Below are 230,686 nucleotides of genomic sequence, written 5' to 3' on the forward strand. Positions count from 1 at the left end.
TCTTTAAACTCAGTATCATTAATTTCTACTACGAGCTTTGGATTAGCAGTTACTCTGTAGTATCCTTCCTTTGGTTCCTTAACGAGTTCGATTTCTTTCGTTTCCTTTTTATCATAACTTTCCAATTTATAAATTTCATTAAATAATTTAGGGATAATCCAGTCATAAAGAAGTTCATTATAAGTATTTACGTACTTCAATAAAACTTTATACCCCTGTTTAGAACTGTCTAAAATCTTATCTAGTTCTATACATGAACGATTTAAATATCTAGAAATTTCAGCAACTATGGTCAATTGACTATACTCTCTTTTCACACGATACTCAGTTAAGTCTTCGCTAACTTTTCTATAAATTTTACCTGTTACCAACCCTACTTGCTCTGTATGAACCAATTTGTATTTTTCAAAATCCACCTTCTCAAATTCAAAGTCTACAGCATCAATTAGATCTTTTACTTTCAATTCATAAAGTTTTTTCTTACGGTTTACTTTTATCTTAACTGGTGGTGCAACCAATTTAATTTGATATGGAATATTCGGGCTATCTTTTTTCGATAAATCGTTAATGCTCATACGGAAATTTTGTTCTAGTTCTTCTTCAAGGATTTCCATGTTTTCGTCCGAAAGATATACATTAGCAGTTTCCTGGACAAATCCTATTGCTCTTAAACAGCGCATCGTTGCTTGTAATACAAATATCTTTGACTTAGGCTTTCTAAATAGAGCGACGCCAAATAAAAACCTACAATTCCATCCTTCACGTCCTTTATTAACAAGAAGAATAAACTGTTTTTCGGATGAAGGTGTATCTAATCGGTTAAACTCTCTAATATCATCATTAGAAGTTAATTTATTATCACCTACGTTTACTAATATCTTATCGAGTGGAATATTTAACTCATTTAAGATTTCTTCCAAAGTGGGCTTTAGTTCATTTTGAAGTTCCTCGACCGTACTAGCAAAGATAGCAAGTTTGGGTAGCATTCCTTCATAGCGATTTTCATTATTTTTTTCCCAAAAATTTTTAACTGCTAAATGAATAAACTCTTTTGATTTTGGATTTGAGTACCCATTGACAGTAACCTTTTTAAGGTACTTCTTACCAATTGCATCTTTTAAACCATACGCATAAACGACTTCTGGAAAAATTTCTTTACCAGCATAAGGTGTTCCTGTGTAGTTATAGCATGCCACAACTGAAGAGCCTAATTTTCTTAAAGACTTAGCAAGTTCATTAATTGTTAGCCTTAAACTAGTTGTTGCTACTTTTAGGCCCATGTCCTTTGCAAGTGCATTCCCAAAAGCATGATGAGCCTCATCGACATAAATCCCAATTTGTTCCAAACGAGTCAACTTAGAAAATCGTTGATTATCAATTAGCTCACCTTCGTCTTCTGGTTGATCAAAGCCATATAAGTCTGATATATCATCATATGCGGTTCCCGTTCCATAAGAATGAGAACTGAATAGTTGGTCAATCTTAGTTTTTTCTTTATGCTGACGCTTTAAGATAATCTTCTGTGTATTTGAAATAATGATATTATATTTCGAACGGTCAATCGTGTTTAAGGTTGTACTAGAGTCCTCTAGAAAGTGAATTTTCAAATGAGTGTTTAGCCAATTTAAATATTCAGGAGGTATAACCCTCGACCTATCAAAAGTCAAAATTTCCTTTAAGGATTGTAATACTGTTTTGTCTGGTGCAAAGACCAATGCATTGTGACAATATTTTCTGTCTTTAGGAAACTTATTTGCCAATAAAAATTCATAAAAGATACAAGTTGCCATCAGTATAGTTTTACCTATACCCATCGTCAAAGCAAAGATATAATTGGGATATTCTTGAGCAAACTTTTTCATGCGGGCAAAGACACTTTGGTATTGGTCAACGTCAATACTAAATAAAGTTCCTTGCTCGCCTTCTGAAAATCCGTAATCACTTCTCTTTTCAAAACCATTTTGTTTGTAGTACCAATTCTCAAACACTTCATGAACTTGTCTATTATCCACATATTCCTTTAAGAATATATACATTTCCAATGCTTCAAACTGAGGTTTACGAAGAAAGGAATTAGGGTTAACAGAATCATTAAAGTCTAAAAACTTCTTCGAAAGATTTCTATAATGATTCCGAATCAAACCTTTATTTTCTACATAAAAGTCTCTTAAATAAGTAAAAAATGCAAAATCTAATGCAAAGTCTTTGGTCTTAGCCATTATCTATACTCACCTCAAAAGACTCCGATAGTAAATCAGTAATCTTCACTCGAATTGTTCCCGCATCCTCAGGAATTTCATAGATCCCTGTTACTAATTCGTTTTTCGCTGGAATATCAACTACTGTCGGCTCTAAAACCGCTCCATCATAGTTCCAATCAATCATCACAGATTCAACAAGCTCTTCCCAATAACCCACATTTTCTTTCATGATGCTCAATTTTTGAAGAAGGTTCATCGGGTAGAAATTTCTAATAATTAGTTTCCCACGGTCCACAATAACATCCGCTTCAGAATCACGTTTAAACTCAAGATTTGATTTATCCCTTAAAATGTCAACAACCTCGATATCGAGCTTAAAACCCACCTCTTGCTCAAGAGCAGCAGCTAAGTCTGGCTCATGGCCCATGCATACAAGTAATAGTCTTTCTACTGGTTGGGTTGGGCTTTCCATTTGCCGTCTTTCGAATAATTTATAATCAAAATTTGTAATAAGTTCATTAAGATCCGATCTTGTTGCAATACGGTTAACTGGCATAATTTTTACCAACCTGCCATCTTTTTCACCATCGTAAAGGATATTATTATATATCGGTTGAATTTCTAGTGCTTCTATGAGTAATTCTTTTGCTTGAACAGGATTACGAAAAATATCATAGTTGTTAACATTATATACTTCAAAGCCAGGGATATTTTCCTCATTTTCATTTAAAATTTTTATTAATCTCTTAGTAGTGGTCTGTATAGCACCCAAATTAATATCTGATCCAAGGAAACGTCGCCCTAATTTCATTGCGACAGCTTGTGTAGTCCCCGAGCCCATAAAACAATCAAAAACTATACCACCAGGATTAGAGGATGCCTCAATTATTCTCTTTATTAACTTTTCGGGTTTCTGTGTAGGATAATTATAATTTTCAAAGGACTTCGATTTTATATGCCCTGTATCTGTCCATATATCATTCGCAGGGACTCCTGGACTCTCATCAAGATATTTTCTAACATAGGGTACTCCATTCCGTGAATGTTCTAATAAACCTGCTATCTCAAGTTCTATCATTTTTTCCTTTATATAAGCCCAGTGTCTCCCAACAGGTGGAAAGTGCCCTTTCCATTCATAGTGAGCAAGTGTGCCTTTTCTTTCACCAGGGGCACTGCATACTACTAAACCATAACGCCTACCATCTTCATCAATTTTGTTAAACCATGATTCTTCATATTCTTTTTCATAAGGAACATACTGTTTATTCCACACAAATTCCGTTCCTTTTTTATAATAAAGAATAGTATCATGGACGGGTCCAAAACCCTTTTTCGAAGCATGCACACCTGATCGCTTCCAGACAATTTCATTCAAGAAGTTATCTACTCCAAATATTTCATCCATCATAATTCGGATATAGTGACTTTTGTGCCAGTCACAATGTAAATAGATACTCCCATCCTCTGTGAGTAACTCTTTTAGCAAAATAAGTCTTTCATATATAAACTGTAAATATTCATCATTAGTCCAAATATCTGTATACTGTTTTTCTTCAAAAGCATTATGATCATTAATAACACTTTCACCTTTTAAATTTATCTTTTTTTTATAGTCAGCCTTTGAATCAAATGGCGGATCAATATAAACTAAATTAATTCTTCCTCTATATTCTTTTAACAAGTGACTCATCACTTGAAGATTATCTCCCCAAAAAATCTTATTTACCCATCCATCAACTGCTTCTCTGTGAGTTTCTTTTAGTTGTGCTGGATAGAATTGAGTTGAGCGGAAGGGACGTTTCCCCTTCCAATTCAACATCGGATATCCTTTAATTGGTTCGAATTCGTATTGTTCTACATTTATATCTTGCTCATTTGTACTCAATTTTTTCACTCCTATAACTTCTCATCACAGTAAAAACGCATATCACAGTTACGACATTGCTTTATTGGACGTTTTTTTATCGTGAAGTCTTTTTCCTCAATTTTTCTAACAATTTCATCAAAAGTAGTGATCGTCTTATCAATAGATTTTGTGTCCTTAGGAAAAGTGACGTATGGATTACTATTTTCTTCTCCAGTATAATACAAATGCATTTTACTTACTTTTTGTCCCGTTCTTTCTTCTACTAAGTGGGCATAGACCTCTAGTTGCCTTTTATAATGATACATCATATCTGCTTCTTTAACCAAGTCTGGCTTTTTCTCTGATTTAAAATCAATAATTTCAACAGTGTTATTCCGACCCTTTATTAGATCAATCGTTCCTTTAAGAATATACTTGTCTTTTACTAAAGAAACATCTACTTCTGCTTCTTTTATGTGTGACCATTTATTATTCTGTTTTTCAACATATTTTAATACCTGATTTAAGGCAGCTTTTTGTGTTTGTGGAGCAAGGTACACCCGTTCCTTTTTTACTAAGTTATTATAGTTGGCATTAAACCAATCCCCCACATTTTCTTCTGTGATTTTTGATTTCTCTCCACGGAGTGCCGATTTGTGAATATCTTCTATTGTCTGATGAACAAGCGTACCAAATAACGTAGCACCTTGTCGAACAGGAGAAAACTCAAATTCCTTATAGAACTTATATTGTAGAGCGCATGTTTCAAAAATGTTTATATGCGAGGTAAAGGAATATTCTTTCTTAATATTTACTTCCTTCACTTTTTCAATATCCAAATCGTAGATGCTATTAGTATCTCTCCAACTTTCAAGTGTGTTATATGACTCAATAAATGGTTTTGAAGGAACATTTCTCGTACCATGTCCACTAGCAGTGTTTTCTTGACAACTTAAAACAAGTAAGTTCTGTGCTCTTGAAAATGCAGTGTAATACAAACGCCAAAAGTCGTAATACTTAGTACTCTCCAAAGGTTCAAATGGTTCCTTACGGTAATAAGTTTCTTGGAGAATTTCATCTAAATTACTATGCTGCTTTCTTGGTGTAGCATCTAGGGAGTCAACAACCACTACTGGGAACTCTAACCCCTTTGATTGATGAATTGTTAAAAATGATACACATCCACTCGGTGCATATTCAGATTCATCCTCATATTCATTAATTCCACCATTAATTAAGAATCGTAAAAACTGATTAAAAAAAGTGGTTAGATGAGTATTAATAGTCTTCGGTGTAAAAACTGTTACCCTATGAAGATACTCAAACTTTGTTAGTAGCTTCGAAAAAAGTGACATGTTTCTAACAGGACGACTATCCTTTACTTTGTACGAGTCTTGTTCTAAATAACGATTAAATAAACTAAACTGAAGTAACTGATAAAAAAGGCCTGCAAATGAATAATCCGTGTTCTTCTGAAGATTCATATGTTCCTTCGCACGACCACGACACCATTTCAATAATTTTTCGTTTTCAGTTTTCCGTAACTCTTCAGCAAACTCTCGTAAGTACTGGTCATACATTTCCCATTCAACTAAATAAGCGTTTACTTCCCATTTCCTTACTTGTGGAAATTGGGGGAATAAAAACAAAAATGCTCCAATTATTAGACGAATTTCTTCTCTATCAAAAAACATATTGGATCTTGGGGAATATACAGGGATGTTCCTTTTTTCTAAATAATTTGCTAATGAAACTACTTTTTCATTTTTTATGGAGCGAAAAAGGAAAGCTACTTTATTCCAATCAGTCAGTCTTCCTTTTTCTTTCATTGAAATAAGAAATTGATACACTTCTTCTTCCCAGTTTCCTAATCCATCTGAACCCGATACTTTTATTACCGTTCTACTATCTGGATGTTCGCCTTCTCTAGGTTCAATCCGTTTATCATATCTAAACGTTTTACCCCCGTATGACCATTTAAGTCGTTCCATCCACTGATTATAGAACTGAATAATTAATGGATGTGAACGATAATTAGTTGATAACTCTACTTGTTTACATTTTCCTTGTTCAAACTTTGATGGAAACTCCAAAATATTTCTAATTGTAGCTCCTCTAAATCGATACAGGCCCTGATCATCGTCCCCAACCACACAAATATTTTGTTTTTCTCCTGCTAGTAAGAATATTATTTCTTCTTGGATAGTATTGGTATCCTGAAATTCGTCAATCATAAGATAGTGCAAATTTCCGCTAAGTTGAGTTGTGATTTCTGAATGTTTTTTTAATAAACGGTATGCTTCTAACTGAATTGTGGAAAAATCGAGCGCATTCTCTTCTGCGAGATGTTGAGAATAAAGTCCATAGCAGTAACCTAGTGCCTGAACCTGTAGTTCTGATGAATTCTTTAATTGTTCAACGTCCAATATTTCCTCACTAACTTTATTAAGCCATTTCAACAGCGTCTCTGCTTTCTTCCATCTAGAAGCTCTCTCTCCCAATAATAGATCTACGTTTGGTAACTGTGTATATTCATATATCCTTTGATATAGGAAGTACTGCTGATCAAACTGATCCATTAATATGAAGTTTTTCTTAAGTCGTGTAAACTCTTGGTTTTCTTCTAAAATCCGCAAACAAATTGAATGAATTGTACCTAAATACATCTCGTTTAAATTAAAAGAAATATTAGCTTCGTTCAGACGATTAGAAACACGAGTTATTAGTTCTTGAGCCGCTTTCTCCGTAAATGTCGCCACCAAGATGTTTTCTGCTTCAACATTTTTTTCAGTAATTAGGTAATAAATCCTTTCAACAAGTGTAAAGGACTTTCCAGAACCTGGGCCAGCAATAATTAATAGTGGCCCTTCTGTCGTTTCAACTGCTTTTTGCTGATTTTTATTTAGTCCGCTCATCCTATTTACACCCCTATTCACCCTACTTTCATACCATTATAAAAGAAATCTATAAGAGTCGTCACATTTATGTAGTATGAGAGATTAAATATCGCTAAATGACCTATCTCATTGATTTTAAGAGTAAGTTAATTCGTCTTAAGTTACTAAACCATGCACTTATAATAATAAACAACTCTTTCATGTGGATTAGCATATTTCTTAAACTAACAACGGATAGACAAAAAGAGCAAACTCGGTAGGAATTTGCTCTTTTCCAAAATACTTTAATTACTATTTGGCAACAAGTGACTGCATTCCATTTGCTCTTAAAATCAGTTTGATGATTCCGTCAATCTTTTCTTTTAAATCAAATGCGCCATAGTCTTCCACACCCCATTCATTAACCAACTCTTGGGCTATTAAAACTTTCTTTTGGGAATAACTAGAAGATATATTGTTAATTTCAGTACTACTTAGCGGTGTATTGTCATCATATTTATATTTTTTTGCAAAGAATTCATCAAAAGAGTCATATTGTCCTAAAATATTAGAATCTTCCGTATAAACAAGGTTCCTCGAAATGTCGTTTACTTTTATTCGTTTTCTCAAAAATTCATCTTTTTTTATTATTCTTTCAAATAACTCATGTGGTATGTAGTTTTCAATTTCTCTTCCTTCAGTAATCCAAACCTCTAAGTAGTTACTTAGACTTGATTCATGGCCGGGCATACCGGCGGTGAGCTCATGAACTCGATCAACTAATTTTTGAACTCGGCTTTTATAGGAATCGGCTTGTTGTTTTTTATCGGAATCACATACTACTATCGCATACCTACTAGTAGAAAGAATATCTATATAATTACTTTCAGATAATATATCGAATGATGTTAAATTAGCCCCGCCATACATTAAAAAACTATAATGTCTGCCTTCTATAAATTCTAATCCTGAAGGGGTATGGTCTTTTATCCATTTATTGATGTATATTCTATCACTAGGACCCTCAATCCAAATGATTAAATTACTTTGTAATAGTTGAGATGCTTTTATACCTAACTGATCTAATATTTCGTATTTCTCAATCACTTTAGAGCAAGGCAATAAAGTGGATGATTGATTGCCTTTTCTTACTACACGGTGTACGGTCCAATCTTCATCTACTTGATCTATTAAAATTGAAGAATGAGTTGTAATAAAAAAACGATGATTTTTGAAATTTTCTTTAATAATATGTATAAATTGAATTACCGCTTCAGGGTGTAAATTCCCTTCAGGTTCTTCAATGAATACATTCAAGGAACGTTCTTTGTTCAAATATAAAAAAGAGAGTAACATTACAAGTTGGGCTACTCCTGTTCCTAACTGAGCAAGGCTAGCAGGTATTTCCTTTTCTCCTCTTTTAATATAAAATCTTAGCTCGCTTTCACTGGGGTCAAGTTCAAAATGAGATTCGTTTAGTATTTGCTTTAACCAACTTACTAATTTTTGCTTGAAAGCACGCCAAATCTGACTTTCCTTGTTTCTAATTCTAATTATTTCCCCAACAATTTCACTTCCATCAAAATCGCTTTCTATTTGTGAAGACGAGGTTCTACTATGGTGCCTTATAGCATCTACGAAATATAGACTGTCTAAGAAAGCATACCAATATTGAAAAGTATCATGAATAAAATCCATATCCTCAGTTGGATTTATGTATAATTTATCTGTTTCTCTAAGTAACTTTGGGTTGGTCTTAAATTCTTCGAGAAGAGTAAAATCTCCATATTTCACTGAAAGACACGAAATATTATCATTTGTTTTATGCTCACTCGATAAATGAATCTTCGAAGTCTTTTCATGCAGTTGAGGAGATTTTTCAAAAGGAAAAAGTATCTCTTCTACTTTGATATCCGCATGGATATTACAAGAACTTTCTGCCCATGTATTTTCAATTGGGAATGACCTTGGAATATTATTGTAGTTATCATATTTTATATTTGAAAGTTTATCTTTCTTATGCTCTACACAATCATTACGCAAATAATACAAATACTTAAAAATATTAGATTTCCCAGAGTTATTCGGACCTATTATTATATTAATGTGTTTTAAATCTTTCAAGACCACTTCTTCAGAATCCGAATATGATCTCCAACCTTTTAAACGAATCTCGTTGATTTTCAACTTTATCTACTCCTAGATATTTTTTTGTCTGATATTCCATGCATTAGTAATGTTGCTCGCTTCATACCCTGGCGGTGGACCTTCAGTCCATGATTTATGAAACCTAACATCATTACTTTTAGGTCTAGGAATAGGCTGATCAAATCGAACTCTACCTGGTAACATCATAGCATCTCCAGTTACTAATGCTTCACCATCTCTAAGAGTAGATAAGATGTTAGATTGTTCCCCAAGGCTGTCTGGAAGTAATCTTTTTATTTTATTTTGATCTAAATCATTCGTAAGTCGTAATGAAATAAACGTACCACATTGAGATAATACTGTTGATGATACGTTTGAAGGCCGTTGTGTAACGACAATTAAACTTATACCATATTTTCTTCCTTCCTTAGCAACTTTCTCAACTCTTTCAAGACATAAAGAATATTTTGTAGAACTATCCTCAGGTATATACGTATGAGCCTCTTCTAAAACCAATGCTAAGGGAAGGTTTTCAGGATCCATGTCCCAGTACTTATAATCAAAAAGTAATCTTGTCAAAACCCCTACACAAACTGTTCTTATTTCTGCAGGAAGACCACTTAAGTCTAATACAGAAATAAAAGTCGGGTTGCCGGGAGTCAATCCTAGTAAAAACTCAAAGTAGCTACTTAATGATGTAGATTCATCTCTGTTTCCATTTAAAAATTCAAACCTATTATCATTATATTTACTTTGAATTTTTAATAGCATTTTATCAAACGGTTCTTTTTTACTTGCAGTTTGGTTCTCTCTTAGAGCCTCAATTTGAGTAATTAATTCTTCAAAGCTGAAATATATTGGACTGTCCACGGTAATTTTGTTTTTCATTGTTTCTTCATCTACTGAATTTTTCTTTAGTCTTTCCAAGATATCTTTTAAATGCATTTTCTGTGTTCCCCCCGCTTCAGGGTAGTAAATATCAATAAATTCATCTAAATCTAAAAACCAATAAGGTAATTTAAAATTACTCCATTTAATGCAATTAGCTTTATTTTCCCACTCTCCTGTAAACGCGTTAGGATATTCATTGTGGATATCAAAAAAAACAACTCTAGGTTGAGGATAATCCCTCAGTATGGATTGAACAATATTTGCTACTGTACTACTTTTGCCACTGCCAGTAGTACCGACAATTGCTACATGTCTTCCTAAGAATTTATCTAAGTCAAAGTATACATCGCCAGCTCCACGCATAGACCTTTTGCCAACTTTAAAGTATTTTTTGGGTAATTCGCTTGGTTGATCACTTCCTACAACACCTAGTAAATGATTAATTTGGTCACCTGTTAGTAAATAAGAGTTACTACTTATATGAGGAAGCTGATCTATACCTCTTGTAAACTTGCCACTTTGATTGGCACTACCAACTATATCTAACTCAACTATTTGATTTGTTAAAATCGACGCATCTCTTTTTTCTATTTCTTCTATATATACTCTTGTAATAATACAAATTGTATCTCCGTGATACACACTCCCACAGTTAACAAACGAACCAACTTCTACATGGTAAGTTATTGTGTCAAGTTTTTTTTTCAAAAAGTTAGCCTTAATTATTACTTTACTTCCATCGACACTTCTAACTGTCCCAAACTGTAAATCATTTTCTCTAAAGTCCATCTAACTCACCCCATAATTTAATTTGATAGTACTTTTAATCCAGGTGGATAAATTTTATATTTAAGTTTATATTTTCTAGTATTATTATATTATACATTATTGCCTTCACTATTATTACATAATATAGTCATATCATTTTTACTAGATATCTAATGACAAACCTATAAAAAAATACAAAAGCATCTGTTAGTTCAGTAACTGTTGCTTTGAAATAAAGTATGATCAAAATACCTCACAAACCAATTTTTTACGATAAATAAGAAGAATCCATTTTGAAAAAAGTTTGATCAAATTGGATTCTTATCGAGCAGGTCTGTATTAAATAAAAAATTAAATCATTATCTACTTGTTTGGACTTCAGCTATATTTTTGACACGTTCTATAAATTCAACTACCATTTTATCTGTTGTCTTATTATCATTGATTTTATTTAATTCATAAAAATATGAAATTTCGGCGCTTTATGAGCGATATTTATAAGCATCGACCTTTAAAGGATATTGAAGTACATAAATCTAAATGAAAAAAGAAATGGATATTCCCTTTGATTTTCTAAAGGCTCTATCCACTTCTTCTTATATAAAAACATTTCTTACTTTATTACCAATCTTCTTCATCTTCATCCCAATCTTCTTTTGCCAATTCAAGGCGTTCCATAAAATAGTCTAAAAAATTATCGGCAAGCGTTCGACCATAGCCTTCATGATTATCCCACATTATAACTGGACATTCACCATTCTTCATTTTATTAGTATCGAGGCAATAGGCAAATTCATCAATATCTTCTATAACCACAAGTCCATCTATTAAATCATAATACTTTTGATGACCTTTAGTAGCATCTACTACTGCTGGACCCGTAAAACCATATCCAATTATTCTCACTCCAAAAAGTCCACCGTAACCATAATTTCTTAAAAACCACTTGTAACTTTCCGGTAATGAGACCTGTAATTTTTGTTCAGTTTCTTTTACTTTGTCTTCACTTACTCCACCTGTAAAATCATCATCTTCGCCATACTGCTTAATAAATTCCTGTAAAGCTGAATATTTCAACAAAATCACCTGCTAATCCTTAGTTTCGTATCGCACGGACAAGTTTGAAGAATACACTAAGGGAATAATCAAATTAGAAGCATAAACTCATTTCTCATTTTTCTTGAATCTTTCTGGGATTTTATTTTTCCATATTATCATGAGTTCTTTAAATTCTTCAGTCTCCATTTCATTTTCATAAGGCTCTTCATATGTATAAAAGTGTTCAAGCACTGTCATTTCTTTTTTTATTAGCACACTTGTTGCATTAAGTTGAATTTCAAATTTTTCATGGAAACCATTTAAGACATTTTCAACTATCGTAATATACTCATCTGCTTCTTCCTCTGTAGGGATGTCTTCAATAAAATCAGCGAATAATTTTATTTCATCCGATAATTTTATTCTCAATGTCCCAACATGGTCTCTAAAAAAAACGTATGAATATTTCATACTCACCCTCCATCGTAGTCCCTTTGAATTTCAAAAGAGCTATCAGCCGTTCCAAAAAATCCTTATAGCATTATCAATTCATATAAATCCAGCTTTCACCAATCCTCTTCGTCTTCATCCCAGTTTTCTTTTGCCTCCTCAAGACTTTCGATCAAATAGTCTAGAAAATTGTCAGCTGCGGTAAAACCATATCCTTCTTGGTTATCCCAAAGAATCACTGGGCATTCTCCATTTTGCATTTTGTTAGTATCGAGACAGTAAGCAAATTCATCAACATTTTCTATAACCACTATCCCGTCAATTAATTTATAATGCTTTTGATAATCTTTAGTGGCATCTACTACTGCTGGACCAGCTAATCCATATCCGATTATTTCTACACCAAAAATACCACCATAACCATAGTTCCTTAAAAACCATTTATAGCTATCCGGAAGAGGGACTTGTAATTTAATTTCTGTTTCTTGAACTTTTTCATCACTTACTCCACCTGTAAAATAAGCATCTTGACGATTTGTTTTAATAAATTCTTGTAACTTGGAATACTTCAACTAATTCACCTTCTAGTCTTGAGTTCCGTATTGCTCTCCTCTCCCCTTCCAATACTTTGAAGTCCTTGATTAATAACATGAATTATTCTTCAACGTCTTCAGATAATTTTTCTAAAAATTCATTAATATCATTGGCTAGAAAATACATATTGCTCATATCATCAGGATTTTCAGGTTCTTGCTCATGATCCCAAAAATAAATATTATCCATATAAGGAGCTTTAGTGCCTAAGCATATAGTATTACCAGCAGGATCATCAGCTATTGGAATAAATCCTTCTGGAAGTCTATACTCATATATGTCCATGACCTTTTCCAAGTTATCATACATGTCACCTATCCCATTAAATACATTCAAAACACTTTTTCCCTGCTCTTCAGATATATCAAAAATACTTGACTCAGGAGTTCCCCCATTCCATTTAAGTAAGAATCCCTTATACTTTTCCGTTAATTTCACATTATTTTCTGTTTCAAATTGCTCTATCACTTCTAGAGAAAGCTTATTATGCGAGTTTTCAATTCTTACCATTTTAATATTCTCCTCTTATCTATTTTCCATTAATGGTTTATCCCTCGAATTCACCCTTGGAATATCTCTGGAATTTTATCTCGCCATATTAAAAGTAATTCTATAAATTGCTTTGTTTCTATCGTATTTTCTTGAGGTTCATCAATTCTAAAAAAGTTTTCAACAATTGTTACATCTTTTTTTATGAGTACACTTGTAGCATTTAATTCAATTTCAAAGTCCTCAAATGTCCCTTTTAAAACCTTTTCGATATATTCTATATATTCATCGACTTGGTCCACTGTTGCAATATTTTCAATGAAATCTGTTAAAAGACAAATTTCTTCCGGCAAAATTATTCCTAAATCGCCAAATGGATCTTTCTTTAACTCATATGAATATTTCATACGCTTTGATCCCCTTTTAAATGGATTTGCCGTTCTGAAAGGTAGGTAGCCTATCAAGGTTTTTTTGACTCTTTCAGTACAAATAACATTATTATAGAACGATATCTTGATAACCTACCTCTTCTACAACTTCATCTTCAATTTTAACTCCTAATCTATCTTCAATATCCCAAGTGACATCACATAGTAAACCTAGTCTTCTTTTTCTATTCTTCCTTGCTCTTCTTACAATTAACTCTGTAGGCTTCACTAATCTTTTTAAAGCTAGTATAGAATCGATTTTTGGAGCAATTTTATCTGCTTCCGATTTATTTCTTAACATCACTCTATATTCTTCAAAATTCTCACTATAATACTCATATATTTGCATTTCCACTTCATCCATTATATTTTTCATTTCATTATTAAAATTACGAAAGGTCTCTCTCTGTATATTTGAAAAATCAGCTTCTTCATGTCCATCTACACTTAATACTATTTCTATGTCCATATCAAACATTTGAATAGTTATTTTACCTCTCCAATAGTTTTTTTGATATTCTAATTCTCCAAATAACTCATCATTAATCTTTATCATTCTTAATTAATCTCCTAACTTAACTTTTATGTTATATTCGCCAAATCCCCCCAGATGTTTAAAGATACTATTAATTTTACTTGGTACCATTTGAATAGATTCCAATCATTAAGTTCATGCCAAGTATATTTATTATCTTCTCTCCGACCACCTATATCGTCTGCTGTATATATTTATATAATGGATATGCCGGTGCTATTGATCCATTTTTATTCAAGTACATTTCTACTTTTATACAAAGCATAAAATCATTATTCATTGATGGTACAACCTTGAATGAATAATGATTTATTTTTGAAGTGGAAAGAAAGAATTGATTGTTTTAAAGTAAAGATGCATTTGTCTTATGTGCGTTCACTCGCTTATGTTGCATTACTAACACAAGCTCTTAACATATGAATAATAGTTAATAAGACCAATCTATAGCTAATCTTTTTAAATTAAACTTCGTCAGACAAAGCATCATTTTAAATCCTGTAATTCTTCCACAATTTCTTTTAATCGGTCAATATTATTAATAAATTCGTCATAAGAAATTTCTTGATAATCGAAAATCCCTTCTCCATATTCATCACTATCAAATATTTTTACTTTTGTACCTAACTTCAACAAATTATCAACCAATCCTTTTAAATTCTCCATATCATCAATATCATTCGCGTCCGTTTCGGCAAAAAAATCTTTGTTTGCAATTTTATTTTTTATGTCTGTAATTCCTAAACCAGTGTACTTTCTTAACGGTACTAAACATTTATTAAATGGACCATCAGTGCTTATTTTAATTGCCATTTTACTCATCTATTATTCTCCTTTCCATTAAAATTCTAATTTGCCATACCTTCAATCGTTTCTCCAGAATCTGTGACAAAATCCCAAACTCCCGTCACAAAGTCTTTACCTATATGAGCAGTTTTGTTCTTTTTTGGTAGGATGTGGAAACGTATAAATCTAAATAAACAAAAAATGGATAGTTCCTTTAATTTTCAAAAGGCTCTATCCACTTCTTCTTTTATAACTCACCAATCTTCTTCATCTTCGTCCCAATCTTCTTTTGCCAATTCAAGACGTTCAATAAAATAGTCTGAAAAATTATCAGCAAGCTTTCGACCATAGCCTTCTTGATTATCCCACGTAATAACTGGGCATTCTCCATTTTTCATTTTATTAGTATCGAGACAATAAGCAAATTCATCAATATCTTCTATAACCACAAGTCCATCGATTAAACCATAATACTTTTGATGATCTTTGGTAGCAGCTGCTACTGATGCACCTACTAAGTCATAACCAATTATATCAATACCAAAACTTCCTCCTGAACCATAGTTTTTTAAGAACCATTTGTAGCTCTCCGGAAGTGGGACTTGTAATTTATTTTCTGTTTCTTTAACTTTGTCTTCACTTACTCCACCTGTAAAATCATCATCTTTGCCATACTGCTTAATGAATTCCTGTAAAGCTGAATATTTCATCAAAAATCACCTACTAAACTTGGATTTCGTATTGCACTGATTTATTAATTTTTTTTATTCTTGTTCCCATCGGTGAACTTGTGTACGGAAGATATCTTCGATTTTCATCCGTTTTCACTTAAACTCATAATGCTTATTTAAGGTCTGGTGGTTAACTTTTTCTCAACAAATAATCAAATTAGAAGCATAAATTCAATTCTCATTTTTCTTGAATCTTTCTGGGATTTTATTTTTCCATATTAACATGAGTTCTTTAAATTGTTCTGTCTCCATTTCATTTTCATAAGGCTCTTCATATGTAAAAAGGTGTTCAAGAATTGTCATATCTTTTTTTATCAACACACTTGTGGCATTGAGTTGAATCTCAAAATCCTGATATAAACCATTTAAAACACTTTCAACTATCGTAATATACTCATTTGTTTTTTGCTCAGTAGAAATGTCTTCAATAAAATCAGCGAATAATTCTATCTCACCTGGTAATTTTATTCTCAGCATTTCTAAATGATCTCTAAAAAACTCGTATGGATATTTCATACTCAACCTCTTTTATAAATTGGATAGCTAGTAGACTCACTGCCAAACATGTTTTTGTGAACCTGTTAATTCTCCTTTTGAATGGCTTTTTCCAGTTCTCGAGCTATATTTTCTAGCCACTGTATCGGGGTTACTCCTAATGAAGGGAAATAAAGTTCACAGCACTCTTCTATGAAATTTTCTTTCTCCTCATTTGAAATATTTTCAGCCAAAAAAAACTTAACTTCATTGGCAATTAATAAAATTCTTTTTTCTGATATTGAGTTAACAAATTCTTTTAATTCTTCATCTGGTGATACCATATCTTGATGAAAGTGAGCAGTCAAAAAATTTTCTAATTCATCGAAACTTTTATTTTTCATATGTATTCTCCTTTATTTTGTGGGAAAACCTGTTAAAACACAAAAGCCTCAACTCTACATGCTTTTTTCCTTATATTCTTAGTCATGTAACTCATCAAGAAAAAATCCCTGTCCATTTCACTGTCTTACAACTGTTACTATATACCGACATTTACCCGATGTATGTCCAATACATCTGAGATCCGTTTCTCACTCATTCTTTTAAGTAGATACTCATGACCTTTTTCCAATGCAAGATTTCTTTCTTCTTCATAAATAGGAACGAGTGTATAAATGTGTATGTTCCCCTGTTTAGTAGGAACGTTATCCATCTCGGATTCTTGGGGACGACATACCATTATGCAAGATAACTTTGTATTTGATGCAAATGGCTGTGGGGATTCTCCATTAGGAAGAATAACCCCTTCTTTCAGCCATCCATCATAAATATGTGGAATATGAGCCACTTTCCTTAGCCACCCAAGGGGCCAATAATGGTTTTGATCTTTCATATCTTCATTTTCAACTATCCAACTTGAAGGCAATTTTAGTAATAACTCTGCATATTTAAAAACACTTTCTTTGTCTGAATAGTCCATAGGTTCATCACTCATCCCTGTAGTTACGAGAGTTGTGAAATCTTTATTTATTGATGGAGGAATTATGTGAATATTGACCGACACTCTACTACCAGGAACAGTTTCACTTATAGTCTTTTTGATAGGGCCAAAGTATTTAGCCACATGCTCTAAAATCACATGATGATGGTCTTGATCATTATCGTTTGTTTCAGTTACAGTAGACCACCCTTTTTGTTTTTCTAACAACTTAACGATTTCCTCTTGCCCTTGTTCCCTTGCAAAAGTTAATGCGTCCATATCTTTCTTAGATGCACCACTATATTTAACACCCGTATCTATACCACTTTCAATTAATAGTTTTGCAATATCAACATGCCCATTACTAATGGTTCCTAACAATGGATTTCTTTCTGGTTCGCTTACGTCCATATCAGCTTCACAAGATAATAAATATCTTACTATATCAATATGCCCTGCAGAAGCAGCTTCGTTCAAAGCTCCACCACCGTATACTCCACCTAGCACATTAATATTTGAACCAAGTTCTATTAGTTTTTTTACTATATTTAATTCCCCTCTAGAAGCTGCGACATGAAGCCACGTACCAAAAGGAGTCATCATATTTAAAAGTTCAGCATTAGAGCCGATTAATGCAACTACTTTTTCAATATTGCCTTTTTTTATAGCCGAACGAATTTCTTTTGCAACTTGTTTATTATCCATCCCCTAACTTTTTCCTCCTTTTTTTGCAATATCACCAAGTTTATTAAGCATTTCCACCATATTATCTCTGGCTCCATCAGCATCTCTTACTTTTTTAATATTATCAACAACATTCCTAAGTGCTTCAATCCCATGTAAACTGTGTCGTTACTTCGGGCAATTTTACAACTCTATATAAGTTATAAAAAAACCTCGACTGATATCATCGAGGTCCTCCTGGAATTTATCCTTGAAATATTTCTGGCATCTCACCAAATTATCGTGCTTATTTTTATAAATAAAATATCGTTATAAAAATCATTGATGACTATTTTAAAAATCTTCTTCCCATGCTTCTTTTGCATTCAATAACCTTTGTGATAAAAACTCATAAAAGTTCTTTGCTGTATTGCAGTCATCAAGTCCCCCTAGTCTATTCCACGCTATTACTGGGCACTCATTATTCTCCATTTTGCTTGTATATAAACAATAAACATATTCTCCAGCATCTTCAATAACTACTAAATTCTTATCCAATCCTAAATCTCTATAACTCTTCGTGTTAACTACAAATGGAGCTCTATACGACTTAGCCACGCCTAAAATATCAACACCAAATGCACCACCAGAACCATAGGTCGTTAAAAACCACTTATAACTCTCTGGTAATTCCACCCCTAGCTGATTTTGGACTACATTGATTCGGCTTTCTGCTATTCCACCTGTAAAGTCATCTGATTCCTTATGTTCATTAATGAAATTTGTTAATTCCTCTTTATTCATTTAGTACTCCCCCCTGCCAACAATAGTTGGTTTTTAGGATTGTAAGGCAATAGATTAGGCATTGACACTAATACTTTTGCCTTCGTAAAGCCTTTTACTGCAGCAGCTTTTTGCAGTAGTTACCTCAGGATTTGAGATAAAACTCCAAACTTCTGTCAAAAAGTCTCTATGAGTTATTTTGTTCCTTTTTTCCGGTTGGCTATGGGAATACGATAAATCTAATTAATTTTCTCTTCTTCTTTATAACAAAGCAAGATAAATAGCTTTCACCAATCTTTTTCATCTTCATCCCAGTTCTCTTTTGCCTCTTCAAGACTTTCGATTAAATAATCCAGGAAATTATCCGCAGCGGTAAAACCATATCCTTCTTGGTTATCCCAAAGAATCACTGGGCATTCTCCATTTTTCATTTTATTTGTATCGAGACAGTAGGCAAATTGATCAACATTTTCTATAACCACTATCCCGGCAATTAACTTATAATATTTCTGATAATCTCGAGTGGCATCCACTACTGATGGACCTACTAAATCATAACCTATTATATCTACACCAAAAATCCCGCCTGCGCCATAGTTCCTTAAAAACCACTTGTAGCTAGCCGGAAGTGGGATCTGTAATTTATTTTCAGTTTCTTTTACTTTGTCTTCACTTACTCCACCTGTAAAATCATCATCTTTGCCATACTGCTTAATGAATTCCTGTACAGCTGAATATTTCACCAATATCACCTACTAATATTGTATTTAGTCCTTTCATTTATAAGGTGGTGCTATCCATCAAAAAGGTAAACATAATAATAAAAACAATTTAATCATCTAATAATTCATCATCTAGCCACAACTCTACGCCATCAACGTCCAGCTTCTCAGTTTCATTAATTAATTCTAAGTCACTTAAAAAACCTAAGAATGTTTCCGATACAAGATGTATATTTTCCCAATATGAGTTAATGTCATCTGAAGCAACATCTATTCCTGCCATTATTTTAGCTTCACGTTCATTTTCATGGTTCCAGAAGTAAACTTTACCTATATAACTTCCCCTTACTCCTATGCATATTACATTTCCTCCTGGACTTTCCCCAATTGGAATCATACAATCTGGCATCCGATTTAAATAATCTTTGATTTTGTCGAATAAATTATTTTCACTAGATAATCCATAAAAACCTTCAAATACTTGAGTTCCCTCCTTAGATGTCCAAGGTGATGTCTCAATCGGTTTATACGTTACCTCATTGTCAAAAAAAGTTTCATCATAGTTAAGAAGAAACTCCTTATAATCTTTTGGAATGTAAATATCATACATCTTTTCTAACTTCTTAACCTGATTTTCTCTTGAACTTAAAGAAGTGAATTCTTGTTTCTTAATATTTAAGGCGTTTAATTTATTTTCTATTTGATCTATATACTTGTTACCCAAAAATTAAAACCCTCCTCTTAAACCTGATGCAGCACAGTGGTGATTTTCAAGTAACTTTGTAGGGATTAACTGTATAGTAATATCTTCTGCATGGTGGGATGTCAGACCTTTTTCTCTTAGCCAATTTTTCGCCTGTTTTTGACTACTAACCTTTTAGCTATCATAAACTAACTTGAAGTCCCCATCTGATCGATTTTCCGCTTTAAATATTCAGCAATTTCTGTTTGCCCTCTTTCAATAGCAAATGCATAAGCATCCATATCTTTCATGTTGTCACCAGAGTATTTTATGGATATATCTATATTATTCTCAACTAACAATTTAACTATCTCAAAATGACCGCCATATATTGCAGCAAACAGAGGATTTCTATCTGGTTCACTTGTATCAATCTCAATATTCTGGTTAATGAGAAATTCGGCAATATCTAAATGCCCTTTTGTAGCTGCTCTTTCAAGGGCATTTGCAGAAAAAGTTCCACCCTGTGCATTAATATCTATCCCGGCATTAATAAGATATTCTATTATTTCTAAACGCCCATAAGCTGCTGCTATATGTAACCATGTACCAAAGGGTGTCATCACTGTTAACATTTCTGGTTCTTTTTCAAGTAAATCTCTTAACGTATCCAATTGGTCACTTTTTATGGCACCTCTAACGTCTTTCGCAATTTGAGTTTTATCCATTTTAGTTTCTCCTTTATTTACAAGGTATTCTAGTATTTCAAAATATCATCAAAGACCTGCACCCACCATTGTTCTTTTCTGATAGAACCACCTCGGTTTTATCAAATGTCAATTCCGACTATCTTTTTATTCTTAGTTTAGAAATTAATGATTCAATACTTTCTGATATAACCTCAAATGAATTCCTTTCGAAATCCTCTAACTTTACTTTACCGTTCTCATTATCAATTACCACTAACAAACCATTCCCTTCGATACCTAAAGGGATATTTTCTAGTTTATTGTTATGATTGCTCTTATACCCCTCTAAGGTCCCTCGGAATGAATCAAACTCGAAGTTTGGCAAAACCGCATCTAATTTAATATAGAAATCATTTAAAAATCCGTCTAAATTAGCGAACCAATACGAATTAAAATATTCAATAATTGATTTATGGAATCCCACCCCTAAGTTCTCTTCTAACTCCTTTAAGTCATGTGAAGTAGTTTTTTCTACAGGTTTCCATGTAATATAATCTTCTTCGTCAAGTTCACCTTCATAAATTATTGAATTAAGCTCTTCAGTCACTGGAGCCTTAAATAAGAAGTCCATTCCTTCATCCGCAAGCTCATGTCTCATTCTGAAGTATTGGCCCATTGATTTCTTAATAGACAAAGATATCACCCTTTTCGTTTAACTTTATTAAACCAATTATAAGACATAAAAAACCTTGAAAAGCTTAAGCCAATCAAGGTTTAAAACATTTACATTATATTTTAGGAACGTCAACCACTTCGCCTGGTGATTTATTAATAAGAATATCAGGAATGTTTGGGTTATTCTTTTTCAACTTATACTTTTGAATTTTAGTTAATTCAGGGTCAAAGGAAATATTCTGAGATTTAAATTCAAAGTTTATAAGTTTATTGTGAATCTTATTCAAAAAACCTTTCCATTCCTCTAACGAAGAACTTGAAACTTCCTCTGAATTTTCTAACATCCGATAGCCGTCTGCATAATGAAACATTAGTAAACCGGTACCTAAATCACAAGCCTCGTTTTCTAAAATATCGCTTGGTACATCAAATCCACTATTCCAATTATAATTTGCAGCAAAAAAATGAAGAAATAAAGGGTTATCTATATTCGTTAACTCATTGATTATTATTTCTTTATCTGTATCATAAAGTAGTTGTTCAAGGAAACTAATATCTTTCTTATCCACAGTAACTCACCTTAATTTCAATAATTTTAAAATTACTATTATACATAACTAATAGAAGTGATAAAATCAAACTCACCTATTGAATTAATTTTATTATCATACTCAAAATTATAAATTAGAATTACAGCATTATATGACTTTGTTAAATTAAAGTGTTTATTAATTTTAGGGATTATAATTTCTTCATATGAACAGCCTTCTAACAATATAGAAATATCATTACTATTTTCTAATACTTCTTTTTCAATAAAATCCTCGTCAGTATCATCCATATCAATATTAAAATCCATAAAAAATTTAGAAGGAACAGACTCCCCATCTTCATCATATTTTAAATCCACATATTCTTCTATAGAGTTTTCATTTTTGATATTACCTAACCATATAGAAACTAGTCCTTGTTTTTCCATTATTAAACCTCCTAATTTAAGACCTTATGGTAAAGATGAAGTACCGCCTTCGATATACATAGTTAGCCTTTTAATAAAAGTATTATAGAGTCTGTGCTTTATATGTGATGTTTAATAGCTGTTTAGTTACCTTTAAAATATTATCAGAAAAGCCTTGAAGACCTACGCTTTTCAAGGCAAATTGCAATTTATCTATACCGCCAATTTATCTCCCCATCTTCATGTATTGCCGGTAAATATATTCCCTTTTTATTTTGATGCTCATCAACAATAAACCAATTATCATCGTTAAGCCATTCTTCACTAAAACTACCTTCCTTGAATTCTTTCTCCTCATTAACAAGTGCCGTTAAAAAATCTTTATACTTTATTATATTTTCATTGGCTATGATAGATCCATAAAACCACACGCCTTCTTTATTATCATTCTGTATTTCACCCAAACATTCATTACGGAAATATAAGAACATAACCTCACTCCTTTGGAGAAATTAATATAAACTTGCTAGGAACTTCTCCTCTTACTTAAAAAAGTAAACGCTCTTTTCTTCCAGAATTCAGAAGAAGAATCATTTATTGTTGTTGTAGGTACTATATTATTTGGTAAAACATCATATAGGGATTAAAGCGATTTATTCTTATTCTCTGTATAAAAAGCTGTTTACTCGGCACAGGTAGCCCCATACAAAAGAAAAACCTTGAAAGGCTTTTAGCCAATCAAGTTTTTCCTCATAATAAGTCTATTTTGTTTTAACAGCTTCTTTTATTTGTTCAATTACTTGATAGAGCCACTGAAGTGGTTCTAAACCAAGAGCGGGAAAGTACACACCATCTGCACAAGATTGAACGTATTCATTCTTTTCGATATCAGAATACTCACTTCCAATAAAATCTGTTAAAAAGACAATAGCGGATTCCAGATACTCTTTACTTTCCTCAGTTAATAACTCTTCTAATGCCTCTTCTGGAGATTCAATATCCTGATGAAAAGTTCCAGCCAAGAACTGAAAAGCAGGTTCTTCTAGTTTGTTAGAAGACAACATAACATCTCATCCTTTAGTATTAATTTGGATAACCAGTTAGAATATAATTCCCTTCTCCATCCTTTTTCAAGATAATTCTAGTATTTGTCATATTTTCAACAGTTGTATAGCCTCTTTTCACACCACGTCCAATGACTTCGGTTCCTTCATCAGTCAAGACTAAGTTTGACTTGCTTTTAGGATTACTCTGCCAAGATAAAAAATCTAGGATTGCTTAATCCAGTTAAATGTAGCTCTCTATGAGTATCATTATTCAGATACATATAAGTTATTTAAGAACTCATCAAAACTATCTGCGAGGATAAACATATTCCCCATTTCGTCCTCTAGTTCTATATCATGAAACCAAAAATATACCTTTCCCTGATACTCTCCACTAACCCCTAATAGAATCTCATTTCCTCCTGGATCATTAGCAATTGAAATAAAATCTTCTGGTATTTCTCCTTCTAAAACCTCAAAAACTTTACCTAAATTACTTTTCATATCCCTAATCCCATAAAACTTATTGACTAAACTTTCTCCTTCATCATCAGAGATTTTAAAGCTAGATTCTTGAGGATATCCTCCATTGTATTCTAGTAGAAAATCAACATATTGTTTAGGTAGCGTAACATCATACTCTTGTTCAAATTGTTTTATATCTTGTAAAGAAATCTTTGGATTTTCACTAATCATTTTTGCCATGCTCTCACTCCTATATCCTTACTTATTTTCCCCATTAATTTTTGATGACCACCAATGTGTCTAAACTCTCTGTGAATGTCTTCATCTACTAGCATCATAGTTTTTCCATCTCCATGATGATGCCAAGTATAACCTTCTGGTGGCTTCCTAATATCTCTTATTGGTGGATCAATATTCTAATAAACTTGGATTATGGATTGTTTATTTTGGTCATTTCACCTAGCTTCTCAAACCAACAATCCAATATCACCGCTGTATGTTGGAACTTGTGTAAATCTGGTCTCTATATAAATATACGTATCTCTTCTCTTCAGAAAACCTCACCCTTATTTTAGTTTAAACTGATAAAGTAAGACAGAGAATTTCGGCAACCTTAGGTCGAGAGTTAGTCTCTAGGGACTCGCAAGGGTACGAAAGCCTATCCATTCTCTATCTTTAACCGTTATAAAATGGCTTGATGTTTGCCATCTGCAATTACATCTTGCAATAGTAATCGTTGTATGTACGTAAAAGTTGCGAAAAATAATAAATGGCAGGGAGAAAGCGAAAGTAGGATTTTGGAGAATAGACATGGTGGTAATTGGTCATATTTTGGTATTAACTGCATATGACAAGCGGTTAATAGGACATACGTTTTAAAGTAGATTGTATACACTTTGTAATTTCATATAACATAGTATAGCGATTACAAGGGTTACCTCTGTTCTCTAAACAAAAAGCAGTTCGTTCGGCACTAGACCCCCATAAAGAAGCCTTGAATAGCGTTAGCCGATCAAGGTTTTCATACATCTGAAAATATTCTTCTGTATCTATAATATTAAATGTAATATTACCCTATATATTTTATTCACTAAAGCTGACAAGTTCTTCTTCCCAGAACCCACCTTGAGTTAAAGAAACAGCGTCAATTTGATGAAAGCTCTTGGAAATCCAGTCTAACAACTCTTTAGTTGTATTTTTTTCAAGATAGGCTCTTCTTCCATTAACAGCTTTAACCTTTTTTATAAATTCTACATAGAGAAGCAAAGACTCTGCAAAATTTGCTATTGTAGCATTTATTAATACACTATTATTTTCATTATCATAATCAATATATACGACCTCAGAGTTAGATTCATTAATACACACTGGATATCCGCTACCAGTATACCCTAAATATATAAACCTATCATACATTTTTCCTAAACTATTATTTTTTTCGGTTAGTCTAATCCCCCCACCGTTGGTTGAAGATTCGAATGTTAGAAAAGGTGGAGCAGACTCAGGTAACCCTGCTTTAATTAAAAAACTTTTGGTTTCATTAGTTAAGGAAAATGAATTAATATTAGATTCATCATAATTAACCAAACCATAGGTGTCACTATTCCATTTGTCCAAAAACTCCTGTGGCGAAATCATATTTTATACCTCCACTATTTATTAATAATTTACTTCAGTTGATTGCTTGTAATAACTTTATGGTTTCTTTTCAGACGTAAATACTTCTCCCATTTCAGTCAACGGGTCGTTCCCCCTAATATTGTGTTCTTTCTCAAAATTGTGTATTCCTCTATAGCCTTTATGCAATGATTGTGGAACCGTAGCTATCGATTAGCTTGTTTCCAATAATCATCAGTTTCAGGAGTAATTTTCGTTGTATCATACGAGTTTTTGTACGTTGGATCGTTAATTTGCCTTAATCGAACGCATCACAATAACCTCCAAGAATGATGATTTCCCTCCAGTCTTGGAGGCTGCTTTTTCAAAGGTCTTTATTTATTGGCGATCGAAAGGCCCTACTCATAAGGGTCGGCACTACAGAAGCGTGATTTTCATCCATCGCTACACGCAGCTCAAAATTCCTTTTTTAAACATTTGGTATTAAAGGCGAAAAAGCACCTGTTTCCTAAAAGGCAACCAAGTGCTTTCATCCGGTTCTTGATAGAATAACTTATAAAGTCATTGTAACCATTTTATTGTACTATCCAATAGCAATTACATTAACTAAAAAGTCTCTTTTCTATTCTTTTTCATCTATCTTCCGCTTTAAATATTCAGCAATTTCTGTTTGCCCTCTTTCAATAGCAAATTCATAAGCTCCCATATCTTTCATAGTATCCCCTGTATATTTAACAGTAATATCAATACCATTTTGAACAAGATACTTTACAATATCAAGGTGCCCACCATAAATCGCTGAGAATAGAGGATTTCTATTTGGGTCACTAACATCTAATATTGCACCATTATCAAATAAGTACTCTACAATACTAATTTCACCTTCACTAGCTGCATGTGCAATAGTCGCTGACTTTGGAACACCTTTGTTTATGTTAATATCCATACCAGATTCAACTAGAAATTTAATCATATCCAGTTTACCAGCTCTAGCTGCAACATGTAGCCACGTTCCAAAAGGCGTTACAAAATCAAGCAAACTTTTATCAGTAATAATGATCTCTTTCGCTTGTTCTATATCACCATTCTTAATTAAATCATAAATTTTTATTGCTTTTTCCTTATTATCCATAGTATCCTCCAAAAATATCTTTATTTCATTGATGCTACTTCTTCACCTAGTAGCTTAAGCATATCAACCAAAAGAAACCTTAAATGATAAATAGCCATTCAAGGTTCTACTACGTGATCTAAATACAATCATTTTTCTTCAATATATGCTAAGGCAATCTCTACTACTTCCACTGGTGATAAATCCTCATCATTCCAAAAAATTAAGTCACTAGGGGCTGGATGAGGAACATTGTTTTCAAAAATTTCTATGTATGCACTCACTTCTTCATCAGAAAGCTTAGGATTACATATTTTATTTACTAATTCAACTAATTCCTCTTTGGATAACTTTTTACTCATTTTTCTGCCTCCCCTTAATTACTGCCCTTTCTTTCCAAAATGATAAGCAGGGTCTAAAATATTTAGAATACCACATGCTCATGATATAACCAGGTACATGGAGGACTCAAGGGAGATATATTCGGCTAGAAGAGAATTAAACTAGTTGGACAATCGCAATCTTCGCTTTATGAGTAATGTTTTTGAGCTTTTTCGTTTAGAGGATATGGGATTACATAAAGTTGTATTATTTTTTTTCTAATATAAAAGATAGAACCAACTTTTATTTTGGATACCCCATTACTTTATCTAGATCTATAAAACCTATTTCTCTGGTTCTTTGTATCTTTCGGGAATTTTGTTTCTCCATATTAGCATAAGTTCTTTAAATTGTTCAGTTTCCATTTCATTCTCATTTGGCTTATCGAAGATATAAAAGTGATGAAGAACCGTTGTATCTTTTTTTATCAAGACACTGGTAGCATTCCCTCCTATTTCAAATTCATCGTATTCACCTTCCATTACTTTCTCAACAATATCAATATACTCATCCACTTCTGTTTCAAATACAATATCTTCAATGAAGTCTGAGAAAAGGTTAATTTCTTGTGGTAGGATTATTCTTAGATATCCTAATGGGTTTCTTTTAAATTCATGCGAATATTCCATTTTTAATCTATATCGATATAATATTTATCGTCATCCATAATTTTTCTTAAAAATTCTTCAAAAGAATCAGCTATTTTTATCTCGTCGTAATAAATAGAATTATGTTTTTCGTCACCTAATTCAATAAGTAACAAGGCACTTTCATTTGCTTCAAAAAAAATTAATTTATCCTCCTCAAGTTCTTCATATAATTCTATATCTGGAACAAATTCAAAATCATTAACTTTTAATCTAGCATCTCTTATAGAAGCGGGTCCCATAATCCGATTGATATTATATTCAGATTTTCTAAGAAAACCATAACCAACTTCTATAAGAAATTCTCTTAAATCACAAGGGAATTTTAGTCCTAAGGTTGTTTCAACTTCTTCAATTTCTTTTTCACTTACTGGGAAAAACTGATTACCATCTTGATTCTTAATAAAATCAAATCTCATTAATTACTTACCTCCTTTAAATAATTCATTGGCTGGAGAGCCAATACCATGGATACCGGATTGGTGTTCGTTTGGAAATTTTGCAGGATGTATATTCCTCCATTCATGTTCTCCTTGGAAACTATTCTCAATTATATGATGAGCATCATATTTATCTCCTTTTCTTCGAATTGGTTCACCGGTCTTCTCTGAAATAACATCTTCAGTATAAGTCGGCCATTTTTGTCCAGTATTTATTTCCCACTCCTCAATCAGCTTATCTTTAACTTTATTAAATACTCGTCGATGTTTTCTTGTTTCAGCAGGTGATAACTTTACATATTCTCTATTTCTTAACGCTTCCTTCAATTTTTCTTTCTGATTTTTAGGTAACTCTTTGCCTGTTCGTAGTTCTATATCTCTAATATATTTTTTATATTAAATCAAAATCTACTTTAACAGTTATACCCGTACCCCTACCACTAACTTCCGACTCCACTTTCGCCATAGAAATTAACTGATCCTTCAACCCCGTACCAATAACCACATTATAAGGTACTCCCCCTGCCAACGACAGTTGGTTTTTAGGATTGTAAGGTAATAGATTGGGAATTGAGGCTAATTCTTTTGCCTTTGTAACGCCTTTTATTGCTGCCGCTTTTGTAGTGGCTACCCCAGTCTTCGATACGGCTCCCGCTCCTTTTGTCCCCACTACTGATGTGACGACTGTTCCGAGGGCATAGGATACCCAATGTGCCCGCGAATAGGCATCGCCATTAACCATATCTCTTTCATATGAGTCGGAGATGGACTTGGATATATATTTATAGGTTTTTATCGGGTGCATGATTGAATTTGCTACGCCTTCAACCGTTTCGCCAGGATCTGTTACAAAATCCCAAACTCCTGTCACGAAGTCTTTTCCTACATCATAAAGGCCTACGCCGATTCCTTTTGCAATGTCTGCGGTTTGCTTGGACGCTTCTAGCTGCATGACATATTGCTGCTGGGTGGTCGCTAAGTTTTCATACCCGATCTGCTTGGCGATTTTGAGGAACTCATCTGGATCTGTTACATGATTGAGTTGTGCCATCAAGTCTTTGATCCGACGATTCTCCTCTTCCTCTTTCTTAACCTTGAGATATTGCGCGGTTTCTTTTTTCCTTACTTCTAGGTTTTTATAGGCTTCACTATTTTTATAAGCTGCTGCATTAAAATAGAGCGGGGATACTTCTCCTCCCCTTGTACTGGATACTCATCAACATTAGAAAACAGTATGCAAAGTGTTGGACATCGACATTCGGATGTTAATAGAGGTTAAATAGCCTCTCGCCATAGTAATCGTTCTATTTACGTAAAAGATGTGAAAAATTTTAATAGGCAAGGGAAAGCAAAGGTAAACTATTCAAAGATGGAAATGGTGATAAGAAGTAAATTAGTACATACATTTTAAAATGATTTGTACGCACTATATAAATTGGCCTAACATCATATAGGACTTACAAGGGATATCTCTACTATCTGGATAAAGAGCGGTTTATTCGGCACTGGGTAGCCAAACATAAAAAGAAACCTTGATAGGCTAGCAGCCAGTCAAGGTTCTTGTGCGTATTTATATTTCTTGCTTAACTAAATCTAATAAAAAATCCCCAAAGTCATTAGCAATTATTTCATATATTTGACTTTCTAACTCAACTCCAGGTACAAATGAAACTACTTTAGGTTCTCCTTTATCATCAAGTTGATTAAAGTCTAAACAAAAAAGTTCATCACTTCCAGTATCATAAATAACCAAGAGGTTACTAGGAAGATTAATTTCTTTTCGTTCTGTTAAAGTATACCATATGGCGTCTGGAACAGAAGAGTTCTCAAAATCAACACTAATAATTCCGTAAATCTCTTGGGCTCCGAAGTTACCTGCACCAAATGTCTGTAAATAATCTAAATATAAACCAGTAAACCTTAATCCTAACTTTTCTTCAGCCAAATTTATTAATTCAGTTGAACGACCTCCAATAAAGTCAGCAATATCATCATCATTCAATATTATTTGTTTTGCTTCTTGATAAGCTTCAACACTCATTTTCATCCCCCATTTTCTAATTTAAAATCCTTGGTTCTGTTTTTCCAGTATTCACTTCTCCATTTATTAAATTCAGCTCTATTTATTCCCGAAGGTATAGTGTTAGGATTGATATGAATTATAGAACTATTTTCTTTATGAAACGTCTGTGTAACCTCTGCTATTGAACTCTCATTTCTCTGTGTCGTGTGATGAAGATTTATAGACTTTCCATCTGGTCCAAGTGGAGCCAATCCCTTTTTCATTCTCTCAAGATTAGTTCTTCCTCGTGCGTCTTTCATATTTGGATCTATAATATCATCTCTTTGGTAAACTTTCACATTTTTAAATTCAGTTGTTTTATTCCAATAATTATAACCATTACCTATACCCTTACCACTAATTTCATACTCCACTCTCGCCATTGAAATCAACTGATCCTTCAACCCTGCACCATTAACCACATTATAAGGTACTCCCCCTGCCAACGACAGTTGGTTTTTAGGATTGTATGGCAATAGATTAGGAATTAAGGCTAATCCTTTTGCCTTCGACACGCCTTTTGTTCATACTACTGATGTGACGACTATTCCAAGGGCATAGGATACCTAGTGAGTTCGCGAATACATGAGGAGTAAGTTCTTAGTTTGCGTTTTAATGTCTCACTTTTGATTTTAGGACGTTCTTATGTGTAAGGAATCGGTTTTAGAGTTCAAAAAAAAAACCTTGACTGAGTGACGAACACTCAATCATGGTTCATTAGCTAATTAGTTTAATCTTTTTTATATTAATTATTTGCATTCTTGATTTGTTCAAACCATATCCTAGCAATAGAACTTGCAGTTTTATTAGAATCATTTGTATGTACATGATCATATTTATAATCCGCCGCTAGTTTATTTGCTTGTACATCATAAACAATTAATTTCTGTTGGCATTTCACGATCATATCTTCTGCATAATTTAATCAATTCTTTAATATTTTCATTTATTATTTTCACAACTACTTTTTGTCGATCCACTGATATAAATTTGCATTACCCTCTTCATTGACTAATGCATCATTTCTCGCCTAAACTCGTATGTCTTATTTTATTGTGTCATGAGATGGTAGTACAAACAAGAGCTTATGATGGTAAACCATCATGAAGTCAATTCTTCAAAATGACCTTTTCTTTTTCTGTCCCCTTCTCATATGCTTTGCTTTTCAATTATCTGCACATGCCTTACTTTACTATTGAACTGGTCCCATAAATTCAGTAATAATGAGGATATGTTCTTTTAATTTAACCTTTTTTAAGTTCTCTACTTTTTCTGCTCCACCCAGACCTAATAGCGGTGTATAACCAAAACATTCATCATACTCCAACTCATTGTATTGTTTTATTGCTTCTGGATAAGGTTGCCAAGATAAATCTTCATCTCTGAATTCTAAGTCAGCAATATTTTGGAAGAAAAACTCAAATGTAAACATAATAGTCTTTACCTTACCGTACCTGTAATTAAGTAATCTAACATATCCATCTGACCAAATAACCAAATCCCCCATGCCAGTAGCAAACAATACTATTGAATTTTTATACCTTTCACTACTATCTTCTAAAACTTCTTGAAATTCTTCTGGATTTACACTTTTAAAATACCCTTGCATAAACGTTCCAAACCCATAGTCTTTCCATAAATTCACCATTTCTTCTGGAACTACATGTTTATATTTTTCGATAATTTCATTCGGAACTTTATTATGTAACTTAAAATCCGTTAAATACTTATCCATTCAAACTCCTCCTCTAATTTGTTAACTTTACATTTAAATACGTATTTTTCCGTTGTTCTTGTGTCATGTTCTTTGCTAATCCATTAATTTGTTCATCTACAATATCAATTCTATATCGCCATTGACTACCTATAGAAGAATTAATTTTCTTATCTCCCATTCCCCCAATTACCTCTGCTTTTCCACCCGCTATCTGGTCAGGATTATGCAGTGCAGCCTGAGTATCTAACCATCCCTTGGCTTCTTTCTTAGCCTGAGAAAGAGTTAGTCCTTCTCTTTGTAGTTCATTTATCTTTTGTACATAAGCTTCTTCCCTAGCAGCTTGTTGAGCTGCATTACTCTCTATTGCTCTACCTTCATCAATAAATCGCTTTCGATTTTGTTGGTATTCATATACAGTTAGTTCGTTCATACCCTTTTCTTGATCTTTTAACTGCCTTGCAAATTCCTCTGAATCAAATTTAGTTTTATAGTTAAAGTTTACCTCAATTTCTCTAATTCTTGGTACAGTATCTAAATCTTTAACTTCCTTACTATCCTTAACCGTTCCCTTACCACTAATTTCATACTCCACTCTCGCCATTGAAATCAACTGATCCTTCAACCCTGCACCATTAACCACATTATAAGGTACTCCACCTGCCAACGACAGTTGGTTTTTTGGATTGTATGGTAATAGGTTAGGGATAGAGATAAGTTCTTTTGCTTTCGTAACGCCATTTACTGCAGCGGCTTTTGTAGTAGTCGCCCCAGTCTTCGCTACAGCACCTGCGCCTTTTGTTCCTACTAAAGATGTGACGACTGTTCCGAGGGCATAAGTTACCCAATGAGACCGCGAATAGGCATCTCCATTTACCATATCCCGCTCATATGAATCAGATATTGCTTTTGAAAAATATTTATAGGTTTTTATCGGGTGCATGATTGAATTTGCTACGCCTTCAACCGTTTCGCCAGGATCTGTGACAAAGTCCCAAACTCCTGTCACAAAGTCTTTACCTACATCATACAGGCCTACGCCAATTCCTTTTGCAATGTCTGCGGTTTGCTTGGATGCTTCTAGCTGTATGACATATTGCTGCTGGGTGGGCGCTAAGTTTTCGTACCCGATTTGCTTGGCGATTTTGAGGAACTCATCCGGATCTGTTACATGATCGAGTTGCGCCTTCAAGTCTTTGATCCGGCGATTCTCCGCTTCTTCTTTCTTAACCTTGAGATATTGCGCGGTTTCTTTTTTCCTTACTTCTAGGTTTTTATAGGCTTCACTATTTTTATAAGCTGCTGCATTAAAATAGAGCGGGGATACTTCTCCTCCCCTTGTACTGGATATTTTCAGTTGCTCCATGAGTGCCGTCACTGCCGCTTGGTCCTCTTCGGATTTGGCATATTCAGTCGTCCACTTATGATCGATCTCGTTTACTTTGTCTATCGTTTGGGTCCGTTTCGTTTCAGCCTTCTCGATATTTTCAAAGAACGCATCGTCAGAAAAGGGCTCTAACTGAATGATATCATCAATTCCCGCAAATATTTTTTTCAGATCATTTTTCTGGGCTGTGACCATTTCCTTGGAATTTCGACTGGCGCTTTCCAGCTCTTCCTCTAAAAAAGGAACCGTGACCACGGTTTCACTAAGGTTCGCTTCGATTGTATCTCCTTGAATTCCACTTAAAAAGGCAACATGCCGATTGATCAGGCGCAGCCAAGAATCCACGACATCGATCTGTGCTTTGTAAAACCCTTTAATGGCCTCGGCGCCTTGCCCCTGCAGCTCATCTTCCAAATGAACGATACTCTCAAATCCTTTTTTCAATTCCGTGAGCTGTTCTTTTAGGTCTTTATATTGTCCGACACGCGTTTGCATGGCAGAAACTAGTGTTTGAGATTCGTAAATCATAGACATAATGGAAAGTCCTTTCAACTTCTTTTCTTATAACTAAATATCATTTGGATGAAATATTTTTAGCAACTGTAAAATTATGGACTAAATATATTTTAGAAGAGTTTCTATATTTATTCAAGAAATGAGGGGACTTTTTACTAAACGGATTAATAATGAAGGAAATAGTTTTTAGTATAAAGAGGATAGGCTAATAGAATATTTCTTTAAGCTTTGTAATATTGAACAAAAATGGGCTGTCCAGGAGCCACAAAATTGGCAAAGTTAAACTGATGCGTAAATAAGGGCTATTCCTGTTGAAGGAATAGCCCTTTCCTTGTATCAAAATTAAAAGGCCGGTATGGCCGTTTCACTATATTTCTCTTCTAAAAATTTGCGTACCTCCGGGCTTGTCATGGCCTTGGCCAACTTTTGGACTGGCTCAGAATCCACGTTATCCTTGCGTGCCACTAATGTAATCGCAAAGTCATTTTCAACACCTTCTGTGAGAAGAGCGTCATTTTTTGGTGTCAAACCAAGCGGTGCAGCGTAAGCCGGTGTTATCACGATCGCATCTGCTTCATCATACGTTCTCGCTAGCATTAATAAATCCACTTCTTTAAACTGATAGTTTTTAGGGTTCTCGGTAATATCAGACATTGTATAGTATGGACCCTTTTTTTCCTTTAAAGTAATAACTTTATGCTGTGCTAGCAATGCCAATGAACGATCAATATTCGACACATCATTTGCAATGGCAATAACGGCACCCTCTGGCAATTTATCCATTGAATCGTATTCTTTGGAATACACACCATAATTGGCAAAATAAATGGGTTTCACAGGTACAAGCTCGGCATTTTTGTTTCGATTGAATTCCTCCATATAAGGAACGTGCTGGAAGAAGTTCACATCCACTTCTTTTGCCGCTAGTGCGGTGTTAGGCTGCACATTATCACCTAATACAACCATTTCCAGGTTAATGCCCTCCTCTGCCAGCTTTGGTTTAACAAGCTCAAGAATTTCCGTCATTGGGGGAATGAGTGAGGCCACTTTCAATGTTACCTCTTCCTTCTCCTGATTCTGCGCATTTTCTTTCTCTTTTCCTTCATCCGCCTTGCCACATCCTACTAAAAGCAACATAATTGCTGTCATGAGAAAGAGTATTTTTTTCATGATGTTTCCCTCCATTATTTATCTTTTATCAATCATTCTGGCTACAGCTGTTCCAATAAATTGGATAAGCTGTACTAGAATAATCATAATGATAATCATATAAATCATTAGCTCTGTTTTAAACTGCTGATAGCCATACCTGATGGCAAAGTCGCCGATACCGCCGCCTCCGACCACTCCCATGATCGTTGAATAGGAAATAAAGCTGATAATCGATGTTGTTAGTCCGAGGACAAGCCCTGAACGAGCCTCCACGTAAAGAAATTTAAATATGACATCCTTTACAGAAGCCCCCATGGAAATGGCTGCCTCGATCACACCCTTTGGCACATCCAATAAAGATTGCTCGACCAATCGCGAATAATGGGCAATGGCAATGATCGCTAATGGTACGCAAGCAGATGCTGTACCAATGGCTGTGCCGATTATGAGCCTTGTAAACGGGATTAAAAAAACAACCAATAACAAAAATGGGAATGAACGGATAATATTCACAAGTAAATTCAAAATCGAGAAAGCCCACGGATTATCAAGCAAATGACCCTTCCTAGAAAGAAATAGCAAGGTCCCGACAGGCAATCCAATCAAAATCGCAGCTAAAATGGACACACCAACCATCGTAATGGTTTCTCCAATTGACTGCCAAATTTCTGCCTCATATTGAATTAAAATCTCAGGCATGACCCAGCCCACCATTCTCTGCTAATTGTTCGATAAAGTATTCTGGACGATTATCCTTTTTTTGAATCCCGCTTGGTTCGATTAAGACCGTGTCATAAATCTCTCCCTCTGCCATGATCGATACACGATTGCATATACTTTTAATGACATCCAGCTCATGACTAACAATGACAATCGTCACACCGAAGCGTTTGTTGATGTTCTCTAGCACATCTAATATTTCAGCCGTTGTATTTGGATCAAGGGAAGAGGTCGGTTCATCACATAATAACACTTGCGGGTTATTTGCCAATGCCCTTGCAATGGCAACACGCTGCTTTTGTCCCCCGCTTAATTGTGCAGGGTATCTCTCCATCTCACCCTCCAATCCGACAAATTGGAGACACTCTACAACACGGTTCCGACGTTCCTTCTTTGGATAATTTGCCAGCTCTAATGAGGCTGCCACATTGTCATAAACCGTTTTATTTGCCACAAGATTAAAATGCTGAAAGATCATGCCAATCGACTTCCGTGCTCCCCGAAGTGCTTTATTGTTTAATGTTGTCAATCTTTGGCCGTTTACCTCCACGTCGCCCGCATCTGGGGTCTCCAACAAATTCATTAGCCGCAGCAACGTTGATTTCCCTGCTCCGCTTGCTCCGATTATTCCATGGATTTCACCTTTAGGTATTGTTAAAGTAACAGACTTAATTGCCTGAAACTGTGAAAATTTTTTACTCACTTGATGCAGGTTAATCATAAAATCCCACTTTCTATTTGTTGAAAGGTAAGTATAACGCTCTTATAGTTCCATCAAAGAAACACAGCTAATATATTATTTTATCAACTAATGAGGACCTAATGCAAAGACACAAATTAACAGTTAAAGACTTCTAACCCTATTATCATCCTTATGACTAGATTTTTCTATTAATCGGATTATTCCTTTCAAAATAATGGAGAGTACATTATAATTGATAATGGTTATCATTATCAAATGTTGGTTTCTAACCTTAAAATACGAATATTCATAAAGGACGTGGAGGAAAATACATGATTCAGTACCTTGATGAGAAAATTGCCAACTATGAGGTATGTGTCATCTTACCCTCAAATTACGATCAAACCAAGAAATACCGAACAATCTATATGCATGATGGCGGAGAAACTGCCAAACAAGCTACAAACTATATCGATCATTTAATTCTTTCAGGTCAAATTGAACCACTTATCGTTATTGGAATTTAACCAATTAACCGCAACAATGACTATACACCGTGGGAAGCACCATCACTTGCACCACATGCTCCCACTTTTGAAGGACAAGCACAGATTTATTTACATACTGTTGTAACCGAAATAAAGCCATATATAGATGCCCATTATGCTACGAATCCTGAACCTTCACATACAGCTATTTCCGGCTGCTCATTAGGAGGGCTTGTTTCGATTTTTGCCTCCTATTATTATCCAGAGGTATTCCATCAATATATCTCATTATCTGCTTCCTTTTGGTACGAGGATGTTCTTCGCTATCTTCAAGGAGAAAAGATTGAACGGCAAGGAAATATCCATATCAAACCAACTGTGAATCGTCAAAATCATCAGCTCTATTTATATGTCGGGGAATTAGAGGGAATTTATAAAGAAACGATACAAAAGCATATGGTTGACTACACGAAGAAGGCCCACCTTGAATTTATCAAGGAAGGCTATTTGGAATCCAATCTATTATTTGCGTCAGATCCAGAAGGAACTCATGATGACCTATTCTTTTCTAACTACTTCATTAAGTCACTACGTTGGTTATATGGCATAGAAACTAAAAACGAAACGTTGGATTGTTAATTAGTCGATTGCATCACAATTGCCCCCAAGAATGGTGATTGTCTTGGGGGCTGCTTTTTAAAAGAGTCTTTATCTATTGGCGAATAGGAAGTTCCTACTCTTAATGGGTGGCACTACAGAAGCATGATTTTTATCCATCGCATCATATAGAAACTTTGCATCCTCTACCATAAACCCTTCCTCACTTCCAACAGTGATCAAAAGCCTTTGATCAATCCAATGATCGCAATCAGCATGCAGCATAACCTCATGATCGTTCTGCCAAACGGAAGGACTTGTTGCCACTTACGATTGAAAAAGCTTTGAGTAAAAAGAGTCCCGAGCAAGTTGATAGGCCCACTGTCAAACATGTTTTTGTTAATCTGTTATTTCTTCTTTTATATTGCTTTTTCAAAAATTAGTGAATGATTCAGCTACAAGCTTTTTAGCAAGAAATAATCAACGATAACTAAGCAAGGGTTTTCCTCGTGAAAATGTTTTATGGTATGATAGTTAAATTGTTTATCTACCCTGTGACACATTTACATTCATCTAAGAAAAGAGGTATTTATGCACGCCACAGAATTAACCAAGCGACATTGGTTACTCATCTTAACACTTACTTTATTAACATTTGTTCTCGGGACAAGCGAATTTGTTATCGTCGGGATCTTAACCGATATTTCCTCGAGTCTCCATATCACAAATGCCAAAGCAGGCACACTCGTTTCTGCGTTTGCGCTTACGTTTGCCGTTGCCACACCGCTCGTGATGTCGGCAACGAGTCATTTTCCAAAGCGTAAATGGATGTTGTTTCTGATAGGTTCGTTCATCGTTCTGAATGCTTTGTGCGTGATTTCGACGAGCTACATCATGCTCCTTGCACTTCGGATGCTGACTGCGATTGTAACAGGCGTTTTAATTTCCCTTGCCATGGTTGTTGCAAGTGAAACCATGCCGATCGCTAAACGCGGACTTGCTATATCATTCGTTTTCGGTGGCTTTACGCTTGCAAACGTGATTGGAGTACCGATAGGCACTGTCATCGCTGAATGGTACGACTGGAATGCATCCTTCCTGTTAACGACTTTTCTCGGAGCTATTGCGTTTTTGGCATCTTTCTTCGTATTGCCTACTATGCAAAGTACAATTCGCAGTTCGATGCGTGATCAATTTTCTTTGTTAACACACCCGCGAATTTTAATGGCTTTTTTCATTCCATCTCTTGGGTTTGGAGCGACGTATGCCGTTTATACGTATCTTGTTCCGATTCTGAAAGGAATGGAAGCACCAGGCAGTTCAATCAGTTTGATCTTGTTTGGCTACGGATTCATTTCCATTTTCAGCAACATACTTGCTGGTAAAATTGCCAGCTACAATGCGATCGGACGCCTCCGGTTTGTTTTCCTCGTGCAGGCAATCGTTCTGATCAGTTTATATTGGACGACAAATCATTTTATCTTTGGATTGATTAACATTGGCTTGATGTCATTAATGGCCATCCTTTTAACAACATCTACCCAGCTTTATTTGATAGACCTTGCCGGTATTTATCAACCAAAAGCTACAGGGCTAGCTGCTTCACTGATGCCAGTTGCAAGCAATGTCGGTATCGCCTTTGGTTCCGCACTGGGCGGAGTTGTTTACCACCAGGGAAATTTGCTGAATGTGACATGGGTCGGTGGGCTGGTTGCAATCTTTGCAAGTCTTCTAACATTCCTAAGTTATCGCTTAGACCAAAAGCAAAAGAAAGCAGCATAAGAGAAAGCTAAAAACGCATTGGTATGCTTCCTTTGGTACCTCCAATAGAACAAAAATCTTTTCATGGCAAAATAAACAAACCTTCAAATAAATGGAAGAAAGAAGTATCAAGAACGATAGTTGTTCTTTGATACTTCTTTTTTTAAAAGACTAGGTGCTAAAAACCAAGCGGACAATTGCGATTTACGCCGCCTGAATTATATGCCCTTTTTTCCTAGAGTTACCGCCAATGTAAGGAATATATAAGGATAAGTTAATAAGGTAAGCTCTAAAAACCCAAAACCTCCAAAAACTAATATTTCCGGAGCGTGCCCGTCTAAATAATATCCTGTTCCGGTCATATACAAGCCAACAAGAAGATATGTTGTTATAGATATTCCTATTAAAAAATATCCTATGATATTAAACTTAACTTTTGTAAAACTATCTACTAAAATACCTACATATAATAATCCAAGCAGCAGCACTAAAATAGGTATGTATACTGGCTCATAAAAAAAATCACTCATACTTTCAATTAGCATCTTATACCTCCTTCTAAAAATAACCTATACTGGATTACAATTCTTAATATGAGTACTGGCCGCCACGGTTCTAAATTCCAAGAATTTTTATAAAGTGGAAGGTATGTATTCCCATGTTTGCCGTCCAAGTATTGACCTTGTAACTCTGTTAAAATTACTTTTATTCACAATACTAGCTACCCTCTAACCTTATCGGTTCAATAAACCAGGTTATGTCTGAGAAATATTTATCAGTTGGTCGACAACATCAAATAGTGCTGTCGCAATAAATATTTGAACTACTATTAAAATACTCAGTAATATTAAAAGAATTATTTTAAAAGTTGTATTCATGAAAACTTATACCTCTCTTTAGTATGTGTCCTTTATATAATCATGACTTACATCCGATTTAGTAGTTAGTGTTATATAATTAACATTTACCTACAACGGTTAAACCAGCTCTAGCATATGTTCCTGTTGAAGCCCAACCAGCAGCAGAGTTAAAGGTTTTTCCACTTATTTTTCTATTTAAATTCGTTGATCTATCATTTAACTGCCATCCAGCATAATCATATGCCAAATCGGTTTCATGCCCTCATAAGGAAATAAAGTGTCTAACTTTTGGGTTCACTTCATAAACGGCTTTTTTTCTCTTAATTTTTATTGCTCATCATCAAATTCAGATTCTGAACGGTCTCTATCTGTAGGTATTTCATTTTCATATGCATTTTCATACTCAGAAACTACCTCTGTGGCTTCCTCGTTCAAAGAAGCTTTACCTTTTTCCATTTTTTCACTAGTCACATCTCGCTTAATACCTTCAACGTATTCATTCGAATTTGGAGCTGATACTAATAATGAACCATCATCTTGTGCATACGCTAAAAACACATATGATTTTCCTTCTTCCGGTAATGTATCATCTTCATACAAAACAACAGAAGAGCCATCTTCATTTATCCCTCCAGCCTTTTGAATTGGTATGGAAGTATCTGTAACTAGATCACCCTTTATATTTTGCAGGACAGTAACTTGGTAATTTGTATACGGTGTTGAAACCTCTTTAGCACCGTCACTAGTTTCAATTGTTACAGGATCTTTGTATAGAGTGTCAACGTCTTCATCGACTCGGCCTATAAAAACGTAATCTGCATCACCTACAGTTTCATTTGGATCATCCACATCTACAGCAAAAGTACCATCCATTTGAATTACCTTTAGATTTTTTTTATCCTCCGAACTTACATTACTTACATCTTTCTTGGAATTAGAACAAGCTGAAACTATCAAAGAAAGACTAACTATAAATAATAGTGAAGCAAGTAACTGAACTTTTTTCTTACCCATTTTTTCACCCCTCCTCTTCCTGTTAGTATTTCTTATAAGCAGCGGTATAAGCTTTAAATACCTGCTGTAACATTTATTGTGCAAGAAGGAAAAGAATAATAACTTATAGAATGGTATGATCCTATTTATCATTCAGTAAGGAAAGGTGTATTATCATCAAATGTTTTTTCATTTTTTCTCCACCCATTTTTAATTTTCATTCCTATAATGGCATAATAACCATAAATCCCGATTGATAGGTTCCAAAATTGAATTCAGGATTTTCACATATGGAAAACTCCCCTTTCTTTCCGATAGGCTATGTTAAATCTTAAGTTGTTTTACCCCAAAAGAAAAAACCGCCCTTTGAATAGGCGGTTAATTGAACTATCGTTTCCCGTTAGTGGCATTGAATCCCGAAGCTTTGTTTCCTAATCTTTCTCTATTGTAACAAGTGAATAAACTGGACCACCACCTGTACCTGACATGGCACTCTGAGAGACAACCTTCCATCCCTCTTGCAAAAGTTGATTTAAATCACTTAAGTTATTCTTCTTTTCGCTAAGATAATAAACTACGATTGCCTTTTGCATAATACAGCTCCCTCCAGAACTCAATATATCCTATATAAAATTTCGTGATTATACCGAAGCCGTTCGTCGAAGCTTACTGTTTGTTTCATTTACAGTAAACAGACAAGAGGCGACAACATATTTTTCTTATTCGACATTGTGTTCTCATATTCCTTGCTGTTTAACATCTATCCTTTTGTAATACATATGACCTCATTTACAACAACAACCAACTATTTCGTTAACTGGCTATACACTGTGACGTTATTTCGACGACACCACCAAAAACCGGACAATTTGATCCGAGAAGTTAAACCAGTAATGGGCTTTTCTAGCATCGAACATGAACGACTGCTGTTCATGGAGTTCTATTCTTTCTCCCTCTATTTCCACTGTTAACTTCCCTTCGATAATGAATAAGAATTCATGTCCGCTATGAGAAAAAGCGCTTCCTTTATTCTCCCCTGGCTTTAACGTGACTAGAATAGGCGAAAAAACAGCATCACGAATGCCGCTGGATAAATTCTGATAGTGAAATTGTTCATGATTGTAATCTGAATTTTCTTGGGAGCGGTCCTCAGAAAAAAAGAAGCTTGGGCTGACATCTAATGTATCGGCGATTTTTTTTAATGACTCTAATGTGACGCTTGATTTTCCCCGCTCTACTTGTGATAAAAAGCTGATCGAAACGCCTGTTTGTTCAGCAAGGCTCTTTAATGTTAGTTTTCGCTCTTTCCTCAATAATTTGAGTTTTTTCCCGATTGAATCAAAAGGCATACAGATGCCCCCTTTTTTACATAGTATCTAGCTTTATTATACATGACAAAATTTGATGAATGCTCTGTCATTAATAACTTATCAAAAATTATTGACAGAAAATTTTTAATTATTTAAAATAAAGAAAATAATAAATTGAAGTGACACTTCAATTTTAAAGGGGTGACTCATGATGGAAAAGAAACAAATGCGGCGAATATTAATCGCGAGTTTAGTCGGAAGTTCGATTGAGTGGTTTGACTATTTTTTATATGGGACCGTTGCAGCTCTCGTGTTTAACCAGCTATTCTTCGTGAATGAGGATCCGACAATAGGGCTGTTGCTTTCCTATGCATCCTTTGCGTTAGCATTCTTCATCCGCCCTTTTGGCGGAGTGATTTTTAGCCATATTGGCGATCGTATCGGGAGAAAGAAAACACTTGTTATAACACTTAGTTTAATGGGGGTCGCAACATTTGGGATGGGGCTTCTTCCCACGTATCAAGCCGTTGGTATTTGGGCGCCGATTTTATTAATCACGTTACGCTTAGTTCAGGGTCTAGGAATTGGCGGTGAATGGGGAGGCGCGCTTTTATTGGCCGTTGAATATGCTCCCGCTGAAAAACGGGGCTTGTTCGGAGCTATTCCCCAGATGGGTGTTACAATAGGAATGCTGCTTGGAACCATTGCCTTATCTATTATGACACTGCTTCCTGAAAGCGCATTCATGACTTGGGGATGGCGTATACCATTCATTTTTAGTGCTCTGCTTGTATTCTTTGGCCTTTGGATTCGTAAAGGAATTGATGAAACACCTTCATTCAAAAAAGTGAAGGAATCAGGAGAAGTTCCAAAGCTGCCGATTGTAGAAACTCTTAAGAATTATTGGCGTGAAGTGATTATCGCCGTGGGAGCCAAAGTGGTAGAAACAGCGCCATTTTATATTTTCAGCACATTTGTCGTATCATATGCTACTTCGAATCTCGGTTTCTCACGGACAGCTACATTGACTGCAGTCATGATTGCAACAATTATAACGACAATTTTAATACCATTCATGGGGATGTTATCCGATAAAATTGGCCGCAAAAAGCTGTTTATAGGCGGAACGATTGGGATGGCACTGTTTGCATTCCCATACTTCTGGTTGCTGCAGCAAAAATCGGTACTCCTATTAATCATTGCAACAGTGATAGGTTTAGGGGTAATTTGGGCTCCCATCACAGCTGTTCTTGGAACGATGTTCTCGGAAATTTTCGATGCACGTATTCGTTATACCGGCATCACGCTTGGATATCAAATCGGGGCAGCTCTGGCAGGAGGAACAGCGCCGCTAGTTGCAACTGCTTTACTTAATAGGTTTAATAACTCCTATGTTCCTGTCGCCATCTATATTATTTTTGCATCTGTCCTTTCCCTAGTCGCGATTTGGGCAGTTAAGGATCGCAGCAATCAGAAATTAGACGAAACGCATAATAGTAGCGCCATGTAATCTATGGATCTTTACTTCAAGGAGGACAATTGAATGTTGGTTATAAATGAAAAGGAAATTCAACAATCATATGGAATGAAGGACGCAATAGCGGATGTAAAGGCCGTATTACGTGCACATGGTGCTAGAAAAATAGACAACCCTCATCGCACAGTTCTTGCTTTCCCTCAACACGAGGCATCGGCACTTTATATGCCAAGCGCTGATTTATCTGAAGAAGTTTCGGCGGTCAAAGTTGTTACCATTTTTCCAAAGAATCCTTCAAGGGGGATGGCAACAACACAAGGAGTCATCTTGTTGTCAGATGCAGAAAATGGTGAACATTTAGCACTGTTGAATGCTTCATATTTAACACGTCTTAGAACGGGGGCATTGAGCGGCATTGCCACAGACTTTCTTGCTCGTAAAGACGCCAGGGTTCTCACGATCATCGGGACAGGGGCTATGGGATTTGAACAAGCAATCGGTGTGTTAGCCGTAAGGGACATTGAGCGTATTTTATTAGTAAATCGCACACCAGAGAAAGCGCAGAAATTCGGTGAAAAGCTGCGGGCATTCGGAGTAACCGTTCCTTTTGAAGTTTGCGAAGATGTTTCAGCAGCTGTTCGTCAAGCAGATATCATTTGCTGTGCAACCCGCTCGAATGAGCCTGTATTTAATGGACTGGATTTAAAGCCAGGCACACACATTAACGGGGTCGGGTCTTACTTGCCGCATATGAAAGAAGTGGATAATACCACGGTATCACGCGCTGCTAAAATTATCGTCGACGATTTGGCTGGCGTGAAGGATGAGGCAGGAGAACTCATTTCTGCAGCCAATCAGGGAAATTGGTCGTTTAATGATATTCATGGGGAGCTTTTTGAACTTGTCATGCGGACCAAAACAGGCAGGGAAAATGAAGAGGAAATTACCTTCTTTAAGTCAGTCGGTGCTGCTTACTTTGACCTCGCTGTGGCAAAAGGTGTTTACTGCCAATCGAAAGAACGGAACATCGGGATGGAGATTGAGGTATAACAGAAGCTTGTACATTTCGCTATCGCTGAATGTAATAACAACCCTATTTATTTGCCTTAGCTTGCAGTAACATTTCATCTTTAAAATAAGAGACCCTTCTTTCGGAAGGGCCTTTTAAATAACCCTTATCTTTTACAAGCGATCAAGTCTTTATCACGGTCGCTTTTTTTATTATGACTACCCTCTAAACAAAAAAACACTACCAATTAAAATAGCAGTGTCGTTTTCGTGATAACCTTATTGATTCAATAGACCAGGTAATGTCTGAGCAATATTTGTCAGTTGGTCAATAACATCAAATACTGCTTTTGTCATAAATATTTGAACTACTATTAAAATACTCAGTAATATTAAAAGGATTATTTTAAAAGTTGTATTATTCATGAAAACTTATACCTCTCTTTAGTAAGTGGCCTTATTATAATCATAACTTACATCCGATTTAGTCGTTAGTGTTATATAATTATCAAATTTACCTATAACAGTTAATCCAGCTCTAGCATAAGTTCCTGTGGAAGCCCAACCAGCAGCAGGGTTAAAGGTTTTTCCACTTATATTTCTATTTAAATCCGTTGCTCCATCATTTAACTGCCATCTAGCATAATCATATGCCAAACTAGATCGATCATCAATTTTTAGATTTTCCCCGAAATTCATGGAAATCCCTAATGAAAACGGATAACCTAGTGACAAGTTAACAGAAGACGTCCCTTTGTCTCCCATAGGACCCCAATCGTCTAAATGATCTGTATCTGCTGGTATATCTATATTCGTATAAATAGATCTAGCCCATATTCCTTTATAACTTGTGACTTGAGTTATAGGTTTTAAAGTGAAATAATCATATTTTTTACTCTTTTCGCTATTTTGCTTGTACAAGTGCCAATCTGTATCCATTCTAGCAACCAAAAGTCCAAGACGATATCCTTTTTCAACCAAATCATATTTATTTTTAACTCTTACACTTTCTGCTTTTACTTTATTATTAGTAATAAAAGTAGAAGCATCAGTTGTATTTTTTTCTTGATTAATTTCATTTTCAATATCAATAATCTCTGATTGAGTATTTAAAACCTCTTGTAACAGCATTTCTTTTGTGTTGGGAATTGAATTACCATTTTCATCGAAATTCGAAATTATTAATAGAAACATCTACAAACTGAAGTTCTTGACTTTTATCTATTGTATACCCTATTACATGACTTGTATATTCAGAATCAGCAGCATCAAGAGTACCTTTTTCATTCACTTCATCGTCTGAAGGTTTTTCGTCAACAAATTCTTTACCATTTTCAATTGCTTTTTTATTCAATTCTTCTTCACTCAAACCAAATTCTAACTGTCCATTATTCTCTTTAACTGAAAGTTTATCTAAATCTAAGATTTCTTTATAATCCTCTGCTTGAACATCACCGTAAAGAAATACTCTTTTACCACCTTCTATTTCAGCTTTCAAAAAATCTTTATATAATTTATTACCTTCAACAACAGCCGCATCAGCAGCAATAGAATTAGATTTCTCAAAATCTCTTTTATTATCGGGGGAAACAACGCTAACGTTCAATTCATTATTATCAACTTTATCTCGAATATCTTCAAACTCCGGATCACTATTTTCTTCAACAACAGTATTAACCGTTTCTTCTGTACTTGTTTCATCATCAGCAAAAATAACTATATTCTTTTCTTCCGATGATTCATTCGTGTTTTCTTTCCTATCATTAGCTTTGGCAAAGAAATTAACTGAATAACTACTAAAGAAAAAAAGCAAAGACAAAAGTACAACAAAACTACCTTTTAATATTTTTTTTGTTTTACTCAAAATACACCCTCACTATTCTAATTAAATATCAACATACATGTTATGTATAAAGTTACACATATTATATTTTTTTGTATATTTGGTCATTAATGAAACGTTTTCGAGAGTCTTGTTTAGGATTGGGGCGCTAACAACTAAGTCTAATTGATCTATACATCCCACACTTTTTTCTTACCATTTGTCTCCTGTTTAAATTCCAAATCATATTTTATTTTGTTACTTTTCCTCCAAGTTCCTTACCTCCGAAAATGGTTCAAACGCTACTTCATGTATGGTCCTCTTAAAAGGTGTTAATACCTTCAAGTTCCCCCGGTAAATTCAGAGACAACTCATACATATTTTCATATACTTCTATACTTTCATTTACATCATTACTCATATTTATTTCTGTCAATACAGCTTTAAATTAAACGTACTCAACAAAACACACAAACTGCCTACCATCATTAACTGTTTTTGCATTTTCTTATCCTCCTTTATTAATTTTCATTTCCATAATCACATATTAACCAAGAACTAAAATTTATAGATTCCAATTTTGAAATCAGAAATTTCACATATGGAATATTTCTTTCTGTGATCCACTCTTAAAAACCAAAATATATAAGAATACTCAAGAAAATTAGTAAGAGTTAGAAAACCGTTACACCTCTCATGTGATACCTTTCCCCCACAAATAAAAAGCCCCTGACACTAGAAGTGCCAAGGGTTTGAACGATTAATGAATTTATACATATAGTTTGCATTTCCAACATTTCTCGAGAGTAAAAGTTTTAATTCTGAAATAATCATTATATCATCCCTATTTTTTATTGATTTTTGAACGAATAAGTATAGATATGGCACAAGTACCATAGAGAAATAAAGCTACGAAAAGTAAAGGTACTAATATTGTTGATATTTGATCTTTTGGGACAACCCAAAATAATAGAACTGCAAAGGAAATTGTTCCACTTAACCCCACGAATATCGCATAAAATAATAATCCGAAATTTAAAGCCTTTTTATAATTCTCTTTATTTGTAGACATCAATATCAAACTTCACCACCTAATTTTAATTTTGTTTTAACCACTGTTTTTTAGAATTACTTATTTTCTTCTAATCCTACCTTTACTCCTACTCCGATACTGTAACTTTAGAAAAATAACTTCAAGCAACTCCCTATTTGGAGTAAGCACCAGTCAAAAACTCCTCCTCAGACCCTATTTACGACAAATAAAAAGAATCCATCTTGAAAAAAGATGGATCATTTTCTATCTGTGTTGCTGTGTCGATTCAGTTTTCATGCAGAGTTGATTGGAGCGGGTGTACGAGACTCCTGCGGGAATACGCATCCAGGGGGAGACCCCGCAGGCGCAAAAGCGCCGAGGGCGGACCGCCAGCGGAAAGCGAGTGCCTGCAGTGGAATGAAACGATCAAAGCATACCCTCCAAATATGAGCAAGTTGTATGCCCCCTATAATGCGGAAGATTGACTTAATTCATTCTGATCTACCCGTTTCTGCTTCAGCTACCTTTTTGACACGATCTAAAAATTCAACGACCACTTTATCGGTAGCAAATAATAATAATAATTTCAAAAACCACTTTAATGGCCGACTGGTGACTGTATATGTAAAGGAAGTTCTATTGTCATTGATTTTATTTAGTTCATATAAAGCGGTAATATCAAACATTTTTGCAAGTATGAAGCCTACTTTAAGCTTTTTCTCATTAGTTTCATTCAAATACTCTAATGTTTCTATATCATACTCTTCTGTTCGTTTTCCTTCTCTATATTTTTGACGATATACGCTTCCAACCATTTCTTCCGTTATTTTAACGGGCTTGTGTTCAACTACTTGAGGCATGATTTTTTGCATATTTTCTACAGAACCGTCAAGAAACTTCCATACCTGTTCAATTGGGGCATTTATTTCTATTTCTTTTGTCCATTTTTTCAATGAAAATCACCTCTGTCTCTATTATATTTCCTTTATTATGTAAAACCAAATTTCGAACTGATTAATCGGCAAATAATTCAAGTTACATTAGATACATTAACCAACTCTTTTTGAATTTAAATGTCGTTCTGTAAATAAATTACTTATTAAGATTCTCTTTTTTGGTGTTATTCTTGTATAATAAACCAAACGGTTACTTTTTCAGGAGAATCCTATGAATTTTATTTATATTAATCAAAACATATTAGATAATCTCTTTTATATCTTAGTAAGCATTTTGATATATTACATTTTATTAGATCATGGCAAAAGGTTAAGTCAGTATGGCAAGACCCTTATTACTGCATGCATGAGCATTCCTATTATTTTATGTATGAAGTTTCCTATTTATATCGATGAATATTGTGTCCACGATCTCAGGCAAATTCCTTTTATAATAGGGACCCTTTATGGTGGCTGGCCTGTAGGGGCTGCCCTGTTAGTCATCATATTAACTTTTAGGTTTGCTTTTTATGGTTTCAATTTACTTACGTTAATTGTATATATCGTAATATTTATTATAACGGCTCTATTTTCTTCCAAATTCAAAAATTTCAATCGAAAAAATAAGATTAATAGCTCGATACTATTAATTCTGTTTCTTGGAATCCTAACGAGCTTCATTTCACTCGTTATGTCTGATTATTTTCGAATAACGGAGGCGTATGTATTTTACTTTATTATCCTCCCTCCTTTCATTATTGCTTTAGCTGTATATATAATGGAAATTTTAAAAGATGCCATTTTAATCCGGACACAAATGATAAGGCTTGAAAAAATGGAGGTAGTCAGTCAGCTTGCAGCAAGCATTTCACATGAAGTTAGAAATCCTTTAACGGTTGTGAAAGGATTTGTTCAACTGCTAAAGACTCCTGATCTGACTCAGGAAGTAAAAGAACAATATATAGAGCATATTGTCAGGGAGCTTAATAGTGCAGAATCCATTATTAGTGAATACTTAGCATTTGCAAAACCTGCACTTGAGAAAGTGGATCCTATTTCAATTAACCGTGAAATAGGATATGTAATTGAAATGATCAAACCATTGGCTAGCATGAATTTAGTTACTATATCTAATCAGTTGACTCCAGGCATTACCCGGGGGAATATTCAGCATTTCAAGCAATGCTTCCTAAATCTCATTAAAAATGGTATAGAGGCAATGCCAAACGGCGGGGAACTTAATATTGTTTCCTATGTAAATAATTTCGACATCATTATCGAAATAAGTGACAATGGAGTAGGAATGAACAAAGAGCAAATAAATCGTTTTGGCGAGCCTTATTACAGTTCCAAAGAAAAAGGGACTGGGTTGGGATCAATGGTGGCTGTTAAGACCATCCAAACGATGAATGGTACACTTCATATAACAAGTCTTTTGAATAAGGGAACAACGATTTCAGTAACACTTCCCGTTTATGATGAAGATTATTCTGCAAAATAATAAAAAAGTCCGCCGTAAATGGCGGACTTCAGACTGTAGACAAACTCGAAGAAAAGCGAATTTGCCTGCAGTTTTATTTAATAGAAGTTCCAGTTGATTTCAGAAATCCGCTCCCTTTCCGCGGACTGTCTGCCAAGCCTCCTCGACGCAAGCGTCTGTGGGGTCTCGACTAGACAGTTATTCGCAGGAGTGTCGCAAATTTCTTCAATCCAATAAGGATTACAGTAAAAAAACATAAAAACCGGAGCAGTTTATTCGACCCGCTGCACTGTCTTGGGCTGTTGACGCAGTTTATCGACCTAAACCACACAATATTCGGCCGTTCACGCACAGTATTCGACCTAAACCACATAGCATTCGACCGTTCACGCTCAGTATTCGACCTACCCCGCATAGTATTCGACCGTTGAGGCACTATATTCGACCGTTCGCGAATTTTTTCGAACTTCACCTCACTTTTCGGACTCTTAACCCCTTATGTCCGCAAAATAAAAGTCCGCCATTATCGGCGGACTTTTTACTTTATTTTTTCTGGTCAAGGCATTGATAAACGGCCATCATGTCTCGTTTGTTCAATTCCCGAATCCGGGCGAAAATGGGGATATCGGCCACGGCCTCGGTACGTTCACTTTCAGCCACGACATCACTTACTTTCCCTGTCAGCCAGGTCTGGACGTCGATGTCTTCGACGATTTCTTTACGCCCTTCATCATCGATGCCACTGGCATGACAGCTCACACAAGGAATCGTTAATTTATACACACCGTCATGGATGTTGTCTTCTGAAATGACTTTCTTGCCATTACAGAATGGGCATTTATGACTTGCTTTAATTTTATTGATTTGGGTAACGATTTTTTTGTAGCCGAATGCTTCATAGACATAGGTTAGTTTTTTGTATTTGCCATTGGTGAAATATTTATCAATAATGGTTTCTCTTGTTTCGTTAATATTGGCAAAGTCACAGATGGTAATCTGATTTTTGCTACTGATTGCTTCGATATTGCCTTTAATGCTGTCCCAGAATGGCTGGGTATTTTGTAAAACCACTTCATAGCCGACGAAGCTTGCTAGTTCGAGCTCAAGCATTTTCAACGCCGCTTTTGTTTCACGTGGAAGGAATGACACATCATCAGTGAGTGCGATATCGCCGCCCACAATCGCTTTTAGTTTCTCCAGTTCCGGCAGCTTCCCTACGATTTTGATGACTTGATCAATTGGCTGTTGGATGATCTCGCGAATGTCCGTATCACCAAACATCAGCTTTTTATGATGTTTGAGAACCGTTCCTTGACAGACTGGACAGTCGATCATTTCTTTTGTTTCTTTCATCTGCTCTTTAATGATAGATTTCGATACAAAGATATAACGCCCAATGATGAAATTGAACCCTTCCCAAATTCGCGATGCCTTGCCTGCTTTATCGTAAAAGGACTTTTCCCAATACCCATATAAGAAGGTATGTTTTTCGGCATCTGTCATCTCATTATAGCTTTTACTAATGTCGTGACCGAGTTCATTCTTGATCTCATCAAACAGGAATTCCAGTTTTGAATGCTGATAATATTTTAATACTTCCATCACGTCCGGATGCAATAAACCATCCCAGAATGGCACGTTTTTGTCTTGTATGACTACATCGAAATCGAATTTTTCAATGACCCGGCGTCCCGAACAGCTTGGACAATGATTTTCTGCAGAATAGAAATCGAAGCTTCTTGTATCCTTATTGGTCGGATGTGCAGCCACTATATGGTTGATCATTCCGCCCAATTCATAAAGAAACGTATATTGACTGTACAAGTGCCGTTCAAGGTCGATGGCGATGACAGGTGCAATCGTGTCTGACTCGTACTCCCCATAAATCACACGAGCGATTGGTGATAAGCTTTTTAAAATGCCGCCCTTATAGACGTTCTCTGCGTTTTTAAAATAGTCCAGATGATTTTCCTGTAAATAATTGATACCAGTTTTTGACCGGAGCGTCGAAGAGATATGCAATGGCTCCACTTGATCGTCACTGTCTTTGTGACTGTAATAATCATCATGACTGACAACGTCAAGATGCTGGACAGGTGTTAGCTGTCTTTTGCCAAAATCCACGATATAATCCGAGCTTTCCAGCATATAGGCATTATGTTCAATCATGATGATGGAGACGGATTCATCCTCCAGAATGACCCTGACACTGTCAATGAATTGGTTTAAAATATTTTGCGATAACCCTTTTGAAGGCTCGTCAAAAATGAACAGCGTGTGCGGGTTCCTTGTCTTCGCAAACAGCTCGGAAACTAAGTGGACACATTGAAATTCACCCGTCGATAGTGTTTGTGTTTTTCTTTCTAACGTCAAATAACCAAGCCCAAGTTTGATCAATAAGCTCAAACGTTTATGTGCGATGTCTTCTTTTGGCAATTCTTCAATAATATCTTCGATTGAACGCTGAAAAATATCATCAATTTCATCACTGTATTTGGTTAGCTTCTTTTTAATATCAAGAAACGTCGCAACGGTTGACCGGCTGGTGATCGATTTATTTCGGTCCTGCCCGACCATGACCAGCTTATCCTTTGGATACCGCTTCTGAAAATCTTTGGAGATGCATTCATTGACTAGTGTAGATTTACCGCAGCCTGATTCCCCCGTAAAGGTAACGAGTCTATTCTTGGGAATCCGGATTTCTTCCATTTGAATATTACGGCAGTAAAGATCCTGAAATTGATAGTATTCAGTAGGCGCTGCTTCATTTCGCTTCCAGCTGATTGGTTTGGGCCGCGGTGATTCCTCAACGATTTTCCCGCCATATTTTCCGCTGCCGGGTCCAAAGAACAATTGGTCATCAGTGCTATCCAACACCGTGTCTGAGTGATCAATGAGCCAACTTTGATTTTTATAACCTAATTGCTTAATCTGTTCCAAAATTTTCAAAAGGGTTTGATGATCAAGACCGACGGAGATTTCATCGATGATGATCACGGTATTTTCACTTGTTGCCATGAATTCGGCCAAGTAAAGCCGGGTTAATTCCCCTCCTGACACTGTCCCCATAATACGGTTCAAGCCTAAATAACCAATATTCATATTGATTATATTTTGGAGAATATGCTGTTTAGCTTCACTAATATGTAATGTCTCTGCGAGTGAAAGGATCGTTTCGATGCTTAAGTTGTTGATATCGGATATAGTATGCGGGCGATCTAATAATTCAATGGTATATTGCTCGACTTCTTGATTGTAGCGCTTCCCCTCACACTTTGGACATTCGACATTTTTCGTCGTACCGCGTCCTTTACAAGTGGGGCACCAGCCTAAGGCATTATTAAATGAAAAAACTTCCGGAGAAAGATTGAATTTTTCTGCAAGACAAACACGAATCTCTTTAAACACACCAGTATGTGTGCCAATGGTCGAACGGAGATTAGCTGAAATGGATGATTTGCCGAGAAAAAGGACCAGAGGCATTTCCTCCATCTTGATGGCACTGAAGTTGGTTTCCATAATATTAGGGAATAAATACTGATATTCAGACTTCGGCAATAAGGAAACGAGACGCTTCTTGGATTCTTCGCCAATGGTTTGACAAAAAGTCGTCTTCCCGGAACCTGATAAACCAGCAATTCCTAATGATTGGTCGTCTGGCAGTGATGAATCTAAATGGCATATATTATTCGCTATTAATCGATTTATTTTCATTTGTAACTCCTCTCATTTTTTTAAGCTCAGTCTTTCATATTAGCACAGCAGTATATGTATTTGGTATTTTTTTTAACGGTACCCCATCCTTCTATTCTTTCACATTACGCTGTTTCAAAAACGTATGATTCATCGACAAAAAACGAGGAGTAAGGATTGAATTTTTTTAAAGCCTTCTTATAGATTATAAAAGCCCCTCTCGACTAAGAGAAGGGCATTTCTTATAAAGTATGACCACATTTTTATCCAATACACTTATTTTGTATTAGACTTTTTTGCCTTGTTTTCAAGATCGCTTTTAGGCTCGGTGGAGAATTCCACATCTTTTCCATGTCCCTGCGGGTTAACACTTGGTGCGATGCGACCTCTTCCTGTCTTTTTACTCATTTCCTTCACCTCCAAGTATATGATGTTGGACGGATCTACTTTAAATTACGGGTGTAATTAAATGTGTCTTTGTTCTGAGGAACATCAGGATCTTTTTTCCCGGCAGGCTGTACTGCTCTTCCTGTATTTCCGCTATAGCCTTCTTCCATGGGCCCTGGATAATGATAATGACCATCATTAACTGATTGAGTTGTTGATTCACCAGTCACCTGGCTTCCTCCCGTTTCCACCTGTTCTTTCTCGTTAGTCAATCCATCTCCTCCTTTTTCCTAAAGATTTTCTTTTATAGTATTTCGATAAAAGAGCAATAAAATTAAAGGAGAAAAAAGGAAGCACTAATAATTACTCCATTCTTTGTTAATTGGAGGTCAGAAGTAAGCTCTCCGTTCCATCGTTTTTCAAGAAAGGACTTGGTTCGCCAACAGTATATATTTGTAAGTTATGCATAGCCCTGGTACATGCGGTGTAGAACAATCTACGCAGGCTCTCATCACCATATGTTTGCACAGATGCATCATAAATGATGACAGCATCAAATTCGATGCCCTTGGCCAAATAAGCCGGAATAACAACAACTCCCTGTTCATATTCATTTGTGCCTTTCTGAACGAGTTTAATTTCACCTTGGACACTAAGGGCATCGTATGCAACGGCACTTTCCGCAGCAGATTTACAGATTATTGCGATTGTATTATACTCACGACTTTGAAAGTATTTGACTTTAGACAGAATTTCACGGTGCAATTCATCTCGGCTGGACACATGAGTGAGTACAGGCTTCTCGCCTTCTCGATTGAATGCCTTAATTCGATGGCCTTCTGGAATTAGTTCACGTGTGAATTCTATAATCTGCTTTGTGGATCTGTAGCTTTGATCCAAGGTTATGCTCTCGGTTTCACTTACTCCGTATAAACTGGTAAGGGTCTGGAAATCCACCCGTTCGCTGGCATGTGCAAATATTGCTTGGTTAAAGTCACCGAGCACGGTCATCCTAGCAGAAGGAAACAATCGTTTCAAAAACTCGAATTGAAATGGAGAATAATCCTGTGCTTCGTCAACAAGAACATATTTTATAGAAGTATTCGACTGGAATCCTTGAATTAACTCCTTCAGCAGCAAAAATGGAGTCGCGTCTTCGTAATACAGTTTACCTTCATCCAGCATTTTTTGGGTTGATAAGCAAATTTCCCTTTCGGCAGGTGTTTCACCCTCATTCCACAGTTCGATCCGCATTTGTTCGTCAAAAAGTTGCTTGTATATTCCCTTAATATTGATAAAATGAAGTGCTTTTATCCGTTTGCGTAACGTCTTCAATTTCTTTCGAACAATCATACGCGCAAGCATTTTATTCTCTATCTCATAATCGTCAAAGGAATCTTCAGTATGACCGCGTTTTTTCTCTAAATAGGTGTATACCTTTTGGTAATCTTCTTTGCTAAGATACTCGATTTCCTCCTGGACCCACGGTTGTTTCAACTCAAACTTTTCCCTTTCATCAAGTAGCTCACATAACCACTCTTTCAGCTTTTCAATCCTATTGTGAAATCTTAATGTGGTGTCTGTGTTATAAAATCTTTCTGAGATTTGTTTGGCCGAGACGAGCGTTTCCCCCCGGAACTTTACCCCTCTAAAGATCATTCCGGATTGCTCCAATGATTGTCTGTATGTTTTGATGATCTCAAAGAAGCGAATCGATGCCTTAAATTGGATACTCGCTGTCCTGGTGCTATAGGAAGGATCATCCGCTCCAGTCAGCAAAAATTCCAATTGCTCATAAGGATCCTCAACTTGAAAAGAGTCAGTCAGACGATGATCCAGGTATTCCTGGAATGTTACCTGCTGCATATTCTCTTCGCCAAGTTCGGGTAACACATTGGATACGTAGTTATTAAACATGGAGTTAGGAGAGAATAGAATGATTTGATCCGCTTTCAGCCTTTCTCGATTCTTGTAGAGCAAGTAAGCGATCCGTTGGAGGGCAGCTGATGTCTTCCCGCTGCCAGCGGCACCTTGAACAATGAGCAGACGTCCGCGATCGTTCCGGATGATCCTATTTTGCTCCCGTTGAATGGTGGCCACAATACTGTGCATATGCTTATCCGTTCCCTTGCCAAGCACCTGCTGCAGGATCTCATCCCCAATGGTGAGACTCGTATCGAACATTGATTCGATAACGCCTCCCTTGATGGTGTATTGCCACTTGTTCTCCAGCATCCCCCGAATTACGCCTCCGGGAGTGGAGTATTCTACAGGACCGGGAGGATAGTCATAATAAACACTCGAAATCGGGGCCCTCCAATCGTAGATAATGAAGTTTTCTCCTGTTGCATCAGTAAGAGTGGAAGTCCCAATATAAATTTGTTCCGTAAGGGGAGACCCCTCTTCAGTGATTTCAATCCGGCCGAAATAAGGTACTTCCTGCATGCGGCGCAGTGTTGACAGCCTCTTGAAGGCATATCTATGTGCGCCTTCGCTTTGTGACAAGTCTTGAGCCTGCTGCCTTAAGCCAATGATCGTCTCGAGGTAATCATCGAAAGTATCGATATTAACCTTGAGGTCATCCCAAAAGTGTTTACGGATATTAACAACTTCTTTTTTACGCTTTGAAGTTTCACCTTCTATTTTGCTGATTTGTTTCGTGATTGTTTCTATCACCTCATCCAAACGTTCTTGCTCCTGCCGAATTTCATCGTTCATAACAGACACTCCTTTAAAAAATGAGAAATTAGGGGTTGACTAGAGGTGAGTTTTACCTTATACTTATAGTAAGGGGTAAACTGTTTTTGTATATTATAAAATGTGTTTCTATACTAATTTATCATAATTTCTGAATGATATCAATGTATATTTCATAACAGTTGCCATAATGAATCGTCATTTTATACTCTAATTTAAAATTTAAAGTTAGGAACCAGTTAAGCAAGCAGCTTGACTGGTTTTTTTTTTGACTATTTTCATCTCGAAAGCCTAGTCCTGTTTTTGCTGCAACAATCACATCAACGGTTGATTCGTTGTAACGATGACACGTGATATTGTCTTGACTTAATATTGTTTGTTAGATAATGTTTAGAAAAAAACTTTTTGCAGGAGAATTTATAATGAAAAAATATAAAGCATGTCAAAGTTGTGGAATGCCGCTTTCTAAAGATGAATTAGGTGGAGGAACTGAAAAAGATGGTAGTAAAAGCACTAAATATTGTAGTCATTGTTATATAAATGGTGAATTCACTCAAAATATTACTGCGATAGAAATGCAAAAATTTGTCCAAAATCATTTGATGGAAAATATGAAAATGCCTAAATTTATTGCTAAGTTTTTTACTAGAGGTATCCCAAAGTTAAAGCGATGGAATAAGTAAACTACAGAAAACGAAAAAACTGTCATTCAAATGTGATTGAAACGGAAGGCGCGAGACTCCCGGACCACCCGCGGAAAGCGAGTGCCTGGAGTGGAAATCAATATTAACGAGATTATCTACAGCCGAAGCCCTCCATTATAGAGAGGGCTTGTTTGTTCTGCAGGATGAGTAAAATACTGAATAATCCGAAACTAAAAAGCTGGATAGCCCCAAATAAGGCTATCCAGCTTAATTTATAAAAGATCACTTTACCTTTACCCCGGCTTTGATCAAGGTAGGTGGAGTTTCTCCCTGTAATCCGGCGACAAGGTTGGTTGCGGCCAGCATCGCCATTTTCTTGCGGGTTTCATATGTTGCGGAACCGATATGAGGCAAAGTGACGACATTCTTCATGGAAAGCAGCGGGTTGTCTTCCTGGACGGGCTCCTGTACAAAGACATCCAGCCCTGCCGCGTGAATTTCACCGGTTTTTAGCGCATCGATCAGGGCTTCTTCATCCACTGTTTTCCCTCTTGAACAATTGATGAAGATCGCGGACTCTTTCATGAGCTTGAATTCTTTTTCCCCCATCATCTTTTCAGTTTGAGGAGTTAGCGGTGTCATCAAGCAGACAAAATCAGATTGCTTTAACAGATCTTCCAGAGAACAGTATGTAGCTCCATACTTTTGTTCTGCTTCTTCATTTCTGGATCTGTTGTGATATAAGATGTTCATATCGAACCCAAAACGGGCCCTTTTTGAAACGGCAGAGCCGATTCCGCCCATTCCGATAATGCCTAATACTTTATGATGGACGTCCAACCCAAACGATTTTTCTCCGATATTCGATGTCCATTGCCCTGACTTTACCATTTGATCCATCTCTGGCATTCTTCTTGCTGTGGACAGCATCAAGCCCATAATCGTATCTGCGACTGTCTCATTCAATACCTCGGGAGTGTTCGTAGCCATGATTCCGCGATTGGTCAGCTCGGTTACATCCAAATTGTCGTATCCAACCGATGAATTACAGACGATTTTTAATTGCGGTGCTTGATCCAGTAAAGCTTTATCCACCTTTAATCCTGAACCTAATATACCTTGTGCGTTCTTCAGCTCCTGAAGAAATTCAGGATAGTTTTGTGAATCAAGACCCTCAAAATAAACGACATCACAAGTCTCTTGAATATAATCCAACACTTTTTGATCCACTTTCTTATAGACGATTACTTTTGGTTTCATCATTGATACCTCACTTCCAATAAAGTAGGACCCTATCGGGATCAAATGTCGACATAGCCTTTATGTTTTGCGCTCTACCTATAATCTACCATTATTTAAAAAAAGGTTGTAGCTAATTGAATTGCGGACCAAACCGCTAAAATGGAAGCTAAAGATAGAATAATATTTTCAAACCAATTGTTTTTATATTTTCCCATCAAGCTTTTTTTATTTGATAGCACCAGCATGCCAATTGCGATAATCGGAAAACCGATTATGTTTATTGCATTTACGCCAATTGTCAATGCGATGAAACCAGGCATGCCGGGAATGGACCAAATGATTGGCGTGACCAATACAAAAATCATAACCCATTTATACATTGGATCTTTTTCATATTTACCATTGTACTTTTCGCGACGATCCTTATTTATTACGTAAAAGGCATCTACTATCAATCTAGGAAAACCAGTTGACTTGCCTACTACACTCGCAAACAATACGCCAAATACACCAAGATAGAAAATGTACCAGCCAAATTGTCCTAACGACATTTGTAATGCCATTGCCAAGTCATCAATCGTTTCGACATGAATTCCATTCGGTTTTAAAATTTCTGCGCCAACCACCCAAATGGCTAAGTTGATTACAATGCAAACTCCGATGGCAAACAGTAAATCATTTCTTTGAACCTTTAGATGACTCGGTTTCGTCCAGCCCTTTTCCTTCATGAAATATGGATGAACAAAGTTCGAAATCGATCCTGCAACTGCACCGATAATTGAAATCGCCACCAATAATGCTCCATGAACGCCAGTATCACTTGGAATGCTAAAACCAACTGTTCCTTTAATGATTTGCCCCACATCCGGTGTAGCTTGAATGGCCAGGAACAAGAAAGCAATCGTCAATAATGCCAAAAGCACCTTCATTACACTTTCAATTCTATTATAAATATTCCTGCCAATAAGCATAAAAACTAATCCTACAACTACCATTGAAGCTAAGAATGGCTGATTGACTTGGAATAGGGTCGATAATACCTCTCCCGCTCCCTTAATCATATAGGCATTAAACAGATGGCCCATGATTAATGCATAACCAAACATGAAGTAACCGAAAAATGGGTGGATACGTCCATAGCCTTCAAGTATGGTTAACCCCTCTGTGTTACAAAGCTGGAACCGGGCGATAACATTAACGATAAGAAAACGAAGGATTAATGACAGCGCTAAAATCCACATTAAACTATATCCATAATCCGCCCCGGCAACAGAAGACGTCACCAGATCACCGGCTCCAAGCCACGTTAACACGGCAAGGATTCCCGGACCATAGGATGTTTTAAATTTCGTGAAGAAATTTGTTTTCTTACTTACGACCTCCGGAGCAATCACAGTGGATTCAGCAAGATTTGATTGATTTTTCAAGTTATTCACTCCATTCCAAAGAGTATGTATTCGCTTTCATTTTTTCTAAAGCAATAATACTTTGATAACTCTAGACATTCAGATATTGAAATTATGACAGAACTTTACGTCATTTCCGGAATTGACATAAAGTTAACGCGCAGTATGTTGTCATGCTTCATGTTGAAGTGAATTAGCTCTTAAGAAAGTTCTCCTTCCATTTGATTGAATCTTTCGACTATTTACAAAGAAATTGTAAGACAAATTAAAATGTAAGTCAATCATAATATTTAGAAGTTTTTTTAAAAGCATAAAAAACCCTTTGACCTCTCGTACTTGTTGACCATTCAAGAGAATAGGCGTTGTTGCAAATTGGGGAAAACAGGATAAATAAAGGATAAGTACAGCGTACGAATAGATTACTGCCATTAGCGGATAATATAAGCGAAGGAGTGAAATATATGCCACAAGATAACAATGATCCATTTAATAATGCTGGGAACCTTGATACACGTAGAGACCTTACTAATAATGATGACAACGATACAATTGACAGACCTGTAATGATTAATGATAGCTTGAACCCCGGATTTCAAAGAGAAGAACGTCCTATGCCTAATGGTAATATCCCAACAACAGAGGGAGTTGCAAATGTTAAAGAACGTTTTCCTTCGGACCATGAAAGACTTATGAGCAGAATCAATCTTGGGGATGCACTTATAAATCGAGAAAATACACATTTTGGACGGTTTGAAAGATAAAAAAGATGTCTTATTGAATTAAATTGGGTTAGTGGAAGATAAACCACGGGAAAAAAGCTAAAGACCTGTATCGGCTTTAGCTTCCGTTTTTAGTTTGTACAAAAATGAACTTTCCTCTCCAGGCACTCGCTTTCCGCGGGCGGTCCGGGAGCCTCCTCGGCTCTCTTAGCACCTGTGGGGTCTTCCCTTGGACACGCTTTTCCCGCAGGAGTCTCGTACCTTCCGTTCCATTCAACTTTGTTTAAAAATTCAGATGGTACCCCTTTTGTCTACAAACTAAAGAGACCTTCTTTTAAAAAGGTCTCTCAGAATAATCCTTATTTTTCGCAAGCGATCAAGTCTTTGTCACGATCGCTTTTTTTATTGGCATCATATAGCGCCTTTGAAACGTGAGGCTTGTATTTCGTTTTTCCTCCTTTATTTTTAACGGAAGATGTACGAGCTACGCCTCCTTTGTAGTCTTTATTCAATGCTGTACAGTTTTTATACGTCTTCACCTTTGTTTTGGCACCGGCAACATCATTCGCGCCAAACGAGAGACCCAATACTAGTCCAAAAGATAGTAAAATAGCAAATAATCTTTTCAAAATATGTACTCCCTTTCCTAAATATTAACTATTTAATAATCATAATGTATCAGTTCATTTTTTACAATAACTATATTTATATAGTTAGAGTTTACTATAATAAAACCCGCTCTCACTTTATCTAATCCTAAGAAAAAGACCGCCATTTCGGCGGTCTTCCTCTCAACTTATTCCTTACCTTTCACCCTGTAATGGATCTCCCCGGGTTCTTTGCAAAAGGTGATTCCGCTTCCCGGTTCGTAATAAAAGGTCTTTTTGCCCATTGAGCGTTCATGGAAGGTCGTATGCAGATAGGATGCTTGGTCCCTTTTGAAGGCGAGCTGATTTTTGCTTAATGATACAGGAAGGCAATGTCCATAGCTTGTGTGGACCAGCGTTTCTTTTTCGTTCATTTCCTCTAAGTCACGAATGTGGATGTAGGAAAACCAGACTCCTCTTCTTTTCCGGAATGAGCGGGAGGAGAACCAGACCATTCCCTGCTGGGCGTTTATGCAGACTGGCAGCCTGTATTTTCCACCAAGCACGGATTTGGCTGCTGCAAGTCCGCCATCCAGATCCAACCCAAAGTAGTTTAACGTGTTATTCAGGATTTCCTGGCGCGGTTGGGCAACATGGAATGTGCTTTCTCCCTCCACTACCGTGGACATCTCCACACCATTGGAATCATAACACTCCAACAATCCCACCGTTTCCTTATTCAATAAATAGTTTTTTCGTATCATCCTTCCATTCACTCCCCATTTCCCTATTCATTTTTTTTGGAGTATACTGGATATAGAGGCAGGTATACTCCTGCTCCCAAGCCCTTAGGTGATGTCTTCCAGGACGTACTCACCTAGGGGTTTTTATTTCCGTCTATCGTCACTTTCATTTCTTGATATGTCATTCACCTCCATGCGACTATTATCCTATTTTATGATTTTTTTGTAAAATCCATCTAATTTTCCCTCTTTCAAAATTCATTCCCTTTTTTGACTGCATCTCCTGTTTGATTGGCTGACTCTTTACAAAATCCCATCAAAGGTCTATACTTTCGAATTTCCTTTTAAAATCTGCTGTTCTAAATTGCTATATTCTTGTTAATATGTGTCCAATTAGAGAACAAACAGTCAAAATTCATATAAAAGTGAAATAAAATGACATTTTTGTGAAATTTCAAGACAACAAAAAAAGTCTATCGTGATGATAGACTTCAGACTGTAGACAAACTCAATGTAGAACAAGTTAGTCTCAATTTTTATTTAGGTTTATAAAACCTGGAACGTCGATTTCCACTCCAGGCACTCGCTTTCCGCGGGCGGTCCGGGAGCCTCCTCGGCGCTTTTGCGCCTGTGGGGTCTCCCCTTGACGCGCTTTTCCCGCAGGAGTCTCGCACCTTCCGTTCCAATCAACTCTGTTTTAAAATTTAGATAAAAACCCTTTTGTCTACAAACTCAAGTCTATCGTGATGATAGACTTTTTTCTTGGTTATTCTGCCATTTTTATTTCAATTGCTAAATTCCGTAAATAATCCAATAAGGTTCTTACTTCCTCTGGAGCTGTTATGTCAGTAAATGAGTAAGACTGCTTCTTCTTTTCATCGGCTATATCCAGCTGGTATGAAAACGCGTCGAACCCTTGCGCTTTAGCTCCAGCCTTTTTACTTTGGCTAGCATTAGGTAAGTCAGCTGTCTTCATTAAGTTCTGCAATTCCTCATTTTTCTCTTTCGGCAATTTCTCTGTATCTATCTGAAAATTCAAGTCGAGGTTGGCAAATCCCCCTATGCAGCTAAATTTGATATGCATGATAGATGAAGCCTCCTATTCATGGAATATTTCTACTCAGGCAGTCCAACCGCTTTAAAAGCATTTTCAATTGTCTTGATGGCTGTTTTCGTAACATCGCCGCTATCAACAAGTTTTTGCGCTGCCTTGATGACAATTTGCACGAATTGATTGAAATTCGCCGTCGCAAATAAATTCTGCATCGCATGAAACCAGATCAATGCCGCTTTGTCTGTTCCGATCTCCATCGATACTAGATAAAAGGCTTTGTTTGGTATGCCGCTATTGATATGGACACCATGATTATCGCGTCCTCCCTTATAGAAGTTCTTCATATGATCAGGCTGAATATCTTTACCCATTAACTTATTGTCAAATGCCGTACCTGGTGCTTTCATCGAACGGAGTGCCTGCCCTTTCAGTGTCGGTCCCATTATATCAGCACCGATTAGCCAATCGGCATCTCCTGCTGTTTGCTTTAAGTGAAATTGTTTTATGGCAACTCCAAACACATCTGAAAGATGTTCGTTCAATGCCCCGGACTGACCTTCATACTCCAATCCACTTGTGAACTGCGTAACCCCATGTGTCAGTTCGTGTCCAATTACATCGAGTGAATTGGCAAAATTGCTAAAGATGACCCCATCGCCATCACCAAATACCATTTCATCTCCGTCCCAATAAGCATTCGTGAATTTATTGCCATAATGAACGTTAAGAATGAGATCCAGACCTTGGTTATCAATTGAATTACGGTGCAAGACATCCTTGAAATAATCACGTACAACTCCGCTATAATCATATGCAGCGTTAACGATAGGATCTGCACTTGATCGATCTCCTTCTTTCCTTGCCTCATTCTCCCGGAGTTTCGTTCCCCCCTTGCAATCATAAACATGGCGGGCAGATTCACCTTGACGTCCAGATCCTGCATCCGTTAGTGCGACAACACCGTCAATATCGTATTCTTTCAATATTCTGCGCCTGCGCATTTGACGGCTTTTCGCTAAACTGATCCGTGCTTCTTCCACTTCATTTTGTGCCAAATTCTCAAGAATATAGTTAGGTACGATGAAACACTGACACTTCAATTTGGAACAACCTTTTTTATGCATATGCGTCACTCCTCCATGTTTTTTTACGATCTATTATCATTTGGTTTTTCAAACCGCTTCTCTTAACACGTTCTTCATGCTCATTAGCTGTTTATCTGATCCGTTCACATTTGCTGCTCTTCCTATCTTCAACACATTTCTATAGACTACTTTCGCCGCAACTACCTCATTTCCCTCCATTCCTTCCTGCTCCACTTCTTGCTAACCCTTTCTCAGGAAGTTCACTCCTTAGTTACAGTTGTTCTTCTTAGTCAATATGACTTAATTACTCTTTAACAAATACAAACTTCCTTTTTTTAAATAAATTTCATATTTTTCTCACAATTTTCTTTTATCATCTATATAGTGAATTTAATAGTACGACTCGGAGGTTCTGTATACATGGAAACTAAACAACCAAACTCCTCTCTGTATAGAACAGTATGGAGATGGCATTTTTACGCTGGAATCATTTTTGCACCCTTACTTATTATTCTGGCAGTTACTGGCTCAATCTATTTATTTAAGCCGCAGATTGAACACTTGCTTTACCAAGACTACCAAGGGGTTACACCGCAAGGAGATAAATTACCGGCATCCCAGCAGATTGAGAGTGTGAAGGAACTTTACCCTGATGCAGTGGTGACAAAGTATCATCCCGGAGAAAGTGCCTCTCGTTCGAGCGAAGTAAGCATCACTTCTAATAATGAGTCTCTTACGATTTTCATGGACCCGTATACAGGTAAATCTATTGGAGAGTTAAATGATGAAGACAGAATCATGGATAAAATAGAGGAAATTCATGGTGAACTGATGGCTGGCACCTTAGGAGATAGAATTGTAGAGTTAGCTGCGTGTTGGGCAGTTGTGTTAATTGTCTCTGGTTTTTATTTATGGTATCCAAAAAAGAAGCAAAGCCTTTCAGGTGTTCTTTTTCCAAGACTAAATAAAGGAAAGAATACTTTCAGAAGAGATTTACATGCAGTACCTGCCTTTTGGATAACTGCGGGCATGTTATTTTTAATCATGACAGGATTGCCTTGGTCAGGTTTTTGGGGAAGTAATTTTCAATCGTTAACTACCAATTCTGGATCTGGGTACCCTCCTTCCATATGGACAGGAAATGCTCCAACATCCTCAATCAAGACAAAAGACATTGCAGATGTTCCTTGGGCAGCAGAAAATTTAGATGTACCTCTCTCAGATATTCAAGGTTTTATCCCACTGTCCATAGATGATGTAGTTACGATAGCGAATCGTGAGGGGATGCACCCAAGTTATAGCATAAATATTCCACAAGAAAAAGATGGCGTATATACATTGTCAGCTTTTCCACCAAGAGCACAAGAAGAAGCGACCATTCATATTGACCAATATTCCGGTGCAGTTCTAGCTGATTATCGTTATGATCATTACGGTTTAATAGGAAAAATAGTTGCTTGGGGAATTACCTTGCATAAAGGGACTCAATTTGATTTGATTAACCAAATATTCAGCCTTTTTATTTGTTTAGGAATCATGCTCGTTGCATTTAGTGGTTTTTATTTATGGTGGAAGCGAAAGCCGAAAAAAGGATTAGGTGCACCAAAAGCTCCTCCTATAAAGAACATGAATTCCTTTCTATTTCTGTTAATAGGTCTAGGAATTTTGTTTCCTTTGGTTGGTTTGTCCCTTATTGTTGTTTGGCTAATTGACTGGTTAATCATTAACAGAATATCTGCAGTCAAAAAGTTTTTGAATGCATAATTCGAAATGTAAAGGATGGCTTTTGCAGTGAAAAAAACTATATGTATTTCATTAATCTTTATTTTCAGCACATTCCTAAGTGCTTGTTCACTTGAAAAGGATGTCACTGATCTATACAAAAAAGAAACACCGCTTGAAGCTGAAATAATTATACCAGCATCCTTTTCAGCTAATACACAGGAGACCATAAAGGCTGTGCTTACTCAAGGTGGTAAAATGGTTGAAAACGCAGATTTTGTTCATTTTGAGATATGGAAACAAGATGGCTCGCTCAAATATAGTATGGAACAGGCTGAGGAAAAGGGAAATGGTACTTATACTTTAAGTGAAAACTTTGATAGTGATGGCCTATACTATATAAAAGTACATGCTAGTAACGACGGTTCAATCATTATGCCTCAAAAACAATTTATCGTAGGAAAACTGTCTGAAAGTGAATTGGAATTCTTGCAAAAAGGAATCCAAAAACAAGCAGAAAGTCATGAACATCATCATTAAAATATTTATTTAAAATCCGGTTTTCAATTGAAGACCGGATAATTTTATGGATATTTTTATGAATCTGAGAGAATGCATTTACAGTACTTCACCTTTGTTTATTAAATTATTCCGCTTGTGCTGCATATACTGGATTGTTCCTTTAAACAAGGAAGCATCCTCAGTACATGATCTTTAAGGGAGGGCATAGCATTGGTAACTTCACAGGGAACTGCTTCAGTTAGCTTTCCATACCCATCTGTATGGGGTATCCACTCTTCAATAGCTGGCAGAACAATTATTTGGGGCACACTTACCATTAATTCCATTATAGATAATAGGGTGGTTGGTACGGTTAATTTTCGTGGCAGACCCATTCCGATTAATGGATTTTGGAATGAAAGCACCAAACAAATCGCATTTGATTCACCTTATGCCACTTTCTCTGGCAACTTGACCATAATTGATGATCAACAGAGTAGAATTCGACATTTCATTCTTCAAGGACGTTTTCTTATGAAGCCTCCCTCTCTGCAAGCAGGTGAGTCTGGATCATGGATTGCCACTACAGATATAGCTCAAAATCAATTTCCAGTTAGCGGTAATGCGTATACCGGGCAATTGCCTCCTGTTGGAGCTTTTTTAACATCGAATATCCTTCATCAGCATCAGAATTTTTGAGGAAGAACAATATAGGGTAATCCTTTTTTGTAGAAAGGGTGTTTAAGAAAGATAGGGAATCGTCTCTGGATTAGGGGCGATTCTTTTACTTAGATGCGCTGAAGTGAACGGAAGCAAGGAGGCACACCAGCGACTCCATTGATTCAGGTTCGCAGCAAGTTGCTCCCTGGCGTTCAGATCGCAATGCTTCCCCGTTTTGGTACCGCTTTGGTACCGTTTTACCTATATATGAGATGGTTATTTTGGTAGATAACTTATGAATCCGTTAACTTAAAATGAGTACAGATGGAATATAGATTGACAGCATTTTCTCTGTACTTCATACTATTGTATTAACGGAAGTGACAGAATATTTAGTTAATTAGGAGGATGAAACAATGAAACCAGCAATAATGACAATGGATTTACAATTATTAGCAGATGTTCTTAGGGAAAATAATTGTACAAGTTTAATAAATGCAATAGCAGAAAAGGATTTTCAAGTGGCTCAAATGCTTGATGTATTAATATTTGAGGATAAATGGGAGGATGGCATATGACTAAGCTCAGAATCCTTTTAACCATTCCTATTTTGCTATATGGAATTTACGTATTTGTTGCCATTCAAAACGATAAGGATATTCCACTTTATTTGCACCTTCTATTCGCACTCTACTTGATGTTGTTTGTACATTATGAAGAAAAAACGGAGGTGAAACCCTGACAGATTTTTAGTTTTATATGATTACCACAATAAGTGGCTTTTTTTGTACAACTTTCATAAACAAAGCCTAAAAAAGCCTCAATTCCCTTAAGGAATTGAGGCTTTCACTATTAATCATCTTTCTTCCGGTTCCAATTAGATAATACGAGTTGTAACGATGCCTTCGATTTGTTTGATTTTTTCTTCCAATCCAGGAATGATATCGCCGTTTACTTCACCGTCAATGTCGATGATCGTATAGGCATATCCCCCACGGCTTCTGTTAACCATGTCAGCGATATTCAGATTAAAGCTTGATACAGCCAGCGTGATTTGCCCAACCATGTTCGGAACGTTTTCGTGGAAAGTTGCCACACGACGGTTTCCTGTATAAGGAAGGGAAGTGTTCGGGAAATTTACAGAGTTCTTGATGTTCCCTGTTTCTAAAAAGCTCTTCAACTGACGAGCTGCCATGATCGCACAGTTTTCCTCTGACTCTAGCGTAGAGGCACCAAGATGCGGAATTGGAACGACATTTTTCATTTTCAACACGTTTTCATTCGGGAAGTCAGTAATGAACTTGCCTACTTTTCCGCTTTCAAGTGCAGCTTGCATATCATTTTCATTCACTAGCTCGCCGCGTGAGAAATTCAAGATATGTACGCCCGGCTTCATGATGCTGAATGTTTCTTGGTTGAACATTCCTCTTGTGTCGTCAGTTAATGGAACGTGTACTGTAATATAATCAGATTCTGCAAACAATTCTTCAATCGTCATGGCGCGCTGTACATTGCGTGACAAATTCCAAGCGGTATCAACAGAGATGAACGGGTCAAAACCAATGACATCCATATCCAAATCAAGCGCATCATTCGCTACAAGTGCACCGATCGCTCCTAAACCGATTACGCCAAGAGTTTTTCCCTTGATTTCTTTACCAACGAATTGTTTCTTTCCTGCTTCAACAAGCTTTGGAATTTGTTCTCCTTCGCCTTCCAGTGTCTTTGTCCAAGCCACACCTGCAAAAAGGTTACGAGATGAAGCCATTAATGTCGTCAGCACCATTTCTTTTACAGCGTTTGCGTTAGCACCAGGTGTATTGAAAACGACAATTCCTTGCTCGGTACATTTGTCGACCGGAATATTATTGACTCCAGCCCCTGCCCTTGCAATTGCCTTTAGCTGATCGCCGAATTCCATAGTATGCATGTTAAAGCTGCGAAGAACGATTGCATCAGGGTTTTCACTGTCATTATCAACCGTAAAATCCCCTTTGTTGAATACATTCAGTCCGCTTTCGGCAATATTATTTAACGCCTTGATCGTTTTCACTTTTTCTAAAAGAATTGTGCTCATTTTGTTTGCTCCTCTTTTGAATATGATAGTTTTGAAATTTCAAAATACTGACTTTAAACCTTCACTATCTGTTAATATACAGAAAGAGGCAAGGGATAAAATCCCTTACCTCTGCCCAGGCGAACGGCTACGACACTATGTGTTCCCTCACGGTTATCCGTGTTTCGCCAGTTGCACATAGTCTTTTTCATTTATTTCATTCTATCAAACTATTCTGCAATCTTCAATATCAAATTATATGTTTATCCCTTTTTTTGCAGAAGTCACAACTCACCACGACTGCGAATGCCGGATTCAAGCAGGTTTAATCGCCTTTGCCAAATCTTGTTCACGCCAGTATTCTTCAATTTCCTCCAATGATTTCCCTTTTGTTTCAGGAGTTTTATAGTGTATGAATACGCAAGCTACCACTGATAAGACCGCATAGATGAGAAAGACGTTATTGCCAATGACACTTAACAGTGGAGGGAACGTGTATGAAAAAAGGAAGTTCAATGTGTATTGTAAAAAGGTGATGACTCCCATTCCGATCGCTCTTGCCTGCAATGGCAGCACTTCCGGTATGAATAGCCAGAAGACAGGGCCAAGGCCGATTCCGAATGCGAAGACATATAAGAACACACAAACCATACTGAAGATTGTATAATCCGAAAATAGTGCCAATCCGATCAGTGGCAGGACCTGACCGCCAATACTGTAGATTAGCAGCGTTTTTCTGCCTAGTTTATCAACGATGAATAACGAGATGGCAGTGGAAACGACCAAGGCCGTCCCGATTCCGAAGTTTGCTATATTGGAACCGCTCCATCCGTTGATTTCAACCCCGTCGAAAATGATCGGGGCAAAGTATACAACGGCATTGATTCCCGTGAAGACTTGGAAGAATGTTAAGATGAAATTCATATTCAATATTTTTTTATATTGTTGTACTAAATGTTTGAATCCTACGCTTTGCTGTTTAAGGGAATGATTGATATCACTTATTTCAGCTTCCACTTCTTGCTTCGTTCCCCTTAGTTTCATCAAGACCTTCCTTGCACGGTCTTCCTTTCCTGCAGCCATGAGCCACCGTGGGCTTTCCGGTGAGATAAGCATTCCAAATGTGAAGATTGCTGCTGGAATGATCCCGATTCCGAGCATGATTCTCCAAGATCCGCTAGCGGAGAAGGAAGCCCCCACTATGTAAGCACTCAAAATCCCGACGTTTACACTTAGTTGATATAAAGCGCCGATCAATCCCCTGATTTTAGGAGGAGCCAATTCCACCAAATAAATAAGTGAACACATATTGGCTATTCCGCAGCCGATTCCCAGGATGAACCGTGATGCAATTAAAACGCTTACATTTGTAGCGAAGGCACAACCAATCGACCCGACGATGAATGTGATGCCCGCTCCAATCAGGAGTGATTTCCTTCCAAGCACCTTAGATAGTGAAGTGGAAAGGACTATAGCAGGCAATGCCCCTAATAGCAGGAAACTTACTATCAATCCTTGACCTGACGGGCTTAGTCCAAACTCTTCGGTGATGAATGGAATCGCTGGAGAAATGGCACCGGAATCGAAACCATATAATAGTCCGGCCAACCCGCCAAAAATCGCATAAACATACATAATATTCGGAATCTTTTTCAAATCAATCACTCCTTTTAGTAAATTAAAGTACACCTTTTTTCAATATGAGATTCGCATACTGTGCTCGTTCACTAGTTGCGATAATGGCATAGGCCGCTTTACTTCGTTCGTAAAAGTCCATTCGTTCCAGTTTTCCGATCTTGATAGGAATATCGTTCGTTTTTTTCATTATATCTTCATAACTCTTCCAGATTACAGGGCTTTTTTCATCGCCTTCCACAGGATTCATCAATATGACGGGATGTGTCACATACGTATCGAGTGGAAAGAATGCCAATATCGCTTGCAGGAAGTCGGCCACGCCATGTCCATGACCGTCGATGATCCGGTTTGAATGACTTGCAGCCGGATAATTCCCGTCTGCAAGTACGATTTCATCACCGTGCCCCATCTCCATCATGATCTTCATCAATTCAGGAGAAAGTATTGGCGGAATTCCTTTAAGCATTCGTCAAAGCCTCTTCGCTTTCAGCCACGAATGTGTTCGTGAGTGATCCCAGTTTTTCGATTTCAACGGTGACCACATCCCCTGGCTGAATATAAACACGCTGTTCGGCCGGTAAGCCCAATACGACTCCTTCAGGTGTACCTGTCAATATAAGATCCCCCGGTTCCAATGTCATATGCTTGGAAATATAACTGATGATTTCCGCACATGAAAAGATCATATCTGATGTATTGGAATTCTGTCTTAGTTCTTCATTAACATACGTTTTCAATTGCAGGTCGTTTGGATTCCCCACTTCGTCCTCTGTTACCAGGTAAGGACCAACAGGACTGAAATCATCACAGGTTTTTCCAAGCAGCCATTGCGGCGTCCTCATTTGCAGATCTCTTGCCGACAAATCGTTGACCGTACAATACCCGAACACATGGGAGAGTGCTGCTTCTTCGGAAACGTTTTTTGTCTTTTTGCCGATCACGATTCCGAGTTCCACTTCATAGTCCAGTTCATTCGTTACACTTGGTATGGCAATCTCACATCCGTGACCCGTTAATGTATTATCAAACTTGTTAAATAAGATTGGCACTTCAGGATACGGTGCATTGGTTTCATCTGCATGTCTTTTGTAATTCAACCCAACACAAATGATTTTATGCGGCTTTGTTACACTGGGACCGAATGTGAGCCCTTTCTCTTCAATTACGGCTGCCATTCCTTCTCTGACAGCTTCATGGATCTTAGTTTCAAATTCGTCCCGTTCGGATTGGCTGAAGTTTATCACTTGCATCACATCCGACACGATTTGGTTCCATTCATTCCTCTTAGCCGTTTCTTCGATATCTATTAACTGATCCTCAATTTGAACGGCAAGTTTCTGCTGTTCATCTTTAATAAAAGTAGCCAATTTCAACGTTTCTTCCCCCTTTTATGCATTTTTCCCGAAAACAACCCCGCCATCAATATATAGAGGCGATCCCATCATGAACGCAGACTCATCCGAAGCTAAGAACAGTGCCGCTTTTGCTACATCACCAGGTCTGCCCAAATCGCCGCTCAATTGTCTTTTCTTGATCGTGCCGATGGCAACCTCAGGATCGTCATATGAAGTTTTCAAGTAATTTTCGACGAACGGTGTCAAGATAGTACCCGGCAATAAAGCGTTCACCCGAATATTATAAGGTGCATAATCCACTTGCATCGCTTTCGTTAAAGCCAGTACAGCGCCTTTCGTTGCAGAGTATGCGGCACGTTTCACGAGACCCATTTCCGCTGCACATGATGACATATTGATAACGACCCCGCTCTTTTGTTCCATCATATAAGGAATCGTATATTTAGAAGGCAGATAAACCCCCTTCACATTCACGCTCATGATGCGGTCCCACACATCCGGTTCCACTTCGTCCACCCTGCCTACGTTTGAGATTCCGGCATTGTTGAATAATATGTCTATTCTCTTATAGGTTTCGATGATCTGGGAGATTGCGGATTGAACCGCTTCCGGATTCGTTACATCCACCTCATAAAACGCCGCTTTCCCGCCAGCTTCCTCTATTTCAGAAACGGTGCCCTGCCCATTTACTGCATGAATATCGGTAATGACGACAAATGCACCTTCTTTAGCGAATAAACGGGCTGATTCCTTTCCTATCCCGCTTCCCCCGCCAGTGATGACAGCGATTTTATTTTGCAGTCTCATGACGTTACCTCCTGTTCATGATTCATATGGTCTTCAGGCTGCGCCGCTTTCACCGTTAAACCGCCATCCACCATTAACAGATGCCCGTTGATTTGCATGGCTTCATCGGATGCCAAAAATACGACGGAATCACCAATTTGCTTTTCGGTCCCAAGTCTCTTCATCGGATTGGCTTCAATCTCTTTTGCGAGAATTTGCGGATCCTCCAAATATTCCTCACACATATCCGTCGCAACGGTGCTTGGGCCGACAGCATTCACATTGATATTGTATTTGCCTAGCTCAATCGCCAACGCCTTCGTTAAATGCGAGGCAGCTGCCTTCGATGAAATATAGTGGGGAATGACAGGACTCGTGACAAGGACGCTAGCCGTTGATGTAATATTGATGATCTTGCCATATTTATTTTCAATCATTCGCTTCGCCGCTCTTTGCGTCGTCAAAAAGATCGATTTCACATTGGTCCGGTACGTATCATCCCATGTCTCTTCCGAAAGGCTCAAAAAAGGCTCAAACGGGGCAATACCAGCATTATTCACTAAAATATCCACCGTTCCCAGCTCTTTCTCCACTTCATCGATCATGGCATCGACATCTTCCTTCACCCCAACGTTTGCTTTTACGACGATCGCTTGGATATGAAACTCGGATTCTACTTTTTCTTTTAAAGCCTTCGCTTTTTCAAATGAACCTGGCGATGTATAATTGATAGCCACATTGGCACCTTCTTCAGCCAATCTCATGACAATCGCTGCACCGATTCCCCGGCTGCCTCCTGTGACAAGTGCTGTTCGATTATTCAATTTACCCATATGAATTCTCCTCCCTTTTCCTATCTGTTTCTAAAGGCTGATGCTGATCCGGCTGATGCTGAATTCCTGATGTCCCAGAATTTCCGCCTTTGCCAATTCACCTTGTGCTGTTTTAGCAATCGTTTCAAAAATGCGATTTCCCGCTTCCTCCGTCGTTTCTTTCCCTTTCATGACAGGACTTGTATCAATATCGATGTTATCGATCATCTTGATTGCCGTATGTTCATTTCCCGTTATTTTGATGACCGGGATAATCGGGTTCCCTGTTGGTGTCCCTCTTCCTGTCGTAAAGCAGACGATATGCACACCGGCGGCCGCCATGCCTGAAACACACTCGATATCATTCCCCGGGGAATCCATGAAGTAATAGCCATTACCCGGGATTTCTTCTGCAAATGATAAGACATCATTCAATGGGGCCGTACCTGCTTTACTGATGCAGCCAAGCGATTTTTCCTCGATGGTCGAGAGCCCGCCCTCAATATTGCCCGGGCTCGGGTTTCCGCCACGCATATCTGCCCCGATGCGTTCCACTTCTTTTTCGAATCTATCAACATATGCATATAGTTTCTTGGCCACTTCTTCGCTCACTGCTTTTTGGGCGACAATATGTTCAGCTCCGATGATTTCCGTGGTTTCGCCCATTACGATCGTTCCGCCCTGTTTCAAGAGCTGATCAGCCGTTTTCCCTAAAGCGGGATTGCTGCACAGACCGGATGTAGCATCTGAACCGCCGCATTTCACACCTACTATCAATTCTGAAATGGGGGCATCCACTTGCGGCACTTTTTCGAGTTCCAGAAATAGACCCTTCGCCACTTCAGTCCCCTTCTTAATCGCGTTTATCGTCCCACCTGCATCTTGGATATCAAGCCACTCCACAGGCTTTCCCGTTTCTTCTTCAATTTCCTGTTTCAATACCTTGGCATCAATCACCTCACAGCCCAAGCTAATTAACAGAACCGCACCAACGTTCGGGTTTTTCCCCATTCCGCCAAGAAGTTTATGTGTACGTTCTTTGTCATCACCAATCTGGCTGCATCCATGCTGATGCGGAATGGCCACTGATTCCGGTACAGCTTGCTGGATTCTGTTGGCCACATGATTGGCACAAATGACGGTAGGGATGATCAATAGATGATTACGGATTCCAAATTTGCCATTTGAACGGCGATACCCTTTTATCATGCTCATTGTGTTTGCTCCCCTTCCGCCTTATCTCCTCTTCCTCTGATTCCCTCAATATTATGTATGTGGACATGTTCACCAGGCTCGATATCCATCGTGGCTGCACCGATTACTTCTCCATATTTGATGACCGTCGCCGATCGCTGAATCGGTTTGATTGCGATTTTATGCCCAAAAGGAATCGAACGCTTTGCTTCCACTTCCATTTTTTTACCATTGATGACATAGAGTAATGTTTCCCCTTCTTTTACATCTTTCAATGAAGTAGCTACATTATCCTGATCAGACATGACGATGCTTGTAACGTCCTGTTCATAAGCTAACTGGCCCATTTCGCTCTCCCCTTTCTTTTAGTTTGTAAAAGGCTTCAGCATTTCCAGAAAATATCCTATCCACTTCAGCTTGTGTTAAAGTTTCCGGTAAATTCCCTTTAATGACCCTCACTGCGTCTTCATAGCCCCCAGCTGATAAACATACAGGCCAATCGCTGCCGAAAAGTAAACGGTCCGGCCCGAATGCCCGAACAATATGTTGTATGTATGGCTTAAAGTCTTCCACCTTCCACATTGCAGGATCAGCTTGGGTCAATAAACCCGACAGTTTGCACCAAATGTTCGGAAACTGTGACAAAGTATTCATTTCTTCTTGCCATTTGTTTAATCCCCCTGCTGATATATTCGGTTTAGCCATATGGTCGATGACGGCCTTTAGGTTAGGAAGCGTTTTCATCAATGTTAAAACAGATGAAAAATGTTTATGATTAATCAACAAATCCAGTGGAAGATCATATCGAATAAGCTGTTTCAAATTCTCCACCACTTGTTCCTGTAAAATCCAAGCACTGTCTTCCAGATCCTGCAACATAGGGCGTAAACCAACAATTCCCGGTCGTGTCATTAAAGAATCCAATTGCTCCGGGAATGATGGAGCAGATAAGTCAAGCCAGCCCACCACACCATATATCCAGTCATGGCGGTCATACAAGGATAATAGAAATAAAGTCTCTTCATAGGTTGGAGCCGCTTGCACAAGGACGGTACCCGAAATATCATTCTTATGTATTAAGGGCGATAAATCGTCGGGAAGATAATCCCGATAAAGGACTCCCATATCATTTGTAAGCCAAGAGTAATCACCTCGGTCAATTCTCCAAAAATGCTGATGTGCATCAATCATCAGGCCGACCCCCTCTTGTTATCTATATGTTACCGGTAACATTAAAATAACAGCAATATTTTAAATTGTCAATAAATTAAACGAAATCTCTTAAACTATCTAAAATGGAATTACCATTTTCAACTCTTGTTAATAAGAAAACTCGCCATTCCCAATTGGAACGGCGAGTTTTTAATCATTTAGAATGTTTCATTCTTTTCATGACAAATAGAAATAGAAAACTAACAAAAATCAGGATGAAAATGATCATGAACGGAATGGTCGTTGTAATAAGAGTGACCCATCCACTTGTCTCTACGTCTTCTGGCGTAACCTCAATTTTTTCTATATCATGTTCCTCGGCAGCATTATTGAGTCTATCTAGCGAAATTTCACTATTTGGGACAGACGCGATAAAGTATTGATCCTTTTCATACCCTATCAGCCGACCGCTTATTTCAAAAACACTTTTTTGGGGCTTCAACTCTAAAAATGTCACTTTTCCATCCTCTAAAGTTGTAAAAAAATCTTCTTCAGTTAATTCAGTCGGTTCATTGTCATTATTAAAAACTAGCACAATCCCCAAGGTAACAAAGAAGATTATTAAATAAAATGTTTTACTACGGAAAATCTGCTTCATCTCATACCTTCTCCTACATTAAACAAACTATAGGCAAGAGTATCATATAAAGTTAAATATTAACAACAAAACTTTCATTGTTAAAAGCCAGTAACTTGCAAAATGGATAATATCAGTAAAAAATAGGAAGTATAGCAACCTTAAAAAAGGAGGAACCACTATGTTAATAAGAGAGGCAACGGTTTCAGATGCGGAAGGGATAGCAATAGTCCATGTGGATTGCTGGCGAACTACTTATAAGAATATAATTCCGAGTGATTTTTTAGATAAACTTTCTTATGAGAAAAGGAAAGACCTATGGATTAAGAATATAACTAGCGATGGAAAATATGTTTATGTCGCAGAAAATAGCGAGGGAAAAATAGTTGGATTTATAGATGGCGGGAAAAGGGAAAAAAACCAAGTCGAGAATTCGGGTGATTTAACTGCTATCTATATCCTCGAAAATTTTCAAAAAATGGGGATAGGAAAGAAACTCATCAAAGAGTTATTTTTAAAATTCGAGGCACTGGGATTTAAGACTATTTTTGTGGAGGTGCTTGAAGACAATAAATCTCGATACTTCTATGAGGCATTTGGTGCTGACTTGCTGAAAACCGAAAAAATCAAAATGGCTGGTGCTGAAATGAATCTATTGGTTTATGTGTGGAAGGATATTAGCCCAGTATTGTTATGAGCGACATGCCACTTAATTAGCCACTTTTTCTTTGGCAAAACAAAAAAGCTCCTATTATTTTATAGGAGCTCCAGATGATTTCCTGATTACCAATTCAGGCTTTAAATTGATCGTCCGATAGTCGGCAGGACCGACTTCATCCACTCGCTCGATCACTAATTGTGTTCCTAAATATCCGAAGTCGTAAGCGGGCTGTGAAGATACGGTTAAAAAGGGATCGAAGTCCGAGAATAATTCTAAGTCGTCAAAGCAAACGACAGCAATGTCTTCTGGTACTTTAATCTGTTTTTCTCGTAAACTTTTTATAATTTTGATGGCAATGAAATTATTGGCGGCAAAAATTGCTGTTGGACGCTCAGAGGGCGGAACATTCATTAATCCGTCAATACCGTTCCATTGCTTTTCCTGTTTGTAATGAGTCTCTATTACGAAAGACTGATCGATGTTCAAATCATTTATTTTCAGCGTTTCAATATACGCCTGATAACGCTCTTTCGAAGTGGAAATCGTTAGCGGACCATGAACCATCGCGATTCGTTCGTGTCCAAAATCGATGAGATGCTGAAGAAGCTTTTTCGTTCCTTCATAGTTATCACCAAGCACCCGATCACATGAAACATCTTGAATTTGCCTATCTATCAATGTAAATGGAATCCTGTTTTTAATTAATTTCTTCAAATTTTTAGTCGATTGATCGCCTGTTGGTGCAATAATGACGCCATCCACCCGTTTTGAAATCAATGCATCGATATATTCACTCTCTTTTTCGTAATCCTCATCGGTATTGCATAAAATGAGCTGATATCCCATTTGATTGGCCTTATCCGCGGCCCCTCTCGCTACTTGGGTGAAAAAAGGGTTGGTGATATCAGTTATGATTAATGAAAGCAGCTTCGTTCTTTTAATATTCAAACTTTGGGCAGCGGAATTCGGTATATAGTTCAGCTCTTTAATGACCGCTTCAACTTTTTCCCTTGTCTTTTCACTTATATTTCCTTTATTATTAATAACTCTCGATACAGTCATCGTTGATACATTCGCTTTTTTCGCAATATCGTAAATTGTCGTCACTTTTTGTACCCGCCTTTACATTATCCCTTATATTGTATCATAAGTATAAATGGTTATTTTATACTTTAGCACTTGGAAGATCATGTTGACCCGGATACGGCACTGAACTTCAAAAAAAGACACAGTCCTTCGTGAAGGATTGTGCCTTGCTTTTGGTTTAATTTTGGTTAAATCCGCTTTCGTCCATGTAAAATACTTCCCAAGAATGTCCGTCGATATCCAGAAAACTCCAACCATACATGAAACCATGATCAATGGCTTCGTTAAAAGGCTTTCCGCCAGCATCCAGTGCCCTATTCACGACTGCATCGACTTCTTCCTTGCTTTTAACGGACAGGGCAACGATGGCTTCGGTACTCGCTGCAGAATCCGGGATCTCCTTCTTGGTAAACGTTTTAAAGTAATCTTCCACCAATAACATGACATATATGGACTCGCTGATAACCATGCATGTCGCATTTTCATTGGTCATTTGCTCGTTAAACTCAAAGCCGACCTTTGTGAAAAATTCTACTGAGGCATCCAAATCTTTAACAGGCAAGTTTACAAAGATCTTTTCTGCTTGAACTCCCATCCAATTCACCCTCGCTTGATTTATTTGTTCACTCACCTACTATTCGCTGCATTTTTCGATTATCCTGCTTGCAGTAGTGATTGCATTCACATTGAACAGATACAACCTTAGTCACGGGGAACATTCATAATTCACCTACTTAAAGTATTTCAAATATTAAACAGGCTGATTCAATTTTAAAACAACCTGGGAGTTTACCTTAAGAAATTTCAAGAAGTATATGCCTCTCCCCTTGCTGTTTCAACATTGGATGGCGCATAAAAATTGAAATTCGTATACCGGATGGTTTCAAAACTAAAACACATTTTGTCTTTTTTGAAATAAAAAATATATAATTCCATGTTTTACTAAAATTAATTACTTTTAAGGAGGTATGCATATGAAAATTAGTATTAAAACATGAAGTATCCGGAAAATTTTCTTTACTGGTTTTGGTTTTGATTTCAGTTGTTTTACCAGGATTCATCCCAATCATTTCATCCTCCGATAGCTAAGCAAACGCTCGAAGCACCACCTATTATGCAAGTAAGAGCAATCCTCGTTTTGCAAATGCAGCACAAGTTCAAAAAATAGATGGGAAACAACATTACTCTATGGGATAGGTGGTTCATAGATGGTTACCATTCAAACATATATATCAAAAAATGGTTATGATGCAATAGTTGATAAACATGTATTAGCTAACGGGGATTTTATCCCAATCCATCACTCAAGCGCTAAGCAACTGGGAAATCAACAGCTATTTACTTCAAAAGGAACTTCCTTATACGGCACAGTCATTATATCTTATCAAAATCAATTTCTCTCGGGCTTTTATGATTGGGATGATATTGATGGTATTTGGCTTTCAATTTTACAGGCAATGTATGATTGTTTAAATACTGGTATTGGCAACTGCGGCTTTTCTGAACGCTCTATGGGTTGGCAAATGAACAGGTTAATAGAAAAGAATCCTGCTATATTATTTACATGGCACCATGGTTTTGCAAGCAAAGAATGGAATGATATTCCTAAGAAATCCACACTAAGATTCCCTGAAAATGTGCTATTGAATAGTTTAATAGAAAAGGGAACCAAGTTTTTAAGATTTAGAAATGCTCTATATGATAGCGGTCCAAGCCAAAATATTAACCAGTTAATTAATGATCTTAAATCTTTTAATAGTGATTTAGGGCATGTGCAATTGGAATAGCTCACTGTCCTGAGTGAAGTTGAAGTCTTGTTAGATATAGAAAAACAGTCCTTGCCGGCATTCGCCAGCAAGGACTGTTTTTCATGTACTAGAAGGCACGAAGTCTAAATGGTACCTTTTCTTTTATTTCAAATAAAAACTCATAATCTGTGTTTCGTTAATTTTTGCTTGGGTACTATTTGTTTTTTCCAGTTTTTCAACCAGCTCGCCATTCGTGATAACAATCGGAGTTACGATGCTTGGAGCTTTGGCTTTCAGAAAATCGATATCAAATGTAACAAGCTTATCTCCTGCTTTTACATTTTGCCCTTCTGCAACATGGACTTCAAATCCCTCACCATTAAGGTTAACTGTTTCCAATCCAATATGAATCAACAATTCTATGCCATGCTTCGTGCGGAGGCCTAGCGCATGTTTAGTATGAAAAACCTGGATCACTTCTGCATCGATTGGAGATACGACCAACCCCTCCTCAGGAAGAATCGCTATTCCGTCCCCCATCATTTTACCGGAAAACACCGGATCTGGAACATTTTCAATACTTATTACTTGTCCATTTATAGGAGCAAGCAGTTGCTCCACAATCTCTTTTTTACTGAATAATTTTTTGAACATAATATTTCCACCTTTCTCTTTCAGTCTTGAATCTCACAATTAATCGTTAAATATTCTGTGAATTCCGATAATATTTTTTGTTATTTTTTCTTTTTCAATTTCCCTTCTGCTTTCTTTTTATTCTGTTCCACTCTAAATATAACCATCTCGGTTATTAATTCATAAGGAATTGGCTTGTTTAGTGGAAACTGAACGGCCCCTTTTGAACATTTATATTCAGATAAAGCAGATTCGAACGCAGAGATCGCGCTTGGAGCTGGATAGAATCCTATATGTTTTTTATAGGCAGCGAAATGTACCAGATTTCCATATAAAACAAAGGTAGGCATTTGATAGCTTATCTTTTCTTCTGCATCCGGTGCTGCATCCTTTATGACTTTTCTTAACGTTTTTAATATCTCCTGAACTTCTTCGGGAAATTGTATAATGTATTCATCAATTGAATGGAATGTATTGGTTCCCTCCATCTTTTCTCCCTTCTTAAATCCAAACTACAATACTCTTATTATAACATTCTCCCCCACCAACCTATGGATTGAATCCCTTTTGTATTTCGCTAACCTATCCCTTTAAAAACTCTTCCATTCTATTCATTACACCTTCAAGCATGATAATCGACCTTGAAGTATTCAAAGGTTCACTATCCAAGGAATGGTTGGCATTTGGGATTTTATCCATGCTTATATTCGTTTTACTTTCAATCATTTCAATTTTACCTGGAATATAATGATGATCTTTTTCTCCTATAACTATATGTGCTGAATGATTGCTGCTTAATAATCCTTCAAAAATCGCATCGAACTTCAATAGCGGCGTAAGCAATATCATTTTGGCATTCAAAAACCGCTCACTTTTCATGATTCCGTTGATGATGGGTATGGTGCCAAGTGATTTGCCTAGAAATACTGTTCCTTTATATTCATGATTTTGAAGTACTTCCGTAATGACGGGATTGATATCATTAACGATCACTTTTGTGATATCTACCAATGGATGCTTGAAAATATCCTGGTCATAAGCGTAATGAATATGTACGACATCATACTGATTTTGAAGCATGATCATCGTCGAATAATAGAATAACGGCTTCTCATACGTGTATCCCGCACCTGAAAACATAAAACAAACGGCTGGACTTCCGTTTTCAATATGTGTGTATGTAATTTCTTTTTCATTACTATTTATTTTTCTTTGGTTAACCTCCATGATAGATTCCTCCCATTCTTTCTTTTGCTCTTAGTATTCATTAGCTACCTGCTGAATCCCTCCTTGATCGATACTATCTAAACAGAATCCAAGAATTAGGTTTCGTTTTTTATCAGGAATAGGTATACTTTAGCTATCAACCTATTTTATGGAAATTAATCTGATGATCGATCAATCCAGCCTTGAAGGAGAGTGTGTAATGAAAATCAAAGTGTTATGTTTCATTCTTGTCCTGCTAGTCACTGGTTCCATGAGTACGATTCATGCAAGTGCAAACGATCAAAAGATGAAAGAACTGGATATCGGGGATTCTTTCGATGGTGTGGAAGGCACGATGGTACTCCAAAACTTAAAAAATGATAAAGTATTTATCTATAATAAACAGAGAAGTAAAGTACGCTACACTCCAGAATCGACATTCAAAGTGGCGAATGCATTAATCGGTTTACAGACAAAAGCGGTAAGCGATGAATATGAGGTGAAGCGCTGGGATGGGGTAATCAGGGAATTTGAGGATTGGAACAGAGATCATACGCTGGCTTCAGCCATGAGGCATTCAGTGATCTGGTATTATCAAGCAATGGCCCGTGATATCGGGGCGGAAAACATGCAGCAATATGTGAACCTTCTAGATTATGGCAATCATGATATCTCCGGGGGGATCGACCAGTTTTGGCTCGACAGCAGCATAAAGATTTCTGCCCGGGAACAAGTCCAATTCATCGAAAACCTTGTAGAAGAAAAACTGCCTATCGATAAGCAGCATATGAGAACCGTTAAGAGAATCATGATCAATGAAGAAGCAAACTCATATGTCCTCCATGGAAAAACCGGGACACGCCTTTCTGATATGGGATTGGGCTGGTATGTGGGTTACATCGAAACGGACAAAGGAAAATGGGCCTTCGCCACTAACTTGGATGGCAGCGGAAGCAAAGCCAAAGCGATTACGCTTGAAGCCTTGAAAGAGTTGGATATCCTAAAAGAATAAAAGTTCACGCATGCTCTTAATTCGGGCATGCGTTTTGCTTTGTCATAAAGGTATCTGAAACTTCACCTGATTTGTCAGCACACAGATTCAAAACTCTTCTAGACAAGCTCCTTAAACATAATCATTTATACTCTTCCTTTCTTCTGATTTTGAAAAATGAGAAAATTATGAATTTCTCGTTTTTTAAAATCGCATAGTTTTTTGTTCCATGTTCTTATTGTGCATCACGTGTTTATGCCTTGTTGACGATACGTGTTTATTTGATATAGTTTTAAAATAGTAATTCAAGACTGACTAAATAAAGTAATAAAACTGCATCATAATAAATGGAGCTAAGGATTATTTGTTTGTAACGTTTATATAAACTATGGGCCTTTAGTGAAAGGGGCACCTTCTGTGAAAACCATTCAAAGTCGCTTATTGTTAATGTTATTTCTTTTTATCATCTTACCGTATTTTCTATCAGTGTTTCTGATTTACAGCTATACAAAAAATAGTGTGGAGAGACATGAGCTTGAAAATAGCCAGGAACAACTTCAGAAAAACGCTGAAGAACTGGAGCAATACTTTGATGACATGATTAATCTTCCCTATCTATTATATCGAAATCCCGATTTATTCCGGATTTTTAAAAATGGTTTTGAAGACTCGATATACTTTAACCCGATTGCGATGGAAAAAAGTATAGAAACCTTTTATCTGATGCGAAACGAAATCCGTCAAGTACGGTTTTATATTGATAAGGATAAAGAATCGTTTACAGTTTATAATGCGACGGTCAGTGCCCGGAAACCTCAACCAGATTTATTAAATGAGGATCCGATAAAACAATTTTATAGCTCTAACTCTAATTACATGATTGAGCCGCCACATCAAATTCAAAATTACAATGACACAGCGATCATTCCCCAGTCGGACGACACAATGGTGATGACTTTTCACCATAAAATAGTCGATGTGCCTTCAAACGAATATCTCGGAATAATTACAATTGATATAGATTTAGATGCCTATGCCCGTATATGTAACAGCCTTGTTCAAAAGGATGAAGAATCTGTACTACTTTTGGATTCGCATAACAATGTCATGTATGCAAATGATCGGTCCCTTATAGGAAAATCCGTTACTCCTGATTTTAAAAAGCAGATTACGGGTGAAGATATTATTTTAACCAAAACATTATCAGGAACACTAAATCATTGGAAATTAGTTAAGATAACCCCTAATCATGTATTATTCGATGATGTCCGGAAGACTGCCTATACAAATATAATCGTTGGACTAATAGTTGGCTTGTTAGGGCTATTAATGATTGGTATTATTTCATACAGAATTACTCGTCCCATTAAACTTCTTAGCAAGAAAGTGAGAACAATAAAAGGTGGAAATATGGATGTCCCCTTTGACGATGGAAGAAAAGACGAAATTGGTGAGTTGGAAAAACATATGAAGGATATGATGAACCGAATCAATCTACACATTGAAAGAGAATATAAACTCGAAATAGAAAATAGAAAAAACCAATTCAGAGCATTAAAATCTCAGGTTAATCCGCATTTCTTATTTAATTCGTTACAATCTATTGGTGCAGTTGCCCTAAGATCTAATTCTCCAAAAGTCTACCAATTATTGACATCACTATCTAAAATGATGCGCTACTCCATTAAGGCAAACCAATGGGTGTTGGTTCGAGATGAAGTGAATTATATAGAAGCATACCTAAACCTTCAAATGGAGCGTTTTGGAAACATTGTGAACTATTCTATTAAAATAAGCGAGACGATCCTTGATATGACGATTCCAAGTATGATTCTTCAGCCCCTCGTTGAAAACTTCTTTAAACACAGTTATGAAGAAGGTTTCTATCATGCTCATTTAACTATTTATGGAGAAATACAAGGAGAATTTTTACACCTCATCGTTGAAAATTCGGGTCCTAGTTTGACTCAGGCGGAGCTTCGAATATTAAGAGAAAATATATACGCGTCCCTACATGAAAGCACATATTCACATAATCATATCGGTCTGAAAAATATTTATGATCGTTTAGTTCTAAATTATGGATCAAAAGCAGGCCTGGAAGTGGATACGTATCAAGGACAAGGATTTTCCGTTAAAATAGTGATTCCACTAGAATTTCCGCTTGCTAATGAATAGATTGCTTCGTAGCCGCCATTCAAAAACGGACACTTTTACTCATTCATATAAGGAGATGAAATCTGTGAAAGCTTTAATTGTCGATGATGAGTTCAATGTACGTGACGTAATACGCCATTTAGGGCAGTGGGAAAAATATGGTATCAACCAACTATTAGAAGCAAGTAATGGTGATGATGCAAAAAGAATGATAGAGAAGGAAAGTCCTGAAATCATCTTTACGGACGTGAAAATGCCTGGAATGAGCGGTATGGAACTAATCGAGTGGCTAGATTCCATTTCTTATCCTGGTAAAGTGATTTTAATTTCGGGTTTTGACGACTATTCATTTATGCGTAAAGCAATTCAGTTTAGCAGCTTCGATTATTTGTTGAAACCGATTGAAGCTGATGCATTTAACAAAACACTGGAAGAAGCCGTTAAATCATGGGCGAATGAAGAGGAAGTTCGTGCTAATGAAGATACCGGCGTATATGAAGATGTTAAAAGGTTTCGGAGTAATCAATTAGTTACTGCCGCTTGTATGGGGGAACACTTCGACAAAAACGATATTGAGTCATATGTTCCAAAAGCAGACGGATACACCCTTACATTAATTTCCTTTTATCAAATGCACCATCCTGTCCCCTACATTCAGTTACTTGCTGACGAACTTGTTGAGCGGAAAATCGGAAATGCATTTGCGCTTCAGAATGATCATAATCTTTGTCTAGTGATCACCATACCTGACCATTGGTTATCCGTTGAAGAATGGATCAGTCATCAATTTGATATTCCTGTTCGCCTTGTTTGTGGCGAGTCCTTGGAATCATTAGGGGAGATCCACAATTCTTTTAAGTCATTACAAAAAGCAATGAAAAATCAAAACTTCAGATCCATCCACCGTTTGGATGACTTGGATGTTGCACGCCGCATAGAAGACATAGTTTCATATGTTGAAAAATATTACATGGAAGAATTGAGTTTAGAAAAGCTATCGAATGTATTCTTCTTAAGTCGCGAACATATCTCAAGAAAGTTCAAACAAAAAACCGGAATGCTCCTGTCCAAATACATCACTAAACTAAGAACTGACCAAGCAAAACGCTGGTTAAGAGAAACCGAAAAAAGTATTTACTCCATCTCTTTAATGCTCGGCTATCAGGATGAGAAATACTTTTCAAAACTATTCAAAAAAGTGGTTGGCATGACACCATTCGAGTACCGAAACGGTGAAAAGAATGCAGATCAGAAGTAAATAATTCACCTTAATTAGAAAATTTCAGGGGTGACATGATGAAAAAAGAGATACTAAACATATTTTTAATCGGAATATTGAGCCTATCACTTTGTGCATGTCAAACAAAGACCGAGAGCGGAACAAAAAAACCGGAAATTTCAGAGCGAAAAATCACTTTGAATGTAAGGAATCCGAAAGTTGAAATTTCTACACAGTTCGAACAAATGGTGTTTGCTTATGAAAAAGAAAATCCAAATGTAGATATAAAGGTTCACACGGTTGGTGGGGCTATGGATAACCTTGCTGATTTGAAAGCAAAAATGGCCACTGGCAATGGTCCTGATATTTTCACAAACAGCGGATACGAAAATGCCAAACAGTGGAGTGAATATTTAGAGGATCTTTCTGACCAACCCTGGGTTGAACATGCATATGAAGATGCGTTAACCCCCATGAAATTCGATGGGAAAATTCATGGGATGCCGGTTAATCTGGAAGGGTACGGATTCATCTATAATAAGGATATATTTAATAAGGAAGGAATCGATGAATTACCCAAAACGCTGACTGAATTAATAGCAGTTGCTGAAAAATTGCAAAAAGCAGGGGTTACTCCTTTTGCAACTGGATATTATGAAGAGTGGAAATTGGGTGACCACTTAATGAATGTCGGTTTTACAGAGCAAGAAGATCCACCGGCTTTTATAAAAGGCCTAAATGATGGAACTGAAACAATATATAATAATCAAAAATTCAATGATCTAATCAATTTGTTGGATGTAACATTAAAGTATGGAAACAATAACCCGCTAACAACAGATTACAACATGGAAGTGAATCTATTCACTTCAAAAAATGCAGCGATTATTCAACAAGGAAACTGGATACAGCCGATGATCGATCAACAATCACCGAATATGAACATCGGATTTATGCCAATACCAATAAATGATCAACCTAAAAAGGAAGCCTTGATGGTCGGCGTACCGAATTATTGGGTTGTAAACAAACAAGCCACACCAGAAAAGAAGAAAGAAGCGAAGAGATTTTTAAATTGGATGGTTTCTTCTGAACAAGGCAAAATGTTTTTGACAGAACGCTTTAAATTCATACCTGCTTTCACTAACATTGAAGCTGACAATTTAGGACCTCTTGCTGATGAAACAATTCAGTATTATAAAGAAGGAAAAACATTATACTCAAACTGGTATGATTTCCCTGTAGGAATAAGAGAAGAATTTGGGGCTGCCATGCAACTATATGTAGGAAACAAGCTTAATCGTGGTCAATTACTGCACGAGTTTCAGAGGTCATGGGAAAGGGCGTCAAGCGAATAAAATAGTACACTTCTTGCCTCCTTTGTTGGGGCATTTTTTTGTACGTCGAAAACTACGATATCAATATAAGACTAAATTCTAATCAATATATGACATATCCATAGAATTAAGACTAACCTATAATTTTATTAGTACTTCAAACAGGCGGGACTGTTACTCCCAAAAAGTAATCGTTCCACTAGACTTTATTTTTATATACTAATAAACATTCTAGGAGGAAGGCATATGAACCTTAACAGGCTTGCCAAACAAGCAACAGTAATAACACTTAGTACAGTTATCTTATTAGGAGGCAGTCGCTCAGAAGCTTTCGCGGCACCAAAAGACCCATTAGATCACAATGAAAAGTATGGCACTTCACAAATCACTCGTTACGACATGCAAAAAATGATTAATCAACAAGGCGATGAAAAGTTTACAGTTCCCAAGTTTGACGAATCAACAATAAAAAACATTCCCTCAGCAAAAAAGTATGACAAATCAGGAAATTTAATTGATATGGATGTATGGGATACCTGGCCATTACAAAACGCTGATGGTACAGTGGCAGAATATAAGGGCTATCATATCGTATTTGGATTAGCTGGAGACCCTAAAAATGGTAGTGACACGTTCATTTACTTGTTCTACAAAAAAGTTGGAGAAACATCCATTGATGCTTGGAAAAATGCTGGCAGAGTATTTGATGATAATGATAAAAATGTTCCAAATGATCCTTATTTAAAAAATCAAGCAGAAGAGTGGTCCGGTTCTGCAACCTTCACGTCTGATGGAGAAGTTCGCTTATTCTATACAAATCGCGGACAGTTTTCACCAGATTCTAAGCAATACGGTAAACAAACATTAACAACAGCTCAAGTAAACTTATCTGAGTCAGGTGCCAATACATTGCAAGTGGATGGCGTAGAAGATTACAAATCCATCTATGAAGGCGGAGACAGCAAGTTTTATCAATCACATGATAAAGCTTTCGGCGATGAAAATTTTAGTGATAATCATACATTGAGAGATCCACACTATATTGAAGACAATGGTCGTAAATACCTTGTTTTTGAAGCGAATACTGGGACTGAATATGGTTACCAAGGAGAAGAATCCCTTTACAACAGGGCTTACTATGGCAACAGCAATAAATTCTTCCAAGCTGAAAAGGATAAACTTCTGCAAAGCTCTAAAAAAGGTTTAGCTGAATTAGCAAACGGTGCCATTGGCATTATTGAAATAAACGATGATTATACATTAAAAAACGAAATGAAACCCTTGATTGTTTCGAATACAGTAACAGATGAAATTGAACGTCCTAACATATTTGAAAAAGACGGAAAATGGTATTTATTCACAAGTACAAGAGGATCAAAAATGACCATTGATGGAATTGATGATAAAGATATTTACATGTTAGGTTACGTGGCAAATTCTTTAACTGGCCCATACAAACCGTTAAATAAAACAGGAATTGTCTTACACCAAGATCTTGATCCTTATGATATTACTTGGACATATGCTCATTATGCTATCCCACAACCGGAAAGCGATAATGTAGTTATCACAAGTTACATGACAAATAGAGGTTATTTTAAAGACCATAAATCTACCTTTGCCCCAAGTTTTTCACTTAACATCAAAGGGCCAAATACAGCTGTGATAGAAGATAGTATTCAGGAACAGGGTCAACTAACGAATAACCAATAATTTAATGTTCATCCGAAGTTTTACAAAATTATTCAAAAAAAGAAAATGTCTGTAAAATCGGCATTTTCTTTTTTTAATTAGGCTCTTTTCGTAAAGATTGTTGTTTTTAAGACGAAACTATTTAAGGTTGATTGGAGCGGAAGTGCGAGACTCCTGCGGGAGCAGCGGGACAGGTGAGACCCCACAGGCGTTTACGCCGAGGAGGCTCACCGCCCGCCCCGCGGAAAGCGAGCATCTGGAGGGGAAATCAACCACACCGCACTACTTAGTAAATAGCAACAAAGTATGCGAAAACAGCTTTTAATTAAATATGCTTTACATTATCTTAGGAACAAAATAGGGAAAATAAAAGCGTGGTGATTTACTTGGACAAAATAGTTTTTAATAAGAAAGGTTTTAAGTCGTTGGCTCTATTAATACTTGGATTGTTTACTGCCGGATTATTAGTCTATTTAATCAAATCAACTTTACCAGTAAAGCATGAAGAGGAATCGTATCGAGCTAACTACCATTTCACTGTACCTGACAAATGGAAAAACGATCCTCAGAGGCCGATTTTCATTGATGGAGAGTACCATTACTTTTACCTCTATAATGGGGATTATCCGGATGGAAATGGAACAGAATGGCGTCATTCAACCTCAGAGGACTTGGTGCATTGGAGTGATCAAGGGATAGCCATTCCGAAATATACCAATGATAATGGAGATCCATGGTCGGGATCAGTCGTTGTGGACAAAGAAAATACGGCAGGCTTTGGAAAAGATGCTCTTGTGGCAATTGTTACGCAGCCCTCCAAGGATGGCGGTAAACAGGAACAATTTCTATGGTATAGTACGGACAACGGTAAAACATTTACCTCCTACAGTGATGATCCCATCATCTCAAATCCTGGAACGAAAGATTTTAGAGATCCAAAAATCATCTGGGATGACAATGATCAAAAATGGATAATGGTCATGGCTGAGGGAACAAAAATAGGTTTTTATAAATCTCACAACCTAAAAGATTGGCAGTATATGAGCAGTTTTGTCACGAAAAACATTGGTATTGTAGAGTGCCCTGACCTTTATATGTTACGGGCGGATGACGGGACTTTAAAATGGGTACTTGGTGTCAGTGCTAATGGGCAATCGAATGGTAAACCAAACACATACGCCTATTGGACTGGAAGCTTTGATGGAATGGAATTCTTCCCAGATTACAATGAACCGCAATGGTTAGATCATGGCTTCGATTGGTATGGTGGAGTTACATTTGAAGATGGGACAGAAAGCGATAAATATAACAAACGGTATGCCCTCGCTTGGATGAATAATTGGGCCTATGTCGATAATACTCCGACCCTAAAAGAAGGCTTTAATGGAATGGATTCCATCGTTCGCCAAATCGGGCTAAAACATGCAGGCAACAACCTATATTATTTATCTTCACAACCTATCGAAGCATTGAAAGAATTGACGAGTTCAACGGATTCTTATGAACAAATTGAAGTGAATGGCTCCAAAACTCTAGATGTAAAAGGTGATGTATATCAATTGGAGACGGATATCAATTGGTCAGACATAAACAATGTAGGCTTAAGGCTTCGGGAATCAGCAGATCAAACACGCCACATCGACGTAGGAATTTTTGCAGAAGAAAACTACTCTTATGTCAATCGAACTTTTACCGAACACCCTGACGAAAGTAATCAATATATTAAAAGCATCGCTCCATATGATGCTAGCAAGAAACATGTTCACTTAAAGATCCTCATTGATAAAACAAGTATTGAAGTGTTTGTGGATGATGGAAAGATTGCACATTCAAATTTAATATTCCCTGAATTTGATGATAAAGGAATATCCCTCTTCTCAGAGGGAGGCAAAGCGGTCTTTCATAATATTAAGATCAAACACCTCGATTCGATTAATTGAACATCATTTATGAATGGTGATACTATGGTTTATACTTTGACTACAATTCACCATGTCTACCCAAAACTCTTCAAATGGGAGTAATAACGAAAAGCCGGATTCAACAAGTATTGAAATCCGGCTTTTCGTTATGGCTGAGAGGCTCCCTACAAGGGGAAAACTGTTGAATCAACTACTATCCCACCGGTTTGTTGGTTAATGGTATGGGTTTATGATTTTTAACGAAAGTTAACTTCAGTAAATTAACCCGTGCCATACAAAGGTACTTGTAGAAGCTACTGACCACAATATGTAAAAGGCTGTCCCTCCCTCTTCATTGTGTCTTTATGAATCTATTTGTATTTGAGTTACTTCCACTTGTAATCTTCCTGACTACTACGTAGCCATGGCGAATTAGGAATATAGCTGATTAAGAATGAGAGCATCTGTCAAAAGCAGATGCCTTATCTTCTTGACAGGAATCAAGTTAATCCTATCTCCCGTTTTCTTTTCTGTTTTAATAACGCAGGCTTTGGAACTTGCTGTGAGAGTGCGGTACATTCAGCAAATGAAAACTGTTTACACCCTTTACAACGGTTCTCATCCAGTTTGGATAAAGCTTTATTGATGGCATCACCCGTACTGGAAAAGAACTGTTCCTCACCAACAAGTTTAATAAATCCGGTTTTCCTCAGCATTTCTTTAGGTTCCTGTTGAATTCCGGAAATCAACACTTGTAGGTTATGAAACTTGAATAGCTTCACGATGTCGGTTAGCAGTGCTTCTCCTGATGTATCGATAAATGGCACATTGCTCATTCTTAATAGCAGGACTTTTGGTTTTGATCGCATTATTTCCTCGATTTCTTCTTGCAGCCTTTCGATTGTGCCAAAGAATAAAGGTCCTTCTATCGTATACATGTTAATCTGCGGGCAGCTTGAACCTTGTTGCACCATTTCTGGTTTAACTAGTTTATCAGCTGGATCTGGTAATACCTTTGATAATTTCAATGTACCGCTCATCAGTTTAACGAACGATAGAATGGCTAATAGTAATCCGATCCCGACACCTGTTGTCAGGTCAATCAATACGGTTAACACGAAGGTAACGATCAATACGACCGAGTCCATGGTTTTTGCTTTTAAGATATGCGAAAATTCTTTGCGTTCGCTCATGTTCCATGCGACAAACATAAGAATGGGGGCCATGCTGGCCAAAGGAATGGCCGAAGCATAAGGGGCCAAACTGACTAACACGAGCAATACCACCAGCCCATGAATCAGGCCTGATATGGGGGAGACTGCACCGTTTTTAATATTCGTTGCGGTACGGGCGATGGCACCAGTAGCCGGAATGCCTCCAAATAAAGGCGTAATCATATTGGTCAATCCTTGCCCCATCAGCTCTTTGTTGCTGTTATGTTTACTGTTGGTCATGCCGTCTGCCACTACAGCGGATAAGAGTGATTCAATTCCTCCAAGCATGGCAATGACCAAAGCAGCCGGAAGGAGTTCAATCACCAGACCGCCAGTGATATGGGGAAACTGAAAATGGGGCAATGCATTAGGAATGGCTCCATAAGCCGATCCAATGGTCGCTACCTGACCTGGAAAGAATAAGCTGGCGACTAGAGTTGATACAATCAATCCCAGCAATGCTCCAGGGATTTTCGGTAAATATTTTGGAGTTAATATGACGAGAGTTAAACTTATGATAGCTACCAATACACTATAGATATTCACTGTATTGAAGTTCAATATGATTTCTTTCATATTTAAAAGAAAGGCTTCTTCTTTTTTTAAATTACTGAGTCCAAAGAAATTGGCAATCTGGCCAGAGAAGATAATCACAGCAATTCCAGCAGTAAAGCCGATCGTAACTGGACGGGGAATAAACTTGATGAATTTTCCTAGTTTGAAGACACCCATAAGAAATATCATGATACCTGCCAGGAAGCCGGCGATTAACAGTTTTTCATATCCGTACTGCATGACCACACCGAACAGTACCGGGACAAAGGCGCCAGTCGGGCCTGCAATTTGATATTTCGAACCTCCAAAAAGGGAGACCATGATTCCTGCAATAATTGATGTGTACAGTCCATATTCCGGTCTTACTCCGGAAGCAATGGCAAAGGCCATCGCTAAAGGAATCGCTACAATCCCAACTACCACCCCGGCAACCAGGTCTTTCTGAAAATGGCCTAAGTTGTATCCTTCAAGCCTGCTAGAACCTATCATTTTATCGCTCCTTCTATTATTGAATTTGTATTTCGTCCTTGCTGACAACGTTGCTATATCCATCTATGATTCGATCCAATTTACCCGTTTCGGGATGGATGACCATACCGTGAACGGCGATGGAATCCGGTAATAATGGATGGTTTTCAATCAAACGGACACTATTCGTTACACTCTCCTCAACGCATTGAAAGCCTGAAAGCCACTTTGATAAATCAATACCAGAGTTTGTAAGGATATCAATTTCCTCCTGACTGACTTTCTTCTGCTTTGCGGCATCAAGAAGTGAAGAGGATTGAAGCCCCACCATACCGCATCCGTGATGTCCGATCACACACACTTCCTCCACTTTTAGCTCATAAACAGCGACAAGGATACTGCGCATGATGCTGCCAAAGGGATGAGAAACAATAGCTCCAGCGTTTTTAATGATTTTCGCATCTCCATTTCTTAAACCCATCGCCTTTGGAAGCAATTCCAACAGACGGGTATCCATGCACGTTATGATGACGATCTTTTTATCTGGATACTTTGTCGTTTGAAACCTTTCATATTTGTTTTGATCGACAAACGTCTTGTTGTAATCCAGAATGCTAGAAATAACTGACATTACTTATTCTCCTTTCTCGTGTTGAAATATGATGGAAATGTTCTATGTACAATATTCCAGATGCCTTTCATAAACGGTCTTATTTGGCTCTGTTTTATCATTTGGTGCTTTATTCCATGTTAGAGATATTAAATTAGAGCTAAATGATAGAAGGATTAGAAAATGGTGAGAATTATTACAGTTCCTTCTCTTTTTTTTTGCATTTTTCTTACTCAAAAAAGGGTGATGCATATTTAACTATGCATCACCCTTTTTTATGTATTGTTCCAATTATTATTCGGTGCCGTCTCTATCATCCACTTCATCATCTTCCCATGTGATTGTTTTTACTTCTTTTGTGTAGCCGTCCACTTGAACGACTGCGTCTCGATCGTCCTCTAATTCAACTTCGACCAAATAATAAGGTGTCTGATCTGAAGGTTGATAAAATTCTGTATCATCACCTGTTCCTTTTACATGTTTTTCGGCAATCGCAATTGCTTCGTTTTCTGTAATGATACTATCTGCTACCATTGTCGAGTCAATTATAGCTCCTGTATATGGGTCGAGGATTAAGGTGATTTTTTCATTATTCTTATTTACCACTGCTTTATAATGGGAGTTGTCTTTCTCCTGCACAAAATCAATTTGTTCCAGATCGCCTTGTGAGGAAATACGCGCCTTTATTTCATTTTGGGTTAGTTGCTTTTGGGGTGTTTTTTCCGCCGTTTCTTCAGAATGTACTATGGTTTCTTTTTTTATAGAACGAACTTCACCGCTTTTCTCATCCATACTAATAAGATATACCCCAGTTTCGAGCTGCATTTTAATCTGATATTCTTCACCTTCAGTTTTCGTTGTCTTTATAATGGTTCCAGGATATTTATCCTTTGCTGTCTGGTTCACTTCTTCTTCCGTCAAGCTTTCCGCGGATAATGATGGAGCCCACCATTGAAATCCGACGAATAATAGCAGACCGAAAACGAGAGTCGATCCAGCTGTTATCAGCACTTTTCCATTCTTCATCGTATCACCCATCCAACGTCATTCTGGCTTTATTAAATAAAAGAGTAACGTTCGTTCCTCTGCCTTCGAGGCTATCCATTTCAATCCGTACATCAATTGCATCAGCAATTTCCTTTGCCACGGAAAGCCCTAAACCTGATCCGCCTTGCTTTCGGCTTCTTGCTTCATCTACACGATAAAAGCGATCGAACACTTTTGGCAATTCAGCCTGTGGAATTCCATCCCCTCTGTCTTCGATGCGGATATACGCGTCTCTACTTGTTTGTCCTATGTAGACTGAGATTTGCTCGTCACTATACTTTCTTGCATTATCTAAAAAAATAAACAATAGCTGTTTTAACTTTTGCACGTCCGTAAGTGCTTCAATTGCATCGCTACTATCAATCTCCACTGTTCGATTGTACGCATTTTTATAGACTTTCGCTAAGTCTGCCATGATATCGGTCAGATTGACGTTTTCCTTCTCTATATTCCATTTTTCCTGATGCTTTGCAAGCAGGAGCATTTGCTCTGTCATCTCTCTCATTCTAATGGCTTCAGAATGAATGGCCTCTATTGATTCATCAAACAACTCAGGACGCTCCAACCCTTTTCTTTTCAAAAGACTTGCATAGCTTTCTATGACAGTTAGCGGTGTTTTTAATTCATGTGAGGCATTTGATACGAATTGCTCCTGTTTTTCGAAGTTAGCTTGCAGCAAATCAATCATGTGATTAAAGGTTTTCCCCATTTCCACAAGTTCATCTTTTGCTTTTTCTTCCAGGCTAAGTCGCTTAAATTGGCCGCTTGTTTGAATCTCCTTCATCGTATCAATCATCGATCGAATCGGACGGGCGATAAAGTTACTAAGAATAGTGCTTGATATTAGAACAGGTATCATGGCAATGATTGTAACAGCGATTAATACGATGCGCAGAACAGCGAGCATTTCTTCGGTTGCTGAAATGCTTTTGGTGATTTGAAGATTAACTACACTTCCATCCCCCCAAATGATCGGGTTTGAAACGAATACATACTTGTTCTGATGATAAGTGATGATCGCGCTCTTCTCACCGGGATAAAAGCTGCTATTGCGATTGCTTAATTGTTTCTCAGAATTGGATGTAACAGCTGTACCTTTTCGTTGACCCTCTTTTACAATACCAATCATGCCATCTATAGGCAGATAGGATCGAAGTAAATCATTTGGAGATATATTATTAACGTTTTTACTAACATCAAAGGCAATTTTCTCTGTCTCCGCTTTCGCACGATTAAGTTCATTCACCACCATCAGATTACTAAAGACAAAATAAATGGAAACATTCATCAATAGGAGCAGGAAAATGAATAGCACCGCTGTATATAAATTTATTTTCTTGCGAAGTCTCATTTTGCATCCTTCAGGACGTAGCCAACGCCTCTTACAGTATGGATAAGCGGCGTATCAAAACCATATTCGAGCTTTTTGCGAACATATCGGATATACACATCCACCACGTTTGTTTCTCCATAGAAATCATACCCCCAAACCGCTTCCAGTATTTGATCCCGGTTTAGCACTTGACGCTTATTCTTCAGTAAATAAAGAAGTAAATCATACTCCTTTGGCGTTAGGTCAATTTCGCTTTCACCTCTAATGACTTCACGTGTTTTGACATTCACCTTTAAATCAGCAGTATTCAGCCATCCCTCGTATTCATCTTCCATTGAAGGTGCAGCAGTCCGCATTCTTAAAACGGCACGAATTCGGGCAAGCAATTCCTCAATTTGGAAAGGCCTAGTGATGTAGTCATTCGCACCGCGATCAGAGACCGGAAACTTTATCTTCAACCGAGCCCTTTGCAGTTAACAGGATGACAGGGGTGAAATTGTTTTTCGTACGAATTTTCCGAAGCAGCTCGATCCCGCTTATGCCTGGAAGCATCACATCCAATAAGATCAAATCCCACTTTCGTGATCGATACGCTTCAAGTGCTTCCTTTCCGTCCATTGCCTTTCCGACTTGGTAGCCTTCGATTTCAAGCTCCAATTCAAGCAGTCTTAAGATTTTTTCTTCGTCCTCTACGATTAGTATTGATTCTTTACTCATTTGGAAGACCTCCTTTTGTGTGGGACTGTCCCCATTTATGTATTATGTCAAACAAAGATACTACAGATAGAACACTATGAAAATAGTGTATTATGACGAGTTTAATGGGTGTATGATTTGCTTCCGGCGAAGAGTCTCGCTAAAGGTAATCCTGCAAAGCAATCTTTCTAAACTACCCAATAAATTTAAATAGCCATATTCTTTTACGAAAGAATATGGCTTTATTTATTCACTTTGTTGGCTGGTTCACGCAACGCTCTTATTAAAGATCACGCCCGTTTGTTGAACAAGGCTTCAATTAATCCCCTAAATAAACTGGAGACTTTTGATTATTAACATGCTGTATGATATATTTCCTTAGTTCTTTAGGATATATCCTATTCTGAAGTAAATCATTAATATGTATCCATTCTACCCCTACTTGGTGACTATCTGGATTGGTAGGCGATTTATAAATTTTCTCTTTTACCAGGTCGCAAACAAAATAGTATTCAACTTGGTGAACATTAAAATCGAATGAAGAATGCTCGTGGTTTTTCCCTATATACTCACGAATATGAAGCAGCTCTCTAACCTCCACTTGCATCCCCCTCCAAAACATCTCCTGCATTTCACCTAAATCCCATTCAATTATCTAGCCTAATCGTTGACCAAAGATCAAACAGCACGATCCTGCCAATTTAGCTCTATAAAAACAAGAGCTGCCGAAGCAACTCCCTTAGTGCAGCAGTATTATTCACATGATACAGTCCAGTTTATAGCTAAGAAGTTCTTTTCAACGCTAGGTGTTTTATTGTTTTCAATACATGCACTTTTTGTGCTTTCGAGTGTATTAAAGTTTGAGATGATAGCAATTGCAGAAAATGAAAGAACTATAAAACATAGTATAAAAGACTTTTTTCTCTTAATATTCACACTATCATCCCCCCTAATCCTATTTTAATGATCAAAACTGTACAATAGCCAGCCATATAACCCCCTACCTCCATTCAAGTAACGCACCGTTTTGAAGAAGGATTAGATAGCAGAACTTAACCCAATAATTGAATTTTAATTCTTTTTTTCGTGGGACCTTTTTGTTGAATTTTCATAATGGAAAAGTCTTTAATTTCATTCGTGTTGTTGACGTGGGTTCCTCCACATGCTTGCTCATCAATATCATTTATTTGAACGATTCGAATTTCGTTAAGCGAAGCTGGAAGTAAATTAATGACCGTTTTAATTACCCCTTCTTTTTGCTCTGCTTCAGCTCTGCTAATTGTTAGCGTGTGAACATTATGGGGTTGTGCCAGTACCTTCTTTATCGATTGTTCTAATTGATTGAATGGGATTTCTTGTATTATTTCAGGAGAAAAAGACAGCTCTAATCTCGCATGTTCTTTTTCAATTTGACTGCTTGTAGCTAAAGCATTGTAATGTTGATAAAAATAACCTGAAATGACATGCAATAATGTGTGATACTGCATATTCTGATACCGCCAAGTCCAGTCAATCTGCATTTCAACTGATTGATTAATGTCCTGTAATGGTCGTTCTAGTTCATGAACCACTTCACCATCTACTTTTTTTACTGTTAATATAGTATAGGTTTCATCACCTTGTTTAATGATTCCCCGGTCACAAGGCTGCCCACCGCCGCCTGGATAAAAAATGGTTTGATCGAACACTACAAATCGGTCTTGTCTGGAAACGATATTTGCCGAACATTCTTTTAGATAACTATTCTCTAAATATAACTCTATCGTGGCCATTTTTTTGTTTCCTTGATATCCTCTACAAGCATGTCAACATGTTCTTTTTTCGTAGCCCAACTGGTACAAAATCTCACAGCACTGTGTGTAGCATCGACTTTTTCCCAGAAGGAGAATGAATACTTTTTACCTAATTCCAAAATCACATCTTCCGGCAAGATGGGAAATTGCTGATTTGATGTGGAATCATATCGTAATGAAAATCCATTTTCAACAAATGCTTCTCGAATCATTATTGACATTTCCACGGCATTTTTAGAAATTTCATAGTATAGGCCGTCTTCAAATAAGGTTTCAAACTGGATCCCCAATAGTCTCCCTTTAGCCAGCATTCCTCCCCTTTGCTTGATGAAATAGCGGAAGTCCTTTTTCAGGGCATCATTCATGATGACTACCGCTTCACCAAACATTGCACCAACCTTCGTTCCCCCTATATAGAACACATCACATAGCCTTGCAACATCCGCCAAGGTTAAATCGCTGTCCTTCGAAGCCAAGCCATACCCTAATCTAGCGCCATCCAATACCAACGGCAAACCACATTCCCGGCAAACTTCACTTAATGCTTCCAATTCGGCTTTACTATAAGTCGTTCCATTTTCTGTAGGGTTAGAAATGTAAACCAAGCCTGGCTGTACCATATGCTCATGAGTAACATCATTCCAGTGAGCATCATATAATTCTTTCACCTGTTCAGCTTGAATTTTTCCATCATCACTCGGCAAAGTAAGCACTTTATGACCAGTGGCTTCAATTGCTCCTGTTTCATGTACCGCGATATGCCCGGTAATTGCAGCAACTGCACCTTGATGCGGCCGCAAAATTGAAGCGATAATAGTTGTATTCGTTTGTGTTCCACCCACTAAAAAGTGTATATCTGCATTTGCAGCATCACACTGTTTTCGAATGTAAGCTCTCGCTTTTTCACAGTGTTCATCCACTCCATATCCGGGTGTTTGTTCTTCATTGGTTTCTATTAATCGTTTCAGAATTCGCTTATGAGCACCTTCTGTATAATCATTTTCAAAACGTATCATCCTATAATCTCCCCAAACTATCCAATTTCTTCTGAATGAACATCATAGAAGCATGGATTTCTTTTATTTCGTTTTGTGATAATCCTTGGAATAACCTCACTAATTGTTCATCAGATCTTTCATTAAGTTGGTCAAAAAGAGTCAACCCTTCAGGAGTCAGCCGAATTAGACTAGTTCTGTTGTCCAAGGCCGAGTTTTCCTTCATAACCAGTCCATCTTTTCTTAACTTATTAATTATTCTGCTCATATAGCTGCGATCAATTTCCAGTTTATCAACTAAATTGTTTGCTATACACTGCTCCATCAAACCGATTTCTAAAATTACCCGTGCCTCAGTGAAAGAATATCCGGTATCCAAAATATGCTTATCCAACACACCAAGTATATTCGTATAAAATCTATTGAATTGCCGTATATCAGCTATGGTTTTTTTATTTATATTCATTAAAGACTTCCTTTTTAGTGGACTTTATCCACTAATACTTTATTGTGATTAGTGGACTTTGTCAACGTTTTTTTATAAATGTTTGAAGGATCAATCGATACCCTTAGTTTGACCAATTTCAAAAAATTCACTTTTAGCTTGAACCTGATTTAATTTACATTCTTTTAGGTTGAGTGTTTCTTCTCGAGGAAGTTACATACTTTAATTAGAAACACTTGTGCAATTTCCCACTTAAACTCCCCTCCCTCCATTGTTGAAGAAGGACATCCTTTGACCCAAAACTTTTATCTATAAAATTAGAGATTATCGAACACGGGATGAGTTAAGGTGCATAAAATAGGATTGTGATATTTAACTATATTTTTGAAAGGATGTAATATTGTGTATCCTCCTTACACTAACCCACACCAGCTCAAACAAGAGACATTGTCACAGGTTGGCCCTTGGGTACAGTATGGTTTAAACGAAGCTCAAAAAACATCTGTCCCTCATGCAATGATGGAAATTGCAGCTATTGCCTATCTGATGGGTAAAGGATATGATCCAAGGATGGCTCATCAAATAGTCGAATCATGGGAAGTTAATGAAATGTTTTAACTGCTGCAGCTTTGAAATAATGATTAATTAAAATGTCGTCTTTAATCCCGATATTAGCGTAAATAAAAAAATCCATTTTGAAAAAAGATCGATCAAAATGGATTTTCTTGTGATTTAGTATTAAGTTTGATTATTTTTAGTGAGCCTTAATAAACTTCGCACCCGTTCGTTGCATAAGAAAACGAGCTGATTGTGACCGTCACAGCTCATTAAAGCTATAGTACCTTTTAGTTGAATTAATCAAATTTGATGTTTTTTCTCCTTTTTCAGCTTAAGCAAAAAAGAAACCAATTGGGCAGCTCCCTATTGAAGTACAGCACACATTAGTTGAAGAAGGTTCCGGCAATATCTAATTCTTTATATCCAACACCATAATCAATGTTTAAATAAAAGTGCTTTACACATTGATTTCACGATGATTGAAACATAATTACTAAAGTACAGTATCTTTATAATTACACTTCAATTTTGCGAGGCTAATTTTAACATCTTACATGCTTGCGTTTAAAACCAAGCTTTCCTTTACCGACTTCTTTTTGAATACTTTCGTAAGCATTTAGAAAATTGCTTTTTTTCTTGTCCCGTTTGACTTCTACTATTCCTATTGCCTTTGCGGTCTCGACTGCCTTTTCATGGAGCGGCAAATATGAAATCCCCACGGTGTATAGAAAATTATTCATAGCGGATTTCGTTCGTTCTGGCGAATCGTGAATCGTATTTTTCACAAGGTCAAGCATATTGGAAATCTTGCTTTCTGAAAATTCAACGTCTAGCCGATTTCCTAAAAGCCAACAGTAGCAGCTCCAGCCCGCTGACATTCTCAGCTCTTCACCGCTTGCAATCCATTTATCAGAAACTTCTTTTGCAATATCTGACTCTGATAAAGTTACAGCCACTACATAATCGGACAGCATATAAAAATACGCAGCATCCATCCAACGATCATAATCAGACTCGGTCATGGCTTTTGGGTCTGCAATAATGCCTGCAAAGTACATTGCATCATAGTTGCCTGTGGAATAAAGCTCTTCAGCTAAATGCTGATTTATTTTTATTTTCCTTACAATTGGTTTCATGGCGCCTGTAGCCACGCCAAAAAGAGGCTCATGCGCACCATTGGATATGTACATTTTTTTAGTTCGTTCCTTGCCAAGGGCTTCAAGATCCTGCATGACCATTTCTAAATTCATCGTTTAGCACTTCCTTCTTTATGGAGTTTCCCCCTAATATTTGCCCATCAAATATATATCACCATTATCCTATAATAGACTGCCATTTGTCAGCACCGTCTAAGCACATGATTGTTACGCAGGAATGCACTTAATGAATGTTGGCACTTTATTCCGACTGATGGTAAGAAACAATGCCTTCTGATACAGTAGCTTAGAATCAGGGGATTTACCCTTTGTTTTTGTTCGATTCCACTGCCCCGTTAGCTCCATTAGAAAAAGAGCTGCCGAAGCAACTCCGTTATTTGAAGGTTCAAAAAGCTCTTTTTTCCGTACTGTTTCGATCAATTGTCTTAATTTTTTTAATGAAATAATAATGTTTGTAAAGGGCGAGCACGACCAATAAGATTTTCACTAATAGGATGTCCACATAAAATACAGAAATTACGATGAAGAAATCGGCAATTAAATTGATTCTGATTTTCTCTCTTCGAGTCATACCTTTTTTTTGCAGAAATGCTTCAACGTATTTTTCATATAATGAGGTGCTCTTGAACCAATTTTCAATCGACTTGGAACTTTTAGCAAAGCAAAAGGCAGCAAATAAGTAAAACGGACCGCCCGGCAGAACTGGTAACACAGTCCCTGCAATACCAATCAAAAGAGATATGGACCCAAGAAGAAAGAATAGGACACTTTTTACTTTTTTTATTGTCATCACCTTTTTATTTATATTCTATCCCCTTATAACGTAAAGAGGAAGTCTAATTGATTAGTATCTTCCTTTTTGTTCTTGAACTAACCTGCCCTTTAGTTATTAACAGGATATCTTACCAATTCATTCTTCTGTCGCAACATTTTTTAGACATCGCAGTGACTTTAATTAAATCCACATCTCAGCCTTAAATTCATTCATACAGCATTGTAACCACACCAGCATATTCCGACAAATTTTCTTTGGAAATATCCAATGTCTTAACTTCGGTTGTTCGCTGTCCGGAAATCTGAAGAAACTTATCTAGCTTTGAAAACATCAATCCAACAACCGACAATGACTTTGTTCTATAGTGCATGGGGATAGTAATAGTAGATTTCAATTGACGCATTACTTGAGTAGCTTCTATGGCATTAATCGTGACTGTACCTCCTACAGGAATGATGAGAATATCTACTTTTCCAATTTCATTTACTTGTTCTTCTGATAATAGATGCCCTAAATCTCCACAGTGACAGATAGTTAGATCGTCCATTTGGAAACGATATAAAATATTGGGGCCTCTCTTCTCGCCATTTACCTTGTCGTGAAATGTCTTAAACCCACTAATTCTTACATCTTCGCGGATGTATTCCTTCGGCTCATTCACAAGCAAGTAATCACCTGTTGCAGCTTGAATTTTATTGTGATCAAAATGATCATGTGTAACGGCAACTATATCTGGTTCAACGCTTGGCATACGGTAACGGATGAAGCGATAATATGGATCTATAAGAATCCTGGTTCCTCTTTCGGATGTTAGTAAAAAGGCAGAATGTCCAAACCATTTTATTTTCATACTAAAATTCTCCTTATTATGCAATTGATTTAAAATTATTAAAATCAAGCAACTTTTAAGGAACCTTGGATTTACAGTTAAAAATATATTCCATTTATTATAATTCTACTATTCATGTAATAGTCCTTCTACACCCTTCCCATAAGAAAAGAGATGCCTTAAAGACACCCCTTTTCTTCAGCTAACGCCCCCGTTAGTAAGTCCAATGAAGAATACTGGATCATGTCTTCTGCCCCCGAATCTCCTGATTTCGCTAATGGACTATTTTTAACAGCGGTTAACTTGGGAACGACAATTGGTGCTGCAGCAGGTGGATTATTCATATCAGAGCTGGGGACACAATACGTGGTATTCGTGGGTTTACTATCATTGATAGTAAGTTCGGTAATGATTTTCCTAAGAAACTACAAGTTTACTGCTACACAACAACTTTCTTGAGTATGAAAAGGCTAGGCATGCTCACTGCCTAGCCTGCTTGTAGATAAAAGGGGTTCCATCTGAATTTTTAAACAAAGTTGATTGGAGCGGGTGTTCGAGACTCCTGCGGGAAAAGCGCGTCCAAAGGAGACCCCGCAGGCGCAAGCCGAGGAGGCTCCCGGACCGCCCGCGGAAAGCGAGTGCCCTACGTTCCAATCAACGTTCATATTTTACACTCCCTCAAAAAAATGTAGGCCATCTTAATTAATATCGAGTTTGTCTACAGTCCGAGGCTAGGTAAGCCACTGCCTAGCCTTTTCAGCGATTCAGATTCCAATTTTCTACAATCCCCATCATAATGTTTATAATGAAGAAAAGCCGATATTCCTAAAAAGGAAATCGACTATTTCTACGCTTCATTTTGGAAGAGAGCGTTAAATATCAAGTTTACGGGTACTGAGCCATTTCACAATTTCAGGATCGTTATGAGAAAAGAACAAGCTCTCTTTCGTATCTAACGCAGCAATCTTCTCCATATCTTCTTGGCCCAATTCGAAGTCAAAGATTTTGAAGTTTTCGATAATTCTTTCCTTACGAACAGACTTTGGAATTGCAACGACTCCTCTTTGTGTCAACCATCGTAAAATCACCTGTGCCACAGATTTATTATACTTTTCAGCGATGGACACTAATATTCCGTTCTGGAACATGTCATTTTTCCCTTCAGCAAATGGACCCCATGACTCTATCTGAACATTGTTCTCTTGCATAAGTTTCGCACTTTCTATTTGTTGGTTAAAAACATGAGTTTCAACCTGGTTTACTGCAGGAATTACTTCATTGTGGATAATCAAATCCACTAGACGGTCCATCTGAAAGTTACTAACTCCAATTGCCCTAATTTTTCCCTCACGGTACAATTCCTCCATTGCACGCCAAGATCCATATACGTCCCCAAATGGCTGATGGATTAGATACAAATCCAAATAATCCAATTGTAGTCTTTTCAGCGAATTTGCGAATGCGCTCTTTGTGCTCTCATAACCAGCATCCTGGACCCAGAGTTTTGTAGTAATAAACAATTCCTCTCGTGGCACACCACTCCGCTTGATTGCTCTGCCGACTGCTTCTTCATTTAGATAAGAGGCAGCGGTATCGATAAGACGATAGCCTGCCATAATAGCGTCATAAACGCTTTGTTCACATTCATTTTCATCTTGTATTTGAAAAACCCCAAAACCTAGTATCGGCATCTCAACACCATTGTTCAACATTACTTTTTGCATATGAAATCCTCCTGTTCTCATTAAATATCTGTTATTTCCCTACTCTATTTGCGTATTCTGCCGGATAGCGATCTCCCGAAATCTCGATTTTCGAGAGCGCATCGTTCAAATCATTCAATTCCTCATGGGTCATTTCAACATCTGCTGCACCAAGATTTTCTTCGAGGCGCTCCAATTTCCGTGTACCGGGAATCGGAACAATCCATTGCTTCTGAGCAAGTACCCATGCTAGTGCTATTTGAGCGGGCGATTCAAGAAGTTCTCCTCTTTCTAATTTTTATTTATCCCTAATTCGGTTTTCCGTCGAAGCTAACTCCCTATGTCTCTTCATTATAATGAACCATCAAAAGAACCTTCTGGAGAATTCCGGATTTTTCTTCTTCCATTAATCTGTTTCCATGCAATATATCCCGAGAGCCCTCCAGATCATCTGCCGCTTTTACCTCCCAGTGTTCTGTGGGGATACCTGCTATCTGGGATCCTGTATTGCCATCCTTTGATCCTGTAAACTCTCCAAGGTCAAAACTTTTCATTTCATCCATCGTGTTCACGAAGTCATCCCGTTCCTGGTTCGCGTGACAAGTAAAGCATCGACCGATTTCTTCCTTGTAATCCACCGACTTGTCTCCATTGAATTCCTGGTATAGCCAATCTCCATTACGCATCTCAGATGGGTTCCCATCAGCCCAGCCAGCGCGCTTTTCCATTACGAAGATTTCATCAAGATCTTCATCCCTATAGATTTCGAGTGTGATTATTGTGCCGTCAGGGATTGGCTGCCCGTTCTGCACCGCTTCGATCGCTTCCCTGCTCGTGTAGAGTTCCTCCCTGACATTTCCACGATTAACAGTCGTATAGTTTACACCCTTATCGTAGTTCTCAGGGAATTCAACCAATTCACGATTGGATTCTGATTGTTGTTCCTGTTGAGAAACCCCATTTCTGTCATTATTGCTGCTGCATGCTGAAAGAGTGTAGGACATGACCAAAGCCAGGGACATAAATAATCGTTTTTTCATCATTTTCCTCCTATTTTCTTTCCGAATTATTTCTATACAAAACTCGCAATCGTTCCAACCTGAATATCCCTATCTAGTACAATCACTTCAGCATATATACAGTGAATTTGTAATTTGAATTCAATATGGCATTAGCCACATAAACACTATAAAAGTAATGTATTAATATAGAGGTATCCTCATTATGCTACAGATTAAAAAGCGGCGCTGTCCTATTTCTCTTAAATCAATGCCTAATCCTCTTACGTTTCTATCTAACAATTTTGTATCATACTGAAAACGGATTGATTAATACAGACTCTAAATATCCAAAATAAGGAAATTGGGAGGGGTATAAACATTTGTATTTTACTCAGAGGTATTCAGGGGGCTTAAAGTTGAGCTTGTGAAGAAATGCATATAAGAAAAAGCTGCCTTAAAGACAGCTCTGCTCGTAAACTATTAAACTGATTAATCTTGTTCATCAAGTTCAATAAAATAATAATTGGATGTGCTGATTATCATCATTTAAAAAACCAATTGCACCAGCATCATGTAGACAATCGTTCCCCCCGCTATGGAGAGGAGCATCATTTTCTTCCAAAAGTGAAGCAGGGCAACCACCGCCACCCCAATAAATTCAGGGATGCCATGACTTCCGGATTGTAAGCTCACATCCTTTAAACAATATATGACCAAAAGCCCAATTACCGCGGATGGCAGCATCTTACCGAGATACTGTACATACTTCGGTGTAGGTTTACCTGATGGGAAAACGATGAAGGGAAGAAACCTTGTAAGCATTGTACCTAAAACAACCATCGCAATTGTAATGATTTGCTGCGTTAAAGTCATTGTCATATGGTTCTCACCTCAACTTTCTCTAACGGCTTTCTAAGTAAGGTAAGTACCCCTAAAATGGTAAACATGGCAGGGATAATGAAATTGCTTCCGCCAAAAATAATCAGGCAGACAGCTGACAGCCCAAGCCCAGCGAGAGCACTATGATGTTTTTTCTCTTTCATCCATTGTTCAATGAAAATCACGACAAAGAGAGCCGTCATAACAAAATCGAGTCCTTCTGTATTGAATTTGACAAAAGAGCCAAAGATGCCGCCAATCGCTGCTCCTATCACCCAATAGCAATGGTTGAGCAGTGTCACGAAAAACATGAACCAGCCCTTATCCACATCCTTCGGTACATCAACGGTACAATTGATGGAAAAAGACTCATCGCAAAGCCCAAAAATCAGATACAGCTTTTTCTTACCAGTCCCCCTATATTTATCAAGCATGGATATGCCATAAAACAAATGCCGTGCATTCACCATTAAGGTTAGAAAAAGGGCGTTAATCGGATTGAACGCGACAAGCAATAAATTGGCTGCAATAAACTCCATCGATCCTGCAAATATCGTTAGACTCATCAATATCGGGTAAATCGCGCTGAACCCTAATGAATTCATAAAGATCCCATAAGCGATGCCTAAAAATAAAAAGCCTGCCAAAATGGGCACTGTGTACGGAAAAGCCGCACGAAATGCTGATATCATTTGAGTTCGTTTTTTCATATAAATCACATCCTGATGGCTAAATTTATTTAAACTTAACATACAAAATCCGTACAAAAAACAAGTTAATTGTATGGATTACAATTAAAATAAAATTCCCCCATTTCATCAAAATGGGGGAGTCTGATAGGCTAATCACCTTATATTCTTTTAAAGCCGACCGTTTCAATATTAGAATTCCATACAAAAAATGATATGATTGTATGGAATAAGTCTAGGAGAGGTGAAGTATGCCAGTAAATTCATTTGACAATTATCCTATGTCTTGGAAACCTGATAAGAATGCATTAAAGCGTCCTTTTTATAAATCTCTCGCATCATTACTTGAACAAGATATAACAAATGGTTTTTTAGCACCTGGAACCAAGTTGCCCCCGCAACGAGAATTGGCAGATTTTCTTGACTTAAATTTCACTACGATTACCCGTTCCTACAAAATGTGCGAGGTAAAGGGATTGATATATGCCGTTACGGGAAGCGGAACCTTTGTGGCTCCCAATGCCACTCGTTCCATAACCATTTCAGCGGATAAAACAGCAAACAGCATTGATCTTGGTTTTGTGGCATCTTTTGAGCAAACCAATGATATCGTTTCAGAAACTTTACAAAAAACCGTGAACAAAAGCTATTTGGAGCAGCTGCTGAATTACAACGATCCGACTGGTATTCCACATCAAAAAACAGCAGCTCTAAACTGGATGGAATCTTTCGGCATTCACGCGGATCAAGAGCATATAGCAATCGTTTCCGGTGCCCAAAATGCATTGGCTGTTGCCCTCGCTGCTTTGTTTGAGCCTGGTAATAGAATTGCAACCGACTTATACACCTATTCAAACTTTATCGAGCTGGCAAAGATGTTTCATATTAAGTTAGTGCCCATTCCCGGAGACCAGTTTGGAATGCTGACAGACGAACTTGAAAAGCAATGTTGTCAAACAAATATTGACGGCATATTTCTGATGCCCTCTTGCAACAATCCAACCACAATCATGATGTCGGATATTCGAAAGCAAGAATTGGCTGCGGTCATCCGAAAGCATCGTTTAATTTTGATTGAGGATGATATTCATGCATTTCTGACGGCAGGCATTATCTCCGACTACCGGCAGCCGATGTTCCATTTGCTTCCGGAACAGAGCGTTTATATTTGCGGCACCTCTAAGTCAATATGTTCTGGATTAAGAGTTGCCTATATGGTTTATGGGGATGCCTTTCGCGAGAAAATTTCCCAGGCCATTTTCAACATTAATGTAAAGACCTCTTCTTTTGATGCAGAGGTTATCACAGAGCTAATCCTATCAGGCAAGGCTCATGAAATTGTTTCTCATAAGAAACGGCTTGCACAAACTGCAAATGATATTTATTCGGAATATTTCCCCTTAAGAAAGGATGTCGGACATCCTCTCAGTTTATATCGTTGGCTTCCAATTAAAGGGCATAATGATGCGTTACTGCTGGAAACGGATTTGAAAAGGCGCGGTATTCGAGTTTTTCATTCCAACCGTTTTCAAAGCGGGCAGACCACCCCTGATATGTATTTGCGTATTGCACTTTCTTCCACAAACTCATTCGATGAGTTAAAAATAGGATTAGAAATATTAGAACAGTATCTAGGCTGATTTAAGTCTAGTAAAAAAAACATTCTAGTTGATTGGATCGGAAGGTTCGAGACACCTGCGAGAAAATTGAGTATTAGGGAGATCCCCCAGGCGCAAAAGCGCCGAGGGCGAGCCACCCGCCCAAAGCGAATGCCTAGAGTGGAAATAAATGTTCAAGTTTTGACAACTTAATTATTATCGAGTTAGTCTACAAATCTCCGGAATGGTCTCACCCCGGACCATTTAAATGAAGACCCGTTTATCCTTCATGAATTTTCACTTTTCGATATGGTATGAACCCTTATTAGATTGAAGAAATTTGCGACACTCCTGCCGAATAACTGGCTAGCCGAGACCCCACAGCCGCTTGCGGTGAGGAGGCTTGGCAGACAGTCGGCGGAAAGGGAGCGGATTTCTTCAATCAATTCCGAACGTTCTTTAATAATTGCAGACAGACTCAATTATCTACAGTTGGAGCCCGACCAATAAAGGTCGGGCTATTTTATGCTTTTTTTAGCAGAAGCCGCTCATTCCCGCCTTAAAAACAAATACATCCAATAATGATTAAGAGTATAAACAAAACGACTATTAAGGCGAAACCTCCACCAAAACCAAACCCGCGGTCAAAACCCTGTTCACAACCTGACATATATAAACATCTCCTTATTTTTAATGAGGAATAAATGGGCTATATCATCTTATGCTCCAATCAGGAAAATGACAGCAACAATCTCCATCTCCAATGTGATAAAGTTACATTTTTAATTTGACATTCACGAATCAGTTATCCATGTTTAACCTCTGCAATATTATTTGAACTGGACAACATTAATAAACATAAGATGGAAAATACAATTTCATTCATTCCGATCCTAAATGATAACTATAAAATGTACTGAAAGAGGAGATGTTTTTTTGTATCCGAATGATTATTATTATCGAGTAAACAACTGGGAGCCTATTTTATATATGTTGCACCAAAGTTTATATGCTGAAGAAATGGTATGTGCTACGAGCAGTGAGCTTTTTCATATACCAGAAACCAAAGATTTAAAAGGAAGTCGCGAGATGCATAACCACTTAATCCCTGCTTCATATCACCGTGTAACCGCAGTGGGATCAGCCCAAAGGCTAAAAAATGGTGAGCAACAGCAAACCATTATAGAAACAATGACAGCTTGTATAATAAACGCTGAAACCCAAGATAAAAAAGTAAGTGAAGGATTAAAAATAATGGAGGAAAATGCAAGCCCTAATTATATTGCCTTCATTAAAGTGATTATCAAATGGCAAGAACAAGCAGAATCCTATTTAAATCAAGCAAAAGAAGCTTTACGATCTATGGGGGTTTCATTTCCTGTTGGAAGTGAACAGCAGAATTATTAATATATTATGATTCTACAAAAATCTTCAAACAAATTTTAAAATTTCAAACACATATACCCCCGTCCTGTTTAGATGGGGGTTTCATTTCTAGCCCTTAACTATCCTGCCCCTTTCATAAGAAAAAGCTGCCTAAAGACAGCTCCAATCTTAAGCAAAACCCAATTATAAAGTGAATTTTCCACCATGATAACAAAAGTAATTTTCAGCTTCAAGATTTTTAATCTTTCTTAAAGACTGTTCTGCCTCCTCTACATTTAGACAAAAGTGTGGATTAGCAATGATCAATTCATGATTCTCTTTAATAGCTGCGTCACCTGTTATTACACTTTTTAAACTTGGAAAATATAATGAAATATGCCCTGAGGTATGCCCTGGTGTTGCTACTACTCTACATTCGTTATCCAATATCAAACCACCATCATGTACCTTTTCATCAATTGAAACATGCTTCAATTTCTTTAATTGTTGTATAAACCATTTACCGAATTCGATTTCTTGAATTGGCATATTTCCTAGCATTTCTTCGGCTTGAACCAATCTCTCTGACTTCATTTCACCACTAATATATTTTGATTCCACTTCACTGGCTATAATGTTAATCAAAGGATACTTTTCCTTGAAATCATATAAGGAACCTATATGATCAATATCATAATGAGTAATGATTATATTCTTTAAATTCTTCATTTCATAACCACTTTTTATAATTTCATTTTCAATTAAAGGTAAAAATTCAGGATACCCTGTATCGACCAAGGTTAGTTCATTCTTCAATATAATCAAGCTAGGATTAATGTGATTTTTTTGCCCATTAAATTCAAATTCAATTGGCAGTTCTATTATCTTCATTTTTTCTCCTCCTCACCTACTAAAGAGGTAATAGTAGCTCTCGTTTTAGTTCATTAAGAAACCCAGCATGGATACAAAGAAAAGAAATAATGAGACAACAACGTACCTCAAAAAACCTTCTTTTCTATCTTTTTGAGGTTCCTCTAATCCTGTTATTAACAAAATTGCCGCCAGAAACAACATAGAATATGGCATCAACTCAATACTTCCAGTAATTAGCTGATATGCATATAAAGCGACTACAATTATTGCTAAGATGATTTTAACTATTTTCAACAATATATTTCCCCTTAAGTACAATTTTTTTAATCATACCATTTGACACCTTTTCATTGTGTAGAAAATGGAAATTCCTTCATTCACTAACCCACTTTTCTGCACGAAAAAGCCGACTGGTTTTTTAATAAAACCAATCGGCTATATGGGCTTTTAATTTATTTGAATGTTACGCATTTACTGCTTTACGGGCCTGGCTTGCATGTAATTTTTTCATTGCAAATCTTGCTATCGGCTGTGCGATCAAAACTTCAACCCAAAATGCGATGAAAAAGTTACGTGGCCAGTCATAAAAGAACGTCTGAATCGGCTCCAAACTAATTTCCCTCATGCCAATCCAAGATCCGATAACCGTCAGTAAAATGGACAGAATGGTTACGCTGAATAATATCGTGAATAACACTCTTGCATTAAAACCGTCCGTAGGTTCAATAAACTTTTTTACGAGTTTATTAACTAGAGGATTTACAACAAGTGTTACCAATAAAATGACACAAATCCATACAAATGGAATTACCCGTAAGGTTTCCAAATACACTTCTTTACTGAATCCAAATTTAAATCCCATAATAAGTGGTGCGATAATGTTGACTGAAAGTATTGATATAATCGCTAAGAATAATACAAAGTCTTTTCCATTTCGCGGTAATCTTGTTTCATCGTGCATATGATCATCCCCATTAAAAATATTTCAGATGGCAGACGTATCGTGAGACATATATTTTTGGTCAATAAAAAAGACCAATATCTCTACACACTGATATAACAATTTTATCACGTTTTTTTATGGATTTCAAGTTTTAATATTAGCTATCCTGCCCTGTTTTTCCCGAAAAAAGGATGCCGCAGTAACCCTACTTACTGCAAACAAATCACGAGACAGCAGGACACATATACCCCCTGCCAGTTAATTACAAGAGTTCATTTGAATTCATTTAGTTAAAAAGCACAAAATAATATCTGAAATTTCACACTTCTTCTAATGATTCCTAAATACGAAACCTGTATACTTTCCTCATGTTAGTTTTTGTCACATCAATAGTCATATCATATAACACTATGAATAGGAGTTGAGTGTAAATTGTCTACATATCTAGAAAGTCATGCTTTAGAAGAGGCGGAGTTCCACCATGCTGCGGATTTGGATGAATCTCTGAAGCCGAGATCAAAAGAAGATAGGACGGTTGGCCCGATATCCTATACATTCATGTGGATTGGAGACGGCGTCAATTTAGGGAATATGACACTTGGGGCCAGCTTGGTCGTAGCGGGAACCGCAACGTTGAATATCATTCAGACATTTGCTGCAGCTGCCATTGCCATCGCTATCATTTCCGTGATTTTCGCTTTAAATGATAGGATTGGATACAGGACGGGTATCCCCTATGTTGTTCAGCTCAGAATGTCCTTCGGGATGAAAGGCTCCATCATATCATCACTTTTGCGCGGAATTCCGGCCATCATCTGGTACGGTTTTCAAAGTTGGATCGGCGGTACCGCTTTAAATGAAATCGTGAAAGTCATTACGGGTGGTGCTTTTGATAATGCCGTCATTTGCTTTGTCGCAATTCAATTGGTACAAATTGCGCTTTCGCTATATGGCTTCCATGCAATCAAATGGGTGGAAATGCTTACTTCCGTTGTTATCATGCTAGCGCTAGTCTATGTATTCGGTATTCTTCTTACTTCACATAGCGAGGTCATCGCGGAAAAGTGGGTACACGCTGAAGGCTCATGGGGCTTGCCGTTCTTTGCTTTCATCATGATGTTTTTAGGAAATTATGCAGCTATCTTTTTAAGCGCAGGAGACTATTCAAGAGAGCTTAAGTCTGGCATCAGTGATGCAAAACGAGGTTTTTTGTACTTTTCGCCCATTTTACTAGCATACGGCTTCGTACTGACAATCGGAGTAATGCTTGCTTCCGCTACCGGCATTTCCAATCCAGTTAAGGCGTTTGCAATTGTGGTGGATAATCCTTATATCACTGTAGGCGTTTCAGCATTTATCGTCATAGGTGCAATTGCGGTAAATATGGTTGCCAATATCATTCCGCCAACATATGTCATTACTTTGCTTACAAAGTTGAAATATAAGGTTGCCGTGATCATAACCGGAATTCTTGCCTTTTGCTCATTCCCTTGGGTGCTTGTACAGGATTCTTCGGCGAAGGGCCTCGGTTTGTTCATTCTGATTTATTCCGCATTTTTGGGTCCGATCGTTTCGATTTTATTAGTCGAATATTATATATTAAGAAAGCAAAAAATGAATGTTGCCGATTTATACAAAGAGGATGGGCCATTTGCAGGATATAATCCATGCGCGCTGCTCGCCATGCTTATCGGCGCCGGCGCTGCCTTTATAAAAGTCGAGCTGGCCTGGATCATCGGCGTTGTTGTGGCGGGCATTGCCTATATTATTCTGATGAAGTTCGCCTTTAAGGATTCTAGTTTCAAAAAGGGGACGATATTCGAGAAATGAGTTTTAACTTATTGAAGGGGATACTACTCAAGATGGCAGTATCCCTTTTTTAAGTAAGGTTGATTTCAGGAATTATACATTTGACCATTTTTGTAAGTGAATGTATAGTTTCCTTCTTTTTTCATTAATACCGGCAAGTACTGTGCGACCATCTCAGCAATTCCGAGATTAAGTGGATGAAATATCCAATCAATGGATTTCCAATCAAGAATTCCTTCCCGCGTTTTTTTCGGTGTTTCATATAGTAAATCCTCATCAGCCATATACAAATATACATATATTCCATCCAATTCACCTTCTGGAGTCTCCCAGGTTACCGTTCCTTTAGAAAAAAAGGTCTCTACCTCTATCCCCGTTTCCTCAAATACCTCACGCCGTGCACCAATATCAGGTGTTTCACCTTTCTCGATTTTGCCCCCCACCCCGTTCCAAACACCCATAATCGGAGCTTTCTCCCGATTAAGCATGAGAAGTTCATTATTCTTCTTTACAAAACAGACTGTATACTTAAACACTTATTAAGTGACCCCTTTATCGTTAATTAACCCCACCACATGGCTGTGACGAATGTGGACCATAGAGAGGTCGCTGTACCAATCATACAAATTACAGCTAGATAAATCCCGAATTTATCTTTTTGGATTTTTTGTTTTTTATAAAATAGGAATGTCAATGAGAGTGCAGCTAAATATAGAAAAATACTTAACCCTGTTAATCCGGTCAAGTAATATATAGGCGATATCTCCACTATAGTTCGGTCCATATAATAGGAAAGATCCTGACCATATATCCCTAATACTGTCGCTAAAACAAAACTGCCCACTATTAAAACATTGGCTAATCTCAAATCATCTGCCTCCAGCAATAAATTATTAACACACTCTCAAATTTTAACAATGAATACAGTATCCGTAAACACTCTCGTCAATGTATGAGCGCACTACCCATTAGTTCCAATTCTTCTATTAGCGCAAAATAATTACTTCACTCGTGAGTTTGGGCGATATATTTGTGAGTTTGATTGATATATACGAGAGTTTGGGCGATAAACTCGTGAATTTGAGCGATATATTCGAAAGTTTGAGCGATATACACGTTAATTTGCACTATTTACTCGTATTTTGCTCTGTTTTACTCGTGAATTCGCACTATTTACTCGTGAATTCGCACTTTACTCGTGAGTTTAAGCTATTTACTCGCGAATTAGCATTATTTACTCGTGAGTTCGAACTTTGCTCGTGAGTTTAAGCTATTTACTCGCGAATTAGCATTATTTACTCGTGAGTTTTGCTGTTTTACTCGCGAATTCGCACTATTTACTCGTGAATTCGCACTTTACTCGTGAGTTTAAGCTATTTACTCGTGAATTCGCACTTTACTCGCGAATTTGCACTATTTACTCGTGAATTCATATTTTCATAAAAAAAGCAGCGATTCCCTTAAGGATCGCTGCTCCTCCTATTTATGCTCCTGCCCAAACATCTTTCGCATATTTGCCATTCTCCTCTAATGATTGCAGCCATTCTGTGGCTTCTTCTCTCTGTGTTTGATAGACATGCATATAGCTGTCAATTAAGGTTCGTTCAACATCTGGCGCCATTTTGCTTCCGTCTCCGCAGATGTATAGGTGTCCTCCTTCTTTTAATAAAGGAAGGATGTCATTTGCGTTTTCCGCTAATCGGTCCTGGACATATGTTTTTTCTTGACCGGGACACCTGGAGTAAGCGGTGTGCAGTGTTACAAGTCCCTCTTGTTCGGCTTGGACGAGTTCTTCTTGATAGAGGTAATCGTGTTCCGGATTACGGCATCCAAAGTAGAGGTGGGCCGCCCCTAGCGTTTCACCTTTTTCTTTTAAAGCGCGACGTGATTGTATGAATCCCCTGAATGGTGCAATGCCTGTTCCAGGGCCGATCATGATGATTGGTTTTTCTGTTTGCTTTGGAAGCTGGAAGTTGGATTGCGGCGTATTGATAAAGCAGGCTATTTTGTCTCCTAGGGAGCGTTCTGCCAAATAATTCGATGCAATTCCTTTGTATTCCCCGTTGCCGCTCAAAGCTTCTCCACGGACGACGCTCACGGTGATGCTTGCTTCTCCTTCGTTGTGGAGTGGTGAGCTTGAGATGGAGTAGTATCTTGCTTTTAAAGGTGGCAGTAGAGCCAGGAAACGTTCAAACGGGATTTCACATGCAAGATACTTTTCGATTAGGACAAGCATGGTTATGCGCTTGTTCAGGATTTCTTGTTTATAGGTATTGTCCAAAAGAAGATCTTCAAGTTCTTTTACATGTGGAGGACATACCGTATGAGTGGCAAGCGCCCGTATTTGAGTCCGGGTGGCGGGTTCTTGGAACTCCACATGGTTTGATAGTAACTCTTCCAGTTTTACCGGTTTTCCTGTAGGAAGATGGGCAGCTTTTCCGGAATCCCCAGTCAGATTCACGTAATCTTGGCCGTTTAGGTTAAATCGACTGAGCACTCGCTCGACAAGTTCCGCTGGATTTTGCGGAAGCACCCCGAGATGATCGCCTTCCTGATAATGTATTTCCTCTGGCAGCGTTAATTCTATATGCCGTGTACTTCTTCCGCTATCTTCATGTTGTAATTCAGTATTCCTTTTTACAATGGATGTAAACGCATGATGGGTGCGGGCAAGCGGTGTGCCGCTCACATCACTTACGAAGTTCATCGTAATCGAGCTGACTACCCGATCATTCTTATTCACTTTAATGTTCAGGGTTTCGGCAAGTTTCGGCCAAAGGGCTTCTGACCATTTCTCGTAATCCCCTTCAAAGTCATCGCTTGCATCCCCATAGCCTGTTTCTGACAGCCGCACTGCTCCTTTTTGTTCCAGCCGCTCATCAATGAAAATTGGAATGCGTTGGTACGTATTGGCCCAATTGCGGTCCCCACAGCCGAAAATCGCATAGTGAACACTATCCAATGAGCCATCATGGCTTTCCTTCAGCCATGAAACGAAGTCACCTGCATTATCAGGGGGATTTCCATTATAAGATGCCGAGACTATGAGAACAGCTCCTTCTTGGGGAAGCCGATCGGTGTAATCATTCAAAGGGGCAACCTCGGCATGGAAGCCTTGCCGCTTCCCTGTTTCGGCAAGGTCCCGAGCAATCCCTTCCGCTGTTCCCATGTTTGATCCAAACAGGACGAGTAATGGTGTTCCATGTACTGATTCGATTGGAGATACCGCGGCTCCTTTTTCCGGAGACTTTGGTTCTGAAGAAGCAACGGTAAACGACATCGCCGGCTTCCTCGGTGAAATGCGCATGGTCAATCCGTCCGGTTTAAGAGTCAATGTTTCTTTAACATCCAATTGATATTCTTCATGATCGATCAAGTCAAAGTGCTGTAAAACCATGCCAAGCACCAGTGTCGCTTCATGAAGCGCAAACTGCTGTCCGATACAGGCGCGCTGCCCGTTTCCAAATGGTTTATACGCATGATAAGGGATGGACTCCAAATCCTCGAACCGCTCTGGAGTGAACGATTCAACGTCATCACCCCAAACGGATGGATCACGGTGAAGCTCGGGAATAAGCAGCGAGAACACATCATCTTTCTTCACATTGTATTTTCCATCCAGCATGGTATCTTCTTTCGCATAAACGGAAAACGCCGGAGCTGTCGGCCACAGACGAAGCGTTTCATTCAGCACCATCCGGACATATTTCAGCTTTTTCACTTGTTTGTAATCAGGAACATCATCACCCAGCACTTCATCGACTTCCTGCTGCGCTTTTTTTAACTTGTCTCTGTTATTCATGAGGAAATAGATGGCGAACGATAGGAGACCGCTCGTCGTTTCATGTCCAGCTATTAAAAAGGTAATGATTTGGAAACGAATATTTTCATCATCCAGTGATGCGCCCGTTTCAGGATCGACCCCTTTCAACATATGGGAAAGAAGGTCATCTTCTCCGTGATCACCATTTTGTTTTCGGTCAGCAATCAATTCATCCACTAGAGAGAACATATATTGAATGTCTTCCCTGAATTGTTTTTTGGATTTGATCATCAGTTTATCTTGGATGCCAAGTCGCTGCGTTTGGCTCATCGCTTCATCCAACGTACGCACCATACTGTTGACAAAAGGATGGGTGGTCTCCCGATAAAAACTGTTAAAGCGGTAATTGAACCCGCATAGTCCAATCGTATCCAATGTCAATCGTGTCATATCTTCAGGAACATCTATCTCATCAGCCGGATTCAGGCGAGCCCATTTTTGAATGAGTTGGGTAGCAAGATCCACCATTTTAGCATGATAGCCCTTCATTGCCTGCTGGCTAAAGCTGGGCAGCAAGATGTTATGGGCCTTTTTCCAATTCGGTTCCTTCGTTTCACTTGTGAAAAGACCGTCGCCGCCAAACGCCCTCACTTTCTGCAAGGCTGGACCGACCTTCTTATCAAATCTTTTTTCATCACATATTTCTTTAGCGAGGGTAGCACTGGATACGAATGTAGTGATTCGACCCGGAAATTGAAACTGAAAAATCGGCCCAAGTTCTCGTGCCAGCTTCATGAAAGACTGAAGCGGCTTATCCTTATCAATGATAGGCAGGCTGCCAAGGGGGCCATATGTCTTTGGCTGTGGAAACTGAGTTGTGTTTTCCATTTTATTAGCACCTCTTTACAATAGTTCAGAATGCGGAATGAACGTTCATTCCGTTTAAATGTTAAAAGTATCTCAAGCGTGCAATCGCACTGCATCCCAAAAGCTTTCTTCCACATCTGCCAAAAGTTTTGGGTCAGGTTCTAACTCCCCGATGCGAACAAGTCGCTCAAGCTCAAGAAAAGCTCCGTAAATGATGGCAATCAAAGCTGAAGAAGGAAGCTCCTTAATTTCTTTTTTCTCTTTTCCTGAATCAAAGAAATTTTTAAATATATTCAATAGCCCTTGAAAGCTAGCATGACTATCTTCATTTAAAAAATGGGCTCCACTATGTATTTTAATAAAATAAAGAGCTTGGTCCTGCTCAGTTGTAAAGTGAACCATCGATTTAAAAATATGATGAAACTGATTGCGAATTGAATCATCATGAGGAAATCCATTCTTGACCGTTTCAGTGAAAATATCCAAGTACTCTTGAAAGATCTTGTTGCCCAGCACTTCCTTATTCTCGAAATAACGATAAATGGTACCCGCTCCAACTCCTGCCGATGCAGCAATCATCGGAATCGTCGTCGCATCATACCCCCGTTCTGCAAAAAGCTCTAAAGCGCTGGTTACTATACTGTCTCGTTTATTTGCTCCCGTGATCATAATGATCCCCCCTTTTAATCAAGGTGCGGAATGAATGTTCATTCCTTTAATGCAAGTGTAAACCCAATAAAATCCAATCTCAATCGCGCATATTACCCATATTTTGTGAATTATTTTTTAACGGTGGGGGATAAAAGGCTGAAAGTATTTCTTTTTAAGGAATTAAATGGTATGACTTGCTATCATTCGCCCCATAAGAAAAAGAGCTGATAGTCACAGCTCTTCCACTGGTTTACTGAAATTAAGTATGCAAACTTCTTATTCGTCTATTAAATGAGAAGAAACTCATGCTTGATTATAACGTTCAGATAGTTTCTTTTTATGGGCATTGAACACTTCTTCCAAGGGGATATTGTACTTGTTCGCAATCACAATCAAGTTTCCTAACACATCTCCCAACTCTTCGGTTAGCTCCTGAATGTTCTCTTCAAACGAACCAATAACTTCATCAGGTCTATCCCCTGCCAATCTCAAGGGAACGAATGGCTCGTGCAACCTCGCCAGTTTCTTCTGCCAAAAAGCCAATGCGAATGAAGATGTCCAATTCTGACCATCCCCGTGCTTCATAATAATCTTTTACCCATTGTTGAAATTCAGTGACGTTCATATCCATCCACCCTTCTTTTTTATCATTCAAGTTTAACAAATCCCCTTTAATTTTGTATGATAAGAAAGGAAGATTACTAAATGGGAGATGTGATATTTTGAAAAGTCTAGCTGTATTTTGTGGATCAAGCAAAGGTGCATCTGCTGTCTATGTAGAAGAGGCTAAAAAACTGGGGACGGAACTGGCAAAACGTAAGATTACCCTTGTTTATGGAGGCTCAAGTGTAGGAATCATGGGTGCAGTTGCAGATTCCGTCTTGGAAGCAGGCGGAAATGTAATTGGCGTAATGCCAGATTTTCTAGAAAAAAAGGAAATAGCACATAAGAACTTAACCGAGCTGATCGTCGTGGAATCCATGCATGAAAGAAAAGCAAAAATGGCTGAGCTTGCAGATGGGTTCATGGCCTTGCCAGGCGGGCCAGGAACATTGGAAGAATTCTTTGAGATTTTCACTTGGGCTCAGCTTGGTCTTCATCAAAAACCTTGCGGACTCTTAAATATCAATCACTATTATGATCCTTTGGTCGCTTTATTCAATCATATGTCCGACGAACAGTTCCTTCATGAAAAATTCCGTTCCATGGCGCTGGTGGATGTTGAACCAAATGGACTTCTTGATCAATTCAATACATATGAACCGCCAACCGTAAAAACTTTCATTACCGAGAAACAAACCTGATCATTAAAAAACAGCCGGCCAAGATCAATAATGATCTTGGCCGTTTTGATAAACTGCTGGTTAGGTAAAGATCTGGTTTAAATAATCTCCATGCCCTTTGATAAGCTGCACTTCATGTTCGGATGAAATCCAGAAGAAATGAAATGTCAGCCCCACTTCATCTTCTCCACCCGTCGACTGATGGTCCCATTCATCAGGAACATTCGATACCCTTATTTGATAAAAATATCTATTATGTATGGCACCATAGACGTTCTCCCAAAAATCTTCTGTTAGTAATTTCTCCACATGAAAATTTTCCAGACCTGTTTCTTCTTTCATTTCCCTAATCACTGCTTGGTAAGCATCTTCTTGAGGCTTCACTGTTCCCTTGGGTATCTGTATACCGGCTTCCATAATGGGATGTTGAAAAACCAATACCTGTGTTTCTCCATTATTGATTCTTGTCACATACCCGTAAGCTTTTTTTATCGGTATCACCATCAATCACCAAAAGCAAAAATGAGCTCTGTCTCGCATACAGTTTCCCCCTCGACAGTAGCCCTTCCTGTTCCTTTACCGATAGGACCTTTCAAGCGAGTAATCTCCACTTCTAAACGTAATTGGTCCCCTGGTTTTACTTGCCTTTTAAAACGACATCCATCGATCCCAGCCAAAAGCCCGATCCTTCCTTTATTTTCTTCTTTTGTAAGCATGACAACAGCACTTACCTGTGCTAATGCCTCCACGATCAACACACCTGGCATCACTGGGTAATCGGGAAAGTGACCAGTAAAAAACTCTTCATTTGCCGTGACGTTTTTAATGGCCACCGCCCTCTTTCCTTCTTCCAGTTCCAAAACTCTATCAACTAAAAGAAATGGATAGCGATGCCTGATAATGTCTTTGATTTCTTGGATATCAATCAATATTAATCCCCCCATTGCGATGGATTGCTTTCACTTAATTTTACCATCCGCATCATCATATGGATATTTTTGTATTTATGAAAAAAAGGCTGCCTGAGCAACCCTGTTTTCGCTTACAAATCCTTTGATTTTTTTTCCTTCGATTTAGTTAACGGGGATAGAACCATTTCTTCATACCTCTCATATCCCCCTAATAATTTATGAATCACGCTTATATTAGGAACAATAAGGTAAACCGCCAATCCTGAAATGGTGCTCAGTATTGCTCCTGCCAGCACATCTGCCGGAAAGTGGACACCTACCCAAATACGGGAAATACCAACAAGGAAAGCCAGCATAATCCACAACAGCCACCATCCTCTTTTGAAAAGCCAAAAAGATACACAAAACGAGAAAAACAAGATGGTATGGTCGCTTGGAAATGAATTATCCACTCCTTTTTCAATTAACTTATTAACATTGGCCAATTCGGCAAATGGCTGATTATTCGAATGCAATCTCCCTGCCATTTTCCCCATCATTTCAGCTATTACAAACGTAATCATCCCACAAACAACCATCATCCTACTCTGTTCATTTCGAGTGAACCATATTACGATGACTGCCAAAGCTAATAAAAATACCATGTACTCGGCAATGAAAATGGCAGAAGGGTTTAAATAATCGTACTGTTTCCCTAAGTCATTGATCATTCTGAATACATTGGTATTCAACTCAAAAAAGTCCATTTCATACCCAACCTTCCTCTTTTTCTTACATATTAAAGAGAAAGGAAATAAATCGCCATCGTTCTTCCTAACAGTTTAAGCTGCCATCTTACAATATTGTCACTCGGTTAAATACGCTTAGTGGGGTCTTGTATATTTCCTAAACTTTCTATATAATCCAAGAAAAAATAAGGAGATAAGTAAAATGAATAATGATAGGAACTCAGTTCTAATTCATGAAAACCAAGAAACGGTTTGGAATGCGATTACGAATGATGAAATCATCTCAAAATGGTATGCCCCGGGTTCAAAATGGAATATTCCTAAACTCCAGGTTGGAGAGAAGGCAATCTTCGTATTAATGCCTAGTGCACATAACAATCTTAAAGATAATGAAAGCATCCCAATGAGTTTTACAATCCAAGAGATAATCCCTTGCGAAAGGTTTTCTTATTCCTCGGATTCTGATAAACTCGTTTTCACTTTTGAAATATACCCAGAATCCGAAGGCACTAGAGTATCCATTAATATGGACGGATATGAACTTAGTTTGGCTAACTTAAAAGCATGTTTAGAAGGAAAAGAACTTCCCTATACCTAATCATTCATTTGAAAGAGAACCTAGTTCATTTCCATGTTTATTAAAAAATCGTTGCTGTCCCCCTTCTGGAGACGGCCGTATTTATAATAGAAGAAATTCACATAAGGAGGTAAAAAATGCTGGACATACAGAAAAAGTCCGATTCTGTCATCATTGTCATTCACGAAATTTATGGACTGAACCAACATATGCAGGGTTTTTGTGAGTCATTATCAAAACAGGGTTTTGATGTGATTTGTCCGAATTTGTTAGAACGTGAGACGCCTTTTGATTATTCCCAAGAGGATGCTGCTTATCGACATTTTATGGAGAACGTAGGTTTCAAGGGCGCCTTACATAAGATAAAGGATATATTATCGAATATAAAAAATGAATACCAAAAGATTTTCATCCTTGGATTCAGTGCAGGGGCAACTGTAGCTTGGCTGTGCAGTGAGGAAGAGTGTGTCGATGGAATAGTTGGTTACTACGGTTCACGTATTAGGAATTATGCAGAATTAGCACCACAATGTCCTGTACTGCTATTTTTCCCACTAGAAGAGCCATCATTTAATGTAGACGAGTTAATTTCAACTTTAGAAAGAACGAATGTCGAGGTTCATAAATTCAGCGGAAAACATGGATTCAGTGACACTTACAATTCAAAATATCATGCAGAATCAGCACAAGCAGCCGTTAGCAAAATGATGAAATTTTTTATGCAACATTGAGGTTACCATTCAACCTAATGCCGTTTTGCATTGATCCATTGTATCGAACCCGAATTACTATGTGGGTGACAGTCATTTTGAACCTTTTTATATTCTATTTCCAATTCTTTTAAGGTTAACTTCATTAGCTGTTCCACACTCTTATTTACAGTATGGATCATAAGTTTATAGATCAATGCCTTCCGCCTTTCTTCCACACCCTTCTTCATTTCACCCTCTCCTTTTATTCTGACATTATATGGAATGATGTATCCTCAGACAGGGGGAATGATCATCGGATTCCTTCTCATCGATTTTAGTTATTTTATATATTCATTCTCTAAATCGGTTAAGGTTAATTCAAAAAGATGGATGTCATTCTTTTTATAAACTCCCTTGTTAATCAACTTGTTGATTAGAAAGTTTCTTTTTTTCTCAATCGCTTTACGTAATAATATCCCCATGATAAATCCCCCTTTTTAGGATGTATTGAAAGAGAATCTTTCGACTTGCCCATTCACAAAAAAACCGGAGACACCTCTTTACATGAAAGAAAAGTCTCCGGTTTTCCGGTCAATTAACCTATAATTCCTATTCAATTACTCGGTATTGTTATTTTTATAATACTCACTATGAGATCCGCAGTCAACAATTTTTTTCCTGCATCTTATTTATTTTTGCTTCGCTTCATAAAATGCTGCTTTCACTTTATCCAACAGGTCTTTATCCGTAAACAATTTATAACCTGTAAGTGCAAGAGCTTTTGCCCCGGTCAGGATGGCTTTGTCTCCAACAGGAGATTTGGCACAGTCGCGGAATTCATTCGTATGGGCAATCAGCCCATCATGTCCAATTTTTATATAAGGATGTGCTGTCGGCACTACATGGCTTACATTACCTGCATCCGTCGAGCCAAAGCCACTCTCTTTTCGAGGAGCCACAGCTTCCCCTAATTGAGCGAGCTCTTCTTTTAACAGTTCATCCAGAACTGGATTAATGATAAAATCGAGCACTTCATTTTGGAAACGTTCAACTTTAACCGTGCTTCCTGTGGCAAGTGCTGCCCCTTCGGCAACAGCACGTATTTTATTGGATACTTCTTGGCAAAGTTTCCATGTTGTTGCTCTAATGTAAAACCTGGCGGAAGCATATTCAGGAATGATGTTAGGCGCTTCCCCGCCATTGGTGATGATTCCGTGGATTTTGACCTCGGCTGGGAGCTGCTGGCGCAAAGCATTAATGCCATTGAACAGCTGAATCACCGCGTCAAGTGCATTCACGCCTTCTTCAGGTGCTGCTGCTGCATGTGCTGACTTCCCGTAAAAATGAAAATCAAGGGGGTCGACTGCCAAAAACGGACTTGTGACACGCGTTTGCCCGCCTGGATGGATAAGGATGGCCGCATCCACCCCATCAAATAGACCGTGCTTCACAAAGCTGCCTTTTGCGCTTCCATTCGGCCCGCCCTCTTCTGCCGGTGTTCCGAAAACAATCACCTCTCCGCCCGTTTCCTCCAGCACTTGAGCCAAGGAAATGCCTGCTGCAACACTCGTTGTGCCGATGATATTATGGCCGCAAGCATGACCTAATCCCGGCAATGCATCATACTCGGCTAAAAAGGCAATTGTTGGACCTTTCTTTGAAGAGGTTTTTTTGGCGATGAATCCTGTTTCATGTCCGGCTATATTGCGGGTCACTTCAAATCCTTCATTTCGAAGTATTCCTGTTAATGTATCCGAAGCGAAGAACTCTTGATTCCCAATTTCGGGCTTGGCATGAATGGCTTGACTCGTTTCGATATATAATTTGGAATGAAGGTAGATATGATCTTCAATGATCTGCCGATGCTGCTTCTGCACTAATTCTCTCGCCATACTCTTAATCTCCCCTTTTACTTGATTCGATCCATTACTTTTCATTAGCTGGTTTTGTCCAAGCATCCTGGTAATTCACTAATTCATCTACAGAAACATATGCAGGAATGGTGTTTCCTTTAAACGTTTTTTTGATGAACACTTCCACTTCTTTCGATTGATAAAGCTCCACTAATTTTTGCAACTCAGGACGATCGGCATTACCCTTTTTAACTGCAATGATATTAATATACGGTTTCGCCGTTTTACTTTCATGGAATAAAGAATCTTTTAAAGTAAGGCCCGCTTCGACGGCAAAGTTATTATTGATGGCTGAAGCATCGGCATCATCCAATAGACGCGGTGTATTGCCTGCAGCAACAGGTTGGATTTTCAAGTTTTTCGGATTTTCCTTAATGATTTCCAATGAACCCGATCCATTGAATTCCTCTTTCAATGTAATCAATCCAGCTTCCTGAAGAAGGAGTAGTGCACGGCCAAAGTTTGTTGCTTCATTCGGAACGGCAATCGTAGCGCCATCCGGAAGACTTTTAAGATCTTTATGTTTTTTAGAATAAAGGCCCATAGGTGCAATGACAGTCGACCCGATGGCCTCTAATTTCAGATTTTGGTCTTGAACGAATTCATCGAAGTAAGCGACCGTTTGGAATGAATTGGCATCAATTTCACCTTCACTTAACGCAAGGTTCGGTTGGATATAATCATTGAAAGTGACCAGTTCGATATTAAGCCCTTCCTCTTTCGCTATGTCGACAATGTATTCCCATGTTCTCGTATCCCCGCTGCTGACACCGACTTTCACTGTTTTCACATCATCCGAACCGCCTGATGCACCTTCTTCTTTCCCGCATGCTGCAGACACTATTCCCAATGCCAATACTATGATCGTTAATAAGATTTTCTTCATTTCTCCTACCTCCTGTTATTTTTATCTTCTTCTGATTTTTCTTGAAATAAAATTCCCGGTGGATTGCAATAATTGAACGATGATCACGAGCGCCGCTACTGTGACGACCATCGTCATCGTATCGAACCTTTGATAACCGTAAGCCAAAGCTAGATCCCCGACCCCGCCTGCCCCGACAGCACCTGCCATGGCCGTAGCTCCAACAAGCCCGATAGTCGCTGTTGTAAATGTTAGGATCAACGAACTAAGTCCCTCGGGAATCAAAAAGCGATAAATGATTTGCCATGTCGTCGCACCCATCGCCTGAGCGGCCTCGATGATCCCTTTGTCCACTTCCAACAGGGAGTTCTCAACAAGCCGGGCAATATAAGGAGCCGCGTAAAAGATTAGCGGAACAATGGCCGCATTCATTCCGATTGCACTGCCTACAATCATTCTGGTAAGCGGAATAACTGCTACAAGCAAGATGATGAAAGGAACCGACCGCAATATATTGATGATCGGGTTCAATACATTAAAAATCCATTTATTCTCCAGGATGTGACCCTTTCTTGTAATGACAAGCAGGATACCGAGCGGAAGCCCGATCAATCCGGAAAACACCAATGAAATGGCTACCATATAAAGTGTGTCACCGAAAGCTGTCAACAACTGCTCTGCTGTAATTTCCATTCCCCAAAGCGTATTACCCATTTATCTGCACCTCCTGGACGAGAATCCCCTCATCTTTAATATATTGATAAGCCTTATCCACCTCATTTTTGTTCCCTGTCACTTCGATGATCAAATTCCCGAAAGGCGTTTCCTGAATTTCAGAAATATTGGCTGATAAAACACTTAAATGAACATCATATTTCTTCGAGATCGTTGAAAGTAAAGGAGTACCCGAAGTAGTCCCAATAAAATTAATTTTCCAAATAATCGGGATATGGGATCCTATGCTTTTTAGGAAACTTTGTGGAATTTCGTCATGTATGACCGTTCTCACGAAGTTTTTTGCAATATCCGTTTGCGGCTTCGCAAACACTTCGAAAACCGAACCTTGTTCAACGACGCATCCGCCCTCCATGACCGCTACCTTATTGCAAATTTCCCTGATGACAGACATCTCATGAGTGATTAGCAGAATGGTAATATTGTATTCTTTATTAATTTTCTTTAAGAGCTGCAGAACGGCACTCGTTGTTTGTGGATCCAATGCCGACGTAGCTTCATCACACAATAAGATCGATGGATTTGTAGCCAAAGCTCTCGCAATGCCGATCCGCTGCTTTTGACCTCCCGATAATTGATCCGGATAACTCTTCGCCTTGCTCGATAAGCCAACGAACTCCAACAGCTCGCCTACACGGTTTTTGATTTCCTTAGCCGGAGTTCCCGATAAAACCAGCGGCATGGCAATGTTATCAAAAACAGTCTTGGAGTTTAGCAAGTTGAAATGCTGAAAAATCATCCCGATTTTTTTCTTTTCTACCCGTAATTCCTTCGGGCTTAATTTGATTAAATCCTTGCCCCCAACAATCACCGAACCATCTGAAGGATCTTCAAGCAAGTTAACCAGCCTGATCAACGTACTCTTTCCGGCCCCGCTATAACCGACTACACCGAATATATCCCCCTTTTCCACTGTCAAATTAATGCCCTTCAAAGCCTCGACAGTCTGTTTCTTTGTTTGATAAACCTTTTTAACATTTTGAAACTCAATCATCCAATCTCCCCCCATGTTGTTTATTTGTACGAATTCATTATCCAGTGAGAAGAGCTTTGCAAAGTTTCATAATGATAGGGTTAAATTCGAAACTCACGAGTAATTGCACCAATTCTCCAAATAACCATATACATTTTGAATAAACAAAAGAGGCCTCTTCCGTCGTCAGACAGAAGAGGCCTCTTTTAGACATAAAAAAGAGTAAACTCTTAATTTAATTATCTAAGAAAAGCTCCTTCTTATCTTTCAAACTTTCGTCCGTTGGAATTAGCACAGTATTTTTACAAAAGTAAAAACCCGCTGCCGAGGTATCATAGGGCCAAGTCCCTCCACATCTCTTGATAAGAATTAACGTTATATTTAATTATGTCCTTCACTATATATTCTAATTTCTCTAAAGTCAACCATATTTTTCACCGCTTAAAATATTTTCACAGTATAGTGAATTGATAATTTTTAATTATATTAATATAATTAAAAATTATATTTTATAATGATTTACTCATTCTCCATACAAGGTGTTTTTGACTTTCCTCCCTTATCTTCATCATGCCTGAATTCGTATATAAACGAATCGCCCTTTGATTATCCGGAGAAACCCTTAAATGGTATTCGGATACATTAAATTGCCTGAAAAAGTTTTCTGCGTAGCGAACCAATTCCTTGCCAAGGCCTTTACTGCGGTATTCGGGAATAAGATAAAATAGATCTACATAGCCGATCTCAGTTCCTTCATACTCCCGAATTCGAAGTTCCATTTGTCCAATCGGTACTTGGTCATTTTCAATGATCACCTGTCCCCCAGGAAATTTGCGGACCCTTTCTTCCATTCGTTGCAGATAAGTATTTTCATCTCCAAAGCCAGCTTCAGTTCCAAAACTTACAACAAAGGAATCTTTCCGGAATTTAACGATAGTATCTTTATCTTTGTCCGTATCAATGGTGCGAAAGATCAACTTCATCCACCCCTATCATTTTAGTGAAATAGTTTTCAAGCAAACAAACTCATTTTACTTACGCTCTTTATAAAATTTCATTATTTACTTTTTCAAGCGTCTTATTTCATTTTTTCTGAAAGGATTTTGCCTTAATCCCTATAGGAATGTCCATAATATTAAATTAAAAACAAATGCAATATTGTTGGGAGAGGTCTAGTAATGGGGATTGGGTTGGCACAAACAAATTGATTATAATTTTTGAGTCTAACTTTGCAGGGTATGAATGTTCGAGAGGAATTAGTTTATTCAGCTCTAACTCAACTTTTTCCCAAGCATCCTTTTTCCCTTTCATTTATATTCCAATTATAATAGGTAAGTGGAATACATTTACATGATTATCCATTATAAAAATCATTGGAGGTATTGAAGATGAAAGTTGTTGCAATAGTGGGAAGTATCCGTAAAGAGTCTTACAACCTTAAGCTTGCCAAATATATTCAATCTAGATATCAAGATCGGTTCGATCTCGAAATCTTGAACATTCGGGATTTACCTTTTTATGATCAAGATATTGAAAATGACCCTCCATTAGTTGTAAAAGAATTTAAAAGTAAAGTGGCCGAAGCAGATGCAGTCTTGTGGGTAACACCTGAATACAACGGTACGATTCCAGGAGTATTGGGCAATGCTATCGATTGGTTATCACGTGTCGATAAAGTCTTGATCGGAAAACCATCATGGATCATGGGTGCGTCAATGGGGCAATTAGGAACGGTTAAAGCTCAATTGCATTTGCGTGAAATCTTATTCGCAATAGGCATCTCCTCCCCACTCCTTCCCGGGAATGAAGTATATGTTGGTGCAGTGCATGACAAAATCGATAACGAAGGCAAACTTACACATGAGTCGACTGTCCAGTTTATCGATACGGTCGTCGATAATTTCATTAGCTGGTATAATCATCATACTCGTTAATGCTTTTAAAACAAGAATCCCAGCAGGATTAAACCTGCTGGGATTCTTGTTGCATCATAAAACAAAATTCATCCTCTTCCAGCTTGGAACGCTGGGTATTTTGTCATTCCGCCGTCTGCGAAAAGAGTGATACCCGTTACATAACTGGACTCTGAAGATGCCAGCCATGCAGCAACCGCAGCAATTTCTTCAGGCTTTCCGATATACCCCATCGGAATCATGCTTTCAAGATCCTTCTTCTTTTCGGGATCTTCAAGCTTGTCGGCATTTATTGGTGTGGCGATGGCTCCAGGACCAATGCTGTTTACACGGATCCCTTTTGGTGCATATTCAAGAGCCAGGGTCTCCGTAAGCAGCTTCACCCCGCCCTTGCTTGCCGCATAGTGAACGAATAAAGGCCAGGGTATCATCTCATGTACACTGGACATATTTATAACATTCCCTTTAATGTCGTTCTCGACAAAATACTTGATAGCTTCACGGCAGCCTAAGAAATTTCCCGTTAAGTTGGTATTGATTACCCTATTCCAGTCGCTTAACGGCATCTCGTGAGACGGAACCGGATTTTCAATTCCTGCATTATTGATGAATATATCGAGTTTCCCGAAATTCTTTATCGCTGATTGAACAAGGTTAATCACATCTTCTTCAACGGTGACATCGCCTTTTACTGCAATAGCTTCCCCGCCATTTGTTTTGATTTCCTCCATTACACTATCCGCTTCCTCTGATTTAGTGCGATAATTAACCACGACCTTTGCCTTTTCCTTAGCAAAGCGAATGGCCATCGCTTTTCCTAAACCAGTGGATGAACCGGTTATAACAACGACCTTACCTTCTAAATCTGTATACATATAATCACCCTCCACTTAACTTTTTGCCATTCCGAGCATAATCCCAGCTATGATGATCAAGATAATTCCGATTATGATTCCAATTAGTTGGCGCTTCGTTTTCTTTTCACGTAAAATGATGATCCCGCCAAGAGTTGAGATGACAATGCCCATTTGCGAAAGGGAAAAACTAGTGGCCACTCCCACACGGGGCTGGGATATGAATAAAAACATGTTCCCTGCAGCCCATATCAATCCCGGAATGATATTGCGAATCGTATATTTGTTAAACGGTTTATGTTTAAAAGTCAATAACAGACCGCCTATCACCATCCCTATCGCTTGAGGGAACAACGCTGACCACCCATCAACATCAAAAAGACGGGCCACGACCACATAAACCAAATAACCGAATGTCGAGATGAGGAGAATAACAATTCCTTTCTTCAAGTTTCCCGATTTGCCCTCTTTTGATTCTTTATCCTCCAGTGAGGTCAAGACAATTCCTATAATAATGAAGACTAATGCCAAGACGCCTAAAATGATTGCTTTCATTGTTGACCATTCGTTAAAAACGATGACCCCGAATAAAGTCGTTGAAATGAGCTGCATTCCAGTAGATATCGGCATTGTTTTGGATACTCCCATTAAATCAATGCTCTTAAGCTGATTAGCTTGTCCAACGGCCCAAAACAATCCAGAAACAACTCCGACTCCAAACACCAGCAATGACAACTTAATATCGGCAAAAATATAAACACCTATTGAAAAAATCAATGCGCCAATCGTTGTACCCAGTGTTTGACTATAGGGCCCACCCCCGAGTTTCACATTAAATAAAACGATGCTTCCCCAGAATATTGCCGGCAAGAGAGCTAATAATATATCCATTTTCAACCCCCATATATGTAAGTTCAAAACTAAGCAGTAAATTTCCTTATGTCTTCTTTTTAATATGTTCGCTTTTTTTGAATTGACCCTTGGTAATTTTATGAAGTGTTTTTGCCAAAAATAGTGTTCAACACAAAAAGGGCTGCAGAGGCAGCCCTTTTTATTGATACTAAACATATCTTTCATCAATGATGTTCCCAAACCAAACCTTTAACTCCTTCTATCTAAATGTTATAACAAAGTTGATTGGAGAGAAAGGTGCGAGACTCCTGCGGGAAAAGCGCGTCTAAGGGAGACCCCGCAGGCGCAAGCCGAGGAGGCTCCCTGACCGCCCGCGGAAAGCGAGTACCTGGAGCGGAAATTAACGTCCAAATTGTACAAGCCATAAAAAAACTGTTCAATGTTTGCTTCTTTTCTTGGAAATGAACTTACTTCTTCAAATGATATGGCACTGTCGTAACAACCACATTTCTTCTATAAAGTAAGTAGGCGCGAATCAGTAAACTTGATTGGTTATGAAGTATATTGTGCCAGCCCTTCTTCGGAATGAATTGGGGGATGATCACCGTAACTTTATAATTGGCTTCACTGGCCTTATGTTCAACTGTATCCACAAATTTAGTTAGTGGCTGAATGATACTTCTGTAATAAGAATTCAGTGTAACGAGTCTTACATCCGGTTGCCATTTTTTCCATTTTTCCTCGAATTTCTTTTCATCTTCTCTTTCAAAAGCAACATAAACGGCAATAACCTGATTTGCTGATAGAGATTTTGCATAATTTAAAGAGTTCTCAACCACATGAGTAATACCCGCCACAGGTACAATGATGATATTTCCTTCAATTGGTAAGATCGGCTCACATGTTGTAATCCTTAGTTGGTCACCAACTGCTTCATAATGCTTTCTAATTCGATGAAAAATTAAAATGATGATAGGTAAAAAAATCAAAACAGGCCAAACCTGAGTAAATTTGGTTAAAAAGAATATCATCGTGACGATAAAGCTAATCATGGCACCAATTGAATTAATGGTTAGTTTCATCATCCAGCCTTTTGGCTTTTCGCGAATCCATTTAACAATCATCCCAGTCTGGGACAACGTAAATGGAATGAATACCCCTACCGCATAAAGCGGAATGAGATTTTCTGTATGTCCTTTAAATGCGACTATTAAAATGATGGATGCAAGTCCTAGTATGATGATTCCATTGGAATACCCTAATCGGTCCCCTCTAATCGTAAACGCCCTTGGTATGAATTTATCCTTTGCCAGATTCACCGCAAGCAGAGGGAAAGCCGAATAGCCAGTATTGGCCGCAAGTATCAAGATCAAGGCAGTCGTACCTTGAATGAAGAAATACATGAAATTCCGTCCAAAGATCTCTTCCGCAATCTGGGAGACGACCGTTACCTCTGCGCTCGGAACAATGCTTAGATAATAGGCTAAGAATACAATTCCCGAAAATAATACAGCTAGCAATGAACCCATCGCTATTAATGTTTTCGCAGCATTATTCGGGGCTGGATCTTTAAAGTTCGGGATTGCATTGGAAATCGCTTCGACTCCTGTCAATGCGGAGCTTCCTGATGCAAATGCCCTTAGCAGTATAAATAAACTGATGCCCGCGACCGGAGTCCCGATTGATGCGTGCAATTCCGGTGAAACTCCTCCCGTCAAAATCTTGTAAATTCCAACACCAATCAAGATGAACAATGCTAAAACGAATAGGTACACCGGATAGGCCAAAACAGAGGCCGACTCCGTAACCCCCCGAAGGTTCAGGATTGTAAGTAGAATCACGAAAATGATGGCTATGACCACATTATATGAATGCAGGCCGGGAAAAGCGGACGTGATTGCATCCGTACCTGCAGAAACACTAACAGCCACAGTTAATATATAATCGACCAGCAAAGATCCTCCGGCTATCAGCCCTGGATTGACACCTAAATTGTTTTTTGAAACTACATATGCCCCCCCGCCATGCGGATAAGCGAAAATGATTTGTCTATAGGACAAAATCAAAGCAGTTAACAAGATCAATACCCCGATCGCGATAGGGATTGAATACCAGAATGCTGCAGCACCGACCGTGATCAGAACGATCAATATTTGCTCCGGTCCATATGCAACCGAAGACAAAGCATCAGAAGATAATATCGCCAAAGCCTTTGTTTTGTTAAGCTTTTGTTCACCAAGTGCATTTGACTTTAAAGGTCTCCCTATCAAGAACCTTTTTATAGAAGATAACATCAAGAATTCACCACCATAGTTAATTTATAAGTTTATGTTGCCCAGCTGTAGCAAAAAACAAGACGAAACACAAAAATGCCTACAAGTCATAGCTAAATAGACCTGTAGACATTAATTTTTTTGTCTAACAAGCTCCACCTTCCTTCTCATATAACGCTTACGAGGTTAGCTGTCGGATTCGGACCTAAGAGTAGCCCTACCTTTTAAAAAGGATTCACCCCTTGGATTGTAAACAATCCCAATAACGGGTCCCCCGCACCATAAGGTTTAAGCGATTTAGAAATATGAAACTGTTGATTATCATACTCCCGTGAAATGGAAATGTAAATGAAAATTTTGCTTAAAAATAAAATATTATATGTAAGTGAGGTTTTGTTCTTGACGTATAGAACATAAGTCTTCCAAACTCATGGATTTGAAGGAAGGATAAGAGGTAAATAAACGGTTAAAAAGAAAATAATCAAGGAGTCAATGAACAAAAGGTGGTCCGAAAGGGTAAAATGATCAGCCACATGGAGATGGCGAGGCGAAATTAAACAGATCTGCCCCAGCTTGGATAGTCATTAATTCCCGTCCAATCGGGGGCATTATTCAACTGATCCACCCTATTAGTTCCTTCCTTCTTGAATTGGTCTCAAATTGCTTTTTTTAAAGACAAAGTATTTCTGGCCAAGATAGTTAAGTACTGTATAACAGATTGTTCCTATCAGCACAGCCACATTTTGTTGTATGGATAAAGAAACGGATCCTTCCAGTGATTCTGCAATGGCTTGGCCTATAGAATAAGCGGCGGAATAGCAAATCAGGATGACGCAAAAGAAACGGGCAACTCCTCGCCGCCATTCTATATCGCTTTTAAAAGTAAAAGTCCTGTTCAAAAGAAAACTCGTTACAGCTCCCGTGCCATTGCCGAAAAAGGTGGAGACCCAGTAAGATAATTCAAGAACATTCATAAGAAAAAGCATGATGGAAAGTCCAACCGCTGTATTGACTATTCCAACCAATAAAAAGCGGATAAAGGAGTTAGTGTGTTTTAGATAGTTTTTCAATACTGTTCCGTTCATTGTCTAGTTGCTCCCGTTTTGTTAAATCGAGCGGATTAAATAAATCCAGATCAACAATATATTTAGGCCGGCGTTTAGATTCATTATAGATTTTACCGATATATTCCCCAATCAAGCCGACAGCAATCAACTGCAGTCCGCCGATCAACCATATGGAGGTGATTAATGAGGTCCAACCAGTTTCGGTCTGTCCATAAAACTTTAACCATAAAAAGTAAGACCCAAAGAGTAAGCTAATGAAAAAGGAAAAACATCCTAGCCATAATACAAGCCGGATCGGTGTAACCGAAAAGGAAGTAATGCCATCAAGCGCAAAAGCAACCATCTTCTTAAATGGATATTTCGTTTCCCCAGCCAATCTTTCTTTTCGGTCATAATAAACAGAGTCCGTCTTAAACCCAATGAGCGGAACAATCCCCCGTAAAAATAGATTCGTTTCATCAAATCGTTCCAACTCCGCGATTGACCTTTTGCTCATTAGCCGGAAATCGGCATGATTATAGACAAGGTTAACCCCCATCTTGTTCATCAATTTATAAAAACCAGTTGCAGAGGTTCGCTTAAAAAAAGAATCAAGGTCCCTTTTCTGGCGGACACCATATACGATTTCACATCCTTCATTGAATTTCCGAATGAATTCAGGGATGACTTGAATATCATCCTGTAAATCTGCATCAATGGAAATCACACAATCCGAGGCTTCTTTGGCTGTAAACAAACCTGCCAGGAGTGCATTTTGATGTCCTGCATTCCGGGAAAGCTTTAGCCCGCGAACAAATTCATTATTGATCGTTTCCTTATAAATGATCTTCCAAGTTTGATCTTTGCTTCCATCATCAACCAGCAGAATTTTACTTTGACCAGAAACAACGTTTTCTTCGACTAATCCCCTCATCAATCCACAAAGCTGGGAAATGGTATCATGCAAAACGCTTTCTTCGTTATAACAAGGTACAACAATCGTTACTATCGGTGAATTCATTCAATTCCCCCCTTTTCACATGACTCTGTATAAATAAATTTTCCATACGCTTCCTTTTTCCGTGAAAACCTTATCTAGCACCAATCCGTTTTCCTTCGCGTTGTTGATTGGGATGGAAGAAAATATATACTTGCCGCCTAATCCTTTAAACGCATCCATTTTAAGGTCCAAATTTTCCAGCTCTTTCTTCGAGCCTTTCTTGAACATATAATGCTTCCCAAGCTCATCGGTAAATAGGTAACAACGTCCTCCCCATTCATCAAAGTAGATTTTGATGTTTTTATTCTTAGCCAATTCGTTTTCAATTATTTGACGAAATTGATGTTTGTAAGAAAGCGGATAGAAATTGTTATAGCTATCGAGCGTGTAAAATCCATTAAATTGTGCGATTGCAGGATGCAGCCCAATGCTAGCAACACGATACTCTTCCTGTGGACGGTCAATATGATCTTTTATTTCTTGAAAAAGGCTTTCTGAATAGAACTCTTTGAAAGATGGTTTTTTATTGTGAGTGATTTCTTCATTGAAACCCATTAAAATCATAATTTGAACGGCGATGAAAATAGAAAGGGTTTTCTTAGCATAGTCGCTGTGTTCCCAAATGATTTTTATCGCGAGGGCAAACCCCAAGTAAATCACCATCGGCCTTAAAAAGTGAAATCTGGCAAAATTAAAAGTATCCAAGGTGTGAAACCTTTCCGTCAAAGGAAGCCATCCTTTATAAAACCAAAATGCGTACCACGCTGAGAGCATAAAATTCAAGCCGAATAAAAAAACATATACCTTTTCCTGTCTCCACAGTTTTTTGGTCAGAATGATATAAAGGGCAAAGACTGTTATCGGCAGGATGATAAGCGCATGTACAGTCATGACATGCGTATGTCCAAGAACGAAATTTTTGAAAGTAAGCTGTATGACCCAATCGAGCGGCAGCCTAGCGTGAAAATATTCATCTCTACTATTTGGCTCCGAATCAAAAATGAATGAAGACACCAAACGATACTCCACCAAGCCAAAAATGAAGGTCATGTACACGATCGAAAGAAGGAACGTTATATTCCACCCTTTTCTCCTGATCACATCCGTTAGCCAAAGAAAGCCCATTGCAACAAGAAAAAAGAAAAAACCAAGCACGATGCTTGAATAAAGCGGTAAAAGTGTAAGGACCAAATAATTCTTCCACGAATGATCCTTGCTGCGAATATTCAAAAAAGCCCAAAGTGCAAGCGGCATCCCAAGTGTACTGAGCATTCCCGATGGCCAAAATGGGGTAAGGGCAAAGGCCAAGGATGTTCCAACCCTTATCCAACCTGATTGGCTTCCTGTAACCAAATGTTTCTTTAATAGGATATACATACCAAAGAATGCAATAAATCTTGTTAATGCCTGGCTTATTGCATATGCAACCATTGTCGGAAAAAGTGAATGAAGCCAAACGATAATACTGAACTCACTGCCAAAGGCATTTCGGGGAAGTCCATTCATGATCTGGGGAATTTTGGCGTCTATCGCACCGAATAACTCACCGCTTTCTGAAAGGACTTTATACCAGGCAAGGTTGGAATCCAAATTATCATGTACGCGAATATGCGCATTTTCTCCAAGGATGAATAAAGGAGAAAGATATAAAACAATGACGAGTAAGGCAAAAAGGATTTGTTTTCTCTCTTGTTTTTCAATTGGCAAAATATACACCTCTTGACCAAATTCATATATCCATAATATTTGCTTCAAAGGTAAATCTATTCTTTTTCAGGGATTTATTTTAACCTTTTTTGATATAGGTCAACCAATGGCCACATAAAATGAAGGGTAGAACAAAAAGCGTATAAAAGAACCTTAAAAAGGGGCTGGGCTATGATAAAGAAAGCGGTGATTCCAGCAGCCGGTTTAGGAACACGATTTTTACCTGCTACGAAAGCTCAACCAAAGGAAATGCTGCCGATTGTCGATAAGCCGACCATTCAATATATTATCGAGGAAGCGGTTCAATCAGGGATTACAGATATTATCATCGTTACGGGTAAAAACAAACGTGCCATTGAAGATCATTTCGATAAATCCATTGAACTAGAAATGCTTCTGCAAATGAAAGGTCAAAATGAGCTGCTTAAGATCGTGGAGAACATTTCCAACATGGTGGATATCCACTATGTAAGACAAAAGGAACCTTTAGGTCTGGGCCACGCAGTATTATGTGCCAAAACATTTATCGGAGACGAACCTTTTGCCGTCCTGTTAGGGGATGATATCGTGGATAGCCAGGTTCCAGCTTTGAAGCAGTTAATGGAGCGGTATAACAAGGTTCAAGCGAGCATTATCGGATGTAAGGAAGTGTCACCTGCCGATGTCTCCAAGTATGGGATCGTAAATTTCCAAGAACGATATGAGGATTTATTTCTGGTAAGAAACTTAGTGGAAAAGCCTAAAGTGGAGGATGCACCTTCAACACAGGCGATTATTGGCCGATATATTTTATCACCTGAGATTTTTGAAATCCTTGAAACCGTACAGCCCGATCGGAAGGGGGAGATCCAGCTTACCGAAGCTTTAGACCTTTTGTTAGAAAAGGAACCATTATACTCGTATATCATCGAAGGAAATCGATATGACGTCGGCGATAAATTCGGCTTCCTTCAAGCTTCAATAGATTTCGCCATGAAACGACCTGAACTTCGTGATCAGCTAATATCATATTTAAGGCTGCTGTTCCCTTAATCAAGTATATAACCCACGCCCAATTGCCTAGAGGTGATTGGGCTATTTCCACATTGGATTCAACCCTTTGATGGTAACATTTCCACGTACCATAATCTCTAAGCTAAATATAACTGTCTTTATTAATGCTTCCATGAAATGTAAATGCAAGTGAAAATGTTGGACAAAGATAGAATAATTTATTAAAAGTGAGGTTATGTTGATAACGTATCCTTCATTATTTATCCAAACAACTATATCCAGAAAGGATTGTACATGCATAAAAAAACTAATAATCCAATAATATCAGATGAATTCTTAGATCAAGTGGTTAAGGAAATCAATGCAGAATTTGGCGGGCCCATTAATGAAAAAAATGATCGTTTCCAACATGGGGACGATGAAGAAAGAAGTTAAATCCCACATCATTAAATCTTATGCTTTCCTGAAAACCTCTGGCTCTATTCAGCCAGAGGTTTTTTTATGGCTAACTTAAGTAGCTTTTTTTCTTCATAGAATTATCCGCCCTTTCTTTAACGACTTGTCCAAACCAATTTAGCTGATCCTCATAGAATGATTACATGTAATTATTTTAAAGAAAGGGGAAAAACCACATTGAGCCACGCTGATGATGTGACATCACTCTCGGGATAATCAGCAAGACGATGTTCAGCATGGAATTCAAGGATTGGTATGAAATTGTTGGAAAACCGTTGGAAACCGCTTTAAGAATTACAGTCAAAAGGATGAGAAAGATTTTCCGTATGCCATTATGGGTACCCACCAAAATCAACCGTGAATATAAAAAGGCGATACAAAGACTTGATAAAGTGATTTAGGGCATTATTGAAAAACGGAAGAACGACACAGTAAAACATGAAGACATGCTTGGGATCCTGATGGACGCCCGTGATGCCGACGACGGATTGGGTATGACAGGCCATCAGGTCCGTGATGAATTAATGACTATTTTCCTTGCCGGTCATGAAACGACAGCAAATGCTCTTTCCTGGGCAATGTACGCAATTTCGAAGCATCCAGAAATTCAAGCCAAGCTTTTCAGTGAAGTGAATAGCATAATCGGTCACGGGACCCCCAAGCCTGAAGACTTCATGAAATTACCATACACTCAAAATATCATTCATGAAACACTTCGCCTGTACCCGCCACTGTATATCTTATCCCGTGATGTGACGGAGGATGTCGTAATAGGAGGATATCGCTTTAAAAAAGGCGATATGATTCTAATAAATTCTTATGTGATGCAGCATGATCCAGAGTATTTTGATCAACCGGATTCATTTATTCCTGAGCGATTTGAAAATAACTTCATAAGAAGCCTGCCTGCGTTCGCTTACTTTCCATTTGGCGGAGGACCGCGGGTTTGTATCGGCAATCATTTTGCCATGATGGAAGCTGTATTTGTCCTGGCCTGCATTGCAAAGCGGTATAGGATAAAGCTTGCACCTGACCATCATGAAGTACCCCCCCTTCCATCCCTTACACTCAGACCCAAGAGTGGACTGCACATGGTGATAGAAGAAAGAGATGCAGAAGCCTTCGAACCTGGCGCATCCAATTTTTGAAGTAAAAAGAATGATCTCATATAAACATAACATTCGTATTGGTTCGATTAACGCCTAAGACTGAGTGGCCTATTCTTTTAGAAAGGAGGGATGAAAAAATGTATATGCTCCATTCACCACGGAAGGGAATCATCCACACTGAATTGCACTATTTAGGGATGGCCTCGCAGGTATATACCGGTTATTTGGAATTTCTAAGCGAAATTGAACCAATACAAGAAACCGAATACCTACAGCCGCCCCCTCTCCCCTTTTTATATGAAAACGGATAGTCTCGTTAGCTTCTCCCGCTTCGTACCTTATATTAAAAGAAAAACCGACCTTAAATGGTCGGTTTTTTGTTATTCTGCAGTATGTTCCTTACCCCTTGCCCCCGCAGCCGCAAATGCTGGCTCCAACAATCACTAATAGGATAAACAAAATGCTATAAAGAAGAAGCGTCCGCCAATTCCAAAACCGCCATCTATATGAAACATTTCCTTATCCATTTTTATTGAAGGACTTGAACTTATTACATCATCATATTCACTACCAAACAAATGCCATTAATAATGGAATTAAACAGAATTATTTTTCTCTCCTTTCAATATGTATTTTAAAGAATGCAGAATTGCCTAGCACTATTCGTTAAATTAAATTCGATTCCAGCCCTAAAAAATCACCTATCAGTTTTTTTCCTTTGATTCATTTCATAAAATCCAAATATATTAAGATAATAAAAACTATTCCACCTTTGCTGATTAGAAATCTATTCCAGTTTACCTGCCTAAATTGACATTTTTCCGATTCATGATATATTAATATAGTACTTTAGCACGTGAAAGCGTTCAATAATAGAAGAACTTCCTAGTTTTACTGATAGACTATTTTATTAAAAGGAAAGGCATGAATAAAATGGAGAAGACTCATCAAGATTTAAAAAAGGGCCTATTGCCGAGGCATGTCCAGTTCATTGCTTTAGCCGGAATGATAGGAACCGGGATTTTTAAGGGGAGTTCCGATACATTAAATATGGCAGGTCCAAGTGTTGTAATAGCTTATTTAATAGGGGGGCTATTGTTATTTATTGTAATGGCCGCATTAGGGGAGATGGCAACCGCTTTTCCAAATTTGAATGTACAGCATCTCATTAATAAAGCTTTTGGGTTTCAACTATCCTTCATTGTCGGATGGCTCTATTGGTTCAATTGGATTATCGTGATCATTGTAGAAATAGTCGCAGCCGGCAGTTTTCTACAATATTGGTTTCCTACAGTACCATTATGGCTGTTAAGCATACTTTGCGCTTCAGTAATAATAGGAATTAATTTGTTTCAAGTAAAATACTATGGAGAACTCGAATTTTGGTTTGCAGGAATTAAAATAATAACCTTAATTGCCTTTATTATTTTAGGAGCTTTGATCATGCTAGGACTTTTTCCTAGTTCCGCTTCATTTTCTAATTACACGGAACATGGTGGTTTTTTCCCCCAAGGAATTGACGGAATGTTAAGTGCACTTTTAGTGGTAATGTTTTCATATGGGGGTGCAGAATTAATTGGTGTAGCCGTCACGGAAACAAAAGATAGTCAGCGAGTCATACCAAAAATCATTAAAGGAACAGTATGGCGGGTGATTCTTTTCTATGTCTTGCCGATACTTATTATTTGCGGGGTAATACCTTGGAATCAAGTAAGCACTGAAGTAAGTCCTTTCGTTCAGGTTTTCAGCTTATCGGGTCTTCCCGGAGCCGCCGATATCATGAATTTCGTTCTGTTAACAGCTGTCTTATCCGCTGCAAATTCAGGTATATACGCTACCTCAAGGACACTGTTCACTCTTTCCCAGAACGGGGAAGCGCCCAAGGCATTTTTAAAAACAACGAAAAAGGGTATTCCGCTTAATGGTATATTATTAACTACATTATGCATATTGGCTGGTGTGTTTTTATCCTATTTGTATCCCGACCTGATTTTAAGCTACCTTATGGCCATTCCTGGATTCACGGTTTTATTATTATGGATCAGTATTTGTTCCGCGCAATTGAAGCTGCGTAAGCAATACATTGGCAAACCAGGATTCCGGGTAAAATGGTACCCATATTCAACTATATTAGCCATCACGGCATTAAGCATTATCTTTTTGGCATTTCTCTTTAATAAGCAAAACATCATTGGGACCACAGTATGTCTTGTCACGTTAGTGATATTTATCCTTCTTTCTTTTATTGTCAAACAAAAAAAATAAAAATATTATCCCCCCCTGACTTTAATAGGGACTTCAGACTGTAGGCAAACTCGATGAAAATCAAGTTTGCCTACAGTCTTTTTAGTGCTAGAACAATTTGAACGTCGACCATGATTTTAAAACAAACTTGGGTTACGCCTTTGGGGATGAAACCCTCTTTGAATTGAAGAAATTTGCGACACCCCTAGCTAACCGAGACCCTGCTGGATGCTTGCTTTGATGAGGCTTGGCAGACAGTCGGCGGAAAGGGAGCGGATTTCTGAAATTTTTTTCTGAAGAATAAAAGTGAAACAAATTTGGATTTAAAATACTCGTTTGCTCCATTTTCAACATACATATGTTAAAATAACCAATGACCCAATCATCCTACAAATTAGAGGTGTGTATATTGACCATATCTAAAACAAATCGATTATCACTTGTAGAGCAAGTGGTTTCCCAAATCGAATCGTTAATCGAATCAGGTGAATGGAAAATTGGAAATCAAATTCCCCCTGAAATGGATTTGATCCAACAGTTCGATGTAAGCAGAAATACATTAAGGGAAGCTGTACGATCACTTGTTTATGCAGGACTTTTAGTAACGAAACAAGGAAAGGGGACATTCGTAAGGTCATCTAGTGCCTTGGGGGCAGCATTTGAAAGAAGGATCCAGCAGTCAAGTTTATTAGAAACGTTAGAGGTCCGTCATGCCCTTGAAAGAGAGGGTGCTCAGTTAGCGGCATTAAGACGTAATCAAGAAGATATAGAACGATTGCGGTTTCATATATCAGCATGCAGTAAAGCTGCCGAAGCAAAGGATATCAAGGCTTACGAAGAAGCCGATATACAGTTGCATAAATCGATTATGGGTTCATCACATAATGATTTATTGATTGATTTGTACGAACATATGGAACACTCCCTGTATGAATCGATCCATCAGATAGTGGAGATGAGTTCTGATGTGAACTTTCATTTGAACATTCATTGCAAACTTGTAGATGCCATCATCGAACAAGATGTGAACCGGGCAATCCAAACAGTGAATGAATACATTGCACAATTCAAAAAATCTTTAGAGTAAGTAAGGAGGAGATTATGGGCATTCATCAACATCAAGCGGCAAATCAACTAGAACAAACAAAAATGGATATTAAACCCAGAGTTGGACTACTCATCATCGGAATCATTCTTCTTGGGGCAAATCTGAGGGCTCCCTTAACATCGGTTGGCCCCCTTGTCACTTCGATCCGTGATAACTTGGGAATATCAAATACATTATCAGGTTCATTAACGACACTGCCTTTGCTTTCCTTTGCTTTATTATCACCGTTTGCACCTAGGATAGCACGGCGTTTTGGAATGGAGCTTACGCTTTTCCTTTCCTTGATATTACTAACAATCGGAATTGGGATACGCTCAGTCGGCGGAGTGCCGACATTGTTCATAGGGACCATTTTAATCGGGTTAGCCATTGCAATAGGCAATGTATTGTTACCAAGTCTGATTAAACATAACTTTGCCAGGAACATCGGTTTGATGACAGGAACCTATGCTGTTTCCATGAATTTATGTGGCGCAATAGGTTCCGGGATCAGCATTCCCCTTGCTTCTTCATCGGGGTTGGGATGGGCTGGTGCCCTTGGATGTTGGGGAATTTTATCACTTATTACAGTTTTCTTATGGATGCCTCAAATAAGACGGCCATTCAACTCAGGTAAGGATGTACAAACGGCACAAAAGGATAAAAAGATTAACTTATGGCGTTCTGGTTTAGCCTGGCAGATTACATTCTTCATGGGTTTGCAATCGTTCATTTTCTATACAGTAATTACCTGGATGCCGGAAATCCTGGAGCAAAAAGGCCTGAACGCTGATGAAGCTGGTTGGATGCTATCCATCATGCAGCTTGCAGTCATTCCAATAACATTCCTTGTGCCAATTTTAGCTGGTCGCTTACAAAGTCAGCGTTTGTTAGTGGTCCCGCCTGTCGTCTTCCTTATTGCAGGGATATTCGGCATATTATATGGAAGCACTCTCTTCATACCAGTATGCATGATATTGATCGGGATTGGAGTTGGAACCATATTCAGTTTATCGATGATGTTCTTTAGTCTTCGAACACAAAGCACCCATGAGGCGACGGAATTATCAGGAATGGCTCAATCATTCGGGTACCTCTTAGCTGCCATTGGACCAGTATTATTCGGCTTGCTTCATGACATTACACACAGCTGGACAGTTCCCTTATTGATGTTGGCCGTAATTTCGGCACTTATTTTCATTGTTGGAATGCGTGCAGGAAATAATGAATATGTAACTACCCGATAAAGCCAGTAAAGGTATAAAAGGTCCTAAACGGCCATGGCCCCGGTATTGTACCGGGGCCATTTACATACCAGCAACTGATAGCAGTACGAGAGTTTCTATTTCGTGATTATAATTTCGAATAAAGAGAATGGTCTGTGGTTTAAAATTGAGAAGGAATGTATGGCGTTCTCGCTTCGGTCATTTCGTGGCTCCCTTATCTTTAGTAAATTTCACCTTCTCCTTTTGGAGAAAAAAGAAATGACCTAGGCTTAGACGAGGTAAATTTATTTGCTGCATATTACTGTTCATTATCAGTGGGGTAAAGTACAAAGTGAATAAATGCCTTAAGAATGATCTCAATCAATGTCTTCTTCAAATGGATATAAAATATTAGGATTTAAGCCATACCGATCAATGAAATTCTTTCGAGTGAACATCTTAATTTCTTTTAATTCAGAGGGAGTTGGAAATGAAGAAACTTTATATACAGGAATGTGTTCAATATTAATTAACTGCCCTAAATCTGTGGTTATTAAGATATCAAATCCATTTTTTCTGAAAAGTGAGTCTATATCGGAAAAATCCATTACATAAATATTTAGCTTGTTTCCGAAATGATGTTTTAATACCTCACGAATATAATCTTTCTCTACATATGATCGGCAAATTAATGCAGTCTCTATAACCATTTGGTTTTGTTTTCTTAAAATTGAAGCTTGGACCAACATGAATATCTCTAATATTTCTATATTTTCAAAGGAAATAGCAAATTCATCCGATATGTGTTGTGCTATTTCTTCAATGATCACAAATAATTCATTATTCTCAAAATAAGGGACGAATTGTAAAATATTATTTATTCTCGTATCCGTTTTTAACTGTAAGTCAAACGATATCCCACGAAGAGTTTGCGCAAATTCGTACATGAAAATATCATCCTGAGAAACATCCAGCCCAATTTTCTTTGATAGATTACTTAAAAATTGACCTAAAGGCTTACCGCTATCCGAATTAAGTTTGGAACGAATATACCGAAGTTCTTGGGTACGATTTAAAGACATTTCTTCGCTCATAAAATATAAAGAAAAAAATAAAATTTCAGAAATCTGTTTCTCCCTATTTGGACATTTCACCATGAATTTAAATAGTTTCTTTGATATTTCGAATGCTGTGGATGTTTCATTTTCATCTATAACCACTTTTGGGAATGTCACAAAACAATTATGGGTTATTCGAATGTTGGAGATATGAAGGATTATCGCTAGTCTTTGTATGGCACCCATGTGTAAAGAAGTTGAATGTTCCTTCAATAGCTCCAATAAAGTGTCTTGAAACTCCTTAAGATTAAAGGAAGTAATGAAATCATTTAAATTGCCGGACATATACTCTACATACTGCATGATGAATCTTCTAATCTTTATTTCATCCCCAACAATTTTAAACGGACTATTTGATAATTGAACTTCGGCATTTTTTAATACTTCTTCTATTTTTTCTAACTGTCTGTACACTGTGGAGCGACTAATATGTACTTTTTGAGTAATATATTTTATCGTTACTCCATTGTTAAAAAGAATTAATTCCAAGGTTTGAAAATAGGTGTTTTCACTTTTAAGATGAAACCAAAGTTCTTCTAAAGTGCCGTTTTTAGGTTTCATTAACCTTACGCCCTGCACTTCATTCTTATCAATTTTCCATTCAGGCGGAAGACTTGAACTCATATGTAATATATCCCGCCATAATGTGCTTTTTGAATAACCTGTTTTTTTTGATAGCTCCGTTAAACTACACCAGTTATCCTCATAAAATAAATGATACAGCAGTTTTGAATAGCGGTCAGTAAATCGATTCATACAATCACCTTTAACTTTATTGATTTTCATATCTTTTCTTACTAAAACTATTAATATCGATTGAGCATTAATACCTAATATTTATAATTCCCCCACGCTTTTTTTAAAAGTAACAGAAAATACACACTACTTACTACCCAAATTTACCATAATTTTATTCCTGCGTCGTTTCATATGTGGTATGTGGAAATCAATTATTGAAACTTATCTTTGATGTAACAAGCATGACCCGTCGAATACTATCAACAAGCTATGTATAGTTGGCTTTGTATAGTTGTAAGGTTTAAAATGTAAATGCAGTTAATAAATAACCCAAATTAACAATGACGCATTTCATTTTAGAAACAATTTCTTTTGCGTTACCAATCGTTAAGCAATAATGGTTTTCTTTACAGCATTCATTTGTTCTGAACAAAAAAAAACACCTCATTCTTTTATAGAGGATTTAAGAGAATACACCTTAAAAGAATGCAGTGCTAACTATTTAAATGAGCAACGCCTCAAAAGCAGTGCTCCATGTAAAAAATCGGTAAAGAGGTTTATGAAAATGAAATTCATAGAAGGCATCCATATTGAGGAGGAAGAATAAATTATTCATAGGTTTAATACAATCCCCAACAAGGTTCAATAGAATATTGAAGATACATCGTCTTTATGTTGATGTGATAAATCAAGAAAAAGACTGTGTAGAATTGCAACCTCTACTCAACAATTTTCATAAGGGGAACCCTTTTGTAGATTCTCTACATAAGCCGGGTTAGTCTTTATCAAATGGGATATATGCGCTAATTCGAATTTCTTATGCTTAGCGTCAAAGGAAAGAAGCTCGGCTTTTAAATCATTTCTGTAGATGTAAATAATTTTATATTCCCTTGATTTATAAATAACTTTATCACCAATCTTCATAAGCACGCTCATTTCTAATGTAGATTTAAAAAGGCTCCCAAAAATGAAATCATTTTCAAAAGGTAAGGATTTAAATGGGGATATTCATCCATGATCTTTCTTTTTTAAAATGATGGTATGCAGTTCTATCGCTTTTATATTTTCAACCAGTCTTTTTCTTGTAATCTCAATCTCTCTGAAATTCAAACCGTTTCGGTTATTGGATAAACATACTAAATTGTCGATATCTTGATAAATCTGATTAAATGTAATTCTCATATTTGGTTTGCCTCCTTTTCATTGTAAGGAAGGTGAATTATTTTTTAACCGGGCTTTGGTATATCTGCTAAATGTGACTGCATGCAACAGTTCCTTTAATGAATTAGCTCGTATCACACGACGAAAGAATCATTGAGCTAATTTGGACGGTTCAAGTACTTCCTTTACAATTTCCACGACACGCTCTTGATCTTCAAATGTCATACCCGAACCGGACGGCAAACATAAACCTTGTTCAAATAACATACTTGAAATGCTTTTATCGCCGCTTTCTGAAAAAAATGCTGCATTTTTAAAGACAGGCTGTAAATGTAATGGTTTCCATACTGGTCTGGACTCAATATTTCCTGCTTCTAACGCATTAATCACGTCACTGGATCGTACCCCATTGATTTTGTCGTCTATTGTTAATGCGGTAAGCCAGCGATTCCCCATCGTATCTTTTAATTCAGGCATGAAGGTAATGCCAGGTATGTTCCCTAACGATTTTTTATACCGATCAAAAATTTCTCTCCGAACTTTTACACGGTCATCCAATACTTCTAATTGGGCACGGCCGATTCCAGCTAGAATATTGCTTAAACGATAGTTATATCCAATCGAGCTATGCTGATAATGAAGCGCTGGATCACGTGCTTGTGTAGATAGGAAGAGAGCCTTATGTAAGTATTCCTCATTATTTGAAACCAGCATGCCCCCTCCAGAAGTTGTTATGATTTTATTTCCATTAAACGAATAAATCCCTATATCACCAAACGCTCCTGTTTGCTTCCCCTTGTAAGATCCACCAAGGGATTCGGCTGCATCCTCTATTAAAGCAACCTTATATTTCCCACAAATGCTCTTGATCTCATCTACCTTTGCGCTTTGTCCAAATAGATGGACCAAAATTACAGCTTTTGGAATTTTTCGATTTTTCCTTGCATATTCCAAAGCCAGTTCCAATGCCTTAGGTGACATATTCCATGTATCAGATTCGGAATCAATAAAAACAGGCTTCGCACCTTGATAGATGATAGGATTTGCACTGGCTATAAAAGTTAATGAGGAACAGAATACAGTATCACCAGTGGTGACTCCCAATACTTGCAATGCCAAATGAATGGCCGCAGTTCCTGAACTTACTGCCAACGCCCCCTTAGTGCCTGCATATTTGGCAAATTCTTCTTCCAAAGCTTTTACGTTCGGTCCTAGTGGCGCTATCCAATTTGTCTCGAACGCTTGGCTAATGTACATTTGTTCCTTCCCACTCATATGAGGAGGCGAAAGATACAATCTTTTATTCTCCATCCCACACACTCCTTATTATATTATCCTAGCTGGGGACCCCACAGCGGTAGATGCATCAGAAATGTCTTTAATAACGGTTGACCCGGCACCAACCGTACACCATTCCCCTATCGTTATGCTAGGTATGACCGTAGATCCAGCTCCTATCAAGGTACCAGTTCCTACCTTGACAGCTCCTGTCAGGGTAGCACTTGGTGCTATATGGATAAAGTCATCAAGATGGGTATCATGCTCAATGACTGAAGACGTATTTACAATGACGTGATTCCCGACTTTAGCGCCAGCGTTCAAGACGACATTAGGCATAATGACCGTTCCTTTACCTATCGAGACATTTTTACCCACTATAGCAGTTGGATGAATGACTGTCTCATAATCCATTACATCTAAATTCAGATCGTTTACGATTTTTAATCTTAAATCGTTCCTGCCTATCGCAATAATTACCTTATATTCAAAATGAATAAACAAGCTTCTATAGCTTAAGATGGGGCCAAAATATACATTTCCCTTTCTTTTCAGCACTTCGTATTGATCATCTAAAATAGCCATGAGCCGATATTCACCCATTGCTTCAACAATATCTTGAACAACTTTTGAGTGCCCGCCCGCACCGATTATTACGATTTTCTTCAATTCAAATCACTTCTCACATCATCAAATTTGGAGTTTCTTGTTTCCTCGAGGTACAGTTGAATTTTGGTAAACGTCAATCAATACCATTTATCCTATTATCCAACAAATTTTTGGGTTGTGACATGTCCTTCCTGGGTAATGGCTTCTTGTTTACATACCTTAATCAAGGTAAGGTATATGATTTTCATATCCAGTAAAAAGGATTGATTTTCAACGTACCAGACATCAAGCTCAAACTTTTTCTCCCACGAGATTGCATTTCGTCCATTCACTTGGGCCCAACCCGTCATTCCAGGCCGGACATCATGCCTCCTTGCTTGTTCGGGAGTATATAATGGGAGATATTCCATTAATAATGGCCGTGGGCCTACAAAACTCACATCGCCTTTCATGACATTAAATAATTGAGGTAATTCATCTAAACTTAATTTTCTAAGTAATTTCCCAAAATCGGTTAATCTCCTCTCATCAGGAACCAAATCCCCTTTTTCATCTTTTTCATCTGTCATCGTTCTGAACTTATACAAATAAAATGGTTTTCCATTAAGTCCTGGCCGCTCCTGCTTAAAAATGACAGGTGAACCTAATTTCAAACGGATGAGGATGACGATAAACAGCATAAGAAGTGAACAGGATATAAGCGCCAGACAAGATATCAAAAATTCAAAAGCCCGTTTCATTTTTTCCTCCCAAATTATCATTGTGTATCGTTATCAAGTAAACGAAGGAATTCTTCAGATAGCTATACAGAATTCTAGTGATTAATTGAAAATTACTTCGCATCTATTATTCTTACTTCTCTTTAACACTTTTAAATAAGTGGATATATTGCCCAGTTTCATTCATTGAAAAACGCAAATTATTAAATTTGAATGTGTAACACTTGCTTTACTTTTTTTGAATAATCGCTAACATCACCTGGATTTGAGGCATTATCACGGTATATGAATTTTGTTATTCTTCCTGTAATTCGACAAATCAAGCATTCTATCTTTTAACGTTTCTTCGCTCATGGCATCATATGTTGTGATGATCTCTTTTATCGCTTTCCAATTTACTTCTCTTGGTTTTCCAATATGGATTTGCGGGTAAATCTGATTCAAATAAACTTCGTCTTCCCCAAGCAATTCTTCGTATAATTTTTCACCTGGCCGGATTCCAGTATAAGTTATCCCAATTTCTTCAACGGTGTAGCCTGACAGTTGGATAAGCTTTTTAGCGAAATCGATAATTTTGACAGGTTCGCCCATATCAAGTACGAATACCTCTCCGCCTTTGGCCAGAACCCCTGCCTGAATGACTAATCTTGAAGCTTCCGGAATCGTCATGAAATAGCGAATCATATCCGGATGAGTGACTGTCATAGGTCCCCCTTTTTTTATTTGTTTTTTAAAGAGTGGAATGACGCTGCCATTGCTGCCAAGGACATTTCCAAATCGGACCGTTACAAATTTAGTATGACTAGACAAACTCTTATACTGGATCATCATCTCGGCCAAACATTTAGAGGCACCCATTATACTTGTCGGATTTACGGCTTTATCTGAAGAAACCATGACAAAAATATCCACCATGCCAGCCTCCGATGCCTCCGCAACATTCATAGTGCCTATCATATTATTTTTCACCGCTTCTTTAGGGTTGGACTCCATAAGCGGTACATGCTTATGGGCGGCTGCATGATAGACGATATTAGGCCTATGATGGTCGATTACCTGAAACATCCTCCGGCGGTCCTGAATGTCCGCGATTTCGGTCACGATCTCAATTGTATCTGCATAAGCCCCCCGCAATTCCAACTCGATCGCATAAATGCTGTTTTCACCATGTCCAAGCAATACAATTTTAGCTGGATTATACTTCATGATCTGACGACAGATTTCCGATCCAATTGAACCGCCGGCACCGGTTACTAAAATTGTGCTATCAACAATCCTTTCTGAGATCCCTTCATCATCAAGTTGAACGGGTAAGCGACCCAATAAGTCTTCCATCTGGATATCCTGCAATTCATTAATTGGAACCTTCCCTTGAACAATCGCCTCCAGGCTAGGGACAATTTGAGTCTTTTTGCAAGCTTTGGTGCATTCCGAAAGAATCGCATTTATTTCCTCTCTTTTCAAAGAAGGGATTGCAATCACGATATGTTCGATCTTGTATTGCTCGACCACATGAGAAATATGTTTTGTTGCTGCTACTACAGGTATATTGAAGATTTCTAAACTTAGCTTCGCTTTATCATCATCAACGAATGCAACCGGGACTAAGTCTATATTGCTGGATTTTAACAACCGACTCGTTATCATCGTCCCTGCAGACCCTGCTCCAACGACCAACGTTCTTTTTTTATTGGGTGATTGCTTAATGTATCGTTCAAAATAGATCCTCCATGCCAAACGTGAGCACCCAATCATGGCCATATATAGAATACAAGTAATGAAAAGTTCTCTACTATATAGAAAATGGGTAAAATATAGCTGAAAGGCGGCCGTAATTGTAATAGAAAAGGCCGTTACTATGAATATATTAAACATTTCCTTGATACTGGCGTATTCCCAAGCCTTTTTATACTGTTTCAAATAAACAGTAAAGAAATAATGACACACAAGCAAAATAAGCGTAATTATCATTGTAAATGCTGGTATTTCATCATACGGATGTATTAACCAGTAACTTAAAAATACAGCCGTCACAACAACCGAAGCGTCCAGAAAGACTAATGTGAAAAGCCGGTTATAGTATGTCAAATCTACTTCTCCCCATATTAATATTTTTAGTCAAACAAGAATTCTTTAACTTTCATCCCGTATAATACATTCTCGGCATTTTCATTATAGGCGTCGACTATTTCTGGTCCGAAATTCTTTTCAATCAACTTATGTGCTTCCCTGAGTTGAAAACCTCTGTTACTTACATTATGAGCATCTGATGCAATAAAATGAGAAAGACCTGATTGAACTAAATATTTAGAAAACCTTTTTGTTCTCCATCCGAATTTACCCGTGATGCTCCCTGCAGTTATTTGTGAATACGCACCCTTCCAAATCATTTCTTTTAGAAGTTGCGGATTTTTTATTATTTCCAAGTTCCGCTCTGGATGAGCAATGATCGGTGTCAGCCTTTTCAATTGCAGTTCATAAATTAATCGTTCCGTATACCTTGGCACATGGTTTGAAGGCAGCTCGAGAAGGATGTACTGCGAACCATTCAAGCCCATGATTTCGTTATTATCATAATCATCTGAAAGTTCATCGGATATCCTGATTTCCTGCCCTGGCCATACTTTTAGCCCGATTTCCAGTTCATCTAGCACCAGGTTCAATTTTGCAGCTTCATTCACGACTTTTTGCTTATCATTTTCATATATCCCCTTATTATAATGAGGGGTTGCAATAATGTTGGAAATCCCTTGATCTACAGCTTTTCTCGCCATTTCTATACTTTCTTGGATATCTCCAGCACCATCATCCATCTTCGGTAAAATATGACTATGAATATCAATCATCGTTATCCCCTCTTTAACCTAACCCGAATGCTATATTTAACAACTTCCAAACTACTTATTTTATTTCCCATAGTAGTAGTATTCGTCAGGATATTTTTGTTTTTTCTTATTTAGGATTGCGCCCAAAAGCTTTGCATTTGCATTCTCAAGTAATTCCTTTGCTTTTTGTGCTTGATGTATTTCAGTGCTCCCGCTGCTCAACACCAAAACCACGCCGTCTGTCATACTCGCTAGTACTTGAGCATCTGTGACTGCATTAACAGGCGGTGTGTCCAGGATTACTAAATCATAATGCTGCTTTGCTTCATCCAACACTGTCACCATTCCGTTAGAACCAAGCAACTCCGATGGGTTTGGAGGGATTGGTCCACTTGTCAACACATCTAAATTGGGATAAATGGAAGGTTGTACAGCATCAAGCAATTGATTTTGCTTTGAAATGATATTCGTTAACCCCAAGTAGTTCTCCATATTAAAGTTAGTATGAACACTCGGCTTTCTCAAATCTGCATCTATGATGAGAATGCGTTTCCCTTGCTGAGAAAAAACTGCTGCGACATTGATTGAAGTCGTCGATTTTCCTTCACCTGCATTTGCAGAGGTAAAAATCATCGACCTTATGTCTTTTTCCACAGCGGAAAATTGAAGGTTCGTTCGAATCGTCCTATATTGCTCCACAACCGGTGACTTCGATTTCAACATGGAAATACTGCTTCTTTTTTTTATCTCAGTCGTTTTATGTCGTTTATTGCGTGTCAAGCTTTTCACCTCTTGAGGTTCTGATTACAGATTTATAATTTCCGGTTTTTTTTATTTTCGATTAAATTTACGATGCCTAGCATCGGGATCTTTAAATGTTCTTCAATATCAGACTCAACCTTGATTGTCTTGTCGAAAAATTCGATCATGAATGTAAGAATTAAACTTATGATTAACCCTGCAAAACATGCAACGATCGTATTCATGATCGGATTCGGTTTTATAGGTGAGGAATTATCTCCTATATTTGCTTTGGATAAGACATTGACATTGTCAACATTCATAAGCGTTTTTATTTCATCTTGGAATATATCCGTAATTGCACTTGCAACACTAACAGCAATTTTAGGGTCAGCCCCCTCAACTTTAATGGTGAAAATTTGTGAATTCCCATTACTGACAATTTTGATTTGTTCCGATAATGCTGAATTTGACATGTCAAGATTCAGTTGTTCTTTGACTTTTTCTAACATCATTGGACTTTTTATGATTTCGCTGTACGTTTCAATCAATTGAATATTGGTTTGAATCTCTCCTACATTGTAAAGTTCTGACTTTTCTTTAGATTGATTGACTAAGATTTGTGTAGAAGCTTGGTAAACAGGTGAAAGAATGAAAAAGCTAACGATTCCCGTCATTGCCGTTAATAAGGTTGTGAAGATGATAATGAGCACGATGCGTTTTTTCATCATTTGAAAAAGATCTTTTATATTGAGTGCCTCCGCCATTCAATCAACTCCAATCCATGTAAAATACTTTCCGTTTATCCATTTTCTAATTTCCAATTCCTATAATTTTGCGACCTTATCAGAAAACAGTCCATTTTCCTCCATCACATTTTTGGAATCGAATATTAATGAAGCATGATCATGGACGCTTTTCCAGTCAAAACAATTGTGTGGTGTTCCAATGACAACTAAATCGGCTTTTTGAAGAATGGCAGCTTCGTATTTTACCACCTGTAGAACCTGTTCATTGATTCGGATTTCTTTTGCATAGGGTTCGATGACGGTTAGATTCTGGACCTTGTTTTGTAATCGTTCAAGTAAGCGGACGACCGGGCTTTCCCTTAAATCATCAATATCAATTTTGTAAGTTGCACCTAAAACCACAACATGTGAGTGTTTCATGAGCTTGTCATTGGCTGCAAGCAATTCAAGTATGCGCGTATAAGAATAATGAATCATTCCGTCATTAATATCACCAGCCAATTCAATCATTTTTGTCCGATGACCATGTTCTTTTGCTTTATAGAGCAAGTAGTATGGATCGACCGGAATGCAATGCCCCCCGACACCAATTCCTGGGGTGAATTTCATGAACCCGTATGGTTTTGAAGAAGCCGCATTGATCGTTTCCCATATATCAATTTCCAAATCATTACATAAAACCGTCATTTCATTGACCAAAGCCATGTTAATCCATCGGAAAGTGTTCTCAAAGATTTTGCTTAATTCTGCAACACGAATCCCCTTAACACGATGAGCTGTTGGACCGATGAACTTGCAAGCTAGATCTGTACAGGTTTCCGTCATTCCCCCGACAACCTTTGGAGTGTTGCTTAAATTAAACCTTTTATTTCCCGGATCTATTCTTTCTGGGGAATATGCTACAAAAAGGTTCTTCCCAATCCCTAAGCCTCTTTCTGTTAATGGTGTACAGATATATTCTTCTGTCGTTCCTGGATATGTTGTACTTTCCAAAATAACCAATGTACCTTCTTTCACATGTTCAGCGACAATTCTCCCTACATCCCTAACATAAGAAATATCAGGTTCCTTCAAATTATTAACCGGAGTCGGGACACAAATCAAAAGGACATTCATTTCTCCAAGCAGCTTCATATCCGTCGTCGCAGTAAATTGCTTTTGGTTTATCAATTCTCTAAGCCCGTCATTATCTACATCATTAATATAGTTGATTCCGTTATTTAAACTTTTCACTTTTGTCTCAGAGACATCGAATCCTGTCACCGTATAACCTTTAGATGCGTAATGGCAAGCAGTTGGGAGACCAACATAACCCAATCCAATCACTCCGACTTTAGCGGTCTTGTTCTTTAATTCTCTTTGCAAAGCAGATTTGTGCGAGTATTGGCCATTATTTTTTTGTTGCTCTCTTTCTCGTTTTAACGCTGTTATCATGATTCAACTCCTCCATTTCCCTTACCAGAACATAACGAACATTTAAATTATTAGGTCTCAATGAAAATTCACTACAAATAAACCAGCAAATTCCTAACGCTATCTTTCTAAATCAGCAAAGTTGACCAGATATATCATTTTTTATGATTGAAATACATACCTAGAGTTCCGCCTTGAAAATTCGCCTTGTGAGTTTCCCATTAATTTTTATCGTCAGCATTAATAAATTATCATAATTATTTTTGTTGCTGGTTCCAGATTTCGAATGAAGCGTTCTGTTTTTGATTCATCTACCCTATTTAACCAGAACACCTATTCTTTTGACTTGAGGTACAAGCCATAAAGCCCCGTACAAGTGAATAGTTAGGGTAAAACTAAAACTTTTTTTAGCCAACACACCTATCTCCATAACTAAATATTTCATTTTGAATCAGAACTTAATCACACACATTTCACATTTATAATGGACGTCCCTTAAAAAAACTAGCAAACACTGATAAAAACGCACATAGTCTTTTTCTATCCGATACTCCATTCTTCTTATCGTTCAGGAAATACAAATCCCCCGATTGAATGGCCTTTAACCGGGGTGCCATTCATCGGGGGAACTCAAATGTTCAGTCAAAACGAAATTACATACTACTTTTCAGATACGTCCTCTGTCATGTCCTTCACTTTGTTAATAGACCATTCCTGCTTATCTTTCGTTTCAGTATTTTCATACCGCACCTTGTAAGGTCCCTTTCCTTCAATCACATAGTATCCATTTCCTTTTACACTTTTTCCAGGAGCCAGTTTCGTGCCAAGATTATCTCCTGGATAGATACGTAGTTTTTTACCCTCTTGATTCCATACCGACATTTCAAAAACGTCAACAAATTTTTCTTCTGCCGTTTTATTAGTTGCCTTCAGCTGTAACTGTAAAACTTTTTTCCCTTTTTGATCTGGATGCTCGAGCTGCAATGCTTCTTCAATCCCAATACTTACGCCAGATATGTCTTTCTCCTGTCCTGCATAACCTTTAGCGGTGGAAACCGTTTGCTTTGGCACTCCTCCCGGTTCATCCTTAGTATCCTTTCCTCCTGAAATGCAGCCAGTCAAAAATATGGTTAAAGTTAATATACAGATCCAAATACCTCTGAATCTTCTCTTCACTATCATGATTCCACTCCTTTTTAAAAATATAAATCCTTCTTAATGAGAGATTCTTCAGTACCTTTGATCTCATTTGAAAATTGGACTTCATTTTGAAAAGAAAAAATACTCAAAGACTTTAAGAAGCGTTTTTAAACATGTAAGAAGGACCCACTTAGGAGAGGCCTTCTTACATCATTATCACTTTGATTATTTCACTATTGTTTTTGCTATTTCTCCTCCAACTACTAGAGGTCCATTGTCAACTTCAATGACATCACCCGCTTGCAATCTTCGAGTAACCCCATTTTCATCCACAATAAACCGGCTGTAAATTTGGTAACTTCCATCTGGATTAATGGTTCCGGCCCCAGTCTGAGTAAGGGACACTGTTCTCTGCGCTTTTCCATTCACTAGCAACCGGAGACTCTTAGTTCCCTCCGGCGCCTTGCCCGTCACATAATCTGCATTAGGAGCTACAGGATTCACCTGCAGTTTCTCCGCTTCCTTGATTACCGTAGTATGAGCTTGTAGGTTCGATGGAGTCCGAACACCGTAGTCAACCGTTACGATATCGCCTACTTGTAGGGTTTTATTATTTCCATTCCCATCTACTCCTACATACTTACTGTATATACTGAATGTTCCATCTTCATTGACAGGTGCCGTACGCAGTGCTTCGCCATTTACCAATAAGCGTACAATCGTTGCTCCTTCAGGTGCAGTTCCTGATATAACTTCTGCATTTGGGTACACAGTATTGAGCTTAACAGGTTCACTCGGCATAAACTGAACTACCTTAACAGATGAACTATCGCTGACATTCCCTGCCGCGTCGGTAAGGGTAACAGTAATAACCGTATGGACTGGTTGATTTGGAATTGCAACCGCGAATTTCCCATCTGGACCTACAACTCCAGTATATTTCTTGGAATTAATCGTGACGGTCACATTTGCTTCAGGTTCACCGCTTCCTGTTACTTCTTTACTGTTTGTTGTAACTACATTTAGTTTCGGTGCATTTGGAGCCGTTATATCTTTATCCAATAGATCTTGCGCTTTGTTCAATAAATCTTGCAGACGGTCTTTTTCTGCACCTTCAGGAAGTTTATTGACCGCTTTTTGGGCTTCGTCAATCGCCCCTTGATCCGTCGTGTCTTCCAATGTTTCGAACTTATCGTCCGTGAACAGATCTTCCACTTTGTTCTTCGCATCGGTTAGGTCTTTTTCTGCTTGTTCTTTTTTGTTCAATAGATCTTGCGCTTTGTTCAGTAAATCTTGCAGACGGTCTTTTTCTGCACCTTCAGGAAGTTTATTGACCGCTTTTTGGGCTTCGTCAATCGCCCCTTGATCTGTCGTGCCTTCCAATGTATCGAACTTATCGTCCGTGAACAGATCTTCCACTTTGTTCTTCGCATCGGTTAGATCTTTTTCTGCTTGTTCTTTTTTGTTCAATAGATCTTGCGCTTTGTTCAGTAAATCTTGCAGACGGTCTTTTTCTGCACCTTCAGGTAGCTTATTGACCGCTTTTTGTGCTTCGTCAATCGCCCCTTGATCCGTCGTGTCTTCCAATGTATCGAACTTATCGTCCGTGAACAGATCTTCCACTTTGTTCTTCGCATCGGTTAGGTCTTTTTCTGCTTGTTCTTTTTTGTTCAATAAATCTTGCGCTTTGTTCAATAAGTCTTGCAGGCGGTCTTTTTCTGCACCTTCTGGAAGCTTATTGACCGCTTCTTGGGCTTCGTCAATTGCCCCTTGATCCGTCGTGTCTTCCAATGTATCGAACTTATCGTCCGTGAACAGATCTTCCACTTTGTTCTTCGCATCGGTTAGGTCTTTTTCTGCTTGTTCTTTTTTGTTCAATAAATCTTGCGCTTTGTTCAATAAGTCTTGCAGACGGTCTTTTTCTGCACCTTCAGGAAGTTTATTGACCGCTTTTTGGGCTTCGTCAATCGCCCCTTGATCCGCCGTTCCTTCCAATGTATCGAACTTATCGTCCGTGAACAGATCTTCCACTTTGTTCTTCGCATCGGTTAGATCTTTTTCTGCTTGTTCTTTTTTGTTCAATAGATCTTGCGCTTTGTTCAATAAATCTTGCAGACGGTCTTTTTCTGCACCTTCCGGAAGCTTATTGACCGCTTTTTGGGCTTCGTCAATCGCCCCTTGATCCGTCGTGCCTTCCAATGTATCGAACTTACCGTCCGTGAACAGATTTTCCACTTTGTTCTTCGCATTGGTTAAATCTTTTTCTGCTTGCCCATCTACATCTTTTCCTAATTCAATCTTTTTTGTTTTAGCAAGTTCAATATTGAAATATTTTGGGGAACCACTAAGTGTTTTGGCTTCGTTTAAACTATAAAAACCTTGCCAAGTAAGGTTGTCACCGGATTTGCCCACATGACTATTTGTGGGATCTTCTGTCGCACTAGTCCAAAGCTTCACTATCCCCGTATCCATGCTCATCGTAAGGGATGTGCTTAAATTATTTAATGCTTGTTTGTTCACTGAGGACAAGACAACATTCTCAGGAGTATTAAAATCAATGGTGGTGGGTTTATTTTCCACTTCCAAGGCATGACCGTTTTCTGTAGTTACATGGAGTTTCGCTTGATTATTGATCTGCGCAGGACCATAAAGCGAAATCATTGGATATGCATCCGTACCTGATCTATTCATCTGTACATCCGCACCGGCATCCACGTTAAAAGACTTGAACATTCCAGCGCCGGTAACTCCTTTTGCCCCATCAAACGTTACCTTTGCGTTATTTCCTATGGAAAAATCTGCATGTCCACCTGTGGCATAAAATAGTCCATAACCACTCTGAAGTGTCTTAATTTCCACCTTCGCATTAGGAGCTATCTTAAATTGCGGTTCTTTTGTAACCGACCAAATAAGAGAATATCCATTATTATGGCTTATTTTAGTTTCACCATCGATTTCCACACTTCCAGTTTCTGCCATTTCTTGGGCAGGTGAGGATCCTGGCATTGCATGATCATTGATATCAATGTCGTTGCCTCCTTTGAAAATTGCTTTCCCGTTGCGATTCCAGATTAGTTGGGGTCCGCTGTAACTTATATTTTCAAATATTTGCTCTACATTTTTTACATCATCATGTATTGTAAAGGGACTATAATAGTTCTTTCCTTTAATCTCCAGGTCCTTTACATGGATACTGCTTAATTTATGGCCGATACCATGGGCATAGATACCACCTATCGCCGATCCTGCCTTTGCTGTCTCCGATAAAGTATGATTGTTCCCTTCGATCACGATTTCTGATTTGTTCGGGTGAATTTTAATCGCCCCGCTGATATCGATGTCTTGTCCAAGATGAATCGTTGTAATGCCGTTATCCGCCTCTAAGGTAACCTTCAACTCTTGAAAATTATTGACGACTGCCTCATTTGCGATCATTTTTGAAGCTGCTTTCCCTGAAGATTGAGTTTCGGTAGTTTGTGTACGAGTTTCTTGATTATTCACCCCAGACTCTTGTGAATTCGAACTTTCCTCATTCTTTGATGTGGATAGTTCTTCTGCAAATCCTGCACTTGGCATTAATAGAGAACTTGCTAAAAGAAATGATGTTGTCATAACGTTAATAGGTTTTAACATTTTACTTTTCTTCATAAAAGAAACGCTCCTCTAAAAAAAATTTTACTTACAAGATTAATAATACTTTTTTTCGAGAAGTACCTCGTTCCAATAATGATTCATAAAAAATCATTTTAGGAACCACATTAGGGCATTAAACATCAATTTTCATGTGATTATTTTCATTTTTGGCGATGTGTTTAATCGGAAGAAATAATCGAGCATTTTATAAAAGCATATCTTCTTATCCAATCCTCTGTTTAAACACCAAAATTCAAAGTTTCTTTTAGGGGGTAACATCATTATGGTTATATAACTAAAAATGTGATAAGAGAAACCATTGGTTCCGTCTTATCACATTTCCGCTTGAAAGGATTTATCCTTTAACAATCCCTGAAGAGTTTCTTCTATTTTTCTTATAGCTCATTGTCATAACGTTCCGTCGGATTACATGAACATATATATCATCCAGCGCACTTGGTACACGCCCATAGAACTTTTCACCGTAATCTCCTTACATACCACTTAAACTTTTATTCACCCTTTTTTTCCATGGGCACTTTTGAGAAAGGATAGTGAAGTTATTAAAATGAGGGTGATTTTCAGCGTATTTATTTCTTGTTCATTTAATAAAAGATACATCAAAAATAAGACTAAAAAGGCTTGAATAAAATAGATCCTGTATTTCAATAGGGTGAACCAAGTTTGTGACACCCATAGTAAAAAAAAGTTAAATTGCTTCGACATCATCTTTCTCCTTTATCATGATGTTGATATTATCTAGATTTAGATTCTGGCATCATTATATACAAATAGGCGAGTGTCGGTATTTCATAAAGTAAAATCATTCGTTCAGAAAAGAAATGCAGTTCATTTTTCATTGGATTTCGAAAAAGCGGGTGAAGATTAGAGAGCGGCTGATTTTACTACCGAAGAACTAGCGTTGGATTAAATGGCATAAGGATAAAAAGGAAGAGTGGGCATCGCAAATAAAATCGAATTTTCTATTGAGGAAAACAGACCTACTAATATTCAATCCACCTGTACTTTTTATTTCTTAAAGGAGCGAAAAAATTATTCATAAAAAAACAGCCTGCCCCCTGGGAACATAGGGAACAGGCAGCCAGAGGGGTTATCCAAGGTACAATGTTTTGGAACCGCTCAGAGAATGGGTTTTCTGCAATGGGGTTTTTGGGAAGGGTCCCTCACTGCTACTTTATTTTATAATATATTCAAAGTCATAACGTTTCAAAAATGAAATGAGATAAACCATTTTTTATATTGCGCCTCCAGTAAGAAGTCATCAGGTGAAGAAGGATTGAAACGAAGTGTCATGAACGAAAACCATCATTTTATATCTTGAATTTCCGTACAAATGCTAGGCAGATTTGTTCATCACGTCATTGAATCGAGCAGTAAACAAATGATCAAAGAGAGAAAGATAATCCTTACCTATTGGGAGGAAGGTGAAAAAGGAATGAACAAGTGTTACTTACAGCAGCCATCACCCGATGTGGAACTGAATATTTTTAATCAGATTAATAAATAAAAAAGATTGTAGAGAGAATGGCGCCTTCCCTACAATCCAGTACAAGCTAGCGCGTTTTTTCAAGCATACTTCTTACTTTCCTCGTCTTTAAAAAAGCTCTTCATTGCATGGAAAACGTCAGCCTTTTGCTTAAGGATATAATACCTGAATTTTTCATTATCGATATTCTTATACGCTGTCATCAATGTCGAATGACGATTGTATTGATTGACTTCCCCGTATCCGAACATATTGGAAACCTTCATGAGTTCTTCAACAAGCTTAACGCAGCGGACATTATCGGATGTTAGGTTATCACCATCGGAAAAGTGAAACGGATAGATATTAAACTTCGCGGGGTCATATTTATGATCAATAAGTTCTAATGCTTTTCGGTATACGGACGAACAAATCGTACCGCCGCTTTCCCCTTTTGAAAAGAAATCCTCCTCCGGAACAACTTTAGCTTCTGTATGATGGGCAATGAACTCGATTTCCACAGTTTCATATTTTGTCCGCAAGAAGCGGTTCATCCAAAAGAAAAAGCTTCGAGCCATATATTTTTCCCATAACCCCATGCTTCCGGAAGTATCCATCATTGCCAGTACAACTGCTTTGGAATCAGGTTTCTGAATCTCATTCCAGGTTTTGAATTTAAAATCTTCCTTATAAATAGGATGAAAACCTGGGTCCCCCCTTAAAGCGTTCCGTTTGAAAGCCGATATCATCGTTTTCTTTTTGTCGATATTTCCCATTAGGCCTGTCTTGCGGATATCGTTGAATTCGATATGTTCAAGCGTATGCTCCGCGTGTTCTTTCTTCTGAAGATTAGGGAGTTCCAATTGACTGAACAGGGCTTCCTCCAATTCCATCATCGACACTTCGGCTTCATAATAATCCTCGCCGGCCTTGTCACCTGCACCTTGGCCCTTACCGGCCCCGGCATCGGACGGTGAGCCATCCCTCGCGACCACATCCCCCACTTTACTGTCTCCATCGCCTTGCCCTACATGTTTGTTTTTATCATAGTTATAACGAATTTTGTATTCATCCAAGGAGCGAATGGGAATCTTGATAACATCCCGGCCATTGGACATCACGATGCTTTCTTCTGAAATTAGATCAGGCAAATTATTCTTGATTGCTTCCTGCACCTTTTCCTGATGACGTTGTTGATCATCATAGCCTTTCCGATGGAGGGACCAATTTTCCTGTGAGATAACATACTGTTGATTACTCTCTTCCGACATTCTCTTCCCCCCTTAAAAATGTTTGCACGCTTTTCATCATTCCTTCATATAATAAATTAGTGTGGGAAAGCCCACATCATTCCAGTTTTCCAATCAAAAATACAGTGCGAAAAAACGGATTAAAAGAAAAGTATTACTCTATCTTATGCAGCGATGCTGGATAATTTACAACAAAATTCAATAATGGACGTTTACCTACGAACTAGACAAGTCCTGACATGGGCATTAAAGGCCCTTTAAAGTTTTTTTAAAAAATGCTACTGCAAAATAAATATTCCAAAAAAACGAACAGACCTGATAATCATCAGGTCTGTTCGTTTTTTAGTAGGTTTCTTTAGTCGGATTATAGGGTTATTTAAATGCCAGTGTAATTATGAATACAACAAAAAGGGTGCACCAGCAGTTTTTCTGGACACCCTTTCACACAGATAGAATGATTCTGGTTGTGATATTCGTCAATCTTTATCTTCCTCTATTTCATGTTGAACTGTACCTGGGCGTTTATCCCACTCTTTCAATTCTTCATTCGTCCTTTGATTTTCCATCTGCTTTCCAAGTTCTTTCATCTCTTCATAATCTTTAGCCATGGAGCTATTTTCCGGAACATGTTCTTTTTTCAATTCTTCCTTACTCATTTGCCATCACCTCTACTTATTGATACCCAATATTTCCAAATCCAAAACGTAACATATCTAATGGAAATATGGGGTATAGATAAGACATTATGAGCAAATGTAAGGAGGTGCAAGAAGTATGCAAACAACTACCCTTTATGTAAAGGAAGCAACGTCAGAAGGTCCGATTTTAAATCTTGAGTCCATACTTATGAAAACGGAAGGTGTGGAACGCGCGATCATCGATGTTGATGATGGGGAAATTAAAATCGATCATAGCGAAGAAAAACTATCACCGAATCAACTTATTACACTTATTGAACAGTATGGCTTGAATGTAACTAAATAGAAATCAAAGCACCGGACTCCCTCCATTCAGAAGGGCCCGGTGCTTTAATAATCTCTTGCCTTTTATTTATAATCACCCTTTAGCGAAAGGTGCATGATTTCAACGGAATTCGGAAGTCCAACTTTAATTCATTTTACCTTCCGCAAAAGGCCATAAAACCCTGCCCGATTGGGGGCAGGGGCAAAAAAGTATGGATTACCGATTTAACAAGCTGCCCACATAGCGCAGCAAATCATTGGCTGATGTGGAATTATAACCGTGCTCGTCGATAAGTCTCGTGATGACCTCGTTCACTTTCTTCAGTTGCCTTTCGTCTGGTGTCTTCGTTGAAGTAGTGATCTTAACGACATCCTTCAAATCGGCGAATAGTTTTTTCTGGATCGCTTCCCGTAAACGATCATGGGAATTATAATCGAATCGCTTACCTTTACGCGCATATGCAGAAATGCGAATCAATATTTCTTCGCGGAATGCTTTTTTTGCATTCTCGGAAATTCCAATTTGTTCTTCTATCGAGCGCATCAATTTTTCATCAGGGTTGATTTCCTCCCCAGTCAATGGATCGCGCAGCCTTGATTTATTGCAGTATGCTTCGACATTATCCAGATAATTATCCATGAGGATTTTCGCCGACTCTTCATATGAATAGACAAATGCCTTTTGGACTTCATTTTTTGCAATGGCATCGTATTCTTTACGTGCCAGTGATATGAAATTCAAATACCTCTCCCGAAGTTCGTTCGTAATGGACGGATGCTGATCAAGACCTGCTTTTAAAGACATAAGTACATCCAATGCATTAATGGACGGATTTTCCTTACGAATGATCGTAGAGGAAATTCGGTTGATCACGTAACGTGGGTCGATTCCGCTCATGCCTTCGTCCTGATATTCTTTTTTCAATTCATTGATGTCAGCGGAATTAAATCCTTCGACATTTTCCCCATCATAAAGCCTCATCTTTTTCAATAAATCGATATCGCCCTTTTTGGGATCCTTCAGGCGGGTCATGATGCTGAAGATTGCCGCCACCCTTAATGTATGCGGAGCTATATGAACATCCGAGACATCACTTTCACGGATCATTTTTTCATAAATCTTTTCTTCCTCAGAGACCTTCAGATTATATGGAATCGGCATGACAATGATACGGGAATGCAATGCTTCATTTTTCTTATTGGAAATGAACGCTTTATACTCCGTTTCATTCGTATGAGCCACAATGAGTTCATCTGCACTGATCAATGCAAAACGGCCAGCTTTAAAATTCCCCTCTTGTGTCAATGAAAGCAAATGCCATAAGAACTTCTCATCACATTTCAGCATCTCCTGGAACTCCATCATCCCGCGGTTCGCCTTGTTCAGCTCGCCATCAAAACGATAGGCCCGCGGATCTGATTCAGATCCGTATTCGGCAATGGTCGAAAAATCGATGCTGCCCGTCAAATCAGCGATATCCTGTGACTTAGGGTCAGAAGGACTGAATGTTCCAATTCCAACACGCTTATCCTCAGAAAGGAAAATACGCTCGACCATCACATCTTCTATCCTGCTTCCATACTCCTGTTCTAACCTCATTACATTCAGCGGCGATAGGTTTCCTTCAATCCTGATGCCATATTCTTCAAAAAAATCATTCCGTAAATACTGCGGAATGAGATGCAGTGGATCTTCATGCATCGGGCATCCTTTTATTGCATAAATGGCACCTGTGTCTTTTAATGAATAATTTTCAAGTCCACGCTTCAGTAAAGAAACGAGTGTGGACTTCCCGCCTGACACCGGACCCATGAGAAGCAATATCCGCTTACGGACATCGAGCCGCTTTGCCGCCGGATGGAAATATTCCTCGATGAGCCTTTCCAGTGAATCTTCAAGGCCAAACAACTGACCGCTGAAAAAATTGTATTTCTTTGTCCCATTTACTTCCTCTATCCCTGCATCTCTGATCATGTTGTATACACGTGAATGAGCAGATTGAGCAACTAAAGGCGTTTCTTTCAATATTTCTAAGTACTCTGCGAAGGTGCCTTCCCACTTCAGCTTCTGTTCATCTTCTCTAAATTTTTCGATTTTCTTTAAAATATCCATTAAGGAACCTCCCCCTGTCACTTTCAGAGAATACTTAAATCTATGCTCCAAGTCTGACAAACATGTCAGACTTTAAAAAGTCGCCGGCCATTGTTTCGAATAGCCCTTGGCTCTCCATGTATCGAAAAAGGCTTAATCATTGAAGAATCGAAGACAATTATGCTGACAAGAAAAATTGTGTGCACTACTGCTAAAAATTAGGGTATACTAAGCCTATACTTAAGTGGGACAATATGGGTAAAGGGAGGTCACAGCATGGGCACAGTTATTATCGTTGGGGTTGCTATTACATTTTTAGCCGCTATCTTCACTGCCGGGTATAATGATAAACCAGGTGTGAAATAAAAAAATAACAGCCTTTCTTAAATTCCAAAAAGGGGACAGCAAATTAAATTTGCCGTCCCCTTTTTTTCACCCTTCATCGATTTAGTTAGAGCATGTCAGTCAATGAAGTGGCTACACCATTTATACAGCGTCCTTTTTATCAGTGTGAGCTGCAATGTTATTCTCCATCGATCTCAAGTCTTCATTTACTTTTTGACCTTGTTCCAAATATTCTGTTTGGAATCCACTCTTTATTGCCCAACTATAAAACCCTAGAGATAAACATGTTATGATGACCATATCCAAACCAAATGGGATTATGTTTATTCCACCAAACTTTTCACTGCCTAAGTATGAAATGGTCATCATACAGAGTAAGTAAACAACCATCCAAACCCCTGCCAAGAAGTTTTGACGGAATCCCTTCCAATTGATTTTTGCTTGATAATAGAAATAAACGGGGAGACCAATCATTATGATAAATAATACTTGTCCTGTCAGTGGCCATCTTGCCCAATATAAAACCAAAGAAGCAAAAACAAAGCCAAGCGGTGCAATGATACTTAATCCTTTTAGACGTAATGGTCTGTATAAATTCTGACCGGTGCGCCTTAATGTCATAACAGTAACTGGACCTGTAATATAAGAGACTAATGTCGCAACCGAAATAACCTCTGCCAATACGCCCCAGCCTCTAAACATGAATAAAAATAAGAAAGATACACCTAGATTAAAAAACATGGCTTGACGAGGGATACCATAAAGTGGATGAAGTTTTCCAAACACGCTTGGCAAATATTTATTCTTTTCCATTCCATAAAGCATTCGTGACGTTGTCGCCGTGTATGTTATTCCCGTCCCGGAAGGAGAAATAAAAGCATCAACGTATAGTAAAATAACTAACCAGTTTATACCTAGGACAATTGCTAAATCAGCAAACGGTGAATTGAAATTCAAATGTTGCCATCCATTCACAATCATGGACGGATCAACGGCCCCAATAAATGCAATCTGTAATAAAACGTAGATAACCGTTGCAATTAAGATGGAGCCTATTACTGCAAATGGAATCGAACGTCCAGGATTCTTTGCCTCACCTGCCATGTTAATCGGACTTTGAAAACCGTTAAATGCAAAGATGATACCGGAAGTTGCTACAGCTGTAAGTACACTTGCCCAACCATTGGGAGCGATACTTCCTGCAGAGGTAAAATTTGATCCATGAAAACCGGCAAATAAAAGTGAGCCGATCGTCAGTCCAGGTATAATAACCTTAAAGACTGTAATAAATGAATTTGCTTTTGAAAACAAACTAACTGTCCAGTAATTTAATAAAAAGTAGACGACCAATAATGCAGAGGCAATTGCCAAGCCACCCCCGGTAAGACTCCCATCTTCTACTAAACCATGTGTCCACTGTGCCCATTTCCATGGCCATGAGCTCATATATTGAACAGAAGCAATCGCTTCGACTGGAATTACAGAAACAATTGCAATCCAGTTTGCCCAACCTGCAAGAAACCCTATAAACGAGCCATGAGAGTATTGTGTATATTTTACCATTCCCCCAGCTTCAGGAAACATAGCCCCTAATTCACTGTAAGATAGTGCGATAAATAAAATAACAACCATCCCGATAATCCAAGAGATAATGGCAGCCGGTCCTGCGATTTGTGCCGCTTTCCAAGCTCCGAATAACCAGCCTGAGCCAATAATTGACCCGAGTCCTACCATCGTTAACGAAAACGTACCCATCTTTCGCTGCAAATTATTCATATGTTCATCACCATGCTTTCCAAATTTCATTCTTTTATAATGACGTTCTTAACTGATTTATGAATTGTTTCAAGTTCGTCTAATCTTAAAGAGAGTGCTGCATAGCATCACCTCTTGCTAAAGTTTAGTAATTGATAAGGAAAATATATGGAAGTCCCCTATATTGCTTTTTTATATGAAAAACTCTTCCCTGCTTTTTAGAAAATACTAAGATCCCATTCCTGTGCCATTTGTTTCAATAACATACCACCTGTTACGCTATTCCCATATTCATCAATGGCAGGTCCGTATATACCGATGCCACATCCATCTTGAAAAGGAAGCCCGCTTCTGGAACTGGGAGGAACAAGTGCCATGATTCCGCCAGATACTCCACTTTTGGCAGGCACCCCCACAAAAGCCGCAAATTTACCCGAAGCATTGTACATACCACAAGTAAGCATTAATGCTTTGGCCAGCCTAGCCACTTTTTTTGGGAGTACTTGTTCTTTACGGATCGGATGGTATCCATCTTGTGCAAGAATCAGCCCAAGCAGGGCTATATCTTCTGTGGTTACTTCTATGGAACATTGTTTGAGGTAAACCTCTAAAGCATCCTCTACATCCGATTCTAAATAATTCGTCTCTTTTAAATAGTGAGCCAAAGCTCTATTTCTATGAGAGGTTTGCCACTCAGATTGATACACTGCCTCATTGATGGCCGGGCGCTTTCCTAACAAATTTTCAAATAATGTATAGAGAAATTCTAATTTCTTTTGTGAAGAATCCCCTGGGAGAAGCGAAGCTATGGTGATCGCCCCGGCATTTATCATAGGATTGAACGGCTTTCCCGGCTTATGCATTTCTAAACGAATAATTGAATTGAAAGCATCCCCAGTCGGTTCCACATCGACTCTCTCTAACACATAAGAAATGCCGCAACCCAAGCATGCGGCTATAAAGCTGAGCACTTTTGAAATACTTTGCAGTGTGAATGGGACTTCCCAATCCCCTGACTTGATCATTGATCCACCAGGCTCCAGTATGCAAATGCCCAATTGCGATAAGTGTGCATTTCTCAATGCCGGTATATAATTGGCGGTTTGCCCTTCAGTAGCAAAGGATCTGTAATGTGCTACCCATTCATCTAAGTCGGCTTGCTTTTGACTATTAACGTGAATGTCATACTCTTTTGACAATTCTTCAATCACATTTTTCCACCTCTTCAGTTGTTGTATCATTATTTTTTCAATATGAGCGTATTACCGAATGCCATCAAGCTTACTTGTATAGCTTCGAAGAAAACATAATGAATATTCAAAATATTGTTAAGCGCTTTCAAAAATTTCTATCTGCCATTAATTTTAAATTGGGAACTACATAATCATACGAAAACCTACAAATTCTAAAAAATAAAAATCCACTAAAAAAACGGAATCATCTTACATGTTCCGTTACCATTTTTTGTGGATAGAAAAACAGATTGGTTTTGCCATAATTGGTTTTAAGCCGTTCCATTCTGGAACAAAGTAAGCGTTGTATTGAAGCCGATGAAACTGTATACTGATTTTTTAAACAAATTGGGAGGTGACGACTTGAACCTCAGTACGTTAATGAAAAAAGAGGTCAATATTCTTGCTTTGATGTTGTTAACGGTGCCATTAGCAGGCGAATTGAGTTTTTATCCTTTAAATGAAACGTTTCGGGTAAGTTTTGGTCCGCCTGTCCTTTTCTTCTTTTTACTATTATTACAGAAAACACCTGCCATTTTTTCGGGCTTCCTGACAGGAACAATGGTTGTGGTATTTCGTATTCTTATAGATTTTTTCATGCATGATAGTTTTTCCTGGGCTTCCGCATTCCAAGTTCATTATCCTAGTTTTTTCTTTTATTTCACCTACTGCTTTCTTTTTTATTTGGTGAAAATCAATCGCTTTCAAAACCGATCTTTGATTATTGGATTTATTGGTCTCATTATCGAAATATTGTCCGACTCTGTAGAATTGATCTTTCAATATATTGTGTTGGAAACAACAATTACGCTAGGTTCACTAAACGAGATGATCATGATCGCATTCGCCCACAGTTTTATCGTTTTAAGCTTTTTTAATATGATGAAACTTTATGAAGCACAATCAAGGGAACGACAAATCAGAAAACAAAATGAACATATGCTGATGCTCATTTCCAACTTATACGAGGAAACGATTCATTTAAAAAAAACATTAAAAAATGCTGAGAATATTACAAAGAAATCGTATGATTTGTATCGAGAATTAAAAGCATTGGAAAAACGGGAAAAGCAACTTCATGTTCTTACAGAGCCATATAGTCAAAAAGCATTGCGCATTGCGGGTGAAATGCATGAAGTCAAGAAAGATAATCAACGGATTTTTGCCGGTCTCTCCAAATTGATTTCCAATGAGAGTTTTAAAGATTATATGAATGCTGCTGAACTTTTTCATTTAATTATCCGAATTAATGAAAAATATGCATTATCACTAGGAAAGGATATACAATTTGAATATTCATTGGATGAAAAAAATGATTCACATTATCATGTGTATACCGTGTTATCTCTTTTCAATAATTTAGTCGCAAATGCAGTTGAAGCAATTAAAGAAAAGGGAATCGTCCGTTTAAGTTTGGGTGAAATTCATGACAATGTAGAATTTAAAGTTGCTGATACTGGACCTGGAATTCCTCAAAAATATCAGACTGTGATATTCAAACCTGGGTTTACTTCAAAATATGATCATTTCGGGACACCCTCAACAGGGATTGGTCTCTCATATGTTAAAGAGGTCGTAAAAGAACTGGGAGGCGATATCCTGTTTGAGAATAGTTTTAACGGCGCCGTTTTTTCAATAAGATTACCCATTCATAAGTTGATCCAGAAAGGATGATTCCATGCGTTTTTTTATAACAGATGATGATTGTGCCATACGTTCGAACTTAAGCCAAATTATAGAGAACGAAGATTTAGGAGAAGTGGTGGAGGAAGCCGAGGATGGAAGTCTATTGGAAGGACATATTTTGAATTTAAAACAAATTGATATATTATTCATTGATTTATTAATGCCCATCCGGGATGGCATTGAGACACTTCGTCATATAAAAAGTACATTTAACGGAAAAATAATAATGATTTCGCAGGTTGAATCAAAGGAGCTGATTGGTGAGGCATACTCACTTGGAATAGATTATTATATTACCAAACCAATCAATCGTATTGAAATATTAACAGTTATCCGAAAAGTTATGGAACGGATTCATTTAGAAAGATCGATCACAAATATCCAAGCCTCTTTGAATGGTGTATTGAATTTTGAACAGCCAAAAGTTGATAAATCCAATAGTTTTAATGAAAAAAGTATAAGTGAGGTAGGTGAATTCCTACTATCGGAATTAGGAATCGTTGGAGAAAATGGCGCAAAAGATTTAATGGAGATGCTTCAATATTTATTTATGTATGAAAGGACTTTTACTTTTGGAAAGCATTTCCCTACCCTTAAGGATATCTTTGTAGAAATCACCAAAAAAAAGCTCGGCACATCAGCTTTGCAGGCTGATATCAATCGAGAAATAAAAGCTGCCGAACAGCGAATACGCAGAACGATCAACCATTCGTTAAATCATTTTGCCTCGCTCGGTTTAACGGATTTTTCAAATCCGAAGTTTGAAAATTATGCTTCCAAATTTTTTGATTTCACAGTCGTTCGCCAAAAGATGAAAGAACTGCAAAATGATTCAACTATAGTTCTTACACCTACCCGGGTAAATACAAAAAAGTTTATTCAAGTATTTTATTTCGAAGCGAAACGATTGAATCCTGATGAAATGATTAGATATAGATAACCCCTATTAAAACAAAAAACGGCGGAAGCACTCAAAAAACATAAAATCCCCTGAAGATTTCAGGGGATTTTAGCAAGTTCTTATTTTTTCAACAATAAATACATGAAATAAGGAGCACCGATCAATGCGACCATTATACCTGCAGGAATCCCCTCGGGTTCAATTATATTACGGCCTATCGTATCGGCAAGCAGCAATAGCCATCCACCGATTAAAATGGCAACCGGAATGAATAGTTGATTTCGTGGTCCTACCAAGGATTTTGCTATATGCGGGGACATAAGTCCAATGAATGCAATTCCGCCTGTAACAGAAACGGCAGCCGCTGCCAATGCTACAGCCGTGATCAGCAGTACGATCCGCTCCTTTTCAATCGATACACCGACCCCAATTGCGACCGGTTCACTTAAACCAAGCAGATTCAAACGATTTGCTTTATATAAAGTGAATGGAATGAGGATGATTAACCATGGAATGATTGCCCATATGAAAGGCCAGTCCGTGCCCCATATATTTCCCGCCAACCATTTGGCGATGAAATCGACCTTCGCTCGTTCCGCTGACGAAATGAGGACAATCATCAGGCCTGAAAGCGCCATTGAAAAACCTACGCCAATCAACACTAACCGAACGGGTTCAAGGCCACTCTTTCTCTTGTATGAGAGGATATATATTAAACAGGCCGTCAGTAACGCGCCGATAAAACCGACAAGCGGAACCATATAAACAAACGAACCAGCGTCAAGCGGGAAAAACAGAAAGAAAACCGCAATGGCAACACCTGCTCCTGAGTTGATCCCGATGATTCCGGGATCGGCTAAATCATTACGTGTGATACCTTGTAGAATGGCTCCCGACAGTGCAAGGGCCATGCCTGCTAAAAGGGTGATGATGATTCGCGGTAAGCGGACGGAAAATAATATGAATTCCTCTTTAAACGTTCCTTGCCCGAAGAGCGTTGGAAACAGTCGCCCTAAAGAAAGATTGGAATATCCCGAACACGTCCCTATAATGATCGTAATGATAATGAGTGCAGTTAATGCCCCTATTATCCAACGCTGTTTTTTGACTAAAGCTGACTGGATCATGAAAATGCTTTACCTCCTTTACGCACGATTAGGAGGAAGAAAGGTAAACCTATCATCGCAACAACCGCTACCACAGGTGTTTCATATGGAGAATTGACGGTACGCCCGATCGTATCGGCAAGCAGCATGAAAGTGGCTCCCAAAATAGCAGACATAGGGAGGATGAATCGATAATCCGTACCCACGATAGCCCGAACGATATGGGGGACCATTAACCCGATGAACACCATATTTCCAACAAGCGCAACGGCTGCGCCTGCCAGGAGAATGATGACTACGAAAAGAACCGCCTTTATTTGTGTTGTCTTTTGCCCTAAGCCAACCGCCACTTCTTCACTTAAGCTAAGTATGGTGAGCTGTCTGGAAAAGATAAGGGAGATCAGGATGCCTATTAAAATGAACGGGACGATTACGCGAAGCTGCTCCCATGAAGTTCCGATATTCCCGCCAGCTGTCCACATCGATACATCTTTTGATACCTTGAAGTAAATGCCAACCCCTTGCGAAACGGCAAATAGGAATGCAGAGACTGCAGCACCAGCCAATACGATCCGTATAGGAGAAAATCCTCCCTTTTTGACCGCACCGATTCCGAAAACCATGGTTGCCCCGACAGCGGAACCTATAAAACACGCAATCATGATTCCTAAGTTATTAGCATTTGGAATAAATGCCAAAGTGATGGCGAGACCTGCATTGGCTCCTGCCGTCAATCCAAGCAACCCCGGATCGGCAAGTGGATTCCTGGTCATTCCCTGCATGATGGCACCAGAAACGGCAAGCGCTGCACCCACGAAGATTGCCCCCACTTCACGCGGGAAACGGATTTCCCGGATAATTGAAAGCTTTTCACCGGCAGCATTTGATGTCAGTGCTTGCCAGACATCTTTTACAGTAACATCCGCCGCACCAAATGCCATTGAAATAATGAACATGCCTATGAATACAGCAATCCCTATGATCAGTTTATATATAAATGGGATGAAACGTTGATTTTCATTAGTCATCTGTCTCTCTCATCTCTTTTTTATAGAATAAAAGGAGAGGAATTGGAATCCCTCTCCCTCGCTGTATTATTTTCCAAGAAAACTTTTGGAAAAGAAGTCTAACTGGTAATCTAATGTTATTGGATCATTGAAGTAGAATTCTTTCGCATTCACTTCAAATAGTTTATTGTTTTTAACAGCAGGAATGTTTTTATACGTATCAGTTTGTTGGAATGAATTGTCCTCGTCTTTATTATTACTCAAAATCACATAATCACCAGCATAGTCTGCCAGAACTTCTAAAGATAAAGCAAAGTAACCATCTTTCAACGCAGCTTCTTTTACTTTTTCAGGCATGGCCAACTTCATTTCTTGATAAAGGATTTCCGTTCCACGACCCCAATTATCGCCAAATACATAGAACTGTTTGTCAAACTTTTCGAATACGGAAACGGTTGTATCTTCACCGATTTTGGCTTTAATGTCTTCACCGGTTGTTTTTGCCCGTTTTTTGAAATCATCCACCCAAGCTTGGGCTTCTTTTTCTTTATTCAAAAGCTTGCCAATTTCTACGTGCTGTGTTAAATAGTCCACTTTTCCGTATGTATACGTTACGGTTGGAGCAATTTCACTTAATTTATCAACATTTTTAATCGTTGATAAACCAATGATTAAATCCGGATCCAACTCGATAATCTTTTCCAGGTCTTCGTCCGTCACTTCTTCGACATCTTTTAATTCCTTAAAGTTCGGGTTCATTTTAGACCATGAATCGACACCTACAAGGTTAACATCCAAAGCCATTACGTTACCTGCGAAAGTAGATAGTACTAGAACACGCTGAGGATCTGCCGGAACTTCAACAGGACCATTTTCAGATTGATATGTGATGGTACCTGATTTTTCCTTTTTGGAAGCCGAGCTTTTTTCTTTTTCGGCTGACTCGTTACCACAAGCACTAATAATTAACACTAACAGCAGTATAAACGGGATCATTATCTTTTTCATTTGTTGTCAAATCTCCTTTTAGTAAATTGTATGTGCTGCACATTGGTTTGTTCGTTCGTTGATCTCGTCCGATTACCGCATCAATATGGAATACTTCCTTAAGCACTTCATGAGTGATGACTTCTTCACAATCTCCCGCTTTAACTATTTCCCCGTCCTTTAAGGCAATGATATAGTCGGCAAAGCGAGCAGCTTGGTTTAAATCATGAAGAACCATGACAATTGTACGTCCCTGTTCTTCATTCAGCCTTTGTAATAATTCTAGAACCTCCAGCTGATGCGCCATATCCAAATAGGTGGTCGGCTCATCAAGGAAGATGATTTCCGTTTCCTGGGCAAGGGCCATCGCAATCCAAACACGCTGGCGCTGACCTCCTGATAGAGCATCCACCGGACGGAACTTGAAGTCTTTCGTGCCGGTCACTTCAAGTGCCCAATCAATCACATCATAGTCTTTTTGGGTCAGGCGCCCAAAACCTTTTTGATAGGGAAAGCGCCCATATGATACGAGCTCCCCAACCGTCAAACCGCTTGCACTCTCGGGTGTCTGCGGAAGTATGGCCATTTTTCTTGCAAGGATCTTAGTGCTTTCTTTTGAAATATTCACCCCATCTAAAACAACCGTACCTGATTGGTTTGAAATGATTCTGGTGATCGCTTTCAAAAGTGTCGATTTCCCACATCCATTTGAACCGATGATCGTCGTGATTTTTTTATCTGGAATTTCCACACTGAGATCTTTTACAATTAAACGTTCACCATAGCCAATATTCAAATCCTCTGTATATAGGCGAACCATTTTTTAACCTCCATTTACTGAAAAATAGGTAAGTAAAAACTCAAATGAAAATGATTATCATTATCCACTACTTAATTACTATAATTCTATCTAAATATATTGTCAATGGTAATTTCATGGGCATATAAGAAGAAATTCTGACAGGATTTTTTGGGCCGATCCGTATTATCGACTGACAAATGAACACAGTAAAGATCCCGGAAATGCTTCCGGGATCTTTACTGCTAGGTCCATACTCAGGACTTTGGAAGATGTCCCTTATGGGAAGGGCAATAAGCCATTTTCATCAATCAATGTTTCTTAAATCCTTGCTTCTCAACATAATCTTTCATGTACAACCTGCTTTTCCTTCCAAGCATTCCAGCCATTTGCTCGGTCCAGGTGTCTTTTCGTTTACCTTCAGTCCGACGCTCGTAATAACTGGAAATCGTTTCATTATACTCTTCAAGTTGTCCGATGAACTCTTGCTTATCCTCCTGATATCCATTTTCATGATAGATATTGGACAGCGGTAAACGCGGCTTTTTATCCGAACGGTTTTTCGGATATCCGACCACTAGAGCGAATAATGGTATAACGCGATGCGGTATATTCAATATCGCTGACACTTCTGGGAGATTATTGCGGATCCCGCCTATATAGCAAATGCCAAGATCCATCGATTCTGCTGCCAATGCCGCATTTTGAGCCGCAAGAGCAGCGTCAATACAGGCAACCATGAATTTCTCCGTACTTTCAATTGATTCGGACAGGTCAGTGTTTTCCATTTCGGAAACCATATCCTGACGATATAAGTCGGCGCAAAAGACGAATAGATGTCCATTCTTCTCTACATATGCTTGTGGTCCGGCAAGTTCAGCAAGCTTGGCTTTCTTTTCCGGATCGGTTACCCCTATGATTGAATACGCTTGAATATAACTAGAAGTCGATGCCGCTTGGGCACATTCCACAATCGTATTGATTTGCTCCTCAGACAACAACTTGTCCTCAAAAGAACGTATGGAACGGTGATCTAAAATTTTCTCAATAATGTTATTCAATGCTCCCACCCCTAAAGAATATGTATCCATCATCGGGGCTGAAATACCCCCGATGACAGTATTGATGAAACTCAATCTTTTGTTTTCAAATCCAATTCACGGTAATTTTGCTGTCTAAGTGCTTCATAAACCAAGATGGCAGCCGTGTTCGACAGATTAAGTGAACGTACTTTATCCGTCATTGGAATCCGCAGGCACCGATCCATATTTTCTTGGATCACCTCTTTCGGGAGACCCGTCGTTTCACGGCCAAAAATGAAGTATATCTCACTGTCTTGATCACTGTAATCGAAGCTGGAATGTGGCTGCTCTCCGAATTTCGTCAAGTAATAAAATTCACCGCCGGCATTTCTTTCATAAAACTCTTCTAACGAATCATAATAATGGATCTTTACATTCTCCCAGTAATCGAGCCCGGCCCGTTTGAGCTGTTTGTCATCCGTCGAGAAGCCGAGCGGGCGAATGAGATGTAAAGACGTATCCGTCCCTGCACACGTTCTTGCGATATTTCCTGTATTTGCTGGAATCTGTGGTTGATATAAAACTACATGTATTGACACTTCATTTTCACCTCTAGTTTGAACTTCACCTTAATTATAGCATTAAACAAAAAAGACTAAAAACCAATCACCCTCCATCCAAAATCACAAAGAACTTATAAACGATGTTCGGTGTGTATCTGGTTGAATCCTCATATGTCCAATACCGGTGACGGCTGTTCATCGTATGTGCATTCACTAGCGGCATCCCGTCCTGATCCTTCGCCGTTACGATCAAATTATGATCAAACCTTCCGTCCCCTTCGAAATCTATGCAGAGGATATCACCCAAATTCAATTCCTTGGCCGACCCGACCTGCTTTGTCCTGATGGCATTCCCGGCTTTAAGCAGATGGTATAAAGAATGGGCCGTCGTCCATGTATAACTCCAGCTTTTCCCTCTTATCCACCAGCCCTTACTTTTGTTTGGCGCCCCCCACATCGGTATTCCTCCCGCATGTAAACATTGTGAAATGTAATTCGTACAATCATCAGTGAATTTATAATAAGCTGGATTAAATTCGTTCCACCAACGCTCGGCATATTGGACGGCCTTCATTCGATCATACTTATATGCGAGACGATCTGCGCCTAGATCACATTTTGGCGGTGCCTCTTCGGTTTCAAAGCTGGGAAACAGCTCACGTTCATCCACTATATACCCATTTCGAAACCGGGCCTCCCTTTCTTCCATTTCTTCTTCTATATAAAATGAATCCTCCTGTTTCAATAAATATTGCAGGTGCACGTGATATGTCAGAACTGTATCATCATCTTCCTTTCTCTTTGAATGTACCTTGCCTGCCGCATTCACCCGAACAATTTCCGCAGCACGGTTCCTCATCATTTCCTTCTTCAAATGTAACTTCCTTTCACCCCTTTCCAGTTCATCGGAAGTATAAAACTCCACCCTTTCTTGTAAAAGGCGTTGCAATTGTTCCCTCAAGTTCATGCCCTCCTTCTTACCATCTATGCTAATGTGTATGTATGAGGGCATGGACAAAAACACAATTTCATAAAATGTGGGAGTTTCAACTTTATAAATATAATGATACTTTTAAAAAGGTTTCCTTGAAGGTAACGGAATATTTTAAGCCAAAAAAAGCCGCCCCGTAATATTTACCGGGCGGCTGCATTTTAAATATTATTTTGTTTCCAAGGTAAACTGCAGTCCTTTCTCAATTTCCGCCAATACCTCTTCATCCTTTTCCTTCATTCGTGCTTCTTCCAATGCGGAAACAGCCTGCGCCCGGCCAATTTTCCCAACTGCCCAGGCCGCCGTCCCCCTGATGACAGGCCGCGGATCATCCTTCATGACCTGTATCAATTGAGGCAATGCCGTTTCATCTTTGAAATGGGCCAATGCTAAAATGGCATTTCGTTGGATTGGTTTTTTACCGCGCCAAGAGCCAGATACATGGCCGTATGTCTCTTTGAAGTCCCGATTTGAAATCGTAAGCAGGGGTTTTAACAGCGGTTTCGCCAGCTCCGGGTCGGGATGCATCTCTTCATGAAAATGAAAATCCATTCCTTTGTTTTTCGGACAAACGGTCTGGCATGTATCACATCCATACAAACGATTGCCTATTTTCGTCCTGAACTCATCCGGAAGGAAACCTTTTGTCTGCGTTAAGAACGCAATGCAACGCTTGGAATTTAGCTGCCCACCCTGAACGAGCGCTCCAGTCGGGCAAACATCGACACATTTATTGCATGTCCCGCATTGATCTTCCATCGGTTGATCCGGTTCAAATGGCAGGTTGGTTATCATGTCTCCCAAGTATACATATGACCCGAATTCCGGTGTGATGATCATACTGTTTTTTGCACTCCAGCCAATACCTGCACGCTCAGCCACTGCCCTATCTGATAATTCGCCCGTATCAACCATGGACTTCATCATTGCTCCTGGCATTTTATCTTTAATGAAATCCTCAAGTAACTGCAATTTATTACGAAGAACGGTATGATAATCCGTTCCCCATGACGCCCGGCAAAAGATCCCCCGGCGCTCACTTTTTGTACTTTGCGGAGCATCCTTCAATTTCGAAGGATAAGCAAGCGCAATCGAAATGATGGATTGCGGTTTATCGAATATCAAATCAGGCCTTACCCTTTTTTCTATATCGGCTTCTTCAAACCCTGACTGATAATCCAGCTCCTGTTGACGTATCAACCGAGCTTTCAATTCGGTAAAGGCCGTGGCCGATGTAAAGCCGATTTTATCGATGCCGATTTCCTTACTATATAAAATCACTTCTTGCTTGAATGTGTTCATATCCATATTAATCACCTACGTTCATTCAGTATTCCCATTGAAAGCTTGAATCTTTTTCAAACCATTGCTATCTATGATAAACTAATTGCAATCATTTTTGGAGGTGAAACGGTTGGAAATTACCATATCAGCTAATCTTAGCAGTAAAATCCCTCAATTCAAAGTTGGGATCATTACATATGAAAACATCGAAGTAGGTCCCTCCCCGCAAATGGTGAAAGGAAGACTTCAACTATTTCAGGAAGCTCTTTTCTTCGACCTTGAAGAAAAGGAATTGACCGACTTTTCCGGCATTAAAGTGTGGCGGGAGATTTTCAAGGTTACAGGAACAAATCCGTCACGGTATCGCCCCTCCGTGGAAGCCCTTTACCGCCGCGTAAAAAAACAGAATTACTTGACACCCATCCATTCAGCCATCGATTTAAATAACTTCTTCTCGCTGTTATATGAAGTTCCGATCGGCATTTATGATGCGGAAAAATTATCAGGGGACATCTCGATTAAGATCGGCGAGGCGTCAGATGGTTATGAAGGTTTGAACGGCCGCTTGAATTCCATGGAAAATATGATTACATCAGCCGATGATGTGGGCACATTCGGAAGTCCTTACGTTGATTCAGAACGCACGAAAGTCACCGAAGAAACGAAAAAAGCCATCCAAATCATTTATTTACAGCCCAATACTCCAATCACGGAAGCAGATCAGCTAACGAAATCCCTGATGGACATGTTCCTTGAAATCCACGGTGGTGAAGGGACTTACTCGATTGTAGAAGGATAATTAAAATTGAACGGAAATAAACCCTTTCCACAATCGGAAGGGGTCTTTTCATTATTGTTCCACTTAATAAAACCAGTCCGCTAGTATCCTTTTATTCAACCGATCGATCCATACCCTGAAAAAAGGCATTAAAGATCACTGGAATTTAAGAGCATAATGGATCACCTCGTCTTAAACTTTGTTCAGGTGTGTCCAGCCTACGGTTTTTTCTTAAATTACATTTCAGTCGATTCCAGAAATCCGCTCCCTTTCCGCCGACTGTCTGCCAAGCCTCCTCGACGTAAACGTCTCCGGGGTCTCGGCTAGCCAGTTACTCGGCAGGAGTGTCGCAAATTTCTTCCATCCTTTAAGGATTACAGTAAAAAAACATGAAGAGCGAGATTTCATACAATTTTTTTCAAAAAAACTTTTCAGGTGATTTCAGCAGAGCAATTTTGTTTCAACCTACACCTCACTATTCGACTCCCAATCCCTTTTTTGCCGGTAAACTGCAACCATATCAATGGTTACATAGCCTGGCACGCCCCGCTCTAACAGACTTCGACTACACAGCTTGTCATTTTGGACAAAAAAGCACACGCTTAGTCAAACTGATTCTACTAACGTAGTTAATCACATTGAACAAGTTTGTGCTGCATCGAATTCCCACTCTTCCGAATAGTGGATAGTCGAAAAATAAAAAAACTCTGGTTTTTGTTGCGGTATGACATACGGTAACACTGCTTCGATAAAATGCAGGCAATTTGGACAATAAAAAAATCCCACTGTAAACAGTAGAATTCTTGTAATAATATTAAAACGCAAAGCTTCGTTCTCCAGGTAACGAAACCCTACGTTATGAGTATGTATTGGAGCGGGTGAAGGGAATCGAACCCTCATCATCAGCTTGGAAGGCTGAGGTTTTACCACTAAACTACACCCGCATATTCTTGTAGAAGTTTGTCGAATTACCAATCAACAAAATTAATTATATAGTTTAATGTGAAAAAATGCAATAGTTCTTTTAAAAAAAATTAATAATTACCGTATTGTAACGTTAATATATTCATTCACTCTAGTAAAAATGTTAAAAAGTCCCCTGATTCAGAGAACTTTTACATCCTATATATGATGAATTAGAACCAAATGACTTCCATTAACCGCGGATAAACCTGCTGTGCCGTTTCAAGCAGCATGATTAACTTCCTGAACGCCAGATCCGGTACGATATCCCCCTCAATGGAGTATGAATACCGAATGGAAATGGTCCCATTTTCCTCATACAGCTTGGAATACCTAAAATTAGCATTATATTCATTCAACAGTGTATGTACATCCTGTTTCTTTTCAGGATTCTTCAACTCGGCGACATTAAAGCAAAATAAGTCCGCCACATTTTCATCTTGATTGAAAGCAAATACTAAAAGGACCTTCCACCCGTCCTTTAACTTTTGCTCAGCCCTAAAAAAGGTGGTGCCATCTTCATTCAACTCATTCATATAGATTTTCTCACTAGTTAAAAAATCACGAAATTTAGCAACGTTTGACATGGTTCATCACCTTTCTCTTTGTAATTACATTTTATAATGAAAACTGGCATTTTTACAGACTTTTCTATAAACCTTCCAATTTCACCCTATTAATAGGGACGAAGAATCACTCATTTAAAGAAAGGGATTCAAAAATGAACTCCCATATGAGGATTAATAGATTGATTAGCCAGTTGCTTCTCCGCAAAACTGAAGCGCTTCTTGAAGGTCCAAAATTTCCTGGCAGATTTTTGAGCATCCTTCAATTTCAGGCACTTCTCGCAGTGAAGGCTATGTCTGATGAAGTGACTTCTAATAATTAATATCCTTCATATGAATCAAAAGATACCACTAAAGGTAATGAAGGATCATATTTTAACTTGAAAGGAAAACGGCCTTTCCCCGATTGAAAAAATCGAAAAAAGGCCGCTTTTGTCATAAGCTGCTTAAAAATCACAAAAAAGGACCTTCCTCAGCTTTATTTCATAAAACTTATAGTTGAGCGAATTCAGGTTCCGCAACTTTTACAAGCTGTTTACCGAGGTTCGTTCCTTTAAACAAACCTAAAAATGCATCAGGAGTGTTTTCGAACCCTTCAATAATCGTTTCTTCATACTTCAGCTTTCCTTCTTGAAGCCACTTACCTAAATCCGTAGCACCTTCTTGGAATCTAGAGGCATAATTTCCAACTGTGAAACCTTTCATTAGTGCACTCGTTTTGATCATCGCCGATTGCAGACGCGGTCCTAGATCTTTTCCTTCTGCGTTATACGAGGAAATCGCTCCGCATAATGGTATTCGGGCATTCGCATTCAAAAGTGTGAAAACAGCATCGGACACCTCGCCGCCCACATTATCGAAATAAACATCGACTCCATCGGGAACAGCATTAGCTAAATCTGTAGCAAAACTATCACTTTTATAGTTTACGGCTCCATCAAATCCTAGTTCTTTCGTTAAATACTCAAGTTTTTCATCTGAACCAGCGATGCCAACAACCTTCGCACCTTTAATCTTAGCAATTTGTCCGACTACTGAACCAACTGCTCCAGCCGCTCCTGAAACGACTACCGTTTCACCTTCTTGAGGTTTTCCAATATCAAGCAAACCAAAGTAAGCAGTTAAACCAGTCATTCCAAGAATCCCTAAATGAGTTGTGACCGGAGCCACCTTGGGATCAATCACGCGGATTTCCTTTTCGGTGACAACTGTGTATTCTGCCCAGTCGATGTTCCCAACAACGACATCCCCTTGTTTGAAGGAATTCGATTTGGACTCAACAACTTCAGCAACAACGCCGCCCGTGATGACCTTATTCAATTCAAATGGAGCAATATATGATTTGGTATCTTGCATTCTGCCACGCATGTATGGATCGACAGATAAATATAGTGTACGTACTAAAATCTCATTATCCTTTGGTGTGGGAACTTCAATCTCAACAAAGTTGAAATCCCCTTTCGAAGGCATACCTTTTGGACGGTTTGCCAGGGTGATTATTTGTTGTTTAGTTTGTGTCATCATTGTTCCTCCTTGGTTTGAATACGTAATTTCGAAAAGAAGCGTATCACTGATGAAGTTCATAGGTCAAAGAATATGATTGGCTATTGCTTCCATAACACTCTTGATGTAGCCTTTCCTGAAAACCCCAAACTTGCTACAGCCTATTATGTCCCATGTTTTCATTTCAATATACGATTCACTCCCGAGAAAAATTTAACGGCCTTTCCCCGATTGGATACCGAGAAAAGGCAGCAGCTTGAAATACTCTATTTTTATCGTGTGCTAGGCAGATGATCAAGCTCCGCACTTTCCCGAATTAAAACATCAGCCTGGACAGTTTGTACTGCAATCATTAAGACTATGTTCGCCCTTGAAAAAACTTTGCAAACATATGTGAACTTGGTTTAATGGATAGTCTACATCAATTTTGAAATAAATATCGTGGCAATTCCAAAGTAAATAAGTAACGAGAGTATATCATTTAGTGTTGTAATTAGCGGACCAGAAGCCACTGCAGGATCGATGTTGAATTTATATAATATCAAAGGAATAATGGTCCCAGCTAAAGTCCCGATAATTAGAGTCATCACTAATGAACTTCCAACCACTAATCCCAGAACGGGATTTCCCTGCCAAACATAAGCTATGATGGAAATTAATATTCCACAAGTAATACCTATTATCAACCCAACTTTCAGTTCCCGTATAATAAGTCTGGTCACGACTCCTTTATCCGTATCACTAGTGATTAGGCCTCTTACAACAACAGCTAAAGATTGAGTACCTGTATTTCCAGTCATCCCTGCGATCATCGGCATAAAGAAAGCAAGCGCAACAACTTTGGACAATGTTTCTTCAAAACCGCTTATAATAGTTCCAGAAACCAATCCGATAAATAAAAGTAAAATAAGCCAGGGCAGCCGACGATATGCGGCCACGTGCGCCTTCGTGTCAAAGTCTATAGCTTTACCGGATGCCGATAATTTTTCAATATCTTCATTCGCTTCCTTAATGACAACATCAATAATATCATCGACGGTTACTATTCCTAATAATTCATTATTTTTTTCAACTACAGGAATTGCTAAAAAATCATATCGCTCAATAACACGAGCTACCTCTTCTTGGTCTTCATCAGCAGAAACGGAGATAACCCGGCTATACATAATATCTTGAATTTTTTCAGATTCATCATTTATTATTAAATCCCGATATGAGACAACACCTACTAATTTTTTATCATTATCTATTACATAAAGATAATTGATCGTTTCCGAAAACTCCGCAAAGATTTTCAGTTTTTCAACTGCTTCACGAACCGTATAATGTTGGGGGATCCATACAAAACGGTTTGTCATTATTCGCCCGGCCGTTTCAGGGGGATAATTCATGATATTTTGAACGATTTTTGATTCTTCCTGTTTCATGCCTGAAAGAAGTTCTTCAATTTTTCCAGGGGATAGGTCCTCTAACAATGAAGCTAGATCATCATTATCCATTAAATCCATAACATGGCCGGATTTCTCTATTCCTAATTTACTAAGAATTTTTAATTGATGCACTTTCTCAACTTCTTGAATCAGTTCAGCGATTTGTTCTGAATCAAGTAACAACAAGAAACGTGTATGGTGTTTTTCTGGAAGCCCCTCAAAAGTTCGAGCAATGTCATATGGTTGGAGTTCTTCTAATATTGCTTGAAATTCTTTCTTTTTTCCTTCTTTTAAAACCTTTATGATTTGTAAAGTCATTTGATCTTCCGTCAGGACTTTTATCATTTGTCACTCACTCCTTTTTAGGGGAGCCAAAAAATATTTCCCTTAAATATTAAGAGTAAAAAAAATATTTATTCCCCTTCCAAAATTTTGTTTTCATTCACGTGTATGTCGTCGTGTATAGTTATCCAAATTCCTCACCCCCAGGAAAAAAACAAAAAAACCTCCATTACAAATGAAGGTGTTAAATACGGTAAATATGCGTACATTGTCTGGATGACAAATACAAACAGCCTTATAAGACTGAATGACAAATACAAGCATAAATCCAGTTCCTCCATTCGTAGAGCTTTAGCACTGTGTGGCATAGGACAAAGCCAGCTACATTAAAAACCACCTTATGTCGATGGTTTCTGTTGACCCATTGGCGTCTTTCGACATTTTTGGGCAGTAGCGTATCTCCTACACAGGAGCCTCACCTAACGAGGATATTTAATTTACACATCCACTCTAAAAGAGTTTCTTTTAGATGTCAATGTTTGATTCAAATAATTCTAATTTTGACCTAATATCCCGACCTTTAATAAGGTAAAGTCAAAATATCACCGACTTAGGCGCTCTCGATTAAAGCAGTCTTATTGAATGTCTGTGAAGCAAATATTCGATCGATTCTTCATAAAGTACATACCAAAATCAGTTATTGGATTCCCCAAATAGACGTGAAATATAATCTATCGAGGTAATTGTTGAAAATATTGTCCTCTTAAAAAGCCTTCCTTCATTTACATAAGGATATTCACCATTTGGTAATGGTGAACGATCCTTTTTCAACAAAATTTCACATCCAGAAAAACAATGGCAGGTAATCTAACAAAGAGGAAGATTTTGTATAAATTCATTCGTATAATTGATGAAATTACAATAAGAAAGGAAAGATCACTATGAAGATGCTTATACATGCTTTAAAAAAGAATGCCACATGTATCCTTGAAATCATTTATCTGTATATACTTTTCTTTTTTTCAGAGCTACAAACTACTACTGCAAGCTTATTAAAAATAAAGTAAGAACTATGTAATTTAATCCTCTTGAATGGACTTATGTTAAAAAGATCCTCTAGTTCCCGAACATTCCATAACATTTATTTTATTTCATCTTCATAATTAGAACTTTCAACAGTCATAACAGCCAGTTTGCACACTTTGTCTGTGTAAAATTCCCTCAAGGGCAAAATGCAGATCGATAAACTTGGAGGTCCGACAAGCGTTTTAGGACTTTAATTCAGTCCTCTGTAACTCAATCTAACCAACTTGACTCGATATGCAGCTGAGCCCCTTTTTTCAACAGGTAATGATTATTCTACGTATCCTCCCTACTGAGCTACCTTACTAGCCGTGCACTTGATAAAGAAGTTACTTTCAAGCGAGAAACATAAGTTCACCAAAAAGGGACAAACTGTATGTGAAAAAAGAAAGGAGATGTAAGACATGACAAAAAAATTCAATAAAGGCAGCCGTAATCAAAATTCACCGCAATTACACGGACAAACTCCTGTTAGTGGGGACAACAGCAAAGGAAATAAAAGAAATAAAGATCAGAGCTCTAAATCAGAGTAACTAAATGAAACAAACCGGCCATATAAAGACCGGTTTGTTTCTTTTGCAGATAATCTTCTTAGTTATTTGGCAGAAAGAGATCAAAAAGGACAATTCATCATTAGCGTTATCCGAACTGTAATCTGGTAGTATTTCAAGTAACTCTTTTTTAAAAGTCCTTTGACTTACCTTTCTTTTGTTTGGATAGGGCAGATAGAATGGACTGTTCGCCCTCTACTTGATTTCCTAAAAATTTCTTAGTAAGACTTAACTTAAGAACAATTTGGTAAACGATTGTGGCTGAAACGATACTTATGATGGCTCCGACAAGAACATCTGCTGGATAATGGACACCTACCCAAATTCGCGAAATACCTACAAGGACAGCCAAAATTCCCCATAAAAACCCCCAACCTCTTTTGAATAACCAGAAGGTTATACAAAATGAAAAAAATATGATTGTATGGTCGCTTGGAAAGGAATTATTGACTGCTTTTTCAACTAACTTATTAACGTTGGGCAACTCAGCAAATGGTTGATAATTCGTGTGGAATTGTCCTGCTATTTTCGCCACTATTTCTGAGATAACCAGTGTAATTAATGCACAGATTACCATGATTCTATTTTTATTTCTTCGAGAAAACAAAAATATCAGGACTGCCAATACTAAGAAAAAAATCATGTATTCAGCGATGAATACAAAGAAAGGATTTAAATCGGGGTATTGTTTACCTAGATTGTTAATCATTCTAAACAATTTACTATTCATTTCGGACAAAGCCATTGAAAAATTCCTCCTGATTGTATTATCACTTTAACCTTTATTAAGCTCATTATGTATATAGGATGAACTTCAATTAAATCTATATTTTACATCTTTAAGAAAGAAAGTCCATCATCAACATTCAGGATCTATGTATTCCAATACTCAAGTACAAAGACTCCTGCGGGGAAAGTGCGTCTAGGGAGACCCCGCAGGTGCAAGCCGAGGAGGCTCCCTGACCGCCCCGCGGAAAGCGAGTTTCTTGAGCGGAAATCAACGTCCATATTGTACAAGACATAAAAAAACTGTGGCAAACTCGAATTCTTCAAATCTGTATACAGTTTCAGGGATTTTCGATTGGAAGATCCCTTTGGGCTTTATATTAATTCCAAATTTTTGTTAAGGGCAGTTTCTGAAATCTCTAAGTGTCATCAAAATTAAGTGGTAAAAAAGCTTATCCTTTCACATTCAACAGATATCCTTCAATTTTTTGCTTTTAAAATAACTATTAGCTTTTCAGGGTCACTCTTTTGAAGATCGGCAAATCTGGCTTTCATTTCTTTCTTGCGAGGAAAGTAGGTGGTCATGATAAATTTAATAAACTGCCAGTCTAATTTTTCATTGCAGCCTTTGCCCATATCAGGCCTTGTTTTACCTATATTAGACAACCACCGTTTGATAACACGGTAAAGGCAAACACGGAGAGGAAGTTCCAAATAAATAATCGTATCGGCAAGCTCCGACCGTAAATGAAAAGAATTATTATAATTGCCTTCCATTATCCACTTGTCATGACTCAATACTTCCTTCTGAGCAGAAATAAAATCCTCTAAAGGAGCTTCAACCCAGCCAGGTCTCCAGTAATATGTATCCAAATGATGTACTTCGATATTCAAATTATCTCCAAGTCTTCTTGCAAAAGTAGATTTTCCGACACCCGCGGACACTCCGATAACCATGATACGTTCCATTGATATACCATCCACTCTCCCCTTTTAGGTTCATAAGAAAAGGCGACCCTTCTTGAAGAAGAATCGCATCAGTTTTAGAAAATGAAGTATGGTTGCTGCGGTGTCCTGTCATGAACAAGCCCTTCCTTATATCTTATCTCTATTAAATCAGTTGCCCTAAATGTTTCTTCGCCTCGTAATCAACAAGTTTTTCATCCTGCTTGATTCGTGCCAGATAATCCGGGTTGGCTAAAAGCGGACGTCCAATCGCCACAACGTCAATGATGCCTTTTTCCAGTGCGGCTTCTGCTGTTTCAGGATCAAGCCCTCCCACACCGACTATAATGCCATCCCAGTGGCTGCGTACCAATTCATGCATGGTCAATCCTCTTGCAATCGGTTTGGTAAATTCCATCGTGGATGGGTGAATCATTTTGACTCCTGTTTCATTGAACGCTTCAATAAATGTTTGGATCGCTTTTTCAGGGTCTTCCCACATGTAAGACGGCTGGTCAATTTTCAAAGCCGAGAAACGAATAAGGGTACGTTCCACTCCAACCGCATCAATAACTGCTTTTAGCACTTCCTTCATAAAAGTCAGGCGCTGTTTTAAATCACCACCGTACCGATCGGTCCTTTTATTGGAGGTGTCAGAATTGAACTGGTCTATTAAGTAGCCGTGTGCACCATGAATTTCAACGCCGTCAAAGCCAGCATCCATTGCATTCTTTGCAGCTTGTTTATATTGGTTCACAACTTCTGCAATATCCGTCTCTGTCATTTCTTCAGGAGTGTCAAAAGGTTTGCCGAATCGTGAAACCTTTCCTTCTGCAGCTATAGGTGACGGAGCCTGTGGAGGAAGTCCTCCTGCAATTTCATGGTGACTTGCACGGCCCACATGCCAGATTTGCGCAATAATCGTTCCGCCTTCAGCGTGTACTGCTTCCGTTACCTTTTTCCACCCGTTGATTTGCTCTTGAGTATATATACCGGGAACTCCAGGATTGCCCTTTGCTCTTGGTGAAATCACTACACCTTCAGTAATGATAAGTCCGATTCCATCTTGAGCCCGTTTTCGGTAATATTCTACGGTCAGGTCATTCACAACACCAGTTTCGTTATCGGCAAACGCCCGTGTCATAGGAGCCATAGCCGTTCTTGTTTTTAAGTTCCATGCGCCTATTGTTACAGGTTCAAACATTTTGGTTTTTATTGTTTTCATTTAAGTCCCTCCTGTTAACCGCTTTACCTGAGCTAAATTTAGTAACTATCATTGTGTAAGATTATCCGATAAGTGGTTAATTTTCAAATAATTCACTCTGATTTTAGATCTTTTGATAAAATATGATAATAAAGACCAATGAAAAAGCCAGACAGAGATACTCTTTTCCCTGCTGGCTAATTTATTTTAATATCTTATTAGTCTCTTGCTGTTCTGATAAAAAAAGACACGATCAAACCAATGATTGCAAGAACAAGACCGAAAATAAAGGCATCTTGAACGCCTGCAGTCAATGAACCGCTAATGGCAGATGGATCGAACGGATCTTCTGCATTTGCCATATAACTTTTTTGGGATGCTGACATGATTGTAATGGCAACGGTTGTACCGATGGCCCCTGATACTTGTTGCAATGTATTCATTAGAGCCGTTCCATCCGGATAAAGTTTTTTCGGCAGTTGATTCAGCCCATTTGTCTGGGCCGGCATCATGACCATCGAAACACCAATCATAAGGAGGGAATGCATGACGACTACCATAATGATCGTCGTTTCAGTCGTTACGTTCGTCAAGGTCCATAACATGACAATCATGATAATGAAGCCAGGGATCACTAACCCTCTTGGCCCGAACTTATCAAAAATGCGCCCTGTAACCGGAGACATGATACCATTAAGCACTCCACCCGGTAATAGTACCAGCCCAGCAGAAAACGCAGCTAATGCAAGCCCGGTTTGCAGGTATAGCGGTAAGAGAATCATGGATGACATGATGATCATGAAGGTGATGAAGACAGTTATTAACCCTAACGTGAACATCGGGTATTTAAAAACGCGCAAATCTATCATCGGTTTATCCATGTTGAATTGCCTCACAGCAAACAGGAATAGCGCTATAAGTCCAACAATGATCGAAGATAGAACTATCACATTGCTCCATCCTTGCTCTCCGACAATACTAAAGCCATAAACAATACCCCCAAAACCAATGGTCGATAAAATAATGGATGGTACGTCAATTTTAGGTTTGGTGATTATTGAAACGTTTTGCATATATTTGAGACCGAATAGTAAAGCGATCACAAAGAACGGCAAAGACACCCAGAAAATGTAATTCCACTTCAAGTTTTCGATAATCAAACCTGAAACTGTCGGCCCGATTGCTGGGGCAAACATGATTACCAGCCCCATCAATCCCATCGTCGCTCCCCTTTTATGAATAGGGAAAATCAATAAAATGGTATTGAACATGAGAGGCAATAAAAGACCCGTTCCGATTGCCTGGATGACACGGGCTAGCATCAAGATGCCAAACCCAGGTGCAATTGCTGCAATGAGCGTCCCAATGATGGAGAACACCATTGAGGCAATGAATAATTGACGAGTATTGAACCACTGAATTAAGAGTCCCGAAACGGGAACCAATATCCCCAATGTTAATAGGTAACCCGTTGTCAGCCATTGCACGGTGGAAGGACTGACATTGAACTCTTGTATTAGATCGCCCAGCGCCATGTTTAATGCCGTCTCACTGAATAACCCAATGAACCCTGCAATTAAAAATGCAATTAAAATGGGAGTCGTTCTAATGACTGTTTTTTGTTGCTGTGTTGCATCTGTAGACATAAAATATTTCCTCCAATTACTAACTGTTCGACCTAAGCTTAAGATAATTTTTCCGTATGACTTATTTATTTATCAGCAATAATGGTATCTGTTCGGCAATGGCATGGAGAGGTTCCCCGCTTTTCGCCGTTAAGGATAAAAGGATACCGCCTTCAATTAAAGCATTAATTACGATACTCAATTCTTTTGCCCGTTTCTCACTGAATTCCGCCTCGAGTAATTTCTTCACATATATAGATTGCCAATCTTCTATCGCTTCTTGGCAGGCCGTTCTTATCTGCTCACTCGTCGTATATGTTTCTGCTGCAATCGTTCCGATTGGCAGTCCTAATAGATTTTCACTATCACCAAATACCTCTGATAATTGAAAAATATGAGCCTGAATGGCTTTGATGGGGTCATCGATTTCATCAAAGCCCCGTTGAATTTCATCTATCACGAATTCTTTTGTATGAATAATCGCCTCTATCGCCAATTCTTCTTTGCCTTTCGGAAAATAATGATACAGAGAACCTTTTGGGATTCCGCTTTCCTCAATAATGTCCTTAAGCCCTACACCATAATATCCACGTATTCGAAAAAGTCGGGAAGCAGCTTCAATAAGAATGTCTTTAGAGTTTCGTTTCTCTGCCATAGCTGGATCACTCCTTAAAATTATATCAACCGGTCTATTAGAGACTATACTTGTATATCATTGTTTTGTCAAAGATGATACTTATGTATGCATGGAATATGCGATTGAAACTCATTGGAAACAAAAAAGAACACCTCCTAATGGTGTTCTCCAGTTTGTTGACAAAATGGTGTTCGGATTCCGAATAATAAGGTGTAGGTGTAAAAAATTTGTGAACGGTCGAATATAGTGCTTCAACGGTCGAATACTGTGCGAGGTAGGTCGAATACTGCGCGTGAACGGCTGAATAAAGTGTGGTTTAGGTCGATAAACTGCGTCAACAGCCCAAGACAGTACAGCGGGTCGATTTCTGAAATCAACTGAACTTTTGAATTAAAAAACTGCAGGCAAACTTAGTTTTCATCGAGTTTGTCTACAGCCTGAAGAACACCTTCTAATGGTGTTTTCTGCAAGTTTAAAAACTCGAGAAAATCAATACCTTCTTATAAAAAACCGGCATTTTTTAAAACGCTTCCATTATTATTCAAACACATCGGCCTGCCTCAATATCTTCAAGGATTCTTGTCATGATTTTTGAAATCAAGAATAGCAATTACAAACATGCCAAAGCTTAGCATCAGGGAAATAACTTCGAAAGTACCCATTCATACATCGCCTCCTTATATCCAGCTTTTCCTGATCAGAGATTGTCCTATACAAGAAAAAGATGAAACAGTGGCTTTTAAACAAAAAATAAGCAAACCCAATCAGGGTCTGCCCTTGTACTCCATTCGAATTTCCTTTTCAAAAGATCGATTACTGTTAATAACCAAGTTTTTTTTCTACAACGTTCATTAGGGGTTTACCGTCAGAATAAAGCTTTAAATTTTTCAGGAATAATTCCATTACCCGATCTAAGTGTTTGGAAGAGTTGTAAGCATTATGTGGGGAAACCATGACATTTTCCAGCTGCCAGAAAGGGTGGTCCTTAGGTAAAGGTTCTACTTCAAACACATCTAGAGCCGCACCTGCTATGTGTCCATTGCTCAAGGAATGAATTAAATCTTCATCAACAATCGTATTACCTCGGCCGACATTAATTACATAGCTGCCTTTTTTCATTTTATTTAAGCGTTCTTTATTAAAAAAGTATGATGTATCTTTTGTAAACGGAAGGGCCAAGACGACAAAGTCGGACCTGGAAAGGACCTCATCCACTTGATCCATTCCCATTATCAAATCAGCAGGTTCATATTCTGTGTTCCTCTTGGAGGGATTCCGGCGGCACCCAATAACGGTCATACCCAGTGCTTTACATCTCTTTGCTATCTCATAACCAATATCACCATACCCAATTATCCCCACTGTCGCATTCTCGAGATCTTTCACAGGAATTTCATCCCAAGTTTTGTTTATTTGATTTCTGATCATTGTCGGTACACCTCTTGCTAACGAAGACAGCATCGCAATTGTATGCTCCGCTATCGGGACAGATGTGCAGCCTTTGACATTGGTGATGATGACATCGCTATTTTGTATATCTTCATTCAGCATGGCCTCCACTCCAGCAGTGTCTGAATGGACCCATTTAATCTTTGGAGCTTTTTTTATAATGTTAAGATTATCATGAAGCCCCAGCGTATAAATGACATCAAACTTCGATAGATCAACTGTTGGCTGTGGTTCAGGTTCACCAAATTCCCATGGTTCGACAACAACTTCTGAACAAAACTCCTTAAACTGATTGATGTATTTTTCCGGTATATCGACCCTTATATAAAGTGAAGGTGCTGTTTTCTTAGAACCGGACATTATAAAACCTCCTCAAGAACCTACGATACCTTTTTCCCTCTTTTATGGGAAAGCAATCCGTTGCGGCTTATACCATGCCTTGCTTTATGGTCACTTCAAGAAATCTGGTTGCTCTTTTCTGATTCTGTCCCAAAGAGGCTGAAAACTCAGCCATCCCTCATATTCCGTTCCCGTTTGTTCTGCCGTTAACTTTGCATACTCTTCGTCTATAAAAATAGGCTTACCTACAGACTCAGCCATTATCTGTGCTTGACATGAACGTTCCATCGTTATGAACCACCACGCAGCTGAATCTACAGACTGGCCTACAGTTAACAATCCATGGTTGCGGAGGATGACAGCTTTGTATTGACCTAAAGCCTTAGCAATGCGTTTCCCTTCTTCGGATGCATAAACCACACCAGTAAAATCATCAAATAATGCATGATCTCTGTAAAATTGGCAGGCATCTTGCGTAATCGGATCTAACAGTCTCCCTAAGGAAGACCATGTCTTTCCATAGACTGAATGAGCATGTGCCGCTGCAATGGCGTCCGGTCGCGCTTTATGAATTTCAGAATGAATGGCAAAGGCAGCACCATTCACAGAATGTTCACCCTCTACAATATCACCTTTATGATTGACCAATATAAGATCCGAAACGGAAATTTGACTAAAATGCATCCCAAACGGATTAACCCAGAAATGGTCTGTATATTTAGGATCACGGACCGTAATATGGCCAGCTATCCCTTCATCGAAACCAAACTTTGAAAAAAGACGGAATGAAGCTGCCAACCGTTCCTTCCTGTGAATGCGCTCTTCTTCCAATGTATTGAATGTTGCGGGTTGCAGGGAAATTGTCTTTGTCATTTTTACTTTCCTCCTCAATTTTTCCGTTTTTTTGCCGAACCATCAATTAGCCATTGTGTCCATGTCAGCTTTACCCTTTATATCTTGCTTTACTTCACTTTTGTTTCTGTGATCATTATTCGGACTTAGGAGAGTGATCGTAGTGATGACGACAAAACTAGTAGCGAGCCCGTACAGGATTGGTTGAGTGGAGGAAGGTCCATTAATCACCAATCCGACAATAATAACGATCATGCTGGCCAGAATTGAGTAAAATGCTGCTGTAGCCGTGACCCTTTTCCAAAAGAAACCAAGGATGATCGGAAAGAACACAGCACCGGATAAAATAGCGTAAGCTACATCCAATGCAACTAAAATATCTTGAATCCATATCGAAACGATTATGGTCAATACACCAATCGTTAAAGTTGTAATTCGGGATGTTTTTAAAAATTGTCGTTCACTCATTTTTGGACCGATATATTTTTTAATGATGTCATTAACAACTAAAGTGGACGAAGCAAGCAAAGTTCCTGAAGCTGTGGACATTAGGGCCGATACCACACTTGCAATGACAACCCCCAATAGGCCAGCAGGTAAAGTTTCCATCGCTATACTGGTAAATGCATTTTGGGGATCGCCTAAATCAGGAAGGATAATAAAAGCGCACATTCCAATGATACTGATTGCAATCGCATAAAAAACACTATATAGTCCCGCTCCAATCGTTCCGCCACGAGAAACAGCTTTGGTTCGTGCGGTAAAAAGTCGCTGCCAAATATCTTGGCCAACAACTACCCCTAGAGTAAATAGTAGGAAATATTGAAAAATCGTCTCTCCGCCAATGTTGCCTAACTCGAAATGTGAGGCCGGGAGATTTTCTTTAAGCGAGCCCCACCCTCCTGCCTTAGAGATGCTCATCGGAAGCATAATAAAGAAAATGCCGATCGTCATGATGACGAATTGCACGACATCAGTCATGGTGACTGACCACATACCTCCTAATATTGTATAAAATAAAACGATCCCACCCCCGACAATCATGGAAACCGTTAAATTCCAGCCGGCCAAAACATGTAAAATTGTCCCCATCCCAATCACTTGCGTTACAGTCAGCATGAATGTATAGATAACAGAGACAAGGGCACTGATCAATCTTGTCTGAGAGTTGTAACGCTTCTCAAGCATTTCACTGATCGTCAATACTTTTAAATTAAATATCTTATTTGTTAAAAACAACCCGATAGCGATAATGCCGAGCCCGATCATCACCACTAGCCAAATACCGGATATCCCAAACTGATAACCTAACTTTGCTGTTCCTAGAGTAGAAGCACCCCCTAATATCACAGCAGCTAAACAGGATAAATACATAAAATGACCAAGATTACGTCCTGCCACAATGAAATCATCTGCTGTTTTTGCCCGTTTGGATCCGATTACTCCCACAATGATTAAAACAGAAAAATATAGAATCATGATCGATATATCCAAAATATGCATGTACACATCTCCTTTTGGGCTTGTATTGTTCTTATCGCTTTGTAAAGAGGGAAGAAAGGATTTCACCGATTCCTTCCTTCTTTACAGTTAAATGAAGAAACTATTTGTTAAATTGGGTTTCCAAATCTCCGACTCTCTCTTTTTTCTCCAGTTTCCCTTTTTTTGCGAGAGCGATGAGTGTGATGAATTCATAGACAATATTAGCGGCTGCGGCAGCCGTGATTTGTCCGTGATCGTATGATGGTAAAACCTCAACAAGATCGAATCCAACAAAATCTATATTCGTCAAGCCTCTCACTAAGGCCAAAGCATCATCAATGCTGGCACCGGAAACTTCAGGGGTCCCCGTTCCCGGAGCATAGACCGGATCTAAAAAATCAATGTCAAAAGATAAAAAAACCGGACCATTCGCAACACGCTCATGAATGACCCCCAGCATCTTTTCGACCCCGATACGTTTATAATCGTTTGTCGTATAAACGCCCAAACCTAAATCCCGGGCATCCTGAAGATCTTCCGGTCCGTACAGACCGCCCCTCATACCAATTTGAAGAGATCGCGATACATCGATGAGACCCTCTTCTATTGCGCGGCGAAAAACGGTTCCGTGATTATACTTTTGGTCAAAATAACTATCCCAAGTATCAGAGTGAGCATCGAATTGAAGCAGGGCAACAGGTCCATGTTTTTTAACGATCGCACGTAACTCCCCTAGTGTAATGGAATGATCGCCTCCCAATGAAATGGGAATGATCCCTTTTTCAATGACGGGGGTAAGCTCTTCTTCGATCTTTTTATATGTTTCAGAAATATACCCCGGAATGATCGGAATATCCCCATAATCTATTCCTGATATATAGTCAAAAATATTAATATCTTGTTCTGGATTATAAGGACGTAAAAGGATTGAAAAATCGCGAATGGCCTCTGGTCCGAATCTCGCACCCGTTCTAAATGATTGCCCGGAATCAAAAGGAATCCCCGTAATGACAAAATCCATATGTTCATCTACCCGTTCAACAAATGGGAGCCGCATAAACGTACGCACTCCACAAAAACGGGGTGATTTGAATGAGTCTTTCGGTTGATACTTCATCATGTAACATCCTCCTAAAATCTAATTCTGCCGTAATTTTTTTCACTCCACTGCAATTGCAGCTGTTCCTACAAACTTCCATCTTTTCTAATAGAATGGCTATGGAAATTCTCTTCTTATCTATTACATAAGCAAGATTCAGGCCAACTATTTTGCTGTGGTATATGAGGCTTTTCGTTATTTTGTTTCATTCAATTGATTAAAAACTTAATCATTTTCTTGTTTTTTAATTTAATTTTTGATTATTTCGACTTTTTGATTTATATTTTAATTAAACATGATCCCAAAACCCAAAGGAGCGTAACTTATGTACGATGATATGCTGGAGGAAGAACTAAATAAGATTATTGAAACATCGAATAATAACATTCTCATTACCGATCAAGATGGGATCATTTTATATTCCAACCCAAAGCTTTGGGAGATTTATGGTATGGAAAGTGACTCTTATATCGGTACCTCCGTCTATCAATTAGAAAGTGAAGGCCTTCTCACACCTTCCATCAATGCGATTGTTTTAAAAGAAAAGAAAGCTAAGCGCATAATGCAAGAAACTAAAACGGGTCATGTTGTCATGTCGACTGGCTATCCCATTTTTAATAAGGAAGGACTTCTCGTTAGGGTAATCAGCTATGGTCAGGATCAAACCGAGATTTTGCAATTGCAGGATCAATTTGAGCAATTACAACGAAAAATAAAAGGCTATCAAACGGAAGTCGAGGATTTAAGAGAAAAGGAACTGGATTACCATTATTTGATTGCCAGAAGTAATGAAACGAAGCATATTTTAAAAACGATCCATAATGTTTCAAAAACCGATGCCACGATTCTCTTATTAGGACCTTCCGGGGTAGGAAAAAGCACTTTTGCCCGTGCTGTTCATGACCAAAGCAACCGAAAGAAAGAACCTTTTATCGAAGTGAATTGCAGCACGATACCTGAAAGTTTGTTTGAATCAGAAATATTCGGCTATGAGCCGGGATCATTTACAGGGGCAAATAAACAAGGGAGGCAAGGCCTGATTGAGCAGGCTGACAGCGGGACTCTTTTCTTAGATGAAATCGGTGAACTCCCACTTGCCATGCAAGCTAAATTACTGAAAGTATTACAGGAAAAAAAGATAAAGCGCATCGGCGGAAAAAAAGAAAACCATATTAACTTCCGCCTGGTTGCAGCAACTAATCAAGATTTGAAGGAGATGGTAAGTCAAGGTAAGTTCAGATTGGACTTATTTTATCGTTTGAATGTGATTCCCATCCAAATACCGGCATTACATGAACGTAAAGAAGATATCCCTCTCTTAATTCAGCATTACTTACAGAAAACCAATGATAAATACCAGAAATTCAAAAAAATCCATCCATCGACTTATGAAGTTTTGACTCATTATCATTGGCCCGGAAATATACGGGAATTAGAAAACTTAATTGAACGGTTAATCCTGACCATAGAAGAGCCCATTATATTTCCCGAACACCTTCCCCAATCCATCACAGGGCAAATAGAACAGCCTGAAGATTCCACATTCCTGGCAATCGAACAGGAATGTGAAGAGAGTTTCGATTTAAAGAAGACACTGGAAAAGGTTGAAAGGCAACTGATTGCAAAAGCATGGAAACAATGTAAAACCACATACGAAATGGCAGAACATTTGGGCATCAGCCAGCCAACAGTCATCTATAAATTAAAGAAATACAAAAAGTATTTGTAAATTCATCTGGACTAGAATCCCTGTAAACCATGATAGGTCCTTAGCGTATAGTCATAGATGCTATTCAAGCTAAGGGCGCTTTTTGAAACCTTATATGCCGGCAATTCTTGAAGTGAAACCTGTGATATAAACATTTAATCAAAAAAATCCACATTCAAATTGAATGGGATTCACAAATATCACATTTCCAAATTATTAATGCTAAAGCTTACATTAATTCAACCGAATGATCATCAGTGAAGCTCCTGCCCCACCCCAACTGTTAGCGACCTGTCACAGGAACGGAAACACAGTGTTGGTTCCATTCACTGTGAATGACCCTGAATTTTGGTTACTTGGAAGCGTAAACCGATTGCCCCCACTTCTCCTGTTGTACCGGTTGATCCAGTAGCTCATTATTCCCTTTGCTCCAATTGCACCTGTTACTTCCTGCTCCCCTTTTCTTCACATTTCCATGATTGTCTCCATTTTTGAAAACAAAAGATATTTTACTATATCAGCAGAATAGGAATTACATAACCTGTCCCGAGATGATTTCATCAACAAAAAGAGGCACCCATAATGGGAGCCTGAATTTTTAGTGAAGGTAAGCTATTATATGTAAACGGTAACCATTCCGCATCCTTATGCTAACACGATGATTGAGAAATGGGATATTCCACCCAGTAACTTAGGAAATATCTTTTCTATTGTACCGAATTTGAAACAGGCTAGCTTATAGTCGGTTATTTCACTGCCTTTTTTATAGCTTTCACTTCATATAATGATCCTTCCGAACTGACGATATATTCAGGCTTTGGTTTCCCAAGGTTCGCTTTATGGCCTGCGATATGGGCTTCACTCTTTTCCCACTGCTTCCAATGTGCCTCTGACTCCCAATTGATCATAATGATGACCTCTTCATCCCCGCGGCGCACTTTTTTCACCATCACACTTAAATCGATGAACCCTTCCTGCTTTTCTATGATCCCCTCCCCACTGAACCGTTTTACTACTTGTTCTGCATTACCTTCTTTTACCACCATTTTTCTCATCTGGACGAACAATATGAACAACTCCAATCGATATACTTATAATGAATCATTTTATTCGATAACGATTCTCATTGTCATTATTGAGACTTCGACTTAAGTGCACTACTTAAAACTCAAAATCCAAAAAAAATGGATCAGGAAGTTATCATATCTTCCTGATCCATTTTTTACTGTCATTCACCTTTTATCTTTAAGACTTTTGGGAACGTAGTCATTCAGTTTATTAAATAAAGAAGTAATGTAGGAGCTGAGTTCGAATCGATCCTCCTGAACAAATTCAACTAACGACACTCCATTCTTTTTCATAACTTTTCCCCCTTATAGTTTTTGTCCCGGTGCATAAACTTTTCAGCCACTAATACCTGTGAATCCTGCCATTAGCGCACTTACATTCTTCTCTCCATCATTATCTTTATTTGATTATACAAGAAAGCGCTTACAATGTAAAATATTATAATACTATAGATTGCTATTTACTTAGTATGTTCCAGATAATGTTTTCTCTTCAGCATATTTATGGTTATCAGCTGTGCTGGCTTTTCAGTGTACGTTCCATATCATAACTACTTGTCTTGTTTACAGAGAATAAAATTTCAGGAAATCCCCTTCAATATTTCAGTTAAACGCAGGAACTCTTCCTTATCACGATTTCTTAATGAGTCATCGATTTCTTTTTCGATTTGTGCTTTCCGGTAATCACTAAGGGCCTTTTTTAAAACCATTTCAGCCATCTCTTCAGGTTCAAGCGATGTTCCTGGCAATTGCTTCTCCATACGAAACCAACTCCTTAACCTTTTTTCTATTATACTAAATAACTTGGAGATTATTATTATTTATTAAAATCTTATCCTTTCCTCTTTTTCTTTTCCTTATCCACATGATTTCCACTTTGCCATCCTTCTATACATAAAAATTCTAAATATTATGATTCATAATTAGTAAAACATTTTCATTTTATTCATTTTATCCAGGAAGATCGAATCGTTTATTTCCATTACTTTAGAATTAATTATATTCCATTACAGGTAAAGGGAGCTATGTTATTCGCTTCATTTTTTCAGAAAAGTCAGAAATATGTTGACCGGTATGGATAAGCCCTCTAAAATAATCTAAATAATCCAGTTTTTTACTTATATTCATTAACCATCATTTTTGTTCATTTCGGCTTTATTTATTGTTGAAAACGATTTTGATGAAAAACTTAGCATTAAAGGAGCATTTATCATGAAAAAAAGTCGAGTTCTTTTCGCTAGTTTAGCTGGTTCCGTTATTGAGTGGTACGATTTCTATTTATACGGGACAGCAACGGGCCTGGTTTTTACAACTCTATTCTTTCCCAATCATGATCCAGCGATTTCACTTCTTCTCGCCTTTGTCACATTCGGGGCTGGTTACGCAGCCCGTCCAATCGGCAGCATCCTGTTCGGTCATATGGGCGATCGCATCGGCCGGAAGGCAGCACTCATGTTCACCCTTATTGGTATGGGAGGGAGTTCAATGCTAATCGGTGTTCTGCCCACTTATGCCCAGGTTGGGTTGGCCGCCCCCGCCATCTTGGTGGTGCTGAGGTTGATTCAAGGAATTTCCTTGGGAGGTGAATGGGGCGGAGCCATCCTATTGGCAACGGAATCTGCTCCTAAAGGTGTCCGTGGGTTATATGGATCTATTCCCCAACTAGGAGTCCCCATCGGCTTGGTTGCCGGTTCTTTCAGCCTAACCCTTATTAGTTCCTTGACAACCGATGCCCAATTTTTATCTTGGGGTTGGCGGATTCCATTCCTTTTAAGCGGTGTACTGATCGGATTGGCAATCTGGGTAAGGAGTGGCATTGAAGAAACGCCGGAATTTAAAGCGCAGAAAGATAGCGGCGATCTTGCGAAAGTTCCCATTATTGAAACGTTGAAACACGATTGGAAAAGTGTGCTGCAAGTGATCGGACTAAAGATTGGGGATGGGTTCTTCAATGTATTCATCATGTCCTATGTTCTCGTCTTTACTACACTGTATTTTGGTTATTCCCAAGATTCAGCCCTTACCGGCTTAACGATTGGTTGCGCTACAATGCTAGTTACCATTCCTATCATTGGTTACATTTCAGATTTTGTCGATCGAAAAATCATCTATTTTGGGGGCCTTATTCTCCTTTTCGTCTTGGCCATCCCATATTTCACAATGATTGGGCGTGGAGTCGGCTGGTTCTACATTATGCAGGCAATTGTACTCGGCGTCATCTGGGGAGCCATTTTTTCTACACAAGGGACATTATTCTCGGAGCTCTTTCCAGCCAAAGTCCGTTATACTGGATTATCCGTCGGTTATCAGGTTGCGGCAGCCATTGCAGGTTTCGGTCCGCTCATCTGGACCACCATGGCGGATTCATATGGCCCATCCCCTTTGGTATTTGGCGGATTCATGATGGCAGGTCTCGCGATTTCCCTGGCACTTTGTATATTATCACCGCATTTCAGCAGAAGGAGAGAAAAGGATCAAACACTCAAACCACATGAGCTGGATTTGAACTGATTCTAAAATCTCTGGCATGAGTAATAACAGAGGCTGCACGTCCTATCACTCGGACAAGCGGCCTCTGTTTTTTAGAATGCATATACCTCTCTATACTTGTTTACTGCCTACAATCTCCAAAAGATCAGTAAGCGTCCGGATTTCATAGGTGGGCTTGATTCCCAGATTATTAACCTTTTGATGGGGATTGTACCAGCATGTATCCATTCCATAATTCAAGCCGCCCTGTATATCTGAAGTCAAGGAGTCACCCACTATCAACGCTTTCGATTTATCTGTGATCTTTAACTCGGAAAATGCATAATCAAAAATCCCTCTATCAGGCTTCTGAAACCCAGCCTCTTGGGAAACTATCAAGGTCTCAAAGGTATCGCAAAGGGCTGACCCGCCGATTCTTGCTGTCTGCACTGCCGTGAAGCCATTTGTAATAATGGCCAGCCGGCATCCTCCAAGCTTCTCACAAACCTCCAAAGCCCCTGGCACAAGATGTATTTCCTTTCCCAAATGTCCTAGGTACACACGGCCGAACGCATCCGCATCGATATCAAGCCCATGCTTCAGGAACAACCGCTTGAACCTTTCCACTCCCAGATTTGTTAAATCTATAAGCCCCTGTTCCAAATCCCGCCATAATACCTTACTGATTTCTTGGTAGCATCCCGCATAATCCTCCGCCCCTGTAGGCAAACCGAACTCTAAAAAGGCTTCATGCAGTGCTTTTTTTTCCGATATTCCAAAGTCTAGCAATGTATCATCAACATCAAATAAGATAATCTCGTATTTCATCGCTGCCCCCATAATCATTTTAGTCCAACTTAACACATTTCCTTTAATTAAGTATGGAAAATATATACGCAAGCTTGGAAAACTACAAAAAGGATAGCTTCAAAGGCGCTATCCTTTTTGTATGGTTCTTTATAGAGGATGACTCCTAATGGTAAACTGTTATCATATTTACTCTTTCATGATTATGGCGTTTATTCCATAACGCACAGCTATTATTAAATACCAACAGAAAATAAGAGACTTCCCCTTTGCGGGTAAGTCTCTTATTTTTATGAAGAGCCAACTATTTTCTCGCCTCTCGGCTTTGTACTATTTGAGTCTGGTTCTCTTGTGATGCCAATTTGATTGAATTTATCTTTAATGGACAGTTTGTATGTCAATGATCCTGTGCCGGCTTCATCAGGCTTGAAAGTTCCTGCATTTGTCCGTTTTCCATCTTTCAGCAACCACACCTGATACACCTCGGACTCTTGAAGGCTAGGCAAATTCTGAATTTGCACGATTAATCGTCTTTCTTCTCCTTGCTGCAAAATGTATGCTGCACCGTCCGTATTCATATTTACAGCCGTCTTATCGGCAGGCTGCAAAGATAGCGACGTTTTAACCTCCATTGGCAGATTGATGGCCGCAAGCTCTTTTTTCAGTTGAATATTGGAATATAACAGCACAAACGCCAAAACTAGCGCTGCCAACAAAAGACCTGAGGTTACTGGTGTAAACTGCTTAAAGAAAAAACGACTCCATTTCTTTTCCTTTCTCACTGGAACTTCATCATCAGTCTCAAAGACAAAATTCATGACCTCTGATTTCAGGGAAGAAGAAGGTTCTTTTTCTTCGAAATCCCATTTCAATGAATTCCAGGCTTCCGTCATTTGTTCATACTCCCCAGTGCATTCAGAGCATTGTGTTAAGTGTTCCGCGAATGCTTTTTTTTCTTTTTCTCCCAGTTCACCCGATAAAAATGAAAGCAGGTTAGCGCACTCTATATTCATTTACAAACCACCTACTTCCAAATACTTTTTCAACAATTTAAGCGACTGGTGAAGTCTGCTCTTGATGGTACCAATCGGTTCATTTTCAATTTTGGCAATTTCGGTTAACGAGTACCCTTTCCAATATAGTAAATCAATCAGTCTTTTTTGCGGCTTGCTTAACTTACTTTTTGCATTGGCAATTTCACTGTGTAATAGCCCATTTTCTATATCATCATTCGGATCTTCTAAGTCAATTGGACGACTCATGTCCATGTGTTTATTATTCCGAATATGAACGCTGTCTTTACGGACATAATCCACACACACATTTCGTGTAACGGTCAAAAGCCAGCTTACAAAGTGCCCCTTTTCGGAATTGTAGCTGCTTTTTGTGGTCCAGAGCTTTAAAAAGACCAATTGCACTATCTCTTTAGTTTTATCAGGATTTCCATTTGTGAACTTAAAAATAAAACCATAGATTAATTTAATATGCCGGTCATAAAGTTCTTCCAGAGCAGGACGATGCTTTTTCATTACTAATGCCATCAATTCCTTATCAAGTTTTTCTTTCAATCGCACCTGCAACTCCTCACCAGTAAATTTGGAATAAAACGTGTAACAGGAACGACCATCACTGATCGTCCCTTTTTCTTATTTTGGAAAAACCGTCTTGTTATTTACAATATACCAAACATTTTTCATACCTTCGCCATTGACATCTCCCGCTGACTTATCATTCACAAAGTAGTAGAGCGGAAAACCTTTGTACGTTACCTGCTCTTCCCCTGTATCTTCCCTTTTAATGGTTCCAAAGTCTTTTTCCTTAAATCCTTCAGGGACTGCAAAATCCCTTTCCATGAACGGCGGCCATTTTTTCAGACATTCATCCGTGCAATTGCTTTTTCCTGATTTATCTTTCTTGAAAAAATAAAGTGCCATTCCCCTGGAATCAGCCAAGTACTCGCCTGTTGTTTCACTTTCCAATAATTTTAGGGTTACTGCTTTTTCATCGGCAGTACCACTAACCACTTCATCATTTTGGGGTGAATCATTAGCTTCATTTCCACATGCTGCCGCCAAAACTAGGACCATAATAAAAACTGAAAATACCATCCACTTTTTCATATACTCTCACTCCTTGTCAATTTACTTCCATCCCCAGTTTTGAAATACTTGATGGGATTCTTCCGTTTTAAGATAATCAATGAATTGTTTTGCCTTTTTCTTGTTATCACTCTTACTCGTTATGCTTATCGGGGTTCCTCTATAGAGCTTGTCTTCCTCAGGGAGCTGAACCAGGTCCGTAACATCCGCCAGACGGTAATGCCAGGATTCATATGTAATCCAGGCGTCTAATTTAGAATTTGCCTTCCATAGATCGATGGCTTCTGCACTGGACTTCACTGAAATGGCAATATTCCTGCTAATTCCAGGAATCAATCCTTTCCTTCCAGCCAAATCTTCCCATAGCCCCAGTTGCCCGGCTCCATTAACATCCACAATCTTTACACCCTTCTTTGTCAAATCCTCCAAGGACTGTATACTCTTTGGGTTTCCTTTTCTAACCAGGATGCCAGCTGACCGTGTATACAACTCTGTACGGCCTTTTTCATCAAGGAGCTCCGGATGATCATGCATAAAATCTGTTAGCATATACTCGGACCCTCCGTAAATGATATCTGCATCCTGTTTGGCTTGATCAATCCATTTTTCTTCGGGTCCCGCTGTTACTTCAACTTTTATCCCCGTTTCTTTGGTGAATTGTTCCGCCACTTCCTTGATAGGTCCAAGAGGGCCACCTGGTCCATAGACTTTTACTACGTCGTCAACAGCTTGCCCCCGTTTCGGAACCATTTCCGGTGAAAATCCTAACAGTACTAGCATCAATGATATCCACACAACAAAAATGACCTTTTTCAAGTCTTTCCTCTCTCCCTTCTAAAAAGCCTTTGTACTATAGATAACGGGACAAACTTCAAAACGGTTTGAAAAAATTGTTAATTATTTTTAACCTTCAGCAAAATACATCTGGTGATATTAAGCTATTCTTCTTTTTTCTCATAAAAAAACCATTCGAAAAGTATCTTTCTTCGAATGGGGCATGACTTTAATTACATACTTTTTCAAGTCTCTATAACCAAGTGACAGAAAAGGTTAGCTTGAATTGCTTCCCTTTTTTCTCTGTTTATTTCTTTTAACAACAGCTATCACCAACAATAACAAAGGAATCAACGTTTGCATCAAAACCCCATAAAAAGGGAAGGCGATGATATCAAAACGACTGACATCCATAGCGCTAGGATACGACCAAAAGCTGAATTCTACAATCAAAATCCCTATCGGCCATACAACAGGACGATAGTCGGAGAGATTCAGCCACTGCGCGGTACCCAAAGCAGCCGCATAATAAAACACAGAAATTTTGACAAACGCTCCTACTATCCATACGGCCATGATGGCGGACTCCAAATGTTCAAAAAAGTCGGCAAAACTGATGTACCGAGATACATTCATCAGGGGATAATTCTTTGTGGATGTTGTTGATCCAAGTACAAAAAGAACGATAAGATTCACCACAACTAACGTCATCATTACGGCAAACACAGTCATCATCCCATATTTCATTCCTTTTTTCATATCCGCTAAAAAAGGGAGTAGAAAAATCATCAAAAAAAACTCGCTGAACCATCCACCTGGTACAATCGAACCCTTGATTGGAGGCATAATTCCATTCCCCAATATCGGGAATATATTCTTAAATTGAAGATCAGGGCCCAGTAAGATGATTAAGAGGAGGATTGGAATGATAAAAACGGGAACAAACAATTGGGCAGCTCTCCCCAACACTTCTATCCCTCCGCGTACGATAATGGCACAGAGAAGCATCATCGATGCCATGATCACGCTAATTGGGGTTTTGACCAGAAAAGAGTCGACAATATATTCTCCGTAACTTCTTAGGATTTGCCCTGTGATCGGGATATAAAAAAACAAGAATAAAAAACCGAGAATTTTCCCTGGAATCCGACCAATGATCTGTTCACTGAATTGGATAACCGTTTGTTTCGGATAAAGTTTGTGAAGTTTATAAGCGATATACACCGTCGCAAACCCGATGAGGGACGCCAAAATGGGGGACAGCCATAAATCAGTTTTGGCATATTTCGCTGTGATGCTTGGAACACCGAGAATGGCCGTTGCCACAATCGTCGGATACATCATGAATGCCATCTGCAGAGATGAAATTTTACCTTTCTCCATCTGCTTCCTCCTTTCTGTAATAGTATGTAAATCTGAAATCACGCAACCGACTGATAGATTTACTTTTAACTATTCAAACGGCTTAATAAAGAGATTAATCCATTCAGTACGTCCTGCCCTCTGCGCGAGTACGAACATAGATAGCACCTAAACGATAGGATATTTAGCATAAAAAATGCCCAGTCAGCTGGTTTCGGTTCCTTTACGATTTCTTTTCCTTACTACAGCAATCACCAACAATAACAGAGGAATAATCGTTTGCATCAAAATACTTTGTAAAGGGAAGACGTTGATATCATTACGACTGACATCCACAGAGCTAGGCAACGACCACAAACTGAAAATGACAATCAAAATCCCTATCGGCCATACAACAGGACGATAGTCGGAGAGATTCAGCCACTGTGCTGTACCTAAAGCAGATGCATAATAAAAAACGGAAATTTTTACAAACGCCCCTACTATCCATACCGCCATGACGGCGGACTCTACATGTTCAAAAAAGTCGGCAAAACTGATGTATCGAGATACATTCATCAAGGGGTAAAGCTTTGTGGATGTTGTTGACCCGAGTACAAAAAGAACCGTAAGATTCACCACAAATAACGTCATCATCACGACAAACACAGTCATCATCCCGGATTTCATCCCTTTTTTCATATCCGCCAAGAAAGGAAGGAGGAAAATGATCAGGAAAAACTCGCTGAACCATCCACCCGGTACAATCGCACCCTTGATTGGAGGCATAATTCCTTCCCCCAATATCGGGAATATATTCTTGAATTCAAGATCGGGAATCAGCAAAAGGATTAAGATACAGATTGGAAAAATGAAAACAGGTACAAACAATTCAGCAGCCCGCCCCAACACTTCTATTCCCCCGCGTACGATGAACGCACACAGAAGCACCATCGATGCCATGACCACACTAATCGGGGTACGTACCAGAAAAGAGCCGACAACAAATTCTGCGTAACCTCTAAGGATTAGCCCTGTGTTCTGGATATAAAAAAACAAGAATAAAAAACCGAGAATCTTCCCCGGAGCCAACCCAATAATCTGTACACTGAATTGGATCACAGTTTGCTTCGGATACAGATTGTGAAGTTTATAAGCGATATACACCGTCAGATACCCTATCAGCGCAGCAAAAATAGGGGACAGCCATAAATCGGTTTTGGCATATTTCGCTGTGATGCTGGGAATCCCGAGAATAGCTGTTGCCACAATCGTCGGATACATCATGAATGCCATCTGTAATGATGAAATTTTCCCTTTCTCCATCTGCTTCCTCCTTTCTGTGACGTAACCTACTGATGGACTCACTTTTCCATAAACTCTCCAAATGGCCTGAAAAGAGTTTCGATCCATTGAGTGGGTCCTGACATCTGTGGGAGATTGAACATGGACAGAGCCAAGCCAGTGAGGAGCAGTGTAAGAAATGCCATTTTATCTTTTTTAGGATTTTGTTTCATTCTCGGCCATTCATACAAAATGATTAGAGCTACAACCACGCTTGTACAAAAAAAAGCCCCCCATCTCATTTGTCCTTCACCTCTTCCTCAGACAATCCTGCCGGTTTGTTTATATAGCCCTGTCTTCGAATATGGGCCGCAACATCGACTTCCACTTCCATTTCTGAGAATATCTCATCCCAGTGGTTATCGACCTTATTAAACTGTTTAGGATATTTCCTATAGAAATCTTTACCTAACCCTAAAATGTCCGCTTTCTTATGCTGAGTATTCAGAAAAGCCATCTCGATGCGTTTTTCTATATCTTTTTGATATGCTCGTTCTGCAGCTTTTAGAGACTTAGGATTTGAAAGGTTTAAATTCGTTCCATTTTGTATAACAGATCCATCTGTATTTACCTTCACCAATAATTTCCATTTTCCGTTGATAATTTGTGGAATGATCTTGACTTTGGCTGACACTGGACTTAAAGATATCTTCCCTTTCACCCCTTTGGGTTTTATGGTCACGGTATATGATTCCACTTCATCCCTTAACCACAATAGCCCTCTTGTTTCTTTTTCCGTCATCATCCCAGTCATTTTATCTTTTTTGAACACGGCTGTCCCGACAATGTAAGGAATTCCCTGTAATTTCGTTTGCCCTTTCCCTGGGGGTAAAATTTTAACGAATGGAAGTGCGGCCGCTTGAGGTATACCCGTTAACATTTCATCTAAATCCTGCAGTGTTACCAGCATCCCGATATGTAAATCAGATAGTTCTCTAAGCACTTCGCCTGAATAGTTTTCCAGGGGTGGCAAAGATTCAAGAATAGGCTTTGCTTTCCCTTTGCTGACATACACATTTGCTTTCTCTCTTGGCTGCGGATGGCGCAGCAGAAAATCCAGCTGCTCTTGAATTCCTTCCTTCGCTAACTGTTCACCGAATACAAATACTTTACAATGTCCCCAAAATACTTTTCGCGGAAGCTTGCTCTGAAGCTTTGACAATGCATCTGAAATATTAGAGCCTTTTTCATATCTTACCAATGTCGTAACCGCACCCCCTCCTTGACTGCTCCCTCCTCCTTGACCGCCGCCTCCACCACTTATTGAACTAGGAATAAAAACTTGGACGGATAGTTCGATGTGATCATTATCGTTCTTATCGATGGCGGCTGCTGTGACAATCGCCAAATCAGTGATTTCCACTCGATCCCAACAACCGCTTAGAAAAGGGGTTGTTCCACAAATACCGAGCAAAAGAAGGACGCTTTTCATGAAATGACGCCTCTTTACTTTCTCCAATATCTTTGTTCGCCTCCAACCATTATTCACTCCGTTTCACTTCCCCTTTTTGGATTTGGTCCCTGCTCCGGAGGTTGACGGTATACATTAGAATCCCCTGTGAGGCGCGGACGTGTAGTCATCTTCCACCAAGGAGCCCTCCACAGCACATCTTTCAGCTCTTGACCTTTTAACGGTGCCAGTGGCGTTAAGTAGGGAACGCCGAAGGAACGCAAGCTGCATAAGTGAATGACTATGGCAATGATCCCCATCATGATACCAAGCAGTCCTAATGTACCGGCAAGCAGCATCATAGGAAAACGCAGCATCCGGAAAGCAATTCCGGCAATATAACGAGGCATCATAAAAGAAGCGATTCCCGTAATCGCAACTACAATGACCATTGGCGCTGAAACCAACCCCGCTTGTACGGAAGCTTGACCAATCACTAGCGCTCCAACAATGCTGACAGCAGAACCTACCTGCTTCGGCAATCGAACCCCTGCCTCTCTTAGTGCTTCAAAGGTAATTTCCATAGCCAATGCCTCTACTATTGCAGGAAAAGGGACCGATTCCCGTGATGCCGCGCTGCTTAGCAGGAGTGCGGTTGGGACCGCCTCATGATGGAACGTCAAAATAGCAACATATAGGGACGGAAGCAAAAGAGATAATCCCATAAAAATATAACGTAACCAACGGATAAAGGTGCCTGCCATAAAACGTTGAGCATAATCCTCTTGTGATTGAATCAAAGAAAAGAAGGATATTGGTGCAATTAAAGTAAAAGGGGTTCCTTCTACAAGAATGACAGCCCGTCCCTCCAGCAAGCAAGAACAGGCTACATCCGGCCGTTCTGTCGTCATGATCTGAGGGAAAGGTGAATACGGATTGTCCTCAATCATTTCCTCGATGTACTCGCTTTCTAAAATACCGTCTATTTTAATTCGTTCCAAACGAGTTGTAATCTCTTCAATCAGTGTTTTATCCGCTAGTCCATCAATATAAGCAATCGAAACATTCGTCCTGGTATAAGTTCCGATCTTCATCGATTGTATTTTAAGGGCAGGACTTTTAATAATACGTCGCAATTGGGACGTATTTACCTCTAGAGATTCAATAAATCCCTCTCGTGACCCCCTAACTCCCCCCTCTGCCATAGGTTCTTCAATCGCCCGCTTTTCCCATTTGGACAATCCTAAAGAAAATCCATCGCTTTCCCCTTCATATAGAAGGATCGGGTTTCCAGTGGAAATCGATTCAATGCAGTCCGCCAACATAGTCACTTTTACCACTTTAGGAACGGGCATTTTATGTTCAATAAACTCATTTAATGGCTGTGGCTCTTTTGATGACTCTTGCATGAGTGGAGATAGAACATACTGCTCTATCGCCTCGATGTCTGAGAGTCCCGCAATGTAAATAAGCATGGCTCTCGTCTTTCCGAAAAGTAAGAACGAACGGAACATGACATCCGAGCAATTATCATAAACTGTACGAAGTGTTTCTACATTTCGGCTGAAATTCACATCAAGTGAATCTGCAGGCTTAGAATCTTGGTAATTATTTTGTACACTGGATTTTTTTTCTTTCGTTTTCCTTAACAATCTACCCACATTACGAATCAAGCTGGTTACCCCCATTTTTTTGCAGGTCGCTCTAACTCCATTTTTCTATGTTTCTTCATTAAGGGTATTTTATACAGAAAATCCTGTGCCCGGCATGAACTTAATTTTCATTAGCATGTTTGAAAAGCTATGTTATAAGTTGATTTTGAATAAACCGTAAACTCTTGTGATATCCTGTTTGTAATTAATAACTAAGGGGTATATCAAAAATCGAGGCTATATATTAAAATACTGTCTCTCGCTAAATAGTGTTTTTTGAACAGCTACGCAAGACCATAAAATGGGGGTTATTTTTTAAGGATGGATATTCGCTTTAAAATACCTCTTTTTTTTCTTTTTAAATAAGTTTCATGGGCAATCAGACTAAAACATTAGAAGATAAGGGAGATTCTATGTCATTCTTAATCACATTGCTCGGATTATTGGTGTCCACAATAATCGCTACAATATTAAATGCCATATGGCCTCGTATTCCACTACCGATATATCAGATATCCATGGGTGCAGTGCTTTCATTATTGCCATTTCAATTATCGTTGGATTTTCATTCAGAATTATTCATGATCTGTGTTATTGCTCCATTACTCTTTACAGAAGGAAAAAATACGTCCCGTAAAGAAATGCTTGAATTGCGTAAGCCTATTCTGTTATTGGCATTTGGGTTAGTATTTGTGACTGTTTTTGCAGGAGGTTTCTTCATCCACTGGTTAATACCTGATATGCCGATGGCTGTTGCCTTTGCTTTAGCAGCTACAATTACCCCTACGGATGCTGTAGCGGTACAATCGATTACAAAAGGATTGAAATTGCCCGGAAATATGATGCCCATCCTTGAAGGTGAATCACTTTTCAATGATGCTGCTGGAATCGTGGCTTTTAAAGTTGCCCTGGCAGCTGCCTTAACTGGAGCATTTTCAATAAAGGATGCTTCGCTTAATTTTATATTTGTAGCTATAGGCGGTATCTTCATAGGTATCCTATTGGGCTACTTAATCGTCAAATTACGATTATTTTTACGGGTTCATGGACTTGAAGAAATCTCCATGTCTATTGTTATTGAGCTAATTACGCCTTTTGTCATATATATGGTAGCTGAAGAATTCCATGTTTCCGGAATCTTGGCAGTGGTTGCCGCAGGTGTAATTCATGGCATCGAGCGGGATCGCCTTCAGAATTCCACAACTAAATTGCAAATTGTATCATCTAATACATGGTCTGTATTAGGTTATGTTTTGAATGGACTTGTATTTGCTTTATTAGGATTTATGTTGCCGAGTGTTTATCAGGAAATTGAGTCCAACATAAATAGGGGTAATCTTTTTGGAATAAGTGTTTTGATTGTTCTTTTATTATTGATGATCCGTTTTATTTGGGTATACTTTCTGCATGATACTTTTACGAAAAACAGAGTGAATCCATTAGAGCAATTCATTATGTCCAGGGTTCACCCAGAAGATAGCGAGGACACTGATGATGAGAATGTTTCAAGACCACGATTTGCATTTTTGACATCCGTTTGCGGCATTCATGGAACCATTACATTAGCTACAGCTTTATCCATACCATATTTTATGCCAGATGACACTTTATTCCCAATGCGTAATACAGTCTTGTTCATCGCAGCTTGCGTTATATTGTTAAGCGTCACATTGGCTACGGTTCTCTTGCCATTACTGGTAAAGACACCGATTGAATTCAAAGATGAACGCCTAACCTCTGAGGAGGCTTATGAAATTGTTTTAAATAAAACGATCGATCAGCTAAGCAAAGAAGCAACCATGGATAATCAGAAAGCTGTCAATCAAGTAATGGAAGATTTGAATGAACAACTGATTGATTTGGAACGGGGAATCACGAACAGACCCGATAATCGGACAATACGCGATTTAGTGGAGCAAGGGGCCAATAAGGAATTGGAAGTCGTTTCTGGACTAGTCGAAAAAGGAACTATATCTGAAACAGCCTTAGAACTTTATAAAGTGTTTCTTTCAAGAACCTTAAATTATATGCAAAAATCTTCGCTGAAAAGGGCTTGGATCAATTTGCAGGCGATTCTTTTCAAGAAAAAGATCAATGTCAAATGGGATAAGAAATGGGAAGCGAAATTAGAGGACTCAATCGTTAAAAACGCGGACCTGATCCGGGAGTTCCGCAAAGCCCAAAAAGAAGCTTCTAAGGAAGCCATTTCATTGATCAAACAACAAACTACACCTGAAAACCGTCATGAAGTGATGCTTGTCATTCAAAGATATAATCGTTATTTGAATCCATTCGGAACATTAAGTGAAAAAGAAGCAAACCGCTTTGAAGAGATGGTGAGTCATTTTCAGTTGATTGCAATGCAAATCGAACGTGATATCATTCAGCAAATGGTTGAAGATGAGCAAATATCCATGCAAACAGCAACTGAGCTTAGACAAAACTTAATCTATGATGAAATGATAATGATACAAAATTAAGAAATGAATTAGAGACACCGTTACGACAGGGAGCGGTGTCTCTTTATTTATATCCACATCCGCTCTCAATTCCTTCTTTTATCAAGTCCATCATTCAATATTTTCACTTGGAAGCGAAAGTAGAGATAGAATACGGTCCAGATGATCATATAGAATGGTATGAAAATCCCAATTCCTATAGCTAATCCTTTTAAGCTGAATGGAATCCAACCAACAAAGAAAGATAATAGAAAGTAAAGAATGCTGACAGTAAGGAAGTGCAGAATGGTTTGAAATAACAAACTCCATTTTTCATTTTCAAAGAAGAGTGTTGCCGTGCTGAAGAACCACCCACATAATATGCAGCCTATCGCGTTTTTCACAAATATTCCACTGTCTAATGAACCCCCAAAAGCGATCACTCCAAAACATGTCAGCACCATCACGAGTGCCCCAAAACAAATTCCAACAAAGCTACGGAATAATAGTGTTTTCATCATAATCCCTTCCTTTTCCATTGAAATGCTTTCTTGATTCCTTGAACATAGTGCCGAGAAACATATTCTTTTTCCCCTGATCGAAAATACACACATAAGGTCCCGTTGAAAGATGCCTCGAATCTGCTTAACTCATCTAAGTTGGCAATCACTGACTTGGACAATCGCACGAATTGATTACGAGGAAGGTCCCTTTCCAGTTCATATAACCGTTCTTTCATTTCGAAAGTACCCTGTTTCGTCCGCACCATTATGGAATCTTGCTCTGTGAACAAACAGATAATTTCTTCTGCCCGGAAGATATGCTGCATTTCTTCTTTTTTGCCGACAAAATACGGTCTTTTCCTCTCCTTCAAACGCTCCATCAGTTCCTGGACTTCCTCATTCCATTCGTGATTTCGGATAAGCACCTCTATCGCCTTGATCTCCTCATCTATCTCTACGTTTATTTTCATCTCTGCGACCTCCCTTTGCTTATAATGTAAGTATATTAATATCTAGATATTTCGCTTGTGATTTCCAGCTACACGCAACTTACTAGCGATAACATGCTATAAATGGATACTCAGATACACTAAATAACCGTCCAAAAAATTGGACGGCCCTTTAATACAAAAAATCTAACCCTGCTTTTGAATCCGTTTTTATAAATCAGCTTACTATTGACCTGTTCCAATGGTCCGGATCACTCTTTGCTTGTAAAAGTACTTGGCATCACCACAGCGATTACCTCTCCACGGGCGCAAAGTTTATCGATGGCAAATACCTCTGTTTCGATTCTCCATTTCTTTGGATGAACCTCATGAATCGTCCCAACGGCTGTTAATGGCACATCATTTGGGGTTGGCTTTACGAACTCCACTTTCAGTGATGCAGTCACAAACCTGGGAGGCTCCACTCCATCTCCAATTTCATGTCCATTTTTACGATGCAAGGCAATAGCAGCAGAGCCTGTTCCATGACAATCAATTAAAGAAGCAATCAAGCCGCCATAAACAAATCCGGGAATTGCGATATGCTCTGGACGTGGTGTATAAATTGTCCTTGTTTGCTCACCTTGCCAACCGGTTCGAAAGTGATGACCCTCTTCGTTTAAACGACCGCATCCATAACACCATGCAAATGCATCCGGATAATCATCTTGAATCGCTTTTACCACAATCTCCTCCATCATCTCTCCTCCTTTTTCAGAATATTATAACATCACTAAACGGAATTCCCAGATAGTTTATTGAGCTTTCAGCTTTATACATACTGCTGAAATCGATAACATACATAAAAAGTTTACAAGAATCCTTGCTCCTTATTTCGATAAATGACAAAGGCCCCTGTAAGCAAAGCAGCATTCAGGGGCTTCCATTTGAAAATATATATAGTTAAAGAAGTGTATCCCCCATTGCATGGTCTTTTATTTTGTTGCACGCTTACCTTCTTAAAAGTTAAGCCTTTTTCTTAAATCCCAATACTTGAATGTCATTTTACCCATTTTCGACTTCGAAAGTGAATCATATTTACGTCCAAGTGCCAGGTTTTGTTTTTCAAGCTTAGTAATTTGTTTAAGTTGAACTGTGTTCAGTTTTTTTAATTGCTTTACTTCTTTAGCTAATTCTTTATTTTTCCCTTTCATATCATATTTTTCTTTATCAGCATTTACCCGTTCCTTCATTGAAATTTCCACATCTTTTGGCTTTAATTTAGGATTTCCATAGGTTTCAAATCCTATAGTTTTTAAATATGGCATGTTATTTTGAAAATTTAGTTCAAAGTTTCCATAACTTTTATGGATGTGGAGAAATGTATAACATCCGGCTTTTTCTGCTGAAATGATTTGACCATATCCAGACAGTTTAAACAGTTTTTCGACTCGCCTTATTTCTTCAGGTATGTTTTTGACGATGTAGGTGAAAACTTCGTCAACATTTAACTCTGCAGGCAATTTTTTCACTTTATTTGATGGTGCATGCTTATTCAGTTCATCAATGTCATCTACATCAATATAAAACATATTTGTGCTTTGCTCTACAAAATCTGTAATACGCTTGCTCCATAATAGTACTTGCAGTTTTTTTATTGCTTCCGAAAATAAAAACTGCCTGCTGACCTGATACATTCGTTTTGCCGCAAACTCATATATATCCTTATTGCATAGTGCTAATTTGACAGTGTCACGAAAATCCTTCTCTGTAACGGCATATAACGGGTAATCTTCGCCAAAAAGCTTTATATGCATTTTGGTTGGATTCATTATTACAGCCTTCCTTAAAATCCCATACTCCAATAGCTTTGTAGACAGTTCCAGACTGCTGTCCATTTCCTCACTTCTCCAGGTTATCCCAATATCACTGTTCACGATTAATTGTTGGGCATTCTCCCTTGTCAATGCCCCGTACCATGTAAGACCATCTGTATTTTTAAGAAGGTATGCCGCTTCTTCCTTAAACTGAGAATCATCTTTAACCCATTTGAATTTATCCCCCGCTACATCAAGTGATAGATTCGGAATCTCGCGTTTTAATTCTTTAAAAGCAGTAATAATGGGAATGGTCTTCCAATCCGGGTCGAATTTCCCTGTATATACAAGTTTGTTTTTTAACCGTGTCTGCCCTTCCGCTGATTCAACATTGGGTATCATCGGGGTAAGCAGGGAAACTTTGTTTTTTTCTTTATTCAAATTAAGAATTTCAATGACAAATTCGCACATCTCTTCTGTTTGACATAAGAAATACGCACACTGTTCATATATATTTTTGATGCTCTCAAATTTTTCTTCATTAACATCCTGGCCTATATGAGTCAACCCTGTAGCATAAACCAATGTATTCTTTATGATATGCTTATGCTTTGCTATTTTTTCAACAGTCTCAATGCTTCTAACAAATAGCCAATCATATTCCTTTTGATTCCAATAATGAGAAATGAGCATTTCAGCTATATCAAAATCAATGACACCTTTTTTTACCCATTCATCATCGGTGGCACCGAAAAAAGGATCAACAAAAGGATTAAGAATGGTTATATTATCAAATTTCTCAAGAGGCTGAATTAATATATCACGTTTGACTGGGCTAGCTAGAAGTAAGTCAACTTCGATGTTGGAATCTAGCGCAATGGTCGATGCTAAGGAAGATAAAAATACTGCAGATCCATCCATTGAATTCATGTCAATAAAGCCAAATAGAAGTACCTTCATTTTTCTGTTTTCAACTAGTTCATGTGAATTCAAAGTTTTCACTCCAATGACTGAAATCTGATATGAATCTTTTATTTTTTTATTTGTTCTTTAATAGATGATTTAAGCGCAAGATATTTTAACGTGAATTTCCCTGCATATGTAACGTTGAATTTGTGTTCTAATAACTTAAGTCTTTGTATTTCTTTGTTAAGCTTAATATTTTCTTTTTGGGCCATCTTACTTTTTTCTAATTCTTCTCGCAGCATATTGTTTTCTTTTGTCATGTTCTCAATGGTTTTTTGTTTTTCAGTGCCATTGCCCTCTATGAGCTCCAATGTCATGGACATCATGTCTTTCATTTGTAATTCGAGTTCCTCGTACATAGTTTTCCAATATTCGTTTCGTTCGTCCATATTGAAAAAACTCCCTTCCATTAACCTTGGATAATCTCCAATTCTCTTTTAATAACAACATCTACCGCGCATTTTTCTCGAATCGACTGAGAAGCTTGTTTTGACACTCTTAAAAATACGTCCGGGTTGTAATATAAGCGCTCTATTGCATCGGCAATTTCGATAGGAGACTCAGGTTTTGTTAGAAGGCCAGAAACGTCATGTTTAACGAATTCCGGGATTGCCGTAATATCTGTTGAAACCGGCACTAGCCCACTCGACATTGCCTCACACATTGAAACCCCTTGAGAATCCAAACGGGTCGGGCAAAGGAAAATTCCATACTCCTTATGTAATGCAGCGATTTGGTCCTGAGATAGGAAACCTTTATGAATCGTTACATTCTCAAAATCGCTGATTGGCTCAACGGTTTGATCGAATAATTTTCCATCACCATAAAATGCAAATTCCAACTTATCGAAGTATGGTCTCTTCGATAGTTCAAGAACTGCTTTCACCGATAAATCATTGGCGTATTTTCGCGAAGCGTATGGCCTGATTGAAAGGACTCTTGTCCGCATTTCAACTGGCTTTTCAATAAAGGTAAAGAGATTGTCATCTATTACATTAGGAATGATTACTGAATTTTTCGATTCTGCTCTAGCATCACATTCCGCTATATGTTCTTTGAACCATTTGGAAATATGAACAAAGGTTGTATCCAACTCATCCGTTTGATAAAACCAATTCATGAAAGAAAGCTGTGCTACATAATAGTCGTCCGACATTTCAAGTATCTTCCGCAAGCTTTCAGGGCTTTCAAGAAAATTAAACCACCTTCTATGCCATGCCTCCGTTTCAAATCCATGTATCCAGGTAATAATTGGTAAATCTGTGTTCGTTTCTTTTATCGCTTGTACCATTTTTGGATTAACAAAATGAATGAGCGCTTTTTTATGTACTTTATGATTTAAGAAAATGCGCAGATGCTGTTCAGTTCCACGATAAACAGGCACATCTTCATACGTATACTTTTCTGCTTTTTTATAGGCAGGATGCAAAACAAAGACATCAACCTTCAAACCCTCATCCAGATAAGCCTTGACTCTTCGGTGGATAAACCCATTCCGATATAACTGATCTTCATGTGGATAAGCATTCGTAATGATTACATATCTATCTTTTTCACTAAATGTAAGCTCATATAGATTTATAGATTCCTCCATTTTTGTTCACTCCTACTATTCCGTCATCTTCAATCGGCCTGCTACTTATCTGTAAATGAAGGATTTTTAAGAGACTCTTTTCCAATCGCCTTTAAAACCGTCAACCGATTATAACAAACATGTATTACTGAATATTGACATCAATATGAGAATTCTGTAAATAAAAGTAAAGTTTTCATGAACTTTTATCGGCTTTTGTAAAGTTTCATTAATGACATGACTGGGAGCATCAGTAATAGCATGAAGGTTGATGGCAAATAAACAGCAACATAAAGAAGGAGGGCGTTCCATTTAGCGGAAACGCCCTCTAGCATATAAACCAGTGTATTTTAAGTCTATTAATATAACTTGGAAGTAAAGGGTATAATTTCCACCATAAAACGTTTTAATCAGTTATAAAAAGTCCACTATTATCCTCCATAACTTGTCTACACCATTACAATAAAAATTCATACTATATAAAAAAGGGAATTGTCAAAAAAAGGAGGTGCGATCTTACATGATACCCATAGATGATTGTAAATTATTAATTTCATGCTGCAATAATAAAGGTGGTCTTTATTTAGTCCAATTTAAACAGCAACAATATGAAATAAATAAAGTTTTAAATGTTAGATGCACAGGCATTACAAAATACGGCAGCTCTTTTGTCGTAATTTCAAGTTCTCATGGAATCTTCATTTTGGATGAAAACTTGAAGGTTATAAAGAATAAAGCTTTATCTATAGAATTAGATTTACATGGTGTAGCAATAGATGATGATAAAGCTTATATTATTGAAACCAAAACTAACTCAATTGGTATTTATAATTTGAAAAACAATTTGGAAAGAATCGATGAAATTAGATTTTCACCTGAAAATGACGATGTTTGCCACGTCAACGATTTGTATATAGCAAATGATAAGCTATATGTATCGATGTTTTCATATCCTCCAAGGAAAAATTTCCTCTCTTTTGCAGGTTATTTCCCTAATAAAACAATCCACCAAGGTGTGATTCTTGAATATTCTTTACAGGAAAGAAAAGTGGTTAAGATTTGTCATGATAAATTACTTCAACCTCACAGCGTACTTCATTATGATAATAACCTGTATTATTGTGTTTCAGGTGAATTCCTAGTAAAAAGTAATGAGGAAGTTATTTTTAAATGCCTTGGTTATACTCGCGGTTTAGCAGTTAGAAATCAAACGATGTTCATTGGCCAAAGTGAGAGTAGGCACATACCGGTTTTACTAAAAAAAAATACGAACATATTACTGGATTGCGGGATTTATGTTCATGACATCTCTACGAAACTTTCATCTTTTATCCATATACCTTCTGAAGAAATTTATGGAATATTAATTATTTAAAAACAGTGAAATCATATTTTTCAGTTGTTGAAATTTTTTTATCCTTAATCGAAATCATTCGTTTAGTTACCAGATCATAAGGATCTCTTTCTTTATTCACTTGAACAGTCAGTGAACTTTTTTCTACCTTCAAGAATTATTCAAGCATGTTTTTGTAAGAATAGAATAGAATCGAAAAAAGACCAATTTGCTGAAGAGAGTGATATAGATGGAACCAATTACCTTTAAAGCATTTGCAATCACTAATGAAATCGATTTGAACAAAATCGCCATTCATTGCGGCATTCCAAAAAAATTCACCTGGGAAGAGCCTTTAATCCTTAAAGGCGATATTCTAAGTTCCATCCTTAATAAAAATGTGGAAGAATCGCAGCAGGTGCTGGTTTTTTCCTTTGGCAGCATTGTCTTCATCAATTACTCACACGCGAATGAGATTAAGGAGTTTTCATCCTTTATCCATTCTTTCGAGCCGGTTATTGATCTCGACAATTTAGATAGATATACAGACGATTACAGCCTTCACTTCAGTGAAACGGAAAACATCAATTTGACAGACGAATATGTAGTTGTGCCTAAATATGAATTTTTTTACCCTGAATTAATTTCCACCATTCTCGCAAAATCGGTGGCACTTGAAAAAACTGAGGAACAACTCGGAAAAATCCACGACAAGCTCGAAGCCATGATAGACCGACTGGAAAAAGGCAAGCTGAGAATCGGTAATAAGGAACTAGCGAGGACGACTGCAAAAATCGTACGTCACGAGTATAATACCCTAGCGTACATCATGATTCTGGACAAACCTGATATTACATGGACAAGCAGCATTGCCGGCGAATTTTATGACAGCATGCTTGATTTTTTTGAATTGAATGATCGGTATAAAATCCTGAAAAGTAAAACCGAAATTTTATATAACATTATGGATGGGTTTTCTAACATCAGCCATTCGATCAGGGGACTATTCGTTGAATGGATCATTGTAATCCTCATTGTCTTTGAGATCATTCTGACGTTATTAGAAATTGCAGGATGGATTCCATGAATTCTGAATCATATCGTATGGAATACCTTCTAAATAAATAAGCACCGTTTAAGTGCTTCAGACTGTAGACAAATTCGAAAAACGGGTTTGCCTACAGTTTTTTTCTTTGAAAAACGTTCCCATTGATTTCAGAAATCCGCCCCCTTTCCGTGGACTGTCCAATTCCTAAGTTTTCTGATGATCGTCTCATGGGTGCCTGTTTTTCTTTCATCTTACTCTCCCGAAGTATTTCATTTGTTTAATACAGGGCAAAGTGGAAAATAAATTCCTCCCCTTCTTCCCCATTGAATCTGTACCCTTTATCAATGAATCCAGCTTTTTTATATAAATTTATCGCTGGAAAATTCGAATGATGCACTGTTAGAATAATCTCATCTTTATCTGGATGACTTAGTTTGATCATATCAGGCAACACTTTTAAAGTCTTAAAAGCTAGCCCCTTTTTTTGATGGCGCAAATCCAAGGAGAATGATTTTAGAAGAATTGCATTCTCATTACTTGTATATTGATTTCCCGCTTTATCCGTATATAAGGCAAAACAACCAATCAAATCCTCATCTAAATAAATAACCATGGGGAGGTTATATTTATCCTTCCTGAAGTCTTCAATAACTTTCAAAGGTAAAGAAGTATAGATTGCTTGTTCTATAGGTAAACAATAATTGCTCAGCGCCTCGTAGTCATTTTCCATGAAAGGTCTGATAGTTAATCCAGTCACCATACTTGCACCCCATTTTTACATTTATACAAATCCATATTAACAGATACTAAAGTTTTACAATCCACTGCAAAATAAAATAAAGGAATGGATTTGTTTACCATTCCTTCAGATTGAAGACAAACTCAATGAAAATCAAGTTTGCCTGCATTTTTCATTTGAATAGTTCAGTTGATTTCAGAGATTCACTCCCTTTCCGCCGACTGTCTGCCAAGCCTCCTCGGCACAAGCGCCTGTGGGGTCTCGGCTAGCCAGTTATTCGGCAGGAGTGTCGCAAATCTCTTCAATCCAATGAGGATCATAGTAAAAAAACATAAGGATAATTTAGTCTTGTTTTACAAATCATGATTCGGGATGAGACCATTCCGAATCCACTTTTGTCACAAACTGAAGGAGTTTCCACTCCTTTTTTCTTCTGTTTTTGAACTCATGATGTTAAATCATTCAGACGCTGATAATTCACTTTCCGTTACCCATTTATGATTCTTCACTTTTTCTCCTCCCGCAGTTGGTGTGAAATCGACCATATAAACAGTCGTTTTTTCAGCAGATTCAACCTCAGCGACAGCCCCGTTCATTCCTTCCATATGAGAAGCATTTACTGTGACCTCCGCTCCGGGTTCATATGTTTTCTCACCTGCATCTTTGATTTCTTCGTGAATGATCCATTTATGATTTTCAACTTTTTCTCCGCCAGTTGCAGGCGTATACGAAATTGCATAAGCAGTGGTATCAAAGGCACCCACTATTGTTGCTTCCGCCCCCTTCATGCTTTCCATATGACCTGATTCGATAATCGCTTGACTTCCAACTTCATAGGTTGGATTTTCAGCAGCTTTTAATCCTTCTGGGACATCATCCGTGCTAGAATGGTTCATGTCCATTTCACTATGTTCCTTTTCTTTTTTTTCTTCTTTGTTTTTATCATCGCTGTTGGAACATGCGCCAAGGACTAAAAACAGGGCTGATAATAATGATAAGATGATAGGCAATTTTGTTCTTTTTTTCATATTGAATAAAACCTCCCTTAAGATTACATCCATCTTACCAATTAAATATGCAGAAAATATGGAGTACACTCGTGACAAAAGATGTGAAGCTTCATACTTTTTTTTAGGAATAGTCCTGCCTCAATTTAAGCGTTCATTAGCCACCACAATCGCTACTTTTATTGCTATTCGACTTTTCTTGAAGAAACTTTTTGAATTGCTCTTTTGTAACATCCGATTTCATTGCCAATGTTACTAGTTCCAGCCATTCGTCAGGAAAGTTTTCATTAAAATCGTTCATATCATCATCTCTTTCTTTTTATCTTTAGTTGATTTATCTGTATGGGGTAAGGTTCAATATTGAGTCTATTTTTCCACGTGAAACTATATTTGGAATATCATTATAAATTATCTCAAGCGTCTATAGCTGGATTTTAGTGTAAATTTAATAAGTCTTTACATTTACATATAAGTCTCAATGTTTTGTTATCTAATTCCATTTTTCTATATACCTTTAATAATAAAAGTGAACAGCATGCTATCGGGAGCGGTTTAACAGAAGTAAAAAGAGATGGTTTATTGATAGAGGTTATTTGAGGTATTCAATCCTAACGGATATTGCTTGGAAACGAAGCAAGAAGGACTTTGCTAAAAGTCCTTCTTATGTTTAGTCTCCCAAAGCTGATTGTTCGATTTTTTGCATGATATGTGAAAGGTTCATGGAGGCATGTTTTTTATAATCCCTGCCTATGGATTTGAATAACCCTTTCGCTATTCCTATTAACATGATTTTGGTATGACCATCCGAAATAATGGACTTATTAGGGAAACTTGATTCAGCTTGTGCACCGCCAATCTTATTAGCTGTTTCCTTAATGAAATCAATGATTTTAATTTCCTGTATTTTTCCTTCGATATCGGTTTTATAGATAATTTGATTTCTCCAAAGCTTTAGCTCAATCCTCTGTTTAGTATAATCGAAGATGTCTTCCGTAATAACATTGCTCATTTGAATGGAGTCTTTAATAGGAAACAATCTTGGGTTAGGATTGATTTTCTTTATTAAGGATTGATCAATCGTGACCTTTTCCCGCTTTATGCGCGTATTTTTCGTTTCACATAAAATCAGCCTTAACTGTCCGGCAATTATATTATTAAACTCTTCTAACCCAAAGAGCTCAACGAGCATTACGCTATATTCCAAAATGGTGATCGCTTCATCGAATTTTCGTTTAGCAGCAGCATTCGATCTAGTAAAAACCAATTGATTCTTTTTCTCCATATCCTTCTCACCCCACTGAATTCAAATCTATTTAATGAATAGTAAAAACATCCAGTTGATTTCATCCGGAGCCTTTTTTGGCCGTTCTCGATTTTTTTCATCCTTAACAGCACTTTATCCGGCCGTTCTCAAACTTATTCGACCTTCAACGCACTTTATCCGGCCATTCTCGAACTTATTCGACCTTCAACGCACTTTATCCGGCCGTTCTCGGACTTATTCGACCTTCAACGCACTTTATTCGACCGTTCTCGGACTTATTCGACCTTCAACGCACTTTATTCGACCGTTCTCAATTGTTTCTTCCTTCACCTCAGTATACCTGCGCGGTCTCGACAATCATTTTATTCATAAAAAGACTGTCGAGAATGGACAGTCTTTCGGTATGGACGCCTTTGATATTCAGTCCTTTTCCACTATCTATCGAAGTGCTGTTTCATTAACTCTTTAAATCGTGTTCCATCTATTTCTTCTTTCGTCACTTCCCCATCTTCCCACCGGGTAAAGGATGTATCAGTTAAAGTGATGTTCCCGCTGTTTGTCAAACGGGTGATTAATGGATGCTTATTGAATGGCGATTGGGGATGTTCCCTGATGATCGTTTGGACCTCATTAAGTTCCGCTACATTTCCTACGGGTTTTGAAGAATCGAAAGCATACCCAATTCTCCAATTCTGATCTTTATGTTTCAGTTTTAATTCAAGGACATGATCTCCATGGTTGGTACTTTCTTTTTTTATTCGGAATTCACCATTTTGGGAAACGACGGTTTCACCGTTCAATGGAACTGGTTTTAATGGTAGATTCCCGCCAAAACCCGTATCGACCAGATAGGATTGGCCCTCATGGTTCAATAGAATGGTAACATGGGTCCTTCCTATGGTCATCCACCCCTGATTATAAATGACACCTCGAACCAAGAATACATCAAAGTCATTTTCCTTCAGGAAAAAATAAAGAGCTGCATTCAATTCATAGCATAATCCACCCTCATTCCTCACGAGGACTTTGTTCATGATATTGGCTTTATTGATATCACTTAGATGGGATGCCATGATTGATAAGTTTTCAAACGGAATGGTTTTAGCAGTTTTATCCAGAATTTCATCTAATTTCCCGAATGTCAGTTTCATATCTTCCTGGAGCCCTATTCTTTTCCTGAATAATGCATTCAGTTCATTCATTACGATTCCCCCATTTTAACAGATACCAATGAAGAGCATCTTGACTTTGAATATATTCATTATACTTTGCCCATAATTCATTCTTCAACGATATGCCATTAACAAAACCCACATTCCACTTTTTCCTTATCAAGCACCATTAAAAGATGCCGCCCAATAATGTCGCAATTCTGGGTAACCTTTTCCATACATGCTTCGAAGCTGTTTTCTTTAATCACTCATTTACCTGTAAGATGATTTTACCCAAATTCTTATTTGCTTCCATATGTTCATGCGCCCTTTGTACCTCTTCAAAAGGGAAGACATGATCCACGATTGCCTTGATTTCATGTTGGAGGAACAACGGCATGGCCTTTGTAACGAATTCTTCCGTTAACTCTTTTTTATATTCATCACTTCGAGGAGTTAATAGAGTGCCTTTTAATTGAACTCTTTTTAAGAGAAGTTCCATCAAGTTCACCTTCTCGACTACAGTTCCTCCTAGAATCCCTATCAGTACCCATCGTCCATCAGTTTTTATGCTTTTAAGGTTTTTCTCCCAGTAAGAAGCACCGATGAAATCCAGGATAACATCCACTCCTTGATTATTTGTAGCTTTCATTACTTCCTCATCAAAAGATTGTTCTTTATAATTGATACAGATATCCGCCCCTAATGAGTGACAGAAATCCAATTTTCCCTTTGAGCCGGCTGTAGTGATGATCTTCGCTTTTGTCAGTTTTTTTGCCAGTTGGATAGCTGCTGTGCCTACACCGCTTCCGCCAGCATGAATCAATACCGTATCTTGATCCGTCAATTCACCTAACCAAAACAAGGTTTGATACGCCGTCAAGAATACTTCGGGAATCGCAGCCGCTTCTTCAAATGACAAGTTATCCGGGATCTTCATTGCTCTATCTGCCGGCATCAAGGCATATTGAGCATAACCGCCGCCGTTTACAAGGCCCATCACCCTTGTCCCTAATTGTATATTTGCACCGTCCCCTGTTTCCACCACTTCCCCAGAAACTTCAATCCCCAATATTGGGTTTGCCATATAACCGGATTTCCCTTCTCGTGAAACAATATCCGTTCTATTTATAGCAGAGGCTTTCACCTTAATTAATATTTCCCCTTTTCCGGGCATGGGCTTGGAAAAATCTTTAAACAGTAATTGATCTGCTCCACCCGGTTCTTTAACTACCACTGCTTTCATTTGTCCCACTCCTTACTATTAAATTAGTGACCACACTTTTAAAATGGTTTGTCTTGAAGATGGAAACTATGCTACTCCAAAAAATATCCACAAGCAAATAATTAGGTTTTGTAGTTGATAGAATAAAAAAAGCCGATGTCCCTTTAGGGGCCATCGAGCATTTTTTGAAAAGTTTCTATTATCTTTTATTAAGCGATTGACTTCTATCCAGGTCATGATGCAATTGTGCTGCCGGAACCTTAGGGTTAGGAATCTGCCCTTTTGCAACTGGTTCAGCTACATAAACAAAATCTCCTGTACCATCTGGGGCGCTCCCTGTTGCCCACAGTCCGTCTGCTGATTCATTACCTTCTGACAAGTTCCAGAATTCGTACGCTTCCGGTTGAGATTCCATTTCCGCTTCCGGTGGGAATGACGCGGGAACGACAACGCCATTTTTTTCTTCAAGTTCTGCAATGGCCGCCATCCATTGATATTGGTGGTAACGATCACGGGCTAACATTTTACGGAAGGTGGCACGTACCCCCTCATCTTTGGTCATATGATATAAACGGGCCACTTGAAGGCGTCCTTGGCTTTCAGCATGAAGATTCGATCGCATGTCCGCTAATAGATTTCCGCTGGCTACAATATAAGATCCGTTCCAAGGCACCCCATTCGAGTTGGTTGGCAGTCCCCCAAGACCACTTACGAGCAAATGCTGGGGATTGATTCCACCCATGATGGCTGCTGTAGCAGGATCTTTTGCGGCTTCTGCTTGATCTTCCGGAGAAGCGCCATCAAGCAATTGACTAATGAGCGAACAAAGCATCTCTACATGTCCAATTTCCTCTGTACCAATATCCATCAGCATATCTTTGTATTTTTCTTCTCCACGGCAGTTAAAGCCCTGAAAAAGATATTGCATCATGACAGTCATTTCTCCAAACTGTCCACCTAACACTTCCTGAATTTGACGGGCAAGCATCGGATCTGGTCGATCTACCTTAACTTCAAATTGCAATTCTTTTTGATGGCGAAACATATTAACTCCTCCTTTTTTTTATGATGTACGGTTTTTTATTACCCGCCTGTCCATGCTTGAAACCTGAATCCAGTTATAATGAACAATAATTAGAAAAAATTTACATACCATTAATAATCATTACTGAACTAAAAAGCCAAGGATTATCTTTGGGCTATGAATCCCTCAATAAATAAGATTTATAAAAGGTCCATTTACTTGTCTATAACTTTACAATACAGGGTAAAGTAGAAATAACCATATATAGGAAGGTTAAAAAGGAGGATGGAAAATGGATTTCAAGCCCCGAAATCAAAAAAATCAATCTATTTCACAATTACGTTATACTTATTCCGCTCGTAATCTATGGTCCGGTTTTCTATTCGGGATCGGATTGGTGGCATTCATCGATGAGGCCATCTTTCATCAACTATTGCATTGGCACCATTTCTATGACAAGTCCACATCCAATATTGGCCTTGTTTCGGATGGTTTATTTCATGCCCTAAGCTGGTTCGCAACGGTAGGGTCGTTATTCATGTTCGCTGACCTTCGCCGTCGAAAGGGATTATGGCTGAAAAGGTGGATAGGGGGAGTTTTGCTCGGGGCTGGTTCTTTTCAGTTATATGACGGAATCATCCAGCACAAGCTCATGCGTCTCCATCAAATCCGTTACAATGTCGATATTCTCCCATACGACTTGATTTGGAACATTGCAGCCACAATCATGATCTTGATCGGCATTATCCTCGTCATTCAAACAAGGCGCAGCTTACTTAAAATGAAAGAAGATACCAGTAATGCACAGTAATGGACATATTCATGATAATGGGGCTGGTTTTGAACCGATTTTATTGATTCTTTTGGCGG

Annotated in this window: 222 protein-coding genes, 1 tRNA gene, 8 pseudogenes and 4 riboswitches (2 of these 235 only partly in view); of the genes and pseudogenes, 47 read left to right on the forward strand and 184 right to left on the reverse strand. The window is 38.3% G+C overall.

Annotated elements, in window-relative coordinates; translation table 11 throughout:
- The 41 genes and pseudogenes from ABC374_RS19830 to ABC374_RS20030 all read right to left on the reverse strand — a co-directional run.
- A protein-coding gene (locus ABC374_RS19830; RefSeq protein WP_413019517.1) for a TnsA endonuclease N-terminal domain-containing protein crosses the window boundary here: on the reverse strand, positions 1 to 2,219 show its 5' portion. 388 nt of this gene lie to the left of the window's left edge; the window shows 2,219 of its 2,607 coding nt (coding positions 1-2,219); the start codon lies at positions 2,217 to 2,219; the stop codon falls past the left edge of the window.
- On the reverse strand, positions 2,212 to 4,086 hold the full coding sequence (locus tag ABC374_RS19835; RefSeq protein ID WP_413019518.1) for a DNA methyltransferase: 1,875 nt from the start codon (positions 4,084 to 4,086) through the stop codon (positions 2,212 to 2,214). The genes ABC374_RS19830 and ABC374_RS19835 overlap by 8 nt, the downstream gene beginning before the upstream one ends.
- An 11-nt stretch (positions 4,087 to 4,097) precedes the next feature.
- Positions 4,098 to 6,962, reverse strand: a complete 2,865-nt coding sequence (locus ABC374_RS19840; RefSeq protein WP_413019519.1) for an ATP-dependent helicase — start codon at positions 6,960 to 6,962, stop codon at positions 4,098 to 4,100.
- A 273-nt stretch (positions 6,963 to 7,235) separates the two neighbouring features.
- Complete coding sequence (locus tag ABC374_RS19845; RefSeq protein ID WP_413019520.1) at positions 7,236 to 9,110, reverse strand: ATP-dependent nuclease; 1,875 nt, start codon at positions 9,108 to 9,110, stop codon at positions 7,236 to 7,238.
- Positions 9,111 to 9,122: 12 nt separating this feature from the next.
- Complete coding sequence (locus ABC374_RS19850) at positions 9,123 to 10,751, reverse strand: ATP-binding protein (RefSeq protein ID WP_413019521.1); 1,629 nt, start codon at positions 10,749 to 10,751, stop codon at positions 9,123 to 9,125.
- A gap of 600 nt (positions 10,752 to 11,351) precedes the next feature.
- Positions 11,352 to 11,807 (reverse strand): SMI1/KNR4 family protein, encoded by a 456-nt coding sequence (locus ABC374_RS19855; protein WP_413019522.1) that lies wholly within the window; start codon positions 11,805 to 11,807, stop codon positions 11,352 to 11,354.
- Positions 11,808 to 11,894: 87 nt separating this feature from the next.
- Positions 11,895 to 12,239, reverse strand: coding sequence for a tRNA-Val4 (locus ABC374_RS19860; protein ID WP_413019523.1), 345 nt, complete (start codon positions 12,237 to 12,239; stop codon positions 11,895 to 11,897).
- Between the two features lie 95 nt (positions 12,240 to 12,334).
- Entirely contained in the window at positions 12,335 to 12,790 is a 456-nt protein-coding gene (locus ABC374_RS19865) for an SMI1/KNR4 family protein (protein WP_413019524.1), read from the reverse strand.
- 82 nt (positions 12,791 to 12,872) lie between these two features.
- Positions 12,873 to 13,322: an SMI1/KNR4 family protein gene (locus ABC374_RS19870; RefSeq protein ID WP_413019525.1), complete on the reverse strand. Its 450-nt coding sequence runs from the start codon at positions 13,320 to 13,322 to the stop codon at positions 12,873 to 12,875.
- A gap of 50 nt (positions 13,323 to 13,372) precedes the next feature.
- Positions 13,373 to 13,708: a tRNA-Val4 gene (locus ABC374_RS19875; protein WP_413019526.1), complete on the reverse strand. Its 336-nt coding sequence runs from the start codon at positions 13,706 to 13,708 to the stop codon at positions 13,373 to 13,375.
- Between the two features lie 91 nt (positions 13,709 to 13,799).
- Positions 13,800 to 14,285: a DUF6985 domain-containing protein gene (locus ABC374_RS19880; protein WP_413019527.1), complete on the reverse strand. Its 486-nt coding sequence runs from the start codon at positions 14,283 to 14,285 to the stop codon at positions 13,800 to 13,802.
- 440 nt (positions 14,286 to 14,725) lie between these two features.
- Positions 14,726 to 15,083: pseudogene (locus tag ABC374_RS19885) on the reverse strand (hypothetical protein).
- A gap of 218 nt (positions 15,084 to 15,301) precedes the next feature.
- Complete coding sequence (locus ABC374_RS19890) at positions 15,302 to 15,757, reverse strand: SMI1/KNR4 family protein (RefSeq protein ID WP_350300017.1); 456 nt, start codon at positions 15,755 to 15,757, stop codon at positions 15,302 to 15,304.
- A 192-nt stretch (positions 15,758 to 15,949) separates the two neighbouring features.
- A complete protein-coding gene (locus tag ABC374_RS19895) occupies positions 15,950 to 16,294 on the reverse strand; it encodes a tRNA-Val4 (RefSeq protein ID WP_413019528.1) in 345 nt (114 codons plus the stop codon).
- Positions 16,295 to 16,359: 65 nt separating this feature from the next.
- Positions 16,360 to 16,656 (reverse strand): contact-dependent growth inhibition system immunity protein, encoded by a 297-nt coding sequence (locus ABC374_RS19900; RefSeq protein ID WP_264895488.1) that lies wholly within the window; start codon positions 16,654 to 16,656, stop codon positions 16,360 to 16,362.
- Between the two features lie 137 nt (positions 16,657 to 16,793).
- The gene (locus tag ABC374_RS19905; RefSeq protein ID WP_350300019.1) at positions 16,794 to 17,939 is read right to left on the reverse strand and encodes a suppressor of fused domain protein; all 1,146 of its coding nucleotides are present in this window, start codon (positions 17,937 to 17,939) and stop codon (positions 16,794 to 16,796) included.
- 312 nt (positions 17,940 to 18,251) lie between these two features.
- Complete coding sequence (locus ABC374_RS19910) at positions 18,252 to 18,701, reverse strand: SMI1/KNR4 family protein (RefSeq protein ID WP_413019529.1); 450 nt, start codon at positions 18,699 to 18,701, stop codon at positions 18,252 to 18,254.
- Positions 18,702 to 18,967: 266 nt separating this feature from the next.
- The gene (locus tag ABC374_RS19915) at positions 18,968 to 19,423 is read right to left on the reverse strand and encodes an SMI1/KNR4 family protein (protein WP_413019530.1); all 456 of its coding nucleotides are present in this window, start codon (positions 19,421 to 19,423) and stop codon (positions 18,968 to 18,970) included.
- A gap of 88 nt (positions 19,424 to 19,511) precedes the next feature.
- The gene (locus ABC374_RS19920) at positions 19,512 to 20,126 is read right to left on the reverse strand and encodes an SMI1/KNR4 family protein (protein WP_413019531.1); all 615 of its coding nucleotides are present in this window, start codon (positions 20,124 to 20,126) and stop codon (positions 19,512 to 19,514) included.
- 167 nt (positions 20,127 to 20,293) lie between these two features.
- Positions 20,294 to 20,812, reverse strand: coding sequence for an ankyrin repeat domain-containing protein (locus ABC374_RS19925; RefSeq protein ID WP_413019532.1), 519 nt, complete (start codon positions 20,810 to 20,812; stop codon positions 20,294 to 20,296).
- A 118-nt stretch (positions 20,813 to 20,930) separates the two neighbouring features.
- Positions 20,931 to 21,449, reverse strand: coding sequence for a SecY-interacting protein Syd (locus ABC374_RS19930; protein WP_413020405.1), 519 nt, complete (start codon positions 21,447 to 21,449; stop codon positions 20,931 to 20,933).
- 112 nt (positions 21,450 to 21,561) lie between these two features.
- Entirely contained in the window at positions 21,562 to 22,017 is a 456-nt protein-coding gene (locus ABC374_RS19935; RefSeq protein ID WP_413019533.1) for a DUF4274 domain-containing protein, read from the reverse strand.
- Between the two features lie 38 nt (positions 22,018 to 22,055).
- On the reverse strand, positions 22,056 to 22,427 hold the full coding sequence (locus tag ABC374_RS19940; protein ID WP_413019534.1) for an immunity 22 family protein: 372 nt from the start codon (positions 22,425 to 22,427) through the stop codon (positions 22,056 to 22,058).
- Between the two features lie 188 nt (positions 22,428 to 22,615).
- The gene (locus ABC374_RS19945; protein ID WP_350300036.1) at positions 22,616 to 22,897 is read right to left on the reverse strand and encodes a hypothetical protein; all 282 of its coding nucleotides are present in this window, start codon (positions 22,895 to 22,897) and stop codon (positions 22,616 to 22,618) included.
- A gap of 270 nt (positions 22,898 to 23,167) precedes the next feature.
- A complete protein-coding gene (locus tag ABC374_RS19950; RefSeq protein ID WP_413019535.1) occupies positions 23,168 to 23,470 on the reverse strand; it encodes a contact-dependent growth inhibition system immunity protein in 303 nt (100 codons plus the stop codon).
- 19 nt (positions 23,471 to 23,489) lie between these two features.
- Positions 23,490 to 23,681 carry an RNase A-like domain-containing protein gene (locus tag ABC374_RS19955; RefSeq protein WP_350302942.1) on the reverse strand — a complete coding sequence of 64 codons (192 nt, stop codon included), beginning with the start codon at positions 23,679 to 23,681 and terminating at the stop codon, positions 23,490 to 23,492.
- Between the two features lie 38 nt (positions 23,682 to 23,719).
- Positions 23,720 to 24,157: an SMI1/KNR4 family protein gene (locus tag ABC374_RS19960; protein WP_350300042.1), complete on the reverse strand. Its 438-nt coding sequence runs from the start codon at positions 24,155 to 24,157 to the stop codon at positions 23,720 to 23,722.
- Positions 24,145 to 24,330, reverse strand: coding sequence for an HNH endonuclease (locus ABC374_RS19965; protein WP_350302943.1), 186 nt, complete (start codon positions 24,328 to 24,330; stop codon positions 24,145 to 24,147). Before ABC374_RS19965 ends, ABC374_RS19960 begins: the two co-directional genes overlap by 13 nt.
- A 670-nt stretch (positions 24,331 to 25,000) precedes the next feature.
- The gene (locus tag ABC374_RS19970; RefSeq protein WP_350300043.1) at positions 25,001 to 25,555 is read right to left on the reverse strand and encodes an SUKH-4 family immunity protein; all 555 of its coding nucleotides are present in this window, start codon (positions 25,553 to 25,555) and stop codon (positions 25,001 to 25,003) included.
- 601 nt (positions 25,556 to 26,156) lie between these two features.
- The gene (locus ABC374_RS19975; protein WP_413019536.1) at positions 26,157 to 26,666 is read right to left on the reverse strand and encodes an ankyrin repeat domain-containing protein; all 510 of its coding nucleotides are present in this window, start codon (positions 26,664 to 26,666) and stop codon (positions 26,157 to 26,159) included.
- Positions 26,667 to 26,794: 128 nt separating this feature from the next.
- Positions 26,795 to 27,007, reverse strand: a complete 213-nt coding sequence (locus ABC374_RS19980; RefSeq protein WP_413019537.1) for a bacteriocin immunity protein — start codon at positions 27,005 to 27,007, stop codon at positions 26,795 to 26,797.
- A 303-nt stretch (positions 27,008 to 27,310) separates the two neighbouring features.
- Entirely contained in the window at positions 27,311 to 27,655 is a 345-nt protein-coding gene (locus ABC374_RS19985; RefSeq protein WP_413019538.1) for a tRNA-Val4, read from the reverse strand.
- A 2-nt stretch (positions 27,656 to 27,657) separates the two neighbouring features.
- The gene (locus ABC374_RS19990; RefSeq protein ID WP_350300047.1) at positions 27,658 to 28,092 is read right to left on the reverse strand and encodes an SMI1/KNR4 family protein; all 435 of its coding nucleotides are present in this window, start codon (positions 28,090 to 28,092) and stop codon (positions 27,658 to 27,660) included.
- A 3-nt stretch (positions 28,093 to 28,095) separates the two neighbouring features.
- A pseudogene (locus tag ABC374_RS19995) lies at positions 28,096 to 28,522 on the reverse strand (T7SS effector LXG polymorphic toxin); the annotation flags it as partial.
- A gap of 1,161 nt (positions 28,523 to 29,683) precedes the next feature.
- Positions 29,684 to 30,154, reverse strand: a complete 471-nt coding sequence (locus tag ABC374_RS20000; protein WP_230160401.1) for an SMI1/KNR4 family protein — start codon at positions 30,152 to 30,154, stop codon at positions 29,684 to 29,686.
- Between the two features lie 2 nt (positions 30,155 to 30,156).
- On the reverse strand, positions 30,157 to 30,597 hold the full coding sequence (locus tag ABC374_RS20005) for an HNH/ENDO VII family nuclease (protein WP_350300048.1): 441 nt from the start codon (positions 30,595 to 30,597) through the stop codon (positions 30,157 to 30,159).
- 770 nt (positions 30,598 to 31,367) lie between these two features.
- Positions 31,368 to 31,910, reverse strand: a complete 543-nt coding sequence (locus ABC374_RS20010) for a T6SS immunity protein Tdi1 domain-containing protein (protein WP_350300049.1) — start codon at positions 31,908 to 31,910, stop codon at positions 31,368 to 31,370.
- Positions 31,911 to 31,923: 13 nt separating this feature from the next.
- Positions 31,924 to 33,810: a polymorphic toxin type 15 domain-containing protein gene (locus ABC374_RS20015; protein ID WP_413019539.1), complete on the reverse strand. Its 1,887-nt coding sequence runs from the start codon at positions 33,808 to 33,810 to the stop codon at positions 31,924 to 31,926.
- A 324-nt stretch (positions 33,811 to 34,134) separates the two neighbouring features.
- A complete protein-coding gene (locus ABC374_RS20020; RefSeq protein WP_350300051.1) occupies positions 34,135 to 34,962 on the reverse strand; it encodes a MetQ/NlpA family ABC transporter substrate-binding protein in 828 nt (275 codons plus the stop codon).
- 18 nt (positions 34,963 to 34,980) lie between these two features.
- Positions 34,981 to 35,643: a methionine ABC transporter permease gene (locus tag ABC374_RS20025; protein ID WP_350300052.1), complete on the reverse strand. Its 663-nt coding sequence runs from the start codon at positions 35,641 to 35,643 to the stop codon at positions 34,981 to 34,983.
- On the reverse strand, positions 35,636 to 36,385 hold the full coding sequence (locus ABC374_RS20030; RefSeq protein WP_413019540.1) for a methionine ABC transporter ATP-binding protein: 750 nt from the start codon (positions 36,383 to 36,385) through the stop codon (positions 35,636 to 35,638). The genes ABC374_RS20025 and ABC374_RS20030 overlap by 8 nt, the downstream gene beginning before the upstream one ends.
- A 293-nt stretch (positions 36,386 to 36,678) precedes the next feature.
- On the opposite strand from ABC374_RS20030, the pseudogene ABC374_RS20035 reads away from it, so the two are divergent.
- Both ABC374_RS20035 and ABC374_RS20040 read left to right on the forward strand, forming a co-directional pair.
- Positions 36,679 to 37,473, forward strand: a pseudogene (locus ABC374_RS20035) (alpha/beta hydrolase).
- Between the two features lie 549 nt (positions 37,474 to 38,022).
- Positions 38,023 to 39,213, forward strand: a complete 1,191-nt coding sequence (locus tag ABC374_RS20040; RefSeq protein WP_350300055.1) for an MFS transporter — start codon at positions 38,023 to 38,025, stop codon at positions 39,211 to 39,213.
- Between the two features lie 197 nt (positions 39,214 to 39,410).
- Here ABC374_RS20040 and ABC374_RS20045 read toward each other — a convergent pair whose 3' ends face one another.
- From ABC374_RS20045 to ABC374_RS20065, 6 genes and pseudogenes are all read right to left on the reverse strand, one after another.
- Positions 39,411 to 39,737 carry a hypothetical protein gene (locus ABC374_RS20045; protein WP_413019541.1) on the reverse strand — a complete coding sequence of 109 codons (327 nt, stop codon included), beginning with the start codon at positions 39,735 to 39,737 and terminating at the stop codon, positions 39,411 to 39,413.
- Between the two features lie 412 nt (positions 39,738 to 40,149).
- The gene (locus ABC374_RS20050) at positions 40,150 to 40,299 is read right to left on the reverse strand and encodes a hypothetical protein (protein ID WP_413019542.1); all 150 of its coding nucleotides are present in this window, start codon (positions 40,297 to 40,299) and stop codon (positions 40,150 to 40,152) included.
- Between the two features lie 80 nt (positions 40,300 to 40,379).
- The gene (locus ABC374_RS20055) at positions 40,380 to 41,066 is read right to left on the reverse strand and encodes a cell surface protein (RefSeq protein WP_413019543.1); all 687 of its coding nucleotides are present in this window, start codon (positions 41,064 to 41,066) and stop codon (positions 40,380 to 40,382) included.
- Positions 41,067 to 41,476: 410 nt separating this feature from the next.
- On the reverse strand, positions 41,477 to 41,638 hold the full coding sequence (locus tag ABC374_RS20060; RefSeq protein WP_413019544.1) for a hypothetical protein: 162 nt from the start codon (positions 41,636 to 41,638) through the stop codon (positions 41,477 to 41,479).
- 48 nt (positions 41,639 to 41,686) lie between these two features.
- A pseudogene (locus ABC374_RS28765) lies at positions 41,687 to 41,802 on the reverse strand (IS1595 family transposase); the annotation flags it as partial.
- A gap of 79 nt (positions 41,803 to 41,881) precedes the next feature.
- Positions 41,882 to 42,394 (reverse strand): helix-turn-helix domain-containing protein, encoded by a 513-nt coding sequence (locus ABC374_RS20065; RefSeq protein ID WP_260358546.1) that lies wholly within the window; start codon positions 42,392 to 42,394, stop codon positions 41,882 to 41,884.
- A gap of 172 nt (positions 42,395 to 42,566) precedes the next feature.
- Here ABC374_RS20065 and ABC374_RS20070 point away from each other — a divergent pair, with 172 nt between their 5' ends.
- Entirely contained in the window at positions 42,567 to 43,865 is a 1,299-nt protein-coding gene (locus tag ABC374_RS20070; protein WP_413020406.1) for an MFS transporter, read from the forward strand.
- A 33-nt stretch (positions 43,866 to 43,898) separates the two neighbouring features.
- Entirely contained in the window at positions 43,899 to 44,882 is a 984-nt protein-coding gene (locus ABC374_RS20075; protein ID WP_413019545.1) for an ornithine cyclodeaminase family protein, read from the forward strand.
- A gap of 402 nt (positions 44,883 to 45,284) precedes the next feature.
- On the opposite strand, the gene ABC374_RS20080 is transcribed toward ABC374_RS20075, so the two are convergent.
- The 3 genes from ABC374_RS20080 to ABC374_RS20090 form a co-directional block, all read right to left on the reverse strand.
- Positions 45,285 to 46,034, reverse strand: coding sequence for a hypothetical protein (locus ABC374_RS20080; RefSeq protein WP_413019546.1), 750 nt, complete (start codon positions 46,032 to 46,034; stop codon positions 45,285 to 45,287).
- The gene (locus ABC374_RS20085; RefSeq protein ID WP_413019547.1) at positions 46,003 to 46,704 is read right to left on the reverse strand and encodes a hypothetical protein; all 702 of its coding nucleotides are present in this window, start codon (positions 46,702 to 46,704) and stop codon (positions 46,003 to 46,005) included. The genes ABC374_RS20080 and ABC374_RS20085 overlap by 32 nt, the downstream gene beginning before the upstream one ends.
- Before the next feature lie 1,482 nt (positions 46,705 to 48,186).
- Positions 48,187 to 48,648, reverse strand: coding sequence for an SRPBCC family protein (locus ABC374_RS20090; protein ID WP_413019548.1), 462 nt, complete (start codon positions 48,646 to 48,648; stop codon positions 48,187 to 48,189).
- A gap of 214 nt (positions 48,649 to 48,862) precedes the next feature.
- Here ABC374_RS20090 and ABC374_RS20095 point away from each other — a divergent pair, with 214 nt between their 5' ends.
- Positions 48,863 to 50,131, forward strand: coding sequence for an ATP-binding protein (locus tag ABC374_RS20095; RefSeq protein WP_413019549.1), 1,269 nt, complete (start codon positions 48,863 to 48,865; stop codon positions 50,129 to 50,131).
- Positions 50,132 to 50,653: 522 nt separating this feature from the next.
- Here the strand turns inward: ABC374_RS20095 and ABC374_RS20100 are convergent.
- The 4 genes from ABC374_RS20100 to helD all read right to left on the reverse strand — a co-directional run bounded on the left by ABC374_RS20100 (position 50,654) and on the right by helD (position 56,908).
- Positions 50,654 to 53,824, reverse strand: a complete 3,171-nt coding sequence (locus tag ABC374_RS20100; RefSeq protein WP_413019550.1) for an ATP-binding cassette domain-containing protein — start codon at positions 53,822 to 53,824, stop codon at positions 50,654 to 50,656.
- 255 nt (positions 53,825 to 54,079) lie between these two features.
- Positions 54,080 to 54,211, reverse strand: coding sequence for a small, acid-soluble spore protein L (gene sspL, locus ABC374_RS20105; RefSeq protein WP_034304091.1), 132 nt, complete (start codon positions 54,209 to 54,211; stop codon positions 54,080 to 54,082).
- 35 nt (positions 54,212 to 54,246) lie between these two features.
- Entirely contained in the window at positions 54,247 to 54,462 is a 216-nt protein-coding gene (locus ABC374_RS20110; protein WP_350300065.1) for a hypothetical protein, read from the reverse strand.
- Positions 54,463 to 54,568: 106 nt separating this feature from the next.
- Complete coding sequence (gene helD, locus ABC374_RS20115; protein ID WP_413019551.1) at positions 54,569 to 56,908, reverse strand: RNA polymerase recycling motor HelD; 2,340 nt, start codon at positions 56,906 to 56,908, stop codon at positions 54,569 to 54,571.
- Positions 56,909 to 57,309: 401 nt separating this feature from the next.
- Here helD and ABC374_RS20120 point away from each other — a divergent pair, with 401 nt between their 5' ends.
- Positions 57,310 to 57,570 carry a zinc ribbon domain-containing protein gene (locus tag ABC374_RS20120; protein ID WP_350300067.1) on the forward strand — a complete coding sequence of 87 codons (261 nt, stop codon included), beginning with the start codon at positions 57,310 to 57,312 and terminating at the stop codon, positions 57,568 to 57,570.
- A gap of 243 nt (positions 57,571 to 57,813) precedes the next feature.
- On the opposite strand, the gene ABC374_RS20125 is transcribed toward ABC374_RS20120, so the two are convergent.
- Positions 57,814 to 58,791 (reverse strand): 2-hydroxyacid dehydrogenase, encoded by a 978-nt coding sequence (locus ABC374_RS20125; RefSeq protein ID WP_413020408.1) that lies wholly within the window; start codon positions 58,789 to 58,791, stop codon positions 57,814 to 57,816.
- A gap of 95 nt (positions 58,792 to 58,886) precedes the next feature.
- Entirely contained in the window at positions 58,887 to 60,200 is a 1,314-nt protein-coding gene (locus ABC374_RS20130) for an Nramp family divalent metal transporter (RefSeq protein ID WP_350300068.1), read from the reverse strand.
- Between the two features lie 440 nt (positions 60,201 to 60,640).
- On the opposite strand from ABC374_RS20130, the gene ABC374_RS20135 reads away from it, so the two are divergent.
- Positions 60,641 to 60,940, forward strand: a complete 300-nt coding sequence (locus ABC374_RS20135; protein ID WP_413019552.1) for a hypothetical protein — start codon at positions 60,641 to 60,643, stop codon at positions 60,938 to 60,940.
- Positions 60,941 to 61,257: 317 nt separating this feature from the next.
- Here the strand turns inward: ABC374_RS20135 and ABC374_RS20140 are convergent, their stop codons facing one another.
- The 5 genes from ABC374_RS20140 to ABC374_RS20160 all read right to left on the reverse strand — a co-directional run bounded on the left by ABC374_RS20140 (position 61,258) and on the right by ABC374_RS20160 (position 64,586).
- A complete protein-coding gene (locus ABC374_RS20140; RefSeq protein WP_098370146.1) occupies positions 61,258 to 61,527 on the reverse strand; it encodes an excalibur calcium-binding domain-containing protein in 270 nt (89 codons plus the stop codon).
- A gap of 167 nt (positions 61,528 to 61,694) precedes the next feature.
- Complete coding sequence (locus ABC374_RS20145) at positions 61,695 to 62,249, reverse strand: competence protein ComK (RefSeq protein WP_350300070.1); 555 nt, start codon at positions 62,247 to 62,249, stop codon at positions 61,695 to 61,697.
- Between the two features lie 745 nt (positions 62,250 to 62,994).
- Positions 62,995 to 63,312, reverse strand: coding sequence for a protealysin inhibitor emfourin (locus ABC374_RS20150; RefSeq protein ID WP_413019553.1), 318 nt, complete (start codon positions 63,310 to 63,312; stop codon positions 62,995 to 62,997).
- Between the two features lie 32 nt (positions 63,313 to 63,344).
- Complete coding sequence (locus ABC374_RS20155; protein ID WP_413019554.1) at positions 63,345 to 64,406, reverse strand: M4 family metallopeptidase; 1,062 nt, start codon at positions 64,404 to 64,406, stop codon at positions 63,345 to 63,347.
- A gap of 48 nt (positions 64,407 to 64,454) precedes the next feature.
- The gene (locus tag ABC374_RS20160) at positions 64,455 to 64,586 is read right to left on the reverse strand and encodes a hypothetical protein (protein ID WP_350300073.1); all 132 of its coding nucleotides are present in this window, start codon (positions 64,584 to 64,586) and stop codon (positions 64,455 to 64,457) included.
- Positions 64,587 to 64,787: 201 nt separating this feature from the next.
- Between ABC374_RS20160 and ABC374_RS20165 the strand changes: the two genes are divergently transcribed.
- From ABC374_RS20165 to ABC374_RS20185, 5 genes are all read left to right on the forward strand, one after another.
- A complete protein-coding gene (locus ABC374_RS20165) occupies positions 64,788 to 66,131 on the forward strand; it encodes a PepSY-associated TM helix domain-containing protein (protein ID WP_413019555.1) in 1,344 nt (447 codons plus the stop codon).
- A gap of 27 nt (positions 66,132 to 66,158) precedes the next feature.
- Entirely contained in the window at positions 66,159 to 66,629 is a 471-nt protein-coding gene (locus ABC374_RS20170; protein ID WP_413019556.1) for a FixH family protein, read from the forward strand.
- A 192-nt stretch (positions 66,630 to 66,821) separates the two neighbouring features.
- Entirely contained in the window at positions 66,822 to 67,289 is a 468-nt protein-coding gene (locus tag ABC374_RS20175) for a hypothetical protein (protein WP_350300076.1), read from the forward strand.
- Positions 67,290 to 67,666: 377 nt separating this feature from the next.
- A complete protein-coding gene (locus tag ABC374_RS20180; protein ID WP_350300077.1) occupies positions 67,667 to 67,828 on the forward strand; it encodes a hypothetical protein in 162 nt (53 codons plus the stop codon).
- Positions 67,825 to 67,992 carry a hypothetical protein gene (locus tag ABC374_RS20185; protein WP_170971670.1) on the forward strand — a complete coding sequence of 56 codons (168 nt, stop codon included), beginning with the start codon at positions 67,825 to 67,827 and terminating at the stop codon, positions 67,990 to 67,992. The genes ABC374_RS20180 and ABC374_RS20185 overlap by 4 nt, the downstream gene beginning before the upstream one ends.
- A 135-nt stretch (positions 67,993 to 68,127) precedes the next feature.
- Here the strand turns inward: ABC374_RS20185 and ABC374_RS20190 are convergent, their stop codons facing one another.
- From ABC374_RS20190 to ABC374_RS20235, 10 genes are all read right to left on the reverse strand, one after another.
- Entirely contained in the window at positions 68,128 to 69,327 is a 1,200-nt protein-coding gene (locus ABC374_RS20190) for a phosphoglycerate dehydrogenase (RefSeq protein ID WP_413019557.1), read from the reverse strand.
- Between the two features lie 106 nt (positions 69,328 to 69,433).
- Positions 69,434 to 69,512, reverse strand: a riboswitch (ZMP/ZTP riboswitch).
- A 109-nt stretch (positions 69,513 to 69,621) separates the two neighbouring features.
- Positions 69,622 to 70,962, reverse strand: a complete 1,341-nt coding sequence (locus tag ABC374_RS20195; RefSeq protein WP_413019558.1) for a sugar porter family MFS transporter — start codon at positions 70,960 to 70,962, stop codon at positions 69,622 to 69,624.
- A 22-nt stretch (positions 70,963 to 70,984) separates the two neighbouring features.
- Positions 70,985 to 71,410, reverse strand: coding sequence for an RbsD/FucU family protein (locus tag ABC374_RS20200; RefSeq protein ID WP_413019559.1), 426 nt, complete (start codon positions 71,408 to 71,410; stop codon positions 70,985 to 70,987).
- Positions 71,403 to 72,317, reverse strand: a complete 915-nt coding sequence (locus ABC374_RS20205) for a fumarylacetoacetate hydrolase family protein (RefSeq protein WP_413019560.1) — start codon at positions 72,315 to 72,317, stop codon at positions 71,403 to 71,405. The genes ABC374_RS20200 and ABC374_RS20205 overlap by 8 nt, the downstream gene beginning before the upstream one ends.
- Positions 72,318 to 72,332: 15 nt before the next feature.
- Positions 72,333 to 73,106, reverse strand: coding sequence for an SDR family NAD(P)-dependent oxidoreductase (locus tag ABC374_RS20210; protein WP_350300082.1), 774 nt, complete (start codon positions 73,104 to 73,106; stop codon positions 72,333 to 72,335).
- Positions 73,103 to 73,918 (reverse strand): SDR family NAD(P)-dependent oxidoreductase, encoded by an 816-nt coding sequence (locus tag ABC374_RS20215; RefSeq protein ID WP_350300083.1) that lies wholly within the window; start codon positions 73,916 to 73,918, stop codon positions 73,103 to 73,105. Before ABC374_RS20215 ends, ABC374_RS20210 begins: the two co-directional genes overlap by 4 nt.
- Before the next feature lie 30 nt (positions 73,919 to 73,948).
- On the reverse strand, positions 73,949 to 75,112 hold the full coding sequence (locus ABC374_RS20220; protein WP_413019561.1) for a UxaA family hydrolase: 1,164 nt from the start codon (positions 75,110 to 75,112) through the stop codon (positions 73,949 to 73,951).
- Positions 75,109 to 75,438, reverse strand: a complete 330-nt coding sequence (locus ABC374_RS20225; protein ID WP_413019562.1) for a UxaA family hydrolase — start codon at positions 75,436 to 75,438, stop codon at positions 75,109 to 75,111. The genes ABC374_RS20220 and ABC374_RS20225 overlap by 4 nt, the downstream gene beginning before the upstream one ends.
- Positions 75,419 to 76,282 carry an amidohydrolase family protein gene (locus ABC374_RS20230; protein WP_413019563.1) on the reverse strand — a complete coding sequence of 288 codons (864 nt, stop codon included), beginning with the start codon at positions 76,280 to 76,282 and terminating at the stop codon, positions 75,419 to 75,421. The genes ABC374_RS20225 and ABC374_RS20230 overlap by 20 nt, the downstream gene beginning before the upstream one ends.
- Before the next feature lie 175 nt (positions 76,283 to 76,457).
- A complete protein-coding gene (locus ABC374_RS20235; protein ID WP_413019564.1) occupies positions 76,458 to 76,901 on the reverse strand; it encodes an ATP-dependent metallopeptidase FtsH/Yme1/Tma family protein in 444 nt (147 codons plus the stop codon).
- 160 nt (positions 76,902 to 77,061) lie between these two features.
- Between ABC374_RS20235 and ABC374_RS20240 the strand changes: the two genes are divergently transcribed.
- Positions 77,062 to 77,577 carry a GNAT family N-acetyltransferase gene (locus ABC374_RS20240; RefSeq protein WP_350300088.1) on the forward strand — a complete coding sequence of 172 codons (516 nt, stop codon included), beginning with the start codon at positions 77,062 to 77,064 and terminating at the stop codon, positions 77,575 to 77,577.
- A 54-nt stretch (positions 77,578 to 77,631) separates the two neighbouring features.
- Here ABC374_RS20240 and ABC374_RS20245 read toward each other — a convergent pair whose 3' ends face one another.
- From ABC374_RS20245 to ABC374_RS20255, 3 genes are all read right to left on the reverse strand, one after another.
- On the reverse strand, positions 77,632 to 78,648 hold the full coding sequence (locus ABC374_RS20245) for a LacI family DNA-binding transcriptional regulator (protein WP_350300089.1): 1,017 nt from the start codon (positions 78,646 to 78,648) through the stop codon (positions 77,632 to 77,634).
- A gap of 157 nt (positions 78,649 to 78,805) precedes the next feature.
- Entirely contained in the window at positions 78,806 to 79,222 is a 417-nt protein-coding gene (locus ABC374_RS20250) for a VOC family protein (RefSeq protein ID WP_350300090.1), read from the reverse strand.
- Between the two features lie 199 nt (positions 79,223 to 79,421).
- Entirely contained in the window at positions 79,422 to 79,697 is a 276-nt protein-coding gene (locus ABC374_RS20255) for a hypothetical protein (RefSeq protein WP_350300091.1), read from the reverse strand.
- 138 nt (positions 79,698 to 79,835) lie between these two features.
- Here ABC374_RS20255 and ABC374_RS20260 point away from each other — a divergent pair, with 138 nt between their 5' ends.
- The gene (locus tag ABC374_RS20260) at positions 79,836 to 80,414 is read left to right on the forward strand and encodes a hypothetical protein (RefSeq protein ID WP_350300092.1); all 579 of its coding nucleotides are present in this window, start codon (positions 79,836 to 79,838) and stop codon (positions 80,412 to 80,414) included.
- Positions 80,415 to 80,537: 123 nt separating this feature from the next.
- Here the strand turns inward: ABC374_RS20260 and ABC374_RS20265 are convergent, their stop codons facing one another.
- The 3 genes from ABC374_RS20265 to ABC374_RS20275 form a co-directional block, all read right to left on the reverse strand.
- A complete protein-coding gene (locus ABC374_RS20265; RefSeq protein ID WP_413019565.1) occupies positions 80,538 to 81,029 on the reverse strand; it encodes a PTS sugar transporter subunit IIA in 492 nt (163 codons plus the stop codon).
- An 80-nt stretch (positions 81,030 to 81,109) separates the two neighbouring features.
- Complete coding sequence (locus ABC374_RS20270) at positions 81,110 to 81,496, reverse strand: iron chaperone (RefSeq protein ID WP_350300094.1); 387 nt, start codon at positions 81,494 to 81,496, stop codon at positions 81,110 to 81,112.
- 94 nt (positions 81,497 to 81,590) lie between these two features.
- Positions 81,591 to 82,235, reverse strand: a complete 645-nt coding sequence (locus ABC374_RS20275) for an alpha/beta hydrolase (protein ID WP_413019566.1) — start codon at positions 82,233 to 82,235, stop codon at positions 81,591 to 81,593.
- Between the two features lie 199 nt (positions 82,236 to 82,434).
- Between ABC374_RS20275 and blaOXA the strand changes: the two genes are divergently transcribed.
- From blaOXA to ABC374_RS20305, 6 genes are all read left to right on the forward strand, one after another.
- Positions 82,435 to 83,226 (forward strand): class D beta-lactamase, encoded by a 792-nt coding sequence (blaOXA, locus tag ABC374_RS20280; RefSeq protein WP_413019567.1) that lies wholly within the window; start codon positions 82,435 to 82,437, stop codon positions 83,224 to 83,226.
- A 396-nt stretch (positions 83,227 to 83,622) separates the two neighbouring features.
- Positions 83,623 to 85,383, forward strand: a complete 1,761-nt coding sequence (locus ABC374_RS20285) for a cache domain-containing sensor histidine kinase (protein ID WP_413019568.1) — start codon at positions 83,623 to 83,625, stop codon at positions 85,381 to 85,383.
- A gap of 64 nt (positions 85,384 to 85,447) precedes the next feature.
- Entirely contained in the window at positions 85,448 to 86,620 is a 1,173-nt protein-coding gene (locus tag ABC374_RS20290; RefSeq protein ID WP_350300098.1) for a response regulator, read from the forward strand.
- Between the two features lie 38 nt (positions 86,621 to 86,658).
- Positions 86,659 to 87,939 (forward strand): ABC transporter substrate-binding protein, encoded by a 1,281-nt coding sequence (locus tag ABC374_RS20295; RefSeq protein WP_413020409.1) that lies wholly within the window; start codon positions 86,659 to 86,661, stop codon positions 87,937 to 87,939.
- 225 nt (positions 87,940 to 88,164) lie between these two features.
- The gene (locus ABC374_RS20300; protein WP_413019569.1) at positions 88,165 to 89,631 is read left to right on the forward strand and encodes a glycoside hydrolase family 68 protein; all 1,467 of its coding nucleotides are present in this window, start codon (positions 88,165 to 88,167) and stop codon (positions 89,629 to 89,631) included.
- 404 nt (positions 89,632 to 90,035) lie between these two features.
- Positions 90,036 to 91,550: a glycoside hydrolase family 32 protein gene (locus ABC374_RS20305; protein WP_413019570.1), complete on the forward strand. Its 1,515-nt coding sequence runs from the start codon at positions 90,036 to 90,038 to the stop codon at positions 91,548 to 91,550.
- Between the two features lie 461 nt (positions 91,551 to 92,011).
- On the opposite strand, the gene ABC374_RS20310 is transcribed toward ABC374_RS20305, so the two are convergent.
- From ABC374_RS20310 to ABC374_RS20350, 9 genes and pseudogenes are all read right to left on the reverse strand, one after another.
- Positions 92,012 to 93,769 carry a SulP family inorganic anion transporter gene (locus ABC374_RS20310; protein ID WP_413019571.1) on the reverse strand — a complete coding sequence of 586 codons (1,758 nt, stop codon included), beginning with the start codon at positions 93,767 to 93,769 and terminating at the stop codon, positions 92,012 to 92,014.
- Positions 93,770 to 93,785: 16 nt separating this feature from the next.
- Entirely contained in the window at positions 93,786 to 94,379 is a 594-nt protein-coding gene (locus ABC374_RS20315) for a beta-class carbonic anhydrase (RefSeq protein WP_350300103.1), read from the reverse strand.
- Between the two features lie 273 nt (positions 94,380 to 94,652).
- The gene (locus ABC374_RS20320; protein ID WP_413019572.1) at positions 94,653 to 95,384 is read right to left on the reverse strand and encodes a PepSY domain-containing protein; all 732 of its coding nucleotides are present in this window, start codon (positions 95,382 to 95,384) and stop codon (positions 94,653 to 94,655) included.
- 4 nt (positions 95,385 to 95,388) lie between these two features.
- Entirely contained in the window at positions 95,389 to 96,756 is a 1,368-nt protein-coding gene (locus ABC374_RS20325; RefSeq protein WP_350300105.1) for a sensor histidine kinase, read from the reverse strand.
- A pseudogene (locus tag ABC374_RS20330) lies at positions 96,753 to 97,455 on the reverse strand (response regulator transcription factor). Before ABC374_RS20330 ends, ABC374_RS20325 begins: the two are co-directional and overlap by 4 nt.
- Before the next feature lie 298 nt (positions 97,456 to 97,753).
- Positions 97,754 to 98,035, reverse strand: a complete 282-nt coding sequence (locus ABC374_RS20335; RefSeq protein WP_413019573.1) for an NUDIX hydrolase — start codon at positions 98,033 to 98,035, stop codon at positions 97,754 to 97,756.
- A 451-nt stretch (positions 98,036 to 98,486) separates the two neighbouring features.
- Positions 98,487 to 99,206, reverse strand: coding sequence for an alanyl-tRNA editing protein (locus ABC374_RS20340; RefSeq protein ID WP_413019574.1), 720 nt, complete (start codon positions 99,204 to 99,206; stop codon positions 98,487 to 98,489).
- The gene (locus tag ABC374_RS20345) at positions 99,194 to 100,243 is read right to left on the reverse strand and encodes a threonine aldolase family protein (RefSeq protein ID WP_413019575.1); all 1,050 of its coding nucleotides are present in this window, start codon (positions 100,241 to 100,243) and stop codon (positions 99,194 to 99,196) included. The genes ABC374_RS20340 and ABC374_RS20345 overlap by 13 nt, the downstream gene beginning before the upstream one ends.
- Before the next feature lies 1 nt (position 100,244).
- Positions 100,245 to 100,688 carry a MarR family winged helix-turn-helix transcriptional regulator gene (locus tag ABC374_RS20350; protein ID WP_350300109.1) on the reverse strand — a complete coding sequence of 148 codons (444 nt, stop codon included), beginning with the start codon at positions 100,686 to 100,688 and terminating at the stop codon, positions 100,245 to 100,247.
- A 381-nt stretch (positions 100,689 to 101,069) separates the two neighbouring features.
- Here ABC374_RS20350 and ABC374_RS20355 point away from each other — a divergent pair, with 381 nt between their 5' ends.
- Positions 101,070 to 101,285, forward strand: a complete 216-nt coding sequence (locus ABC374_RS20355) for a hypothetical protein (protein WP_350300110.1) — start codon at positions 101,070 to 101,072, stop codon at positions 101,283 to 101,285.
- Between the two features lie 482 nt (positions 101,286 to 101,767).
- Here ABC374_RS20355 and ABC374_RS20360 read toward each other — a convergent pair whose 3' ends face one another.
- The 3 genes from ABC374_RS20360 to ABC374_RS20370 all read right to left on the reverse strand — a co-directional run bounded on the left by ABC374_RS20360 (position 101,768) and on the right by ABC374_RS20370 (position 104,007).
- Positions 101,768 to 102,475 (reverse strand): DNA alkylation repair protein, encoded by a 708-nt coding sequence (locus ABC374_RS20360; RefSeq protein WP_413019576.1) that lies wholly within the window; start codon positions 102,473 to 102,475, stop codon positions 101,768 to 101,770.
- A 292-nt stretch (positions 102,476 to 102,767) separates the two neighbouring features.
- Complete coding sequence (locus tag ABC374_RS20365; RefSeq protein ID WP_350300112.1) at positions 102,768 to 103,172, reverse strand: YbaN family protein; 405 nt, start codon at positions 103,170 to 103,172, stop codon at positions 102,768 to 102,770.
- 190 nt (positions 103,173 to 103,362) lie between these two features.
- Complete coding sequence (locus tag ABC374_RS20370) at positions 103,363 to 104,007, reverse strand: MBL fold metallo-hydrolase (RefSeq protein ID WP_350300113.1); 645 nt, start codon at positions 104,005 to 104,007, stop codon at positions 103,363 to 103,365.
- Positions 104,008 to 104,229: 222 nt separating this feature from the next.
- On the opposite strand from ABC374_RS20370, the gene ABC374_RS20375 reads away from it, so the two are divergent.
- Positions 104,230 to 104,445: a hypothetical protein gene (locus tag ABC374_RS20375; protein ID WP_350300114.1), complete on the forward strand. Its 216-nt coding sequence runs from the start codon at positions 104,230 to 104,232 to the stop codon at positions 104,443 to 104,445.
- Positions 104,446 to 104,858: 413 nt separating this feature from the next.
- Here ABC374_RS20375 and ABC374_RS20380 read toward each other — a convergent pair whose 3' ends face one another.
- From ABC374_RS20380 to azlC, 5 genes and pseudogenes are all read right to left on the reverse strand, one after another.
- The gene (locus ABC374_RS20380) at positions 104,859 to 105,710 is read right to left on the reverse strand and encodes an aldo/keto reductase (protein WP_413019577.1); all 852 of its coding nucleotides are present in this window, start codon (positions 105,708 to 105,710) and stop codon (positions 104,859 to 104,861) included.
- A 31-nt stretch (positions 105,711 to 105,741) separates the two neighbouring features.
- Positions 105,742 to 105,951: pseudogene (locus ABC374_RS20385) on the reverse strand (aldo/keto reductase); the annotation flags it as partial.
- Between the two features lie 76 nt (positions 105,952 to 106,027).
- Positions 106,028 to 106,732: a cytochrome P460 family protein gene (locus ABC374_RS20390; RefSeq protein WP_413019578.1), complete on the reverse strand. Its 705-nt coding sequence runs from the start codon at positions 106,730 to 106,732 to the stop codon at positions 106,028 to 106,030.
- Positions 106,733 to 107,236: 504 nt separating this feature from the next.
- Positions 107,237 to 107,569, reverse strand: a complete 333-nt coding sequence (locus ABC374_RS20395; RefSeq protein ID WP_350300120.1) for a branched-chain amino acid transporter permease — start codon at positions 107,567 to 107,569, stop codon at positions 107,237 to 107,239.
- Positions 107,566 to 108,321, reverse strand: coding sequence for an azaleucine resistance protein AzlC (gene azlC / locus ABC374_RS20400; RefSeq protein ID WP_413019579.1), 756 nt, complete (start codon positions 108,319 to 108,321; stop codon positions 107,566 to 107,568). Before azlC ends, ABC374_RS20395 begins: the two co-directional genes overlap by 4 nt.
- A 188-nt stretch (positions 108,322 to 108,509) precedes the next feature.
- Between azlC and ABC374_RS20405 the strand changes: the two genes are divergently transcribed.
- Positions 108,510 to 109,898: an aminotransferase-like domain-containing protein gene (locus tag ABC374_RS20405; protein ID WP_413019580.1), complete on the forward strand. Its 1,389-nt coding sequence runs from the start codon at positions 108,510 to 108,512 to the stop codon at positions 109,896 to 109,898.
- Positions 109,899 to 110,415: 517 nt separating this feature from the next.
- Here the strand turns inward: ABC374_RS20405 and ABC374_RS20410 are convergent.
- Positions 110,416 to 110,526, reverse strand: a complete 111-nt coding sequence (locus ABC374_RS20410) for a YjcZ family sporulation protein (RefSeq protein WP_350300123.1) — start codon at positions 110,524 to 110,526, stop codon at positions 110,416 to 110,418.
- Between the two features lie 266 nt (positions 110,527 to 110,792).
- Here ABC374_RS20410 and ABC374_RS20415 point away from each other — a divergent pair, with 266 nt between their 5' ends.
- The gene (locus tag ABC374_RS20415; protein ID WP_413019581.1) at positions 110,793 to 111,263 is read left to right on the forward strand and encodes a hypothetical protein; all 471 of its coding nucleotides are present in this window, start codon (positions 110,793 to 110,795) and stop codon (positions 111,261 to 111,263) included.
- Between the two features lie 162 nt (positions 111,264 to 111,425).
- Here the strand turns inward: ABC374_RS20415 and ABC374_RS20420 are convergent, their stop codons facing one another.
- From ABC374_RS20420 to ABC374_RS20430, 3 genes are all read right to left on the reverse strand, one after another.
- Positions 111,426 to 112,112: an MBL fold metallo-hydrolase gene (locus ABC374_RS20420; protein WP_413019582.1), complete on the reverse strand. Its 687-nt coding sequence runs from the start codon at positions 112,110 to 112,112 to the stop codon at positions 111,426 to 111,428.
- Between the two features lie 45 nt (positions 112,113 to 112,157).
- Entirely contained in the window at positions 112,158 to 112,388 is a 231-nt protein-coding gene (locus ABC374_RS20425; RefSeq protein ID WP_413019583.1) for a DUF3953 domain-containing protein, read from the reverse strand.
- A gap of 169 nt (positions 112,389 to 112,557) precedes the next feature.
- Positions 112,558 to 113,055, reverse strand: coding sequence for a DUF2798 domain-containing protein (locus ABC374_RS20430; RefSeq protein WP_350300127.1), 498 nt, complete (start codon positions 113,053 to 113,055; stop codon positions 112,558 to 112,560).
- Between the two features lie 414 nt (positions 113,056 to 113,469).
- On the opposite strand from ABC374_RS20430, the gene ABC374_RS20435 reads away from it, so the two are divergent.
- The gene (locus ABC374_RS20435; RefSeq protein ID WP_413019584.1) at positions 113,470 to 114,867 is read left to right on the forward strand and encodes an NCS1 family transporter; all 1,398 of its coding nucleotides are present in this window, start codon (positions 113,470 to 113,472) and stop codon (positions 114,865 to 114,867) included.
- Between the two features lie 65 nt (positions 114,868 to 114,932).
- Here the strand turns inward: ABC374_RS20435 and ABC374_RS20440 are convergent, their stop codons facing one another.
- The 5 genes and pseudogenes from ABC374_RS20440 to ABC374_RS20460 all read right to left on the reverse strand — a co-directional run bounded on the left by ABC374_RS20440 (position 114,933) and on the right by ABC374_RS20460 (position 120,752).
- On the reverse strand, positions 114,933 to 115,382 hold the full coding sequence (locus ABC374_RS20440) for an NUDIX hydrolase (RefSeq protein WP_413019585.1): 450 nt from the start codon (positions 115,380 to 115,382) through the stop codon (positions 114,933 to 114,935).
- Positions 115,383 to 115,408: 26 nt separating this feature from the next.
- On the reverse strand, positions 115,409 to 115,714 hold the full coding sequence (locus tag ABC374_RS20445; protein WP_413019586.1) for a hypothetical protein: 306 nt from the start codon (positions 115,712 to 115,714) through the stop codon (positions 115,409 to 115,411).
- Between the two features lie 615 nt (positions 115,715 to 116,329).
- Entirely contained in the window at positions 116,330 to 119,497 is a 3,168-nt protein-coding gene (locus ABC374_RS20450; RefSeq protein WP_413019587.1) for a bifunctional cytochrome P450/NADPH--P450 reductase, read from the reverse strand.
- Between the two features lie 72 nt (positions 119,498 to 119,569).
- Entirely contained in the window at positions 119,570 to 120,145 is a 576-nt protein-coding gene (locus ABC374_RS20455; RefSeq protein ID WP_413019588.1) for a TetR/AcrR family transcriptional regulator, read from the reverse strand.
- A gap of 285 nt (positions 120,146 to 120,430) precedes the next feature.
- Positions 120,431 to 120,752 (reverse strand): annotated as a pseudogene (locus ABC374_RS20460) (MazG nucleotide pyrophosphohydrolase domain-containing protein).
- Positions 120,753 to 120,849: 97 nt separating this feature from the next.
- Here ABC374_RS20460 and ABC374_RS20465 point away from each other — a divergent pair.
- The gene (locus tag ABC374_RS20465; RefSeq protein ID WP_413019589.1) at positions 120,850 to 121,431 is read left to right on the forward strand and encodes an LOG family protein; all 582 of its coding nucleotides are present in this window, start codon (positions 120,850 to 120,852) and stop codon (positions 121,429 to 121,431) included.
- A gap of 60 nt (positions 121,432 to 121,491) precedes the next feature.
- Here ABC374_RS20465 and ABC374_RS20470 read toward each other — a convergent pair whose 3' ends face one another.
- The 3 genes from ABC374_RS20470 to ABC374_RS20480 all read right to left on the reverse strand — a co-directional run bounded on the left by ABC374_RS20470 (position 121,492) and on the right by ABC374_RS20480 (position 123,067).
- On the reverse strand, positions 121,492 to 121,914 hold the full coding sequence (locus ABC374_RS20470) for an NUDIX hydrolase (protein WP_413019590.1): 423 nt from the start codon (positions 121,912 to 121,914) through the stop codon (positions 121,492 to 121,494).
- Positions 121,914 to 122,339: a 3-hydroxyacyl-ACP dehydratase FabZ gene (gene fabZ, locus ABC374_RS20475; RefSeq protein ID WP_096340058.1), complete on the reverse strand. Its 426-nt coding sequence runs from the start codon at positions 122,337 to 122,339 to the stop codon at positions 121,914 to 121,916. The genes ABC374_RS20470 and fabZ overlap by 1 nt, the downstream gene beginning before the upstream one ends.
- A gap of 113 nt (positions 122,340 to 122,452) precedes the next feature.
- Positions 122,453 to 123,067, reverse strand: coding sequence for an undecaprenyl-diphosphatase (locus ABC374_RS20480; protein ID WP_413019591.1), 615 nt, complete (start codon positions 123,065 to 123,067; stop codon positions 122,453 to 122,455).
- 184 nt (positions 123,068 to 123,251) lie between these two features.
- Here ABC374_RS20480 and ABC374_RS20485 point away from each other — a divergent pair, with 184 nt between their 5' ends.
- Positions 123,252 to 123,647 carry an SRPBCC family protein gene (locus tag ABC374_RS20485; protein WP_413019592.1) on the forward strand — a complete coding sequence of 132 codons (396 nt, stop codon included), beginning with the start codon at positions 123,252 to 123,254 and terminating at the stop codon, positions 123,645 to 123,647.
- A gap of 116 nt (positions 123,648 to 123,763) precedes the next feature.
- Positions 123,764 to 124,357, forward strand: coding sequence for a dienelactone hydrolase family protein (locus tag ABC374_RS20490; protein ID WP_413019593.1), 594 nt, complete (start codon positions 123,764 to 123,766; stop codon positions 124,355 to 124,357).
- A gap of 14 nt (positions 124,358 to 124,371) precedes the next feature.
- Here the strand turns inward: ABC374_RS20490 and ABC374_RS20495 are convergent, their stop codons facing one another.
- From ABC374_RS20495 to ABC374_RS20525, 7 genes are all read right to left on the reverse strand, one after another.
- A complete protein-coding gene (locus ABC374_RS20495; RefSeq protein WP_413019594.1) occupies positions 124,372 to 124,566 on the reverse strand; it encodes a Fur-regulated basic protein FbpA in 195 nt (64 codons plus the stop codon).
- A 90-nt stretch (positions 124,567 to 124,656) separates the two neighbouring features.
- Complete coding sequence (locus ABC374_RS20500) at positions 124,657 to 124,800, reverse strand: Fur-regulated basic protein FbpA (RefSeq protein ID WP_413019595.1); 144 nt, start codon at positions 124,798 to 124,800, stop codon at positions 124,657 to 124,659.
- A gap of 207 nt (positions 124,801 to 125,007) precedes the next feature.
- Positions 125,008 to 126,210: a M20 family metallopeptidase gene (locus ABC374_RS20505; protein ID WP_413019596.1), complete on the reverse strand. Its 1,203-nt coding sequence runs from the start codon at positions 126,208 to 126,210 to the stop codon at positions 125,008 to 125,010.
- 34 nt (positions 126,211 to 126,244) lie between these two features.
- On the reverse strand, positions 126,245 to 127,117 hold the full coding sequence (locus tag ABC374_RS20510; protein WP_413019597.1) for a MetQ/NlpA family ABC transporter substrate-binding protein: 873 nt from the start codon (positions 127,115 to 127,117) through the stop codon (positions 126,245 to 126,247).
- A 21-nt stretch (positions 127,118 to 127,138) separates the two neighbouring features.
- A complete protein-coding gene (locus tag ABC374_RS20515; RefSeq protein ID WP_350302947.1) occupies positions 127,139 to 127,789 on the reverse strand; it encodes a methionine ABC transporter permease in 651 nt (216 codons plus the stop codon).
- Between the two features lie 13 nt (positions 127,790 to 127,802).
- A complete protein-coding gene (locus ABC374_RS20520; protein ID WP_413019598.1) occupies positions 127,803 to 128,825 on the reverse strand; it encodes a methionine ABC transporter ATP-binding protein in 1,023 nt (340 codons plus the stop codon).
- Positions 128,826 to 129,061: 236 nt separating this feature from the next.
- Positions 129,062 to 129,173, reverse strand: a riboswitch (SAM riboswitch).
- Between the two features lie 140 nt (positions 129,174 to 129,313).
- A complete protein-coding gene (locus ABC374_RS20525) occupies positions 129,314 to 129,781 on the reverse strand; it encodes a GNAT family N-acetyltransferase (RefSeq protein ID WP_413019599.1) in 468 nt (155 codons plus the stop codon).
- Between the two features lie 411 nt (positions 129,782 to 130,192).
- Here ABC374_RS20525 and ABC374_RS20530 point away from each other — a divergent pair, with 411 nt between their 5' ends.
- The gene (locus ABC374_RS20530) at positions 130,193 to 130,738 is read left to right on the forward strand and encodes an NADPH-dependent FMN reductase (RefSeq protein ID WP_413019600.1); all 546 of its coding nucleotides are present in this window, start codon (positions 130,193 to 130,195) and stop codon (positions 130,736 to 130,738) included.
- Between the two features lie 68 nt (positions 130,739 to 130,806).
- Here ABC374_RS20530 and ABC374_RS20535 read toward each other — a convergent pair whose 3' ends face one another.
- The 6 genes from ABC374_RS20535 to ABC374_RS20560 all read right to left on the reverse strand — a co-directional run bounded on the left by ABC374_RS20535 (position 130,807) and on the right by ABC374_RS20560 (position 138,449).
- Positions 130,807 to 131,592 (reverse strand): glucose 1-dehydrogenase, encoded by a 786-nt coding sequence (locus ABC374_RS20535; protein WP_101223333.1) that lies wholly within the window; start codon positions 131,590 to 131,592, stop codon positions 130,807 to 130,809.
- A 15-nt stretch (positions 131,593 to 131,607) separates the two neighbouring features.
- Positions 131,608 to 132,462, reverse strand: a complete 855-nt coding sequence (locus ABC374_RS20540) for a RhaT/GlcU family sugar-proton symporter (RefSeq protein WP_350300144.1) — start codon at positions 132,460 to 132,462, stop codon at positions 131,608 to 131,610.
- 428 nt (positions 132,463 to 132,890) lie between these two features.
- On the reverse strand, positions 132,891 to 134,717 hold the full coding sequence (locus ABC374_RS20545; RefSeq protein WP_413020411.1) for an APC family permease: 1,827 nt from the start codon (positions 134,715 to 134,717) through the stop codon (positions 132,891 to 132,893).
- Between the two features lie 138 nt (positions 134,718 to 134,855).
- Positions 134,856 to 135,001, reverse strand: a riboswitch (cyclic di-AMP (ydaO/yuaA leader).
- A 324-nt stretch (positions 135,002 to 135,325) separates the two neighbouring features.
- Positions 135,326 to 135,781 carry a GtrA family protein gene (locus tag ABC374_RS20550; protein WP_305162039.1) on the reverse strand — a complete coding sequence of 152 codons (456 nt, stop codon included), beginning with the start codon at positions 135,779 to 135,781 and terminating at the stop codon, positions 135,326 to 135,328.
- Positions 135,741 to 136,763 (reverse strand): glycosyltransferase family 2 protein, encoded by a 1,023-nt coding sequence (locus ABC374_RS20555; protein WP_413019601.1) that lies wholly within the window; start codon positions 136,761 to 136,763, stop codon positions 135,741 to 135,743. The genes ABC374_RS20550 and ABC374_RS20555 overlap by 41 nt, the downstream gene beginning before the upstream one ends.
- A 15-nt stretch (positions 136,764 to 136,778) precedes the next feature.
- The gene (locus ABC374_RS20560) at positions 136,779 to 138,449 is read right to left on the reverse strand and encodes a DUF6044 family protein (protein WP_413019602.1); all 1,671 of its coding nucleotides are present in this window, start codon (positions 138,447 to 138,449) and stop codon (positions 136,779 to 136,781) included.
- 171 nt (positions 138,450 to 138,620) lie between these two features.
- Between ABC374_RS20560 and galU the strand changes: the two genes are divergently transcribed.
- From galU to ABC374_RS20575, 3 genes are all read left to right on the forward strand, one after another.
- Positions 138,621 to 139,481 (forward strand): UTP--glucose-1-phosphate uridylyltransferase GalU, encoded by an 861-nt coding sequence (gene galU / locus ABC374_RS20565; protein WP_413019603.1) that lies wholly within the window; start codon positions 138,621 to 138,623, stop codon positions 139,479 to 139,481.
- Positions 139,482 to 139,736: 255 nt separating this feature from the next.
- Positions 139,737 to 139,877: a bacitracin ABC transporter ATP-binding protein gene (locus ABC374_RS20570; RefSeq protein WP_413019604.1), complete on the forward strand. Its 141-nt coding sequence runs from the start codon at positions 139,737 to 139,739 to the stop codon at positions 139,875 to 139,877.
- 428 nt (positions 139,878 to 140,305) lie between these two features.
- The gene (locus ABC374_RS20575) at positions 140,306 to 141,046 is read left to right on the forward strand and encodes a cytochrome P450 (RefSeq protein ID WP_413020412.1); all 741 of its coding nucleotides are present in this window, start codon (positions 140,306 to 140,308) and stop codon (positions 141,044 to 141,046) included.
- Between the two features lie 360 nt (positions 141,047 to 141,406).
- Here ABC374_RS20575 and ABC374_RS20580 read toward each other — a convergent pair whose 3' ends face one another.
- Positions 141,407 to 141,469, reverse strand: a complete 63-nt coding sequence (locus ABC374_RS20580) for a YjcZ family sporulation protein (protein ID WP_413020413.1) — start codon at positions 141,467 to 141,469, stop codon at positions 141,407 to 141,409.
- Between the two features lie 471 nt (positions 141,470 to 141,940).
- Here ABC374_RS20580 and ABC374_RS20585 point away from each other — a divergent pair, with 471 nt between their 5' ends.
- The 3 genes from ABC374_RS20585 to ABC374_RS20595 all read left to right on the forward strand — a co-directional run bounded on the left by ABC374_RS20585 (position 141,941) and on the right by ABC374_RS20595 (position 145,585).
- Positions 141,941 to 143,272 (forward strand): amino acid permease, encoded by a 1,332-nt coding sequence (locus tag ABC374_RS20585; RefSeq protein WP_413020414.1) that lies wholly within the window; start codon positions 141,941 to 141,943, stop codon positions 143,270 to 143,272.
- 388 nt (positions 143,273 to 143,660) lie between these two features.
- Positions 143,661 to 144,338: a FadR/GntR family transcriptional regulator gene (locus tag ABC374_RS20590; protein ID WP_350300149.1), complete on the forward strand. Its 678-nt coding sequence runs from the start codon at positions 143,661 to 143,663 to the stop codon at positions 144,336 to 144,338.
- A 62-nt stretch (positions 144,339 to 144,400) separates the two neighbouring features.
- Positions 144,401 to 145,585 (forward strand): CynX/NimT family MFS transporter, encoded by a 1,185-nt coding sequence (locus tag ABC374_RS20595; RefSeq protein WP_350302952.1) that lies wholly within the window; start codon positions 144,401 to 144,403, stop codon positions 145,583 to 145,585.
- Positions 145,586 to 145,920: 335 nt separating this feature from the next.
- On the opposite strand, the gene ABC374_RS20600 is transcribed toward ABC374_RS20595, so the two are convergent.
- The 14 genes from ABC374_RS20600 to ABC374_RS20665 all read right to left on the reverse strand — a co-directional run bounded on the left by ABC374_RS20600 (position 145,921) and on the right by ABC374_RS20665 (position 165,059).
- A complete protein-coding gene (locus tag ABC374_RS20600) occupies positions 145,921 to 147,447 on the reverse strand; it encodes a BglG family transcription antiterminator (protein ID WP_350300150.1) in 1,527 nt (508 codons plus the stop codon).
- A gap of 960 nt (positions 147,448 to 148,407) precedes the next feature.
- Positions 148,408 to 148,581 (reverse strand): hypothetical protein, encoded by a 174-nt coding sequence (locus tag ABC374_RS20605; protein WP_413019605.1) that lies wholly within the window; start codon positions 148,579 to 148,581, stop codon positions 148,408 to 148,410.
- 129 nt (positions 148,582 to 148,710) lie between these two features.
- Positions 148,711 to 149,871, reverse strand: coding sequence for a DegT/DnrJ/EryC1/StrS family aminotransferase (locus ABC374_RS20610; protein WP_413019606.1), 1,161 nt, complete (start codon positions 149,869 to 149,871; stop codon positions 148,711 to 148,713).
- A gap of 15 nt (positions 149,872 to 149,886) precedes the next feature.
- Positions 149,887 to 150,507, reverse strand: coding sequence for an acetyltransferase (locus tag ABC374_RS20615; RefSeq protein ID WP_350300153.1), 621 nt, complete (start codon positions 150,505 to 150,507; stop codon positions 149,887 to 149,889).
- Between the two features lie 95 nt (positions 150,508 to 150,602).
- The gene (locus ABC374_RS20620; protein ID WP_350300154.1) at positions 150,603 to 151,187 is read right to left on the reverse strand and encodes a sugar transferase; all 585 of its coding nucleotides are present in this window, start codon (positions 151,185 to 151,187) and stop codon (positions 150,603 to 150,605) included.
- 255 nt (positions 151,188 to 151,442) lie between these two features.
- Entirely contained in the window at positions 151,443 to 153,254 is a 1,812-nt protein-coding gene (locus ABC374_RS20625; protein ID WP_413019607.1) for a polysaccharide biosynthesis protein, read from the reverse strand.
- Between the two features lie 26 nt (positions 153,255 to 153,280).
- Complete coding sequence (locus tag ABC374_RS20630) at positions 153,281 to 154,012, reverse strand: tyrosine-protein phosphatase (RefSeq protein ID WP_350300156.1); 732 nt, start codon at positions 154,010 to 154,012, stop codon at positions 153,281 to 153,283.
- A gap of 60 nt (positions 154,013 to 154,072) precedes the next feature.
- Positions 154,073 to 154,780: a CpsD/CapB family tyrosine-protein kinase gene (locus ABC374_RS20635; protein WP_350300157.1), complete on the reverse strand. Its 708-nt coding sequence runs from the start codon at positions 154,778 to 154,780 to the stop codon at positions 154,073 to 154,075.
- Between the two features lie 23 nt (positions 154,781 to 154,803).
- Entirely contained in the window at positions 154,804 to 155,499 is a 696-nt protein-coding gene (locus tag ABC374_RS20640) for a YveK family protein (protein ID WP_413019608.1), read from the reverse strand.
- Positions 155,500 to 155,559: 60 nt separating this feature from the next.
- A complete protein-coding gene (locus tag ABC374_RS20645; RefSeq protein WP_413019609.1) occupies positions 155,560 to 156,915 on the reverse strand; it encodes a nucleotide sugar dehydrogenase in 1,356 nt (451 codons plus the stop codon).
- 639 nt (positions 156,916 to 157,554) lie between these two features.
- Positions 157,555 to 158,076: a hypothetical protein gene (locus ABC374_RS20650; protein ID WP_413019610.1), complete on the reverse strand. Its 522-nt coding sequence runs from the start codon at positions 158,074 to 158,076 to the stop codon at positions 157,555 to 157,557.
- A gap of 183 nt (positions 158,077 to 158,259) precedes the next feature.
- Positions 158,260 to 161,682, reverse strand: a complete 3,423-nt coding sequence (locus ABC374_RS20655; RefSeq protein ID WP_413019611.1) for a toxin Cry1Ac domain D-VI-related protein — start codon at positions 161,680 to 161,682, stop codon at positions 158,260 to 158,262.
- A gap of 1,572 nt (positions 161,683 to 163,254) precedes the next feature.
- Positions 163,255 to 164,424, reverse strand: coding sequence for a sporulation protein YhbH (yhbH, locus tag ABC374_RS20660; RefSeq protein WP_101223356.1), 1,170 nt, complete (start codon positions 164,422 to 164,424; stop codon positions 163,255 to 163,257).
- A gap of 455 nt (positions 164,425 to 164,879) precedes the next feature.
- Positions 164,880 to 165,059, reverse strand: coding sequence for a hypothetical protein (locus ABC374_RS20665; protein WP_063235975.1), 180 nt, complete (start codon positions 165,057 to 165,059; stop codon positions 164,880 to 164,882).
- A 118-nt stretch (positions 165,060 to 165,177) separates the two neighbouring features.
- Here ABC374_RS20665 and ABC374_RS20670 point away from each other — a divergent pair, with 118 nt between their 5' ends.
- Positions 165,178 to 165,387: a hypothetical protein gene (locus ABC374_RS20670; RefSeq protein WP_137019792.1), complete on the forward strand. Its 210-nt coding sequence runs from the start codon at positions 165,178 to 165,180 to the stop codon at positions 165,385 to 165,387.
- Between the two features lie 195 nt (positions 165,388 to 165,582).
- Here the strand turns inward: ABC374_RS20670 and ABC374_RS20675 are convergent, their stop codons facing one another.
- The 3 genes from ABC374_RS20675 to ABC374_RS20685 form a co-directional block, all read right to left on the reverse strand.
- Positions 165,583 to 167,478, reverse strand: coding sequence for a PrkA family serine protein kinase (locus tag ABC374_RS20675; RefSeq protein ID WP_350300162.1), 1,896 nt, complete (start codon positions 167,476 to 167,478; stop codon positions 165,583 to 165,585).
- Positions 167,479 to 167,943: 465 nt separating this feature from the next.
- Positions 167,944 to 169,578 (reverse strand): glutamate/serine transporter AimA, encoded by a 1,635-nt coding sequence (aimA, locus tag ABC374_RS20680; protein ID WP_413019612.1) that lies wholly within the window; start codon positions 169,576 to 169,578, stop codon positions 167,944 to 167,946.
- A gap of 197 nt (positions 169,579 to 169,775) precedes the next feature.
- Positions 169,776 to 170,765, reverse strand: coding sequence for a glutaminase (locus tag ABC374_RS20685; RefSeq protein ID WP_350302953.1), 990 nt, complete (start codon positions 170,763 to 170,765; stop codon positions 169,776 to 169,778).
- 435 nt (positions 170,766 to 171,200) lie between these two features.
- On the opposite strand from ABC374_RS20685, the gene ABC374_RS20690 reads away from it, so the two are divergent.
- Both ABC374_RS20690 and ABC374_RS20695 read left to right on the forward strand, forming a co-directional pair.
- Entirely contained in the window at positions 171,201 to 172,463 is a 1,263-nt protein-coding gene (locus ABC374_RS20690) for a sensor histidine kinase (protein ID WP_413020415.1), read from the forward strand.
- A 4-nt stretch (positions 172,464 to 172,467) separates the two neighbouring features.
- On the forward strand, positions 172,468 to 173,415 hold the full coding sequence (locus ABC374_RS20695; protein ID WP_350300164.1) for a response regulator: 948 nt from the start codon (positions 172,468 to 172,470) through the stop codon (positions 173,413 to 173,415).
- 80 nt (positions 173,416 to 173,495) lie between these two features.
- On the opposite strand, the gene ABC374_RS20700 is transcribed toward ABC374_RS20695, so the two are convergent.
- From ABC374_RS20700 to queG, 8 genes are all read right to left on the reverse strand, one after another.
- Positions 173,496 to 174,503: a FecCD family ABC transporter permease gene (locus ABC374_RS20700; protein ID WP_413019613.1), complete on the reverse strand. Its 1,008-nt coding sequence runs from the start codon at positions 174,501 to 174,503 to the stop codon at positions 173,496 to 173,498.
- Entirely contained in the window at positions 174,500 to 175,510 is a 1,011-nt protein-coding gene (locus ABC374_RS20705; RefSeq protein WP_350300166.1) for a FecCD family ABC transporter permease, read from the reverse strand. The genes ABC374_RS20700 and ABC374_RS20705 overlap by 4 nt, the downstream gene beginning before the upstream one ends.
- Before the next feature lie 66 nt (positions 175,511 to 175,576).
- Positions 175,577 to 176,497, reverse strand: coding sequence for an iron-hydroxamate ABC transporter substrate-binding protein (locus ABC374_RS20710; RefSeq protein ID WP_350300167.1), 921 nt, complete (start codon positions 176,495 to 176,497; stop codon positions 175,577 to 175,579).
- Positions 176,448 to 177,296 (reverse strand): ABC transporter ATP-binding protein, encoded by an 849-nt coding sequence (locus tag ABC374_RS20715; protein ID WP_350300168.1) that lies wholly within the window; start codon positions 177,294 to 177,296, stop codon positions 176,448 to 176,450. The genes ABC374_RS20710 and ABC374_RS20715 overlap by 50 nt, the downstream gene beginning before the upstream one ends.
- 290 nt (positions 177,297 to 177,586) lie before the next feature.
- On the reverse strand, positions 177,587 to 178,336 hold the full coding sequence (nfsA, locus tag ABC374_RS20720; protein WP_413019614.1) for an oxygen-insensitive NADPH nitroreductase: 750 nt from the start codon (positions 178,334 to 178,336) through the stop codon (positions 177,587 to 177,589).
- A 71-nt stretch (positions 178,337 to 178,407) separates the two neighbouring features.
- The gene (gene trmL, locus ABC374_RS20725; protein WP_350300170.1) at positions 178,408 to 178,896 is read right to left on the reverse strand and encodes a tRNA (uridine(34)/cytosine(34)/5-carboxymethylaminomethyluridine(34)-2'-O)-methyltransferase TrmL; all 489 of its coding nucleotides are present in this window, start codon (positions 178,894 to 178,896) and stop codon (positions 178,408 to 178,410) included.
- Positions 178,897 to 178,963: 67 nt separating this feature from the next.
- Positions 178,964 to 179,821: an amidase domain-containing protein gene (locus ABC374_RS20730; protein ID WP_413019615.1), complete on the reverse strand. Its 858-nt coding sequence runs from the start codon at positions 179,819 to 179,821 to the stop codon at positions 178,964 to 178,966.
- Between the two features lie 198 nt (positions 179,822 to 180,019).
- Positions 180,020 to 181,159: a tRNA epoxyqueuosine(34) reductase QueG gene (queG, locus tag ABC374_RS20735; RefSeq protein WP_413019616.1), complete on the reverse strand. Its 1,140-nt coding sequence runs from the start codon at positions 181,157 to 181,159 to the stop codon at positions 180,020 to 180,022.
- A 106-nt stretch (positions 181,160 to 181,265) separates the two neighbouring features.
- Between queG and ABC374_RS20740 the strand changes: the two genes are divergently transcribed.
- A complete protein-coding gene (locus ABC374_RS20740; protein WP_413019617.1) occupies positions 181,266 to 181,934 on the forward strand; it encodes a B3/B4 domain-containing protein in 669 nt (222 codons plus the stop codon).
- An 849-nt stretch (positions 181,935 to 182,783) separates the two neighbouring features.
- On the opposite strand, the gene ABC374_RS20745 is transcribed toward ABC374_RS20740, so the two are convergent.
- The 4 genes from ABC374_RS20745 to mgtE form a co-directional block, all read right to left on the reverse strand.
- Positions 182,784 to 182,857: transfer RNA gene (locus ABC374_RS20745), tRNA-Gly, on the reverse strand.
- A 192-nt stretch (positions 182,858 to 183,049) separates the two neighbouring features.
- Complete coding sequence (locus ABC374_RS20750) at positions 183,050 to 183,463, reverse strand: YbjN domain-containing protein (protein ID WP_413019618.1); 414 nt, start codon at positions 183,461 to 183,463, stop codon at positions 183,050 to 183,052.
- Between the two features lie 471 nt (positions 183,464 to 183,934).
- A complete protein-coding gene (locus ABC374_RS20755; protein WP_413020416.1) occupies positions 183,935 to 184,963 on the reverse strand; it encodes an NADP-dependent oxidoreductase in 1,029 nt (342 codons plus the stop codon).
- Between the two features lie 398 nt (positions 184,964 to 185,361).
- The gene (gene mgtE / locus ABC374_RS20760) at positions 185,362 to 186,720 is read right to left on the reverse strand and encodes a magnesium transporter (protein WP_413019619.1); all 1,359 of its coding nucleotides are present in this window, start codon (positions 186,718 to 186,720) and stop codon (positions 185,362 to 185,364) included.
- 265 nt (positions 186,721 to 186,985) lie between these two features.
- Positions 186,986 to 187,151: riboswitch (M-box (ykoK) riboswitch) on the reverse strand.
- 993 nt (positions 187,152 to 188,144) lie between these two features.
- On the opposite strand from mgtE, the gene ABC374_RS20765 reads away from it, so the two are divergent.
- Positions 188,145 to 188,273, forward strand: coding sequence for a hypothetical protein (locus ABC374_RS20765; RefSeq protein WP_258832991.1), 129 nt, complete (start codon positions 188,145 to 188,147; stop codon positions 188,271 to 188,273).
- Between the two features lie 148 nt (positions 188,274 to 188,421).
- Here the strand turns inward: ABC374_RS20765 and ABC374_RS20770 are convergent, their stop codons facing one another.
- The 10 genes and pseudogenes from ABC374_RS20770 to speB all read right to left on the reverse strand — a co-directional run bounded on the left by ABC374_RS20770 (position 188,422) and on the right by speB (position 198,670).
- Positions 188,422 to 189,036: an undecaprenyl-diphosphatase gene (locus ABC374_RS20770; RefSeq protein ID WP_413019620.1), complete on the reverse strand. Its 615-nt coding sequence runs from the start codon at positions 189,034 to 189,036 to the stop codon at positions 188,422 to 188,424.
- Between the two features lie 461 nt (positions 189,037 to 189,497).
- On the reverse strand, positions 189,498 to 189,986 hold the full coding sequence (locus tag ABC374_RS20775; protein WP_413019621.1) for a P-loop NTPase family protein: 489 nt from the start codon (positions 189,984 to 189,986) through the stop codon (positions 189,498 to 189,500).
- A gap of 142 nt (positions 189,987 to 190,128) precedes the next feature.
- Positions 190,129 to 191,175 (reverse strand): annotated as a pseudogene (locus tag ABC374_RS20780) (alkene reductase); the annotation flags it as partial.
- A 209-nt stretch (positions 191,176 to 191,384) separates the two neighbouring features.
- Positions 191,385 to 192,812: an MDR family MFS transporter gene (locus ABC374_RS20785; protein ID WP_413019622.1), complete on the reverse strand. Its 1,428-nt coding sequence runs from the start codon at positions 192,810 to 192,812 to the stop codon at positions 191,385 to 191,387.
- 61 nt (positions 192,813 to 192,873) lie between these two features.
- Entirely contained in the window at positions 192,874 to 193,446 is a 573-nt protein-coding gene (locus ABC374_RS20790; RefSeq protein ID WP_241594823.1) for a TetR/AcrR family transcriptional regulator, read from the reverse strand.
- Between the two features lie 551 nt (positions 193,447 to 193,997).
- The gene (locus tag ABC374_RS20795; protein WP_220126990.1) at positions 193,998 to 194,090 is read right to left on the reverse strand and encodes a putative holin-like toxin; all 93 of its coding nucleotides are present in this window, start codon (positions 194,088 to 194,090) and stop codon (positions 193,998 to 194,000) included.
- Positions 194,091 to 194,247: 157 nt separating this feature from the next.
- Positions 194,248 to 195,237, reverse strand: coding sequence for a D-2-hydroxyacid dehydrogenase (locus tag ABC374_RS20800; RefSeq protein WP_413019623.1), 990 nt, complete (start codon positions 195,235 to 195,237; stop codon positions 194,248 to 194,250).
- 90 nt (positions 195,238 to 195,327) lie between these two features.
- A complete protein-coding gene (locus ABC374_RS20805; protein WP_350300180.1) occupies positions 195,328 to 196,107 on the reverse strand; it encodes a class II aldolase/adducin family protein in 780 nt (259 codons plus the stop codon).
- Between the two features lie 24 nt (positions 196,108 to 196,131).
- Positions 196,132 to 197,571 carry a sodium:solute symporter family protein gene (locus tag ABC374_RS20810; protein ID WP_350300181.1) on the reverse strand — a complete coding sequence of 480 codons (1,440 nt, stop codon included), beginning with the start codon at positions 197,569 to 197,571 and terminating at the stop codon, positions 196,132 to 196,134.
- A gap of 100 nt (positions 197,572 to 197,671) precedes the next feature.
- The gene (gene speB, locus ABC374_RS20815) at positions 197,672 to 198,670 is read right to left on the reverse strand and encodes an agmatinase (RefSeq protein ID WP_350300182.1); all 999 of its coding nucleotides are present in this window, start codon (positions 198,668 to 198,670) and stop codon (positions 197,672 to 197,674) included.
- 304 nt (positions 198,671 to 198,974) lie between these two features.
- Here speB and ABC374_RS20820 point away from each other — a divergent pair, with 304 nt between their 5' ends.
- Positions 198,975 to 200,378, forward strand: a complete 1,404-nt coding sequence (locus ABC374_RS20820) for a sigma-54 interaction domain-containing protein (RefSeq protein ID WP_413019624.1) — start codon at positions 198,975 to 198,977, stop codon at positions 200,376 to 200,378.
- A 725-nt stretch (positions 200,379 to 201,103) separates the two neighbouring features.
- On the opposite strand, the gene ABC374_RS20825 is transcribed toward ABC374_RS20820, so the two are convergent.
- From ABC374_RS20825 to ABC374_RS20835, 3 genes are all read right to left on the reverse strand, one after another.
- A complete protein-coding gene (locus ABC374_RS20825; RefSeq protein ID WP_053533860.1) occupies positions 201,104 to 201,424 on the reverse strand; it encodes an antibiotic biosynthesis monooxygenase family protein in 321 nt (106 codons plus the stop codon).
- A gap of 165 nt (positions 201,425 to 201,589) precedes the next feature.
- Positions 201,590 to 201,718 (reverse strand): hypothetical protein, encoded by a 129-nt coding sequence (locus ABC374_RS20830; protein ID WP_260359184.1) that lies wholly within the window; start codon positions 201,716 to 201,718, stop codon positions 201,590 to 201,592.
- 287 nt (positions 201,719 to 202,005) lie between these two features.
- Positions 202,006 to 202,185, reverse strand: a complete 180-nt coding sequence (locus ABC374_RS20835) for an IDEAL domain-containing protein (RefSeq protein ID WP_034315231.1) — start codon at positions 202,183 to 202,185, stop codon at positions 202,006 to 202,008.
- 451 nt (positions 202,186 to 202,636) lie between these two features.
- Here ABC374_RS20835 and ABC374_RS20840 point away from each other — a divergent pair, with 451 nt between their 5' ends.
- The gene (locus ABC374_RS20840; RefSeq protein ID WP_413019625.1) at positions 202,637 to 203,935 is read left to right on the forward strand and encodes an MFS transporter; all 1,299 of its coding nucleotides are present in this window, start codon (positions 202,637 to 202,639) and stop codon (positions 203,933 to 203,935) included.
- Between the two features lie 90 nt (positions 203,936 to 204,025).
- Here ABC374_RS20840 and ABC374_RS20845 read toward each other — a convergent pair whose 3' ends face one another.
- The 9 genes from ABC374_RS20845 to ABC374_RS20885 form a co-directional block, all read right to left on the reverse strand.
- The gene (locus tag ABC374_RS20845; RefSeq protein WP_350300185.1) at positions 204,026 to 204,721 is read right to left on the reverse strand and encodes a YjjG family noncanonical pyrimidine nucleotidase; all 696 of its coding nucleotides are present in this window, start codon (positions 204,719 to 204,721) and stop codon (positions 204,026 to 204,028) included.
- Positions 204,722 to 204,990: 269 nt separating this feature from the next.
- Positions 204,991 to 205,713, reverse strand: a complete 723-nt coding sequence (locus tag ABC374_RS20850) for an anti-sigma factor domain-containing protein (protein WP_413019626.1) — start codon at positions 205,711 to 205,713, stop codon at positions 204,991 to 204,993.
- Positions 205,714 to 206,268, reverse strand: coding sequence for an RNA polymerase sigma factor (locus ABC374_RS20855; RefSeq protein ID WP_350300187.1), 555 nt, complete (start codon positions 206,266 to 206,268; stop codon positions 205,714 to 205,716).
- A gap of 78 nt (positions 206,269 to 206,346) precedes the next feature.
- Positions 206,347 to 206,820: a COG4315 family predicted lipoprotein gene (locus ABC374_RS20860; protein WP_413019627.1), complete on the reverse strand. Its 474-nt coding sequence runs from the start codon at positions 206,818 to 206,820 to the stop codon at positions 206,347 to 206,349.
- 21 nt (positions 206,821 to 206,841) lie between these two features.
- Positions 206,842 to 207,579: an extracellular solute-binding protein gene (locus ABC374_RS20865; RefSeq protein WP_413020417.1), complete on the reverse strand. Its 738-nt coding sequence runs from the start codon at positions 207,577 to 207,579 to the stop codon at positions 206,842 to 206,844.
- A gap of 270 nt (positions 207,580 to 207,849) precedes the next feature.
- On the reverse strand, positions 207,850 to 208,956 hold the full coding sequence (locus tag ABC374_RS20870) for a GerAB/ArcD/ProY family transporter (protein WP_413019628.1): 1,107 nt from the start codon (positions 208,954 to 208,956) through the stop codon (positions 207,850 to 207,852).
- A 183-nt stretch (positions 208,957 to 209,139) separates the two neighbouring features.
- The gene (locus ABC374_RS20875) at positions 209,140 to 210,240 is read right to left on the reverse strand and encodes a GerAB/ArcD/ProY family transporter (protein WP_413019629.1); all 1,101 of its coding nucleotides are present in this window, start codon (positions 210,238 to 210,240) and stop codon (positions 209,140 to 209,142) included.
- Between the two features lie 256 nt (positions 210,241 to 210,496).
- Positions 210,497 to 211,717 (reverse strand): Ger(x)C family spore germination protein, encoded by a 1,221-nt coding sequence (locus tag ABC374_RS20880; protein ID WP_413019630.1) that lies wholly within the window; start codon positions 211,715 to 211,717, stop codon positions 210,497 to 210,499.
- 26 nt (positions 211,718 to 211,743) lie between these two features.
- Positions 211,744 to 213,336: a spore germination protein gene (locus ABC374_RS20885; protein WP_413019631.1), complete on the reverse strand. Its 1,593-nt coding sequence runs from the start codon at positions 213,334 to 213,336 to the stop codon at positions 211,744 to 211,746.
- Positions 213,337 to 213,713: 377 nt separating this feature from the next.
- On the opposite strand from ABC374_RS20885, the gene ABC374_RS20890 reads away from it, so the two are divergent.
- Complete coding sequence (locus ABC374_RS20890) at positions 213,714 to 215,780, forward strand: Na+/H+ antiporter (RefSeq protein ID WP_413019632.1); 2,067 nt, start codon at positions 213,714 to 213,716, stop codon at positions 215,778 to 215,780.
- 65 nt (positions 215,781 to 215,845) lie between these two features.
- Here the strand turns inward: ABC374_RS20890 and ABC374_RS20895 are convergent, their stop codons facing one another.
- The 6 genes from ABC374_RS20895 to ABC374_RS20920 form a co-directional block, all read right to left on the reverse strand.
- A complete protein-coding gene (locus ABC374_RS20895; RefSeq protein WP_350300195.1) occupies positions 215,846 to 216,259 on the reverse strand; it encodes a DUF3021 domain-containing protein in 414 nt (137 codons plus the stop codon).
- Complete coding sequence (locus ABC374_RS20900) at positions 216,256 to 216,711, reverse strand: LytTR family DNA-binding domain-containing protein (RefSeq protein ID WP_350300196.1); 456 nt, start codon at positions 216,709 to 216,711, stop codon at positions 216,256 to 216,258. Before ABC374_RS20900 ends, ABC374_RS20895 begins: the two co-directional genes overlap by 4 nt.
- 230 nt (positions 216,712 to 216,941) lie before the next feature.
- Positions 216,942 to 217,427, reverse strand: coding sequence for a PaaI family thioesterase (locus ABC374_RS20905; protein ID WP_413020418.1), 486 nt, complete (start codon positions 217,425 to 217,427; stop codon positions 216,942 to 216,944).
- 261 nt (positions 217,428 to 217,688) lie between these two features.
- Positions 217,689 to 219,479 (reverse strand): glycosyltransferase family protein, encoded by a 1,791-nt coding sequence (locus ABC374_RS20910; RefSeq protein WP_413019633.1) that lies wholly within the window; start codon positions 219,477 to 219,479, stop codon positions 217,689 to 217,691.
- Positions 219,480 to 219,517: 38 nt separating this feature from the next.
- The gene (locus ABC374_RS20915; RefSeq protein WP_350300199.1) at positions 219,518 to 219,841 is read right to left on the reverse strand and encodes a hypothetical protein; all 324 of its coding nucleotides are present in this window, start codon (positions 219,839 to 219,841) and stop codon (positions 219,518 to 219,520) included.
- Positions 219,842 to 219,861: 20 nt separating this feature from the next.
- Complete coding sequence (locus ABC374_RS20920; protein WP_413019634.1) at positions 219,862 to 221,046, reverse strand: glycosyltransferase family 4 protein; 1,185 nt, start codon at positions 221,044 to 221,046, stop codon at positions 219,862 to 219,864.
- 499 nt (positions 221,047 to 221,545) lie between these two features.
- Between ABC374_RS20920 and ABC374_RS20925 the strand changes: the two genes are divergently transcribed.
- Positions 221,546 to 222,400, forward strand: coding sequence for a DUF4915 domain-containing protein (locus ABC374_RS20925; protein ID WP_413019635.1), 855 nt, complete (start codon positions 221,546 to 221,548; stop codon positions 222,398 to 222,400).
- A 208-nt stretch (positions 222,401 to 222,608) separates the two neighbouring features.
- Entirely contained in the window at positions 222,609 to 223,445 is an 837-nt protein-coding gene (locus ABC374_RS20930; RefSeq protein ID WP_413019636.1) for an RMD1 family protein, read from the forward strand.
- Positions 223,446 to 223,683: 238 nt separating this feature from the next.
- Here the strand turns inward: ABC374_RS20930 and ABC374_RS20935 are convergent, their stop codons facing one another.
- The 7 genes from ABC374_RS20935 to ABC374_RS20965 all read right to left on the reverse strand — a co-directional run bounded on the left by ABC374_RS20935 (position 223,684) and on the right by ABC374_RS20965 (position 229,837).
- On the reverse strand, positions 223,684 to 224,166 hold the full coding sequence (locus tag ABC374_RS20935) for a GNAT family N-acetyltransferase (RefSeq protein ID WP_413019637.1): 483 nt from the start codon (positions 224,164 to 224,166) through the stop codon (positions 223,684 to 223,686).
- 437 nt (positions 224,167 to 224,603) lie between these two features.
- Positions 224,604 to 225,173: a YdhK family protein gene (locus ABC374_RS20940; protein ID WP_413019638.1), complete on the reverse strand. Its 570-nt coding sequence runs from the start codon at positions 225,171 to 225,173 to the stop codon at positions 224,604 to 224,606.
- Between the two features lie 136 nt (positions 225,174 to 225,309).
- Positions 225,310 to 225,453 carry an anti-repressor SinI family protein gene (locus tag ABC374_RS20945; RefSeq protein WP_413019639.1) on the reverse strand — a complete coding sequence of 48 codons (144 nt, stop codon included), beginning with the start codon at positions 225,451 to 225,453 and terminating at the stop codon, positions 225,310 to 225,312.
- 366 nt (positions 225,454 to 225,819) lie between these two features.
- Positions 225,820 to 226,434: a hypothetical protein gene (locus ABC374_RS20950; RefSeq protein ID WP_413019640.1), complete on the reverse strand. Its 615-nt coding sequence runs from the start codon at positions 226,432 to 226,434 to the stop codon at positions 225,820 to 225,822.
- Positions 226,435 to 226,850: 416 nt separating this feature from the next.
- On the reverse strand, positions 226,851 to 227,618 hold the full coding sequence (locus ABC374_RS20955; protein ID WP_413019641.1) for an arylamine N-acetyltransferase family protein: 768 nt from the start codon (positions 227,616 to 227,618) through the stop codon (positions 226,851 to 226,853).
- A gap of 214 nt (positions 227,619 to 227,832) precedes the next feature.
- Entirely contained in the window at positions 227,833 to 228,813 is a 981-nt protein-coding gene (locus ABC374_RS20960; protein ID WP_413019642.1) for an NAD(P)H-quinone oxidoreductase, read from the reverse strand.
- A 178-nt stretch (positions 228,814 to 228,991) separates the two neighbouring features.
- Entirely contained in the window at positions 228,992 to 229,837 is an 846-nt protein-coding gene (locus tag ABC374_RS20965) for a manganese catalase (protein ID WP_034305265.1), read from the reverse strand.
- A 271-nt stretch (positions 229,838 to 230,108) separates the two neighbouring features.
- On the opposite strand from ABC374_RS20965, the gene ABC374_RS20970 reads away from it, so the two are divergent.
- Positions 230,109 to 230,627: a DUF2243 domain-containing protein gene (locus ABC374_RS20970; RefSeq protein WP_350300209.1), complete on the forward strand. Its 519-nt coding sequence runs from the start codon at positions 230,109 to 230,111 to the stop codon at positions 230,625 to 230,627.
- Positions 230,617 to 230,686, forward strand: the start of a protein-coding gene (locus tag ABC374_RS20975) for a cytochrome c oxidase assembly protein (RefSeq protein WP_413019643.1). Its footprint extends 713 nt past the window's final position; 70 of the gene's 783 nt are visible here — the first part of the coding sequence; it begins with the start codon at positions 230,617 to 230,619; its stop codon lies off the right edge, out of view. The genes ABC374_RS20970 and ABC374_RS20975 overlap by 11 nt, the downstream gene beginning before the upstream one ends.

Origin of the sequence: Peribacillus phoenicis (assembly GCF_047238085.1) — a bacterium.
Taxonomy (GTDB): Bacteria; Bacillota; Bacilli; order Bacillales; family DSM-1321; genus Peribacillus.

Coding starts and splice junctions, on each gene's coding strand:
- ABC374_RS20060 (WP_413019544.1), bottom strand. CDS start 41,638: ATGCAAAAGGCAATCGTAGTTTATTATCTTAGCGAAAAGAAGAATAAC.
- ABC374_RS20715 (WP_350300168.1), bottom strand. CDS start 177,296: ATGGTTCGCCTATATACAGAGGATTTGAATATTGGCTATGGTGAACGT.
- ABC374_RS20505 (WP_413019596.1), bottom strand. CDS start 126,210: ATGGCGAGAGAATTAGTGCAGAAGCAGCATCGGCAGATCATTGAAGAT.
- ABC374_RS20800 (WP_413019623.1), bottom strand. CDS start 195,237: ATGTCCGGTTCTAAGAAAACAGCACCTTCACTTTATATAAGGGTCGAT.
- ABC374_RS19875 (WP_413019526.1), bottom strand. CDS start 13,708: ATGAAATATTCATATGAGTTAAAGAAAGATCCATTTGGCGATTTAGGA.
- ABC374_RS20920 (WP_413019634.1), bottom strand. CDS start 221,046: ATGGAGGAATCTATAAATCTATATGAGCTTACATTTAGTGAAAAAGAT.
- ABC374_RS20300 (WP_413019569.1), top strand. CDS start 88,165: ATGAACCTTAACAGGCTTGCCAAACAAGCAACAGTAATAACACTTAGT.
- ABC374_RS20515 (WP_350302947.1), bottom strand. CDS start 127,789: ATGGAAATTACAGCAGAGCAGTTGTTGACAGCTTTCGGTGACACACTT.
- ABC374_RS20185 (WP_170971670.1), top strand. CDS start 67,825: ATGACTAAGCTCAGAATCCTTTTAACCATTCCTATTTTGCTATATGGA.
- ABC374_RS20200 (WP_413019559.1), bottom strand. CDS start 71,410: ATGCTTAAAGGAATTCCGCCAATACTTTCTCCTGAATTGATGAAGATC.
- ABC374_RS19925 (WP_413019532.1), bottom strand. CDS start 20,812: ATGGATAAAACTCAAATTGCGAAAGACGTTAGAGGTGCCATAAAAAGT.
- ABC374_RS20765 (WP_258832991.1), top strand. CDS start 188,145: ATGACAAAAAAATTCAATAAAGGCAGCCGTAATCAAAATTCACCGCAA.
- ABC374_RS20420 (WP_413019582.1), bottom strand. CDS start 112,112: ATGAAGATAATAGAACTGCCAATTGAATTTGAATTTAATGGGCAAAAA.
- ABC374_RS20900 (WP_350300196.1), bottom strand. CDS start 216,711: ATGAAAATAAACGTAGAGATAGATGAGGAGATCAAGGCGATAGAGGTG.
- ABC374_RS19970 (WP_350300043.1), bottom strand. CDS start 25,555: ATGATTTCGCCACAGGAGTTTTTGGACAAATGGAATAGTGACACCTAT.
- ABC374_RS20470 (WP_413019590.1), bottom strand. CDS start 121,914: ATGGTGATACCGATAAAAAAAGCTTACGGGTATGTGACAAGAATCAAT.
- ABC374_RS19895 (WP_413019528.1), bottom strand. CDS start 16,294: ATGAAATATCCATACGAGTTTTTTAGAGATCATTTAGAAATGCTGAGA.
- ABC374_RS20820 (WP_413019624.1), top strand. CDS start 198,975: ATGTACGATGATATGCTGGAGGAAGAACTAAATAAGATTATTGAAACA.
- ABC374_RS20070 (WP_413020406.1), top strand. CDS start 42,567: ATGGAAAAGAAACAAATGCGGCGAATATTAATCGCGAGTTTAGTCGGA.
- ABC374_RS20675 (WP_350300162.1), bottom strand. CDS start 167,478: ATGGATATTTTAAAGAAAATCGAAAAATTTAGAGAAGATGAACAGAAG.
- ABC374_RS20125 (WP_413020408.1), bottom strand. CDS start 58,791: ATGAAACCAAAAGTAATCGTCTATAAGAAAGTGGATCAAAAAGTGTTG.
- ABC374_RS20750 (WP_413019618.1), bottom strand. CDS start 183,463: ATGTCAAACGTTGCTAAATTTCGTGATTTTTTAACTAGTGAGAAAATC.
- ABC374_RS20955 (WP_413019641.1), bottom strand. CDS start 227,618: ATGAATGAACTGAATGCATTATTCAGGAAAAGAATAGGGCTCCAGGAA.
- ABC374_RS20480 (WP_413019591.1), bottom strand. CDS start 123,067: ATGGACTTTTTTGAGTTGAATACCAATGTATTCAGAATGATCAATGAC.
- ABC374_RS20390 (WP_413019578.1), bottom strand. CDS start 106,732: ATGATGAAAAAACGATTATTTATGTCCCTGGCTTTGGTCATGTCCTAC.
- ABC374_RS20650 (WP_413019610.1), bottom strand. CDS start 158,076: ATGATAGTGAAGAGAAGATTCAGAGGTATTTGGATCTGTATATTAACT.
- ABC374_RS20320 (WP_413019572.1), bottom strand. CDS start 95,384: ATGAAGAATGGAAAAGTGCTGATAACAGCTGGATCGACTCTCGTTTTC.
- ABC374_RS20850 (WP_413019626.1), bottom strand. CDS start 205,713: ATGAATATAGAGTGCGCTAACCTGCTTTCATTTTTATCGGGTGAACTG.
- ABC374_RS20155 (WP_413019554.1), bottom strand. CDS start 64,406: ATGCATAAAAAAGGTTGTTCCAAATTGAAGTGTCAGTGTTTCATCGTA.
- ABC374_RS20945 (WP_413019639.1), bottom strand. CDS start 225,453: ATGAACGATTTTAATGAAAACTTTCCTGACGAATGGCTGGAACTAGTA.
- ABC374_RS20485 (WP_413019592.1), top strand. CDS start 123,252: ATGAATAATGATAGGAACTCAGTTCTAATTCATGAAAACCAAGAAACG.
- ABC374_RS19985 (WP_413019538.1), bottom strand. CDS start 27,655: ATGGAATATTCGCATGAATTTAAAAGAAACCCATTAGGATATCTAAGA.
- ABC374_RS20015 (WP_413019539.1), bottom strand. CDS start 33,810: ATGTCTATGATTTACGAATCTCAAACACTAGTTTCTGCCATGCAAACG.
- ABC374_RS19860 (WP_413019523.1), bottom strand. CDS start 12,239: ATGAAATATTCATACGTTTTTTTTAGAGACCATGTTGGGACATTGAGA.
- ABC374_RS19900 (WP_264895488.1), bottom strand. CDS start 16,656: ATGAAAAATAAAAGTTTCGATGAATTAGAAAATTTTTTGACTGCTCAC.
- ABC374_RS20430 (WP_350300127.1), bottom strand. CDS start 113,055: ATGCACGATGAAACAAGATTACCGCGAAATGGAAAAGACTTTGTATTA.
- ABC374_RS20510 (WP_413019597.1), bottom strand. CDS start 127,117: ATGAAGAAAATCTTATTAACGATCATAGTATTGGCATTGGGAATAGTG.
- ABC374_RS20230 (WP_413019563.1), bottom strand. CDS start 76,282: ATGATTGATGCACATCAGCATTTTTGGAGAATTGACCGAGGTGATTAC.
- ABC374_RS20495 (WP_413019594.1), bottom strand. CDS start 124,566: ATGAAGAAGGGTGTGGAAGAAAGGCGGAAGGCATTGATCTATAAACTT.
- ABC374_RS20310 (WP_413019571.1), bottom strand. CDS start 93,769: ATGATAGGTTCTAGCAGGCTTGAAGGATACAACTTAGGCCATTTTCAG.
- ABC374_RS20630 (WP_350300156.1), bottom strand. CDS start 154,012: ATGATTGATATTCATAGTCATATTTTACCGAAGATGGATGATGGTGCT.
- ABC374_RS20225 (WP_413019562.1), bottom strand. CDS start 75,438: ATGGGCCAGTTAGCTTATGAACAGGACGTTACAAGCATCGTCATGTCT.
- ABC374_RS20665 (WP_063235975.1), bottom strand. CDS start 165,059: ATGAGTAAGGAAGAATTGAAAAAAGAACATGTTCCGGAAAATAGCTCC.
- ABC374_RS20885 (WP_413019631.1), bottom strand. CDS start 213,336: ATGGGGGTAACCAGCTTGATTCGTAATGTGGGTAGATTGTTAAGGAAA.
- ABC374_RS19880 (WP_413019527.1), bottom strand. CDS start 14,285: ATGATAAAGATTAATGATGAGTTATTTGGAGAATTAGAATATCAAAAA.
- ABC374_RS20640 (WP_413019608.1), bottom strand. CDS start 155,499: ATGGCGGAGGCACTCAATATAAAAGATCTTTTTCAAATGATGAAAAAA.
- ABC374_RS19960 (WP_350300042.1), bottom strand. CDS start 24,157: ATGGCAAAAATGATTAGTGAAAATCCAAAGATTTCTTTACAAGATATA.
- ABC374_RS20275 (WP_413019566.1), bottom strand. CDS start 82,235: ATGGAGGTTAACCAAAGAAAAATAAATAGTAATGAAAAAGAAATTACA.
- ABC374_RS20240 (WP_350300088.1), top strand. CDS start 77,062: ATGTTAATAAGAGAGGCAACGGTTTCAGATGCGGAAGGGATAGCAATA.
- ABC374_RS20865 (WP_413020417.1), bottom strand. CDS start 207,579: ATGCTAGTACTGTTAGGATTTTCACCGGAAATGGTTCCGAAACGGGGG.
- ABC374_RS20030 (WP_413019540.1), bottom strand. CDS start 36,385: ATGATTAACCTGCATCAAGTGAGTAAAAAATTTTCACAGTTTCAGGCA.
- mgtE (WP_413019619.1), bottom strand. CDS start 186,720: ATGATAAAAGTCCTGACGGAAGATCAAATGACTTTACAAATCATAAAG.
- ABC374_RS20045 (WP_413019541.1), bottom strand. CDS start 39,737: ATGCTAATTGAAAGTATGAGTGATTTTTTTTATGAGCCAGTATACATA.
- ABC374_RS20700 (WP_413019613.1), bottom strand. CDS start 174,503: ATGATCCAGTCAGCTTTAGTCAAAAAACAGCGTTGGATAATAGGGGCA.
- helD (WP_413019551.1), bottom strand. CDS start 56,908: ATGAACGATGAAATTCGGCAGGAGCAAGAACGTTTGGATGAGGTGATA.
- ABC374_RS20835 (WP_034315231.1), bottom strand. CDS start 202,185: ATGGAGAAGCAATTGCCAGGAACATCGCTTGAACCTGAAGAGATGGCT.
- ABC374_RS19905 (WP_350300019.1), bottom strand. CDS start 17,939: ATGGATAATAAACAAGTTGCAAAAGAAATTCGTTCGGCTATAAAAAAA.
- ABC374_RS20120 (WP_350300067.1), top strand. CDS start 57,310: ATGAAAAAATATAAAGCATGTCAAAGTTGTGGAATGCCGCTTTCTAAA.
- ABC374_RS20455 (WP_413019588.1), bottom strand. CDS start 120,145: ATGATCACGGGAGCAAATAAACGAGACAGTATAGTAACCAGCGCTTTA.
- ABC374_RS20375 (WP_350300114.1), top strand. CDS start 104,230: ATGTCTTCTGCCCCCGAATCTCCTGATTTCGCTAATGGACTATTTTTA.
- ABC374_RS20025 (WP_350300052.1), bottom strand. CDS start 35,643: ATGCCTGAGATTTTAATTCAATATGAGGCAGAAATTTGGCAGTCAATT.
- aimA (WP_413019612.1), bottom strand. CDS start 169,578: ATGAATAATTTGCAGCGAAAGATGGGTACGTTTTCGTTAACGATGGTA.
- ABC374_RS20210 (WP_350300082.1), bottom strand. CDS start 73,106: ATGAGACTGCAAAATAAAATCGCTGTCATCACTGGCGGGGGAAGCGGG.
- ABC374_RS20795 (WP_220126990.1), bottom strand. CDS start 194,090: ATGGGTACTTTCGAAGTTATTTCCCTGATGCTAAGCTTTGGCATGTTT.
- ABC374_RS19890 (WP_350300017.1), bottom strand. CDS start 15,757: ATGAAATATTCAGCTTTACAGGAATTCATTAAGCAGTATGGCAAAGAT.
- ABC374_RS20270 (WP_350300094.1), bottom strand. CDS start 81,496: ATGGAGGGAACCAATACATTCCATTCAATTGATGAATACATTATACAA.
- ABC374_RS20535 (WP_101223333.1), bottom strand. CDS start 131,592: ATGTATACAGATTTAGAAGGTAAGGTCGTTGTTATAACCGGTTCATCC.
- sspL (WP_034304091.1), bottom strand. CDS start 54,211: ATGAGTAAAAAGACAGGAAGAGGTCGCATCGCACCAAGTGTTAACCCG.
- ABC374_RS20340 (WP_413019574.1), bottom strand. CDS start 99,206: ATGGCCACGATAGAGTTATATTTAGAGAATAGTTATCTAAAAGAATGT.
- ABC374_RS20960 (WP_413019642.1), bottom strand. CDS start 228,813: ATGAAAGCAGTGGTAGTTAAAGAACCGGGTGGAGCAGATCAATTACTG.
- ABC374_RS19910 (WP_413019529.1), bottom strand. CDS start 18,701: ATGAATAAAGAGGAATTAACAAATTTCATTAATGAACATAAGGAATCA.
- ABC374_RS20065 (WP_260358546.1), bottom strand. CDS start 42,394: ATGCCTTTTGATTCAATCGGGAAAAAACTCAAATTATTGAGGAAAGAG.
- ABC374_RS20370 (WP_350300113.1), bottom strand. CDS start 104,007: ATGAAAATAAAATGGTTTGGACATTCTGCCTTTTTACTAACATCCGAA.
- azlC (WP_413019579.1), bottom strand. CDS start 108,321: ATGTTAAGTTTAAATAAATTTAGCCATCAGGATGTGATTTATATGAAA.
- ABC374_RS19840 (WP_413019519.1), bottom strand. CDS start 6,962: ATGAGCGGACTAAATAAAAATCAGCAAAAAGCAGTTGAAACGACAGAA.
- ABC374_RS20595 (WP_350302952.1), top strand. CDS start 144,401: ATGGATATTAAACCCAGAGTTGGACTACTCATCATCGGAATCATTCTT.
- ABC374_RS20830 (WP_260359184.1), bottom strand. CDS start 201,718: ATGAAAAAGAATGGAGTGTCGTTAGTTGAATTTGTTCAGGAGGATCGA.
- ABC374_RS20160 (WP_350300073.1), bottom strand. CDS start 64,586: ATGGAGGGAAATGAGGTAGTTGCGGCGAAAGTAGTCTATAGAAATGTG.
- ABC374_RS20785 (WP_413019622.1), bottom strand. CDS start 192,812: ATGTCTACAGATGCAACACAGCAACAAAAAACAGTCATTAGAACGACT.
- ABC374_RS20325 (WP_350300105.1), bottom strand. CDS start 96,756: ATGAGACTTCGCAAGAAAATAAATTTATATACAGCGGTGCTATTCATT.
- ABC374_RS20315 (WP_350300103.1), bottom strand. CDS start 94,379: ATGTCAGTTATTTCTAGCATTCTGGATTACAACAAGACGTTTGTCGAT.
- ABC374_RS19975 (WP_413019536.1), bottom strand. CDS start 26,666: ATGGATAATAAGGAAAAAGCAATAAAAATTTATGATTTAATTAAGAAT.
- ABC374_RS20055 (WP_413019543.1), bottom strand. CDS start 41,066: ATGGGTAAGAAAAAAGTTCAGTTACTTGCTTCACTATTATTTATAGTT.
- queG (WP_413019616.1), bottom strand. CDS start 181,159: ATGGATATGAACACATTCAAGCAAGAAGTGATTTTATATAGTAAGGAA.
- ABC374_RS20840 (WP_413019625.1), top strand. CDS start 202,637: ATGAAAAAAAGTCGAGTTCTTTTCGCTAGTTTAGCTGGTTCCGTTATT.
- ABC374_RS19930 (WP_413020405.1), bottom strand. CDS start 21,449: ATGGGCCAATACTTCAGAATGAGACATGAGCTTGCGGATGAAGGAATG.
- ABC374_RS20530 (WP_413019600.1), top strand. CDS start 130,193: ATGAAAGTTGTTGCAATAGTGGGAAGTATCCGTAAAGAGTCTTACAAC.
- ABC374_RS20215 (WP_350300083.1), bottom strand. CDS start 73,918: ATGGGTAAATTGAATAATCGAACAGCACTTGTCACAGGAGGCAGCCGG.
- ABC374_RS20295 (WP_413020409.1), top strand. CDS start 86,659: ATGAAAAAAGAGATACTAAACATATTTTTAATCGGAATATTGAGCCTA.
- ABC374_RS20965 (WP_034305265.1), bottom strand. CDS start 229,837: ATGTTTCGCCATCAAAAAGAATTGCAATTTGAAGTTAAGGTAGATCGA.
- ABC374_RS20100 (WP_413019550.1), bottom strand. CDS start 53,824: ATGAAAATAAATCGATTAATAGCGAATAATATATGCCATTTAGATTCA.
- blaOXA (WP_413019567.1), top strand. CDS start 82,435: ATGAAAATCAAAGTGTTATGTTTCATTCTTGTCCTGCTAGTCACTGGT.
- ABC374_RS20145 (WP_350300070.1), bottom strand. CDS start 62,249: ATGATACGAAAAAACTATTTATTGAATAAGGAAACGGTGGGATTGTTG.
- ABC374_RS20360 (WP_413019576.1), bottom strand. CDS start 102,475: ATGAATTTAGAAATGGTCATGCAGGATCTTGAAGCCCTTGGCAAGGAA.
- ABC374_RS20095 (WP_413019549.1), top strand. CDS start 48,863: ATGAATTTTATTTATATTAATCAAAACATATTAGATAATCTCTTTTAT.
- ABC374_RS20545 (WP_413020411.1), bottom strand. CDS start 134,717: ATGTTATCTTCTATAAAAAGGTTCTTGATAGGGAGACCTTTAAAGTCA.
- ABC374_RS20410 (WP_350300123.1), bottom strand. CDS start 110,526: ATGTCAGGTTGTGAACAGGGTTTTGACCGCGGGTTTGGTTTTGGTGGA.
- ABC374_RS20875 (WP_413019629.1), bottom strand. CDS start 210,240: ATGGAGAAAGGGAAAATTTCATCATTACAGATGGCATTCATGATGTAT.
- ABC374_RS20235 (WP_413019564.1), bottom strand. CDS start 76,901: ATGAAGCAGATTTTCCGTAGTAAAACATTTTATTTAATAATCTTCTTT.
- ABC374_RS20950 (WP_413019640.1), bottom strand. CDS start 226,434: ATGGAGAAAAAGAATCAATTGGTTTTTACTAGATCGAATGCTGCTGCT.
- ABC374_RS20690 (WP_413020415.1), top strand. CDS start 171,201: ATGTTGTTAACGGTGCCATTAGCAGGCGAATTGAGTTTTTATCCTTTA.
- ABC374_RS20540 (WP_350300144.1), bottom strand. CDS start 132,462: ATGGATATATTATTAGCTCTCTTGCCGGCAATATTCTGGGGAAGCATC.
- ABC374_RS19980 (WP_413019537.1), bottom strand. CDS start 27,007: ATGAGTAAAAAGTTATCCAAAGAGGAATTAGTTGAATTAGTAAATAAA.
- ABC374_RS20705 (WP_350300166.1), bottom strand. CDS start 175,510: ATGACTAATGAAAATCAACGTTTCATCCCATTTATATATAAACTGATC.
- ABC374_RS20135 (WP_413019552.1), top strand. CDS start 60,641: ATGCCACAAGATAACAATGATCCATTTAATAATGCTGGGAACCTTGAT.
- ABC374_RS20970 (WP_350300209.1), top strand. CDS start 230,109: ATGGATTTCAAGCCCCGAAATCAAAAAAATCAATCTATTTCACAATTA.
- ABC374_RS20250 (WP_350300090.1), bottom strand. CDS start 79,222: ATGGGAGTTCAAGCAGAAAAGATCTTTGTAAACTTGCCTGTTAAAGAT.
- ABC374_RS20380 (WP_413019577.1), bottom strand. CDS start 105,710: ATGCAAAAAGTAATGTTGAACAATGGTGTTGAGATGCCGATACTAGGT.
- ABC374_RS20870 (WP_413019628.1), bottom strand. CDS start 208,956: ATGGAGAAAGGTAAAATTTCATCTCTGCAGATGGCATTCATGATGTAT.
- ABC374_RS20895 (WP_350300195.1), bottom strand. CDS start 216,259: ATGATGAAAACACTATTATTCCGTAGCTTTGTTGGAATTTGTTTTGGG.
- ABC374_RS20770 (WP_413019620.1), bottom strand. CDS start 189,036: ATGGCTTTGTCCGAAATGAATAGTAAATTGTTTAGAATGATTAACAAT.
- ABC374_RS20190 (WP_413019557.1), bottom strand. CDS start 69,327: ATGAGCACAATTCTTTTAGAAAAAGTGAAAACGATCAAGGCGTTAAAT.
- ABC374_RS20925 (WP_413019635.1), top strand. CDS start 221,546: ATGATACCCATAGATGATTGTAAATTATTAATTTCATGCTGCAATAAT.
- ABC374_RS20220 (WP_413019561.1), bottom strand. CDS start 75,112: ATGAGCATGATAAAAGGGTATCGCCGTTCAAATGGCAAATTTGGAATC.
- ABC374_RS20860 (WP_413019627.1), bottom strand. CDS start 206,820: ATGAAAAAGTGGATGGTATTTTCAGTTTTTATTATGGTCCTAGTTTTG.
- ABC374_RS20810 (WP_350300181.1), bottom strand. CDS start 197,571: ATGCATATTTTGGATATATCGATCATGATTCTATATTTTTCTGTTTTA.
- ABC374_RS20905 (WP_413020418.1), bottom strand. CDS start 217,427: ATGGAGGAGATTGTGGTAAAAGCGATTCAAGATGATTATCCGGATGCA.
- ABC374_RS20260 (WP_350300092.1), top strand. CDS start 79,836: ATGGTTACCATTCAAACATATATATCAAAAAATGGTTATGATGCAATA.
- ABC374_RS20915 (WP_350300199.1), bottom strand. CDS start 219,841: ATGGACGAACGAAACGAATATTGGAAAACTATGTACGAGGAACTCGAA.
- ABC374_RS20550 (WP_305162039.1), bottom strand. CDS start 135,781: ATGAACGGAACAGTATTGAAAAACTATCTAAAACACACTAACTCCTTT.
- ABC374_RS20405 (WP_413019580.1), top strand. CDS start 108,510: ATGCCAGTAAATTCATTTGACAATTATCCTATGTCTTGGAAACCTGAT.
- ABC374_RS20555 (WP_413019601.1), bottom strand. CDS start 136,763: ATGAATTCACCGATAGTAACGATTGTTGTACCTTGTTATAACGAAGAA.
- ABC374_RS20710 (WP_350300167.1), bottom strand. CDS start 176,497: ATGAAAAAGATAATGATCCCGTTTATACTGCTGTTAGTGTTAATTATT.
- ABC374_RS20600 (WP_350300150.1), bottom strand. CDS start 147,447: ATGAAAATCAATAAAGTTAAAGGTGATTGTATGAATCGATTTACTGAC.
- ABC374_RS20790 (WP_241594823.1), bottom strand. CDS start 193,446: ATGGCAGAGAAACGAAACTCTAAAGACATTCTTATTGAAGCTGCTTCC.
- ABC374_RS19945 (WP_350300036.1), bottom strand. CDS start 22,897: ATGTTCTTATATTTCCGTAATGAATGTTTGGGTGAAATACAGAATGAT.
- ABC374_RS20655 (WP_413019611.1), bottom strand. CDS start 161,682: ATGAAGAAAAGTAAAATGTTAAAACCTATTAACGTTATGACAACATCA.
- ABC374_RS20520 (WP_413019598.1), bottom strand. CDS start 128,825: ATGATTGAGTTTCAAAATGTTAAAAAGGTTTATCAAACAAAGAAACAG.
- ABC374_RS19870 (WP_413019525.1), bottom strand. CDS start 13,322: ATGGTAAGAATTGAAAACTCGCATAATAAGCTTTCTCTAGAAGTGATA.
- ABC374_RS20585 (WP_413020414.1), top strand. CDS start 141,941: ATGGAGAAGACTCATCAAGATTTAAAAAAGGGCCTATTGCCGAGGCAT.
- ABC374_RS20010 (WP_350300049.1), bottom strand. CDS start 31,910: ATGGATAAGTATTTAACGGATTTTAAGTTACATAATAAAGTTCCGAAT.
- ABC374_RS20365 (WP_350300112.1), bottom strand. CDS start 103,172: ATGACAATAAAAAAAGTAAAAAGTGTCCTATTCTTTCTTCTTGGGTCC.
- ABC374_RS20345 (WP_413019575.1), bottom strand. CDS start 100,243: ATGATACGTTTTGAAAATGATTATACAGAAGGTGCTCATAAGCGAATT.
- ABC374_RS20610 (WP_413019606.1), bottom strand. CDS start 149,871: ATGGAGAATAAAAGATTGTATCTTTCGCCTCCTCATATGAGTGGGAAG.
- ABC374_RS20490 (WP_413019593.1), top strand. CDS start 123,764: ATGCTGGACATACAGAAAAAGTCCGATTCTGTCATCATTGTCATTCAC.
- ABC374_RS20450 (WP_413019587.1), bottom strand. CDS start 119,497: ATGGAAAACACAACTCAGTTTCCACAGCCAAAGACATATGGCCCCCTT.
- ABC374_RS20395 (WP_350300120.1), bottom strand. CDS start 107,569: ATGACAATGACTTTAACGCAGCAAATCATTACAATTGCGATGGTTGTT.
- ABC374_RS20500 (WP_413019595.1), bottom strand. CDS start 124,800: ATGGGGATATTATTACGTAAAGCGATTGAGAAAAAAAGAAACTTTCTA.
- ABC374_RS20180 (WP_350300077.1), top strand. CDS start 67,667: ATGAAACCAGCAATAATGACAATGGATTTACAATTATTAGCAGATGTT.
- ABC374_RS20165 (WP_413019555.1), top strand. CDS start 64,788: ATGGAAACTAAACAACCAAACTCCTCTCTGTATAGAACAGTATGGAGA.
- ABC374_RS20040 (WP_350300055.1), top strand. CDS start 38,023: ATGCACGCCACAGAATTAACCAAGCGACATTGGTTACTCATCTTAACA.
- ABC374_RS20265 (WP_413019565.1), bottom strand. CDS start 81,029: ATGTTCAAAAAATTATTCAGTAAAAAAGAGATTGTGGAGCAACTGCTT.
- ABC374_RS20775 (WP_413019621.1), bottom strand. CDS start 189,986: ATGGAACGTATCATGGTTATCGGAGTGTCCGCGGGTGTCGGAAAATCT.
- ABC374_RS20695 (WP_350300164.1), top strand. CDS start 172,468: ATGCGTTTTTTTATAACAGATGATGATTGTGCCATACGTTCGAACTTA.
- ABC374_RS20620 (WP_350300154.1), bottom strand. CDS start 151,187: ATGAAACGGGCTTTTGAATTTTTGATATCTTGTCTGGCGCTTATATCC.
- ABC374_RS20755 (WP_413020416.1), bottom strand. CDS start 184,963: ATGACACAAACTAAACAACAAATAATCACCCTGGCAAACCGTCCAAAA.
- ABC374_RS20000 (WP_230160401.1), bottom strand. CDS start 30,154: ATGAGTGTTGAAGCTTATCAAGAAGCAAAACAAATAATATTGAATGAT.
- ABC374_RS20645 (WP_413019609.1), bottom strand. CDS start 156,915: ATGATAACAGCGTTAAAACGAGAAAGAGAGCAACAAAAAAATAATGGC.
- ABC374_RS20670 (WP_137019792.1), top strand. CDS start 165,178: ATGCAAACAACTACCCTTTATGTAAAGGAAGCAACGTCAGAAGGTCCG.
- ABC374_RS20075 (WP_413019545.1), top strand. CDS start 43,899: ATGTTGGTTATAAATGAAAAGGAAATTCAACAATCATATGGAATGAAG.
- ABC374_RS20930 (WP_413019636.1), top strand. CDS start 222,609: ATGGAACCAATTACCTTTAAAGCATTTGCAATCACTAATGAAATCGAT.
- ABC374_RS20935 (WP_413019637.1), bottom strand. CDS start 224,166: ATGGTGACTGGATTAACTATCAGACCTTTCATGGAAAATGACTACGAG.
- ABC374_RS20150 (WP_413019553.1), bottom strand. CDS start 63,312: ATGCATATCAAATTTAGCTGCATAGGGGGATTTGCCAACCTCGACTTG.
- yhbH (WP_101223356.1), bottom strand. CDS start 164,424: ATGTCGGAAGAGAGTAATCAACAGTATGTTATCTCACAGGAAAATTGG.
- ABC374_RS19990 (WP_350300047.1), bottom strand. CDS start 28,092: ATGAGATTTGATTTTATTAAGAATCAAGATGGTAATCAGTTTTTCCCA.
- ABC374_RS20605 (WP_413019605.1), bottom strand. CDS start 148,581: ATGAGAATTACATTTAATCAGATTTATCAAGATATCGACAATTTAGTA.
- speB (WP_350300182.1), bottom strand. CDS start 198,670: ATGATGAAGTATCAACCGAAAGACTCATTCAAATCACCCCGTTTTTGT.
- ABC374_RS19940 (WP_413019534.1), bottom strand. CDS start 22,427: ATGGAAAAACAAGGACTAGTTTCTATATGGTTAGGTAATATCAAAAAT.
- ABC374_RS19850 (WP_413019521.1), bottom strand. CDS start 10,751: ATGGACTTTAGAGAAAATGATTTACAGTTTGGGACAGTTAGAAGTGTC.
- ABC374_RS20020 (WP_350300051.1), bottom strand. CDS start 34,962: ATGAAAAAAATACTCTTTCTCATGACAGCAATTATGTTGCTTTTAGTA.
- galU (WP_413019603.1), top strand. CDS start 138,621: ATGATAAAGAAAGCGGTGATTCCAGCAGCCGGTTTAGGAACACGATTT.
- ABC374_RS20255 (WP_350300091.1), bottom strand. CDS start 79,697: ATGATTGGGATGAATCCTGGTAAAACAACTGAAATCAAAACCAAAACC.
- ABC374_RS20570 (WP_413019604.1), top strand. CDS start 139,737: ATGCATAAAAAAACTAATAATCCAATAATATCAGATGAATTCTTAGAT.
- ABC374_RS20080 (WP_413019546.1), bottom strand. CDS start 46,034: ATGTTTCTATTAATAATTTCGAATTTCGATGAAAATGGTAATTCAATT.
- ABC374_RS20890 (WP_413019632.1), top strand. CDS start 213,714: ATGTCATTCTTAATCACATTGCTCGGATTATTGGTGTCCACAATAATC.
- ABC374_RS20350 (WP_350300109.1), bottom strand. CDS start 100,688: ATGAATATAAATAAAAAAACCATAGCTGATATACGGCAATTCAATAGA.
- ABC374_RS20845 (WP_350300185.1), bottom strand. CDS start 204,721: ATGAAATACGAGATTATCTTATTTGATGTTGATGATACATTGCTAGAC.
- ABC374_RS19950 (WP_413019535.1), bottom strand. CDS start 23,470: ATGTTGTCTTCTAACAAACTAGAAGAACCTGCTTTTCAGTTCTTGGCT.
- ABC374_RS20940 (WP_413019638.1), bottom strand. CDS start 225,173: ATGAAAAAAAGAACAAAATTGCCTATCATCTTATCATTATTATCAGCC.